Origin of the sequence: Pontibacter mucosus (assembly GCF_003054055.1) — a bacterium.
GTDB lineage: Bacteria > Bacteroidota > Bacteroidia > Cytophagales > Hymenobacteraceae > Pontibacter > Pontibacter mucosus.
The window spans coordinates 1-230,686 of record NZ_QBKI01000007.1 but is presented as its reverse complement, the minus strand read 5'-3'; the positions used below and the strand labels follow the sequence as shown (position 1 = coordinate 230,686).

At 54.0% G+C, this 230,686-nt stretch carries 164 protein-coding genes, 1 tRNA gene and 3 pseudogenes (1 of these 168 cut by a window edge); 51 read left to right on the top strand and 117 right to left on the bottom strand.

The window, feature by feature from the left end:
* Both C8N40_RS14850 and C8N40_RS14845 read left to right on the top strand, forming a co-directional pair.
* Positions 1 to 38: the final stretch of a hypothetical protein gene (locus C8N40_RS14850; RefSeq protein ID WP_211318120.1), read on the top strand. 679 nt of this gene lie to the left of the window's left edge; 38 of the gene's 717 nt are visible here — the last part of the coding sequence; the start codon falls outside the window, past its left edge; its stop codon occupies positions 36 to 38.
* Between the two features lie 222 nt (positions 39 to 260).
* A complete protein-coding gene (locus tag C8N40_RS14845; protein ID WP_108212565.1) occupies positions 261 to 548 on the top strand; it encodes a (2Fe-2S) ferredoxin domain-containing protein in 288 nt (95 codons plus the stop codon).
* 63 nt (positions 549 to 611) lie between these two features.
* Here C8N40_RS14845 and C8N40_RS14840 read toward each other — a convergent pair whose 3' ends face one another.
* The 5 genes from C8N40_RS14840 to C8N40_RS14820 all read right to left on the bottom strand — a co-directional run bounded on the left by C8N40_RS14840 (position 612) and on the right by C8N40_RS14820 (position 5,601).
* Complete coding sequence (locus C8N40_RS14840; RefSeq protein ID WP_108212563.1) at positions 612 to 1,148, bottom strand: ferritin; 537 nt, start codon at positions 1,146 to 1,148, stop codon at positions 612 to 614.
* Between the two features lie 186 nt (positions 1,149 to 1,334).
* Positions 1,335 to 1,688: a hypothetical protein gene (locus C8N40_RS14835; RefSeq protein WP_108212709.1), complete on the bottom strand. Its 354-nt coding sequence runs from the start codon at positions 1,686 to 1,688 to the stop codon at positions 1,335 to 1,337.
* A gap of 667 nt (positions 1,689 to 2,355) precedes the next feature.
* The gene (locus tag C8N40_RS14830) at positions 2,356 to 3,396 is read right to left on the bottom strand and encodes a hypothetical protein (RefSeq protein WP_108212561.1); all 1,041 of its coding nucleotides are present in this window, start codon (positions 3,394 to 3,396) and stop codon (positions 2,356 to 2,358) included.
* Between the two features lie 169 nt (positions 3,397 to 3,565).
* A complete protein-coding gene (locus C8N40_RS14825) occupies positions 3,566 to 4,324 on the bottom strand; it encodes a LytR/AlgR family response regulator transcription factor (RefSeq protein WP_108212559.1) in 759 nt (252 codons plus the stop codon).
* Between the two features lie 167 nt (positions 4,325 to 4,491).
* The gene (locus C8N40_RS14820) at positions 4,492 to 5,601 is read right to left on the bottom strand and encodes a sensor histidine kinase (RefSeq protein ID WP_108212558.1); all 1,110 of its coding nucleotides are present in this window, start codon (positions 5,599 to 5,601) and stop codon (positions 4,492 to 4,494) included.
* Between the two features lie 256 nt (positions 5,602 to 5,857).
* Here C8N40_RS14820 and C8N40_RS14815 point away from each other — a divergent pair, with 256 nt between their 5' ends.
* Positions 5,858 to 6,397, top strand: a complete 540-nt coding sequence (locus tag C8N40_RS14815; RefSeq protein WP_108212556.1) for a hypothetical protein — start codon at positions 5,858 to 5,860, stop codon at positions 6,395 to 6,397.
* Between the two features lie 5 nt (positions 6,398 to 6,402).
* Here C8N40_RS14815 and rlmH read toward each other — a convergent pair whose 3' ends face one another.
* The gene (rlmH, locus tag C8N40_RS14810; RefSeq protein WP_108212554.1) at positions 6,403 to 6,876 is read right to left on the bottom strand and encodes a 23S rRNA (pseudouridine(1915)-N(3))-methyltransferase RlmH; all 474 of its coding nucleotides are present in this window, start codon (positions 6,874 to 6,876) and stop codon (positions 6,403 to 6,405) included.
* Between the two features lie 324 nt (positions 6,877 to 7,200).
* Here rlmH and C8N40_RS14805 point away from each other — a divergent pair, with 324 nt between their 5' ends.
* On the top strand, positions 7,201 to 7,776 hold the full coding sequence (locus C8N40_RS14805) for a DUF1579 family protein (RefSeq protein ID WP_108212552.1): 576 nt from the start codon (positions 7,201 to 7,203) through the stop codon (positions 7,774 to 7,776).
* An 85-nt stretch (positions 7,777 to 7,861) separates the two neighbouring features.
* Here the strand turns inward: C8N40_RS14805 and C8N40_RS14800 are convergent, their stop codons facing one another.
* Complete coding sequence (locus C8N40_RS14800) at positions 7,862 to 8,587, bottom strand: YoaK family protein (protein ID WP_108212551.1); 726 nt, start codon at positions 8,585 to 8,587, stop codon at positions 7,862 to 7,864.
* Between the two features lie 58 nt (positions 8,588 to 8,645).
* The gene (locus C8N40_RS14795; protein WP_108212550.1) at positions 8,646 to 8,987 is read right to left on the bottom strand and encodes an MGMT family protein; all 342 of its coding nucleotides are present in this window, start codon (positions 8,985 to 8,987) and stop codon (positions 8,646 to 8,648) included.
* Positions 8,988 to 9,176: 189 nt separating this feature from the next.
* Between C8N40_RS14795 and C8N40_RS14790 the strand changes: the two genes are divergently transcribed.
* The 6 genes from C8N40_RS14790 (at position 9,177) to C8N40_RS14765 (ending at position 18,701) form a co-directional block, all read left to right on the top strand.
* Entirely contained in the window at positions 9,177 to 10,307 is a 1,131-nt protein-coding gene (locus tag C8N40_RS14790) for an efflux RND transporter periplasmic adaptor subunit (protein WP_108212549.1), read from the top strand.
* A 161-nt stretch (positions 10,308 to 10,468) separates the two neighbouring features.
* Entirely contained in the window at positions 10,469 to 13,555 is a 3,087-nt protein-coding gene (locus tag C8N40_RS14785) for an efflux RND transporter permease subunit (protein ID WP_108212548.1), read from the top strand.
* 60 nt (positions 13,556 to 13,615) lie between these two features.
* Positions 13,616 to 14,953 (top strand): TolC family protein, encoded by a 1,338-nt coding sequence (locus C8N40_RS14780; RefSeq protein ID WP_108212547.1) that lies wholly within the window; start codon positions 13,616 to 13,618, stop codon positions 14,951 to 14,953.
* An 88-nt stretch (positions 14,954 to 15,041) separates the two neighbouring features.
* Positions 15,042 to 16,319, top strand: a complete 1,278-nt coding sequence (locus C8N40_RS14775; RefSeq protein WP_108212546.1) for an MgtC/SapB family protein — start codon at positions 15,042 to 15,044, stop codon at positions 16,317 to 16,319.
* A 284-nt stretch (positions 16,320 to 16,603) separates the two neighbouring features.
* Positions 16,604 to 17,911 (top strand): sugar MFS transporter, encoded by a 1,308-nt coding sequence (locus C8N40_RS14770; protein WP_108212545.1) that lies wholly within the window; start codon positions 16,604 to 16,606, stop codon positions 17,909 to 17,911.
* Positions 17,912 to 18,251: 340 nt separating this feature from the next.
* Positions 18,252 to 18,701 carry a hypothetical protein gene (locus tag C8N40_RS14765; RefSeq protein ID WP_108212544.1) on the top strand — a complete coding sequence of 150 codons (450 nt, stop codon included), beginning with the start codon at positions 18,252 to 18,254 and terminating at the stop codon, positions 18,699 to 18,701.
* A gap of 76 nt (positions 18,702 to 18,777) precedes the next feature.
* On the opposite strand, the gene C8N40_RS14760 is transcribed toward C8N40_RS14765, so the two are convergent.
* The 12 genes from C8N40_RS14760 to C8N40_RS14705 form a co-directional block, all read right to left on the bottom strand.
* The gene (locus tag C8N40_RS14760) at positions 18,778 to 19,650 is read right to left on the bottom strand and encodes a sugar phosphate isomerase/epimerase family protein (RefSeq protein WP_108212543.1); all 873 of its coding nucleotides are present in this window, start codon (positions 19,648 to 19,650) and stop codon (positions 18,778 to 18,780) included.
* Positions 19,651 to 19,710: 60 nt separating this feature from the next.
* Complete coding sequence (locus tag C8N40_RS14755) at positions 19,711 to 20,574, bottom strand: hydroxypyruvate isomerase family protein (protein ID WP_245905138.1); 864 nt, start codon at positions 20,572 to 20,574, stop codon at positions 19,711 to 19,713.
* Positions 20,575 to 20,631: 57 nt separating this feature from the next.
* Entirely contained in the window at positions 20,632 to 21,918 is a 1,287-nt protein-coding gene (locus C8N40_RS14750; RefSeq protein WP_108212541.1) for a nucleoside permease, read from the bottom strand.
* 30 nt (positions 21,919 to 21,948) lie between these two features.
* Positions 21,949 to 22,704: a 3-keto-disaccharide hydrolase gene (locus tag C8N40_RS14745; protein WP_108212540.1), complete on the bottom strand. Its 756-nt coding sequence runs from the start codon at positions 22,702 to 22,704 to the stop codon at positions 21,949 to 21,951.
* Between the two features lie 9 nt (positions 22,705 to 22,713).
* Positions 22,714 to 23,220, bottom strand: a complete 507-nt coding sequence (locus C8N40_RS14740) for a c-type cytochrome (protein WP_108212539.1) — start codon at positions 23,218 to 23,220, stop codon at positions 22,714 to 22,716.
* Between the two features lie 33 nt (positions 23,221 to 23,253).
* Complete coding sequence (locus C8N40_RS14735; protein ID WP_108212538.1) at positions 23,254 to 24,309, bottom strand: sugar phosphate isomerase/epimerase family protein; 1,056 nt, start codon at positions 24,307 to 24,309, stop codon at positions 23,254 to 23,256.
* 71 nt (positions 24,310 to 24,380) lie between these two features.
* Entirely contained in the window at positions 24,381 to 25,544 is a 1,164-nt protein-coding gene (locus C8N40_RS14730; RefSeq protein WP_170114113.1) for a Gfo/Idh/MocA family protein, read from the bottom strand.
* A gap of 225 nt (positions 25,545 to 25,769) precedes the next feature.
* Positions 25,770 to 26,333 (bottom strand): gluconate 2-dehydrogenase subunit 3 family protein, encoded by a 564-nt coding sequence (locus tag C8N40_RS14725; protein ID WP_108212536.1) that lies wholly within the window; start codon positions 26,331 to 26,333, stop codon positions 25,770 to 25,772.
* A gap of 53 nt (positions 26,334 to 26,386) precedes the next feature.
* Positions 26,387 to 27,853 (bottom strand): Gfo/Idh/MocA family protein, encoded by a 1,467-nt coding sequence (locus tag C8N40_RS14720; protein ID WP_108212535.1) that lies wholly within the window; start codon positions 27,851 to 27,853, stop codon positions 26,387 to 26,389.
* Between the two features lie 124 nt (positions 27,854 to 27,977).
* The gene (locus C8N40_RS14715; RefSeq protein ID WP_108212534.1) at positions 27,978 to 29,657 is read right to left on the bottom strand and encodes a GMC oxidoreductase; all 1,680 of its coding nucleotides are present in this window, start codon (positions 29,655 to 29,657) and stop codon (positions 27,978 to 27,980) included.
* A gap of 579 nt (positions 29,658 to 30,236) precedes the next feature.
* Positions 30,237 to 34,337: a chemotaxis protein CheB gene (locus C8N40_RS14710; RefSeq protein ID WP_108212533.1), complete on the bottom strand. Its 4,101-nt coding sequence runs from the start codon at positions 34,335 to 34,337 to the stop codon at positions 30,237 to 30,239.
* Between the two features lie 75 nt (positions 34,338 to 34,412).
* On the bottom strand, positions 34,413 to 35,963 hold the full coding sequence (locus tag C8N40_RS14705; protein ID WP_108212532.1) for a GAF domain-containing protein: 1,551 nt from the start codon (positions 35,961 to 35,963) through the stop codon (positions 34,413 to 34,415).
* A 530-nt stretch (positions 35,964 to 36,493) separates the two neighbouring features.
* Between C8N40_RS14705 and C8N40_RS22705 the strand changes: the two genes are divergently transcribed.
* Positions 36,494 to 36,640, top strand: a complete 147-nt coding sequence (locus C8N40_RS22705; RefSeq protein WP_211318119.1) for a hypothetical protein — start codon at positions 36,494 to 36,496, stop codon at positions 36,638 to 36,640.
* Positions 36,641 to 37,035: 395 nt separating this feature from the next.
* On the opposite strand, the gene C8N40_RS14700 is transcribed toward C8N40_RS22705, so the two are convergent.
* Positions 37,036 to 39,396, bottom strand: a complete 2,361-nt coding sequence (locus C8N40_RS14700) for a glycoside hydrolase family 95 protein (protein WP_245905137.1) — start codon at positions 39,394 to 39,396, stop codon at positions 37,036 to 37,038.
* A 201-nt stretch (positions 39,397 to 39,597) separates the two neighbouring features.
* Entirely contained in the window at positions 39,598 to 41,016 is a 1,419-nt protein-coding gene (locus C8N40_RS14695; RefSeq protein ID WP_108212530.1) for an arylsulfatase, read from the bottom strand.
* Positions 41,017 to 41,267: 251 nt separating this feature from the next.
* Between C8N40_RS14695 and lacZ (C8N40_RS14690) the strand changes: the two genes are divergently transcribed.
* Positions 41,268 to 44,426 carry a beta-galactosidase, LacZ type gene (lacZ, locus tag C8N40_RS14690; RefSeq protein WP_211318118.1) on the top strand — a complete coding sequence of 1,053 codons (3,159 nt, stop codon included), beginning with the start codon at positions 41,268 to 41,270 and terminating at the stop codon, positions 44,424 to 44,426.
* A gap of 627 nt (positions 44,427 to 45,053) precedes the next feature.
* Here the strand turns inward: lacZ (C8N40_RS14690) and C8N40_RS14685 are convergent.
* The 4 genes from C8N40_RS14685 to C8N40_RS14670 form a co-directional block, all read right to left on the bottom strand.
* Positions 45,054 to 46,547, bottom strand: coding sequence for a RagB/SusD family nutrient uptake outer membrane protein (locus tag C8N40_RS14685; protein ID WP_108212528.1), 1,494 nt, complete (start codon positions 46,545 to 46,547; stop codon positions 45,054 to 45,056).
* A gap of 17 nt (positions 46,548 to 46,564) precedes the next feature.
* Complete coding sequence (locus C8N40_RS14680) at positions 46,565 to 49,690, bottom strand: SusC/RagA family TonB-linked outer membrane protein (RefSeq protein ID WP_170114111.1); 3,126 nt, start codon at positions 49,688 to 49,690, stop codon at positions 46,565 to 46,567.
* A 305-nt stretch (positions 49,691 to 49,995) separates the two neighbouring features.
* Complete coding sequence (locus C8N40_RS14675; RefSeq protein ID WP_170114110.1) at positions 49,996 to 51,684, bottom strand: RagB/SusD family nutrient uptake outer membrane protein; 1,689 nt, start codon at positions 51,682 to 51,684, stop codon at positions 49,996 to 49,998.
* A 43-nt stretch (positions 51,685 to 51,727) separates the two neighbouring features.
* A complete protein-coding gene (locus C8N40_RS14670) occupies positions 51,728 to 54,862 on the bottom strand; it encodes a SusC/RagA family TonB-linked outer membrane protein (RefSeq protein ID WP_108212525.1) in 3,135 nt (1,044 codons plus the stop codon).
* 627 nt (positions 54,863 to 55,489) lie between these two features.
* Here C8N40_RS14670 and C8N40_RS14665 point away from each other — a divergent pair.
* From C8N40_RS14665 to C8N40_RS14635, 6 genes are all read left to right on the top strand, one after another.
* A complete protein-coding gene (locus C8N40_RS14665; protein WP_245905136.1) occupies positions 55,490 to 56,467 on the top strand; it encodes a formylglycine-generating enzyme family protein in 978 nt (325 codons plus the stop codon).
* Positions 56,468 to 56,682: 215 nt separating this feature from the next.
* Positions 56,683 to 57,711 carry a LacI family DNA-binding transcriptional regulator gene (locus C8N40_RS14660; protein ID WP_108212523.1) on the top strand — a complete coding sequence of 343 codons (1,029 nt, stop codon included), beginning with the start codon at positions 56,683 to 56,685 and terminating at the stop codon, positions 57,709 to 57,711.
* A gap of 388 nt (positions 57,712 to 58,099) precedes the next feature.
* Complete coding sequence (locus C8N40_RS22980; RefSeq protein ID WP_211318117.1) at positions 58,100 to 60,187, top strand: phosphotransferase; 2,088 nt, start codon at positions 58,100 to 58,102, stop codon at positions 60,185 to 60,187.
* Positions 60,184 to 60,828, top strand: coding sequence for a carbohydrate-binding family 9-like protein (locus C8N40_RS14645; RefSeq protein ID WP_108212522.1), 645 nt, complete (start codon positions 60,184 to 60,186; stop codon positions 60,826 to 60,828). Before C8N40_RS22980 ends, C8N40_RS14645 begins: the two co-directional genes overlap by 4 nt.
* Positions 60,829 to 60,883: 55 nt before the next feature.
* The gene (locus C8N40_RS14640) at positions 60,884 to 62,341 is read left to right on the top strand and encodes a Gfo/Idh/MocA family protein (RefSeq protein ID WP_108212521.1); all 1,458 of its coding nucleotides are present in this window, start codon (positions 60,884 to 60,886) and stop codon (positions 62,339 to 62,341) included.
* A gap of 263 nt (positions 62,342 to 62,604) precedes the next feature.
* A complete protein-coding gene (locus C8N40_RS14635) occupies positions 62,605 to 63,720 on the top strand; it encodes a LacI family DNA-binding transcriptional regulator (protein ID WP_245905135.1) in 1,116 nt (371 codons plus the stop codon).
* A gap of 37 nt (positions 63,721 to 63,757) precedes the next feature.
* Here the strand turns inward: C8N40_RS14635 and C8N40_RS14630 are convergent, their stop codons facing one another.
* The 9 genes from C8N40_RS14630 to fucP all read right to left on the bottom strand — a co-directional run bounded on the left by C8N40_RS14630 (position 63,758) and on the right by fucP (position 75,930).
* On the bottom strand, positions 63,758 to 65,164 hold the full coding sequence (locus tag C8N40_RS14630; RefSeq protein WP_108212520.1) for an alpha-L-fucosidase: 1,407 nt from the start codon (positions 65,162 to 65,164) through the stop codon (positions 63,758 to 63,760).
* A gap of 788 nt (positions 65,165 to 65,952) precedes the next feature.
* The gene (locus C8N40_RS14625) at positions 65,953 to 68,238 is read right to left on the bottom strand and encodes a GH92 family glycosyl hydrolase (RefSeq protein WP_108212519.1); all 2,286 of its coding nucleotides are present in this window, start codon (positions 68,236 to 68,238) and stop codon (positions 65,953 to 65,955) included.
* A gap of 109 nt (positions 68,239 to 68,347) precedes the next feature.
* Positions 68,348 to 69,127: an L-fucose dehydrogenase gene (locus tag C8N40_RS14620; protein WP_108212518.1), complete on the bottom strand. Its 780-nt coding sequence runs from the start codon at positions 69,125 to 69,127 to the stop codon at positions 68,348 to 68,350.
* A 2-nt stretch (positions 69,128 to 69,129) separates the two neighbouring features.
* Positions 69,130 to 69,963 carry an amidohydrolase family protein gene (locus C8N40_RS14615; RefSeq protein ID WP_108212517.1) on the bottom strand — a complete coding sequence of 278 codons (834 nt, stop codon included), beginning with the start codon at positions 69,961 to 69,963 and terminating at the stop codon, positions 69,130 to 69,132.
* The gene (locus C8N40_RS14610) at positions 69,956 to 70,807 is read right to left on the bottom strand and encodes a fumarylacetoacetate hydrolase family protein (protein ID WP_108212516.1); all 852 of its coding nucleotides are present in this window, start codon (positions 70,805 to 70,807) and stop codon (positions 69,956 to 69,958) included. Before C8N40_RS14610 ends, C8N40_RS14615 begins: the two co-directional genes overlap by 8 nt.
* Positions 70,808 to 71,067: 260 nt before the next feature.
* Positions 71,068 to 71,832, bottom strand: a complete 765-nt coding sequence (locus C8N40_RS14605) for an SDR family NAD(P)-dependent oxidoreductase (RefSeq protein ID WP_108212515.1) — start codon at positions 71,830 to 71,832, stop codon at positions 71,068 to 71,070.
* A 233-nt stretch (positions 71,833 to 72,065) separates the two neighbouring features.
* Positions 72,066 to 73,721, bottom strand: coding sequence for a UxaA family hydrolase (locus C8N40_RS14600; protein ID WP_108212514.1), 1,656 nt, complete (start codon positions 73,719 to 73,721; stop codon positions 72,066 to 72,068).
* Positions 73,722 to 74,333: 612 nt separating this feature from the next.
* Positions 74,334 to 74,663, bottom strand: a complete 330-nt coding sequence (locus tag C8N40_RS14595) for an L-rhamnose mutarotase (RefSeq protein ID WP_108212513.1) — start codon at positions 74,661 to 74,663, stop codon at positions 74,334 to 74,336.
* A gap of 1 nt (position 74,664) precedes the next feature.
* Positions 74,665 to 75,930: an L-fucose:H+ symporter permease gene (fucP, locus tag C8N40_RS14590; protein WP_108212512.1), complete on the bottom strand. Its 1,266-nt coding sequence runs from the start codon at positions 75,928 to 75,930 to the stop codon at positions 74,665 to 74,667.
* 286 nt (positions 75,931 to 76,216) lie between these two features.
* Between fucP and C8N40_RS14585 the strand changes: the two genes are divergently transcribed.
* From C8N40_RS14585 to C8N40_RS14575, 3 genes are all read left to right on the top strand, one after another.
* The gene (locus C8N40_RS14585) at positions 76,217 to 78,568 is read left to right on the top strand and encodes a glycoside hydrolase family 20 protein (protein WP_108212511.1); all 2,352 of its coding nucleotides are present in this window, start codon (positions 76,217 to 76,219) and stop codon (positions 78,566 to 78,568) included.
* A 167-nt stretch (positions 78,569 to 78,735) separates the two neighbouring features.
* A complete protein-coding gene (locus C8N40_RS14580; protein ID WP_108212510.1) occupies positions 78,736 to 81,036 on the top strand; it encodes a GH92 family glycosyl hydrolase in 2,301 nt (766 codons plus the stop codon).
* A gap of 109 nt (positions 81,037 to 81,145) precedes the next feature.
* Positions 81,146 to 81,829, top strand: a complete 684-nt coding sequence (locus C8N40_RS14575; protein ID WP_108212509.1) for a 2'-5' RNA ligase family protein — start codon at positions 81,146 to 81,148, stop codon at positions 81,827 to 81,829.
* 724 nt (positions 81,830 to 82,553) lie between these two features.
* Here the strand turns inward: C8N40_RS14575 and C8N40_RS14570 are convergent.
* The 34 genes from C8N40_RS14570 to C8N40_RS14405 form a co-directional block, all read right to left on the bottom strand.
* Positions 82,554 to 83,648 (bottom strand): family 10 glycosylhydrolase, encoded by a 1,095-nt coding sequence (locus tag C8N40_RS14570; RefSeq protein WP_108212508.1) that lies wholly within the window; start codon positions 83,646 to 83,648, stop codon positions 82,554 to 82,556.
* Positions 83,645 to 84,796 (bottom strand): carbohydrate-binding family 9-like protein, encoded by a 1,152-nt coding sequence (locus C8N40_RS14565; protein WP_108212507.1) that lies wholly within the window; start codon positions 84,794 to 84,796, stop codon positions 83,645 to 83,647. The genes C8N40_RS14570 and C8N40_RS14565 overlap by 4 nt, the downstream gene beginning before the upstream one ends.
* Positions 84,797 to 85,105: 309 nt before the next feature.
* Positions 85,106 to 87,418, bottom strand: coding sequence for a family 20 glycosylhydrolase (locus tag C8N40_RS14560; protein ID WP_108212506.1), 2,313 nt, complete (start codon positions 87,416 to 87,418; stop codon positions 85,106 to 85,108).
* A gap of 268 nt (positions 87,419 to 87,686) precedes the next feature.
* Positions 87,687 to 89,537, bottom strand: a complete 1,851-nt coding sequence (locus tag C8N40_RS14555) for an alpha-L-fucosidase (protein ID WP_108212505.1) — start codon at positions 89,535 to 89,537, stop codon at positions 87,687 to 87,689.
* A 787-nt stretch (positions 89,538 to 90,324) separates the two neighbouring features.
* Positions 90,325 to 91,077 carry a copper homeostasis protein CutC gene (locus tag C8N40_RS14550; RefSeq protein ID WP_108212504.1) on the bottom strand — a complete coding sequence of 251 codons (753 nt, stop codon included), beginning with the start codon at positions 91,075 to 91,077 and terminating at the stop codon, positions 90,325 to 90,327.
* On the bottom strand, positions 91,058 to 92,035 hold the full coding sequence (locus tag C8N40_RS14545) for an isoaspartyl peptidase/L-asparaginase family protein (protein ID WP_108212706.1): 978 nt from the start codon (positions 92,033 to 92,035) through the stop codon (positions 91,058 to 91,060). Before C8N40_RS14545 ends, C8N40_RS14550 begins: the two co-directional genes overlap by 20 nt.
* Positions 92,036 to 92,274: 239 nt before the next feature.
* Complete coding sequence (locus tag C8N40_RS14540) at positions 92,275 to 93,717, bottom strand: glycoside hydrolase family 125 protein (protein WP_108212503.1); 1,443 nt, start codon at positions 93,715 to 93,717, stop codon at positions 92,275 to 92,277.
* 246 nt (positions 93,718 to 93,963) lie between these two features.
* Positions 93,964 to 96,405: a glycoside hydrolase family 20 protein gene (locus tag C8N40_RS14535; protein WP_211318116.1), complete on the bottom strand. Its 2,442-nt coding sequence runs from the start codon at positions 96,403 to 96,405 to the stop codon at positions 93,964 to 93,966.
* A gap of 254 nt (positions 96,406 to 96,659) precedes the next feature.
* Positions 96,660 to 98,213, bottom strand: coding sequence for an alpha-L-fucosidase (locus C8N40_RS14530; protein ID WP_245905134.1), 1,554 nt, complete (start codon positions 98,211 to 98,213; stop codon positions 96,660 to 96,662).
* Positions 98,214 to 98,254: 41 nt separating this feature from the next.
* Complete coding sequence (locus tag C8N40_RS14525; RefSeq protein ID WP_108212500.1) at positions 98,255 to 99,799, bottom strand: sulfatase; 1,545 nt, start codon at positions 99,797 to 99,799, stop codon at positions 98,255 to 98,257.
* 390 nt (positions 99,800 to 100,189) lie between these two features.
* Positions 100,190 to 101,821 (bottom strand): beta-N-acetylhexosaminidase, encoded by a 1,632-nt coding sequence (locus C8N40_RS14520; protein WP_108212499.1) that lies wholly within the window; start codon positions 101,819 to 101,821, stop codon positions 100,190 to 100,192.
* 67 nt (positions 101,822 to 101,888) lie between these two features.
* On the bottom strand, positions 101,889 to 104,417 hold the full coding sequence (locus tag C8N40_RS14515; protein WP_108212498.1) for a beta-N-acetylglucosaminidase domain-containing protein: 2,529 nt from the start codon (positions 104,415 to 104,417) through the stop codon (positions 101,889 to 101,891).
* A gap of 328 nt (positions 104,418 to 104,745) precedes the next feature.
* Entirely contained in the window at positions 104,746 to 106,287 is a 1,542-nt protein-coding gene (locus C8N40_RS14510) for a sulfatase/phosphatase domain-containing protein (RefSeq protein ID WP_108212497.1), read from the bottom strand.
* A gap of 19 nt (positions 106,288 to 106,306) precedes the next feature.
* Positions 106,307 to 107,836 carry a sulfatase family protein gene (locus tag C8N40_RS14505; RefSeq protein WP_108212496.1) on the bottom strand — a complete coding sequence of 510 codons (1,530 nt, stop codon included), beginning with the start codon at positions 107,834 to 107,836 and terminating at the stop codon, positions 106,307 to 106,309.
* A gap of 6 nt (positions 107,837 to 107,842) precedes the next feature.
* Positions 107,843 to 108,658 carry a glycoside hydrolase family 16 protein gene (locus tag C8N40_RS14500; RefSeq protein ID WP_108212495.1) on the bottom strand — a complete coding sequence of 272 codons (816 nt, stop codon included), beginning with the start codon at positions 108,656 to 108,658 and terminating at the stop codon, positions 107,843 to 107,845.
* A 125-nt stretch (positions 108,659 to 108,783) separates the two neighbouring features.
* Positions 108,784 to 110,742, bottom strand: a complete 1,959-nt coding sequence (locus C8N40_RS14495) for a RagB/SusD family nutrient uptake outer membrane protein (protein ID WP_245905133.1) — start codon at positions 110,740 to 110,742, stop codon at positions 108,784 to 108,786.
* A gap of 45 nt (positions 110,743 to 110,787) precedes the next feature.
* The gene (locus tag C8N40_RS14490) at positions 110,788 to 114,042 is read right to left on the bottom strand and encodes a SusC/RagA family TonB-linked outer membrane protein (protein ID WP_108212493.1); all 3,255 of its coding nucleotides are present in this window, start codon (positions 114,040 to 114,042) and stop codon (positions 110,788 to 110,790) included.
* 562 nt (positions 114,043 to 114,604) lie between these two features.
* On the bottom strand, positions 114,605 to 116,509 hold the full coding sequence (locus tag C8N40_RS14485; RefSeq protein ID WP_108212492.1) for a SusD/RagB family nutrient-binding outer membrane lipoprotein: 1,905 nt from the start codon (positions 116,507 to 116,509) through the stop codon (positions 114,605 to 114,607).
* Positions 116,510 to 116,529: 20 nt separating this feature from the next.
* The gene (locus tag C8N40_RS14480; RefSeq protein WP_108212491.1) at positions 116,530 to 119,655 is read right to left on the bottom strand and encodes a SusC/RagA family TonB-linked outer membrane protein; all 3,126 of its coding nucleotides are present in this window, start codon (positions 119,653 to 119,655) and stop codon (positions 116,530 to 116,532) included.
* A 76-nt stretch (positions 119,656 to 119,731) separates the two neighbouring features.
* Positions 119,732 to 120,952, bottom strand: coding sequence for an ROK family protein (locus C8N40_RS14475; RefSeq protein ID WP_108212490.1), 1,221 nt, complete (start codon positions 120,950 to 120,952; stop codon positions 119,732 to 119,734).
* A gap of 359 nt (positions 120,953 to 121,311) precedes the next feature.
* On the bottom strand, positions 121,312 to 123,249 hold the full coding sequence (locus tag C8N40_RS14470; RefSeq protein ID WP_108212489.1) for a peptide-N-glycosidase F-related protein: 1,938 nt from the start codon (positions 123,247 to 123,249) through the stop codon (positions 121,312 to 121,314).
* A 751-nt stretch (positions 123,250 to 124,000) separates the two neighbouring features.
* Entirely contained in the window at positions 124,001 to 125,263 is a 1,263-nt protein-coding gene (locus C8N40_RS14465; RefSeq protein ID WP_108212488.1) for a glycoside hydrolase family 27 protein, read from the bottom strand.
* 148 nt (positions 125,264 to 125,411) lie between these two features.
* On the bottom strand, positions 125,412 to 128,540 hold the full coding sequence (gene lacZ / locus C8N40_RS14460; RefSeq protein ID WP_108212487.1) for a beta-galactosidase, LacZ type: 3,129 nt from the start codon (positions 128,538 to 128,540) through the stop codon (positions 125,412 to 125,414).
* Between the two features lie 69 nt (positions 128,541 to 128,609).
* Positions 128,610 to 129,833, bottom strand: a complete 1,224-nt coding sequence (locus C8N40_RS14455; RefSeq protein WP_108212486.1) for a glycoside hydrolase family 27 protein — start codon at positions 129,831 to 129,833, stop codon at positions 128,610 to 128,612.
* A gap of 321 nt (positions 129,834 to 130,154) precedes the next feature.
* Positions 130,155 to 131,321: a sialidase family protein gene (locus tag C8N40_RS14450; protein ID WP_108212485.1), complete on the bottom strand. Its 1,167-nt coding sequence runs from the start codon at positions 131,319 to 131,321 to the stop codon at positions 130,155 to 130,157.
* 138 nt (positions 131,322 to 131,459) lie between these two features.
* The gene (locus C8N40_RS14445; RefSeq protein WP_108212484.1) at positions 131,460 to 132,641 is read right to left on the bottom strand and encodes an AGE family epimerase/isomerase; all 1,182 of its coding nucleotides are present in this window, start codon (positions 132,639 to 132,641) and stop codon (positions 131,460 to 131,462) included.
* Positions 132,642 to 132,654: 13 nt separating this feature from the next.
* Positions 132,655 to 134,730, bottom strand: coding sequence for a GDSL-type esterase/lipase family protein (locus C8N40_RS14440; RefSeq protein WP_108212483.1), 2,076 nt, complete (start codon positions 134,728 to 134,730; stop codon positions 132,655 to 132,657).
* 61 nt (positions 134,731 to 134,791) lie between these two features.
* Positions 134,792 to 136,363, bottom strand: a complete 1,572-nt coding sequence (locus C8N40_RS14435) for a sialidase family protein (protein ID WP_108212482.1) — start codon at positions 136,361 to 136,363, stop codon at positions 134,792 to 134,794.
* A gap of 82 nt (positions 136,364 to 136,445) precedes the next feature.
* The gene (locus C8N40_RS14430; protein ID WP_108212481.1) at positions 136,446 to 139,127 is read right to left on the bottom strand and encodes a sodium:solute symporter family protein; all 2,682 of its coding nucleotides are present in this window, start codon (positions 139,125 to 139,127) and stop codon (positions 136,446 to 136,448) included.
* A gap of 9 nt (positions 139,128 to 139,136) precedes the next feature.
* Positions 139,137 to 140,075 (bottom strand): dihydrodipicolinate synthase family protein, encoded by a 939-nt coding sequence (locus C8N40_RS14425; RefSeq protein WP_108212480.1) that lies wholly within the window; start codon positions 140,073 to 140,075, stop codon positions 139,137 to 139,139.
* 74 nt (positions 140,076 to 140,149) lie between these two features.
* Positions 140,150 to 141,397: a sialidase family protein gene (locus C8N40_RS14420; protein WP_108212479.1), complete on the bottom strand. Its 1,248-nt coding sequence runs from the start codon at positions 141,395 to 141,397 to the stop codon at positions 140,150 to 140,152.
* 33 nt (positions 141,398 to 141,430) lie between these two features.
* Positions 141,431 to 141,610: a hypothetical protein gene (locus C8N40_RS14415; protein WP_108212478.1), complete on the bottom strand. Its 180-nt coding sequence runs from the start codon at positions 141,608 to 141,610 to the stop codon at positions 141,431 to 141,433.
* Positions 141,611 to 141,713: 103 nt separating this feature from the next.
* The gene (gene nanU / locus C8N40_RS14410; protein WP_108212477.1) at positions 141,714 to 143,246 is read right to left on the bottom strand and encodes a SusD family outer membrane lipoprotein NanU; all 1,533 of its coding nucleotides are present in this window, start codon (positions 143,244 to 143,246) and stop codon (positions 141,714 to 141,716) included.
* A gap of 21 nt (positions 143,247 to 143,267) precedes the next feature.
* Positions 143,268 to 146,573, bottom strand: a complete 3,306-nt coding sequence (locus tag C8N40_RS14405) for a SusC/RagA family TonB-linked outer membrane protein (protein WP_108212476.1) — start codon at positions 146,571 to 146,573, stop codon at positions 143,268 to 143,270.
* Positions 146,574 to 146,806: 233 nt separating this feature from the next.
* On the opposite strand from C8N40_RS14405, the gene C8N40_RS14400 reads away from it, so the two are divergent.
* A complete protein-coding gene (locus C8N40_RS14400) occupies positions 146,807 to 147,448 on the top strand; it encodes a FadR/GntR family transcriptional regulator (RefSeq protein ID WP_245905132.1) in 642 nt (213 codons plus the stop codon).
* Between the two features lie 124 nt (positions 147,449 to 147,572).
* Here C8N40_RS14400 and C8N40_RS23385 read toward each other — a convergent pair whose 3' ends face one another.
* The 4 genes from C8N40_RS23385 to C8N40_RS23370 are packed head-to-tail and all read right to left on the bottom strand — an operon-like array spanning position 147,573 to position 148,513.
* Complete coding sequence (locus C8N40_RS23385) at positions 147,573 to 147,857, bottom strand: transposase (protein ID WP_342749979.1); 285 nt, start codon at positions 147,855 to 147,857, stop codon at positions 147,573 to 147,575.
* A 33-nt stretch (positions 147,858 to 147,890) separates the two neighbouring features.
* Positions 147,891 to 148,094: a transposase gene (locus C8N40_RS23380; protein WP_342749978.1), complete on the bottom strand. Its 204-nt coding sequence runs from the start codon at positions 148,092 to 148,094 to the stop codon at positions 147,891 to 147,893.
* 40 nt (positions 148,095 to 148,134) lie between these two features.
* Positions 148,135 to 148,314: a hypothetical protein gene (locus tag C8N40_RS23375; protein ID WP_342749977.1), complete on the bottom strand. Its 180-nt coding sequence runs from the start codon at positions 148,312 to 148,314 to the stop codon at positions 148,135 to 148,137.
* Complete coding sequence (locus tag C8N40_RS23370) at positions 148,307 to 148,513, bottom strand: transposase (RefSeq protein ID WP_342749976.1); 207 nt, start codon at positions 148,511 to 148,513, stop codon at positions 148,307 to 148,309. Before C8N40_RS23370 ends, C8N40_RS23375 begins: the two co-directional genes overlap by 8 nt.
* A 449-nt stretch (positions 148,514 to 148,962) precedes the next feature.
* On the opposite strand from C8N40_RS23370, the gene C8N40_RS14390 reads away from it, so the two are divergent.
* The 3 genes from C8N40_RS14390 (at position 148,963) to C8N40_RS14380 (ending at position 152,491) form a co-directional block, all read left to right on the top strand.
* A complete protein-coding gene (locus C8N40_RS14390; protein ID WP_108212474.1) occupies positions 148,963 to 149,964 on the top strand; it encodes a formylglycine-generating enzyme family protein in 1,002 nt (333 codons plus the stop codon).
* Positions 149,965 to 150,001: 37 nt separating this feature from the next.
* On the top strand, positions 150,002 to 151,321 hold the full coding sequence (locus tag C8N40_RS14385) for a Gfo/Idh/MocA family protein (RefSeq protein WP_108212473.1): 1,320 nt from the start codon (positions 150,002 to 150,004) through the stop codon (positions 151,319 to 151,321).
* Between the two features lie 171 nt (positions 151,322 to 151,492).
* Entirely contained in the window at positions 151,493 to 152,491 is a 999-nt protein-coding gene (locus C8N40_RS14380; RefSeq protein WP_108212472.1) for an FAD:protein FMN transferase, read from the top strand.
* A gap of 102 nt (positions 152,492 to 152,593) precedes the next feature.
* Here the strand turns inward: C8N40_RS14380 and C8N40_RS14375 are convergent, their stop codons facing one another.
* The 7 genes from C8N40_RS14375 to mltG form a co-directional block, all read right to left on the bottom strand.
* On the bottom strand, positions 152,594 to 153,517 hold the full coding sequence (locus tag C8N40_RS14375; RefSeq protein ID WP_108212471.1) for a hydroxypyruvate isomerase family protein: 924 nt from the start codon (positions 153,515 to 153,517) through the stop codon (positions 152,594 to 152,596).
* 206 nt (positions 153,518 to 153,723) lie between these two features.
* Complete coding sequence (locus tag C8N40_RS23455; protein ID WP_108212470.1) at positions 153,724 to 154,164, bottom strand: transposase; 441 nt, start codon at positions 154,162 to 154,164, stop codon at positions 153,724 to 153,726.
* Complete coding sequence (locus C8N40_RS23450) at positions 154,115 to 154,570, bottom strand: transposase (protein ID WP_108212469.1); 456 nt, start codon at positions 154,568 to 154,570, stop codon at positions 154,115 to 154,117. The genes C8N40_RS23455 and C8N40_RS23450 overlap by 50 nt, the downstream gene beginning before the upstream one ends.
* A 739-nt stretch (positions 154,571 to 155,309) precedes the next feature.
* Positions 155,310 to 155,394: transfer RNA gene (locus C8N40_RS14360), tRNA-Ser, on the bottom strand.
* 152 nt (positions 155,395 to 155,546) lie between these two features.
* Positions 155,547 to 156,521, bottom strand: coding sequence for a YihY/virulence factor BrkB family protein (locus C8N40_RS14355; RefSeq protein ID WP_108212468.1), 975 nt, complete (start codon positions 156,519 to 156,521; stop codon positions 155,547 to 155,549).
* A complete protein-coding gene (locus tag C8N40_RS14350; protein ID WP_108212467.1) occupies positions 156,521 to 156,931 on the bottom strand; it encodes an acyl-CoA thioesterase in 411 nt (136 codons plus the stop codon). The genes C8N40_RS14355 and C8N40_RS14350 overlap by 1 nt, the downstream gene beginning before the upstream one ends.
* Positions 156,932 to 157,100: 169 nt before the next feature.
* Positions 157,101 to 158,177: an endolytic transglycosylase MltG gene (gene mltG, locus C8N40_RS14345; protein WP_245905131.1), complete on the bottom strand. Its 1,077-nt coding sequence runs from the start codon at positions 158,175 to 158,177 to the stop codon at positions 157,101 to 157,103.
* Between the two features lie 290 nt (positions 158,178 to 158,467).
* On the opposite strand from mltG, the pseudogene C8N40_RS14340 reads away from it, so the two are divergent.
* From C8N40_RS14340 to C8N40_RS14325, 4 genes and pseudogenes are all read left to right on the top strand, one after another.
* A pseudogene (locus C8N40_RS14340) lies at positions 158,468 to 160,013 on the top strand (acyl-CoA carboxylase subunit beta).
* Between the two features lie 94 nt (positions 160,014 to 160,107).
* Positions 160,108 to 161,178, top strand: coding sequence for a M42 family metallopeptidase (locus tag C8N40_RS14335; protein WP_108212466.1), 1,071 nt, complete (start codon positions 160,108 to 160,110; stop codon positions 161,176 to 161,178).
* A gap of 125 nt (positions 161,179 to 161,303) precedes the next feature.
* Positions 161,304 to 162,098 carry an ABC transporter substrate-binding protein gene (locus tag C8N40_RS14330; protein WP_245905130.1) on the top strand — a complete coding sequence of 265 codons (795 nt, stop codon included), beginning with the start codon at positions 161,304 to 161,306 and terminating at the stop codon, positions 162,096 to 162,098.
* 29 nt (positions 162,099 to 162,127) lie between these two features.
* Positions 162,128 to 163,123, top strand: a complete 996-nt coding sequence (locus tag C8N40_RS14325) for a virulence RhuM family protein/type II toxin-antitoxin system death-on-curing family toxin (RefSeq protein WP_108212465.1) — start codon at positions 162,128 to 162,130, stop codon at positions 163,121 to 163,123.
* Between the two features lie 13 nt (positions 163,124 to 163,136).
* On the opposite strand, the gene C8N40_RS14320 is transcribed toward C8N40_RS14325, so the two are convergent.
* From C8N40_RS14320 to C8N40_RS14305, 4 genes are all read right to left on the bottom strand, one after another.
* Positions 163,137 to 163,661: a hypothetical protein gene (locus C8N40_RS14320; RefSeq protein WP_108212464.1), complete on the bottom strand. Its 525-nt coding sequence runs from the start codon at positions 163,659 to 163,661 to the stop codon at positions 163,137 to 163,139.
* Positions 163,662 to 163,674: 13 nt separating this feature from the next.
* The gene (locus C8N40_RS14315; RefSeq protein WP_108212463.1) at positions 163,675 to 164,901 is read right to left on the bottom strand and encodes a 3-phosphoshikimate 1-carboxyvinyltransferase; all 1,227 of its coding nucleotides are present in this window, start codon (positions 164,899 to 164,901) and stop codon (positions 163,675 to 163,677) included.
* Positions 164,898 to 165,935: a 3-dehydroquinate synthase gene (gene aroB, locus C8N40_RS14310; RefSeq protein WP_108212462.1), complete on the bottom strand. Its 1,038-nt coding sequence runs from the start codon at positions 165,933 to 165,935 to the stop codon at positions 164,898 to 164,900. Before aroB ends, C8N40_RS14315 begins: the two co-directional genes overlap by 4 nt.
* 154 nt (positions 165,936 to 166,089) lie before the next feature.
* Positions 166,090 to 167,172 (bottom strand): bifunctional 3-deoxy-7-phosphoheptulonate synthase/chorismate mutase type II, encoded by a 1,083-nt coding sequence (locus C8N40_RS14305; RefSeq protein WP_108212461.1) that lies wholly within the window; start codon positions 167,170 to 167,172, stop codon positions 166,090 to 166,092.
* 225 nt (positions 167,173 to 167,397) lie between these two features.
* Here C8N40_RS14305 and C8N40_RS14300 point away from each other — a divergent pair, with 225 nt between their 5' ends.
* Positions 167,398 to 168,588: a proline dehydrogenase family protein gene (locus C8N40_RS14300; RefSeq protein WP_108212460.1), complete on the top strand. Its 1,191-nt coding sequence runs from the start codon at positions 167,398 to 167,400 to the stop codon at positions 168,586 to 168,588.
* 178 nt (positions 168,589 to 168,766) lie between these two features.
* Here the strand turns inward: C8N40_RS14300 and C8N40_RS14295 are convergent, their stop codons facing one another.
* The gene (locus C8N40_RS14295) at positions 168,767 to 168,961 is read right to left on the bottom strand and encodes a hypothetical protein (RefSeq protein ID WP_108212459.1); all 195 of its coding nucleotides are present in this window, start codon (positions 168,959 to 168,961) and stop codon (positions 168,767 to 168,769) included.
* A gap of 146 nt (positions 168,962 to 169,107) precedes the next feature.
* On the opposite strand from C8N40_RS14295, the gene C8N40_RS14290 reads away from it, so the two are divergent.
* The 7 genes from C8N40_RS14290 to C8N40_RS14260 all read left to right on the top strand — a co-directional run bounded on the left by C8N40_RS14290 (position 169,108) and on the right by C8N40_RS14260 (position 174,542).
* Positions 169,108 to 169,680, top strand: coding sequence for an RNA polymerase sigma factor (locus C8N40_RS14290; RefSeq protein ID WP_108212458.1), 573 nt, complete (start codon positions 169,108 to 169,110; stop codon positions 169,678 to 169,680).
* Positions 169,681 to 169,714: 34 nt separating this feature from the next.
* On the top strand, positions 169,715 to 170,800 hold the full coding sequence (locus tag C8N40_RS14285) for a S1C family serine protease (protein WP_108212457.1): 1,086 nt from the start codon (positions 169,715 to 169,717) through the stop codon (positions 170,798 to 170,800).
* Between the two features lie 159 nt (positions 170,801 to 170,959).
* Positions 170,960 to 171,709, top strand: a complete 750-nt coding sequence (locus C8N40_RS14280; RefSeq protein ID WP_108212456.1) for a fasciclin domain-containing protein — start codon at positions 170,960 to 170,962, stop codon at positions 171,707 to 171,709.
* A gap of 138 nt (positions 171,710 to 171,847) precedes the next feature.
* Positions 171,848 to 172,435 (top strand): fasciclin domain-containing protein, encoded by a 588-nt coding sequence (locus C8N40_RS14275; RefSeq protein WP_108212455.1) that lies wholly within the window; start codon positions 171,848 to 171,850, stop codon positions 172,433 to 172,435.
* A gap of 156 nt (positions 172,436 to 172,591) precedes the next feature.
* The gene (locus tag C8N40_RS14270) at positions 172,592 to 173,128 is read left to right on the top strand and encodes a hypothetical protein (protein ID WP_108212454.1); all 537 of its coding nucleotides are present in this window, start codon (positions 172,592 to 172,594) and stop codon (positions 173,126 to 173,128) included.
* Between the two features lie 331 nt (positions 173,129 to 173,459).
* Positions 173,460 to 173,891, top strand: a complete 432-nt coding sequence (locus tag C8N40_RS14265; protein WP_108212453.1) for a response regulator — start codon at positions 173,460 to 173,462, stop codon at positions 173,889 to 173,891.
* Positions 173,892 to 173,942: 51 nt separating this feature from the next.
* Positions 173,943 to 174,542, top strand: a complete 600-nt coding sequence (locus tag C8N40_RS14260; RefSeq protein ID WP_108212452.1) for a DUF4142 domain-containing protein — start codon at positions 173,943 to 173,945, stop codon at positions 174,540 to 174,542.
* Between the two features lie 60 nt (positions 174,543 to 174,602).
* On the opposite strand, the gene C8N40_RS14255 is transcribed toward C8N40_RS14260, so the two are convergent.
* Positions 174,603 to 175,154 carry an arylesterase gene (locus C8N40_RS14255; protein ID WP_108212451.1) on the bottom strand — a complete coding sequence of 184 codons (552 nt, stop codon included), beginning with the start codon at positions 175,152 to 175,154 and terminating at the stop codon, positions 174,603 to 174,605.
* 467 nt (positions 175,155 to 175,621) lie between these two features.
* On the opposite strand from C8N40_RS14255, the gene C8N40_RS14250 reads away from it, so the two are divergent.
* Together C8N40_RS14250 and ggt are read left to right on the top strand one after the other, a co-directional pair.
* Positions 175,622 to 177,730, top strand: a complete 2,109-nt coding sequence (locus tag C8N40_RS14250; RefSeq protein WP_108212450.1) for a carboxy terminal-processing peptidase — start codon at positions 175,622 to 175,624, stop codon at positions 177,728 to 177,730.
* An 89-nt stretch (positions 177,731 to 177,819) separates the two neighbouring features.
* Positions 177,820 to 179,544, top strand: coding sequence for a gamma-glutamyltransferase (gene ggt / locus C8N40_RS14245; RefSeq protein ID WP_108212449.1), 1,725 nt, complete (start codon positions 177,820 to 177,822; stop codon positions 179,542 to 179,544).
* On the opposite strand, the gene C8N40_RS14240 is transcribed toward ggt, so the two are convergent.
* Positions 179,541 to 179,945 carry a hypothetical protein gene (locus C8N40_RS14240; protein WP_245905129.1) on the bottom strand — a complete coding sequence of 135 codons (405 nt, stop codon included), beginning with the start codon at positions 179,943 to 179,945 and terminating at the stop codon, positions 179,541 to 179,543. The genes ggt and C8N40_RS14240 overlap by 4 nt on opposite strands.
* Positions 179,946 to 180,230: 285 nt before the next feature.
* Between C8N40_RS14240 and C8N40_RS14235 the strand changes: the two genes are divergently transcribed.
* Positions 180,231 to 181,259, top strand: a complete 1,029-nt coding sequence (locus tag C8N40_RS14235; protein WP_108212702.1) for a hypothetical protein — start codon at positions 180,231 to 180,233, stop codon at positions 181,257 to 181,259.
* A gap of 345 nt (positions 181,260 to 181,604) precedes the next feature.
* A complete protein-coding gene (lysS, locus tag C8N40_RS14230) occupies positions 181,605 to 183,149 on the top strand; it encodes a lysine--tRNA ligase (protein ID WP_108212448.1) in 1,545 nt (514 codons plus the stop codon).
* A 77-nt stretch (positions 183,150 to 183,226) separates the two neighbouring features.
* On the opposite strand, the gene C8N40_RS14225 is transcribed toward lysS, so the two are convergent.
* The 3 genes from C8N40_RS14225 to C8N40_RS14215 all read right to left on the bottom strand — a co-directional run bounded on the left by C8N40_RS14225 (position 183,227) and on the right by C8N40_RS14215 (position 184,819).
* Positions 183,227 to 183,643: a YtxH domain-containing protein gene (locus C8N40_RS14225; RefSeq protein ID WP_108212447.1), complete on the bottom strand. Its 417-nt coding sequence runs from the start codon at positions 183,641 to 183,643 to the stop codon at positions 183,227 to 183,229.
* 216 nt (positions 183,644 to 183,859) lie between these two features.
* Entirely contained in the window at positions 183,860 to 184,246 is a 387-nt protein-coding gene (locus C8N40_RS14220; protein WP_108212446.1) for a YtxH domain-containing protein, read from the bottom strand.
* 147 nt (positions 184,247 to 184,393) lie between these two features.
* Positions 184,394 to 184,819: a YtxH domain-containing protein gene (locus tag C8N40_RS14215; protein ID WP_108212445.1), complete on the bottom strand. Its 426-nt coding sequence runs from the start codon at positions 184,817 to 184,819 to the stop codon at positions 184,394 to 184,396.
* A gap of 187 nt (positions 184,820 to 185,006) precedes the next feature.
* Here C8N40_RS14215 and C8N40_RS14210 point away from each other — a divergent pair, with 187 nt between their 5' ends.
* Both C8N40_RS14210 and C8N40_RS14205 read left to right on the top strand, forming a co-directional pair.
* A complete protein-coding gene (locus C8N40_RS14210) occupies positions 185,007 to 185,252 on the top strand; it encodes a Kazal-type serine protease inhibitor family protein (protein WP_108212444.1) in 246 nt (81 codons plus the stop codon).
* Positions 185,253 to 185,276: 24 nt separating this feature from the next.
* Complete coding sequence (locus C8N40_RS14205) at positions 185,277 to 185,648, top strand: cupin domain-containing protein (RefSeq protein ID WP_108212443.1); 372 nt, start codon at positions 185,277 to 185,279, stop codon at positions 185,646 to 185,648.
* 432 nt (positions 185,649 to 186,080) lie between these two features.
* Here C8N40_RS14205 and C8N40_RS14200 read toward each other — a convergent pair whose 3' ends face one another.
* From C8N40_RS14200 to C8N40_RS14160, 8 genes and pseudogenes are all read right to left on the bottom strand, one after another.
* Positions 186,081 to 186,893: an enoyl-ACP reductase FabI gene (locus C8N40_RS14200; protein WP_108212442.1), complete on the bottom strand. Its 813-nt coding sequence runs from the start codon at positions 186,891 to 186,893 to the stop codon at positions 186,081 to 186,083.
* A gap of 88 nt (positions 186,894 to 186,981) precedes the next feature.
* On the bottom strand, positions 186,982 to 188,679 hold the full coding sequence (gene recN, locus C8N40_RS14195) for a DNA repair protein RecN (protein ID WP_108212441.1): 1,698 nt from the start codon (positions 188,677 to 188,679) through the stop codon (positions 186,982 to 186,984).
* 861 nt (positions 188,680 to 189,540) lie between these two features.
* Positions 189,541 to 189,771, bottom strand: coding sequence for a hypothetical protein (locus C8N40_RS14185; RefSeq protein ID WP_108212439.1), 231 nt, complete (start codon positions 189,769 to 189,771; stop codon positions 189,541 to 189,543).
* A gap of 73 nt (positions 189,772 to 189,844) precedes the next feature.
* Positions 189,845 to 190,750, bottom strand: coding sequence for a type IX secretion system protein PorD (gene porD, locus C8N40_RS14180; RefSeq protein ID WP_108212438.1), 906 nt, complete (start codon positions 190,748 to 190,750; stop codon positions 189,845 to 189,847).
* Positions 190,743 to 191,946, bottom strand: a pseudogene (gene coaBC / locus C8N40_RS14175) (bifunctional phosphopantothenoylcysteine decarboxylase/phosphopantothenate--cysteine ligase CoaBC). Before coaBC ends, porD begins: the two are co-directional and overlap by 8 nt.
* A 9-nt stretch (positions 191,947 to 191,955) precedes the next feature.
* Positions 191,956 to 192,285: a DNA-directed RNA polymerase subunit omega gene (locus tag C8N40_RS14170; RefSeq protein WP_092099916.1), complete on the bottom strand. Its 330-nt coding sequence runs from the start codon at positions 192,283 to 192,285 to the stop codon at positions 191,956 to 191,958.
* 11 nt (positions 192,286 to 192,296) lie between these two features.
* On the bottom strand, positions 192,297 to 193,124 hold the full coding sequence (locus tag C8N40_RS14165; protein ID WP_245905128.1) for an outer membrane protein assembly factor BamD: 828 nt from the start codon (positions 193,122 to 193,124) through the stop codon (positions 192,297 to 192,299).
* 71 nt (positions 193,125 to 193,195) lie between these two features.
* Positions 193,196 to 194,881: an OstA-like protein gene (locus C8N40_RS14160; protein ID WP_108212437.1), complete on the bottom strand. Its 1,686-nt coding sequence runs from the start codon at positions 194,879 to 194,881 to the stop codon at positions 193,196 to 193,198.
* 132 nt (positions 194,882 to 195,013) lie between these two features.
* Between C8N40_RS14160 and tilS the strand changes: the two genes are divergently transcribed.
* Positions 195,014 to 196,345: a tRNA lysidine(34) synthetase TilS gene (gene tilS / locus C8N40_RS14155; RefSeq protein ID WP_108212436.1), complete on the top strand. Its 1,332-nt coding sequence runs from the start codon at positions 195,014 to 195,016 to the stop codon at positions 196,343 to 196,345.
* Positions 196,346 to 196,494: 149 nt separating this feature from the next.
* On the top strand, positions 196,495 to 197,433 hold the full coding sequence (mdh, locus tag C8N40_RS14150) for a malate dehydrogenase (RefSeq protein ID WP_092099919.1): 939 nt from the start codon (positions 196,495 to 196,497) through the stop codon (positions 197,431 to 197,433).
* Between the two features lie 927 nt (positions 197,434 to 198,360).
* Here mdh and C8N40_RS14145 read toward each other — a convergent pair.
* From C8N40_RS14145 to mutL, 4 genes are all read right to left on the bottom strand, one after another.
* The gene (locus C8N40_RS14145; RefSeq protein ID WP_108212435.1) at positions 198,361 to 200,964 is read right to left on the bottom strand and encodes a BamA/TamA family outer membrane protein; all 2,604 of its coding nucleotides are present in this window, start codon (positions 200,962 to 200,964) and stop codon (positions 198,361 to 198,363) included.
* Between the two features lie 158 nt (positions 200,965 to 201,122).
* Positions 201,123 to 202,028, bottom strand: a complete 906-nt coding sequence (locus tag C8N40_RS14140; RefSeq protein WP_108212434.1) for a rhomboid family intramembrane serine protease — start codon at positions 202,026 to 202,028, stop codon at positions 201,123 to 201,125.
* Between the two features lie 6 nt (positions 202,029 to 202,034).
* Positions 202,035 to 202,814 carry a rhomboid family intramembrane serine protease gene (locus tag C8N40_RS14135; RefSeq protein WP_108212433.1) on the bottom strand — a complete coding sequence of 260 codons (780 nt, stop codon included), beginning with the start codon at positions 202,812 to 202,814 and terminating at the stop codon, positions 202,035 to 202,037.
* Positions 202,815 to 202,942: 128 nt separating this feature from the next.
* Positions 202,943 to 204,802, bottom strand: coding sequence for a DNA mismatch repair endonuclease MutL (mutL, locus tag C8N40_RS14130; protein ID WP_108212432.1), 1,860 nt, complete (start codon positions 204,800 to 204,802; stop codon positions 202,943 to 202,945).
* A gap of 421 nt (positions 204,803 to 205,223) precedes the next feature.
* On the opposite strand from mutL, the gene C8N40_RS14125 reads away from it, so the two are divergent.
* From C8N40_RS14125 to serA, 3 genes are all read left to right on the top strand, one after another.
* Entirely contained in the window at positions 205,224 to 208,172 is a 2,949-nt protein-coding gene (locus C8N40_RS14125; protein ID WP_245905127.1) for a serine hydrolase domain-containing protein, read from the top strand.
* 75 nt (positions 208,173 to 208,247) lie between these two features.
* Positions 208,248 to 209,384, top strand: coding sequence for an N-acetyl-alpha-D-glucosaminyl L-malate synthase BshA (gene bshA, locus C8N40_RS14120; RefSeq protein ID WP_108212430.1), 1,137 nt, complete (start codon positions 208,248 to 208,250; stop codon positions 209,382 to 209,384).
* Between the two features lie 134 nt (positions 209,385 to 209,518).
* Entirely contained in the window at positions 209,519 to 211,411 is a 1,893-nt protein-coding gene (serA, locus tag C8N40_RS14115; RefSeq protein ID WP_108212429.1) for a phosphoglycerate dehydrogenase, read from the top strand.
* A 26-nt stretch (positions 211,412 to 211,437) separates the two neighbouring features.
* On the opposite strand, the gene C8N40_RS14110 is transcribed toward serA, so the two are convergent.
* Positions 211,438 to 211,719 (bottom strand): hypothetical protein, encoded by a 282-nt coding sequence (locus C8N40_RS14110; RefSeq protein WP_108212428.1) that lies wholly within the window; start codon positions 211,717 to 211,719, stop codon positions 211,438 to 211,440.
* Positions 211,720 to 211,728: 9 nt separating this feature from the next.
* On the opposite strand from C8N40_RS14110, the gene C8N40_RS14105 reads away from it, so the two are divergent.
* On the top strand, positions 211,729 to 212,817 hold the full coding sequence (locus tag C8N40_RS14105) for an aminotransferase class V-fold PLP-dependent enzyme (RefSeq protein ID WP_108212427.1): 1,089 nt from the start codon (positions 211,729 to 211,731) through the stop codon (positions 212,815 to 212,817).
* Between the two features lie 522 nt (positions 212,818 to 213,339).
* On the opposite strand, the gene C8N40_RS14100 is transcribed toward C8N40_RS14105, so the two are convergent.
* Positions 213,340 to 213,888 carry a DUF7935 family protein gene (locus C8N40_RS14100; RefSeq protein ID WP_108212426.1) on the bottom strand — a complete coding sequence of 183 codons (549 nt, stop codon included), beginning with the start codon at positions 213,886 to 213,888 and terminating at the stop codon, positions 213,340 to 213,342.
* A gap of 160 nt (positions 213,889 to 214,048) precedes the next feature.
* Between C8N40_RS14100 and C8N40_RS14095 the strand changes: the two genes are divergently transcribed.
* Positions 214,049 to 214,396, top strand: coding sequence for a HesB/IscA family protein (locus tag C8N40_RS14095; RefSeq protein ID WP_108212425.1), 348 nt, complete (start codon positions 214,049 to 214,051; stop codon positions 214,394 to 214,396).
* A gap of 992 nt (positions 214,397 to 215,388) precedes the next feature.
* Here C8N40_RS14095 and C8N40_RS14085 read toward each other — a convergent pair.
* The 11 genes and pseudogenes from C8N40_RS14085 to C8N40_RS14040 all read right to left on the bottom strand — a co-directional run bounded on the left by C8N40_RS14085 (position 215,389) and on the right by C8N40_RS14040 (position 227,709).
* Positions 215,389 to 216,147: pseudogene (locus C8N40_RS14085) on the bottom strand (ChaN family lipoprotein).
* A gap of 197 nt (positions 216,148 to 216,344) precedes the next feature.
* Positions 216,345 to 217,706 (bottom strand): ABC transporter permease, encoded by a 1,362-nt coding sequence (locus C8N40_RS14080; protein ID WP_108212423.1) that lies wholly within the window; start codon positions 217,704 to 217,706, stop codon positions 216,345 to 216,347.
* On the bottom strand, positions 217,699 to 218,610 hold the full coding sequence (locus C8N40_RS14075; RefSeq protein WP_108212422.1) for an ABC transporter ATP-binding protein: 912 nt from the start codon (positions 218,608 to 218,610) through the stop codon (positions 217,699 to 217,701). Before C8N40_RS14075 ends, C8N40_RS14080 begins: the two co-directional genes overlap by 8 nt.
* A gap of 446 nt (positions 218,611 to 219,056) precedes the next feature.
* Positions 219,057 to 220,199 (bottom strand): molecular chaperone DnaJ, encoded by a 1,143-nt coding sequence (gene dnaJ, locus C8N40_RS14070; protein WP_108212421.1) that lies wholly within the window; start codon positions 220,197 to 220,199, stop codon positions 219,057 to 219,059.
* A gap of 3 nt (positions 220,200 to 220,202) precedes the next feature.
* Entirely contained in the window at positions 220,203 to 220,778 is a 576-nt protein-coding gene (locus C8N40_RS14065) for a nucleotide exchange factor GrpE (RefSeq protein ID WP_108212420.1), read from the bottom strand.
* Positions 220,779 to 221,081: 303 nt separating this feature from the next.
* Entirely contained in the window at positions 221,082 to 222,074 is a 993-nt protein-coding gene (obgE, locus tag C8N40_RS14060) for a GTPase ObgE (RefSeq protein WP_108212419.1), read from the bottom strand.
* Between the two features lie 19 nt (positions 222,075 to 222,093).
* Positions 222,094 to 222,690 carry an adenylate kinase gene (locus tag C8N40_RS14055; protein WP_108212418.1) on the bottom strand — a complete coding sequence of 199 codons (597 nt, stop codon included), beginning with the start codon at positions 222,688 to 222,690 and terminating at the stop codon, positions 222,094 to 222,096.
* Between the two features lie 95 nt (positions 222,691 to 222,785).
* Positions 222,786 to 223,328 (bottom strand): hypoxanthine phosphoribosyltransferase, encoded by a 543-nt coding sequence (gene hpt / locus C8N40_RS14050; RefSeq protein ID WP_108212417.1) that lies wholly within the window; start codon positions 223,326 to 223,328, stop codon positions 222,786 to 222,788.
* Positions 223,329 to 223,420: 92 nt separating this feature from the next.
* Positions 223,421 to 225,679: a sodium-translocating pyrophosphatase gene (locus tag C8N40_RS14045; protein ID WP_108212416.1), complete on the bottom strand. Its 2,259-nt coding sequence runs from the start codon at positions 225,677 to 225,679 to the stop codon at positions 223,421 to 223,423.
* A gap of 776 nt (positions 225,680 to 226,455) precedes the next feature.
* Positions 226,456 to 226,704, bottom strand: coding sequence for a hypothetical protein (locus tag C8N40_RS22460; protein ID WP_146173574.1), 249 nt, complete (start codon positions 226,702 to 226,704; stop codon positions 226,456 to 226,458).
* A gap of 90 nt (positions 226,705 to 226,794) precedes the next feature.
* Positions 226,795 to 227,709 (bottom strand): M20/M25/M40 family metallo-hydrolase, encoded by a 915-nt coding sequence (locus tag C8N40_RS14040; RefSeq protein WP_108212415.1) that lies wholly within the window; start codon positions 227,707 to 227,709, stop codon positions 226,795 to 226,797.
* Between the two features lie 109 nt (positions 227,710 to 227,818).
* Between C8N40_RS14040 and C8N40_RS14035 the strand changes: the two genes are divergently transcribed.
* Positions 227,819 to 229,057: a tetratricopeptide repeat protein gene (locus C8N40_RS14035; protein WP_108212414.1), complete on the top strand. Its 1,239-nt coding sequence runs from the start codon at positions 227,819 to 227,821 to the stop codon at positions 229,055 to 229,057.
* An 85-nt stretch (positions 229,058 to 229,142) separates the two neighbouring features.
* Here C8N40_RS14035 and C8N40_RS14030 read toward each other — a convergent pair whose 3' ends face one another.
* Together C8N40_RS14030 and C8N40_RS14025 are read right to left on the bottom strand one after the other, a co-directional pair.
* A complete protein-coding gene (locus C8N40_RS14030) occupies positions 229,143 to 230,105 on the bottom strand; it encodes a UDP-glucuronic acid decarboxylase family protein (RefSeq protein ID WP_108212413.1) in 963 nt (320 codons plus the stop codon).
* Between the two features lie 8 nt (positions 230,106 to 230,113).
* A partial coding sequence (locus C8N40_RS14025) for a UDP binding domain-containing protein (protein ID WP_146173573.1) occupies positions 230,114 to 230,686 on the bottom strand: 573 nt, incomplete at its 5' end.

Genomic DNA, 230,686 nt, shown 5'->3' with positions numbered 1-230,686 from the left:
ATGTGCAGCTGATTAATTTAAATGAGCCACAGCTCTGATAGGCAAACCAAAAACTAAGTGTGAATGCATCGGGAAGTTAGCATGTTAGCATACATTACTAACTAGCTGCGCCAACCACGAAAATTGTAAAAGATGACAGACAGTAAATCTGCCAAGGGCAAAGTCCATAGTTGTATCCTTGACGCTACAAAACTTCTAAAACCCGAAACTTATCTACCTTAAATGAGCTTTAACAAGTAATAACACCCTATTTTGATTTCATGAGCAGCAGATTTGATATACCCGAGAAGGTGATATATGTATGCACGGGCAGCAAGTGCAAAAAGAAGGGCGGCAAAGACCTGGGCAAGTTTTTCAGGGGCCTGATAAAGGATATGGGCCTGAAGGGGCAGGTGGAAGTGGTAAAAACCGACTGCACCGACCGCTGCGACTTTGCTCCCGTTACCTGCATTCAGCCCGCCAACGCCTGGATGCCTTACACCGACGAGCGAAAGGCCAAGGAGGCTTTTGAGCAGCATGTACTCTCTGCCAGAAAAGAAGGTCAGTAAAAACAGGTCGGCCCCGGAAAATTCCGGGGCCGACCTGTTTTTATACTTCCTTATACTTGGTTCTTAGCCTTCGTACTCGTTTTCATACTTTATCTTCGGCACGCGCTTGTCGATTTCGTACTGGCCGGTGCCTTCTTCGCCAATTACCTCGAAGAGCTCCAGTGCGCGACGCGCCACATACTCCTCTTCGATCTGCTCCTTCAGGAACCACTGCAGGAACGTGAACGTCACGTAGTCTTTCTCCTTCTGGCACTTGTCGGCAATGCGGTTAAAAGACTGTGTAACGGCGATTTCCTGCTGCAGCGCCTGCTCAAACACGCTCCGGAAGGAGTCGAACTCAACCTGGATATTGTTAACGCTCGGTGAGATGGCACGGCCGCCCATGTCGGACACATACTTGAACAGGCGCAGCATGTGCTCCCGCTCCTCATCCGATTGCTGCTTAAAATATCCGGCGCTAAAGTCGAAGCCGTTTCGGTCGCACCAGCTGCTCATGGCCAGGTACATAGCCGAGGCCTCCGCCTCCATCTTTATCTGCTCGTTCAGTATCTGCTCTATCGTTTCGCTGAGCGATGTTCTCAGTCTTAGTAAGTCTTTCATCTTTGGGTGTTTTTGGTAGTGATTGGATCTGATGGGCGCATATCGCCCTTTCTTAATACCCTAAGATTATCACTTTTGTTTTGCGCACGCAACAAACATTCAAAATTCGGAAGCAGTCTAAATAAAAAAAGCACAGCTACTTAGGCTGTGCGCTCTGTTTCAATCTATAACAAACGTTCGGTGTTCTTACACAAGGCTGGCATTGAGGCATTCGTGCAGCATGCTGTTCAGCTCCAGCACAAACTTAGCCCCGGAGAGCAGCTCCTTCAGGGCGTATACTTCCGTGAGGGGCAGCACAAAGCAGCGGTCGCAGCCGCACACGGTTATAATACTGAAATCGGAGGAGCGGTCCGGGCTGCTGGCCATCGCATCCAGGTCTATCTTATCCACGCTGCGCTTGAGGCGCAGAAAAGCATCCAATTTTAGCACCGTGAGCTCGCCTGCAAAACTGAGCATCAAACGGTTGTGGCGATCGCACTGGTAAACGGCTCCGGCTTCGGAAGTATAAATCTCGGGTAGTTGCGCGGCTGTATGCATCATGTAAAATAAATGGCTGCCCAGGCTGCTTATTTGCTGGTAATGCAAATCTAAGGACTATTTAGAACCAGTCCAAATAAAATCAGCTTAATTTAGAATCACTCCAGATAATTGCTTCATACTTCCATTTTATACTTTAGCACAGCCCTTGATCTGGTAGACTCTCCCCAGTTGAAGTATAACACTCAAGTTAGGGTTTAGTCTAGTGAAGGTGTAAACCCGCCCCCGCCCCTCCAAGGAGGGGAATCGGAGAACGATTATCATCCCCCTGCCCCCTTCAAAGGGGGAACTTAGCTTCAAAAGTGTTTCCATTCTTGAGAATAGGGCCGTTAAGTTCTAAGAAACAGCGCTAATTCATAACAATAAAATTGAAAATAGTAAGCGCTAGATTCTCCCCTTGAGGACAAGCAAGAACGTAGGTTCGTAGCTTGCGACCGCAGGTCATAGAGGGGTGTTTATTTTTAGGAAAGACTTTTGCCACTGGCTTTACACCCCTATTGAGCTTTGCTCGCAAGTTTCGAACTCTCGTTCTCACTTGTCCTCAAGGGGACAGTGTTCCGAGGAGGAGTTAGGGGGTGGGGCCATCGCTACCTGAAGTATAAAGTATGGCCCGGAAGCCGATGGACTTATACTTTCCTAAAGCTGGTGATGCGCCATACTTCACTCACCCTTACAGCACCTTTAACTTGCTGGCCCTGGTAAGTATAATTTTCAGGTTGAGACGCACCAAATCGCCCATGCATTTGCAGCTCAGAAACTCCTCTGCGCCGTGGTGCTGCGCCAGTTCCTGCTTCAGCTGCTCTATTTTCTCGGGTGTGGAGATAGTGTCCTGCCGCATACAATCGATAAGGTCTTTGAGGCGGTAGCGGGCGGATTTAAGTCGCCGGAACATGAGGGTACGTTCTTCGTTCTGGTACTGCCGCACCACATCCGGCTTCAGCAGCGTTAGCACCAGGTCCACAATCTTGTTGTTGTCTTTGAAGAACTGGGGCAGGTACATGCTCTTCTTGCCTTCGTACGATTGCTGGTCGAAGTCGATGGGGCGCACCCGGTACTGCTCGTCCTCGAAGTCCGGCGTTATGTCCACCACGTAGTTGTAGGAGCGCATATCCCCCAGCAGGCGCACAAAGCAACGCTCGTTAAACTTCACGAACTCCTTGGCAATGCGCACCTTGTTGGCGTTGGACCTGCCCAGGTATTCTTTTATAAACATATCGCCCGGGATGCCGGCAATGTGCTCCTCAATCAGCGAATCGCCATCCACCAGGTAGTTAATGCGGCTCGGCGAAAGGATGTGCTCCAACTCCAGGCCGTACACGCGCGAGGCATCGGCGCGCTTCACGTAAAAGTAGTCGTAGTTGTCGTTGAGCTGGTTCATGATCTGCACCCGGAAGGGATTGGAATTGCCGAAGGTGCAATAGTCGATGCGCGACACATACAGATGCTCCATCACCGACACGTCGCCATCGGTTTTCAGCAGCGCATAGATCATGGTCAGGCCCTTGTTCAGCTCCTGTTGCGACTGCTGGTCGTACATTACCGTTTCCCAGAGCGTGTCGTGCCCCTGCTTGTCGTAGTATGGAAAAGAGTCGGAGTAATGCAGCAGGCCCTCGTAGAGCACCGGCAGCTTCGTTTCACGGTCGTAGTACTGCAGATACTTGCGCAACCCCTTGCTGATAGGGTAAAACAGCTTCTTTTTGGAGATATACACGGTGGAGTTAAAGAGTTTAGGAGTTAGAGAGTTTGGGAGGTGTAAAAGTAGGTCCAGCCATACTTCACCTCTTTTTTATCTGCAGATAAATTACGAGTAAATACAGCAAATAACTATACTGCTTACCAGAAGCATTTTTAACTCTCTAACTCCTAAACTCCCCAACTCTCTAACTTTCGAGCAGGTTGTTCTGGTTGAGCACTTGCAGCACGTCGTTTTTATAGAAGCGGCCGATGGGGATCTCTGTTTTTCCGACGTCTACGGTGGAGGCTGAGAAGGCCTGTATTTTGTCGAGGGCCACAATAAAGGAACGGTGGATGCGCAAAAACTTCTCCGGCGGCAGTTTCTCCTCCAGGAAAGAGATCTTCTGGTAAGAAATTATCTCCTTGGTCTCGGTTTTAACCCGGATATAGTCTTTCAGGCTCTCTATATAAAGTATATCCGCCAGCATCACCTTCACCATTTTCTTGTCGGCCTTCAGGTAAATAAAGGCCTCCTTATAATCCTGGAAAGCGCCTGCCGGAGCCACGGGCGTCACAGGCGGGGCGGGTGCAGCGGCAATGGGCTGCGGGTCGGGTACTGTAACTTTGGATACAGCTTTGAGAAAGCGCTCGAAGGCAATGGGCTTGAGCAGGTAGTCCACCACATTCAGCTCGAAACCCTCCACGGCATAGTCGCGGTAGGCGGTGGTGAAGATTACCTTGGGTGGGTTGGCCAGCGACTTGAGGAAATCGATACCCGTGAGTTTCGGCATCTGTATGTCCAGAAAAGCCAGGTCGATGCGCTCGTTTTGCAGGCAGGTATAAGCTTCCACGGCATTGTTGCAGCGGCATACCAGCTCCAGGTTGTCGAGCCGTTGGATGAACGTCTCCAGCACGTCCAGCGCCAGAGGCTCGTCATCCACTATCATGCAGCGTATTTTGTTCATAGTCTATACTTGTTTCAGTATAACGGAATGTATGGCAAAGGGTAACGTCTAAAAATATAAACACCCTCGTTGGCGTGGGTTTATACTTCATGCCTCACCGGTAATGCCGGGTTAGCTATATGGCAAAGGTACCTTTAATTGGTCTACCCCCCGCGGAAGTATCATTCTTACTCGATATCGATCTCCAGCCTGGCGGCGTAACTGTCCTGCTCCTCCTCTACTTCCAGCTCGTAGCGGCCTTCGTAGAGCAGCTCCAGGCGGCGCTGCAGGTTTTTAAGGCCAATACCGGAGGCCATGTCGCGGGAGCTGCTGCTGGCCTTGCTGGAGCATTTGCAGTTCTCCACCAGCAGCACCAGTTTGCCGTCCGTCACCTTCACATCAATCCGGATCCAGGCATCCTTGGTTTCGGTGCTTACCCCGTGCTTAAAGGCGTTCTCCACGAAGGGCAGCAGCAGCATAGGCGCAATCTGCTTGCCGGCTATACTTCCGGTGGCCGAGAACTGCACATCCACCCTGTCGCCGTAGCGCACCTCTTCCAGGGCAATGTAGTTCTGAATATAGGCCAGTTCCTTGTCCAGGGGCACCATAGGGGCGTTGGCATCGTGCAGCATGTAATCCATCAGGCCCGAAAGCTTTAGCACCACCTCCGGCGCATTGTCCGATTTCTTGAGCGTAAGCGAGTACAGGCTGTTGAGCGTGTTGAACAGGAAGTGCGGGTGGATCTGCCCCTTCAGGAACTTGAGCTCGGCCTCCAGCTTATCCTGCGTCAGGTCGCGGGCGGCCCGCTGGTGACTGTACCAGTATTTGAGCAGCGCAATTACGGCGGTGATGGTCACCACGTAGTTGATGTTGACGATGTTCTTGATGAAACGGTAAAACGTCAGGCTGTCCTCGGTGCAGGTGGTAGGGCAGAAAATAGGGTGGATCAGGAAAGGCAGCAGCACAAACTGCATCAGCCCGGCAATGGCCCCCATCAGCAGCAGCAGGTACACAAAGAACTCCAGGTAGCGCTTCTGCAGCAGGTAGCGCGGCATCAGGTAGTACATGTTAAAGTATACCAGGGCCATCTTAAACGGCAGCTCCACCAACTCCACCATAAAGGCGTTATAGTAGTCATCGATATAGCTGCCATACAGCAGGCCGAAGAACACCACATACACCGCCCAGAAGAACAGGTGCAGCAGCATCCGGTTTTGTGTCACATTCCCAACCTCTGGCAGGCTCCAGGTAGCCACGTTGCTCTCCAGGGTGTTGGCCGTACTCAACTTCATCTCCATACTACAAAGGTATATTTTCTGGTGCAAGGCCTTATACGCCCTTCCTTACTTTTAGACGTGCGCCCACACTAGCGGCTTAAACGGCTAGCTTTAGCTTACTAACAGCTTTCCCGGGAAAAAGTGCCACACGCAACAAATCCGCACGGTAAAGTATCATCCTGCGCTTTGCGGTGACTCAAAAAAACCTCTCTTTAAATATTTTAATATTTATAATTAAATTTATACATTATACCCCATTCCCCTACATACCTCTACGATGCGAAAAATAAACTTAACCTGCTTCTTAATTTTAGCCATTGCCACCTGTGCCAAGGCACAATCGGAGGCTGCTGCCAAGTATAACAAAGCCATATTTGTTGAGGTCCTTGGCAATGGGCTTGGTGTTACCGCCAACTATGACATGCGCCTCACCAAAGGCAGGCAAGACGGGTTTGGCTTCCGCGCGGGTGTGGGAGGTCTGGCACTGGGCACCGCAGATTCGGATGGCACCTCCACTACCAGCAGCCTTGTCACTTTCCCGCTTACTTTAAATTACCTGGCAGGCCAGCGCCGGAGTGCCTTTGAGGCAGGCATCGGCCTAACGCCTGTATACGCAAGCATGGCGGTTCAGAAAACGAATAACCCGGGCGTAACGCAGGTGGATGGCTGGGGCGCCACCGGATTCATCAACATGGGCTATCGCTACCAGCCGCTCAACAATGGCCTCGTGTTCCGCTTTGACTGGACTCCCGCCTTTAACAGCGCCGGCTTCTCCCCTGCCTGGTTTGGTTTGTCGGTTGGCTATGGCTTCAAGTAAGTTTTTCAGTCGTTGTGATATTTCTCGCCACGCAGAATGGTAAAACCGCGGTAGAGCTGCTCGAAGAAGAAGAGGCGCACCATCTGGTGAGTGAACGTCATTTTGGAAAGCGAGATCTTGTCGTTGGCCCGCGCGTATACTTCCGGCGAGAAGCCAAAGGCCCCGCCCACGGCAAACACCAGGTTGGTGGTAACGGCATTGAGCTTTTTCTGCAGAAAAGCGGCAAACTCCGTGGAGGTGAAGCTCTTGCCTTTCTCGTCGAGCAGGATGAGGTGGTCGCCTTCCTGCACTTTGCCAAGTATAAGCTTGCCCTCCGCTTCCTTCAATTTATCTGCTGTATACTTGCCGGCCTGCTTCAGGTCTGGTATCACGATGAACTCCACCGAGTGGTAATGCTTCAGTCGTTTGAGGTACTTCTCAATCCCCTCGTCCAGAAACGCCTCATCGGTTTTGCCGATAACGATTAGTTTTATCTTCATCCGGTATTGATTTCGCGCCAATTTCGCTTTTAAAGGGGGAGTTTGCAAGCGGGGGCGTCATGTAAGGCTATACTCCTGAACAGGTTAAAAAAATTAAATTCCAGGAACTTCCCCATTTTATCCTGTTCCTCACTCAGTTCATCGGTACTTTTACCCGCAGTTTCTGTACCGACACAAGGAATCAAAGCATAAGTATAGATCTTGCGCCTGTCTGTCTAGAACACAGGCAACCTTCCCTCCTTCTTTCTTATCTTTATACTACTACTCAAGCACTTGCACCCAACCAGAGTAGCTACCAAACCCGACACCAAATAAAATAAGACTATGAAAAAAGCAATCTTTACCCTGCTGGCAATGGCATTGCTGGTAGTGACCGCGCCTGGCGCCCAGGCACAGGAAACCGAGGCGGAGCAGCTAAGCTCCAGGCAGGCGCATGAACTGCTCCGCCGTTTATCCGGTAACTGGCTGGTGAGCCACTACTCCTGGCAGCCTCACAGCAAAATGTTCCATCAAACCACGGGCGAGGCTAACATCAGCCGTGCCCGCCAGGGCAGCTACCTGCTAGTACAAACTGACGTGAAACTACCCGACGGCAGCATGCAGCGACAGGAGTGTTTCCTGGGTTACTCCCTTGCCAAAGGCCGTTTTGAGCTAATCCAGGCAAATGGGGAGGATAGCAACACTTCGCTGCTGGTGGGTGAGTGGAACCCTGAGTATAATGCCATCACCCTAAGGCACCCTGACGGGCTGAAGAAGGGAGACCCCACCAGTATAGAGTATGTGTATATGTTTCTGCCACAGGACACCCTGCTCAAAATGGCGCGCTCCCTGGATGAAGAGGGGAATTACCTGATTCACTCGAAAGTATACTACGTGCCCAGGCACACCGCACTCCACTGACAGCAGCCAGCCCGGGAGCGCCCTGCCGCTACTGTACCCGGCAGGGCGCTCCCGGGCTGGCTGCCTTTCTTCTTACAAACTCAAGTTACGACCTCACAAACTTCCGCTTCAGCTTCATCATTCTATACTTGGCGCTGTCGTAAACCAGCGCCGTGGTAAGTATGGCTGCGGCCAGCAGCAGGGTTTTCATGACAAAGGCTGAGTATAAAGAGCCGCCCACAATACATCCCAGAAAGAAAAAGCTGATAATGGTGAGGCGCAGCTTCATAGAGTCCTTGAGCTTTTTCTGCTGTTCCTCTTTGCGGTAAAAGTATAGCTGGGCAATCTCGATCCCCAGATCCGTGAATAGCCCGGTCAGGTGGGTGGTGCGCACCACGGCGTTCGAGACACGGGTCACCAGGGCGTTTTGCAGGCCCATGGCAAACAGCAGGCAGCAGGCCACCCAGATGCGGTGCTGCATGATAAACTCCAGGTCTAGCAGCCCCACCCCCACCAGCACCAGTATCTCCAATCCTACGGGCGGCAGGAACACCAGCCGTTTGTTGCGCCGCAGCATGGCCTCCAGCAGCCCGGCCGACACGATGGCGCCAAACAGGAAGGCAAGTATAAACAGCAGGTAGCCCCAGGCGGTCTCAAAATTGCGGCGACCCACCTCATCGGCAAAAAAAGCAAAATGGCCCGTTACGTTGGTCGTCAGCTGCTTCAAGGCAAACACCCCTGTCACATTTACAATGCCCGCCACGCCGGAGAGCAGCGAGGCCAGTTTCAGGTTGTGCTTCAGGGTACGGTTCTTCCCTCTGTGACGGAACATAGGTGGTTAAGGCTTTAGAAGGCGCAAAGTATAAAATTACGGGGTTAGGGGCACCCGATCAGAGCAACTCTTTGGAGGGATCCCAGAACAGCTTCTCAAAATCCGCCACCTGGTCGTTCTCCACGCGCACCCCCTCCTGCTCCAGCCGCTCCTGCATGGCCCCGGGATGGTCGAAGTGCTGCTTGCCCGTCAGCATGCCCACCCGGTTTACTACCCGGTGCGCCGGAATTTTGGTCATGGGGTGAGAGGCGATAAGTGCCCAGCCCACCATCCGGGCAGAGCCTTTTGCGCCCAGGTAACTGGCAATGGCTCCGTAAGAGGTAACCCTGCCGCGGGGTATAAGTTGCACCACCTCATACACGTTCTGAAAGAAATTCTCTTTGCTGTCTTTTTTTGACATTTTCTCAACTTTCGTTTTAAACCTTCTCTACTGGTTTCTGTCTTTTAAATGAGACAGTTTGCAGAGTTTAAGATACGGCAACTTTCATACTTGCACAATTTGGCCTTATCTTTAAAACTACAACTTACCTCATTGCCCCGACATTAAAACTTATAGACGTTCACCTAACAAAACTGTGTAATAGCGCACATGAACAAAACATTAAAAACCATCCTGATCTTAGTAGCTGTTTCGGCAGTTGGCTATTTTGTTTACAGGCAGATTTCGGCAGAGCAGGAGCCGCAGCGGCAGGCAGGCCGTGGTGGCGGCGGACCTATGGCCCAGCGCGTAACCGTTGACGTATACGTGGTCTCCCCGGGGGCTTTCCAGAACCGGATCACCACCACGGGTACCGTGCTGCCGAACGAGGATGTGGAGCTGCGAAGCGAGATTGCCGGCCGCATAACCGGAATCAACTTTAAGGAAGGCAGCAAGGTGAGCAAAGGCCAGCTGCTGCTAACGGTAAACGATGCCGAACTGCGCGCGCAGCTGCAGAAGCTGGAGGCCAACCAAAAGCTGTACCGCGAGATGGAGGAACGCCAGCGCACCCTGCTGGAGAAAGAGTATATCAGCGCCCAGGAGTATGACCAGGTAAGCAACCAACTGGCTACCGCCACAGCCGACATCCAGGCGCTGAAGGCCACGCTGGCCAAAGCCTACGTACGTGCCCCCTTTGATGGCGTGATTGGCCTGCGCCAGGTAAGCGAGGGCAGCTACGTGTCGGCTACCACGCCTATTGCCCGCATCGTGGACATTAGCCCCGTAAAGATAGATTTTGCCATACCTGGCCGCTACAGCCAGCAGGTAAAAACCGGCGACCAGATCAGCTTCACGGTGGAAGGCCTTCCGAAAGTATACCAGGCCGCTGTGTATGCCGTGGAGCCAGGCATTGACCCCACCACCCGCACCCTGCAGGTTCGTGCCCTGTTTGACAACAAGAACGAGGAAGTGAAGCCAGGCGCCTTCGTGAGTGTGAGCCTTGCCCTCAGCGACTCGGACGACGCCATCCTTATCCCAACGGAAGCCATCATACCGGAAGCCACAGGCCATAAGATTTACCTGTCCCGAAACGGGAAGGCCGTGCCGCAAATGGTGAAGATTGGCCAGCGCTCCGAAACCTTGATCCAGATTATGGAAGGCGTGGCCCCCGGCGACACCATCATCCGCTCGGGTATCCTGCAGGTACGCGACGGCTCTAACCTGAACATCCGCCGGGTACAAACTTCTGACACCCAGACGCAGGCAGGCGAACAGCCGGCCCAGGCACCTGAGGCTGAATAATTTGCAAAGCGGCTATGCCTGAAAATCAGGCTGGAACGTTTAAGGTTAATACCGCCAGAGCCACTGGCATACTTAGTTAGGAAGTATAGCGCCCGGAAAAAGGCTGGAACCACACCCGTGTACTCCTCCCGCATGTTGGGCCCTGAAAATAGAAGAAGCTTATGGCAAGTTTATCAGATATAAGTATAAAACGCCCCGTACTGGCCATCGTGATGAGCATCGCAATCATGGTGTTCGGTTTTATCGGCATCACTTACCTGGGGGTGCGGGAGTACCCCAGCGTAGACCCGCCCATCGTTAACGTACGGACCACCTACGTGGGCGCCAACGCCGAGACAATAGAGTCGGAAATTACAGAACCGCTGGAGGAATCCATTAACGGTATTGCCGGTATCCGGACGCTTACCTCCACCAGCAGCGAGGGCAGCAGTAATATTACTGTGGAGTTTAACCTGGATGTGGACCTGGAAACGGCAGCGAACGACGTGCGCGACCGGGTGGCCAGGGCACAGCGCAGGCTGCCGGAGGACGCCGAGCCTCCTACCGTGGCAAAGGCTGATGCCGACGCCAACCCGATCCTGTTCCTGGGCATCCGGAGCGAGAGCCGCTCGCTGCTGGAGCTCTCGGATATAGGTATGAACGTGTTTAAGGAGCAGCTGCAGACCATCCCTGGTGTGAGTGAGATCATGATCTGGGGTGATAAACGCTACTCCATGCGCCTGTGGATGGATCCGGAGAAACTGGCGGCCCTGCGTGTAACCCCGCTGGAAGTGCAGACTGCCCTGGCCCGCCAGAACGTGGAGCTGCCTTCGGGAAGTATCGAAGGCGCCACTACCGAGCTCTCGGTGAGAACCATGGGCCGTATCTCTACGCCGGAGGAATTCAACAACCTGATCGTGCGCCAGGATGCCGATCGCCTGGTCCGCTTCCGCGACATCGGCTACGCCCAACTGGCCCCTGAAAATGAGAAAACCGTACTGCGCTACAACGGCATCCCGATGATTGGCGTGGTGCTGGTGCCGCAGCCGGGCTCTAACCAGATTGAGATCGCCGATGAGTTTTACAGGCGCCTCGAGCACATCAAAAAAGACATCCCGGAAGACCTGCAGCTAACCATAGGCTTCGATAACTCGCAGTACGTGCGGGCCTCCATTTCCGAAGTACAGGAAACCATCATCGTGGCCTTTGGCCTGGTGGTAGTCGTAATCTTCCTGTTCCTGCGCGACTGGCGCTCCACGCTCATTCCGGTAGTAGCCATTCCGGTGTCCCTTGTCGGCACCTTCTTCATCATGTATGTAATGGACTTCTCCATCAACGTGCTCACCCTGCTGGGTATCGTGCTGGCCATCGGCCTGGTAGTGGACGACGCCATTGTGATGCTGGAGAACATCTACAGCCGGATAGAGAAGGGAGAGAAACCGTTGCAGGCCGCCAAGAACGGCGCCAGGGAAATTTACTTTGCCATTATTTCCACCACGGTTGCCCTGGCGGCGGTTTTTATGCCGGTTGCCTTCCTCGAAGACACGACTGGTAGGCTTTTCCGGGAGTTCGGTATTGTGGTGGCAGGCTCGGTGATTATCTCGTCCTTCGTGTCGCTCACGCTTACGCCGATGATGTCCTCGCGCATCCTCAAGCACCGCGAAAGGCCGAACTGGTTCTACCGCAAGACCGAGCCATTCTTCCTGGCCCTGACCAACGGCTACCGCAGCAGCCTGGAAGCCTTTATGCGGGTGCGCTGGGTGGCGTTTATACTTATACTTGTGGCCGCCGGCACTATCTGGTGGCAAATGTCTACGCTGCAATCAGAGCTGACGCCGGAGGAAGACCGCGCCGGCCTTAGAATTAACGCCACGGGTCCGGAGGGTGCCTCATTCGAGTTTATGGACCAGTACATGAACGAGCTGACGGCCCTGGTGAACGATTCGATTGAGGGTATCTCCAGTATAACCTCGATGACGCGGAACGCCAACTCGGGCTTCATCCGCCTGCGCCTGGTGCCGTCGGATGAGCGTGACCAGACACAGCAGGAGATTGTGGAGAGCCTGCCTCCGCTGATAAACCAGATTCCGGGAGCCAGGGCATTTGCTTCGGGCGACAAGGGTCTGGGTGGCGGGCGTGGTGCCGGCCAGCCGGTGCAGTTCGTGGTGCAGTCGCAGAACATGGAGAAGCTGCGCGAAATCATCCCGCCTTTCCTTGAGAAAGCCCAGCAAGACCCTACTTTCAACTTCGTGGACGTGAACCTGAAGTTTAACAAGCCGGAGCTGCGGGTGGAGATTGACCGAGAGAAAGCCCAGACCCTGGGTGTAAGCGTACGCGACATTGCCCAGACGATACAGCTGGGCCTGAGCGGCACTCGCTTCGGATACTTTGTAAAGGGCGGAAAGCAATACCAGATCCTGGGTCAGGTTGCCCGCGAGAACCGCAGCGAACCGCTGGACCTGCGCAGCCTGTACGTAAAGAGCAACACCGGCGAGCTTATCCAGCTGGACAACCTGATCGAGCTGAAGGAAGAAAGCGCCTCACCGCAAGTATACCGCTTTAACCGTTTTGCAGCCGCCACCTTTAGCGCCACCCTGACAAAGGGCAAAACCATTGGCGATGGAATAGAGGCCATGGATGCCATCGCAGATGAGGTGCTGGACGAAACCTTCCAGACTACCCTGACCGGCCAGTCCAGGGATTTCTCGGAGAGCTCCGGCAGCTTGCTCTTTGCCTTCGTGCTCGCGTTAGGCCTGATTTACCTGGCACTTTCGGCTCAGTTCGAGAGCTTTGTCGACCCTATCATCATCATGCTGACCGTGCCTCTGGCCCTTGCCGGCGCCCTGATCAGCTTGTGGTTCTATGGGCAGACGCTGAATATCTTCAGCCAGATTGGTATGATCATGCTCGTGGGCCTGGTAACGAAGAACGGTATCCTGCTGGTAGAATTTGCCAACCAGCGCAAGCAGGAAGGCCTGACCAAGCTGGAGGCTGCCACAGATGCCGCCGTGTCGCGCTTCCGCCCTATCCTGATGACGTCGCTGTCCACCATTCTGGGTACCCTGCCTATTGCGCTGGCCCTGGGTACTGGTGCCGAGAGCCGTATTCCGATGGGTATTGCCGTGGTAGGTGGTCTGATACTGGCCACCGGGCTTACGCTGTATGTAATCCCGGCAGTTTATTCATACTTCTCATCGTCCAAAGCCAACGTGGTTGAGGAGGTAGAGGAGGAAACGGAGGTGAGCAAGCGTCAGCCAGAGTATGTATAGCCGCTGCCACTATTAAATTATTTTAGCCAAAGGATTTAAACGCGACAGAGCAACGTATAAATGTTTTCATACAGAGCCGCAGCACTTGCCCTGATAGGGCTGGTGCTATTACTACCAGGAAAGGCCTTTAGCCAGGAGCAACTATCGCTGGAGCAAGCCATCCGAATAGGGTTACAGAACAATTACGACATACAGATAGCCGGCCGGCAGGAAGCCATTTCCCAGAACAACGTGACCTTGGGCAACGCCGGTATTCTGCCCAATATCGACGGGCGCGCCTCCCGTACCTTCAGCGAGAACAACTCGCGGCAGGAGTTTAACACCGGTCCGGACCGCGTGCGGGAGGGAGCCAGTTCCAACAACATCAGCTACGGGGTGAACCTGAACTGGGTGATCTTTGACGGCCTGGGGATGTTTATCAACCTGGAGCGACTGAAAACGCTGGAAAAGTCGGGGGAACTCTTCACAAAGCAAACAGTGGAGAACACCGTTGCCGATATCATCGCCAGCTACTACGAAGTGGCCCGGCAGTCGTCCAAGATTAAAGCCATCCAGGATGCCATCGCCATTTCGGAGGCTCGTGCGGAAATTGCACAAGCCCAGTATGAGGTGGGCGTGAGCGCCAAAGTGGAGATTCTGCGCGCGCAGGTGGATTACAATGCCGACCGCTCGGAGCTGCTGCTGCAGGAGGAGGTGCTGCAAAATGCCAAAATCAACCTAAACCAGCTGCTGGGCCGCAACCCCGATACAGACTTCGAGGTAACCGACAGCATTGTGGTGGACCCCACGGTGAACTATAGCCTTGCCGCCAACAATTTGCAGGCGGCCAACCCCCTGCTGCAACGCCTGCAGTTGGAGCGCCAGCTGGCCCACCTCGATATCAGGTCCGTACGCGCCCGCCGGTTCCCGACGGTAACGGCGCAAAGCGCCTACAATTTCAGCCGCTCGGAGGCCGAGCCGCTGAACGAGTTCCAGGCCCGCTTTAACCAGAACCGCGGCTACAACTACGGCCTCAGCCTGAACGTGCCCATCTTTAACGGCTTTAACCTGAACAGGCAGGCGCAGAATGCCCGCATCAACCTTGAAACGGCCGACCTGGAGTTTAGGCGCGAGGAGAACCGCCTGCAGGCAGACCTGGCCCGTGCCTACAGCCAGTACGCCAACCGCCTGCAACTGCTGGAGCTGGAGGAAAGCAACGTGAAGCTGGCGCAGGAAAATGCAGAGATAGCCCTGGAGCGATACCGTCTTGGCATCCTGACTGCTATTGAGTTGCGCGAGGCACAGCGGAACGAACTGGTGGCTTCCAACCGCCTCATCGACATACAGTTCCAGGCAAAATCTGCTGAGATTGAGCTAAAACGCCTGAGCAGCACCTTGTTGCAGGAAAATCGGCAGTAAGCATCACATACCCTGAAGTATAAAAGTATAGCCATGGCTATACTTTTATACTTTATAGCTGTACCTTCAAAGCACATTACAACAGTTTATGGAGCTAGAGCTTTTCGAAACCCTTGCTATCGCGCTTGGCCTGGGGCTGTTGGTAGGGCTGCAGCGGCAGCATGACCAGTCGCAACTGGCGGGCATCCGCACCTTTCCGCTTATCACCCTTTTCGGAACATTGTCCGGCTTTCTGGCGCAGGACTTCGGGGGCTGGATCCTGGCCTCCGGCCTCTTCAGCCTGGCTGCCCTGATGGCTGTGGCTAACTTTATGCGCAGCAAAACCCCTAACTTTGACATCGGCCTTACCACCGAGGCAGCTGCGCTGCTGATGTATGTGGTGGGCGCCTACCTGGTGCTGGGGCAGACAACCGTGGCCGTGGCCGTGGGCGCCAGCGTGGCCGTACTGCTGCACCTGAAAGAAACCCTCCACGGCATCGTGGCCAAAATTGGGCAGAATGACCTTAGGGCCATCATGCAGTTTGTTGTGATCTCGCTGGTGGTGCTGCCCGTACTTCCCGACCGGACCTTTGGCCCCTACCAGGTACTCAACCCGTACAATATCTGGTTGATGGTGGTGCTGATTGTGGGGTTGGGGCTGCTGGGCTACTTTGCCTACAAGGTGTTCGGGCAGAAATCCGGGACAGTGCTGGGTGGTATACTTGGTGGCCTGATCTCCAGTACGGCTACGACAGTGAGCTATGCCCGCCGCAGCAAGGAACAGCACGCCAGCAGCATGCTGGCCGCCCTGGTTATTTTCATTGCCTCCACCGTTTCTTTTGTCCGCATCATCACCGAGGTGGCTGTCGTCGCACCGGGTACGTTGCCAACGGTGGCGCCTCCGCTGGCCGCTGTTTTCCTGCTGATGCTGGTACTGGCCATTGTGGTGTACCTGATGCGGGACGACAGCCAGGACACCATGCCGGAGCAGGATAACCCGGCCCAGCTCAAGACAGCACTTGTTTTCGGGGCCATCTATGCCATTGTTATACTTGCCACTGCCTTTGCCAAGGACCAGCTGGGCAGCGGCGGCCTTTACATCGTGGCCATCATTTCGGGGCTTACGGATGTGGATGCCATCACGCTTTCCACCTCCCGCCTGATGCAGGTAGGCGAACTGCAGCCCGCAAACGGATGGCGGCTTATACTGGTAGCGGCTCTCTCCAACATCGCTTTCAAGGCTGGTCTGGTTGGGGTGCTCGGAAATCGCTCGGTGTTTGGTAAAGTAGCCTTGTTGTTTGGCATGGTGCTGGCCGGCGGCCTGCTGGTGCTCTGGCTCTGGCCGGAAGATTTTAAGTTAGACATCGTGCTAAGCGGCGCTGCATAGCCTGCTATACGGCACCTGTTTCCGCGCTACCGCCTGTACTTCCCGCTCACCAGAGAAAAATTTATACTTTCCGTTAAACTGTGTGCGCCTACACAAGAGATAATTTAAAAATAAGAGTATCTTGCATTTCAGAACCCTTGGCAGGGAGCTAGTATAGCCATCGGGGCAGAAGTATAATTTCTGCTTCAAACACAGGCCACACTACAAGTTGCCGGATAAGTTCTACATAAAGCAAGCATCCTTGAACAAACCTTTACCACTCATCCAACCTTAGTAACAACACTATGGCAAACACGTCCACGACACACGAGCGGCAACACACGCCGGAGCTGGCCCAGCAGCAACAGGGCAGCACAGGTGCCATGATCATTATCGGTGCCCTCTTTTTTATCTTCGGCTTTGTTACCTGGCTAAACTCCCTGCTGATCCCCTACCTGGAGATCGCCTGTGAGCTGACCAAGTTCCAGTCTTTCTTCGTAACCTTCGCCTTTTACATTGCCTACCTGGTGATGACGCCAATCTCCCCGCGTGTGCTGGGCGTTTTTGGCTTTAAGAAAGGCATGTCAGTGGCCCTGGTGGTGATGGCCGTAGGCGCATTGCTCTTTATCCCGGCTGCCATGACGCGCATTTACCTGCTGTTCCTGATAGGCCTGTTCCTGCTCGGTTGCGGCCTGGCTATCCTGCAGACGGCTTCTAACCCGTATATCACCATCGTAGGACCTGCTGAGAGTGCAGCCAAGCGTATCAGCATCATGGGTATCTGTAACAAAGTGGCCGGTGCCGTAGCCCCTATCATCCTGGGCCTGTTCCTGAGCCTGGAAGGGGCCGACACCCTGCGCGCCGAAGTAGCAGGTATGGAGGCTGGCGCACGTGCCGCCGCCCTCGACGAGATGGCCCTGGAGGTAATTCCGCCATACATTGGCATCATCATCGTGCTGCTTGCCCTGAGCATCTGGATCTACCGTTCCTCCCTTCCGGAAATTGATACTGACGAGGAGGACGAGACTTCGGCCGCTGCCACAACCGGCAAAAAGAGCGTATTCGAGATCCCTCACGTAATGCTGGGTGTGCTGACGCTGTTCCTCTATGTGGGCGTGGAAGTAATGGCCGGCGACTCCATCATCAGCTACGGCGCAGAGCAGGGAATTCCGCTCACCACGGCTAAGTTCTTTACCAGCGGCACCATGGCGGCCATGGTAATCGGCTACCTGATTGGTATCGTTACCATCCCCAAGTATATTAAGCAGGAGGATGCCCTGAAGATTTGCGCTATACTAGGTGTAGCCTTTACAATAGGCGCCATCATGACGACTGGTTACGTATCGGTGGCCTTCATCGCCCTGCTGGGCCTGGCTAACTCCCTGATGTGGCCTGCTATCTGGCCGCTTGCGCTGGCTGGCGTAGGCCGTTTCACCAAAGCTGCCTCGTCGCTGCTGGTGATGGGTATTGCCGGTGGAGCCATTATTCCGCTTGCCTATGGTGCCCTGGCCGACAGCTGGAACGCACAGGATGCTTACTGGATCATGGTGCCTTGCTACCTGTTCATCTGGTTCTATGCCACGAAAGGCCACAAGGTAGGCAGAAAAGTATAAACTACTTTAAAATATACTTCCAGCGCCTCCCGGAAAATAGTGTTCGGGAGGCGCTTTTTATTTGTCGTCCTTCTAAAGGAGCTTTAGGAAGAGATCTGTTTGAGCAAGAGCGCACGGCCTTCCGCTATTTGATTACTTATACTCCTACGGATTCATCTATATACTCCTATGGATTCATCTATGCGCAACGAAACTACTTTCTATGTCGCGTGGATTCCCCTCCTTGGAGGGGCCAGGGGTGGGTTTGATGGCAAAATAACGGCAGAAGCGCATAACTAACCTGATAGTGGTATTATGTACCTGGATTTTATTAATTTGACCTCATCACATACTTCTTGATATGCTGCTTTACCAAAATGGCCTGATCAAGCTTGATTATGACCCAGGCAAAGATATCCTGTGTGTGCAGTACCCGGACCTGCATGAATTCCTCCTCCCCGAGATCCACCACAGCGTTGATGTGATCATCGAGACGGTCAGGAATTATGATATCAAGTCCCTCCTGCTCGATGGGCGCCAAACCATCGTCACGACCCCTCCGGAGTATGGCAGGGAGATAGCCCTGAAACTGGCGACAGGCTTGGCTCACACACGGCTGCAAAAGCTGGCGCGGCTAGAGTCGTTTAACCCTGAAGTAGAGAAGCGTGCCATAGCCAATGAGCAGGCCGTCCACACCACTGTTTCGCCCCCGTTTGAGCTGAAGAACTTTACCGATGAAGGCCAGGCACGGGCGTGGCTGAGCGCTGAAAAGAACCTGTCTAACGTATCGGCCCCAAACACGTCCCTATAGTTAACCGGTACGAACCAAAAAAGGCAGGCTATACTTTTAAAGTATAGCCTGCCTTTTTTCCTTTGGGAGTATAACCCTACAGCAGGTTATCCTTCACATAAGTATAACTTTGGGCTATACTTTGGAAAGGGTCCATGGCGAAGTTTTCCTGCTCCACCACGTAGTGCTTCACGCCGGCCAGCTTCGCATTATCAAAAATCTGCTTGTAGTTGATAGAACCGGATCCTACCTCGGTGTTGAGTTTCTCGTTGGCTTTGTCCATGTCTTTCACGTGCCACAGCTCAAAGCGACCGGGGTACTTTTTGAACAGCTCCACCGGGTCCAGGCCTGCGCGCACCACCCAGTACAGGTCCAGCTCAAACTTCACCAGCTCAGGGTCCGTCTCGCGCAGCATAATATCAAGGCCAGTGGTGTCGCCGAACTGCTGGAACTCAAAATCGTGGTTATGGTAGGCTACCTGCAGGCCGGCAGCCTTACATGCCTCCCCTGCTTTAGAAAGACGCTCAGCCACACGCTGGTAATCCGAGGCGCTCTGGCGTAGTTGCTGGCCCAGGTATGGCGCGATGATATACTTCATATCCACCGCCTTTGCCGCGTCGATATAGGACTTGAGCTCCTCCTCGTTGCCCTCTCCGATGTATGAATCCAGGCCAAAGTGGCCGCTCGGGGCCGTCAGGTTATGCTGCTTGAGCAGGTCGGCGAACTCTTTTGGCTGCATCCCGAAAAAGCCGCGCTCCTTGGAGTAACCGAAGGTCTCTACCTCCCTATACCCTGCCTGAGCCACTTTTCCGATCACGCCTTTTGCATCCTTAGGCAACTCCTCTCGAAGCGAGTACAGCTGTATGCCGATATTTTTGGTGTCTGCCTTGGCCACCATGCAGCTTGGGGCAATGAGTATACCTGCCGTCAGCAAACCTGCCTGCTGCAGAAAATCACGTCTTGTTGTCATGTATAATTATCTCGTTAGGAGTTGATTTTCAGGGTTTGAGATTTATACTTTAAATACAGCTTATACATCGCAGATTTGGATAGACTGGCGCAGCGAGGCGAGTTTATCGTCCCGCTTTGGCACAAACTCCTGCGCCACGTAGCCTTTGAAGCCGGTCTCCACGATGGCTTTCATGATGGCCGGGTAGTACAGCTCCTGGGTTTCGTCTATCTCGTTGCGGCCGGGTACGCCGGCGGTGTGGTAGTGGGCAATGTACTGGTGGTTGTCGCGGATGGTGCGGATCACGTCACCCTCGTCTATCTGCATGTGGTAAATGTCGTAGAGCAGCTTGAAGTTCTCCGAGCCGAGCCTTTTGGCCAGTTCCACGCCCCAGGCAGTTTTAGAGCACTGGTAATCCTTGTGGTCTACCTTGCTGTTGAGCAGCTCCATGACCAGCACCACGTTGTGCTTCTCGGCCAGCGGCAACAGTTGCTTTAGGCCTTCCACGCAGTTGTTCCATCCCTCCTCGTCGGTTTTGCCACGGCGGTTGCCGCTAAAGCAAATCAGGTTTTTATACCCGGCTTTGGCCACCCGAGGAATCATGTCGGTATAGCTCTTAATCAGCTGCGCGTGGAATTTCTTGTCGTTAAAGCCATCGACCAGGTTTATCTCGGCTCCGTTGCACATCGTGGATTCCAGGCCATACTTCTTTAGCGTGGGCCAGTCTTCGGGCCCTACCAGGTCGATGCCCTTGATGCCCATCGCCTTGGCCTCTTTGCACAATTCGTCTAATGATAAGTGTCCAAAGCACCAGCGGCTCACGGCGTGGTTAATGTTTCCTTTCAATTTTGTATTGGTCTTTTCTTCGGCTTCCTGACCTTGTGCACAAGCTGTAAGCACAGGCAATACGGTGGCGGCTGCCGTGATGGAGGCTGTACCAGCCATAATCTTTTTAATAGAGCTTCTGCGGCTCGAATTATGTAACATATCGGAACGGGTGAATTATGGTAAACTTGTCAGCTCCTGCCTTTCGGTTTCGGCGCCATAGGGTTTGTCGGTTGCCTTGGCAGCAACCTCCTTATCATCGCGGAAGAAGATAATGAACAGCAACGCTACCACGGCCGCGATGCCAGCCGGCACCAGCCACACGCTCTGCCAGAAGTTCTCCACATCTGCCGCCCTGTAGTACTCGCTGATATAACCAGCCACCCAGAAACCGATCAGCATGCCCACCCCATAGGTAGCCAGCGTCACCAGGCCCTGGGCCGAGCTCTTATACTTCTCCCCTGCCCTGGCATCGGTATAAATCTGGCCCGACACGAAGAAGAAGTCGTAGCAAATGCCGTGCAGCGCGATGCCGATGATCAGCATGAAGGACAACTCGCCGGCGTTGCCGTAGGCAAACAGCACATAGCGCAGCGTCCAGGCCAGCATGCCTATCAGGATGGTTTTCTTAAAGCCAAATCTGGTGAAGAAGACAGGCAGCAGCAGTAAAAACAGGGCTTCAGAGATCTGCCCAATCGTCATCTTGCCCGTTGGGTTCTCCAGGCCGATATCCGACAGGAACGGGTTGGCGTTCTGGTAGTAGAAGGCCAGCGGAATACAGATAAGGATAGAGGCGATAAAGAAGATCAGGAAGTTCCTGTTCTGCAGCAGCTTGATGGCATCCAGGCCCAGGATCTCTGAGATGGAATTGCTCTTGTCCTGGCTCTTTACCGGCGGCGTTTTAGGCAGCATAAAGCTATACACGCCCAGTACCAGCGAAGCGATACCCGCCATCATGAACGTGTTGCGCAGCAGTCCTTCGCCAATACCGTCGGCCGAGTCCCAGTGGAAGATGTAGCTAATCGACAGACCCGCCACAATCCAGCCGATGGTGCCCCACACGCGGATTACAGAGAATTCCTTCTCCGGGTTCTGCATCTGGCGGAACGACACCGAGTTCACCAGGGCCAGTGTGGGCATGTAGGCGATCATGTAGGCCAGCACGTACGGGTAGAAATCGCCCACGTTCGTGGCGTTGTACATCTGGTACATCAATAAAGCGCCTATCAGGTGCAGCACACCAAGTATGCGCTCCGCGTTGAAGTACTTATCGGCGATAAGACCGATAATGAACGGCGCGATGATGGCCCCGAAAGACTGTGTGGAGAAAACACTGGCAGTTTCAAGCTCTGTGGCGTTCAGGTTGTTGAACAGGAAGGTGCCTAGCGTTACAAACCATGCGCCCCAGATAAAGAACTCCAGGAACATCATGAAAGATAGTTTAATGCGGGTCAGCGAGTTCATGGTTGCTGTTTAAGGGTGGATGGAGTATGATTAGAGTCTTTTGATGCGGATGTTGCGGTACCACACGTTGTCTCCGTGATCCTGCAAGGCTATTTTACCCGACTTAAAGGTGCCCCAGTTCGGCATGTCGGCAAACTTGCTTTTGGCCACCATCTGGCGCCAGTTGTCGTCCCACAGGGTGGTTTCCAGCACTTTCTCGCCGTTCTGATGAAACACCAGGTTGCCATTGTTGCTGATGATCTCCACCTGGTTCCACTCCCCGGCCGGCTTCACCGTTTCAGGGCTGCTGGCAATCAGGTCGTACAGGTCGCCGGCGCGGTGCGTTTTTATCTTAGCATCGGGGTGGCCGTTGTTATCGAGCACCTGCATTTCCAGGCCGGTGTTCCAGCTATACTTATACTTGGAGGTATCCTCGTTTACGTAAAAGATGATGCCGCTATTGCCATTCTCGGCCACTTTCCACTCCAACTGCAGGTGGAAGTTATCAAACTCATCCTCCGTCACGATGTCGCCACCGTCGCTGGTCTGCCAGTCTTTTTTGTTAGAGGCGTCCAGGTGTAGGGCGCCGTCGTCCACTATCCAGGCCTTGCCCACGGCATCCTTGCCATAGGTGTGCCAGCCTTTGGTGGTCTCGCCGTCGAAGAGGGAGATCCACTCCCCTTCCGACTCGGCTGTGGTCGGGTTTTGCTCGTTATCGGCCATGGTCGTGGTGTTGGTTTCCTGGTCGGTAGACTGGCAGCCCGCCAGTGCAAGGAGGGCTAATCCGGCTATGTATTTCTTCAGCATGAGTTTTTGTTATTTTCTGAGCGATAAGATGTAACGTGCCATATCCTGGGCATCGGCTTTCGGGATATTCGGGTGCGGTGTCATCGGTACCTGGCCCCATACGCCGGAGCCGCCCTCGATGATCTTGCCCGCCAGGTAGTCCACGTTTTTGTCGTTGAACTCATACTTTTGCGCCACCTCGGTATAAGACGGGCCCACTATCTTTTTCTCTACCTGGTGGCAGGCAAGGCAGTCGGAACCCGCAATCAGCTTGGAGCCTTTCTCGAAGTTTCCTGCCGTGGCTGCTCCGGCACCCCCAGCTGCGCGGTCGGTGCCGATGTCCATGCGGTTGGTGTCTACCTCCGATTGTCTGGCAGAGGCGCTCACCGCGGCCCCGGAGGCAGAGTCCATCTCGCTCCCCTCTACACTGTAACTGGTGGTACTGCCGCCCTCTTCGTTGTTGGTGTTGGAGGCATCGCCGCAGGCGTAGGCAAAGGCCAGGCAGCCAACGCCAAGTATAAGCAGGTTCTTTCTCATCGTTTAGAAGTATGGTTTAGTGTATGGTGTGTTCTAGGATAAGCCAAGTATAGTTTTGTTCATACCCTGGTCGATGCCGGATGCGGCAAAGTCGTCGAAGGCACGCTCGGTTACCCGGATGATATGGTCTTTGATGAAGGTCGCTCCCTCACGGGCTCCGTCCTCCGGATGCTTCAGGGCGCACTCCCACTCCAGCACTGCCCAGCCTTTGTAATCATACTGCGTGAGTCTGCTGAACACGCCATTGAAGTCCACTTGTCCATCGCCCAGCGAGCGGAAACGGCCGGCACGGTTCACCCAGTTCTGGTAGCCGCCATACACGCCCTGCCTTCCGGATGGGTTAAACTCGGCGTCTTTCACATGGAACATGCGGATGCGCTCGTGGTAGATGTCGATGAACTCCAGGTAGTCCAGGGCCTGCAGTATAAAGTGCGACGGGTCGTAGAGCAGGCAGGCGCTCTGGTGGTTGTTCACCGCCTCCAGGAACATCTCGTAGGTGATGCCGTCGTGGATGTCCTCACCGGCGTGGGTTTCGTAGCACAGGTCCACACCGCATTCCTGGAACACATCCAGAATCGGTGTCCAGCGTTTGCCCAGCTCCTCGAAGCCGGTTTCCACCAGCCCGGCGGCACGCTGCGGCCAGGGGTATACGTAAGGCCACAGGAGTGCACCACTAAACGTGGCGCAAGCGTTCAGGCCCAGGTTTTGCGAGGCTTTGGCGGCATAATTGAGCTGCTGCACGGCCCACTCCTGCCTGGCCTTCGGTTTGTTGCGGTACGCCTCAGGCGCGAAGCCGTCGAAGAGGGTGTCATAGGCCGGGTGCACCGCCACCAGCTGCCCCTGCAGGTGCGTGGACAGCTCGGTGATCTGAATGCCCGCCTCCTGCACAATGCCGTTGATCTCGTCGGCGTAGGTCTTGCTCTCGGCGGCTTTCTGCAAATCTATAAAACGGGGGTCGTTGGTGGGGATTTGGATACCTTTGTACCCCAGGTTGGCCGCCCACTGGGCGATGTCCTTCAGGTTGTTGAATGGTGCCGTGTCCTGCACAAACTGCGCAATGAAAACGGCCGGTCCTTTTATCGTGTTCATAGTTTATGATTTCATGTTAAAGTATGGAAGTGCGTTCTGTCTAAAGTATAACTATACTTTGCAGCGACGCCCTATACTTCCGTGCTAAAGTCCATCCATTTCTGGTCTGATTTACCGGAGGCAATCACGCCCTCGATAAAGGCCATACCGCGCACGCCCTCCTCTATGCCCGGAAAATCGAGCCACTCGGGCTTAGGCTGCTCTCCTGCCAGATCGGCCTTAACGCAGAGGGCAAAGTTGCGGTACAGGTTGGCAAAAGCCTCCAGATACCCTTCCGGGTGACCGGCCGGTGTGCGGGTGTTGTGCTGGGCGTAGGAACTAACGTAGCCTCCGCCGGTACGCCATACTTCGGCCGGCTTGTCGAGCCACCTCAGCATCATGGTGTTTTGGTCGCTTTGCTGCCACTCCACGCCGCCGTGCTCGCCAAACACGCGCACTTTCACGTTGTTCTCCTCCCCGGCTGCTACCTGCGAGGCAATCAGCACTCCGCTGGCGCCGTTTTCGAACTTCAGCAGTACCGCACCGTCGTCGTCTAACTGCCGGCCTTCTACCACAATATTAATATCGGCACAAATCTTCGTTACGGAAAGGCCGCTCACGTACTCGGCCAGGTTAAAGGCGTGGGTGCCGATGTCGCCCATGGCGCCGGCCACGCCGCTTTGGCTGGGGTCGGTGCGCCAGGAGGCCTGCTTGTTTCCTTCGCCTTCCTCAAAGCGGCTCAGCCAGCCCTGCGGGTACTCTACGTATACTTTGCGGATCTTGCCTAATCGGCCGGAAGCCACCACCTGGCGCGCTTCTTTTACCATCGGGTAGCCGGTATAGGTATGGGTTAACAGAAAACGCTTGCCAGAGGCTTTGGCCACCTCGCGCAGCTCCAGCGCCTCCTGCAGGCTAAAGGTCATGGGTTTGTCCAGCACCACATGGAAGCCGTTCTCCAGCGCCAGTTTGGCCGGCTCGAAGTGCACGTGGTTCGGGGTCACGATGCTGATCACCTGCACGCGCTGGTCTTCCGGCAGTTGCAGCTCCCGCTCAAAAAGCTCGTGGTAGGAAGTATACACCCGCTCCGGCTGCAGCCCCAGCTCCTGGCCGCTGGCCTTCGATTTCTCGGGGTTGCTGCTGAAGGCGCCGCATACCAGCTCGTACTCTCCATCCATTTGCAGGGCGATACGGTGCACGGCGCCTATAAAGGCTCCCTGCCCACCGCCTATCATTCCTAAGCGTAGTTTCTTAGACATAGTTTTACTTAATTCTACTCCGTGCAAGGAGTAGTTTTAAACACATAAACAAAGTATAAATACAACCTTGTACGGCTGTATTTATACTTTGTCATACTTTACCCGCTGCTCACGCGCTTATACTTTTTATACTTGCTCAGGCGCAGCGGTTTATACTTTACATCCGGTGGATTTACCTTATTAAGGGTAACCCAATTCGTCCAGAGAAGAAATTAACGTGCAGGCTTACGTAGCCCAAACGCGGTCGCCTTTTTTGTAGGGAACGCAACCGTCGTAGCGGCCCGGTGTCTCCACGTAGCGCAGGGCTTTGGTGGCGCCTACTTCTGAGGTGAAGAAACCGAACAGCGTCAGCTCCCGCATCATGCGGAAGTAGTGGTTCGGGTCCTCCGGCTTCTTCTCAGACTGGTACTTTCTGGCCTCGGCATCGATGGCGGTCAGCAGCTCAGTGCGCTGCTCAGGCGTCAGCTTCATGAACTTGTCACCAAACTTGTCCTTACTGGCCTCGTCAAGCTTCTTGATGCCGTCCAGGAACACCTGCTGGTCCTCCTTGGTATAGCAGTCCTGCACCATCACGGCCATCAGGCCTCCCACATCAGCGGCTTTGGCGCCGGGGGTGCTGGTTTCAGGCAGTATGGTTTCGCCCACCTCGTTCAGGAAAGCCACCTGTTCCTGGTCGAACAGGTCGTTATATTTTACCGGCTTGGCGGTACAGGACACCAACAGGTCGGCGCTAATCAGGGTCCCCCCCAGTATCCAGCCTACGGCTCCTAATGCTTCTCTTCTGTTCATCGTATTGTTCTTACAGCGATATGGTTCTTTTTATACTTTCTAGCGCGGCAGGTTTAAACGCCCAGCGTCCAGCCGGGGCGGTACTCCCGCTTCACGTATTTGTTCACTTCGTCAAAATTAGTCACGCGCATATTGTCGTTGTCCCAGAGCAGCTTCAGGTCGCGGCCCGGGTAGTTGAAGCCCTTGCCGTCCGCCCTTGGCGTGCGGATGTCGATGCCGCGGATGGCCAGGTTGGCCATGAGCAGCGCCTCGGTCAGCGGGCCGGCAATCTCAAATGGCGAGCTCACCTCCTTGTTGCCATAACCGGCGATGCAGGCCTCTACCCACTGGTTGTAGTGGCCGCCGGCGCTACCCGGCACGCGGGTGATTTTATGCTTGTCTTTTACCTTGAACTCGGACGTACGGCTTGTGGGCAACAGCTGCGGGTTCTCGCCGTAGGTGCCTGCCATCATTTTGCCTTTGGTGCCGATAAAAAGCACCCCGTTCCCGCCATCCCCGAATACCTCCTCCGGGCCCAGTTCCTCCGGACGCGACGGCTGAATGCCGCCGTCCATCCAGTAAACCGTCACATCGCCTTTGGTCTTTTTTGTTTTAGGGAAGGTGAGGGTCACGTGGCTTGAGGGCGGGCAGCTTTCGGGGAAATAGCCGCGCTGGAACTCGTCCACATACACGCTGCCTACGCTGGCCTGCACGTCTTTGGCATAGGTAAGATCAAGTACGGTGAAGGCGGGCTCCACGATATGGCAGCCCATGTCGCCGAGGGCGCCGGTTCCGTACTCCCACCAGCCGCGCCAGTTAAAGGGCACGAGTTTCTCCACGTAGTCGGTGTAAGGGGCTGTGCCCAGCCACAGGTCCCAATCCAGGCCTTGCGGCACCTCAGCCTTGGTACCAGGCCACGGAATGCCCTGCGGCCACACGGGGCGGTTTGTCCAGCAGTACACGGTGTGCACGTCGCCGATGGCCTTGGAATCGTACCACTCGCGGAGCTGGCGCACCCCGTCGCCGGAGGCCCCCTGGTTACCCATCTGCGTGACTACTTTATACTTTTTGGCAGCATCGGTCAGCACGCGGGCCTCATAGATGTCATGCGTCAGCGGCTTCTGCACATACACGTGCTTGCCCATCTGCATGGCAGCCATGGCCACTACGGCGTGGTTATGGTCTGGTGTGGAAACGGTAACGGCATCAAAGTTCTTCCCTTCCTTCTCAAACAGCTCGCGCCAGTCCTTGTAATACTTGGCCTTGGCGAACTTCTCCCTCGATTTCTGCGCCCGGCGGTCGTCCACATCGCAGAGAAAGCCGATATCGGCCTTGCCGCTGTTAAACACGCCGTTAATGTCGTTGCCGCCCATCCCTCCTACGCCTATACCTGCCACGATCAGCCTGTCGCTTGGGGCCACATAGCCTTTGCCCAGCACATGGCGGGGCACAATAAAGAAACCTGCCGCGGCCAGCGCACCGACCTTCATAAAATTCCTGCGGGAGTTGTTCAGAGATGTATTCTTATCTTTCTCAGACATAGCTTTTAAAGGGTTTGGAATGAAGGAAAGTATGGCAAAAGGTAAGGCTGAAGTATAACCCGCCCCTGCCGGGGCCTTACATCTGGCCCATAATGCGGGTTATACTTCAGTTTATACTTGGTTCTTAAAGGTTCATGCGCTTCAGCTCGCCCATCGCATGGTCTACCGCTCTGGCCGTAAGGGCCATATAGGTGAGCGATGGGTTCTGGCAACCGCCTGAGGTCATGGCAGCACCGTCCGTAACGTATACGTTCGGCGCATCCCATACCTGGTTGTTTCCGTTGAGCACAGAGCTCTTCGGGTCGCGGCCCATGCGGGCGGTACCCATCTCGTGGATGCCCTGGCCCATGGCGTAACCGGCGTCGTACGCGTTCACGTTCTTCAGCCCGGCTGCTTCCAGCATTTCCTTGGCATCTTCCATCATGTCCTTGCGCATCTTCATCTCATTCTCCTTCAGCTCGGAGTCGATGGAAAGCACTGGCAGGCCCCACTTGTCCTTCTTCGTCTTGTCCAGCGTTACCTTATTCTCGTGGTAAGGCAGAATTTCACCGAAGGCAGTGATGCCCATCGTCCAGTTACCTGGCTCGGTGAGGGCGTCTTTAAAGTCGCCGCCAATGGTGAGCTCGGCAATCTCGCGGCCCCAGCCCTCGCGGCCGGCGCCGCCCTGGTAACCGAAGCCACGGATATAATCGCGTTTCTCGCCGTTCAGGTTACGGAAGCGCGGGATATAAATACCGTTCGGACGACGGCCGTACACATACTTATCCTCGTAGCCCTCTGCCACGCCGGAGGCGCCCAGGCGAAAGTGGTGATCCATCAGGTTGTGGCCCAGCACGCCGCTGCTGCTGCCCAAACCGCCATCCCATACATCGGTGGCGGAGTTCATCAGAATCCAGGTCGTGTTCAGGGTAGAGGCGTTCAGGAAGATGACCTTGGCGAAATACTCATACGTCTGGTTTGTCTCGGCGTCAAGCACTTCCACGCCTTTGGCGCGCTTGGTGTCCTTGTCGTAGATTACCTTAGTTACGATAGAGTATGGGCGCAGCGTGAGGTTACCCGTGGCCATGGCGGCCGGCAAGGTAGCCGACTGCGTGCTGAAGTAGCCCCCGAACGGACAGCCCAGCCAGCATTTGTTGCGGTACTGGCAGTTGGTGCGGTTGTGGTGCGGCTGTGTGATGTTGGCCACACGGCCGATAATCATGTGGCGGTTGCCTTTGTAGTGTGCCTTCAGGCGAGCGGCTACGTCCTTCTCCACGCAGTTCATGTCCATCGGCGGCATAAAATCACCGTCCGGAAGGTGCGGGATGCCGTCTTTCGCGCCGCTAATGCCGGCAAATTTTTCCACGTAGCTGTACCACGGCGCCAGGTCCTTGTAGCGAATCGGCCAGTCCACGGCAATGCCATCTTTAGCATTGGCCTCGAAGTCGATGTCGGCGAGGCGGTAGCTCTGGCGACCCCACATCAGGGAACGCCCCCCCACATGGTAGCCACGGTACCAGTCGAAGCGTTTCACCTCAGTGTACGGGCTTTCCTTCTCGTTCACCCAGTAGTCCAGGTTGGTTTCGTTCAGCGGGTAGTCGCGGCGCAGAACCGGGTAGTCCTCGATCATCTGCTGCGTTCTGCGTCCGCGGTGCGGGAATTCCCATGGGTGCTTGGTTGCGTTCTTGTAATCCTTGATGTGCTCAATATTACGCCCACGCTCCAGCATGATAGTTTTTAAGCCTTTCTCAGTAAGCTCCTTGGCAGCCCAGCCGCCAGAAATACCTGAGCCCACTACGATTGCGTCATATACATTCTCCGCCATAAGTAAGGGTGAATCCTCGTTTAGATTGTTTAGTTAAGTTTCTCCTGGTGTACCCATAACTGCCGGTAGAGGAACGTTCAACGGAGAAACCCCGCCCCCTGTTCACCCTGCCGCTAATTCAGGTTTTAAGGAATCAAGATATTGGAAAGGATACAAAAAATCAAGTGAGTGCTTAATTCTTCTTGCTCATTTTCAGAAAATTCAGAAAAATCATATCTAAATCTGTGTTTAACCACTGTCATGGAGAGCCTTGGCAGCAGGCAGAAACGAGAAAAGGCCACCCCGAAAGCACCGGGGTGGCCTCTGCCATACTTTATTTTCTAATGAGTGGCGGCTGCGGCAACCTATCCCATACTTAGTGATAGGCAAGGTTCAGCTAGTACCAATATCAAGTTGTGCGCATCTGCCTTTATTTTGCCATCAAACCCACCCCTGGCCCCTCCAAGGAGGGGAATTCACGCTGCATGGCAAGTAGGTCCGTTGCGCATAAATGAATCCATAAGGGTATAAGTATACCTACCTCCATTGGTAAGCCCCCCTTAAGCGGCTGGCAGCCAATACGAGGCATGGCAAGATGGCCTACGCTTTAAAGTATACTTCAAAGGTGGACCCTACCCCCTCTTCGCTTCTCACGGTGATGTAACCACTGGCATTATCCACCAGGCGCTTTACGATGTAGAGCCCCATACCTGTTCCGTCCACATGCGCATGGAAACGCTTGAACAGTGTGAATAGCTTCGTCTGGTTATCCCGGCTGATGCCCAGGCCATTGTCAGATACGGTAAGCAGCACGTAACCGTCAACCCGCTCCGTTTTAAGCGTTACCTCCGGGTTGCGCCCGGCAGCTTTATACTTAATGCCGTTGCTGATAAGGTTATAGAGCACACTATACAGGTTTTTCTTGGAGAACCTTATTTGCGGGGCACCACTAAAGTCGGCGTTGATTTGGGCATGCTCGCTGTCAATTGTTTCCTGCATGCTCGCCGCCACCTCCTCAAACACCTCCTGCACATCCACCTGCTCCGGCTCCCCGTCGATGCCGCGCTGCACCTTGGCAATGTCTGTCAGGTCTTTTATCACGTTGTTAAAGCGGCTTATCGCCCCCTTCATCATATCGAACACCGGTTGTATGGGCTCCCCCGGAATGGGACCTGCGGCCGCCACCTGGTGCTCGAGCAGCAGCAAGAGCCCCTCTATGTTGCTGATGGGCGTTTTCAGGTCGTGCGAGGCGGTGTAGACGAAGGTATCCAGGTCCTCGATAACGCGCAGCAGGTGCTCGTTGGTGGCCTGCAGCTTCTCCTGTGTCAGCTTCAGGTCTGTCAGGTCTATAAAGGAGCCCAGCATGCGGTACGGCATCTGGTACTCGTTGTGCATAATCTGGGCGCGGTTAGAAATGTAGGCGTAGGAGCCGTCCTTTTTCAGGACCCTGTAGGTGCCCGTCCATTGGTCGTTGCCGGCGTTGATGGCAAGCCCAATGCTTTTCTCCAGTTCCGCCCTGTCGTTGGGGTGCACCAGCTTGTACCAGGACTCTACCCCTTTTCCCATCTCCTCTTTCTCGTAGCCCAGCATCGCCTTCAGGCTGTCGCTCCACCATATCTCGTTGTTCACCACGTCCCAGTCCCAAATCACGTCGGTAGTAGCCATCGATACCATCCGGAAGCGTTCCTCGCTGGACGACAGCTCCTGCGTGCGCGCTGCCACGCGCTTCTCCAGCTCGTTGTTCAGCTTGATCAGGTTCTCCTCGGCCACCTTCAGCTCCTCGTAGGCCATCAGCACCTTGTCTTCGCTGTTCTTCTTCTCCGTGATGTCGGCCATGGTCACCGTGACGCCATCGCCCATTTTCACGGCGGCAATCTCATACCAGGTTTTCTGGTCATTTATCTCCAGCTGCTGCTCCACGTGCACGGATTTGCCGTTCTCCACCACTTCTACAAACTTACGGAACAGGCCGCTCTTGCGCAGGAAAGGCATGACCGAGAGCACACTTGTGCCCAGCAATTCTCCCTGCGATTGCCCAATCACGCTTTCGGTTTTCCTGTTGAGCAGCGTCCAGGCAAAGTCTTTTACCTGCTGGTTCTCGTCGCGCATTGCCTTAAAGGCCATGATGCTGTTAAACGAGCTGTTCAGCACCCCCTGCACCACATTGCTCAGTGTTTTAAGGGTGGTCACATCCACAAAGCTCACCACCACGCCGTCCCTGTTGCCGTCGTGCTTCAGGTAGGGGATAATGCGCATCAGGTAAAACCTGCCGTCCACAGTCTCCACCTCCTGCTCTTTCTCCACCGAGGTATTGTTTACCTCTTTGATGTCCTCTATCAGGCGGGAGTACTTCAGGTTGTGCGACAGGTGATGGATAGGCCTGCCCAGGTCACTGTCAATTATATTAATGAGTCCTTCTATAAAAGGCGTGAACTTGCGGATAATCAGGTGATGGTCTACGAAAAGCTGCCCGATGTTAGAGCTGCGGATGTAGTTGTCCAGGTCCTCGTTCAGCTCCTGCAGCTCCTTTATTTTAAGCTGATGCTCCGAGTTTACCGTGTGCAGCTCCTCGTTAAGCGACTGCATCTCCTCGTTCGAGCTTTGCAGCTCCTCGTTTGATGACATCAGCTCCTCATTGGTGCTCTGCAGCTCCTCGTTGGCTGTGCTCAGGTCCTGCACGGTCAGGTGCAGTCCTTCGCGGGCTTCCTTCAGCTCAGCTTCCAGGGCCGTCAGCTGCTGGTAGTAGTCATCGTCCGACACAAAGGAAAGGTCCAATACTTTGGGCAGCGGCGTTACCTCGCCCAGCTCCTGCAGCAGCACCAGTATAACTTTGGGCTGCCCCTTATCCAGAGCGACAGGCCGGATGGACACATGCACCAGCTGCTCCTTTTTGCCCAGCTTTAAGGCCACCTGCCGGGCCACCACCTTGCGGTCCTGCTTCAGGGCCTTCCGGATTCCCACGCTCAGGGTTACGGCCAGCTCCTCGGGCACCATTTTAATCAGGTTGAAGTGCAGGCGCCTGTCAGGAAACTTGAGGAAGCGGTTGATGTCGCCGATGCCGTGCAACAGCTGGTAGTGCTCGTCCACATAAAAGGCCGTTACCTTAAAATCCTCCGACACGGCATCCATAAAGGATTCGTTGTAGCGCGACTCGGGAGCGGGTTTAAGTTTGGTTACCTGCCCGTTTGTACTGCCGTTGCTGGCGTAGTCGGTCAGGCCGTAGCTCTGCCTTGCTCCCGAACCCTCTTTTATTTTTCGGAAGATCTTCCATTTCCGGTTCACCTCCGTGAAATAGGATTTCATGGAACCGATATTCTCGCTGGAGCCCAGGAACAGGTACCCACCCAGGTTCAGCGCGTACGGGAACAGGGAGAGGACCTTGTTTTGCAGGTCCGGGTTGAGGTAGATGAGCATGTTGCGGCACGACACCAGGTCGATGCGGCTGTAGGGCGGGTCCTTCTGGAGGTCGTGCTGGGCAAACACCACCAGTTTGCGCACATCTTCATTAATAATGTAGCGGTTGCCCCGCAGGTGGAAGAAGCGCTCCAGCCGCTCCGGCGAAACATGCTTGGATATAGAGAGCGGATAACTGCCCTTGGACGCCAGCATGATGGCGTGCTGGTCTATGTCGGTGGCAAATAGTTTTACGTTAGGCTCGCGCCCCAGCTTATCAAAGGCCTCCCTGAAAAGTATAGCCAGCGAGTATACTTCCTCGCCGGTGCTGCAGGCCGCCACCCATACTTTCACGGCCTCTGTCTCCGCCTTTGCCTCTATAATCTGCGGGATAATTTCCTTCTCCAGGCACTCAAAGGCCTCCGGGTCGCGGAAGAAATTGGTCACGTTGATGAAGAACTCCTGGCACAGCTTCTTGATCTCGCCCGGGTGCTCGTGCAGGAAGTTCAGGTAGTCGGCCATACTTTTCTGGCGCAGGTAGTCCATGCGCTTGCGGATGCGCCGCATCAGGGTGGCCTCCTTATAGTTGGTGAAGTCGGTTTGAGTGTGGTTGCAAATCAGGTCCAGGATCTCCTTCAGCACCTCCGAGTCCTGCCCGTCCTCGTTTTGCTCTATCAGGCTCTTCACCAGCGGCACCTTGCGGGTATGCTCCATAATCTCCTCCGGCATCTGCTCCGGGGTCAGCACATAATCGGCCGCGCCGGCATCTATCGCGCTGCGGGGCATGCCGTCGAATTTGGCACTCTCGGGGCTCTGCACCACCACCATGCCCCCGGCCTTGCGTATGGCGCGGGCGCCTTTGGTGCCATCGGTGCCGGTGCCGGAAAGCACAATGCCGATGGCATACTTGCCGCGGCTCTTCGCCATCGACTCAAAAAACAGGTCTATGGCGAAGTTGGGCTCCCGGCTGCGCACCTTGTCGGAGAGGCGCAAACGCCCGTTCTCCATGGTCAGCTGCTTGCCGCTGGGCAGTACGTACACACAATTAGGCTTGGTGAACATATCGTCCTCGGCCTCCCGCACCTGCATCTGCGTGTGCTTGCTCAGCAGCTCGGCCATCAGGCTTTTGTGGTCTGGCGAGAGGTGCTGTATGATAACAAAGGAAAAGCTGGAATTGCTGGGAAAATGATCGAACAGCTTGTGGATTGCCTCCAGGCCGCCGGCAGACGCGCCTATCCCTACCAGGTAATGGTCAGTGGGCGCAATTTTACTTTCTTTAAACTGGGGTGCTGATTTGGGTGCTGTCATTTAAGCTACTGGTAATACTTGCTGTTTACTTGATATCTGCGACTAATGTTATGGCAGATGAGGCAGTTAGAGCCTTCAGTACCGCTCCTTTACTATCTTCTCCAGCACGGCGTTTCGCAGTTTCTCGGCGGCCTCCAGCTCTTCCATACTCCAGGGCTGGGAGGTGTTTTTCACAGTCTCCTGGTAAATGGCAAAGGAATTGCGCGGGTGGTAAGACTTACCGTCCGGCTCCATTTGGACGGCATTGTTGGGGTTGCCTCCCCAGGCAATGGTTTTCGCCACCTCCGGCCTGAAGCCCAGTATAAAATCGCCCTGCTCGGCATTGATGGGCATTGCTATCAGGCCGCTGGCCACCTCTTTATAGCCCTTACTGTGCGGGTAGTCGTGGGTGAGCATGCTGGTGGCAAACAGGCCGCTTTTGTTGCGCCTCAGCCACGAGGCCAGCTCCCTTACCTCGTCCTTGCCAGGGGTATCGCCGCTCAGCCAGATATTCCCCTCATACACCACAGCCGCACCACCCAGCGAGAGCAGCTCCTTCAGGCTGTCTCCCTTTTTAAGCAGACCATCGGCAAAATGGGTCGCGTCGTACAGCTGCTCCACCAGCTTTACGTGCATACTGCGCAGCTGCACCCGCAGCGCCATCACTTCCTCCCGCTGCTTGGCCTCCAGTTGGGCCGAAAGTATGCCCGAAAGCAGCTCCATGGCAGACCGCATCTCATAGCCCGGGTACCTGGCTGTTTTATGGTGGCACGATATCAGCCCCCACAGTTGGCCGTCGATGATGATCGGCAGCGACATGGAGGCCGTAATGTTCATGTTGGCCAGGTACTCCAGGTGCACGTTGGCCACACTGCGCAGGCTGCTCTCCGAGAGGTCGGTAAAACGCTGGGTAAGCGGGTTGAGGACGGGGATAAGGCGGACGGGTTTATAGTCGCGGGTGGGGATAAGCCGGTAAGGGTTTCGGAAGTATAAATCGCGGGCCTGCTTGGGCACATCGGAGGCCGGAAAGCGCAGGCCCAGGTAATCGGCCATGTCCTCCTCCTTTGCCTGCGCTATCACGATGCCGTTCCACTTCGGGTCGAACTGGTACACCAGCACCCTGTCGAAACCGGAGAATTGCTTTAGCTCCTCGGCCGCGCGTTGGGCAATCTCGGGGTAGGTGCCGGCCTGTTTCAGCAGCGAGGTAATATACTTGATGTGCTGGTACAGGCGCACAAAGGATTCCTTGGGGCTATCCACGCTCTCCTCCAACTCTGCCAGCACGTAGTCCTGCTGCGGCAGGATCAGCACCGAAAAGGCGGTTTCCCTGCCCTGCACCTGAAAACGGAGCGTGAGCGGTATTTTGTCCTGGCTATCCTGCGTGTGGAGCTTGGCCAGGATATCCTCATACTGCCCTTCGGCCAGCAAGTCGGAGAACGGCAGGCCCAGCAGCTCATCGGGTTTGGCAAACAGGAAACGCTCCACGTTCTCGCTGACCTGCAGGATGCGCAGGTCTTGCTTATCCAGCACCAGCAGCACCCCATGCGGCTGCACCAGGTTTACCAGATGCAGCGGTATACTTCCGCAAAACTCCGAGTCGTAATTTTTCTCAACATTAATGTTTACTGGGGCTGTGGGTTTCTCCATTTGGTATTAAACGCTTTTGGCGCATAGGGCCGGGTGCAAAATAATTCAGCGATGAAGGGCACAGGCTTCTCCTGCACCATCCGGAAGCATAAACCACAGCAGGCCAAATTATACTTGCCCTGCTGTGCAGGATTAACCAATTGGAGCTTCTAAAGTTACAGGCAAACGTAGAAACCTGTTAGTCTGATAGCTGAAAGGCTTATCCCGGATTTCATAAAAGTAATACCTTCTGATTAAAAAAATAGCATTTAACCTGCTATTCGTGGAGAGCCTTTTGTATAAATTTCATATGAGGTAGAATGGATGAGGGTTGAATGGTATTCTCTTGGGCGGCTCAGGCCAGGTTTGTAATTCCCTACGCTAGATTAAAGACGGGTTTGTGAATCGGTTGATTTGAAAAGCTATACTTTAGGTATACTTTATACTTGAGCTATACTTTATACTTGTCGATTTAACTTTGTCCGTCCCCACCGCTGGCGCGGGTTTGCAACCCGTGCCTACTATGATGTTGGGTTTGCAACTTGACTGGCTTGAAGAGCCATACTTTATACTTTGGCTATACTTTTATACTTTTCTACACTGCTGTTCCGGACATCCTTGTCTGGAACCAATTCTGCTGTGGACTTCCGAGTCCGCGTAAGCCATACTTTTATACTTGTCAGGCTATACTTTCCTAGCCACTGCTTCCTTCCATTTGAACCAAGCTATACTTACTAGCTGCCGTTCATCCTATAGTTCGCATAAACCTAACGTTGCACCTCTAGTTTTGGAGCTCTCAAGCCCGAGAGGGCTCGCCTTCGGGCATCGCGCTGCTTTCGCTTCCTGCCCTCGTGCCTCGGGCTGCCTCGCCTTCAGCTCGTCACCGGAACCTCTCGAGGCGCTCAACCCAAAGGCTGGGAATCATTCGATAGCCTCAACTAACGGAGCTTGAACCGAATTCCCCTCCTTGGCCAAGGAGGGGCCAGGGGTGGTTGGACCCGGTATTCCTGAAAGCTCCCTCTCCAGTTTTTAGAAGAGGGAGAAGTAACAATTCACTTCCAAAAAGGGGCCGGAATCTGCTTTATTGACAACCCTACCTAAAATGCTGAGAACGTAAGCGGATAGTCTTCCCGGCAATAACCGGCAGCGTTAGCTGCTTGCCCTGATAGCTGAGTGTACACTCACCGTCCTTGTCGGCTTTTATACTTGCCCGATGCAGCTTGCCTCCCTTCCAGGCGATGTCTACGGTATAGCCGCCCCTGGCCCGCAGGCCTTTTACCTCACCCGCCTGCCATACGTGGGGCAGCGATGGCAACAGTTCTATGGAACCCGCATGCGACTGTAGCAGCATTTCGGCCACGCCCGCGGTGGCGCCCATGTTGCCGTCGAGCTGGAAGGGCGGGTGGGCGTCCAGGAGGTTGGCGTAGGAACCCGAGCCGCTGGTAAAAGACTCCCCGTTCGTTTTTCCTCCGGCCGGTTTGATTACCATTTTGTAAAGCTTGTGCGCCCGATCGCCATCCTTCAGGCGTGCCCAGAAATTTATCTTCCAGGCCAGCGACCAGCCCGTGCCTTCATCGCCCCGTGCCTCCAGGCTCACCTGGGCCGCCTTGGCCAGTTCCGGGGTTTCCAGCGGGGAGATCTGCCTGCCCGGGTGCAGGGCATACAGGTGCGAGACGTGGCGGTGCTTATTCTCCGGGTCGTCCACGTCCTCTTTCCACTCCTGCAGCTGGCCCCAGCTTCCAATCTGCGGCGGCAGGATTTTGTCCCGCACCTGCTGCGCCTGCCGGGCAAACGCTGCATCTGTTCCTAATACTTTAGCCGCCTGGATGCAGTTGTTGAGCACATCCCAGGCAATCTGGTGGTCCATGGAGGCGCCGCCCGAAATGCCGCCATGCTCCGGGGAGTAAGAGGGCGAGGAAACCAGGTAGCCGCTGCTGTCGGGGGTGAGGTAATCTATCCAGAACAGGGCAGCCTCCTTCATCACCGGGTAGGCCTGTCGCTTCAGGTACTCCTTATCCTGGGTATACTCATAGTGCTCCCACAGGTGCTGCGCCAGCCAAGCCGCCCCTCCCGGGAAGAAACCCCAGGGCACTTCCCAGCCCGGCGCCGTGTAGCCGTAGGCGTTGTTCATCGTGTTCACCACCCAGCCCCGCGTGTTGAAAAAGTCTTTGGCACTTTGCCTGCCAGGTGCTACCAGCGTTTCGGTGTAATCCAGCAAGGGCACGTGGCACTCGGCAAGATTGGTTACCTCGGCGGGCCAGTAAAGCATCTGCAGGTTGATGTTGGTGTGGTAGTCGGCCGCCCAGGGCGGGCTGGTGCTGTTGTTCCACTTGCCCTGCAGGTTCATCGGCATGGTGCCGGGGCGCGAAGCCGAAATCATCAGGTAGCGGCCATACTGAAAGTATAGCTCTTCCATCCCCCGGTCCTCTGCTCCGGCAAAGTAATGCTGCTGGCGGATGTTGGTCGGCACCTCGTTATACTTGCTGCCCTCCAGGCTGAGGGCTACCCGGTTAAAAAGCGAAGTATAATCGGTGGTGTGCTCTTTCAGAAGCGTGGCTATACTTTGATTCTTTACCGATTCCAGCCGCTTAGCAACTATACTCTTATAATCCGTGCCTTTGTAAGTAGGGTACTCCCAGCTATAGTCCGTGGCAGCGGTATGGATGAGTTGGACTGATTTGGCATTGCTTACCTGCACCGCGCCGTTTTCATAAGTCACGTTTCCGTCAGTGATGATACGGTAAGCCGTCTCGAACGCCTGCTTGTTGTCGTTGACGTGTCCCCGGAAAGTATAAATGCCGTTCTCGAAGCGCTCCTCATCCTTGGGGTGAGGCGTTTTATAAGTAATGGTATACTTCTCCGGGCGGCTGGAGGTGAAGTGATACACCATCACACCCTTGGGGTAGTTGCCGAAGTACAAGCGCTTATACTTTGTCTTACCAATCTGGTAGCTCACGCTGCCTGTGGCCGTGTTTAGGTCCAGCTCACGGCGGTAGTTGTGCGGGGCTGCCTCTCCGTGGCCCAGCCTCACATACAAGTCGCCCATGGTTTGCTGCGCGCCGTAATCGCCCCACTCGGTGCTGCCCTCCAGCTTGGCCGGCGCGGTGCCCGTCAGGTGTTTTTGCACCAACTGATTGGCTTCCTTCAGTTTGCCTTCGGCAATCAGCTGCCTGATTTCGGACAGGTACTTCCATGCCTCCGGTTTATTGCCATAGTTATACTTGGTATTCGAATGCGGGCCACCCGACCAAAGCGTGCCTTCGGTGAACTGCAGCTGCTCCTCCCCTACGCCCCCGAAAAACATCACGCCCATGTAGCCGTTGCCAATCGGCAGGGCCTCCCGCATCCAGTCGGTGGCAGGCTTGTCATACCACAGTTTCAGCGTTTTGTCCTGCGCCAGGGCAGGCAGCAGCAGCAACAGAAAGTATGGCAGCAGGAGAAGCGTTCTTTTCAAGGATATCAGGTGAGGCATGATTTTAAGCTTTGCGTTTACAGGTAGTTCCTGGATTAATTTACTCTAACCTATTTTGTCATTCTGAAAGGATCTTGTGGGCAAGCCACATCAGCTTAACCTCTCTTCTACCAAGTTTCTTTCAGAATGACTTTATTGGCTATACTTCCTATTGGCCCTGTCCTAAATTATTCTCCAGGAGAATTATTTAATCTGGAACAGCGGGTTTTCGGCCGGAGTGCGTAGCTGCTCCATTAGCTGCTCGAGCTCCTTCACCTTCTCGGGCTCAGCGGCGGCCAGGTTGTTCCGCTCGCCGATGTCTGTACTTAGGTTGTAGAGCTCGGTGCGCTCGGGCTGGCCCTTTTTGTAGAAGCGGATGGCCTTCCAGTCACCCTGGCGCACGGCCTGTTTAAAGCCGCCCTCGCCAAACTCCCAGTACAAGGCCTGATGCTGTGGCTGCGCCTCTTTGCCTAACAGGTCCGGCACGATGGAAATGCCGTCTATACTTTCAGGCGCTGCGCTGCCGGCCAGCTGGGTAAAGGTGGGCAGCATGTCCCAGAAGGCGCCGATGTGCTCGCTGGTGCCAGGCTTTACTTTTCCCTCCCAGTAAGCGATGAAAGGAACCCGGATACCGCCCTCATAGAGGTCGCGCTTCACGCCACGGAGCGGGCCGCTGCTCTGGTGCGCCTCCATCGCGTCTGCCAACGTTCTACCGCCCTCGATGTGGGTACCGTTGTCGCTGGTAAAGATGACCAGGGTGTTTTCAGCCAGGCCCTCTTCGCGTAGCTTCTGCATAATCTGCCCTACGTAGTCGTCCACCGCGGTGACCATGGCAGCATAGGCCGCCTTCGGGTATTTCTGCGGGCCATACCAGTTTCCGTCCGGTTGCTCTTTCTCAGGGGCGAAAACGCTTCCACCGTTAGCGGTTAAATAGGGCTGCATATACTTGTCCTGCACTTTCAGCTCGGCATGCGGCAAGGTATAAGACACATACAGGAAGAAGGGGTTCTGCTTTTGGTTGTCGATAAACGTCAGGGCATCCTCCGTAAAAATATCGTTCACGAAACTTCCTGCCGGAACAGGCACTTTGGTGCTTTTGCCATTGGCCAGCCGCCATAGAGAATCGGCCTGCTGCTTATGCCCCTCCAGGTGGTGCAGGTGTCCGGTGAAGAAATCCCAGCCCTGCTGCTCGGGCACGCCCGTCGTGCCTTCCAGCCCCAGACCCCATTTGCCCACCATGCCGGTGGTATAACCGCTCTCTTTCAGGAGCTTCGCCAGCGAGGTATCGGTGGCGCGCATGGGCACCTCGCCGTTGCCCCGGATAAAAGTATGGCCTGTGTGCTGCCCCGTCATCAGTGCGGCCCGGGAGGGAGCGCATACCGTGGAGCCGGCATAAAACTGCGTATAGCGCCTGCCTTGCTCGGCCATCTTATCCAGGTTCGGGGTTTGGATTTTGGTTTGTCCGTAGGGGCCGATGTCGCCATAGCCCATGTCATCGGCCAGTATAAAGATGATGTTGGGCCTGGCTGCCGTGGCTGCTGCGTCGTCAGGCTGCTCTGAGGTGCGGCAGGAGCTTACAGCCAGCAGGAGGAGCAAAAACAGAACACTGGGTGATAATTTCATGAAGTGCAGGTTAGGGTGATGTTGATTTCAGCAATCCTAAAAGCAGGATTTTTAGCTGCAAAAGCCTGAAAATAGCTATTTAAAGGTAGATTAAGAAACCCGCAGCACGCGCAAACGCTTGCGTGGTCTTCCTTTCCGGAAGTATAGGGATATTTTATACTTTCAGGTAACGATGCCCCTGATGTCAGGGCTCCGGCCATATCCTAAACTCTTAATATCTCATAGTTATTTCTTTTTCACCCACTTACATCATGAGTAGACTTTATGCATTTTTATTCGCCCTGCTAATGGCAATCCCGCTGCAGGCCCAGCAGGTACCCACCGAGGTACTCACGCCGCAGATTGTGGAAATCAACCGGATGCCGATGCGGGCCGCTTCTTTCGCCTTCGAAAACCGGTCGCTGGCCGAGCAGCGGCAGAAAGAGAAATCCCAGTACTTCCTATCGCTCAACGGCACCTGGAAGTTTAACTGGGTCCAGGACCCGCGCCAGCGCCCCCTGGATTTTTACAAAACCGATTTCAATGATGCCCAGTGGGACAACTTTAAGGTACCGGCTAACTGGGAAGTGAACGGCTACGGGCTGCCCATCTATGTGAACCACCCGTACGAGTTTGCCGGCCACGTCAAGAAAGGCGCCAAGCTCAACCCGCCCCACGACATCCCGGAGGACAACAACCCGGTGGGCTCTTACCGCAAGAAATTTACCCTGCCCGAGAGCTGGGATGGCCGTCAGGTGTTCATCCATTTAGGCGCGGTTAAATCCGCGTTCTTTATCTGGGTGAACGGTGAGAAAGTGGGCTACAGCGAAGACAGCAAACTGGCCGCGGAGTTCGACATCACCCCTTATGTTAAAAAGGGCGAAAACCTGGTGGCCCTGGAAGTATACCGCTGGAGCACCGGCTCTTACCTGGAAGCACAGGACATGTGGCGTATCTCGGGCATTGAGCGCGATGTATACCTCTACTCTACCCCCAAGCTCGATATCCGCGACTTTAAGGTAATGGCCACCCTGGACCAGAGCTATACAAACGGAGTGCTTGACCTGACGGCCGAGATTAACAGCTACAAGCTGGACCAGAAAACCATGCACAGCAAGCCTGACACGTTTGCCATCGAAATCGAGCTGGTGGACGCCGCCGGCAAAACTGTTTTTACAGACAAAACGCAGGAGGTGCAGCGCGTGCTGGGCAACTATAAGAAAGAGGTGAAATTCCAGAAGACTGTTCCGAACGTAAAGACCTGGTCTGCTGAGATTCCTTATCTCTATACTTTGTACATCACCCTGAAAGACAAAGACGGCAAGGTGCTGGAAGTGGTGCCGCAGCGCGTGGGCTTCCGCTCCGTGGAAATTAAGGACAAGAACTTTTTGGTGAACGGCAAGCGCGTGTTCCTCAAAGGCGTGAACCGCCACGAGCATAACCCGACCAAGGGCCATACTTTGAGCAAGGAAGATATGCACAAGGATATGGAGATGATGAAAAAGCTCAACGTGAACGCTGTGCGCCACTCGCACTACCCACCCGACCCTTACTGGCTGGAGCTTTGCGACGAATACGGTTTGTACGTGATAGAAGAGGCCAATATCGAATCGCATGGCCGTGGCTATGACCTAGCCTATACCTTCGGCAACGACAAAGTATGGCGCAACCCGCACTTCGACCGCATTTCGCGCATGTACGAGCGCAGCAAGAACTATACTTCGGTGGTGACCTGGTCGCTGGGCAACGAGGCCGGCAACGGCACCAACTTCTACGAGGCGTATGACTGGATGAAAGCGCAGGACTTCCGCCCGGTGCAGTACGAGCGCGCCGGCTGGGATTACAACACCGACATCATCGTGCCGCAGTACCCGAGCCCGAACTGGCTGACCCGCTTCTCCAAAGGCAACCCGGACCGTCCGCTTATCATGAGCGAGTATGCCCACATCATGGGCAACAGCCTGGGTAACTTCCAGGACTACTGGGACGTGATTGAGAAAGAGCCTTACTTGCAGGGCGGCTTTATCTGGGAGTGGATTGACCAGGCCATCGACACGGTAAAGAACGGCAAGCGCATCATGGCCTACGGCGGCGACTTCCCGCTGAGCGGACCGGTGGATGAGAACCTGAGCGACAACAACTTCATCGTGAAAGGTGTGGTGACCGCCTACCGCGGCCTGACGCCAATGGCTGTGGAGGTGAAGAAAGTATACCAGCACGTGAAGACCAAGTATAACGGCAACAACAGCCTGGAGGTGCGCAACGGCTACTTCTTCCGCGACCTTGCCAACTACCAACTGAACTGGGAAGTGCTGGAAAACGGCAAAGTGATTGAGAAGGGAAGCATAAAAGACCTGAAAGCCGCGCCGCAGCAAAGTATAACCTTGGCCCTACCGCTCAAGAAGCAACAGAAAGCGGGCAGGGAGTACTTCCTGAACGTGCGTTATACTTTGAAAGAAGCCGAGCCATTCCTGGAGAAGGGCTATGAGATTGCCAACGAGCAATTTGCTCTGAGCCCTGCCCTACAGCCGGCCGCGGTGGCCGGAGGTGGTAAAGGCACGCTTAAAGTAAGCGAGAACGGCGATAACCTGGTGCTGACCGGCAAGGACTTTACCGTGAGCTTCGACAAGAAGAACGGCACGATGAGCGGTTATACCTTGAAAGGCGAAACGCTGCTGCAGCAAGGCCCGAAACCAAGCTTCTACCGCGCCCCTACCGACAACGACATCGGCGCCGGCTATAACAAATCGAAGCGCATGTGGCGCGAGGCCCACGACAACGGCAAACTGACCAACGCCAAGCATACCCAAACGGCCAACGGCTATGAAGTGACGTTTGAAAAGGAGCTCGTAAACGGCGACGCTGTTACCTCACAGGTATTTACCATCTACAACGACGGCACCGTGAAGGTCGAGAACAACATCAAGCCACTGAAAGGCGACCATAAGGTACTCCTGCGCGTGGGCAACGACCTGCAGCTAAACAAGCAACTGGAGCACATCGAATTCTATGGCCGCGGCCCATGGGAGAACTACTGGGACCGCAAAACCGCCTCTTTTGTAGGTCTGTACAAGCAAAAGTTGGATGAGCAATACTTCCCGTACGCCCGTCCGCAGGAAAGCGGCAACAAGAGCGATGTACGTTGGGTGAACCTGACCACCAAGAAAGGCAAAGGCCTGCGCTTTGAGTTTGCCGACAGCCTGCTCAACTTCGCGGCCCTGCCTTACACCCTGCAGGACCTCGATCCGGAGCAGGACAAGAAGCAGTACCACTCCGGCGAACTGGAGAAACGCGACCGTATTTATATGCGCGTAGACCTGCAGCAAACCGGTATGCAAGGTATGGACAGCTGGGGCAGTCAGCCACTGGAGCAGTACCGCATCCCATATCAGGAGCAACAGTACAGCTATTGGATTAAGCCGCTTAGATAAACCTTAACTGGTAAGTATAGCAAAGGCCGAAGTATAGTTTATACTTCGGCCTTTGTGTTTTTATTTCAACGGCAGCACTTCTAGATGCCTCTCCCCTTCCTTTTCAGAGGCTGGCTGGGCTTTTCATTTCTTTTTTGTCATCCTAGAAGGATCTTGGTAGCGAGTTGTGTAGGCCGAACCTCTGGGAGCATAACAGGGCTGTTAAGTTCTACAGAAAAACTGTCCCCTTGAGGACAAACAAGAACGCGAGTTCGCCGTTTGCGAGCAGCGCTCTATAGGGGTGTAAAGCCAGCTGCAAATGTGTTTACTAAATGTGCTCTTTCGGATTTGCAATCCGAAAGTATAGGAACCGCGGATTACAAATCCGGAGCAGCAATATGGTTTTATACTTAGCGACCGGAGAGCGAGTTTAACAGAAGGAAATGGTACTGTTTTCGAAGGGGGAATAAGCCTATACAACTTGCCCCCAAGATCCTTTCAGGATGACAAGTGAAGATAGAACTTTCAGTCCCTTCCTGTGATAAAAAGTATGGCTGGCACCTTCCTGCCATTGCAGGAGGTGCCAGCCATACTTTTTATTACCCAGCTTATACTTTTATACCTCCAAAGTATAAACCAGCGCTGCTTTTACGGATTCTGCTCCAGCTTCGGGTTCAGGATAATTTCCTGCTCCGGGATGAAGTATACCACGCGCGGATGGGTGTAAGGAATCTCCTGCGTGTTCGATCCGGATGGCAGGTGTGTGCCCGGGTAATTGCGGACCATCGTGCGTTTGTTGCGGAACACGTCATACTTGCGCTGCGCCTCCCAGGCCAGTTCCAGGCGGCGTTCGTCCAGTACCACATCCAGCACCGACGTATAGCCCATCATGTTGGAAGCCGAAAACAGCGCATCACCGGATAAGCCCGCCCTTCTGCGGATCAGGTTCACATCTTCCAGCGCGGCTTCGTCGTTGCCCAGTTTAGCGTTGGCCTCGGCACGGTTGAGGTACATCTCGGCCAGACGCAGGTAAACCGGCGAGCTCAGCGTCACCACACCCTCCTGGTAAGAGTACTTGGTGATGTAGTATTTCTGGTACCCGTTCCGGGTCGAAAGCAATGGCTTCCCGTCAGCACCTGTTTTAATGGATCCATCGGCGTTCTTCTCATACACCGGCACGATAAACTCGCGGCGCTTGTCCTCCTCAAATTTATCGATCAGGTTGCGGTAACTCTCCGAGGCATACATCTCGCCGTAGCCCATGCCATCGTTGAGGTACATCGAGCCAAGCGAGCCCCAAGTTTGGTCGTCCTGCAGCGTGTGCTTGATGGCAAAGATGGTCTCGCGGTTGGTTTCGTTGGCGTAGGTGAAGTAATTGGGCAGGTCGGCTGTCGGCAGCAACGTATACCGGCCGGAATTGATCACCAAATCAGCATACTCAATGGCCTTCTCGTTGTTCTCCATGTATAAGTATACTCTAGACAAAAGCGCCTGGGCCACCTCCTTCGAGGCAAAGCTGCTGCTCTTCGACCTGCCCATCAGACTCGCCGCCTTCTCCAAATCCCCGATCACGAACTCGTATACTTCTTTCACGGAACTGCGCGCTGGCAGGTCGTTGATGTCGGTGTTGTTGCGGATCATCACCCCCGGCGAGGCTCCCTCGTCCTGCGCGTAAGGCCGGCCAAAAATGTTCACCAAATCAAAGTGCACCATGGCGCGCAGGAAGTAGTTCTCGCCCAGCACCTGGTCCAGCTCCGCCGACTGTCCCTCCTGCAGCTTCTCGATCACCACGTTGGTGCCGTAAATGGCCTGGTACGCCTTCCGAAAGAAGTTGTCCGTGATACCCATCGAGGTCAGGTGCTGGTAATTGTAAGCGTAAAACAGCGGGTCGGTAGTGGTGCCGCTCAGTGCCACGTTGTCGCTGGGATACTCCACGAGCATGTGGAAGTTACGGGTATAGTAGGAGTCCTTGATGTAGTTATAGTTGCCGATGGTGGCGGCCTTCAGGCCCTCAGGCGTGCCGGTGGTCTGGTCAATGGTGAGACCGTCGTAGGGCTGCACGTCCAGGTCGTCGGAGCAACCGGTCAGCACTGCTGCACAAAGTATGGCAGGGTATATATAGTTTCTGAATTTAAATTTCATGGCTCAGGGATTTTGAATTAAAAGTCGATGTTAACGCCGAACATAAGTTTCTTGCTGCCCGGGTAGCGGGTGGTGGAGTAACCGGAAGTCAGGTCCACCTCCGGGTCCATGCCGGAGAAGTCGGTCAGCGTCCACAGGTTGTCGCCGCTCACAAAAACGCGGATGTTCTCTGTTTTAAGTCTGCCGGTAACAGCCTCCGGCAGGTTATAAGACAGTGTGACGTTGCGCAGGCGCAGGTAGCTGCCGTCCTCCAGGTAGCGGGACGAGACTTTGTTAGAGGCTTTGTTGCCGTTTAGCACCGCCTTCGGGTGCGTGGCCACGTCACCCTCCTTTTCCCAGCGGCTCCAGCCATCCTGCAGCACCATGCTGTTATAAGTTGGGTAAGCCCCATCAGCATCGAAAAGCTCGCGGTTATAGTTGTACACCTTGTTGCCGTACACAAAGTTCACAAAAGCTGATAGCGTAAAGTTTTTGTAGGCAAAGGTATTGCGCATACCACCTGCAAACTTCGGTGTGGTAGTGCCAGTGTAGACCCTGGTGGCGCTGTTGTAGGAGTTGGTCACCGTGTCCTGCACAAAGTTGCCGTCGGCATCATACTTCTTCAGGAGCCAGAGCGGGTCGCCGGTGGCCGGGTCCACGCCCTTCCACTCCCGCATAAACCAGGAGCCAATCGGCCTGCCTTCCTCAATGCGCTGGCTGCCCTGGTCAATCGGCTGCCCGTTGTAGAGGTCGAGCACCTCGTTGCGGTTAAAGGAGATATTAAAGTCCGTTTCCCAGGCCAGGGCACCTTGCAGGTTCCTGGTGCTCAGCTCGATGTCCAGGCCGCGGTTTCTAACCGATCCGATGTTCTGCGTCTGCCAGTAAAAGCCGGTGGCTGAGGAAAGCGGCACTTGCTGCAGAATCCCTTTGTTCGTTCTGTTGTAGAAGTCCAGCGACAGGTCAACTCTGTTGAACAGGCCGATTTCCAGTCCCACATCAAAGGTATGGGCTTTCTCCCAGGTCAGGTTCGGGTTCACGAGGCGGCGCGGGAAGCCACCCGGCAGGTCGGCATACTGCACGTTAAACTGGTACAGGTCCACAGCCTCGAAATCCCCGATGTTGGCGTTACCGGTGGTACCGTAGCTGCTTCTAAGCTTGAGCAGGTTTACAGTAGAAGTCAAGCCTTGAAAGAAGTCTTCGCTGGAAATAGCCCAGGCAGCCCCTACTGAGTAGAAGTCGCCAAAGCGCTTGTCGCGGCCGAAGCGGGAAGAGCCATCGCGCCGGTAAGAAACGGTGGCAAAGTAGCGGCTGTCAAAGTCGTAGTCCACGTTCAGGAAGCCGGACATAAACTTGCTCTCGGTCTTATACCCGCCGATGTTCACCGGCGTGGCCACGGCATCCAGCACCTCCAGGCCCGGGAAAATCCCCTGCCCCGAGGCGTTCATGCCATCAGTGTAGTTCTTCTGGTACTCAGCGCCAAAAATGCTGCGCACACTATGCAAGCCGAACTGTTGATTCGCTGTCAGCAAGTTAGAAGTCAGGAAGCTGTTGCTGTAGCCGTAGGAGTTGCTCAGGGAGCCATTGTTTGCCTTGCCGCCGGGCGTGCGCGAGTCGTTGTTGGACTCAGCCCGGGAGTTGCCTGTGGAGTAGCGGTTGGTGGTAGAGAAAGCCAGCCAATCGGTGATTCTATACTCCAGCTTCAGGTCCCCGTCCAGCGACTGGCCGCGGCTGCGGTTGTAGTTATACTGGCTGGTGTACAGGAAATTACTCTTGTCGCGGCCATACCAGCCCACGGTGTTGGCGTCCACATACCGAACCGTGCCATCCTCATTGTAAGGGTTATCCCACGGCATGTTAATAAAGGACTGGTAGATGGCACCTGAAGGGTCGTTGTTGCGGTTAGAGAACAGCGTGTTCACCCGGGCCGTAAGCGTAAGCTTGTCGTTGATGTCATGGTCGATGTTGGCCCGGAAGTTGGTCTGCTCATACTTGGTGTTGACCACCGTACCCTCTTCCTGGAAGTAGTTTCCGCTGATGTAGAACCTGGTTTTCTCAGACCCGCCGGACACGGAAAGCTGGTGGTTATTCGTGATGCCGGTGCGGAAAGCCTCGTCCAACCAATCAGTGTTACCCGGCTGCGTGGGCAGCACGCCGCTCACAAAATCTGCATACGTCAGCGGGAAGTTTTTCGAAGTTAGATAGGCGTTGATGTCGGCCTCTGACGGGTTAGGTGTTGTTTTGCTTAAAGCGGTGATGTGGTTGTTGCGCTTGCCGGTGTAGTCGTTCTGGTACATGCGATTGGTGTAGTCAAACAGCTGCTGGCCATCCATTACCTCGAAGTTGCCGGTGGTGCGCTGGCTCACGCCGGTAGTACCGTTGTAAGACACCCGCGTTTTGCCGGCCTTGCCACGTTTGGTAGTGATGACGATCACACCGTTTGCCGCTCTCGAGCCGTACAGGCCCGTTGCCGCCGCGTCCTTCAGCACGGTTATACTTTCAATGTCCGTTGGGTTGGCCGTGCCGCCAATCACCCCATCCACCACATACAGCGGGTCGGCGCTGGCCGAGATAGAACCTGTGCCCCGGATACGTACTTTGGGTGCCTCGCCGGGCTGCCCGCTGGCACTTGACACAGTAACACCAGAGGCCTTGCCCTGCAGCATGGTGGCGGTGTTGTTGGTCGTCACGTCGCGCAGTTCGTTGCCGCTCACCACCGAAACCGAGCTCACCAACTCCGACTGTGATTTACTTGAGTAGCCCACCACCACTACCTCTTCCAGGCTCTTGGCGTCGGTTTTCATGGAGATGCTGAGGCTAGCCTGATTGCCCACCGTCACTTCCTGCGTCTGGTAACCGATGTAGGACAGCACCAGCACATCGGATGGAGCGGCGGCTAAAGTAAAGCTACCATCTGCTCCGGTGGCCGTGCCCGTGGTGCTGTTCTTCACCACAACCGTCACCCCCACCAGGGGCTGGCTTTTGTCATCCACTACGCGCCCACTTACCTGCCGCCGTTCCTGCCCGTGAGCCACGTCAGGTATACTTATAAGACATATCATACCTAACAGCACCGGTAACACCGGTATAACCCTTAGGTCCTCCTTCTTGAGCAGGTAGAGTATCCGCATAAGGATCGCTCTACCTTCCTGGTAAATTTTAATCATACTTTTCATTGAGGTTAGAGATTTAGGATTTGATTTAGGTGAGAATAAAATGTGCTCGTAAACACAATGATTAACTTATTAAAATACCACTACAACCCCAAATTTTTTATAGATTAAATCAGAACAAACGTTTGTTTAAGTACAATTTCCCATACTTTATGTAGCGACTTCTCACCCTAGGTGTAGCTCCTGTGTTCAAAAAGCATTGCTAGTCTCCTGGCTCCCCTATTTCCCCAATAAAAAAAGCGGGTGGAACCCCACCCGCTTTATAACTACTACAAAAAAGCTAAAACTATTTCAAAGGATTAATAACCCGTGTTCTGCGTCAGAATGTTGTCGCTCAGGTCTATCTGCGCCTGCGGTACTGGCATCAGGTACAGCCTGTCGTCCCAAACCCTGGCCTGCACCAGCCTGTTGCGGATGTCATAGACAGTTTGCATCACCTGCGGGGCTATTTCCCAGCGGCGTATATCCATGTAGCGCTGCCCCTCCAGCGCCAGCTCCACGCGGCGCTCGTTGCGGATCAGCTCACGCAGGCTCTCCTTGGTGTTGTACACGGATTCATCCACAGCAGGCATGCCGGCTCTTTCGCGAATCTGGTTTAGCGCGGCATATACAGTGGCGTCCGGACCACCGAACTCGTTCATGGCCTCCGCATAGGTCAGCAGGATCTCCGCGTAACGCAGCAGGATGATGTTGGCGTGGCTGTCGATGTTCTCGCGGCGTGCCTGCGGGTCTACCAGCTTGCGGAAGTTATACCCCGTCTGGGAGTTGTTGCTGCCTCCTATCTGCCAGGTAAACGTATAGCCGTCTTCCAGCGCGTTCCACGGGTTGCCATTAAACATAATAGAGGCGTAGAAGCGCGGATCACGGTTCTTATACTCGTTGGCAAAGGCAGGGTCATCATTTAAGTATAGCTCCGCCCTCTTTTCAGGAGTGAGTACATTGGCAGGGCCACCGGTCTTGTAGTTGCCATAGGCGTTCACCAAGTTCTGGGTAGGGGTTACGGAGCTCCAGCCGTTCAGCACGCTTGGCAGCAGGTAGGTGTTGTTCCACTGCGGATCCACCTGCATGATAAACTGGCGGTCCAGGATCACTTCGCTGTTGCCCTCATACTGCTGGTGGAAAAGCTTCTCGTAGCTGCGCAGGCCCAGGCGGAAGTTGCGCTCATCTTCAGCGTCGGCAAAGTCCACCCACTTGGCGTAATCGTCCTCCAGGTCCTTGCCCGTTTCTGCGTTTACTGTAAACAACGAGTACCCTAGTGCCATCACCTCCTGAGCAGCGTCAGCGACGGCTTTCCATTTGGTCGCATCGCCGCCGGTGTTAAAGCGCGGGCTGGCCTCGTTGAGCAAAATGCGGGCTTTCAGGGCCAGGGCTGCCCCTTTGGTTACCCTGCCTTTTTCGTTCGACTCGCCGCCTCCGTACATAACCGGAAGCACCTCGGCCACCGCTGTCAGTTCGCTGAGCAGGAAATCAACCACATCCTTGCGCGGGGTGCGTGCCACATCCTCCTCGCCTGCTGCCAGGGTATTGGTTACCAACGGCACATCGCCAAACTTGAGCACCATGTTCCAGTAGAACCAGGTGCGCAGGAACCTTGCCTCAGCCTTAAACCGCTCGCGCAGTTCGGCATCCATTTCAATGTTATCAGCATTCTCGATCAGCTGGTTGGCGCGGCGTATGCCCGTGTAGCCCCAGCCGGCGTTGGAGTTGGTGTTGATGGTTCCCGCCGAAACGATGGTGGCCGTACTCTCCCAGGGGTACTGCGCGTAGGCGTTGTCGGTGCTGCCATCGTCGTAAATGATGCCCTCACGAGTCAACTGGCTATATACCGCGTTCAGGGCCTTCGACAAATCCTCCTTCGACTTCCAGAAAGTAGCGTCCGAGATCTGGTCCTGCGGCGGCCTCTCTAAAAAGTCGTCGTTGCAGGAAGTAGTAAGCAGGAGCCCGGCAAGCGCCCCGGCATAGGTAATATATTTTATACTTCTTTTCATGATATCTTGTGTTGATGATTGTGAAGCCATGCAGCCAACAATTTTAGAACCTGGCGTTTACACCGAATGAGATGGTCTTGGTACCCGGGTATCCCCCACGGCCAGAACCAAACTCCGGATCGTAATCTGTCAGGCGGTCATCCCCCATAATTGTGAATGGGTTGTTAGAGGTAGCGTACACGCGCAGCGACTGCATGCCCAGCTTGCTGCTCACGGATTCCGGAACGTTGTAGCCCAGCGTGATAGCCCTCACGCGGAAATACGAGCCGCTGAAGAGCCAGAAGGAAGAGGTATTGTAGTTGTGCGAAGCATCGGCGCTAATCAGTGTGCGCGGGAAATGGGCGTTTGGATCAGGGTTCTCCTTTGTCCAGCGGTTCTCATAGGCCGTCTTGATGTTGGCCCCGTTGAAGAACGGATAAGCAGCCTCTGACTCCAGGTAGGTATCCACATCTGCCACACCGTATGTGATCACGTTCAGGTCAAAGCCTTTGTAAGAAGCACCCAGGTTCAGGCCATAGGTCATCCACGGCACGTCGTTACCCAGAATCACGCGGTCAGCCGCATCAATCACGCCGTCCTTGTTGATGTCGGCATACTTAATGTCGCCGGGCTTGGTGGCAGCGCTCTGGAAAGCGTGGTTCTGCACGTCCTCCTCATTCACAAAAAGCCCTTCGGAACGGTATCCGTAGAAAGCACCTACCGACTCGCCCACACGCTCAATCCAGTAACCGTTGATGCGCTCCTCTACGCCACCCAGGCTCACAATCTCGTTGTTGATTTTGGAGAAGTTGGCACCGATAGTATAAGTAAAGTCAGAACCGATGGCTCCGTTGTGCACCAGGTTCAGCTCTATACCTTTGTTGCGTGTCTCGGCCGCATTTCTGAAAGGCGCAGCCAGTCCGTAAGTAGACAGTACCGGCAGCTGCATCAGGATACCCTCGGTATTTTTGATGTAGTAGTCAGCCACCACATCCAGCTTGCCCCTGAAAATAGAGAAGTCAATACCAAAGTCGGTCATGTATACTTTCTCCCAGGTGGCCAATGGGTTAGCCCCTGTAGCCTGCCAGGCTCCGTCCACGGCGTTGCCGTCAAAGTTGTAGGCATAGCCTGTGTTCAGCAGGGAGTAGTAGTTCCCCGGCGGTACCACGTCCTGGTTGCCCAGGGCGCCCCAGGAGCCGCGCAGCTTCAGGTTGTCGATCCAGGAGATGTTCTTAATAAAGGGCTCCTCGGAAAGTCTCCAGCCGGCTGAGAAGGCTGGGAACACCGCCTCGCGCTGATCCGGGTGGAAGCGGGAAGAGTAGTCTGCGCGCAAACTACCCTCAAACAGGTACTTGTTCTTGAAATCGTAGTTCACACGTCCGAAGAAGGAACGAATAGCCCATTGTGTTTCAGCAGTGCTGTTGGCACCAGAAACGATATTCTCCGGGCTTGCTGAGCCTGTTCCGATGGTGTTCATATCATCGTTCGGGAAGTTCTTGCGGCCCAGGAACGCCGTACGGTACACGTTGCTTTCCTGTGAGGCACCAACCATGATTTTACCGGTATGGTCGCCAAAAGTACGCTCGTAGCTCGCTGTTCCCTGGGTCAGAAGCTCCTGACGACGTCCCCAGTTCTCCTGCATCTGGTTAACCGTTACGGCTGAGGCATTCATGGGCTGCTTCGTGATAAAATTCACGATAGGATCCATCCTGCTGTTGAAAGACCAGTTCAACAGGTTGGAATACTTCAAAGAAGCAAGTCCGTTTATGGTCAGGCCTTCCAGTGGGGTCAGGCTGGCGTTGGCCGCTGTTTGCAGGTAATTGTTGCGCGACCAGCTGCTGCCGCCCTCGTCCATCAGACGCAGTTGGTTTCTGGCGGCGGTATTCGCGTTGGCGGATCCCCCGCTCACAGAGCCCCAGGAGCCGTCAGAGTGGCGCGCTACCGTTACCGGAAGCGAACGGTTCAGCTCGGTCCAGCTGAAGCCGGCTCCCTCGGTGTCGTAATCCTGGCGGATAAAGGAGATGTTGGTGCCTACTTTCAGGATCTCAGGGAACACCTCTGTGTCAGTGTTCAATTTTACCGTGTAGCGGTCCATATCCTTGCCCGGCAGCAGCGACTGCTGGTTAAAGTAGGAAGCGCCCAGGTAGTAGCTGGTGGATTTGCCGCTGGAGGAGATGTTAAGGTTAATGTCGCTCTGCGGCGCCGCGTCGCGCAGCACCAGGTCATACCAGTTGGTGTTCGGGTACATATCCGGCTCGCTTCCGTTGGCGAACTTCTGGATCTGCTCCTCGGTATAGGCAGGGGCCTTGCCGGCATTGCTCATCGCCTCGTTGTAGAAACGGGCATACCCCACAGCATCCATGTACTCAGGCAGGCGTGTAGGCGACTGGAAGCCGTAGTTGGCGTTAAAGCCGACGGTGGTCTTCTCTGTGTTCTTTCCGGTCCTTGTTGATACCACGATTACCCCGTTAGCCGCCCTGGAACCATAGATAGAGGCTGCAGAGGCGTCTTTGAGCACAGACATGTTCTCGATGTCGTTCGGGTTAAGCGCCGCCAGTTCCGTATCCGATGCCGGTATACCATCAATAATGATCATCGGGCCGGGAGAGCCCAGGTTAGTGCGGCCGCGCACGGTAATGCTGCCCACGCTGCCCACGTCCCCGGGGCGCTGGATCACCGTCAGACCTGGCGAAACACCTTGCAGTGCGTTCTGTATAGATGTTACCGGGCGTTCGGTTAGTTGCTTGGTATCCACGGTAGCCACCGAGCCGGTTACATCTGCCCGCTTCTGGGTGCCATAGCCCACTACCACTACTTCTTCCAGGCTCTTGGCATCCGGTTTCATAGTTATACTGATGTTAGCCTGGTTGCCCACGGTTACCTCTCTGGTTTCATACCCGATGTAGGAGAACACCAGCACATCGGTTGGAGCAGCCGAAATAGTAAAGGTACCGTCGGGCCTGGTGGTAGTGCCCGTAGTTGTGTTCTTTACCACCACCGTAAGCCCAATAAGTGGCTCGTTCTGCTCATCAACCACTTTACCCTCTACCTGCCGCCGCTCCTGGGCAAAACCGGTAGTAATGCTTAGAAGAAAGAATAAGGCACTTACCAGCAGGCTTATCCCGCCCTTATGGTGCCGTTGCTTTCGGAAGCGGTTCCCACCCGAAGTGGCCCCCTCCCGCCCATAACACTGTTTCATACTTTTTATAAGATTAGTTGTTAGTTAGGTGTGTTCGTAAACACTTCTGTTAATGTAGGGTTTTAAAAACTGAATCTCCTAAAACAGGCTAAAGTTTCAGCACACAAACGTTTGCATAATGTTAGGAAATGCGGCACATCCTTAGTGTTCAAACATCATTCACCGCATCCTATGGCTGTTCCGCTCTTGGCAAATGGTGCATGAACATTTTATGAGAGCTATTAAAAAGTATAGAATGCATGATTCTGGGCGAAAAATCATACTATAAGCCGATATGAATCGTAGGTTAAGTATAGGTTAACGTTATGAAAAGTATAAACAAACGTTTGCGGCTAGTTATTGGAGCCGCGCCTGACGGGGCGAGAATCCGGGTGCCCTGAACAGACAAACAACCAGTCCGCGTGCACGATTACTTTTATACTTGCTTCGGCCAGATAGCTTTCGTAACTTACTTTCATGAATTACCAGCGCTTGCTTCCTGCTCTTACCATTATAGCGTTGCTCTCCTGCGGTCGGCAACAGCCGGGAGAGCAGCAAAACACCATAACTACTGCCTCTCCCCCACGTGATTCTGTGGCCTCCTGCTGCATTTCCTCCGCTCCACCGCGCTTTGCTACCCCGAAAAGTATGGAACCATCTGTTTCGGAAAACCAGGCAGAGGATGCGCAAAACGCTGGAATGGTATGGATTGAGGGGGGCACCTTTATGATGGGAGCCGACAACGACCAGGCCCGCCCGGACGAGTACCCCAAGCACAAGGTAACGGTGGATGGATTCTGGATGGATGCCACCGAAGTGACCAATGCGGAATTCGCCCGCTTTGTAAAGGCCACCGGCTACGTAACCACGGCAGAGCAGAAACCGGACTGGGAAGAACTGAAGAAACAACTGCCCCCGGGCACGCCCAAGCCGGACGAGAGTTTGCTGGTGGCCGCCTCGCTGGTATTTCAGTCACCCAAGGGGCAGGTAGACCTACGCGATTTCGCCAGTTGGTGGACCTGGCAGGAAGACGCCAACTGGAGACAGCCCCATGGCCCCGGAAGCAGTATAAAGGGAAAGGAAAATCACCCGGTTGTCCACATCTCCTGGCAGGACGCGCAGGCCTACGCCAAATGGGCCGGCAAAAGGCTCCCCACAGAGGCGGAATGGGAATGGGCCGCACGCGGGGGTGCGCAAAACAACCTCTACCCCTGGGGCAACGAGCCGATCCACAAAGGACAGCCTAAAGCGAACACCTGGAACGGCACCTTTCCGACAAAGAACACGGAGCAGGACGGCTTCTACCACACGGCCCCTGTTAAATCCTATGCCCCCAACGGAGCAGGCCTCTACGACATGGCTGGTAATGTATGGGAGTGGTGCGCCGACAACTACCACAGCGGTTACTACAGCACGATCCATACGTCGGCGGGGGTAAAAAACCCTAAAGGGCCTGCCACCAGCTATGACCCGGATGAGCCGCATGCCCGCAAAAGAGTGATCAGGGGCGGGTCCTTCCTGTGTAACGACAGTTACTGCTCCGGCTTCAGGGTGGCTGCCCGCATGAAGACCACGGAAGACAGCAGCATGGAGCACGTCGGCTTTCGGTGCGTGAAGGATAAATAATGAAAATGCCTCCGCTTTCACGGAGGCATGCATTCACCTAATACTAACTAAAAAACACTCAGCTTCCCTAAAGCTTATTTGTAACAAAGATATAATTTGTGATCGAACACACAAGAAATATATACTTTTTTTCTATTTTTCCTAATCTTACATACCGTCTGCTGCCCACTGACCGAGAGAACATATCCTAAATCTAGCCTGCTATACTTAATACCATGTCACGGAAACCAGTTACCATCAAGGAAATCGCCAGGATACTGAACGTATCCACCTCTACCGTGTCCAGAGCGCTGCACGACCACCCCAGCATAGGCACGGTTACCAGCGAGAAGGTAAAGCAGCTGGCCAAGGAGCTCAATTACGAGCGCAACCAGACAGCAGTGCATTTCCAGCAGGGCAAGACCTATACGATAGGTGTGATTCTGCCGGATCTCTCGGAGGCTTTCTTCTCCTCGGCTATAAGCGCCATTGAGGACACGGCCTACAAAAGAAACTATACGGTACTGCTCGCCCAGTCGCACGACGACGAGGAGAAGGAAAAGCAGCTGGTGGATAAAATGAAGAGCCACCGTGTGGACGGCCTGCTGGTGTCCGTTGCGAAAACCACCTCCACGTTCGAGCACTTCAGCAGCCTGAGCCAGTATAATATTCCGGTCGTGTTTTTCGACCGCATCCCGCCCATCAACGGCATCCACTCCGTCGCCTGCAACATGGTAACCGGAACCATGGAGGCCGTATCGTACCTGCTGAAAAAGGGGCACCGCGCCATCGGCATGATCAACGGCCCCGACACCCTTTATGCTTGCACAGAGCGGCGGGAGGGCTATATTAAGGCGATGCAGAAGAGCAGACTAAAGTATGACCCCTCCCTGATAATTGGCTGCGACCTAACCGAGGAAGGCACCATAGCGGCCTTGGATGAGTTGCTGGCCAACAAGCGCAAGGCTACAGCCATTGTCACCTTCAACGACTATGTGTGGCTGTACGCCCAGAAACACGCCCGCCGCCTGGGCATCCGCATTAACAAGGACCTGGAGTTTGTGAGCTACGCCAACCTGCCCATGATGGAGTATATGGACTTCGCGCCACTCGCTTCCGTAGAGCAGTTCCCTTACCAGCAGGGGCAGAAGGCAACGGAAATCCTCCTGGACCTGCTCCGCTCCAACGAGGAACAGTACCCGCGCCAGCAGGCTTTTTATAAAGTTATCGTGGAGTCCCAGTTGATAGAGAGCGGCCAGCAGTAGCCCCTTTGAGGCAGCCAGCCATACTTACATTAAAACCCTTTTTCCCCTAAACCTGTGGATTATGCGAAGCGCCTGAATGGGCACCATACTTAGGCGCCGGAACTATGGATAGCATCGCAGGATAGATTCAAGGGCTTGCGTGTTCGTAAACATTAAATACTTTTTTCTTGCTTTGTAATATAGAGCTATTTACTTTTAAGCTGTTTCTTCCTTTTTATGTGCTAATACGACACGGGCGCCTTTCAATTTGATATAAGAAATCATGCTCCGTCAGGCTTGTAAAAAGTATACAACATTTACCCTTAACAAAGTATAAACCACAGGATGAGTGAATGCCCGCTCACTACAAGGCAGCATTCACTCTTGTAGTATAGTTAAAGCACATTTCATGCATAAAAGCCCAACTTTATTGGTTCTTGCAGCGGGCATGGCTTCCAGGTATGGCAGTCTCAAACAGTTGGATGCCTTTGGCCCTAACGGCGAGACCATTATAGAGTATTCCATCCACGACGCTGTGAAGGCGGGATTCGGCAAAGTAGTATTTGTTATTCGCGAGTCGATTGAAAAGGAGTTTAAGGCGCTGATGCAGGAGCGCTTGCCGGCACACATACCGGTAGCCTACGTGGCCCAGGAACTTGACATGCTGCCAGAGGGATACCATGTACCGGAAGGACGCAGCAAACCCTGGGGCACCGCCCACGCCGTTTGGGTAGCCTCCTCCAGCATACAGGAGCCTTTTGCCGTTATCAACGCCGATGATTTTTACGGCTACGAATCCTTTAAACTGGCAGCCGATTTCCTGCAGGAGAGCAGCGATGCGCAGGAGTATGGGCTGATCGCGTATACGTTGGCCAATACCCTCTCGGATCACGGCAGCGTATCGCGCGGCATCTGCACACAAGCCCCCAACGGTACACTGGCCTCCCTGACGGAGCTCACCCAGATTACCCGCACCCCGGGCGGAAGTATAACCGTGCAGGACGAGGGCGCACAACACTGGCAACTGACCGGCGAGGAACTGGTGTCCATGAACCTGATGGCCTTTAAACCTTCTGTTCTCCCCTACTTCGGGCAGTACCTGAAGGCGTTTCTGGATGAAAAGGGACAGGAGCTGAAGTCTGAGTTTTACCTCCCGTCGGTGGTAAACCAGATGCTGGCGGCCGGCACCGCGCAGGTAAAGGTTATCCCCACGCCTGAGAAATGGTTCGGCGTCACCTACCCCGAAGACAAGGCCAACACCACCAGGCAAATAGCGAAGCTAATCGAAGCAAAAGTATATCCGAGTCTGTTATGGGAAAACACTACACAGCAACTAGGTAAGGAAACCGACAAGCAGATGGATACAAAGCTGCGGGACGTACTCGCACACTTTGCACTGGAGGGAGGCGTCAGCAGCGTAATCCTTTACGGCTCTGGTCATATCCACGATACCTACGCCGTTAAAAACAGCCAACCGGAGTGTCCTGATTACCTGCTGCAGCGCGTCAACCACCACGTTTTCAAAAACGTGCCCCTGCTGATGGAGAACATTGAGCAGGTGACGGAACACCTGCGCCAGAAGCTGCAGGACATACCGGGTGCACGTCCGGAGGAAGAAGTGCTTACGCTAGTACCAACGCAGAACAATCAGAGCTATTACCATGATCCGGAGGGGAACTTCTGGAGAGTGTACCTGCTGCTGGAGGGTACCCGCAGCTATGATATCGTGGAAACCCCGCAGCAGGCCTTCGAGGGAGGCAAGGCGTTTGGCAGGTTCCTGGCGCTATTGGCTGACCTGGATGCCACCCAACTGCACGACTCCATTCCGGATTTCCATAACATTGAGAACAGGCTGCGCCTGCTGGCAGAAGCCGTGAAGCAGGACCCGGTAGGAAGAGTGGCACAGGTTAGCAAAGAGCTCGGCTTTGTGCAGCAGCGTGCCGAGGAGATGAGCACTATCCGCCGGCTTGGCCGCGAGGGGAAACTGCCGCTCCGCACCACGCACAACGACACCAAGTTCAACAACGTGCTGCTCGACAAGTATGACAAGGCCCTTTGCGTGATAGACCTGGACACCGTTATGCCCGGGTATGTGGCCTACGACTTTGGCGATGCCATCCGGACGACAGTGAACAAGGCCGCTGAGGACGAGGCGGACCTGAGCAAGATAAAAGTAGACTACGACCTGTTTAAAGCCTTTACGGAGGGATTCCTGCAGGAAACCAACGCTTTCCTAACCGAGGAAGAGGTGAACTCGCTGGAGCCAGGCGTCAGGCTGCTTCCCTTCATCATGGGGGTACGTTTTCTAACGGATTATATTGACGGAGACAACTACTACAAGATTCATTTCCCGGAGCACAACCTGCAACGGGCCAGAGCGCAGTTCAGGCTGGTGGAGGTGCTGGAGGAGAACAGGGAACGGCTACAGAACACGATTCAGAAGACATCGCAGGCATATAAAGCAGTTGCCGCTGAGCAGCTGAGACAAGAAAAATGAAACAACTGACGGTTCCGTTTATTCCTGACCTGCCGCCCGGCAGCCCGCTTGACCAGCTAGGCAGCAAACTCGACCAGCTCCCGGCGCAGCGCATTGATGCGGCCCCCTGGGCTAACGGAGGCACTCTGCCGGATGTGACGTTTACGCTGGCGCATGGCGCAGACAGCCTCTACCTGAAGTATAAAGTGGAGGAGGAAAACGTACTGGCCAGGTACAGAAATACAAACGACCCGGTGTACAAGGACAGCTGTGTAGAGTTCTTCATCTCGTTTGGCGATGAGAAGGCCTACTACAACCTGGAAGTAAACTGCCTGGGCACCTGCCTGCTAGGCTACGGACCGGACAGGCATGACCGGAAACTGCTGCCCGCCACGGTTATCTCAGAAATAGAGCACCTGGCGCACCTGAAGGTACTGAACCATGGCCGAACCGGCAAAGCATGGGAACTGACCCTCCGGATACCCGCATCGGTGTTTTCGGAGCACCGGCTAGAGAGCTTTTCAGGACTGAAGGCCCGGGGTAATTTCTACAAGTGCGGGGATGACTTGCCCGAGCCCCATTTCCTGGCATGGCACCCCATCGAGGCACCTGAGCCGGACTTTCACAGACCGGAGTACTTTGGCAGCATCTCGTTTGCCTAGTACTCATGTCACTTAACGTAAGAGAAATCAGCTTAACAACTAACCTTTTTAAACCATGAGTAGCAACCGCAGAGAATTCCTGAAACTGTCTGGACTGGCTGGTATAAGTATAGCCGGAACAGGCTTGCTGGCAGGCTGTGCCACAGGCGGCGCAGCAGAAGAGCAGGCAAAGTCTAACCTCGACCAGATTGCCCAGCAGGCCAAGCGCAAGTATACGCAACAGTTTAACATGAGTGGCTTCAGCGCCCCTAAGCTCGACAAGGTGCGCATCGGCTTCGTGGGCCTGGGCATGAGAGGCCCGGGTGCCGTGTACCGCATGAGCAACATCGAGGGCGTAGAAATCAAGGCGCTCTGCGACCTGATACCGGAGCGTGCCGAGAAGGTGAAGCAGCAGCTGCAGGAAAGAACCGGCACTGCCCATAACCCTACGTTATACTCCGGCAAGGAAGACTCGTGGAAGGAAATGTTTGACAGGGATGATATCGACCTTGTTTATATCACGACGCCCTGGCACCTGCACACTCCGCAGGCAGTATACGCCATGGAGCACGGCAAGCACGCCGCCGTGGAGGTTCCGGCCGCCACGACCATTGAAGAATGCTGGCAGTTGGTGGAGACATCGGAGCGCACCAAGAAGCACTGCATGATGCTGGAGAACTGCTGCTACGACTTCTTCGAGATCCTGACGCTGAACATGGCCCGTCAAGGATATTTCGGGGAAATTATACACGGCGAGGGAGCCTACATTCACCAGCTGGTGGACCTGAACTTCGACAAGAACGGCTACCAGGATATGTGGCGCCTGAAGGAGAACATGAACCGCAACGGCAGCCTCTACCCTACCCACGGTCTCGGCCCGATCTGCCAGATCATGAACGTGAACCGCGGCGACGTGATGGACTACCTGACCTCTGTATCGAGCGACGACTTTATGATGTTCGAGGAGGCGCAGAAGCGTGCCGAGGGCGATAATTTCTACAAAGAGTTTGTGCAGGACACGTACCGTGGCAACATGAACACCACGACCATCCGCACCAAGAAGGGCCGCACCATCATGATCCAGCACGACGTAACCTCGCCGCGTCCATACTCCAGAATTCACCTGGTGAGCGGCACCAAGGGCATCGCCCGCAAGTGGCCGGAGCAAAAGATCGCTACTGGCCACGGCTGGCTATCCAAAGAGGAGGTGAAAGCGCTGGAGGAGCAATACACCCCGGAAATCGTGAAGAGAATTGGCGAGATGGCCAAGAAGATCGGCGGCCACGGCGGCATGGACTTCATGATGGACTGGCGCCTGATCGACTGCCTGCGCAACGGACTGCCACTGGACCAGGACGTGTACGACGCGGCTTCTTGGACGGCTGTTGGCCTGCTGAGCGAGTGGTCGGTGGCTAACCGCTCCAACTCCATCGACGTGCCGGACTTTACTGCCGGTGCCTGGCAAACCAACGCCCCTGTGGATCTTTCGCTGGCAGGCGGCGGCACGACCAATGTGATCGTTAAATCAAACTAAACCAAAGTATAACGCGCTGCCTTAAGCGCAAGGATTTATACTTTACCCAAGAGCCCCGGCCGCCAACGCCGGGGCTCTTTTTATACTTCCGTTTACTTACGGCTATACTTTTGCTCATTTATACTTCGCTTACAGGTAATATTCATGTAATTTTATATATTGTTGCGACATAATTGTATGAACCCCGGCTAATGAGGTGTTTGAACCGCTTTTGCAGGCTGGTCGTTTAGCAGTCATGTGCCGGAACAAAGTATAAACCTTCCGTGCCTGTTGGTGGCGGGGCAAAGTATAAACTCACAAAAGAGACGCAGAAGTTGAATAAGGTAATCAGGATAAAGGATATCGCCGAGAAAGCGAACGTATCAACGGGAACCGTGGACCGTGTGCTGCATAACCGCGGAAGGGTGGCTGAAGACGTACGCCAGCGGGTGCTTCAAATAGCCGAGGAGCTTAACTACAAGCCCAACATCCTGGCCCGCGCCCTGGTGAACAATAAAATCTACCAGGTAGCCGCCCTAATCCCCGACCCCGCTTTCGACAGCTACTGGAAAGCCCCGCAGGAAGGGATTGAAAAGGCGGAGGAGGAGCTGCAGCAGTATGGTATGCGTGTTACGCAGTTCTGCTTTGATCCTTTCAGCGCCGAGTCTTTTGTGAAAGAAGCAGAAAAGCTGGCCGCTAAACCTTTCGACGGGATTCTGGTGGCCCCCGTGTTCTACCGACAGTCGCTGGCGCACTTTAGCAAGTGGAAGCGCCAGGGCATCCCGTTTGTGCTCTTCAACACGCACATTCCCAACTACGAGCCGCTCATGTACATCGGCCAGGACTCTTACCAAAGTGGTTTTCTGGCGGCCAAGCTGCTGCATTACGGTAACAAAGAGAAGGCGTCCTTTGTAGTGGCCCACATTGAGGAAGACGTGGCCAACTCCTCCCACCTCATCAGCAAAGAGCAGGGTTTTGTGGACTACTTCGTGACACAGGAACTTGAGAGCAAGTATAACGTGGTGCAGATAGACGTGCAGAGCGGTGGCAAGCAAACTATAACCCAGCAACTGGACAAGCTTTTTAAGGACACACCGGACATCAGGGGCGTTTTTGTAACGAACTCCAAGGCTCACATCATGGCCGATTACCTGGCGCAGAAAAAGCTGCAGCAGGTGCACCTGGTCGGCTACGACCTGATAGAGGAGAACCTGGTGCACCTGAACACCAACCGCATCAATTTCCTGATCAACCAGAACCCCAAGGGCCAGGGCTACTGGGGCATTCAGGGGCTGGCCGACCACCTGATCTTCAAGAAGAAGAACAACCCCATCAAGTACCTGCCGCTGGATATCATCACCAAGGAAAACCTCCACTACTACATCGAGGCGGACCAGTAAGGCAGCAGCGGAGGCGCTGGTTTATACTCGCTCCCTCCTACTCCAGAAACAGCTCTATCACGGGGATTTCCACCTGGGGCTTCTCCACCGGCAGGTGCACAATCAGGTCGTTCTCGCCGGCTGTGATGGCCATGTGCTCGCTGGCGCTGGCATTGGAGCGGGACGTATACTTTATCTCCGAGCCATCGTGCAGGAACTGCGCATACTTCACCTTGCCTTTATAGCCCGGCAGGTATATGGTTTTAAAAGGCCACTGCAACAGGTGCACGTACAGGCGCTTGGTTTCGGGGTTATAGGTCAGGAAGCAATTATCTGGCTTTTGGAATTCCTCAGGGGCCTGGGTGCAGCCATAGATAGCGCGGTTGTTATACTTCATCCACTGCCCGATGCCTTCCAGCCGCTCTGTGGCACGCGCATCAAAATTGCCCCGCGCCGTCGGTCCCACGTTCAGCAGCAGGTTGCCGCCTTTGCTTACCGTTTCAATCAACATGGCGATCAGCTGGTTGGTGCTCTTCCAGGTGTTTTCGTCGCGGTGGTAGCCCCAGGAGCCGGAGAACGTCTGGCAGGTTTCCCATGGAACGCGGCGGCCATTATCCTTTACCCATTCCTGCGGCATGAACTGCTCCGGTGTGCGGTAGTCCCAGCCCCAATCCACGTCGTTCAAATCCATGCGGTCGTTCACGATGATGTGCGGCTGATGCTTCCGGATAAGTTTGAGCAGGCCCTCGCTGTCCCAATCTTTCCTGCCTTTCCCGTCCGGGCCGGGGTACGAGTAATCCAGAAAGAGCTGGTCTATTTTGCCATACTTGGTCAGGAGCTCGGTCAGCTGGTTTTTCATGAACTGGCGGTACGTGTCCATGTCGCGGTTGCTGTTGGTGGCGCGGGCCTCTTTGCTGTTTCGCAGGGCGTGGGTGCCGTCGATGGTGAAGTCGGGATGCTGCCAGTCGATGAGCGAATAATAGAATCCTACCTTCAGCCCCGCCTCGCGGAAGGCATCCAAGTATGGCTTGATCAGGTCTTTGCCGGCCGGTGTGTTGGGTGCCTTAAAGTCGCTGTACTTTGTATCCCACAGGCTAAACCCTTCGTGGTGGCGCGCGGTGAGCACCACATACTTCATGCCGGCGGCTTTGGCCTGCGCAGCCCACTCCTTCGGGTTGTAGAGGTCAGGGTTAAACTTATCGAAGTACCGGGCCTTGTACTCCTCTGGCGGAATCTGCTCATAATACTGCACCCACTCATGGCGCGCCGGCACGGCATACAGTCCCCAGTGGATAAACATCCCGAAGCGCGCCTCTGTCCACCACTGCATCCGTTTCGCCTTCTCCTCCGCGGTTTCCCTGGCCCAGGAAGGGGTAGCTTGCTGTTGGGCGTGCGTGGTGAAGGGAAGAATGGCAAGGAGCAGCAGGAGGATGGTTTTAGGGAGATTGTTTCCGGGTTGTAGCATGAGGGTTATACTTTGTTCATTATATACTTGAGCTATACTTTAATACTTGCTAGCTTAACGCCTCTGCCTTCCCCGCTGGCGCGAGTTTGTAACTCGTGCCTAACTATGATGTTGGGTCTGTGACTCGACTGGCTTGAAAAGCCATACTTGCTCTGACCATACTTTATACTCCGGCTATACATTCCTAGCCGCTGCTTCCTTCTGCTTGAACGAAGCTATCCTTTCTAGCTACCGTTCATCCTCTAGTTCCCACAAGCGGCTTGTTTCACATCTGGCATTGGCTCCCTCCCAGGCCGAGAGGGCTCGCCTTGGGGGTAGGGGCCCTCGATAAGGGCATCGCGCTGCTTTCGCTTCCTTTGCTCCTGACGTCGCAATGCCCTAACGGGCACCGGAACCTCTCGAGGCGCTCTTTATACGAGGGTCCCTACCCCCACCCAAAGGCTGGGAGAAGGTCGATAGCCGCGGCTATTCTGTCATCTCGACCTTTGGGAGAGATCTGAAGAGAATCCCTGATAGTTCTCTCACAGCTACGCTGGCTCTCTTCGGCTCCCGCCTCGAGAGTACTCGAGATGACAAGGATCGTAGTGAGTAAAAACTGTCCCCTAGAGAAAGGGAATCCGAAACTTGCGAGCAGCGCTCAACAGGTGTGTTTATACTTTAACTATGAAACTCAAATTTGAAGTATGACCAAGACCAAACTCCCCTCCTTAGACAAGGAGGGTTAAAGGGGTGGTTGGACCCGGTACTAAAAAACATCCCTCCCCTATACTTAGGAGAGGGACGAAATCCTACTTCTCCCGCGACATCGAATAAGGAAAAGCATCCTCTTTCGTGCCGCGCTGCTTGTTCGGTGAGTTGGTCATCTCGAAATCCATACTTGCTCCTTTCATCAGCTCCGTAAAGCTCAGCCAGTTTTTGTCGTAACTTTTGCCGTTGAGGCGCATGCCCTGGATGTAGCGGTTCTCGTCGCTGTTTTGCGGTGCGTTGATCACGATCTCCTTGCCGTTCTCCAGCTTCAGCGTGGCCTTCTTAAATAAGGGAGCGCCGAGCACATACTGGTCGACGGCCGGGGTTACCGGGTAGAAGCCCAGGGCCGAGAACACGTACCAGGCCGAGGTCTGGCCGTTGTCCTCGTCGCCGCAGTAGCCGTCCGGCGCTGAAGTATACATGCGGTTCATCGTCTCGCGCACCCAGTACTGCGCCTTCCACGGCTCACCGGCATAGTTATAGAGGTAGATCATGTGCTGGATGGGCTGGTTGCCATGCGCATACTGGCCCATGTTGGCTATCTGCATCTCGCGGATCTCGTGGATTACAAAGCCATAGTAGCTCTCGTCGTAGATCGGTGGCAGGCTGAAAACAGAGTCCAGTTTGGCGGTGAAATTGGCCTTGCCGCCCATCAAATCAATCAGGCCCTGCACATCGTGGAACACCGACCAGCTGTAGTGCCAGCTGTTACCCTCTGTAAAGGCATCGCCCCACTTAAACGGGTTGAACGGTTTCTGGAACGTACCATCCTGGTTCTTGCCGCGCATCAGACCCGTAGACGGGTCGTAGAGGTTGCGGTAGTTTTGGGCACGCTTGGCGTAGAGGTTGATTTCTTTCTTAGGCCGCTTGAGGGCCTTGGCCAGCTGGTAAATGGCAAAGTCGTCGTAGGCATACTCCAGCGTGCGAGCCGCGTTCTCGTTTATTTTTACATCGTAAGGCACATAGCCCAGCTTGTTGTAGTAGGCAGCGCCGGCACGCCCAACCGCTGTCAGCGGCCCTTCGTTGTTGGCGCCTTTCAGCATCCCTTCGTAAAGCGCCTTAATGTCCTGCCCACGGATGCCTTTCAGGTAAGCATCGGCCACCACGGAGGCAGAGTTGTTGCCCACCATCACGTTGCGGTAGCCGGGGCTCGCCCACTCCGGCAGCCAGCCACCCTCTTTGTAGGTGTTGGCCAGGCCTTCCTGGATTTCAGCGTTAATGGAGGGGTACATCAGGTTCAGGAAAGGGAACAGGGCACGGAAAGTATCCCAGAACCCCGTGTCGGTATACATGAAGCCGGGCAGCACTTTGCCATTGTAGGGGCTGTAGTGCATCACCTGGCCGTTGGCATCAAGCTCATAAAACTTGCGCGGGAAGAGCAGCGTGCGGTACAGGTTGGAGTAGAACGTACGAATTTGCTCAGGCGTGCCGCCTTCCACAGCCACGCGGCTCAGCTGCTTGTTCCAAGCCTCCTTGCCTTTGGTCTTCACCGTTTCAAAGTCGTCATTGCCGATTTCCCTCAGGTTAAGTTCGGCCTGTTCCGGGCTGATGAAGGAAGAGGCCACGCGGGCATTTACCTGCTCCCCCTTCTTCGTCTTGAAGCCGATGACAGCCCCTACGTGGTTGGCCTGCAGCTCCAGGTTATTGCTCAGCACGCTGTCGCGCCAGGTATGGGTATAGGCAAAAGGCTTATCAAAAACGATTACAAAGTAATTCTTGAAATTCTCCGGTACGCCCCCGCTGTTTTTGGTGGTATAGCCCACGATCTTGTTCTCACCCGGAATCACCTTCACATAAGAGCCCTGATCAAAGGCATCGACTACCACAAAGGCACTGTCGGTTTGGGGGAAGGTAAAGCGGAAGCGGGCTGCACGCTCTGTTGGCGTGATTTCGGTCGTCACGTCATGATCAGCCAGGTACACGCTGTAGTAGTACGGCTTGGCAACTTCGGCCTTGTGCGAAAACCAGCTAGCGCGGCTGTCCTGGTCGAAGCGCAGCTTGCCGGTAACGGGCATGATGGCAAACTGGCCATAATCGTTCATCCACGGCGAAGGCTGGTGCGTCTGCTTAAAGCCACGGATTTTGTCGGCGCTGTACTGGTAGCCCCAGCCGTCGCCCATTTTGCCGGTCTGCGGCATCCAGAAGTTCATGCCCCAGGGCAGGGCAATGGCCGGATAGGTGTTGCCGTTGGAAAGGCTGTGCTTGGAGTCGGTGCCCACCAGCGGGCTCACCCACTCCACCGGGTCTGTCACCTTATCCACCAAAACGGTTTGGGCAGAGACAGAGCAGGTAACAAGGGTAAATAGGAACAGGAAAAGTTTTTTCATGATAGGTAAGCGAATCAGGGTGTTGTATACTTTAGAAAGTAGCGTGTTTTTTCGTCCTTCAAGTATACAACATTCTGAATAAAGTGCCGCGCTGATTTATACTTTCCGGTTACAAAGCCCGGTCCAGGTGCACATAGCCGCCATCCACGTGGATGAGCTGACCGGTGGTGTGGCTGGACTTTGGGGAGAGCAGAAAAGCCACCGTATTGGCAATCTCAGTGGTGGTGGTCATGCGCTGCTCCAGCGGAATTTTCTGTGTGATGGATTTCAGCTTCTCCTCCGGATTTTCGAACGTGCTTATCCAGGAGGCATAGAGCGGGGTCCAGGCCTCGGCCACAATGACAGCGTTGACTCTTATACTATAAGGCAGCAGCTCCACGGCCCACTCGCGGGTGAGGGCATTGCGGGCACCGTTCGAAGCGGCATAGGCAGAGGTTCCGCCTTGGCCTGTTTCAGCCGTTTTGGAGCCAATGTTCACAATCGCTCCTTTGGATTCTTTGAGCGCTGGCAACGCATGGTGCGCCATCAGGTAGTAGTGCACCACGTTTTTGTGAAGCGAAGCCATGAAAGCATCGTAGCTGCCCTTCTCCAGCCCTACCCCATCGTTCACGCCGGCATTATTCACCAGCCCGTCGATGCGGCCATACTTTTGCAAAACGGTCTGAACGGCTTTTTCACAGGCAGCGGGGTCCGTCAATTCGGCCACTACCTCAAAAGCCTGCCCGCCAGCGGCCTCTACCTCGCCCAGTGTTTTCTGATTGTCTTCTTTGTTTCGGCCGATGATAATAGGAATAGCGCCTTCACTGGCCAGCACCTGCACGATGCCTTCGCCGATGCCCTTGGCCCCGCCGGTTACGATGATAATCTTTTCTTTCAGTTCTAAATCCATACTTAACTTAGGTTGTAAAACGTAGTAGCGTTACCGCCGAAAAAGGCCGCCTGCTCTTCTTTGGAAAAAGCAGAGAAGTAATCCTCCACAATACCCAGCATCTCGCCGTAGCTGGCGGCCACCAAACACACCGGCCAATCAGAGCCAAATAGCAGGCGGCTCGTGCCGAAGGTCTCCACGATGGTGTCCAGGTAGGGGCGGAAATCCTCTTTTTTCCAGTTCTTCCAATCAGCCTCCGTTACCATGCCCGATACTTTGCAGCACACGTTTTCATACTTGCCAAAGGCTTTTATACTTTGCCGCCAGTCGGCTATACTTTGGTTCTTGATGTTCGGCTTGGCCAGGTGGTCAATCACGAAAGGCTGGTCAGGGAAAGCAGCCACGAACTCCCTCGAAAAATCGAGCTGGTTGGGGTAGATGAGCACATCATACGTATAGCCATACTTAGCTAGCCTGCCTACGCCGCGCATGAACTCGGGCCGCAGCATAATGGCCGGGTCCGGGTTGCCCTGCAAGATGTAGCGGAAGCCCTTCAGCTTTTCGAACTGCTTGTAGTACGCCAGCTTTTCCTCCACGTCCTCGGCCAGCAAATCCACCCAACCGACTACGCCTTTCACAAAATCATACTTTTGGGCCTGCTCCAGCAGAAAATCGTTTTCCTCCTCCGGCTGCGCCGACTGCACCAGCACGCAGCCATCAAAGCCGTGCTGGTGCAGCAGGGGCTGCAGGTCCTCAGGCAGGAAGTCGCGCTGAATCACCGCCATCTCATCGGTTATCCAGCTTTCACGCTCAGGGTTATACTTCCAAAAATGCTGGTGGGCGTCAATTTTAAGCATAGGCCTTTACGGTTTGCTTCGAGGAGCCCAACCCGTCGATGCCCAGCTCTACCACGTCGCCCTCTTTCAGGTATACCTGCGGGTTCATGCCCAGGCCCACGCCGGCCGGCGTACCTGTGGTAATCATATCGCCTGGCAGCAGGGTCATAAACTGGCTCAGGTAAGAAACCAGGAATGGGATTTTGAAGATAAGGTTGGCGGTGGTGCCGTCCTGCATGGTTTCACCGTTCACGGTCAGCCACAGGCGCAGGTTGTTTACATCTTCCAGTTCGTCCGGCGTAGCCAGGAACGGACCTACCGGCGCAAAGGTGTCGTTGCTTTTGCCTTTCACCCACTGCCCGCCGCGCTCCAGCTGGAAGGCGCGCTCGCTGTAGTCGTTGTGCAGGGCATAACCGGCCACATAGTCCAGCGCTTCCTCTTCCGACACATAGCTTGCTTTCTTGCCAATAATCACGGCCAGTTCCACTTCCCAATCCAGCTTCTCGGAGTTTTTGGGGATGATCACGTCATCGTTCGGACCGCAAAGCGCAGAGGTAGCTTTGAAGAACACGATTGGCTCCTGCGGAATGGCAGCACCTGTTTCCTTGGCGTGGTCGGCGTAATTTAACCCGATGCAAACAATTTTGGACGGACGGGCAATCGGGGAGCCCAGACGCACATCATCCGCCACCTGCGGCAGCTTGCCTTCGTTCTGCTGCACGTAGGCCTTCAGACGCTCCAGCCCGTTGCTCTGGAAGAATTGCTCGTTGTAGTCTTCGCCAAAGGCAGACACGTCATACGTTACATCGTTCAGGATTACGCCGGCTTTCTCCTGGCCCGGCTCACCAAATCGGATTAATTTCATGGTAATTTTTGTAAGTATAATTTGGCACTCCGCTTGCGCTGGAGTGCAATGATTTAAATTGTGAGAGTATAGTTAGTCTTTAACTCATACACGAGAAAAGAAAACTGTCCCCTTGAGGACAAGTGAGAACGCGAGTTTGAAACTTGCGAGCATCGCTCTATAGGGGTGTAAAGCCAGTAGCAAAAGTCATCTGCTAAATTCTAACACCCCTCTAACTCCCCTCAAGGGGAGAATTAGAACTATAGATTCGGCAACAAACCCTAATTATTCAGCCTGATAAACCCACCATCAATCGGGTAGTCGCAGCCGGTGATGAAGCTAGCCTCGTCGGAGCATAGGTATAAGGCCAGCGCAGCTACTTCCGCTGGTTTAGCCATGCGTCCGATGGGTTGCGTTTTGGAGAGCTTCTCGAACATCTCCTCTTCCTGGCCCGGATAATTCTTTGAGATAAACCCATCCACGAAAGGCGTGTGCACGCGTGCCGGCGAGATGCTGTTGCAGCGGATGCTGGCGCCCAGGTAATCCTTGGCTACCGACATGGTCATCGCATGGATGGCGCCCTTGCTCATGGTATAGGCAAAGCGGTCGGGTATGCCCACGTGCGAGGCAATGGACGCCAGGTTGAGGATGGCCCCGCCCCCGTGCTGCTTCATACTTGCCACGGCAGCCTGCAGACAGTTGTAAGCCCCCTTCACGTTCACTTGGTAAATGCGGTCAAGGTCTGCTTCCGAGGTGTTTTCCAGGTTGCCCACATGTGCGATGCCGGCGTTGTTAACAAGGATATCCACCCGGTCTATACTTCTAAATACCTCTTTTACCTGGTCCTGCTTGCTCACATCACACGTATGGCTGTAGGCTTTGCCGCCGTTGGCCTCTATCTCGACAAGGGTCTGCGCAGCCGCTTCATGGCTCAGCTCTATTACATGCACCTCGGCGCCCTGCCGGGCAAAAACAATGGAAATAGCCTTGCCGATGCCGCTTCCGCCACCGGTTACCACGGCCTTCTTTCCGGTTAACTCAAACATGGTTATTCGTTGTTAGTTAGTAGTTGTTTGTTCTTAGTTATTGGGGTGATGTCCTATCCTTACCTCAGGCGCTCCCCACTTCACACAGGACTGTTATTTTCTGTCTTTCTGTTAAGAAACTTGGTGGAAGGGAGGTTAAGCCGCTGCTACTGGCCACCAAGATCCTTCCAGGATGACAATAAAGATAGAACTTAACGCCCTGGCCTGCTCTATAAAAAGTGAACAATCAGTTCTTAAAGCGACACGCCGCGCTTCCAGAAGATGAAGTCGTCCTGGCCCAGCTCCATGGCCTTGGTATCGTACTCGCCGCTGGCCAGGCCGATGATGTACTCCAGCATCTCCTCCCCCAGCTCTTCAATCGTTTTCTCCCCACTGATAACCGGCCCTGCGTCCAGGTCGATGATGTCAGGCAGGCGCGTGGCCAGGCTGGTGTTGCTGGATACTTTCACGACCGGGGAAATCGGGTTGCCGGTAGGCGTGCCCAGGCCGGTCGTGAACAGCTGAACCGTACAGCCTGAACCGGCCATAGCAGTGGTACTTTCCACGTCGTTTCCGGGGGTACAAAGCAGGGTAAGGCCGCTGCGCCGCACATACTGCCCGTAGCCCAGCACATCGGTTACCGGTGAAGTACCACCCTTTTTAGCTGCACCCGCTGACTTGATGGCGTCCGTAATCAAACCGTCGCGGATGTTGCCTGGCGATGGGTTCATGTCGAAGCCTGAGCCCACGGCCTCGGCACGGGCCGCATAGTCGCGCATGAGCGTGACGAAGCGATCGGCTGTTTCCTCATCCACGCAGCGGTTAATCAGTTCCTGCTCCACGCCGCACAGCTCCGGAAACTCACTCAGCACCACTTTTCCGCCTAAAGCGGTAATCAAATCAGCCGCATAGCCCACCGCCGGGTTGGCCGAAATGCCCGAGAAACCGTCGGAACCGCCGCACTCCACGCCCACTATCAATTTATCCAGCGGGGCAGGCTGGCGTTCTATCTTATTGGCTTCAGCTATGCCTATAAAGGTCTGCAGGATTGCATCTGTAAGCATCTGGGATTCTGAGGCGGCTTTCTGCTGCTCAAAAATCAGCAGCGGCTTGGAGAAGTTCGGGTCGCGCTCCTTTAGTTTCTCCTGAAGGATGCTTACCTGCGCATGCTGGCAACCCAGGCTCAGCACCGTGATGCCGGCCACATTGGGATTCACGCAATAGCCCGCCAGTAAAGCGCATAGATTGTCAGCATCCTCGCGGGTACCGCCACAGCCACCGTCGTGCACGATAAACTTCACGCCATCCACGTTCGGGAAGAGGCGCTGCTGCGACGTATGTGCCGGAGAGGCTTCAAAAGTATACTCCCGCAGTTCTTTGCCCTGCCGGTACAATTCTGCCAACTCCCGCACCTGCACTTCATACTTGTCTGTGGAAGTATAGCCCAGCTCTTTGAGGAAGGCGTTTTTGAGCGTTTCGATGTTGCGGTTTTCGCAGAACACCAGCGGCAGCACCAGCCAGTAATTGCGCGTGCCCACCTGCCCATCGGCGCGATAGTAGCCCTGGAAGGTGCGGTTCTGCCACTTGCTCACGTCCGGCGCCTGCCACACGTACTCTTCTGTTTTCTTTGAAAAGCTCTCTGCCGCGTGCTTCAGGTTTTCGGTGGTCAGCAGGCTGCCGGCTGGCAGGGCGCAGGTGGTCTTGCCCACCAGCACGCCGTACATGTATACTTCGGTACCAGCGCCCATGTCTGTGATGGTGAACTTATGCTTGGCCGCCACCGTGTCTTTCAGGGCAAATTCCTGCCCGTCAAAGTAAATCAGGTTGCCGGCTAGCTGGTCCTGCAGCGCCACCAGCACGTTGTCTTTGGGGTGGATCTGGAGGTATGTTTGTTTGGTTTCTGATATCATTGGGTACTCGGTTATACTTTCAAATGGCGTAAGTTTTCTGACTTGTGTCTTACGATGATGTCGGATTTGTAACTTGATTGGCGTGAAAGGCCATACTTTATAATTTGGCTATACTTCATTCTTTTCTAGCGCAAGTGTCCGCTTGTGCCTTAGCCCCGCTTCCTTCTACTTGACACAAGCTATCCTTTCTATTTGCCGTTCATCCTATAGACTTACAAACCTACAGTTGCATTTATATTTTAGAGCTCTCAAACCCGAGAGGGCTCGCCTTCGGGCATCGCGCTGCTTTCGCTTCCTTTGCTCCTACGTCGCAATGCCTCGCTACCGCTCGTCACCGGAACCTCTCGAGGCGCTCAACCCAAAGGCTGGGAATCATTCGATAGCCGCTGCTATTACTGTCATCTCGACCTCTGGGAGAGATCTGAAGTAGAATTCCAGATAGATCTCTCACGCAGCTCGAGATGACAGAGAAAGTGGCAAGTATAATTCCCCGCCTTAGACTACCGAGAACGCGAGTTCGAAGGTAGCGAGCGTAGCTCTGAGGGGTAAGGGGTGGTTAGACCCGGTACTACTAAAGTTCCCTCTCCTGTTCTATGCGAGAGATTACCAGCACTACAACGCAAAAATCCGCTCCATCAGCTGCCACTTCTCTCCTGCTGCCACCCCTGGGAGGGCCTGCTGGTACTTCCACATCAGCTCTTCCCACTCCTGCACTTTCGGGTTGGAGGCATCCATGGCGGTTTTCTTCTCGAAGCTGAAACTCTCGTCTACCTCCATGATCATAAACAGCCGGTTGCCCCACCTGTAAATCTCCATGTGGCGTATACCCGCGCCCTTTATACTTGCCTGTATCTCGGGCCATACCTGCCGGTGATGCGCCTCATACTCAGCAATTAGCGTCGGATCGTCTTTTAAATCGAGTGTTAAACAGTATCGTTTCATGTTAATGCACTAAAGCTACCTCCTGCTGCTTCACAGCCATATTGCGGTAGGCAAAGTATAAAACAAACAAAAAGCACACAGCCGGCACTAGGTAAGCCACCCGTATATTATAGCTGTCGGACACACCGCCCATCACTACAGGTAAAATCGCGCCTCCCACAATCGACATGATAAGCAGCGACGAGGCCTGTTTGGTTTTGGCGCCCAGCCCTTGTATACTCAGCGAGAAAATGGTCGGGAACATAATAGACATGAAGAACTGCACCCCCATCAGGGCATAGATCGACACGTAGCCGCTGGCCGCCACCGCTGCCACCGTAAGCAGGAAGCACAGCACGGCGTATATTGCCAGTAGCTTGGCCGGAAGTATAAACCGCATCAGGAAAGTACCTACAAAGCGCCCGATCATGAAGCCGAAAAGCGCCACGGCCAGCAACATAGCGGCTGTTTTCTCGCCTACCCCGGCGGCACTGCCCGAAAAGCGAATAAAGAAACTGGCAATACACACCTGCGCCCCCACATAAAAGAACTGCGCCACTACGCCCAGCATCAGGTTACGCTTCTTGAGGATACTTTCCCCGTTATCCGTTGCTGCGACCTCTTCCTCTTCTTTAATCTCGGGCAGCGGCACCCGCCACAGCACCAGCGCCACTGCCAGCACCACCAGCCCGATTACCAGGTAAGGCACCTGCACGCTGGAGGCCTCCAGGTCGAGGTAAGCGGTTACCTGACTGGCCGGCATGGCAGCCAGTTCTTCATCGGTATAAGAGGTGCCGGAAAGTATAAAAACACCCCCCACCAGCGGGGCCAGCGTGGCGGCAAGCCCGTTAAACGATTGGGAAAAGTTGAGGCGCTGGGTGGCTGTTTCGGGTGAGCCAAGCACCGTGACATAAGGGTTGGCCGCCGTCTCCAGAAATGTAAGTCCGCTGGCGATGACAAAGAGGGCACCCAGGAAAAAGCCGAACATCCTGAGCTCCGCCGCCGGGTAAAACAGGAAAGCGCCCACCGCAAACAGCACCAGCCCCAGCACAATGCCACTCTTGTAGCCAAAACGCCTCATAAAGTAGCCCGCGGGCAGCGCCATCAAAAAGTAAGCGATAAAAAAGGCTGAGTCGATGAAAGCTGATTGCACATCCGTCAATTGGCAGGCCTTTTTCAGGTGCGGGATAAGGATGGGATTCAGGTTGTGGGCAAAGCCCCAGAGAAAGAACAGCGAGGTGATAAGTATAAAAGGCAGGAAGTACCTGTTCTTTTTGGCTGCTTGCATAGGCTGTAAGTATGGTTAGTTATCTAAACTTGTTGTGGTAGTTCCTGCCGGGGCACGCGGCGTGTGGTGCCTCCTCCTATATCAACCTCTTCTCTGGCATTTTAGAGGATTAATTCTTTAATTTAAGTATTACATAATCCCACGCCAACAAAAACGGAATATTTTTGGAAATATATACTAATTTTATGCAGCCTCAGATACTTTGTGTTCGATAACACAGTTTAATAACAGAAGAAGACAATATTTAAAATACCACTTAAACAACCATCTGATAACTCTTTACCATATGCATTTTAAGCGTACGATTGCAGCCATTGCCACGTCTGCCTGCGTGATGTCTGGGCTATTGTTCAGCCCGGCGCCTGCCTTTGCCCAGGCCACCACAGCGCAGCAGCAGACTGTCTCTATTATCCCGCAGCCTGTTAAGTTAACCCAGCAGAGCGGCAGCTTCGCCCTTAACAAGGACACCAAAATCTTTGTAGACCCGAAAAACGACGAGCTCCGCAAAATCGGGGAGTACCTGGCCAAGAACATCAAGGACATGACCGGCGTGCAGCCGAAGCTAGAGCAGAAAGCGCCCGCCCAGGGTAGCAGCAACTACCTGCACCTTACCCTCAACACCCCGGTGGACACGCTGGGCGCGGAAGGTTATACTTTGAACGTAACATCTGACAACATTATACTTGCTGCCAAGGAGCCGCATGGCCTTTTCCTGGGCACGCAGACCGTGCGCCAGCTTTTGCCGGCACAGCCCACCAAAGCCCCTGTTAGCATCCCAGCCCTGGAGGTGGTGGACAAGCCACGCTACCAGTGGCGCGGCATGCACCTGGATGTGGCCCGCCACTTCTTCCCGGTGGAGTTCGTGAAGGAGTACATCGATTACTTGGCCATGCACAAAATGAACACCTTCCACTGGCACCTGACTGAGGACCAGGGCTGGCGCATTGAGATAAAGAAATACCCGGAGTTGACGAAAGTAGGCGCCTTCCGCGACGGTACCCTGATTGGCCACTACAGCGACCAGCCGCACAAGTTCACCGACGAGCGCTACGGCGGCTTTTATACCCAGGAGCAGATCAAGGACGTGGTGAAGTATGCGCAGGAGCGTTACATCACGGTAGTTCCGGAGATAGAGATGCCGGGCCACGCGGTGGCGGCACTCACTACCTACCCGCACCTTTCCTGTACCGGCGGCCCGTTTGAGGTAGAGAAGAAATGGGGCGTGTTTGACGACATTTTCTGCGCCGGAAACGAAGAGACCTTTACTTTCCTGGAGGACGTGATGACCGAGGTGCTGGCCCTGTTCCCGAGCAAAATCGTGCACATCGGTGGCGACGAAGCCCCAAAAACCCGCTGGAAAGAGTGCCCTAAGTGCCAGAAGCGCATCACCGACGAAGGCCTGAAGGACGAGCACGAACTGCAGAGCTACTTTATCCAGCGCATGGAGAAATTCCTGAACGGCAAAGGCCGCACCATCATCGGTTGGGACGAAATCCTGGAGGGCGGACTGGCCCCGAATGCCTATGTGATGTCGTGGAGAGGCACCGAGGGGGGCATTGCTGCCGCCAAGCAGCACCACTACGTAGTGATGACACCGGGCTCACACGTATACTTCGACCACTACCAAGGCGAGCCCAGCCTGGAGCCAACGGCCATCGGCGGCCTGACGACGCTGGAGAAAGTATACTCCTTTGAGCCTACGCCAGCTGAGCTATCCGCAGAAGAGAAAAAGTATATTCTGGGTGCGCAGGCCAACATCTGGACCGAGTACATTCCAAGCACAGACCACGTGGAGTACATGGTATTCCCGCGCATTTCGGCCCTGTCGGAGGTGCTCTGGACGCCGGCTGCCAAGAAAGACTGGAACGACTTCCAGACACGCATGCAGCAGCAGTACAAACGCTACGACCACCTGGGCGTGAACTATGCGCGCAGCACCTTCAACGTGAAGCAGCACATCACCGTGGACCCGGCACAAGGCGTGGCTACGGTAAGCCTGGCGACCGATGCCAAAGGCCCGAAAATATACTACACGCTGGATGGCTCTGAGCCAACTACATCTTCGCAGGCTTACACTGCGCCATTCCAGCTAAGCAACACAGCTACCATCAAGGCGGCTTCTTTTGACGAGAAGGGCAAACAGCTGGGTAAAGTAAGCAGCCGCGACGTGAACCAGCACGAGGCCTTCGCACACTCCGTAGAGCTGAAGAACGCGCCTCACCGCAGCTATACTGCCGCCGGCGGACTGACGCTGGTAGACGGCCAGCTGGCCAGCAACAGCTTCACCAACGGCCAGTGGTTGGGCTTCCTGGGCGATGATTTCGAGGCCGTGATCGACCTGAAGGAGAAAAAGCCGGTGAACCGCATCACCAGCTCTTACCTGCAAACCAAGAACGACGGCATTCAGCTGCCGGCCCAGGTAGAGTTTGCCGTATCCAAGAATGGCAAGAAGTATAAAACCGTGAAGGTCGTAACCGAGCTGACCGACAAGCCGGGCGTGTTCAAGGAGGTGCTGACAGCAGAGCTTCCGGGCACCAAGGCCCGTTACATCAAGGTAACAGCCAAAAACCCACTTCCGGGCACCGAGCAGGACAGAAGAAGAGCCTGGATCTTCACCGATGAAATTGTAGTAGAGTAAAACAGAATTAAGGTTAAAACCAGTGCAGGCCTCATTATTAAAAATGAGGCCTGCCTTTTTTCTGCCATACGCTCTCCCCTAGCAGATTTATACTTACTTTAGTCAGGCGGTTTGGCAAGTATGCCTTACAGCCGCTGCTACCATCTTAAAACTATACTTTAAAATTCATGTACCTGAAAGCTTTACGAAAGTTCAAAGCTCCTCTGGTGGCGCTGGCGTGCATCGCCGCCTCCTGCACCACCTCCAACCAGCAAGAAAGCAACCCCAACACCCGTTCGCTTACCCAGTATGTTGACCCCTACATCGGCTCCAGCTACCACGGACACGTGTTTGTGGGCGCTAACGTACCCTTCGGGGCCGTGCAATTAGGGCCTACGAACATCACCCAGGGCTGGGACTGGTGCTCCGGCTACCACTACTCCGACTCCACCATCATCGGCTTCGCCCACACCCACCTGAGTGGCACCGGCATCGGCGACCTGGGCGACATCTCGGTGATGCCCGTGACGGGCAAAGTGCAGCTGGTGAAAGGAAGTATAAAAGACCCGAACAGCGGCTATTACTCCCTTTTCTCGCACGACGACGAAACGGTAAAACCGGGCTACTACGCCGTAAAACTGAAGCGCTACAACATCGGGGCCGAGCTGACCGCCACCGAGCGCGTGGGCTTCCACCAGTATACTTTCCCGAAGTCTGAGGAGGCCAGCATCATCATCGACCTGAAGGAAGGCATTGGCTGGGACTCCCCTACCGAAACCTTTATCGAGCAGCTCAACGACAGCACCCTGGCCGGTTACCGCTTCTCCAAAGGATGGGCCAACGACCAGCGCGTATACTTTACCGCCGTGTTCTCCAAGCCAATCGAAAAGTTTGAGAGCTTCCAGGTAGTCGATACGGCCGCCTCCTCGCCGGTTCCTGCCTCCAAAGGCCGCATGATTAAAGGCGTGGCGCATTTCAAAACACAGGAAGGCGAAAAGATAAAGCTGAAAGTGGGCATCTCGCCGGTGAGTGCCGAGAACGCGTTTGCCAACATTCATGCCGAGGTACCGCACTGGGATTTTGAGAAAGTGGTGGCCGACGCCGACGCTGCCTGGAACCGCGAGCTGCAAAAAGTACGTATTGCCGCGCTGGACTCGGTACAGATGCGCACCTTCTACACCGCCCTCTACCACACGCTTATCGCCCCGTCCATTTTCAACGACCACAACAACGACTACCGCGGCACCGACAAGAAAGTATACGAGAAGGCCAACTTCACTAACCTGACCACTTTCTCGCTCTGGGATACTTACCGCGCGGCGCACCCGCTCTTCACCATTACGCAGGCCGACCGAGTGAACGACATGATCAACTCCATGCTGGCCATTTACCAGCAGCAGGGCAAGCTACCTGTGTGGCACCTGATGGGCAACGAGACCAACACCATGCCGGGTTATAGTGGCGTAACGGTGGTGGCCGATGCCGTCCTGAAAGGCTTTGACGGCTTTGACCATGAGCTGGCTTTTGAGGCCATGAAAGCCACGGCCATGGGCAATGAGTTTGGCGTGAATTACGTGAAAGAGCTGGGCTTCATTCCTGCCGACGAGGAAGTGGAAAGCGTAGCCAAAGGCCTCGAGTATGCTATCGCTGACTGGAGCATCGCGCAGGTGGCCAAGAAGCTGGGCAAGCAGGCCGATTATGAGTACTTCAGCAAACGCGGCCGCTACTACGAGAATTACTTCGACAAGCAGACCCGCTTTATGCGCGGCAGAGTTTCTGAGAATGAGTGGCGCACGCCGTTCGATCCGTTTAAATCTACGCACCGCAAGGATGATTACTCCGAAGGCAACTCCTGGCAGTACACCTGGCTGGTGCCGCAGGATGTGGAAGGTCTGATTACGTTGATGGGCGGCGAGGAAGCCTTTGCGCAGAAACTGGACTCGCTGTTCGTAGCGGAAGGCGACATGGGCGAAGAAGCCTCGAACGATATTACCGGCCTGATTGGGCAGTATGCGCACGGCAACGAGCCAAGCCACCACATCACCTACATGTACGCCTACGTGGGCCAGCCTTGGAAAACGGCTGAGAAAGTACGTTTCATTGTAGAAAACTTTTATACCGACAAGCCGGACGGGCTGATCGGCAACGAGGACGTGGGCCAGATGTCGGCCTGGTATATTTTCTCTACCCTGGGCTTCTACCCACAAAACCCCGCCAACGGTGCTTACGTATTCGGCAGCCCAGCTGTGCATCAGGCTACACTTTCCTTACCAAATGGCAACAAGCTGGAGGTCGTGGCCAACAACAACAGCAAGGAGAACAAGTACATCCAAAGTGTTACGTTGGACGGGAAGCCATACACCAAGTCCTACATCCTGCACAAGGATCTGATGAAGGGTGGTAAACTGGTATTTGAGATGGGCAACACGCCGAGCTCTACCTGGGGCACAGCCAAAGCAGACAGGCCAAAGTCGGAGCCTGCTCAATAACCTATAAACTACCCAATAAGGTATAAGCCCTCTGTAGATTTACTATAGAGGGCTTTATTTTTTAGCTTTATACTTTTAGCAAGACGATAGCCCTACTTTAAAGTATAAAATGGACCTGCAGACGCATTATAACAGGCTTTGGGAGAAATCACGGGCGGGCTTCGAAGCCGGTAGCTTTAAGCTTGATCCCTGGATTGATAATCCTGCTGACGACAGGCTTGGCATTACCCTGTTGGCGCGCCCATCCCGGGAGGTAAAAGAACGCATACGTGCCTTTTTAGGCGAGCTGCAACAGGTGGCGCCGGAGCAGTATTTCTATCCCGACACAGACCTGCACATCACTGTGCTTTCCATTATTTCCTGCACATCCGGCTTCACACTAGGCTCGGTTAATGCAGCGGACTACGTGCAGTTACTCGAAAGTATAACCCGCCATGCCAGCCCCTTCAAAGTTGAGTTTAACGGCATCACCGCCTCCCCGGAAGCTGTCATGATACAGGGTTTCCCGCTGGACAACAGCCTTCAAATGCTTCGGGAAAGTATACGTGCGGCCTTTAGCGCCACCTCGCTGCTTCAGTCCCTGGACCAGCGCTATACGTTGAAAACCGCCCACGCCACGGTACTTCGGTTCAGGGCACCAGTTCAGCAGCCGGAGCAGCTTTTAAGCTTACTGGAGAAGTATAGAACCTATGATTTCGGAACCTTTGAGGTGGAGGTTCTGGAGCTGGTGTACAACGATTGGTACCAGCGGGAGGAGAAAGTACAGGTGTTGGGGAGGTTTGGGTTGAGTTAGTATAAGGCCTCCTCTGGTGCAAGCGTATGCTTGTGCCTTTACCCACGCCCCGCTGGCGCGAGTTTTCAACTCGTGCCTACGATGATGTTGGGTTTGCAACCCAACTGGCTTGAAAAGCCATACTTGCTCTGGCCATACTTTTATACTTTGGCTACACCGCTGTTCCGGACATCCTTGTCCGGAACCAACGCTGCTGCGGACTTCCGAGTCCGCGTAAGCCTTACTTTTATACTTTGGCTATACTTACATAGCAGCTGCTTCCTTCCACTTGAAACAAGCTATTCTTACTAGCCTCCGTTCATCCTCCAGACTTACATAAGCTACTGTTGCATCTCTAGCTTTGGAGCTCTCAAGCCCGAGAGGGCTCGCCTTCGGGCATCGCGCTGTCTACATTTCCTGCCCTCGTACCTCGGGCTGCCTGCGGCACCGGAACCTCTCGAGGCGCTCAACCCAAAGGCTGGGAATCATTCGATAGCCGCTGCTGACGGAGCTTCAACCAAGTCCCCCTTCGAAGGGAGCTGGGGATGATAATCGCCTCAGAACTCCCTCCCCTGTTTTTAGGGGAGGGCCGGGGTGGGGTGAAATTCCCCGCCTTAGACAAGGAGGGGATAAAGGGGTGGTTGGACCCGGTACTGCAGAAGGCTATTACCACTCTAGAGAGGGGTAATAACAAATCGAGCTGCCGTTGGCAGCTCGATTTGTTACTTTTCGATTTTATACTTCCCTACAACTTCGCCGAAGCTGAGGCTCGTTCCAGCGCCTGCAGCACCTGCTCATTCACATCGCCGAAGATAGAGACACCCTTGGCGCCATTGGCCAGCGCGATTTCGATGCCTTGCTGCAACTCTTCGTTGCTTTTAAAATCAGGCAAGTATAAACCGGCGTAGAGCGGGAATTTTCCGTTCAAAAAGTGCACACCTTCTGTCACGGCATCGCCTATCCAGCGCACGTCCTCTTTGTAGAACCCGTGGTAAATCATCGGGTACACCGCGTTCAGGTTCCAGTTGGTCCAGTCCTGGCGCACGATGCGGCGGGCTACCTCCGGGGTCGGAAATACGGCGGCCGTGATAGGTTTCTTCTTCTCCTTGGCCACTTCGGCCAGGTGGTTCACGATGGTATTGACCGCATTGTAGCGGTACAGGCGCCACGACAGGCTGGCTTCCGGGTACTCCAGTTCCTCAATCGCTTTGCCACGCCAGGCTTTGAACTTGGTGCGGCACACCTCACAATAGCAGTAGTCATACTCCGGCAGCTCTTTGGTCTGCTCAATCTTGTAATCGCTCCACAGGTTCACCGGCAGGATCACGTCGCAGAAGCGCACGTAGTCCAAGTGGATGCCATCAATGTAGTCTTTGCTGAGGATGTTGCGCACGTCCTCGGCCAGGTATTGTTTCACCTCCTCCCGGGAAGGGCACAGCCAGCGGTAATAGCCCACGTACGGCGGCTTGTCGGCGCAAGACTCACCCTTGCGGTTTTGGGCATACCACTCCGGGTGCTTCTGCAGCAACTCCTTCTCGCCGCGGTTCATGGTCCACATCCAGCGGTGGGCCTCCAGTTTGTTAGCTTTGGCCGCCCGGAAATGTTTCTCGCTGTCTGCCTCAAAAAAGATCCCCCGGATACCCGCCTCGTAGAAGCGTTTGTACTGGCGCTGCAGATCAGCCTCTTTATCGGCTTTATTGGGCCTTACCCATACCCAGTGCCTGAGCTGTTTGTTTTTAGCTGCAGGCGCTGTGGCTATTTTGGCAAGAGCGGGCGCGGGTATACTTGCTGCCAGACCAGCCAGCGCCCCGGCCTTCAGGAAGGATCTTCTTGTTTTCATTGTAAGCCTTTTATCGTTTGTACAAATCCGTTTTCGTTGATGCTCCATACGTTGCCGTCGGGCCCCTGTATGGCGGCCATGAACTGCAGCGTGCCCGCCTCCAGTTTCAGCTGGTTCGCCTTCCCTTCCACTTCAACCTTACCATTTTTCAGGCCCAGCTCTTTCAAGGATTTGCTGTAGCGTCCGTGCTTCCCAAAATACGCTTTCTGCCGGTAATACACCAGCCACAGATACTGTTTCTGCATCTCGGCATACGGTAGGACAAAACTTATACTTTGCTCACCCGCTGGCTGCTGGCTAAAGTATAAATACCCCCAGCGCTCGGGCAGGTGCATGTTAATCACGCCTTGAGGCGACCACACCCAGTTATACTCCGGCAGCGGCTTGCCATCCTCGCCTTTGCGCTTTACGTACTTGCCGTCTACCACGTCCACATCCCACTGCACCCGCGAAAAGTTGATGCGCCACAGCGTGCCTTCGGAGGGTACACGTGTAACATTCCCTAGCGTAACAGAACGGAACGGAATGGCCATTTCCACCGTCCAGCCCTCGTCGGTATCGGTCGGGTCATTCAGGGTACCCTGCACCTGCACTGCCGACTTCAGCCCGTGCAAATCCCAGGCAATGAGGGCGCCGTTGTTATTGCGGTATGGCTTGGAAAGGAACAGGTCGAAAATGGTGTTTAGCGCGTTCACCTCTACCTCAAAGTACTGGTGCGTGTCGTTGTCCGGGTCGATGAAGACTTCGAAATCGTTGTCGTAGAACACCACCTCGTCGTGCTTGGTTAAGTTAGCCCACACGTGCGGCTCCTTCATCTCGGCGGCAATGTACAAGTGCTCGTTGTCCCAGGCCATTTTCACACGCGTCGCGTAGGTTGGGACCGGTTTTAAGTCGCCTTCTATGTCGGTGAACAAATCGGTCCAGGCGGCCTGCTGCCATACTTCGTCGCTCAGGTGGCCGTCTATACTTGGGGCCTCCTTGGTGAAGTGGGTAATGTAATGTTTCGGTTCTGTGAACAGGTGCTCCAGCCCGGCAAACGGAGAGGCCGTTTTAGCCTTTCGCTTCGCTTTCGCGGAGGGATTATCGTCAGCCTGCGCGGCCAGTACGGCAAAAAGTACCAGGCACAGGGTTAAGTAATGCTTTATCATATGTAAGGTATAAAAGCGTCTCTCCTACTTGTTAAAAGTTTAAGAGAGACGCTAAAGCAGAATTTGTACTTGATGGTTGTAGGAAGTATAGCTTTTGCTACTACTCCGGGGCAAGTTAACTTGTTCTATAGTTGTTCCGGATTTGTAATCCGGAACTCCTTTAACTGCGGATTTGCAATCCGCTTGCCGGCCAGTAGCTATTGCCTTTGCTCCTGCGGATTACAAATCCGCAGCTATTATACTTTCGTATTGCAAATCCGAAAGAGCAGTAGAGCTTAGCTGTAACAAATGCAGGCCTCTGTTTTTATACTACTGCACAACCGGCGCATACTTAAACCAGCTGGCTGGAATGGGCTGCGGCTCACCTCCGTCTTTGCTGTAGAGAAGTTTCAAAGTATAGCCGCCGCCACCTTCAATAAAATCCAGCGCAAATGGCTGCAGGCCTTTCTCCAGCGCTACCTGACCAATTTTCTCCTGCGGCGGGTGCAAGCCGTCGTTGTCCACTACCAGGCGGTCGGCGATGCGCAGCACGCCACCGTCGTCGCAGGTGAAGAAGAAAGTATAGATGCCTGTTTCCGGCACCTCCAGGTAGCTCCTGAACTGCACACCAAAGCTTGGCGCCTGTGCCTCACGTGGAACCTGCAGTTGCGCTACTTCTGCCACACCGGTTGGCGTGGCCTTGGCCATCCCTCCTGTATTTTTGAAAGATGCCTTGTAGTATGTCGCCTGCAGGCCAGGCTTTGTGTTTTTAGCTGCTACCGCCTTGGCATACGTCTGCTTTTCGTACGTGGTGGTATAGGTATCCCCTTTCAAACCTTCCGGCGTAAAGGCTGCCACCTTGAAGGTGGTGGTCTCCGTAATCGTCAGCGGCTTGTCCAGTACCTTGGAGGAGGTAGTGGGCTGGCTGCCATCGGTGGTATAGCGGATAATCAGGTTGTCGAGTGGTTTTGGGATGTCCAGCGTAGCATTGTCGGTGAACACGTTCACATCCAGGAAGCCTTCCAGGTCGGGTAGGCGGTAGTTTACATCCAGCGCGTCGAGGCGTTTGTAATGCGTCTGCAGGCGCTTCAGGTATGAGTCGTAGTCGCGCTTGTCAGACCAAACCACTTCAGCAAGCGCCGTCATGCGCGGCATGTACATGTACTCGGCACGGTTCTCGGAAGGGATGTACTCGGTCCAGATATTGGCCTGCGCCCCAAGTATAGCTTTGGCCTCCTCGGCGTTCAGCCCCTTCGGCACCACATTAAAATGATACACGTTATACACCGATTTCTTATCAGGTATTCCATCGAAGTATAGCGGGCTGTTGGGCGTCATGATGACCTTGTTGCCGTTTCGGGCGGCGTGCAGCGGGGCATTGGGTGCCCAGGTGCGCCAGAACATCACCACCGCGTCCGAGTTAATGCCACCCTCCAGCATCTCATCCCAGCCAATCAGCTTTTTGCCTTTGGAGTGAAAAAATTTCTGCATGCGGTGGATGAAGTAGCTCTGCAGCTCCTCCACGTTTTTCAGTCCCTCGCGCTGCATCAGTTCCTGGCAACCCGCCGAGTTGGCCCAGGTGGTCTTCTCTACTTCGTCGGCACCCAGGTGGATGTACTGGCTCGGGAACAGCGCAATAATCTCGTTGAACACGTTCTCGGCAAATTCATAGGTGCTCTCCTTGCACGGGCAAATCGGAACGGAGAAGGTCTCGCCCCAACCCGATTCGCCGCAGGTAAGGAACGGGTAGGCGTCGATGGCGGCCTTCATGTGGCCGGGCATGTCAATTTCGGGGATAATCTCTATGTGGCGGGCAGCAGCGTAAGCGATGATGTCTTTCATCTCCTCCTGCGTGTAGAAGCCGCCATACATTGTCTGGCCATTTTTCTGCACGATGTGGCGCTCGTCCAGCGCAAAGTCCGGGTTCTCCTTGGAGCGAGCAATTACGTCGCGGTCGTGGTTGTTGAAGGTGCGCCAGGCGCCTTCCTCGGTCAGCTTCGGGTACTTCTTTATCTCAATGCGCCAGCCCTGGTCGTCGGTTAGGTGCAGGTGCAGCTTGTTGAACTTGTAAAGGGCCATCAGGTCGATGAACTTCCTGAGGTAATCGGTGGTGAAGAAGTGGCGGCTCACGTCCAGGTGCATGCCGCGCCAGCCATACACCGGCTCGTCCTGAATCTGCAGGGCCGGAAGTACAAGCTGCGCCTGCGCAGCCTGCTGCTCTATACTTGCAGGCAGCAGCTGCCGCAGCGTCTGCACTGCCCGGAACATACCGGCCGGCTCCTTTGCTGCCAGCACCACCTGCTTCGGCGTAATGCTCAGGCGGTAGCCTTCGGGCGCATTTATACTTTGGTCGTATTGGAAAACAATGGTATTGGCAGCGGCTTTCTTTGCCACTTTCAACGATTTGCCCAGGCTACCGGAAAGCAGGTACTGTAGCTGCTCCGCCTCATTTTTAAAGATGCTTTCCTTAGGCAGCACCAGTTTGGTTTTGGAGGTGATAGTAAAGCTACCCTGCTGCGGCGTCAGCGAGCTGGGGTACGGAATCAGAGGGTACTTCGGGTCGAGGGTTTGCGCCATCGACAATGTCTGCACCCCCAGTAACATAACTGTGAAAAGTAGGGCGTAAAGGTAGTGTTTGAACATAATATGTAAGTATAAAAGCGTAAGCTGTGTTGTCTCTCTCTTGTCATCCTGTAAAGAATCTTGGTGGCGAGTAGCAAAGGATTAACCTCCCTTCAACCAAGATTCTTTACAGAATGACAGAGAATCAGAATTTATTGTGTCAGAAACCCACCCCTGTTCCTCCAGGGAGGGGAATTCGGGAACGATTATCATCCCCTCCCGCCTCAAAGGGGGACTTTTCTGTAAATGTATTCCCCTCCTTGGAGAGGCAGGGGTGAGTTAAATCCTTCTAGTTACTCTCAATCGGCTTTACTTCCTCACGGTAGAGCGATACCGGGCCATCGAGCAAAATGGCAATGACGGTCAGGTCCTCGTCCAGCAGGTCGTGTGGCAAGTCGATGTAGGCAATGCCAGGGATTTCGCTCCAGTACTGCTTGTTGAAGATTTCGTGGCCCAGCAAGGTACCGTTGCCTACCACACGAATGCGGTGCAGCTTGTTTTTGATTCCCTTAATGGCGATTGGGCCGGTCGGTTTACCCTCTACGAATAAGTACAGCGTTTGCTTATCTTCCGAAAGCGACGTGTTCCCCTCGTAATGCCCTTCCGGCAGGCCCGGGTTAGCCTTGTACATCGTTTCGGCATGCTTTTTCACCCAGCGATCTACGCCCGCGTCAGCCAGTTTTAGTTGCTTTACTTCAGTGCCGTCAGGCTGCAGGACGGTGTTCTGGAACGGGTTTTTACCCGCCTGCAGGTTATCCGCTAACTGGCGGATGGTGCGGTTGCGCTGCGTGGCATCCAACTTACCAGCCTTCTGCAACTGAGCCAGTTCTATTTTGGCTGGTGCCGGAGAAGCCAGTTTCAGCGGTTGCTCAAACGACAAAGCAAGTACCGTCAGCTGCTCATCGTAAGCATTGGCAGGCACCTTAATGTAGGTGGTGTTGCCCTGCTGCTCATACTTGGCTGTAGCATTGCTGCCCACCACTTTTATACTTTTAACCGGTGTACCCAGCCCCTGCACGCGCACCGACTCGGCTCCCTGGTTCTCCACGAACAGGTATAAAGTTTTGCCGTCTTTGGCCAGCGTGGAGTAGCCATGGAAATGTGCCTGCGGTATACCAGCCACCGTTCCGAAGATAGCTTCTTCGTGCTTGTTCGTCCAGCGGCCCAGTTCCTTCAGGATAGCCACCTGCTCCTGAGGGATGGTGCCATCCGGCTTCGGACCGATGTCGAGCAGCAGGTTACCACCATTGCTGATGCAGTCGGCGAAGGTGCGGATAACCTGGTTCGGGCTCTTGTAATGATGGTCGTGCGGCGAGTAGCCCCAGGAGTCGTTCATGGTCAGGCACAGCTCCCAGTACTTATCCTGCGGCTTTACCACTGGTACGCCTTGTTCCGGCGTGGCATAATCGCCGTAGTGGTTCAGGCGCGAGTTGATAATCACATTTTTGTTGTGGCCCAGCAACATCTGGCGAACTTTCTCCGACTCCCACTCTTCGGCGCTGTGTTCCCAGTCACCGTCGAACCAGTAGAGGTCCGGGTTGTAGTTTTTAGAAAGCTCGCGAAGTTGCCCCTGGTAGAAGCCTAAGAACTTCTTCCAGCGGCGCGGCTCCTCTGTTATCGAATAACGTTTTTTAGCACGCGTAAACACATCGTAGTCGGCGTAGCTCCAGTCGGGCAGCGAGTAATAAAAGCCCACCTTCAGGTTCTCCTTGCGTAGCGCGTCTACGAAGGGGGTAAGCACATCGCGCTTGGCCGGCGTGTGCTTTTTAGTGGTAATGCCACCCATTTTGGTATCCCACAGCGCCACCCCATCGTGGTGCTTGGTGGTGATGACCGAATAGCGTGCTCCGGATTCCTTTATAAGTTTGGCCCATTCCTCCGGCTTATACTTGTCTGCCGTGAAGCCGTCGAGCTGCTTCATGTAGTCTTCGTGGCTGATGTAGTTGTTGAAAAACGACCACGATTCCGGGATGCCGTTCACGCCGTAAATGCCCCAGTGGATGAAAATGCCGAGTTTGGCGTCGCCGAACCACTGCATTTTGGTGCTGTCCTGCGGAGCGGCTTTTTTAGCTTGTGCGGAGGCGAAGTTGCCGCTCAGCACGAAGAGAAAGATGAGTAAGAGTTTGTACTTGTTTATCATTATACTTGAGCTATACTTATTTATCCCGCTCTTTCGGATTCCAAATCCGAAAGTATAGAACGGCGGATTCCTAATCCGCACAAGCCGTGTTTATACTTTGGCTATACTTTATACTTGCTTGGCGCACGCCTCCGCTTGTGCCACTATTAGCCACCGCTGGCGCGAGTTTGCAACTCGTGCCTACGATGATGTCGGCTTTTCAACCCGACTGGCTTGAAAAGCCATACTTTATACTTGGGCTATACTTCCTTAGCCGCTGCTTCCTCCAGCTGGAAACAAGCTATTCTTGCTAGCTGCCGTTCATCCTCCAGGTTTACATGAGCAACTGTTTCATCTCTGGCTTTGGTGCTCTCAAGCCCGAGAGGGCTCGCCTTCAGGCATCGCGCTGTGTTCCCTCCTTGCCTCGCTCGCGCTCGGCATGCCCTTACCGGGCACCGGATCTCACAAGGCGCTCAACCCAAAGGCTGGGAAGCAATCCGATAGCCGCTGCCACTGCTGTCATCTCTACCTTCGGGAGAGATCTGGGTAGAAATCCCGGACAGATCTCTCGCGCTGCTCGAGATGACAGGGAATGATTGAAGTACAGCCAAAGTCCCCCTTTGAAGGGGGTAGGGGGATGTTCCTTCAACCCCTTCAGCTACAGTGCTTATACTTTAGCCAAAGCTACTACAGACTCCCCTCCTTGGCCAAGGAGGGGCAGGGGTGGTTAGACCCGGCACTGCTAAAAGCTCTCTCGTCGAAATGATATTCCTGCCAGCGGCTGCACCGGACAACTAATAACCAACAACTACCAACCAGCACCTAACGCCCGCACCTGCTCCACATCGGCTACCAGTTGCTCGAACTCGGAGAGCACGCGGTTACTCGACATGGCCGGTTGGTCTTTGCGGTAGACCATGTCGCTTTCCACGGATTTACGCACCGAAGCGTGTACTTCCTGCACACCAGTTTTGGCAACTAACTCCCGCACATTATCGGGAGTCACGCCGCCGCCGGGCAGGATGATGAGTTTGCCTTCAGAGCGCTCTCGCAGCTCCCGGATGAGGTCAGCCCCTTGCAGAGCTGTTTCCTGCTGGCCGGAAGTAAGCAGGCGATGCACGTTTAGTTGCAGCAAATCCTCTAAGGCCTTGTAAGGGTCGGCGGCCCGGTCGAAGGCACGGTGGAACGTAATACTCATACCTTCCGCTGCTTCAATCAGCTGCTGCGTACCGGCCACGTCTATACTTCCATCTTTCGTCAAAGCTCCAATCACCACGCCGTCTACACCCAACTTCCGGCAGAGCTGTATGTCGCGCTTCATCACCTCAAATTCGGCTGGGGAGTATAAAAAATCACCACGGCGCGGGCGGATGAGCACATGCAGGCCAATGCGTATACTTTGGCGCACCACCTCAATCATACCCGCACTGGGCGTGGTGCCGCCACCAGCCAGGTAGTCGCACAGCTCCACGCGCTGCGCGCCTCCCTGCTCAGCCGCGATGGCCGAGCCCACCGATTCGATGCAGATTTCCAGCAGCGGTTTAGAACTTGCTCTTTCCATCCAGCAGCTTCACTCCTGATTTATCCTGCACAGCATAGTTAAAGCCCTTATGGATGCAATAACCGCCGTACTCCCCATTCTTGTTGAGCGCGATAAAACCTACCTGCAGGTCTTTCACATCTTTGTGCTTGGCGATGATACGCTCCACGGCTAATTTACAAGCCTGCTCCGGCGAGTTACCCTGGCGCATCAATTCTACTACCAGGTGGCTGCCCACCATGCGGATAACAGCCTCGCCCAGGCCCGTAGCCGTAGCGGCTCCTACTTCGTTGTCTACAAACAAGCCAGCCCCGATGATGGGAGAGTCGCCCACGCGGCCGTGCATTTTATAGGCGGCACCGCTCGTGGTACAGGCTCCGGCCAGGTCGCCGTTTGCGTCCAGGGCCAGCATGCCGATTGTATCGTGGTTTTCGATGTTAATCACCGGCTTATACTTGGACTCCTTCAGCCAGTTCTTCCAGTCTTTTTCAGATTGCGGCGTCAGGAGATTTTCTTTCTTGAAGCCTTTCTCCAGGGCAAACTGCAGAGCTCCCTCTCCTACCAGCATCACGTGCGGGGTGTCTTCCATTACCTTACGCGCCACCGAAATCGGGTGCTTGATATGCTCCAGAAACGCCACCGCGCCGCAGTTGCTGTCCTTGTCCATGATGCAGGCATCCAGGGTCACATGGCCTTCCCGGTCGGGATAGCCGCCGTAGCCCACGGTGCGCACTTCCGGGTCTGCCTCGGGTACGCGTACGCCTGCCTCTACGGCATCCAGCGCCGTGCCTTTTTTCTTCAGGATTTCCCAGGCTGCGGCGTTAGCCGGTATGCCGTGGTTCCAGGTAGAAATCACGACAGGCCTGTTTCTTTTTGCCGCTCCCAACGAGCCGGCAAAGGCGCTCGCATACTGAAAGCCGCCGCCCAGCATAGTCGCGCCGAGGGCTGATAATTTTATGAATTTTCGTCTGGTGCTCATGATATAGGTTGTTGTTGCGGTTATGGCTGCAGCTTTATACCAGTTATAATAATTCTTCCGAGAGGTGTCGGAGCTTTGTCCTTTTGTCATCCTGGAAGGATCTTGGTGGCTGGTAGCATAAGCTTAACCTCCCTTCCACCAAGTTTCTTCCAGAATGACAATGGGTGTTCAATATCTTTTTCCATCCTCCCCTCCTCAGAAAAGACAGGAGTATGTTCTATACTTCCAGAGCCGGCAGCTTATACTTTGTAGTGCGCTTTTAACAGGTGCGGACGCTCGGCGTGGAGTTTCAGGATCAGCTCTCCGAACAGGGTGTTCACCCAGGCAAACCACTTTCTGGTGAAGTTCGACGGATCATCCTTGTGGAAGGACTCGTGCATGAAGCCAGTACCAGCGTGCGTGTTCTTCAGCATCACCAGACACTGCTTTATCTCGTCTTCCGACTTACTCGTCATGGCTTGCATGATGATGCTCATCGGCCAGATCAGGTCAAAACCAGTGTGAGGCCCGCCAATACCCTGGCCATACTTGCCTTTGAAGTACCAGGGGTTATCCTCGCTCAATACAAACTTGCGGGTGTTCTGGTAAATCGGATCGTCAACGGAGCAGCAGCCCAGGTATGGTAGCGCCAGCAGGCTTGGCACGTTGGCGTCATCCATGTACAGTTTGTTGCCGTAGCCGTCCACCTCAAACGGGTGTACTTTGCCGTAGTTCAGGTGGTCGGCAGCGGCATACTCCTTCAGGGCTTTCTCCACCTCGTCGGCCAGCGCGGTGCACTCGGCGGCAAATTTTTTATTCTTCTTGATCTTCTCGCTCATCTCGGCCAGCTGACGCAGCGAGGTAACGGCAAAGAAGTTGGCCGGCACCAGGAACAGGTAAATCGTCGCGTCGTCGGATGGACGGAAAGTAGAGCAGATCAGGCCTACCGGTTTTATCGGGTTGCCGTAGCCGGAGCCCGCTACCGTGTCGGTTTGCCAGCCTGTTACACGCTGAAACTTATAAGGACCTTTGCCCTCTTTGCGCTGCTGCTCTTTAAAGGTTTGCACCACCAGGCGCATGGCCTTCTCCCACTCCGCATCAAAAGGGTCGGTGTCGCCGGAGGCTTTCCAGTAGTGGTAACCCAAACGGATGGCGTAGCACAGCGAGTCGATCTCCCACTTGCGCTCGTGGATGCCGGGCTGCATCTTGGTCAGGTCTTTGGCCCACTCCCCTTCCTTGGTCGGGTCGTCGTAGAAAGCGTTGGCGTAAGGGTCTTTGATGATGTAGCTGGTCTGGCGGTTGATGACGCCGGCAACCAGTTTTTGCAGCGGCTTATCCTTGTCCATCAGCGCCAGGTAAGGCCATACTTGCGCCGAGCTGTCGCGCAGCCACATGGCATCAATATCACCGGTAATTACATACGTATCCGGACGTCCGTTCTTCTCCTGATAGGTTACGGTGGTGTCGAGGGTGCTCGGAAGGCAGTTCTCAAACATCCAGGCAAGCTCCTTGTCAGCGATGCTCTTTTTTACATCCTTGATGGTTTTCTCTACCGCTTTGCTGGTAAAATGGCGTTTGGACACCTCCGGGCGCTGGCTCACAAACTTATCCTTCTGGGCAAACGACATAAATGAAAAGCCCGTGGCGGCGATACCGGCTGTTGCCAGGGCACTGGTTTTAACGAAATCTCTTCTTGTAGGCATGGGTGTTTTTTAATTCTTTTGATCAGGCTGTGATCAGTAAATTTTCTGCTCTTAAAGATAGGGAATAAGGGTGAAAAGTATGGCGTCAGGGCAGCGTTAAGTATGACATATCTCAGAAAGAAAGAGGTGGTGTATACGCTTCACTTCTACAGCGTTTCAGCTTGCGCAAACCATACTTATACTTTCGCCAGTTGAAAACTGGCCGCATGCAAAGCCACGAGCTGAAAGCTCGCGGCAGCTACCTCCCTACCTCACCACAATTTCATCGGCAAAGAGCCAAGCCGGCTTTCCGACCCCGTTATGTCCTTCTGGCAGTGAGGTGAGGTGATAGGCGGTAACGCGCACATACCTTGCCTTTTGCTCCGGAAACGCAGCCTTGAAATCGTGCATGGTGGCCTCCTGCTCGTTTGGCGAAATCGGATTCTTTACGGTGCCTACCTCTTTGAAATTCTTACCGTCGGCAGATACCTCGAACTTCACGGCTGTCGGCATCATGATCCAGTCGCGGTAGTGCTGCAGGCAGCCCAAGGTGATGTTGGAAATAGACTTTGCCTCTCCTAAATCAATTGTCGCTACCATGTCCCGGCCGCTGAAGCCGTGCCAGTACTTGCCCACAGGATGACGGCCGCGCACTCCATCTGTCAGTGAATTAGGACCATCGGCCATGTAGTGCTTGCTTACCGGGTTCTCGTACTGCACCTCCCGCCCCACGGCCTTGTGCATGCTAAACGATTGCTCCGCCGGCTTCTGGCCCATCACCTTGCCGTTTACCACCGTCACTGCTTTCAGCACCACCGAGGAGTCGATTTGGATAGGCTGCGCATACTTTATACTTTGCGCAGTGGGCTCCGAGCCGTCCAGGGTATAGTATACATCCCCGTTCACCGCCTCTGTGAAGAGTGTCACCAGCAATTTGCCGCCTTCTGAGCTCGGTTTAATGTCCACGGTAAAATTGCCTTTGGAGTAGTTTAGCCCTTTCTGGTCGAAGGCCTTGAACTGGGGCTGCAGGCGCTGGTTAAAGCTTGCCCAGTCGCGGCTCTCTTTCGGCGACCATACCACTTCGGCCAAGGCCAGCATGCGGGGCAACACCATATACTCCACGTAAGAGGCCGTGGTGATAAACTCAGTCCAGAGGTTGGCCTGGGCACCCAGCACGTGCTTGGCTTCCGCTTCGGTCAGTTCTTTCGGGATAGGCTCGTAGTCGTATACTTTCTTCAGTGTGTTGAAACCGCCGTTGGCCAGCGGTTCGCCTTCCGGACCTGCCTGGTAGTGATCGAAGTATACCGGAGAGCCGGGCGTCATGATTACATCGTGGCCCATCCTGGCTGCCTCAATGCCGCCGCTCTCGCCGCGCCAGCTCATCACCGTTGCCTGCGGGGCCAGCCCGCCCTCCAGGATCTCGTCCCAACCAATGATGCGGCGGTTCTTGGTGAGCAGGTAGTTCTCCATGCGCTTGATGAAGTAGCTCTGCAACTCCTCCTCATCCTTCAGACCCTCGTCGGCCATGCGCTTCTGGCACTTGGGGCACTTTTTCCAGCCTGCTTTGTCTACCTCATCGCCGCCAATGTGCACGTACTGCCCCGGAAACAGCGCCACTACCTCATCGAGCACATCCTCCAGAAAAGTGAACACCTCCTCGTTGCCCGGGCAGTAGTTAGACGACATGTTAGAATAATCACCGCCTGTAAGCGGCAGCTGTGCTTTACCCGTGCAGCTCAGGTGCGGGTAGGCGGCAATGGCCGAAGCCACGTGCCCAGGCATTTCGATTTCAGGCACAATCGTGACGTTGCGCTGGGCGGCATAGGCGACTATGTCTTTTATCTGATCCTGGGTATAGTAACCGCCGTAAGTAGGTTCCTCACCCGGTTTGGCTTGTGGCCTGGCATCCCAGGGCTTATCGGTATGGTCCACGCGCCAGGCGGCCACATCCGTTAGTTTCGGGTACTTTTTGATTTCGAGGCGCCAGCCCGGATCATCTATCAAATGCCAGTGGAACCTGTTCATCTTGTAAGTGGCCATCAGGTCGATGTACTGCTTCACGGCCTCGGGCGAGAAGAAATGGCGGCTCACATCCAGGTGCATACCGCGCCAGGTGAAGCGCGGGTAGTCGGTGATGGTCATGGCCGGTACCTGCAGCGCCGCGTTAGTGCGCACGGCAGGCAGAGTTTGCAGCACCGACTGCATGCCGTATATAATTCCGGCCTTGGAGTTGGCTTTTATACTTATCTCAGATGGCGTTACCTGCAGCTGGTATCCTTCCTCACCGAGGCTGTTTATACTTTCAATGGACAGTTTGATGGCTTTGCCTTTCCGGTTTTTGATAGGCAGGTCGTAACCGGAGATTTCCTTAATCCGAGCCGCCAGAAATTCGGCCGCAGGCTTCAACTCCTTTTTCCCGTTTAGCAGGTGGATGGAAGTATGGCCGTCGATAACAAAGTGGCCTTCGCTGCGCTGCACGCTAACCGGCTGCGGGATGATACTAACCGGCTGCTGGGCCAGCGCCAGAAAGGGAAAGAATAATGCTAGTAGAAGGGTGAGCTTCTTAATCATGGTAGTGTAGTCTTTTGCCTTGAGAGGCTTTGTTGTTATTGGTTGTGTCGTGTAAGTATAAAACCGACAGGCATTTATACTTGCTATGCCGTTGTCCTGAAACTGCTGACCTGGGTTTGAAAACTTAACTAACTTCATAAGTTTTGCAGAAACAGCCATCTAAGGATGACCAGTGCCGACAGCAATAGAAAACTATCCCCTTGAGGGGATTATAGGGGTGTTTACATCTGCAGTCTCACCGCTTTTGCTAACAATAGTGGTCTCCTCAGTAGCTGAACACCCCTGTGGTCCCCTCAAGGGGACAATTCTTTTATACTTAGGCCTTTTTCCTGGAAGGCTATGGAACACAAGCTAGGTCCGAAGACCTACGCCCTTAGCTCATTCTTTATACTTTACTCATGCTCATTTGCCGATAAAGCCATGCCTTCCAGTGCGTTCTTGTACAGCCCGATTTCTGAGATAGTCGGGTTTAGCCTCGACGACTCGATGCGCAGGCGCACTTTGCTGGTGGTTACCGGCTCGAAGCGGAGCAGGCGCTTGTAGCCGATGGTCGTGCCCTCGGTGGCCTTCTGCCACTGCCCGTCTTTCCAGTACTCGAATACAAACTTCTCAACGCGCTGCCCTACGCTGATATTTTCCTGCAGCATCAGCACGTCAAAAGTCTGCGCGCCTTTCAGCCTCAGTTCCAGCACAGCGGTGGTGTCTTTCTCGGATTTGGTGGTGAAGTGCGTGTCATACTTGCCGTCGAGCATGGCTTTCTTGTTCTTGCCCGAAGCCTTCACTTTGGCGCCCTCAGCCAGATTTTTGGTAAAGGTATTGTCGATAAGCTTTTTCCAGCCCTGCAGCGCCTTCACGTCGCTTTCATGGATAAGCCCTCTGGTATCGGGCGGGATGTTAAGCAGGAGCACGCCGTTGCGGCCCACCGAGCTGTAGTAAATGTCCAGCAGCTTCTCCGGCGACTTTACCTTGTCATCCTCGGCAGGGTGGTAGAACCAGCCCGGACGAATGGACACGTCGGTCTCGGCCGGGTACCACACCAGGCCTTTTGCGTTGCGGATTTGCTCGCGCCCGCCCAGCACCTCGCCGCGCATGTCACCGGTAGGTTTAAAGGCCACCGCCTGCTGCGAGTTTGCGGCCACGGAGTTCTGGTCCAGGTTATCGGCCGGCACCACGCTCCACTCTGTCTCGCGACCATAACCGGTTTCTGTGCCTACCCAGCGCACGTCCGGGCCCATGATGGCAATCGTAGCCGTCGGTTGCAGCTTGCGGATGTGCTGGTACCAGCGGTCAAAATCATATACCTGCTTCTTGCCGTTCGGTCCTTCGCCATTGGCACCGTCAAACCATACTTCGTCAATCTGCCCGTAGTTGGTCAGTAGCTCCGTCAGCTGCTCGATGAACAGGTCGTTATATGCATCAGAGCCATACACCGGCGAGTTCATGTCCCAGGGCGAGAGGTAAACGCCAAAGCCAATGCCATACTCTTTGCAGGCCTCGGCCACCTCTTTCATTAAGTCGCCCTGCCCGTTTTTCCAGGGGCTGTTCTTTACCGAATGCTCCGTAGTAGCCGTTGGCCAGAGGCAGAAGCCGTCGTGGTGCTTGGCCGTCAGAATCACCTGCTTGATGCCGGCTTCCTTAGCCACGCGCACCCACTGGCGGGCGTCTAACTGCGAGGGGTTGAAGATGGCTGGGTCTTCCTTGCCCGTGCCCCACTCACGGTTGGTGAAGGTGTTGACGCCCACGTGGAAGAAGGCCGTCAGTTCCAGTTGCTGCCAGCGCAGCTGGCGCGGCGTGGGCACCACATTGGCTGCTTTGCGGATGATGTCTGCCTCGGTGTCACCGGGCTGGATGATAAAGTAGTTAGCCTTTTCGCCTGCCTCCTGGGCAAGTACCGGCGTTGTGGCTGTCAGCAGAAGAGCAAGAAGGCCCGTTGTTATCTTTTTCATTTTCATGTATGGGTAAGGAATACTTGAAGATTTTATACTTGTCAGTTTATACTTTGCAGCACCTCATCTGGCATTGGTACCGGTTTACTTGTGCTTTTAAAGCTGGGCATGGGCGCCTCCCAAGCCTGCAGTTGCTGGCCTAATTTAGCGGCCAGCGCCTTCACGCGCTTGGGGTGTTTGGCGGCCAGGTCGGTCGTCTCGCCCAAGTCTGTTTTCAGATTGTAGAGCTCCATTTTGCCGTCGCGCTGGTGGTAAATCAGCTTCCAGTCACCCTCGCGGATGGCGCTTTTATAGTTGATGCCGGGCCCGTCCTCCTGCGTCCACTTGTTAGGCACATGCCAGATGAGGGCACGGTCTGCAGGTTTTTTATGGGGTGTTGTGAGCATAGGCACTAAACTTTGGCCGTCTACCTTTTGCACCAGGTTATACTTTCCGACCTGCGCCATCTCCAGGATGGTGGGGAAGAAATCCTCGATGATAACAGGTGTAGGATTAACCGAAGCAGGTTTTACCACCCCCGGCCATTTCACCAGCATCGGCACCCGGATACCGCCTTCGTAGACAGAGCCTTTACCGGCTTTGAGCGGCAGGTTTTGCGTGTGGGCTTCGCCCCGTCCGGCATAGGCCAGGCTCAGGCCACCGTTGTCGCTCATAAAAAGAAGTATGGTATTATCGGCCACGCCTTTTTTCTCCAGGTAGTCCATTACATCACCCAGGCTCTTGTCCATGCCCTCCACCATGCTGGCGTAGATGGCGTCGGTTTGGCTCAGGCCAGCGTCGAGGTATTTCTGCAAATAGCGTTTGTCCGGGTCGTAAGGGTCGTGCAGGGCAAAGTGCGCCAGGTGCAGGAAAAAGGGCTGCTGGTTGCGGATAGGTGCTTCCAGGGTTTTCAGAGCCTCCCGCGTGATGGCCTCTGTCAGGTATGTATCCGAGCCGAAGTACTCGGCCATATCCGGCACGGCGTGGATGTCGTAGGGTTTGCCCTGGTTGTTGCCGTAGTTCTGCTCGCCCAGGTAGCTGAGCGGCCGCCCCGCCACGTGCCCAGCCACGTTCACGATGAAACCTAAATTATAAGGATTGGCTCCCGGCGTACCCGGTGTAGCCCAGTGCCCCTTGCCCACATGAATGGTCATGTAGCCGGCCTCGTTGAGCAGCTGCGGCAAGGGCGTGGCATGCACCGTATGCGGCACACCCGCTACCGGACTCAGCCCATTCCTATTCCAGGGGGCAACATCCAGCTGCTCATCCGGGGTATCGGAGTTGCGGTCTTTAAAGGGCATGGTCCAGTTCGTCACGCCATGATGGGCCGCGTTCATCCCCGTCAACATACTTACCCGCGAAGGTGTGCAGACCGGCGTAGCGTAGGCATTCGTAAACTTCATCCCTCCCCGCGCCAGGCGCTCCATGTTGGGTGTGTGGTAGCGCTTGTTCAGCGGGTGTACTCTGTCGGCAAAAGGCACGGACGTATCCATCCAGCCCATATCATCGACCAGAAACACCACGATGTTAGGCCGCTGCTGCGCCTGCACCAGAAGTATAAACCCGAGAAGAAAGTATAAAACCAGTAAGGCTGGCCTGCTTTTCATGTGGTGCGCTGTAAGCTAAAAGTATAAGTCAAACTTCAGGACAAAAGAACTTTTGACAAAGGACAAAGGATGGTTCGAGTATAAACTGTTGCGGGTAGCTTGCCCCTTGGGCAGCCTGTCATCCCCCTACCCCCTTCCATAGGCAGGGCCATTTGACTCTCTTCATTTTGTCATCCTGAAAGGATCTTGTTAAAGAGGGCCCCTACCCCCGCCAGTAGCGATAGCTTAACCTCCCTTCTACCAAGTTTCTTAACAGAATGACAGATTGCTCAGCGCCGTTGTGAGTAGAATGAAACGGCCCTGCCTTCTAAGGTGACATTGGTAGGCTGCAACTATACTTTGTAAGTCCGTTGTCTTTTGTCCTTTGTCAAAAACTCCTTTGTCAAAAAATTACTGGTTCTTCTTCTGTTCTTCCGCGTCTGAAAGCGGCGAAAAGTGAATGCCGCGGGTTTCCCATACCTTGAGGAGCGGCAACAGGGCCTGACGGAACTGCTCGTAGTTCTTGTTCTGTGGCTGCGTCCACCCTACCTCGGCATAGGCGGCCAGGCGCGGGAATACCTGGTAGTGCATCTCCCCTCGCGTCGGTATCCACTCGCTCCACATCTGGGAGCCGGTACCGATGATGTTCTGGTGGTATTCTTTGGCTAGCTCTTGCGGAACCGGATCGAAGTTATAGGCTTTTTGCAGAGGAATAGAGCTGAAGTTATAGTCCAGGTACGTCATGGAGTGCAGCGAATTCACCAGTTGGTATCCTTTCGAGGCAGCCTGCTTGATCAGTTCTACATCGCCTTTCCAGAAATGCACCACCACGTTTTTGGCCAGCTCGGTCTCGGCATTGGCATCTGCTTTCTTCTCCTCGAAGTCATGGTGGATGTTGATGCCCATGATCTCGTTCCAGCCCATCATGCGGCGGCCGTTCTGCTCGATGTACTTGGAGATGTTGTTGGTGAAGTGCACCTGCAAATCGGCGTAGGTTTTGATGCCATGCTCCTTCATGTAGGCATTTACCTGCTTCGATTTCTCCCAGGCTTCATAACCCACTTCATCCCCACCGATGTGGATGACCTTGGATGGGAACAGCGCAAACACCTCCTGCAGCACGTCCTGGAGGAACTCCTGTACTTTAGGGCTGGTCACGTCGTAGATGTCGTAGAAGCGGCCGAACTTAACCGGCACTTCGATGTTCTGGTTATCCGTGCCCAGCCAGGGGTAAGCGGCTATGGCAGCGCTGGCGTGGCCCGGCATTTCGATTTCCGGCACTACGTTGATGTGGCGCTCAGCGGCATAGGCTACCAGTTCTTTTATCTCCTCCTGGGTATAAAATCCGCTGTGCGGCTCCCCGGATTGCTTGTTGCTGTTCCACTTCTTCTCCCCTACGGCCGTGCTCTTTCTAACCGAGCCAACCTCCGTCAGCTTGGGATACTTTTTGATTTCGATGCGCCAGCCCTGGTCGTCTACCAAATGCCAGTGGAAGGTGTTCATCTTCAGCCGGGCCATCTCGTCCAGCAGCAGCTTCACCTCTTCCTTCCCTTTAAAATGACGGGCCTCATCCAGCATAAAAGCGCGCCACTCAAAACGAGGGACGTCTTCGATAGCAACGGCCGGCATAAATTTGCCTTCAGAAGTATGGATAGCCTGCAGCAAGCTCTGCACACCGTAGTGAATGCCCGCTGCCGTGGCTGCTTTAACAGTTACCTGCGTTGGCGTAGCGGTCAGTCTATACCCTTCCTTGCCCAGATCTTTGGACAGCTTCTTATCCAGCTCCAGGCTGATGGTGTTCTTCTTTCCTTTGCCGGCATTGGTCGGGAGGTCCTGGTTATACTTCTCCTGCAGGGCCTTTTTCAGGAAAGCGGCTTCCTTATCTGCCCCGGAAGTATACTGAATAGTCTTGGCACTGCTCAGGGTAAACTGCCCCTTTGCCAGCTCGATTTTATTGGGCCTCGGGATGATGTTCAGCTCCTGCGCGCCGGCCTCAAAGGCGGCTACCAGAACCAGGAGGAGAAGGTAGAATAGTTTTTTCATGGGGTGAGCGTTTGTTTAGAAGTATGGATTCTTTGCTGTAAGTCAGGTTGATTTCGAAGTATGATTCTTAGCTGGCTGGCTCCTGCTTTACCAGTTCGTAAATGCGCACCGGTCGCTCGCTTTCTGTGGAGAAGGTCAGCTTCGAAACATTTTTTAGTTTGCTGCTATCCAGCTCGATGTAGCTGCGGTTGCCGCTGTAGATGGTCTGCTGTTTACCGTTTCTGCCGGGTGCGGTGATGGTATACTTGGCGCCGTCGTTCTTTAAAAGTAGTACGAGGCCCGCTCCCCTCAATTCCTGTGGCAGTGTAATGGTTACCGGCTGCTGGCTGGTGAGCGTTTGGTAGGTGTTTATACTTTTGTCGTGGGCAAAAACAGACTCGTTCGCTCCGGCTGCTGGCTTCACTTCCAGGCGGAATTCCTTTAGGTAGAAGTTCTGGCGTTTGTCGGAAAAGTTGCGGAAGCGCACATACTTTATACTTTGGTCGGCCAGGTTTATACTTCCTTTGCCACGCTCTGCAGTGGCCTCTGCTTTCGTCCATACTTTTCCATCTTTGGAGGTCTCAAAAACGCCCCAGCTCAGCAGGTTGTTGTTGCTCAGGTTAAAGTATAAAGCGATGGCCTGTAATGCTTCAGCCGGCTTGAAACCAATGTACTCGCCGCTATCCAGGTAGGCTACCTCCAACATGGGCGAATAGGCAATGCCTTTGTTATTAACCAGCAACGGTTGGTTCGCCAATCTTTGCGACTGGCTGTAGCTCGTAGAGGCGTCAGTATTTGCACCGGCTATACTTTGGTTTCCGCCCAGGAAGTGGATACCGGTTAATTTATAGACCTCCTCCACAAAAGGCGTCAGCACCAGCGAGCCGGTTTTCACGCCCGGCTGGTAGGGGTTTTGGTTCAGCGTGGCATCCACGGTCGCCATACTATCGAGCACGGCTTCTACGCGAAGGTAGTTGGCCCAGGCGGCGGCAGGGTTCAGGTTCATGCGACTGTCCACCATATCCAGCGTATGGGTACCGGCTTTGCCCAGCAGCTCAAACTGCAACAACCATGGCTCCAACTGCTCTACCAGGCGCTTATTCTGGCTCTTGCTTCTAATCTCGGCAGGGGCCTTGGCTATACGTTCAAACTCCTGCTTTATCCTGCCGGCTTCTGCCGTTGAAGGGTGCAGCCCGTTTCTATAGGTCTCCAGGAAAGTATGGATGTAAGGCTTTATCTCCACCGACTCATCGCGGCGGTAACGGTGGCCATTCGGTCCGGGGTCGCTGTTGTGGGCATTGAAGGTTCGGAAGGCCTCCGGCGCCTCCGGCATCACGTACTGGTTGGCTGCCTCCCAAGCCTGCTGTGGGTCATAGGTTTTCATGTTCCAGCTATACAGAGCCACCCCGAAAATGGCCACTTTCGAGGCCTCGGCCTTGTCCATCGGGTTGGTCACAAAGCCTGACATATCATGCACTGCCTCGGTGTCGATGCCATAAGAAGGCCCCATCAACAGATGGTTGCGCACGTAATCGCTCACCGGGAAATTCCACCACACGTAGGCCGGCCGCTGGATGCGTTTGTTCACCCATTCCAGTCCTTCCTTGGTGATGTCGTGCACCACGGTATTGCCCGTCCACATCACATGAATAGCCGGGTCGAGCTGCTCGCCCAAGATATCCAAATAGGTACCCGGCTCCTTGTTCGCCCAGCCTTTGTTGTACTCGGTCGGGCACATAATCAGCGGGGCCACGTCTTTTTTCTTGTTGATGAACTGGCGCTGGATGAAGTTGAGCATGTTCGCCTGCATTTTAGCATCAGTTCCGGCACCGGAAATATCGTCGAAGAAGACGGCAAAGGCGCGCACGCCCAGGTCATACATCTGGTTAAACTTCGTGATGATGGCGCTGCTGTCAGCCTGGTTCCACTGGATGTCTTTGCCTGGGTGGATGGCCCACACAAAATCCACTTTGTTGCGTTTTGCTTCCTGCACCACCTCTTTTAGCTGCTGTGCTTCCTGCTCGGGGTATGGCTTGCGCCAGTTTGGGGAGGAGTGGTATGGGTCGTCCTTGGGGCCGTAGATATAGGTGTTCAGTTTGAGTTTGCCGTAAAAGCGCAGCTGCTCCAGGCGGTCCTGGTGGCTCCAGGGCTCACCGTAAAAGCCTTCCACCGTGCCGCGGTAGGCCACATCCGGGTAATCGGTGATGGTCGCCTCTGGCAAGGTTATACTACCGTTGGCCTCTTGCTGCACCAACTGCGACAGCGTCTGCACGGCATAGAAAACCCCGCGCTCGTCAGGAGCTTCTATACTTATGCCTGCAGGCGTTACCTCCAGTTTATAGGCACCCGAGCGCTGCAGCGGTCCCTCCCCCTTCTTCAGCTTCTTTACCTTCAGCGGCAGCGACTTTCCTTTTCCCGCTACTGGTAAAATGCTGCCAAGCAACTCCAGCGTTGCCGGGTCCTTTTTCAGGCCACTTACCTTGTAGGAATGGGCCGGCGTGAAACGCTGCTGGCTGATGGTTGCCTGCTGCGGCAGCGGCACGATTTGCTGCGCCGTCGCCGTAAAAGAAACCAGAAGTATAAAAGCAGCCAGGCTGCGTTGAATAAGGGTGAGCATTATAGTGTAATTTGTTGCTATTGGTCTCTCCTACACTTTGAAATAGGAGTGGTTATACTTTTTATTTTTATCTGGCGCAAGTTTTAAACTTGTGCCTTATTGTGATGTCGAGTTTGCAACTCGACTGGGCCGGAGGCCCAACTATAGCCAGTCACGAGCGAGGACGCTCGCGCCATAAGTATACTATTTGTTGAGCCTCCCCTACTGCTTGCAAAGCCTCCTGCCGCTGTTTGGGCTTGCAGCCCAGTCGGGTTACAAACCCGACCCTATTGATAGGCACGAGTTGCAAACTCGCGCCAGCAGAAGAAGCTTTTAGACAGGCAGATTCTTAAATATTCCCGCCCTCTTTAGCCAACAACTGTTTGGCGCCGTCGTCCTCATACTTGTCGAGCAGGCCGTCCAGCTGTTTTCTGAGTTTGGCGGTAATTTTCTCATAGCCTTTCTTGCCGTAGAGGTTGTTCATTTCGCTTGGGTCTTTCTGCAGGTCGTAAAGCTCCCATCCCTCTACCCTTTTGTAGAAACGGATGAGCTTGTAGCGGCCTGTCTTGATGCCAAAGTGCGGCGAAACGGAGTGCTCGCCGTTCTCATAGTAGTGGTAGTACATCGCGTCGCGGCCTTTGGCTTTCTTACTGGTCAGCAGCGGCAGGAACGACTCGCCCTGCATGTCCTTCGGAATGGTCACCCCGGCGGCATCGAGCATGGTCGGCGCAATGTCAAGGTTCATCACGAAATGCTCTGATTTGGTGCCCGGCTTTACCACGCCCGGGTAGCGCATCACCATCGGCGTACGGAAGGACTCCTCGTACATAAAGCGCTTATCGAACCAGCCGTGCTCGCCCATGTAGAAGCCCTGGTCCGACATGTAAATCACGATGGTATTATCGGCCAGGCCGTTCTTATCGAGGTAATCGAGCGTGCGGCCAATGCTGCGGTCCAGGGAGGCGGCCGTGGCCAGGTAGTCGCGCATGTAGCGCTGGTACTTCCACTCCACCAGCTGCTTGCCCTGCAGGTTGCGCGCCATCAGGTCGTTGTAGATGGGCTGGTAGTAAGCTGCCAGTCTTGCCCGTTGCTCGGGGTTCATGCGGACGATGTTGCCCTCGCGGGTATTTTCATAATCCGGGTACATCTTCAGGTCATAGCCCATAATCATCGTTTTGTCGATGGTCATGTCCTGCACACGCGCCGCCTCGCGGTTGGTATAGTTGTCGTAGAAGTTGGCTGGCAGCGGGAAGGTTTTATCATCGAACATGCCCATGTCGTCCAGGTCCGGCATCCAGGTGCGGTGCGTGGCCTTGTGGCCAATTACTAAGGCAAAGGGTTTGCTCTTGTCGCGACTGTCGAGCCACTCTTCGGCTACATCCTCAGTGATACTGGTCACGTAGCCTTCGATGCGCTCGCGGCTGCCGTCCATGTTGATGAAGTCGGGGTTGAAGTAGTGCCCCTGGCCCGGAAGTATTTTCCAGTAGTCGAAGCCCTGCGGGTCGCTCTCCAGGTGCCACTTGCCTACCCAGGCCGTCTGGTAACCGCCTTTGCCCAGCTCCTTGATGAAGCTGTTCTGGCTGCCGTCGAAGTGGGAGTTCTCGTTATCCTTAAACCCGTTCTTGTGGCTATACTTGCCTGTAAGGATAACGGCGCGGCTCGGACCGCAGATGGAGTTGGTCACGTAGGCTTTGTTGAAGGTGGCGCCTTCTTTGGCAATGCGGTCGATGTTGGGTGTCTGCATCAGGTTGCCACCGTAGGCGCTAATGGCCTGAAAGGCGTGGTCGTCGGACACGATGATGACGATGTTGGGCCGTTTGGACGGCTGCTGTGCCAGCGCCGCAAAGCTCCACACAAAAGCCGCCATGAGTAAGAGTACTTGCTTCATCATAAACGAAAGTTATACGTTGTTACCTGCTTTTTCCTGCTTGTTTGATTTCCTGCAACAGCTGTGCTAATTCCTTTACCTTCTCCGGATGCTGTGCTGCCAGATTCTGCTTTTCGCCAATGTCCTCGCTCAAGTTGTAGAGCTGTGGCTCCGGCGCGTTACCCAGTTCTATATCCGTCAGGGGATTATAAGCTCTCCCCTGGCTGGGTTCGATATACTTCCAGTTGTCTTTTACAATGGCCAGCGTGCCCGCATGCTGCACTAAAACGCTCCTGCCTTGTCTGGATTTCCCAGTCAGAGCCTTCCTCATATCCTGACTGTCGGGGGCATCGGTGGGGGCCAGTGGCTGGCGCAGCAGACTGGCAAAAGAGGCCACCAGGTCCACCTGCGAGACCATGGCATCCGATACGGCTGGCTTTATTTTACCGGGCCAGCGCACAATCCAGGGCACGCGGGTGCCGGCCTCAAAAGCGCTATACTTGCCGCCGCGCAAAGGGCCAGCCGGCATGTGGCCGTTTCGCTTCGTTACCGCCTCATCCTCATAGCCATCGTCCAGCACCGGGCCGTTATCGCTGGTAAAAATGATGAGGGTATTTTTCGCCAAGCCCTGCAGTTCCAGCTCTTTCATAATCTCTCCCACGGCCCAATCCATCTGCAGGATTACATCGCCCCGGTAGCCCAGCTCGCTCGTGCCCTTAAAGTATGTGGAGGGCATGCGCGGCACGTGTGGCTCGGTGAGGGAGTAGAACAGGAAGAACGGCTGCTTTTTATTATCCACGATAAAGTCTTTCGCTTTCTGCAGAAAGGTAAGCGGTACTTCTTCGTCAGTCCAGCGGGCTTTGGTGCCGCCGCTCATGTAGCCAATGCGGCCAATGCCGTTGATGATGGTATTGTCGTGCCCGTGGTTGGGCGAAGCTTTCATTTTGAGCAGTTCCGGGTTCTCTCTTCCGGTAGGCTCGTTGCCTATTTTCTCCCTGTAGTTTATCTGTATGGGATCTGCCGGGTCAAGCCCTACTACCCTGCCATTTTCCATGAAAACAGTAGGCACCCGGTCGGCAGTGGCCGGGAAGATAAAGGAGTAGTCAAAGCCTACCTCGTTGGGTCCGGGCTTAATGTCCTCGTTCCAGTTTTTCTCTACTGCATCGCCCAAACCCAGGTGCCACTTGCCCACGATGGCGGTAGCATACCCGGCTTTCTTGAACACGCCTGGCAAGGTTAGTTTATCGGTGGGCACCACCAATGCCGCATCGCCGGGCAACACGCCGGTTCCCTGTTTTCGCCAAGGGTACTCGCCCGTCATCAGGGCATAGCGTGAGGGGGTACAAGTGGCCGAGGTGGCATAGCCACGCGTAAAGCGGATGCCCTGTCCGGCTAACTTATCCAGGTGCGGGGTGGAGATTCGGGTGTCACCGTAACTGCCCAGATCGCCGTATCCCAAGTCATCTACATAGATCAGGATAACATTCGGCTTCTGTTGGGCATACGCAAAGGGAGCCATGCAAAGTATGGCCAGCAACAGACAGAGCGTATGTATACTTTTTTTGCCTAGCATGATGTACTATAGGTTAGCCTGTAGTTGATTACTTGTCTGGTAGACCCGCACCCAATCCACCACCATCTGCACGGGCAGGTCTTCGTCTTTTATACTGCCCACCCAGTTGCCGCCAAGCGCCTGGTCCAGGATGATGTAAAACTCCTCGTCGAAGGGCCACTGCGAAGAGTTGGCGTTTTTGATTTTAGGGTATGAGAATGTTTTCTGGCCGTTGATGAAGAAGTCAAGCCGGTCGGGGTACCACTCCAGGCCATAGGTGTTGAATTCGCCTTCCCGGAACGGGGGGGTGGCGAAATATACGGGGTTTGTTTTCTGTTGTAAGTTATCGATGTAGTGGCTGTGCAGGGTCTGGTACACGATAGAGTCGTAGTTGAGGTGCTCCATAATGTCGATCTCCCCGCTGTTCGGCCAGCCGCCATACTTGCTTTCCTGCGGCATAAGCCAGATGGCAGGCCAGGAGCCTTTGCCCTTCGAGAGCTTGGCTCTTACTTCTACTTTGCCATACTTAAAGGCAAACTTGTCTTTGGTTTGGATACAGGCGGTCTGGTATTTGGCCGTATCTGCCGGGTCCTCATTCAGAATGCCGCGTAAGTATAGCTGGCCGTCTTTCACGAACGTGGTGGATGGGTTATCGGCGCAGTAGCAGGCCCAGTCAGGGGATTTTCTGCCGGAGAAACTCCATTTTGCAGGGTCAGGTGCCCCGTCCGTTTCGAACTCATCATCCCACAGCAATACCCACTCCACTGGCTTTGCCTTTTGCGGAATAGCTGTGCAGCCGGCACAAAGTATAAGCAGTACTAAAACCCAGAGCCTCTGTATCATTTTTTGTTGAACTTAATAAAAAGGGTAAAGGGGCTGCACAAGCTAAAGCCTGGCAGTCCCTTTTCCCTTACTTAAACTAAAACTACAACCTCAATCTAATCAAATATTCACCTTTTGATGATTGACTATTCTGTTGCGCCGGCATTGGCCTGCAGCGGCCAGCCCGGGTTCTGGTAAATAACCGAGCCATCTGCGGCGCCCTGTGAAGTGATCAGGAAGTGCTGTATGGCAATCGGCTCCAGATAATGCGCATTGGCCCAACGGTATCCGTCCTTCACCAGGTTGCTGCCACTCAGGTTCACGCGGTAAGGGCGCAGGTACAGGCTTTCTGACTTCTTGGAAACGTTGGCCGTTTTACCAGCAGTCTCTGCCTCAATCAGTTTCGACTCCCCAGTCTTTTCATCCACGTACCACTCCTGCATCGGGCCCCAAACTTTAAAGCCTTCAACAATGTATGGCTGTGTCTTAAGTTGATCCAATGCTCTCCAGCGTTTCAGGTCTGTATAGCGCATGCCTTCGGCCATCAGCTCGGTGCGGCGCTCACGACGGATGTTGTAGAGCGTTGCGTCGGTCAGCAGTTTTCCGGCAGAATAAGCGGCAAAGTCATTCTTAGCCTCCTGGTTCATGTCAGTCGCTGCAATGGTCACGTTGAAGTCAGGGTTCACGCCAGCTCTCTCACGAATGGCTCTCCAGTATTGCTCGGCCTTGCCGTTGATGCTTCCTTCTTTCAGGTAAGAAGCCTCGATGTAGTTCAGGTAAGCCTCTACAGCACGGAACACGATGCTTCCGGTAGAACCGTGGCTGCCCTCAGCCTCACTAAAGCTATAAGCCACACCCTTCTTAACAGAGTAACCCGTTACGTCACGTGTCTCAGCCAGACCAACAATGTCCGGATTGCCAAACACAATAGGTGAACCATCCTGGTTTGTGTTGCCTTTATACATCAGCTCGCCAGGAGCCTTCATGAATATTTGCAGGCGGTTATCACGATCCTCTTTCACGTCTTCAATGTAGTCGTCTCCCTGGTAGCCGGAACCCGCTGCATAGATAGGCAGGCCGTTGCTCATCAGGAAGTTGTCCACGAAGCCTCTGGAAAACCCGGTGTTGCCACCATTGCGGTTCAGGTAGTGGTTCACGTTGTGGTTGATACCCTGCGTAGGGTCATATTGACGCCACAGTAGCACCTCACTATACTTGCTCAGGCTCTGATCTCCGAACATTTTAAAGTAAGGGTTGTTGGAAGAGTCATACCCGTTGTCCTTGGTGTTTTCTACCAACGGTACTGCATCCGCAACCGCAGAAGAAGCCTCCATTGCCTGCGTCAGGAAGTAGTCGATCTCAGCATCGATGTCGATGCTGAAGTTATCTACTTTACCTTGGCCCGGCCAGCCTGCGCCACCTGGTACGTGGGCTGTGCCTTTGTGGTACAGCAGCCAGGTAGCCTCATGCAGGGCTACTCTGGACTTGAAAAGCTGGGCCGCATGCTGGGATATCCTGTTTTTACCGCCCGGAGGCGCTGTGCTCAGCAACTGTATGGCCGAGTCCAGGTCGGAGATAATAAAGCGGGCCACCTCATGGCGCGGTCTGCGCTTGGATTCCTGTGTCAGCTGCTCCGCCTTGTCTGGCAGGGTTGTCTTTACAATCGGGAAATCACCTACCGCCTGAACTTTGTTAAAGTATTCGTAGGCACGCAGGAAGTAGCCTTCGCCTATATAATGGGCTACGTTGCTGGTGTTACCTGTTATTTTTCCCTCCTTCCAGCGGGGCACTACAGTCTGCAGGAAGTAGTTGGTTTGGCGGATGTTACCAAACTCCCAGGCACCACCAGCCTGTGGCACGCGCCATTCGCCAGGTACCCAGCGGTTAGCGTAACCGCTGCTCACTTGGTTATCGGTGTGGTTATCCGAACTGAAGGTACCCGGTCCCCAGCCACCATGTGTCGGGAAGTTATACCGGGCGATGGTATAAGCCGCCAGGTCCGCCTCACTCCAAAGGTATTTGTCCGGTGTTACGTCAGACAGAGGCTCCCTGTCCAGGTAATCGTTACAGCCTGTTATCCCAACAAAGCCGAGAAATAACAGCACTGCATATAACTTATTGCTAATTGATCTATTCATTACGATGGGTAATTAGAAGTTAAGGTTAAGGCCGAAAGAGAGCACACGTGCATATGGATAGGTTTTACCGTCGTTCCATCCATTCAGACCTACAGACTCCGGATCAAAGATGTCAATCATGTCAGTGAATGTTAGCAGGTTTTCACCTGATACATACAGCCTTACACGGTCTACCCCAATTTTAGAGGTAAGCGAGGCAGGCAGCGAGTAACCGAGCTGCACGTTCTTCAGCCTCAGGTAAGCGCCATTCTGCAGGTAGCGGGTCTGGGTTTGCTGGTTTTTGCCTCCGTACCCAAAGTCAGGGGCTGGGAAGTAAGAATCCAGGTTTACACCAGCTACGCCAGCCTGTACCATCGGTGAGTTCTCGTCACGGAAGAAGTCCATGTGCTCCATAAAGCCTGCTGACTGCCACATGCCGCCGTTAACACCCCAGAAGTATGGGCCGTTTGGCATGTAGTCGCGCTTGCCTACACCCTGGAAGAAAACACGCACATCAAAGCCTTTCCAGTCACCAGTCAGGTCCAGGCTATAGCGGTATCTCATGGCGCTGTTACCGATAATGCTGCGGTCACCTGGATCGTCCAGTGTTCCGGCACCTCCGTTTATCTTGCCGTCTCCGTTCAGGTCAGCGTACATGATATCGCCGGGTCCCCAGTTACTACCCATGGAGCTCTGGTCAACTTTCTCCAGGTGCGCATCCATTTCTGCCTGGGTTTTCGCTATTCCTACTGTGGTATAGCCCCATATCTCCCCGAACTTTCTGCCATTGTAATACTGGCTGATGTTACCCGTCACATTCGGATATTTTGTCACTACCTGGTAGTCATCGGCCAACACGGCACGCACGCCATAGTTGAATTCGCCAATGTTATCCTGCCAGCTGGCCTCAATCTCAAAGCCTTTGGACTCCATGTCCGTGTTATTGATTTGAGGAACTCCGGTACCCAGGATTACAGGGAGCTCCGGTGCCGGACCTACCATGTCAAAGGTCTTGCGCTGGAAGTAATCGAAGTTCAGGTTCAGGCGGTTGTTAAGCAGGGCCACATCAAAGCCTGCGTTCCAACTGGTTACCCGCTCCCAGGTAAGAAGCGTACTCACGATACCAGGAGCTCCGGCAGTGTTTGGTTTCTGCCCGTTCAACAGCCACCCGCCGGTACCTACGCTAACAGGTTGAAGCGTATAGAATGGATACCAGTTGTTTGTCTGCTGGTTACCCAACTCTCCGTAAGAGCCTCTGATCTTGAATGTCTGGATAAGGTCATCAAACGTCCAGAAGTCTTCATTGGCCACGTTCCAACCAGCGGATACGGATGGGAAGAAGTTCCAGCGCTTGTCCCTGATAAAGCGGGAGCTACCGTCATAGCGGCCATTTAATTCCAAGAGGTAACGCTCTTTGAAGTTGTAGTTCAAACGACCGAAGAAACCTGCAATGGCCCAGTGCTGATACCCGCCTGCCGTCGCTCTGCTATCATTGGTAGCCGTGTTAATGGTTGGCAGCAATGGCGTAATCAAGCCAGTTCTTGAGCCACCCAGGTCACGGTACTTCGTCAACTCAGAGTTAAAGCCACCAAGCACTTTAAAGTTGTGGCTATCATTGAAACTGAAGCTGTAATCAGAGTAGATGTTAGAGCTAAAATAGTCCTCTTTCAGCGCATACTCATACACATACGTGTATCCAGCCGAATTCCAACCTACTGGAATGGCATATGCCTCACCAGCCACATCATAGCCATAAGCTGGAAGTACGTCGTTGTGGTTGTTATAATTGCGGATACGGTAGTTACCGTTGGCAATAATGTTCCAGCCTTTTGCAGGCGTAAGTGTCAGCTGGGCTTGCTGGTACAACCAGTCCTCCTGCGTATTAAGACGGCCGCCTTCTCTCAGCTGCGCAATCTCGCTTGGGTCAGACCAGTGTCCGTTAGGGTCAGTAACAGGTACTGTGGGCCAGCGTCGGGCCACGTTGTGGTAGAACAAGTCGGTAAGGTGTGTGGCCTTGGTAAAGTCCTGGCGCACGTACCTAGCTGAGTAGTTAAACTTAGCCAGCTCGGAGATTTTAGCATCTATCTTGCCTGAGAAGCTGTAGCGCTGGAATTCATCGCCTCCGTGACGAGTTAAGCCTCCCTGGTCCAGATAACCACCGGACACATAGTACTGCATGTTCTCCGTTCCACCGTTCAGGCTGACGTTATGCTCCTGCGAGAAGGAGTTGTCTTTGTATTGCTCCTTAAACCAATCGGTATTACCATGAGAGCCGGTATAATATTCGTATCGGTCGCCATTGGCGTTTGGCACCGTGGCATAATCAATCTCGCCACGCTGGTACTGCTGAATTCTGTCGAGCACCTCCTGCGAAAACTTAGGAGACTCGCCGCCGTTGGCAGCCGCCTCGTTGAAGTACATCGCAAAAGTATAGGAATCCATCATGGTAGGCAGACCCATTGGATCCGAAATCCGGAAGTTATTCGAGTAACTCACGCGGTTTTTACCAGCCTTACCAGACTTGGTCGTCACCAGGATTACACCGAATGGCGCTCGTGAACCATAGATAGAGGAAGCAGCTGCGTCCTTCAGCACCGTTACAGACTCAATGTCCTGCGGGTTGATGGCGTTCAGGTTGCCTTCCATTCCATCGATGAGTACCAAAGGAGAAGAGGAGGTATTACCAATGGTGCCGGCACCACGGATATTGAAGTTGAGCGGCTGATTCAGCTCACCGCCCAATCCTGTCGTCTGCAGGTTCAGGCCTGGCATAACGCCTTGCAGCGCCTGCCCCACATTCTGCACCGGGCGCGATTCGAGCACTTCGGAGCTTACCGTAGACACGGAGCCGGTCAGGTTAGCTTTCTTCTGCTCGCCGTAGCCCACTACTACTACTTCATCAAGCGCTTTGGTGTCTTCCTGCAGCGTAATATTTAATGTGGATTTTCCGTCCACAGACACTTCCTGCGCCACATAACCTATGTAGGAGAAAACCAGCGTACCGGTTCCGTTCGGCACATTCAGGCTGAAGGAACCATCCACGCCGGTAGTGGTGCCGGTAGTAGTTCCTTTCAGAACAACTGTTACCCCAGGAAGGGCCTCTCCTTTGGATCCTGTTACTTTCCCCTGAACGGCGGTTGCCTGCCAGGCAGCATCAACAAGCCCCTCGTTTAGCCGGACTAACTGCTCAGGCCTGAGCCCAGAGTCGGCCAGCGCCCTACTGCTTACAGGCCCGCCCACAGCAAGCGCCATCAGCAGCAGCGCTGATAGTTTGGTAGAATTTTTCATATAGGCATCATCAATTAAAAAGGTAGGTTAATTAGGTTATTTGTGTAATTGGTAAAACTGTTTTACTCTGGAACTGTGACGTCTGGTAGAAAAGCTTGGTGTTGGGTGGTTTGTGTCTTATGTCTTATGTTATTTCAGTTGGCTCGCTTTAAAATATGAGGGAGTGTGGCAATTAAGACTTTCGTACACGTTTAAACACGCATCGCCATGCTGCCTTTTTCCTCTCATTTAGCTCTAAACATATGATTTTCAAAGCTAAAACACAAGTCATAGGGTTGAAAAATGTGTTCGAAAACGCAAATAATTTGTAAAACCTTGCCGATATAGTAAAAATCAAGTTTTAAGGTTATAAAGGATCTGTCAGGTTACCTGAAGGCAAGGAAAAAGTATGACAAATGTCAGTTTTTTGTTTCATGTCATACATATTGCCAAGGTATAAAAAAAGATTTTGCTTTCAATGCAAAACCTTCTTTATAATAGGGCAAACTGCCCGTTTAAAGTCCTGCCCGCGCTTTTTAGGCGGGCAGGACTCTAGCAGGACTTAGTATTGAATTAACATTTTCTACTTCTTTTGCGCCCACCAAAGCGGGGTGCTCACGGCATCAGGGCCACCCAGGGCTCCCACTGCCTGGTCATAGCCGGCAGGGTTCGTGTTTATCAGGCTGGATGGATACCTCAGACGCTGCGGGAAGAACTCCACGCGGCTCTCCATGTAGTTTGAGGAGTTCAGTGCCTGCAGGTTTGGAAGCGGGTTCTCGACGGCAGGGTTCTCAAAGAACGGCAAGCCAAGTCTTCTGTGGTCGTTCCAGGCCTCCAGTGGCAGCCACGGGAACTGGGAGATGTACTTCTGGGTGATGATCTTGGTCAGGTGATCATTTTTCACGGTTCCGTTCTTGTACAGGTGGTTGTCCGGATACTTGAAAGCCGTCTGACCTGCTTCGCCCGTATAGCCATTCTCAAACTGCATTTGCTGTGTAGCAGGAGGCTCGGCCGTGTGATCCCAGCTTACGGAAGTACCATTTCTGTTATACTCCTCTGAGCTCAGGTAAGATTGCATTGGCAGGTTCCAATACTCAAAGCTACTTGCAATACCGGCCTCATACGCGTCCTTGGCTCCCATAGGTGTGCTCCATCCGCGAAGCGCAGCCTCAGCAATCAGGAAGTATGTTTCCCAGGGGCCAAAGAAAACGCGCTGGCTCTGGCTTGTCCTGAACTCATGCGACATACGCGGAATGGTGCCTGAATAGGTGTAGAGCCTGTTTTTAGCTCCTTTCGCTCCCCACGACCCGTTTGTAGTGGAGTTCCAAGTATTCGTAGCATCAATCTCCTTCAACACATTACCGTTGTCATCCAGCAGCTGACGCTTCGTGTTTCTGGCATCGGTTGTCCAGGAAGGATAGTTGCTAAAGTTAGGGTTGGAGAAATCACCCGGAATGATAAACGATTCGTAGGCGCGTGGGTCGATGGCATGCGGCAGACCATTGAACCAGTACCCGGCAGATGGGTTATTGGTTTTGGTGGCAAAGTGATTCTCAAATCGTTGCCCCAACCAATCGGCAGGCTTGATAGCGCTGTGGAAAGAGCCACCGAGCAGGTTTCTGGATTCTACGCCGCCCAGGTTAAAGTAGGTGTTAAACAGTGTCTGAGACAAAAACTGTGCGTTCCACTCACGGCTCATCACACCAGAAAGGGCATCCCAACCTGGTCTTTCCTGTACCTTGAATACGTCACCCATTGACAGGATCAGCTCGCTGGAAGCCGCAGCAGCTTCAAACTCAGATTGGGCTTTAGCTGGGTCCACTTCGGACAGTCTCATGGCCAGACGCAGGCGCAGCGAGTTGGCATACTTTTTCCAGCTATCCCAGTTATAGGCATAAGCAGGGTCCAGCTTTCTCAGCCTGTCATTCGTTTCCACAGACGCATCCAGCTTAGCGCTCGCGTCCTTCAGCTCCTCAAGCGTAAAGTAATAAACCGACTTCACATCCGAGAACTCCGGGTTTTCACCCTGGAAGGCATTAATCGGAATAGGGCCGAAGTTGTCAGACATCTCGCTCATCAGGTACGCTCGCCAGATACGGGCCACCTGCAGCAGGTTGTTGGTGTACGGCTGTGTATTACCAGAACTAATATGGCCATTGGCAATTTCAATAGCCGTGTTGGCTGCATTAAGCCAGCTGGCCACCTGGTTGTAGTAGGCGCTTGTCCAGCCATCGTTATAGCCACCTGCAGATAGGGTTCCTCCCTCCTGATAGTGGGCGGCCACTTTCCAGTAAAGTATGAAGGATCGCTCAGCCACATCAGGGTTCATCTGTGCGCTGATAATCGAGTTATTGATAAAGTACTCCACCTGCACCTGGTCCGCGTTGGCAGCCACAGGGCTTACGTTTATCTCTTCAAAGTCATTACATGAGGTCAGCAACAGTCCCGTCGCCATCAGCACCCACGATTTCTTCAATATATTTTTCATAATCGAATTGCTTTATTTGATTAGAAGCCCAGCGTAAGGTTGAACAGGATAGAACGTGTTGTTGGCATACTTCCGTTCTCAAAACCTACCGCGTTGGTTCCTGTTGCAAAAACAGACTCAGGGTCAAGTCCATCCATGTGGCTTGAAATCAACCAAACATTCGTGGCTGTTATGCCAACGCTGGCTCTCTGAAGCGGTGTTTTAGACAACAGGCCGCCTGGCAGGGCATAGCTCAGCTGCACGTTGCGCAGGCGCACATTTGTAGCATCATAGATGTTAGCTTCTGTGATACCCAGGTTGTTTACACCAGCCACGGCATTCCAGTAGTTCTGAGGAGTCACCGCTGTGGTGTTGGTGTTATACTGACCAGAAGTTGGATCCTGAATCACCCCCTCCACCACGAAGCTCTCGCGACCACCATCTCTAAGAGTAGCGGCACCTGTACCGCTGCGCTGCATGGCCACGTGCGTACCGGAGAAAATCTCGCCTCCGATGCGGGCGTCAACCTGGAAGGACAGCCCCAGACCTTTGTAACGCAGCCTGTTGTTTAAACCAAGAAGGGCATCCGCCTGCTGGTTACCCAGCTTTACGCCCTGCTCTCCAATTACTGGCAAGCCGTCTGCATTCAACAGAAGCTGGCCATGGTATGGGCTCTCCGGATCATCCACTCTTCTGAAAGTGCTGCCGTAGATCTCGCCATACTCGCCACCAACTACTGCATTCACGCGCACATCGTCAAAGCCTCCCAGTGGGTAAATTTCGATATCCCCGTAAAGCTCCTCCACGGTGTTGCGGTTTCTGGAGTAGTTTCCGCTGATGTTCCAGTTGAAGCCCTCCGGGTTACGGATCACGTCTGCATCCACCATGATCTCTACACCTTTGTTCTGGATATCGCCTGCGTTAATCTTTCTGAAGCTATAGCCGCTCAGCGGGTCCATAGGCAGGTCGATGAGTTGGCGTGTGGCGTTAGACTTGTACCAGGCCACATCTATCCCGATGCGGTTGTCGAAGAATCGTGCCTCCAGACCTGCTTCGTAGGCCTTGATCAGCTCACTTCTCACACTTGGGTCGAAGAGAATGTTGTTTCGTCCGGCTGTTGTATTCCCGTTCGGATCTTTACCAATCCAGTAGGTGTTGTAGAGCTGGTAAGCCGGAAGGCTATTACCCACCTCGGCATAAGAAGCTCTCAGCTTTGTAAAGCTCAGCCAGGAAGGAAGCACGGTACCCGTCGTCTCCAGCATGTCTGTCAGCACATAAGAGGCGCTCACAGATGGGTAGAAGTAGGAGCGGTTGTCCTGGTTAAGGGTTGAGGCCCAGTCGTTACGGAAGGTCGCATCCAGGAACAGGTAACCATCCCAGTTCAGCTGCACCGATCCGTACACCGAGTTGATCTTATGCTCACGGTAATCCTGGCCCACACTTGGGTTAGAGATGCTGTTGTTGAGGAAGAACAGGTTAGGTACTTCCAGCTCGCCGGCGCTGCCGTTCATAGAGCTGAACTTCTGCGCCATCAGGTTACCGCCCAAAGTTACCATACCTCCCAGCTTGCCAACCACATTGTCGCGCTGCGCGGTGATAAGCGTGCTGAAGTTCGTCTCTGTAAAGTTCTGCTTGCCCAAGCTGTATCTTCCGGATGGCGTCTGCGGGCTGCCACCGTAAAGCTTGCTCTCGGTGGTTGTGTAGTGCATGTCGGCGCCACCTTTAAGCTCTGCGCTCAACCAATCAGTAAAATCATACTTCACCGAGCCATTCAGGATAAACCTGTCTCTGAGGTCCTGGTTCAGGTTATACCTGCTGTTCCAGTAAGGGTTCATCTGGCTGCTGGTTCCGTACCAGATCATCTTGCCTTCACCGTCAACGGCCTGCTCAAAATCACGGATGTCCATGGAGCGAGGAAGCCCGAACAGTGTTCCAAAGGAGTTGTTAGGGTTGTTACCGCCAATCGGTCTGTTCTCGGCATTAGACTTTGTGTATTGTACTTTCGTGTCTGTGGTCCAACGGTCGGACTTGCCGAAGTTGCTGACAGCTCTGGCCATCAGGTTGGTTCTGGACAGGTTCACGCCAGGGGAAACGCCCTCGTTGTCGAAGCGGTTGAAGGAAGTATAGATGGACGTGTTGTTGTACTGCTGCTGGAACGATATGTTCTGGCTGGAGTACAGTCCCTTCCTGAAGAAGTTATCGATGTTATCGTAGATGCGCAGCGGCACATTCTCGCCTCTCCAGTTCTGCACGGTTTGTCCTTCTGCTCTTGGACCCCAGCTTAAGCCAGACATCGGATCATGAGTTCCCTCGGTTCCCTGACCAAAGGTGCTCTGTAATTCCGGATAGGTAAAGATTTCATCGTATCCTACGGTAGATGAAATCGTGATACCCAAGCCATCCTGTGGTTTACCAGATTTGGTGGTGATCAGGATAACACCGTTACCAGCTCGTGAGCCATAAAGCGCGGCTGCGGACGGGCCTTTCAACACAGATATACTCTCGATATCCTCAGCGTTGATATCGGCCAGACCGTTACCCATGTCCAGGCCCGGGTTCCAGTAGTCGTTGTTGTTTCTTCCGGTGAAGTTATCGATCGGAATACCATCTACCACAATCAGCGGCTGGTTGTCGCCTGTAAGCGAGTTGTTACCGCGAAGTATGATTTTGGAAGAACCAGCCGGACCGTTGCTGGAGCGGGTAATCTGCAGACCAGCCACTTTACCTGTCAGAGAGTTTGCCAGGTTAGCCTCTCTGGACTCTACTATACTTTCACCCTTCACTTCCTGCACGGCATAGCCCAGCGATTTCTTCTCGCGCTCGATGCCCAGTGCCGTCACCACTACCTCGCTGAGCTGGCTGCTGCTGCTCCCTAAGGTTACGTTTAGTGTGCTGCCAGCCCCAACAGTTACTTCTTTGGAGTCATAGCCAAGCGAGTTTACCAGCAGAACAGCCCCTTCGTTCACGGAAAGCTTGAATGTTCCGTCCTCAGCGGTTGTGGTTCCCGTTGTAGTTCCTTTCACTTGTACCGATGCAAAAGGTATAGCAATACCTTTCTCATCTTTAACTGTACCGGTGATCGTTCGTGTCTGCTGCGCAAAGGCCAATCCCGTAAACAGGCACAGCAACATGCAGAGCACAAACTGTTTCGTCAACACTTTTCTCATAGAAAACAGTTTTGATTGTAAAAAATTTTTGAAACCGTTAGTTAGAATTTAATTTATATATGGGTACTACATCGGGCTAAACGACCTGGTGGTCGCCAGCCGTTTTACTCTTCGCTAAACGCAGGGTATCGTAATGCTCCATCACCAGCGCGGCTGCGCCAATAATCTCGGCCTGGTACCCAAACGTGGAAATCCTGATCTCTGTATCTTCGGCGATCTTGGGGATGCAGTGCTCGTTTATCGCCTGCTGGATGGGAGCCATCCAGAGTTTTCCGGCCAGGGAGCCGCGGCCGCTGAGCACTATCAGCTCCGGGTTAAGCAGGTGGATAAGCGTGGCCACGCCCCTGCCAATATTATAGGCCGTTTCGGAAAACAGCTCTATCGCAAAGCGGTCGCCTTTCAGGGCAGCCTCCATAATGGCATTGGAGGTGGCCTCCATATCATCCAGGCTAAGCCCCTGCAGCATCGACACCCTTCCTTCCTGCAGCCCTTTCACCGCCCGCTCAGCCACTACCACCAGCGAGGTCTCTGTCTCGAGGCACCCGCTCTTGCCGCAGCTGCACATCTTGTTGTTCATAAAGATGGGGATGTGGCTGAACTCGCCGGCAAAACCATTGTGCCCCCTGAAGAGCGCCCCGTCCAGCACCATGCCCAGGCCAATGCCCCAGCCTATGCTCAGCACCATCACGTTCTGCCTGTCTTTGGCCGCCCCGAGCTTGTGCTCTGCCAGGGCCACCAGGCTCGAGTCGTTATCTATCAGCACCGGAAGTTTAATGACAGACTCCAGGTAGCTGATGATACTGTTACCTTCCTCTACTTTTAAGAACGAGTGATTGACTCCTTTCACAACATCCACAAAGCCAGGCATGCCTACCCCAACACCGATAATGCTGTTTTTAGGTACCTTTGCTTGCTTTAGGAATTCTTTCAGGTGTTGGCCCAGGTCACGGAGGGCGTTGGGGTTGCCTGCCAGGGGCAGATCTATGCTATGCACCTCCCCGACATAGTTATTATGCATATCCAGCAGGGCAATGCGGGTAACAAGCTGGTCCATGGCCACCGAGACGATATACATCAGGTCCGGCTTCAGCGAGTACATCAGGGGTCTCCTTCCGCCAGTGGAAACCGCATATCCCTTCTCCACTATAGTTCCCTCGCCGATTAACTCGTTCAGCATCCGGGCAGTAAGGGGCACACTCTTGTTGGTAAGCGTGCTGAGGTCCGCACATGAGAGCTCTCCTGCAAAGTACAGGTGCTTCACGATGTTCCTCTTATAGGTAACCTGCTTATCAAACATCGAATCAGGGATATTATTTTTTAAAGCTTGTGTTACGGAATTGTTACCAAGGTAGACGAACTTTTTTTAATAAAAAAAAACTTTATCGATTTTTTTAAAAAGATAGGACAACTTTGAGTAATTAATCACCTTTACACTTTACCAATAAAAATAGTACATTAAAAAGGCGTTCCACCAATGTATTCGCACACGCACGGCACTAAACCGGAATGAATTAATAATGGGATTTATTAAAAGTTACACCGATTTTTTTTGATGGATTTCTAAAAACCCGCAGCCCGAGGGGATGCCACAAATAGAAAACGCCTCCTGCAGTTAGTCGACTGCAGGAGGCGTTTTTTAGTTGGGAAGGTAAAGGTTTACTCTTTCAGACGGATGCGCTTCTTGAATTTCTCTACGCCATCCACAAAAACCTTCAGGTAAAAGCGGCCTTTGGGGTGGTGGCTCAGGTCGTAGGTAAACACGCCCTCTTTTATCTGCTCATACTTCTGCTCCAGCACCACCTCATCGCCCGGATCGGTTACGATCTGCACAAGCACGTCGTGGGGCAGGTTGGCGTAGTAGTCGAAGGTGGTGGTATCGTTGGTGCGGGTTGGGTACAGGCCGAAGGAGGTTTGGTCGGTGACAGGCGCCACCGGCGTGCCTACCTCAAAGGCGTAGCGTACCGAAGACCCGAAGTCAGACTCGAAGTCCTGCAGCATGGCGCCATCCTTATCCAGCAGGCGCACCTTGCCCCGGCCGCCGCGCGGGTTAGCCCAGAACTCCAGCCCGTTTCCTCCGGTGTCCTGAAGTATAAACTCGTAGTTTCCGTTCGCCAGCTGCACCGTATCGCGGTACAGGGTGTTGGCTTTCAGGGTTCCGGCGGCTCTTTCCCGGATAATTTTCCCTTCGCTGTCCTTCAGCGCGTAGCTGTTCTGCTCCGGCTGGTTGTTCGTCATCAGGTATACGATCATCGTGCCCCCGTGCCGTGGCACGGCCTCAAAAGCGCTTGCCATTTTATTGTCAGCCGCATACTTGTCCTTTTTACCGTTTGGCCGCTGCAACTCCACTTCAAAGGAGTTCTGTCCTACGTTGCTCTCAATCTCGCCGGGCAGGGCAATAACGGTGTAGCCAGCTGGCTGCAGGTTACCGGTCCAGTTATACTTCTTTTTTGGGAAGCCTTTAGTGCCGTAGCTAATCTCCATACTTGTAAGGGGCGCCGCGCCCATGTTACGCACCACGATTTGCGGATGCACGTTGCCCGGGTTCTGGCGGCGGTGCGCATCCTTCAGCGAGGGACGGATGATATCCGTAATAGCCACATCATTTTTGGCGGCAGGCTTTTTATACTGGATGAGGTAGGCGGTGATGTAGGCATCCGCACTTGGCTCCGAGGAAACATAATCTTCCATGTTGATGTCTACGGTATGCTGGCCGCCGCGCTTCACGGGCAGGTCGAACAGGTCAGGCTGCATCAAATCGCCGGGGCACCAGTCGGCACGGTCGTACACCCAGGTACCGGCCTGCGGGTAAAGCGGGTTCTCGCCGCATTTCTTCCAGATGTCTCTCCTGTCGATAAGTTTCTCATCGAAATATACTTCCCTATACTTGCTGCAGAACTCAGCGCAGTTGTCTGGCTTGTCCATGCCGTGGCCGGTCTGCACCACGCGCAGGCGGGCAAAAGCGGCATTCTTATCCGCCGTGAAAGTTACGGGCTTCAGTGCGTTTTCGATTGGGTTGGCCGAGTCGCCGTAGCGGTAGGCGCCGTCGTAAATTTTCTGGATAGCAATAGGCTCCCAGGCCGGCTTGCCTTTCACGATTTCAAAGTCCAGCGTCAGGGTCCAGCCACGGTCTTCGTTGGGCTCCCAGCCGGTGTGGTTATACTCTATCTCCACGCTGTCGCGCAGCAGCAGGCTGAAGTCGGTCACATCCACCTCCCAATCGAAGGTCCATTCCTTGCCAAAGGCACCGCCGTAAGGCGTCAGCATGCGGCCAATCTCAATATCCTGCGACTCACCTTTTTTGCCACCGGTGCGGCGGATGGTGATGTGGTCTTTGTAGTCCCAGTCGGCGCAGCGCATGTTGTCGGGGCAGCCCAGGCGCAGCTTCAGTTTTATACTTCTAATGTCCTCGCCTTTGGCCGGGAACACGCCCCAGGCTTTGTAGTAATTATTGCCCTGGCTCGGGTCTGTCACCACGGTCAGGCGGTTGTGGGTCACCACGTTCAGGGTGTCGGAGGCGTGGGTTTGGAGGGTGATAAGGGAAAGTATAGCTGCCAGGGTGTAGCGCCATACGTTGGAGGTAAACTTATACTTCATATTTAGAGTGTTTATACTTTGCTTTTGCTGTTTGTCGATTTCACTGGCGCAGGCTTGTGTTTATCTATGGTATTGAGTCTGTTACCTAGTTGACTTCAAAAGTTATACTTTATACTTTGGCCATACTTATACTTTCTCTGGCGCAGGCATCCGCTTGTGCCTTCTTATACTTTGGCTATAGCTCTATAGCCCCTACCCTGCTGGCGCTAGTTTGCAACTCGTGCCTACCTATGATGTTGGGTTTGCAACCCAACTGGCTCACAAAGCCATACTTATACTTCAGCTATACTTTTATACTTGCCGGTCTATACTTTCATAGCCGCTGCTTTCTTCAGCTTGAAACAAGCTATCCTTGCTAGCCTCCGTTCATCCTATAGTTCCCACCAACCTACCTTTTCATCTCTTGCAGTGGTGCTCTCAAGCCCGAGAGGGCTCGCCTTCGGGCATCGCGCTGCTTTCGCTTCCTGCCCTCGTGCCTCGGGCTGCCTCGCTTGCGCTCGTCACCGGAACCTCTCGAGGCGCTCAACCCAAAGGTTGGGAACAGAATCGATAGCCACTGCCCTTGCTATACAACAAGTATAGACTGTCCCCTTGAGGGGACTACAGGGGTGTTTATACTTTGACCATAGAACTTATACTTCAGCCAAAGCAGTTACAAACTCCCCTCCTTAGCCAAGGAGGGGTAGGGGTGGTTGGACCCGCTACTTCAAAGCTTCCCTCTCTTTTGTCTAAAACTCCAACAACTACTACCTTACTTATACTGAAATACATTGTAAGGCCTGGAAACTCCCTGCAGCTTCAGCACAACAACCCCATGTGCCGGAACATCAAAACTAACTTCTTTCGCTGTAGAAACGGCAAAATCTTTCTTCGCCCACAAATCGCGCATCGTGTAGCCTTTGGTAGCATCTAGACCCACAGAATCTGGCTGGAAGGCGATGGTAGCGGTTTTCCCGGACCTGTTGAGCAGGGCTACGGCTACCTGCCCGCTGATGGTGGTCTGCAGCGGCTTGGCCCATACTTCCTGGTCGCCTTTGTCTACCAAGCGGCGGGCCTGGTAGACGAGCTTATCCTGGTTGATGGCAATCAGTTCTTTATTCGTCAGGATGCTGATGGTTTCCGGGCTCATCTGGCGCAGGTCGTTGCCGGCCAGCAGCGGGGAGCTCATCATGCACCACATCGAAAAGTGCGTTTTGTCTTCTTCGTAGCTCATGCCGCGCCCTACCTGCAGCATGTCCATGTCGTTTACATGGCCCGGCGAGGCGTGCTTCCACAGCTCCGCGTTCAGGTCCACGATGTGCATCACCGAGGCGAAGGTATTGTCGATGTCGCCGGAAATGCGCCAGGAGTCTGCCAGCGGCACCACCCACTCGCCCGGAAACTTCCAGCGGCACACGTTGTATACCACATCCGGCCGAATCTGACGAATTAGGTTGCCAATCTGGGTATAGCGGGTCTGCTCGTCGAGCCCCAGCCAATCGCCACCGCACCAGTCTACTTTAATAAAGTCGTAGTTCCACTCCTGCAGCATCAACTGTAAATCTTGCGCATCGTGCCCATACAGGCCCATGCCCACGCCCACGGTGTCTTTATCCCAGTAAGAGGCGCAGGTATTGATGCCAGCATCGGAGTAAATCCCCGCTTTCAAGCCTTTGGCGTGGATGTAGTCGCTCAAGGCCCGCATGCCGCTTGGGAATCGTTCCGGATGGGCTACTATACTTCCCTCTGCGTCGCGACCGCCAAAGAAGCCGTCGTCGATGTTGACATAAGTATAGCCAGCCTCCTGCAGCCCCGAGGAAACCATAAAATCGGCCTGCGCCCTGATGATGTCCTCGTTGATGTTGGCGCGGAAATTATTCCAGCTCGACCAACCCATGATGGGCGTTCCGGGACGCTCTGCTACCGCTTCTGTTTTACCTGCCGCAGGTGTCGGGCTGGTCACGGTGCTATTCGGCTGATTGCGGCAGGCAAGCAGCGCGAGCAGCAAAAGGCAAGGAATGAGTTTTCTTAACATATAGTGTGTCTTCCTAAAAGTATACATCCTCTCCCACCGCCGAAATTCCCTGGCTTATACTTTTTATACTTTGCTAACAGATGCTTAAGCACAAACGGAGCGGCCACAGGTATCCCCATGTGCCGCTCCGCTAAAAAACCAATCAAAACTACTTTTTCACCGGCACGATGCGGTACTCGTAATAGTATGGCCTGCTGAGGAACAGTTTATACTCGTCCAGCGGAAGCAGGCCCCAGCTGTTGTTGCCGCCGATGCCAAGCTGCTGCAGGTCCACGTGCAGGTGAATGTTTTTATCCGGCTCCAGCGAACCGGAGTGTGTCTGGTGCTTGTCGAAGCCCGGGAACAACTGGTCCGGGCTGTAAGGTAGGGCGCTCACGTTCAGCAGCGTGTCGATGTGCTGAATGATGATACCGGAGCCGTCTTTGCGGCTGATTTTGGCCCAGCGCACATCACTCTTGTTGCCGCTCTCCTGCGGACGCACGTAGGGGTGATACTGCTCGGAAATACTGCCTTTGTACTGGCCTACCAACGCGGAGGTCTTTCTGTCCCAGTAGCTCTCCCACGGGCCTCGGCCATACCACTCGATGTTTTTAAAGTCGGTTGGCAACGTCATGTGGTTGCCCACTTTAAAGGTCATCATCTTCAGCTCCTTCAGCGGCTGCACGTTGTTTTTCACCGTCAGGGCACCTTTGCCGTCAGCGATGATGGTTTGCTCATACTTCAGGCCACCGTCCAAAAGCTCCTTCTCGATGCTTACCTGTACCTGCCCGTCAGCCAGCGTTTCTACCTGCACCTTTTTCACCACGGCCTTGTCGTCGGCGTCCTTCAGTGCGCGAAGGCGCTTCTGCAGGTTAGCTCCGAAATCGTTGTCGGTACCAGGGCGCCAGAAGTTGATACGCGGGCCACTCTCCAGTATCGTCTTGCCGTTGGCCTTGTAGGAGGTGATGTTGCCGGTTTTCTTGTCTACCGCCAGGCTGAAGCTCTTATTCGCGAGTTCAATGGCTGAGGCGCCGTCCGTTACATTTATCTTGTCGCTGCTCGCGGCATAGGCGGCCGGCACAGGCTTGCTCAGGGCGAATTCCTCAAAGGCCAACTCCGTACCTGCTTTCAGCACGCCTTCATCGTTTTTAAGCACGGCTTTTACCTGCAGGTAATACTCATTGGCTGTATCAGCTTTTATCGCCTCATCTGGCAGGGTAAGCCTTACGGATTGTCCCGGCTGCACGGTGAGCTCGTTGATGGTACCGGACTTCACCGCTTTGCCATCGCGCAGCAGCGTCCAGTTCAGTTTAAAGTTGTCTAGGGTACGGAAAAAGTACTTGCTGCGCACGCCCAGTTGGTTTTTGTTCAGCGTGAAAGCAATCTCTTGGTATACTTTGCGCACTTCGTAAGAGTGCGGGTGGAACGTACGGTCCGCGCCAATCACCCCGTTAATGAGGAAGTTATTGTCGCTTGGCGTGTCTTTATCGCCCCAGTCTCCGCCGTAGCCCAGAATCTTCTTGCCATCTTTCATGCGGTACACACCCTGGTCTACCCAATCCCATATAAAGCCGCCCTGCAGCACCGGGTATGTTTCGAAAATATTCCAATACTCCTTAAAGTTACCGATGCTGTTGCCCATGGCGTGCGCGTACTCGCAAAGCAAGTAGGGTTGCGTCGGGTTGCTTTGGGCGTAGGCGATTACCTCGTCCGGGGTGCGGTACATTTTAGAGTAGATGTCGGTGTTCCAGTCGCCGGAAGCCAGCTCGTAGTGCACCGGCAGCGAGGGGTCCAAGCTCTTGGCCAGCTCGTAGCCACGGTAGAAGTTCCAGCCGTTGCCCGCTTCGTTGCCCAGGCTCCAGGAGAAAATGCTTGGATGGTTGCGGTCGCGGCGAATCATGCGGCCGATGCGCGTCAGGTGCGCCAGTTCCCACTCCGGCGCGTTGGCCAGCGTGCGACCCAAATCGTAGTGCATGCCATGCGACTCCACGTTGGCCTCATCCATTACGTACAGGCCGTACTCATCGCACAGTTCATAAAAATAAGAGTCGTTCGGGTAGTGACTGGTGCGCACGGCGTTCACGTTCAGCTGTTTCATCAGCTTCACCTCCTCCAGCATGGCCTCGCGGCTCACCACCTGGCCTGTTTCCGGGTGCGTTTCGTGGCGGTTCACGCCTTTGAACATCACCGGCTTACCATTTACCAGTATCTGCGTATTTTTGATTTCTACCGTACGGAAGCCCATTTTGCGACTGATTACTTCCTGCACCTTTCCGTCGCCGTCGTAGAGGGCGATTTCAAGGCGATAAAGGTTCGGCGTTTCGGCGCTCCAAGCCTTGGCGTTGGCAACATTGGCGTTAAAGCGAAGCTCGGTTTTGCCCTGCTTCATTTTCAGGCCCCAGGTGTTTTGCTGGGCGCTCCATACTTTCCTGCCGTCGGCATCGTACAGGGCAGCGCTTACTTTATACTTCTCCTGGTTCTCGTCGGTGTTGTTCCAGGCCGTTACGTGCAGGTTCATCACCCCGTCGCGGTAGTTGTTAGCCAGCCCAGCGTTGTTTACATAGTCGTACAAATGCACCTTCGGGCGAGCATAGAGGTACGTGTCTCTGCTGATACCCGACACGCGCCACATGTCCTGCGCCTCCAGGTAGCTGCCGTCGTTCCAGCGGCGCACCTCCAGGGCAATCAGGTTCTGGCCCGGCTGCACATAGGGCGTAATATCAAACTCCGACTCGAGTTTGCTGTCCTTGCCCAGGCCCACATACTTTCCGTTCACATACAGTTTGAAAGCCGATTTGACAGCCCCCAGGTGAATAAACACCCGCTGGTCGTTCCAGTTGGCAGGCAGTGTCACCACGCGGCGGTAAGCTCCGGCTGGTTGCTCGATGTTATCGGGAATGTCCGGTGGCTGCGGGTTCTTCATGTTGAACTCGTAGAACGGGTTCACATAAATCGGCACGCCATAGCCGTTAAACTCCCAGTTGGCCGGTACCGGAAACTCTTTCCAGCTCTTATCACTGAAGCTGGTGGCGTAGAAATCCTGCGGCAGCTGCTTGTAGTCCGCCACCCAGTGGAATTTCCACATGCCGTTCAGCGACATAAAGCGGGAAGACTTGGCCTTGTCGCCGGCAGCAGCTTTGGCAGCATCCTCAAAAGGAAAATAAGAAGCCCGCATGGGCAGGCGGTTCTCTTCCTGTATGGCGGGGTTTTCGAAAACCGGGTCGAGGTAAGGTTTCTGGGCAAGCGCCGGAAAAAAGCCTACTGCCAGCAAGCAGATAAGCGGTAAGAGTTTATTCATGGTAAAGCTAAAAATTGATACTTGTTTATGGCACTGTCGGCGTTATAACGTGCTTCAGGGTATATGCTGTTAAATCTTCTTGAGGCGGAACAGCTTTGTCTCGTGCGACTGCACGCGGCCTTTCCAGCCCTTGCCTTTGCCCACGGTTTTGTGCGCCCACAGGTCGCGCACCTCATACTTTCCCTTCAGGCCCAGCTTTGCCCAGTCGATGCTGTAGCTCTTTGCCGCGTCGCCCCGGTTGAGGATAGCCACGGCCACCTCGCCGTTCTGCAGCGGCTTTACAAACACATCCCAGGTGCCGTCATGCACCTTGCGCTCAGCCTGCTTGCCCAGTGCGTCCTGGTTCACGGCGATTACCTCTTTGTTCAACAGGATGCGCTTGGTGGCCTCGTTCATGTTGCGGATATCGTTGGTGGCAATCAGCGGCGAGGCCATGATGCTCCACAGACTCATCTGGCTCTGGTACTCGGTGTCGTTCATGCCAACCCCTCCCATGTCGCCGGAGGGGCCTGGCTTGCCGTAGAGTCCTACCACAAGCATATCCGCATCGTTCCAGCGGCCCGGGCCGGCATACTCGTGTAATTCGGCATTGATATCCAGGATGTCGATGATGCCCTCGGCGTTCTCATCGCAGCTCAGGTTCTTCCACTTGTCGCGCACGTCGTAGGTGGTGCGCCACAGTTGCCCGCCGGCCTCGGCGGCCCAATGCCAGGGCTTGCGCTGCCCCCACTCGCAGATGCCGAACACGATGTCGCGACCGCTCTTGCGCAGGGCCTGGCTCATTTTGGTGTAGCGCTCCACGGCTGTGGCCGAGTCTTTCGGCGCAAAGCAGTAGTCATACTTAAGGTAATCAATGTCCCAGGAGGCGAAGGTTTTGGCATCCTGTTCCTCAAAGCCCAGGCTGCCGGTATAGCCCGCGCACGTCAGCTGCGCCGCATCAGAGTAGATGCCCAGTTTCATGCCCTTGCTATGCACGTACTCGGCCAGGGCCTTGATGCCAGAGGGGAATTTCTTCGGGTCAGCGATGATGTTGTTGCGGTTGTCGCGGCCGCCCTGCCAGCCGTCGTCGATGAAGATGTAGTTGTAACCGGCCTCCACCATGCCTGAGGCCACCATGGCATCGGCCATCTCGCGGATGTCCTTTTCATTGATGTTATCGGCAAAGAAGTTCCAGGTCATCCAGCCCATAGGCGGCGTGGGGGCCAGGCGCTTACTATCTGAGGAGTTATCCTGCGCCGGGGCCGAAAAAGCAGTTAGCCACAGAGCCAGGAAAATAAAAGCAGTAATTCTCATTTTGTTATTCTATCAGTAGGTTTTACAAACCCGGATTTTATACTTGTGTTTTCGTTAACGCTTTAAGTTAGACAAGCTATCTCTGTATACCTACACTACTATCTGTACAAGTATAGAATGCTCCCCTTACGCACTTTCCTGAGAACATGGAGGGAATAAAGAGAATGTTGAATAAGGAAACAGCAACTGGGTGGCGCTGCAAAGCGCCACCCAGTTAAGGCGTAAGCCTTATAGGAGAGGAAAAATACGTAATGTTTTCGTAAACGCAAATTTATATATATACATGCGCTCACTTCCTAAGGGAGTACGCCTGCTGCACTGCTATTTTTTCCATTTCACTACGGTAAACACAATCCGCTCATAGCCGTGCTTCTCGTACAGCACGCCGATATCTTTCTTCCCTATCCTTACCAGGTCAGAGTAGGCGGCGTGGTCGCGCTCGTTGTTTGGGCTTTTGGCGATAACATGCTGCTCGGGCCAGGTTTTGCCCTCGTCGTAGCTGATGCGCAGGGTCAGGTTATCGCGGCGCTGCGGGTCGGCGGCGTTACAGAAAGCAAGTATGGCTTTCCCCTTCTTTTTGCCAAGGTTAAGTATACTTCCCTGGTTTACCGGGTCGGGCAGTTGCTTATCGAAGTAAGTCGTGTCCCAGGTGGCACCGCCGTCGCTGCTTATGCTCACAATACGGGCGCGCACATCACCCTGCTGGTTGCGGATGTTCATCATCAGTTTGTCTTTGGTCAGCTCCACAGCCATGGCCTCGTTGCTGCCCGTTTCGGGTACTACCTCACTTAGCTTGAAAGTTTGACCGTGGTCGTCGGTATAGAAGCCGTGGGCAGCATAATCCTCGAAGTTGTGCTGAGGCGCGCCGGCTGAGTGGTTGGCAGCCACATAGATACGACCTTTATACTTGCCATTGGCAATCTGAATGGCATGGCCGGGCGTGTTGGCGTATGATCGCCAGTCTTCCTTAAAAGTATAAGCCCGGTTGGCCGAAGGCATGTTGGGGCGGTGCACCTGCGTGGTGATGTTCACCGGCTCCGACCAGGTATGCCCGTTGTCGGTGGAGGTGATGTACCATACTTCGCGGTAGCCTTTGGCGCTTCGTACTTCATACTCATGGGCATTGCCCGTGTTATAGAACAGGAAAATGCGGCCCTTTGGATACTTTGGGTCGGTCAGGTCGACCACGGGAGCCATGTTGCCTGCCTGCAGGGTGTCGTAATCCACCACCGTCTGCAGTGCCGACCAGGTTTTGCCCTTGTCTGAGCTGCGTTTCAGCACGATGTTCACATCGCCAAAGTCGGCTGCGCCATGCACCCTGCCCTCTGCAAAGGCCAGTATGTCGCCGTTTGGCAGGTCAATGATAGCCGGAATTCGGTAGGATTTATGCCCCTCCTGGCCGGAGACAAACACCGGCACGTCGGTGGTTTGGGCTTGCGCGAAAAGTGCGGTAAAAAGAAAGGAGACGGTAAGTAGTAATCTAAACATTATAGTTATAGAGTTAAAGAGTTTAAGAGTTGTAGCGCCGCAACACCTTGCGGCGCTGGAGTTAGAAAGTTAGAAGGTTAGAAAGTTGAGTGGTCTGAGATGATCATTCACACATTCACTCAAGCACTCATTCAAAATTTATAGAAAGGCTTCCAGGGCTTGCCAGCAGTACCATTCCTGGCGCGGCAGGTGGAAGGGGCCTTTGAAGAGGTTGCCTTTGGAGCCGTTGGACAGGCTGCCGTCGCGGTGCAGGTAACCGAACCATTCGCCGTGTTCCTTGTCGTGGAAGTGGCTGTAGGCGTAGTCGTGGATTTGCTGGTGCCAGTCGGCATACTTCTGGTTTCCCGTCATCAGGTAGGCCAGCAGCGTGGCAATAATGGTCTCGTTTTGCGGCCACCAGAACTTCATGTCGTGCCAGTACTCCTGCACGGGCTTGCCGTACACGTCGCGGAAGTATAAAATCCCGCCGTGCTCTTTGTCCCAGCCCCGCTCCCACATGTAGTCGAGCATGCGGCAACCGAGGTCAATCAGCTGCGGGTCGTTGTTGCGGTAGCGGGCCTCATACAGTATAAACCAGGCGCCTTCAATCGCGTGGCCCGGGTTCAGGGTTCTGCCGTCGATGTGGTCGATGATGCTACCGTCAGGGGCCACCTGCTCCATCACGCAACGGATGTCGTCTTTTACAAAGTCGCGTTCAATTTCAGCAATCCACTTGGAGATCCACTCGTCGCAGCGCTCGTCGCCGATAGTGTCACGCAGCTGCTGGGCCGTGTTCATCAGGATCATCGGCACGCCAATACCCTTAGATGGGCGCGTATCGGTATACTTGGCTGGCAGCAAACCTGGCGTGGTAGCATACTCCAGGCACTTGCCAAACAACTCACGGGCTTCCCGGGCAATCTCCTCATCGCCGCTGGCTTTGGCGTAGGCGGCAAAGGCAATCACGGCAAAAGTCTCGGAGAAGAAGTAGCGACGCTTGCGGATAGGCTTACCATCACGTGTCACGTGGAAAAACATGCGTCCGTCGGTATCGAAGCAGTGCTGGCGCAGAAAGTCGATGCCTTTCTTGGCGCCTACGAGCCACTCCGGCCTTTGCTCTACGGTGTTATACAGCGTCGCCAGTAGCCAGGCGGCGCGGCCCTGTATCCAGACGGCCTTGTCATCGTCCAGCAGGCTGCCATCCGCATCGCGCATGAGGAGGTAACCACCATGTTCCTCATCGATAGAGCGCGGGAACCAGAACGGTACGGTGTCGTTCAGAAGCTGGCTTTTGTAGAAATCTTTGTAGTAGTTCAGGTCTTTTGTATGATTGGCTTCCATATCGGGAGATTTTTTACTTGGTTGAGGTGAACGTAGAGGCTGGCAGGCCCGCTTTATTAACAAGGTTGGCCGTCGTGTAAGGCTCCCAGGCGTAGCGCACGTACTTCGGCGCAGGCACTTCCTCCGAAGACACCCATACTTTGTTACCCCGCACCTCGGCCTTGGCCGCTCTGAATATCCTGTCGCTGCCCGCTACCTCAAAGCCGCGGAGGGTCGCGCCGTCGCTAGCCTGCAGTCCCTTGCCGTGCTCAAACGTACAGACAGCCTGGTTGCCCGAGAACTGCGCCTCCTTGAACAGCGGACCACTGTAGGGTAAGCGCTTGCCGTAGGTTTTAGCCAGGGCCCAGGCCGCCAGCCGCTCCCCTACCTGCTTCTTCTGCGTCGGGTGCACGTCCTGCGCATCGCCAACATCGCTTGTGACGGCCATGCCGGTGTTGTCTACCTGCGAGAACAGGCGGCGCTGGCTGTCGCGGAAGTGCGGCCAGCTGGGGCGGTTGATGCTGGAGAGCTGCGTGTAGTAGAAGGGGAAATCATAGCCCCATTTCTCGCGCCAGCTGTTCACCAGTGTCTTAAACAGTTCTTCATGTAGCTCGATGTTGTGGGCGTTGCTCTCGCCTTGGTACCATATCACGCCTTTAATAGGAAAACCGATGAGCGGGGCAATGCCTGCCTCGTAGTTATAAGCCGGTTCGTAGGGATGGCGCTGCTTTACTGCTTTTGCGGCTTGCACGTTTACGCCGGCTCGTTCCCGGGCCCAGCCCATCACAAAATCCGACTTGCGCCAGTTATGCAGCATGTGCACCAGCTGCGGGTGGTGCTCCAGCGTATAGCGGTCAATCCACGACTCGGTGGTAGAGCCGCCCACAGCTACCTGTATCAGTCCGATAGGCACGTTTAGCTCCTCCTGCAATTGCTTGCCAAAGTAATAGGCCACCGCCGAGAAATCCCTTGCCGTCGCTGAGTCGGCCCGCTGCCAGGAGCCCGAGAAGTAGGCCAGTTGGTTTACCTGGTGCAGCGTGAGCGAGTCCCAGGCGAAATTACCCGTTTCGGCAAGCGGCTTCAGGTTTAACAGGCGAACGTTTGAAAGCTGCTGCGCTTGCCGCAGCTCCTCTTTCCCACCCTGGGCCGCTGCCAGCGGAAAAGCCATGTTCGACTGCCCGGAGCTCAGCCATACCTCCCCCACCAGCACATCGTTTATACTTATACTTTTATCCTGAGTAGAAACCTGCAGTTGAAACGGCCCTCCTGCTTTCTGAGGCGGAAGTATGACTTTCCATTTCCCGTCAGGGCCGGGGTTGGTCTTTACCTCCGTTCCGTTAAACCGCACGGTTACCTCCTGCCCGGCATCGGCAATGCCCTGCACCGGAACCGGCATTTGCTGCTGAAGCACCATGTGGTCGGAGAAAGCGGGCGCCAACCTTAAGCCGCCATACTTGCCTGTCAGGTGCCCGAACACGGTTTTCGCTATAATGCCCGCACCCTCGGCAGTGGGATGCAGCTCGTCCGGAAACAGGTCAGGGCGGCTGTAGAGCGGGGTGTGCAGGTCCATCAGCTCCACGTTTCTGTTTTCAGCGATGACAGGTATCAGCTCCTGAATTTGCCAGTACCAGTCACGGGTGCCGGACGCAAAGCGCGGGTGCCCCGAGAAGATGGGCGTGAGCCGGGAGATAAGGATGCGTACTTCCGGGTTCACGGCCCGCAGCGTGTCTATCAGGTGGTAGTAGTCTGCGGCAAACTCATCGCGGTAGTTGGGCCAGTTGCGCGGATCGGTATCGTTGAGGCCCAGGTGGATAACGGCAATGTCAGGCTCAAAGGCAAGGGCATCCTGGTACTGCTGGGTTTGGGTATAGGGCCGGTGGCCCTTCCGCAGCAGCGTAGCCCCGCTCAACCCGAAATTACCTACTTCATACTTTGGCCCGAGCAAATGCTGGAGCTGCGCCGGATAAGCCTTTTGCTCTCTGTCTTCGATTCCGTAGCCGTAGGTTACGGAGTTGCCAATACAGGCTACTTTCAGCCGGGCCGTGGCTTGCTGCGAATACCCGGGTATAGCAAGTATAAAAGCGATAAAAAGTAGTAGGAAACGCGTCATGGCAGATATGAATACAATACACCTGCCCGAAAGTATAGCCGGGCAGGTGTATCGCCGTTTTCTAGTTTAGCACTTCACTTACCGGAATGCGCACAAAGTATAACTCGCGCACACCCTCGTAGAGCAGGCCGATGGTGTTGTCGTCGATTTTGGTGAGGGCCGAGTAGCCGTACGTGCCGCGCTCGTCTACCAGCAGGGCGTTGGCCGCGGGCCAGGTCTCGCCCAGGTCGGTGCTGGCTTTGAGCGTGATGTCATAGCGGCCGTAGGACGTGGCGGCATTGCTGAAGAAAAGAACTTCCTCTTTCCCATTCTTCGTGCTCACGTCGGCTTTGATGAAACCGGCCATGCACACCGGATCCGGCAGGGCGCTGTAGGACGTATGGTGCTCTACCCAGGTCTGGCCCAGGTCGGTGGTGGTGGCCACGGAGCGGAAGCGGCCGCGGTTGTCGCGCATGTTCAGCATCAGGGTGCCGGGTGTAGTTTCTACTACCTGGCTCTCGGTGGTGTTGGCCTTTGCGCCGATGCCGCTCTTCCAGGTTTTGCCGTTATCCTGGCTGTAGATGACCGAAGAGTGCGGCATCTTGTTCTCATCCCAGTACTGCGACGGGAACACCAGTGTGCCGTTCTGCATCACGATGCCGTTGCCGGGACCGTTGAAGTAGATGCGCCAGTCGGGGTTCTTGATCTGCTCGGTGATGCTGTACGGCTCCGACCAGGTTTTACCGTCGTCGTCGCTGCTCACCAGCACAAACTGCCCTGTCTCGTCCGGCGAGAGGCCGGGGCCGGAACCGGCAATGGAACGGTTGCCCTTGCTCCACAGCGCCGCCACCCAGATTTTGCCGGTGGCGGGGTCAAAAAGGATGGATGGGTCGCCGATGCCGTTGTTTTCGTGCGGCTCGCCCATGTCCATGATGATCTTCATCGGCTCCCAGGTTTTGCCGCCGTCGGTGCTGCGGCTCATGCCCACGTCGATGTTGGCCGGCAGGTCGCGGGCGTTGTCGTAGCGGATGTCGTACACGGCAATCAGGGTGCCTTTGTCGGTGGTGGCGATGCCCGGGATGCGGTAGGTGTGCGAGCCGTCCTCGCCGGCCTTGCGCAGGGCAATGCCCATGCGTTTGGTATGCTCCGTGCCATCCTCTGCTACAGGGTATACTTTGCCAGCCGCGTCTGTCAGTTGGGTAGCGTGCAACGCCACTTTGTTGTCGATGTTGGCCGTCTCCTTCAGGGTGACGCTGAACCAGATGTAGTGCTTGCCCGGCTTGGCCTGAATGCGCAGCGGCACCTCAAACTCCTCTGTCGTCGGCCGGATAGACTTTACCAGGTTATCGGTTTTGAACAGCGCCTCAGAGCCTGTAAAGTATACATCCAGTTTCTCCACATCCTGCAGGGCTGTGCTGTTGAGCCGGCCTTTTATACTTTGGAAATTTATACTTTCGCCGCCCGCCGGCACGTACATCGTTACGCGCACCACCGGGTTATGCTCCGTGCCCCGCAGCACAGGCACGGCCGGGGCAGTACTCGTTATACTTATCCCGCTCACTGCGGGAACCGATTTGTTTACGCTTCTGGTGCAGCTCACGCTACAGAAAAGCACCAGCAACAGGCAGCACAGGATACCTTTGGCTCTAGTCATTATACTTTGTGTTTTATACTTGCTGCGACTTTCAGCGCCGCTTTATACTTGTGTTTATACTTTAAAAGACTATGATTTATACTTACATCACCTTCTCCCTCACCTTGCTGCGCTGCGCCTCGCTCTCATAGATCGTCAGGCCCTCGTGCTCGCGCTCCTGGCCGCCGAAAAGCAGGCTGAACAGGTACCCGAACGTCACGCAGGATGCCAACCCGGTGAAGGCATAGAGCAGCAGGTTGATGTTGGTGTACTGGCTGATATAAAACTGCACCAGCCCGCTTAGCAGAAGCCCTGTGATGGCCCCTTTGGCGTTGGCGCGCTTGGTGAAAATACCCAGCACGAACAAGCCGCCCAGGCCGCCGGTGAACAGGCCAAGTATAGTGTTAAACTGGTCCCAGAGCGAGGAGATGCCCCATTGTGCCATCACCAGCGCCAGCGAGGTGCCCACCACGCCTATCGTCAGGGTGATGTACTTGGCGGTGCTCAGGTAGCTCTTGTCTGACTTGGTCGGCACAAAACGCCTGTAAAAGTCGGTGATGATGGCCGTGGTCACCGAGTTCATGCTGCTGCTCAGGGTAGACATGGCCGCTGCGAATATGGCGGCAATCAATAGGCCGGTGATGCCCGCCGGAAGCTCCGTTACGATATACCATGGGAAGATAGCGTCCTGGCTTTGCAGCTGGTAGTTCACCTTCTCCGGGTGCTCCCGGAAGAACAGGTACAGCATGGTTCCGATCGAGAAGAAGATGATAGCCGAAGGCAGCGCCATCCAGGCACCCAAACGCATACTTTTCTTCGACTCCGCCTCGTTTTTTGTGGTCAGGTATTTCTGCACCACCGATTGGTCAGTACCATAGGAGATCACGTTGATAGCCAGGCCACCCAGCACTACCACCCACAGCGTGGGCTCATTAAAGCTGAAAGTGAGGTCGATAATATTGAGCTTCTCGTTTTGCTGGATAGTTTGCCAGATCGTGCTGGCATCGGCCTCCAACTGGAATGGGATCATCACCAGGCACACCAGGGCGCCACCTAAAAGTATAACCACCTGCGCCACGTCCGTCCATACCACGGCCTCAATGCCGCCCTTCATGGTATAAAAGATTGTAATTATGCCCATCAGCAGGATGCACAGGTTCACGTTAATGCCTGTCACCAGGGTAAGCGCCAGGCTCGGCAGCAGGAGCACGATGGCCAGGCGACCGAGCTGCAGCATGATGTAGAGCAACGAGGCCAGGGCGCGCGCCACGTAGTTAAAGCGCTTCTCCAGGTACTCGTAAGCCGAGGTTATCTGCAACTTGCGGTAAAACGGAATGAAGTAGGTGGTAATAACCGGAATGACCAGGATAATGGTCATCTGAAGTATAAAGTAGTTCCAGTTCGTGGCGTATGTCTTGGCCGGGATGGACATGAAGGTGATGGCGCTGAGTTGTGTGCCGTAGATGCTCAGGCCAGCGGCCCAGCCCGGTATGCGCTGCCCGCCGCGGAAGTAGTCGTCAGTGGTGCTTTGGTTGCGGGAGGTCCACATGCCAATGCCCACCATCAGCAGCAAGTATAACACCACGACCACGTAGTCGAGCCAGGCGAAGTAATGCTGTGGCGCGAGATTGCCTTTGAGCACCTCCGGCGTGCGCACCCCCGGCCTGATTTCGCCGGAAGGGATCAGGATGTCGTTGTCCCAGCGGGTGGCAAAGGTGGTAACGGGCGCATAAGGCAGCTCGCTGGACTTAGTCCAGGCGTCGGTAACAGTGTTGTAGAGGTAAATGTCTTTGCTGAAGCCCTCGTGCTGGGTCTGAAGGGCCAGGCGCGAAGCCTCCAGCCTTGCCTTCTCGGCCTCGTCGGTGGTGCGGGCGATGGCGGCGTTGTGCTGCTCTATCTGTGTGAAGACATTGCCTTTGTCGCCCCCGAAGACAAGGATGTAGTTGGCCCCGGTGATAACGCCGGTAGCGGCAGAGAGCGTTGTTTCGTTGCCCTTGCCGTCGGAGATGTTGCTAAGTTGTTTCCAGTTGTTCTTTTTCGGATCGTAGCGGAAAGTAGAGCCATAGAGTTCGCTCACGCCGGACTCGGTTCTGGCCCTGCCGCCAATCAGGTATAAAGCCGGGTACTCGCCGTTGGACTGCACCACCGCCACCGCATGCGACAGTGCTTTTGGCAGCTCCGGCAGTTGATCCCAGCCTTTGGAAAGTGAGGATAAGTTTAAGCGGTAAAAGCCGTTGCTGGCCTTGCCCGTGGTTTCGCCGCCTGCCACGTAAACCTGGTTGCCGATGACGGCTGCGGCAGCATTGGTGAGGGGCAGCGGCAGTGCCGGCAGCGCCTCCACCTTCACATCTTTGGAGGCGGGGTTCCACTGCAACAGCAGTACCGTGTTCTGGATGCCCTGCTCATTCTCCCCGCCTATACTTACCACACCCTGTGGGGTGGCCACGTTGGCGCTGTAGGCCAGCGGCTGCGGCAGCTGAAAGGTTTTGTCGTGCCAGCTATACTTGCCTTGCCCGTCCTTCAGCAAGACGAAAATATCCTGCCAATACTTTTTCTTTCCTCCCTCCCAGGGCATGCCCTCCGGGAAGTTGGCCCCACCGCCCAGCAGCAGCGCGTTGTTGTGCACGCCCCCCACCGGACCGGCCAGGCCCGGCTGCACTGCCTGCCCGGGAGAGGCAGGAAGTGTGGCAGCAACAGACCACTCCAGGTTATTAGGCTTTTGCTGTTCTGCCCGGCCCACGGTAAAGGCGAGTAGAAAAAGAAGTGTTGGCAGGATACTTTTCATCAGACTGTGTTAGGCAAATTTCGTTTCAGGTGCGCGGGAGCAGTATTCGTCAAAACCCAGTGCGGCCACATCCTCTTTAAAAGACTGGAACTGCGCTGTACCCATGTTGCGGACTGGCAGACGGAACGCGCCGCAGTCGAGGCCGATCAGTTTCATGTAGGCTTTTCCGGTGGCAATGCCGCCATACTTGCCCAGCAGGCGGATCATATCGATGGACTGCTGCTGCAGGCCTTGGGCCTTCTCCAGGTCGCCCTGCTCAAAGGCTTCTATCAAGCTGGTGTAGAGCGGGGCGGCATAGTTGTAGGTGCTGCCCACACCGCCCTTGGCCCCCAGTACCAGGGCAGACAGCAGGTTCTCGTCGCGGCCCCACAGCATGTCGTACTTGCCGTTGCTGAAGCGCAGGCAGGACAGGAAATCCATGAAATCCTCGTGCGTATACTTGATGCCCGCAAAGTTAGGGATGCTTCCCTCCACCTCTCTGAGCAGGTCTATCATCTGGAAACCCACCCCCGTCAGCACCGGAATGTGGTAGTAATAGAAGGCCATCTGCGGCACAGCATCAGCCACCGCTTTGCAGCACTCGGCCAGCACCTGCACCGAGGCGGGCTTAAAGTAGGAAGGGGCCGTAAACGACACGGCGTACAGGCCGATACGCTGCGCGTGCCGCGACAGGTCGATGGCATCCTGCAGGCAGGTGCCGCCCACCAGCGTGATCACCTTAAAGTCATCGTCGCCTTTGGTAGCCTCGGCCCAGGCCTCGGCTACCTGCTTCTTCTCCTCCAGTGTCAGCGACACGCCCTCCCCGGTGGATCCGCAGATAAAGGCCCCTGTATTCCCATTTGTTTTCAGCAGGCTATAGTAGGATGGGATCAGCGCCAGGTTCAGGCTGCCATCAGCGTGCATGGGCGTAAACGGAGCCGCGATGAGCCCCTGTAAGTGTTTTATCATTCTAATTTATGTGTATGTAAATGTATATTCTCCCCATCCTACAGGAAAAGTGTACCAGACAATACCTTTCGATATTAGTCATTTATGGGAGATGCAGCAGAGCCCGGCAGAAAGCTTTTACCGATTAGTAACTGCTTTGGTACACGTGCAAACTCAAGAACTGCTTTCGATCCTCTGCCGCCCCATTTTTCATAAAGTACACCTAGGTCACCATTACTAAGCTCAACTATATCAGAATAACCAGCACCCTGAGACCACAGAGGCAGGGAGTTTACCCATGATTTGCCCCCATCCAGACTCAGCCTTAGTGTATAGTTTGAACGGGTGGTGGCGGCAGGATTCCCGAAAACCAGCCAATCCTTGCCCTTTGCAGGTCCATGCTGCAGTTTGATAATGCTGGCTTGACAGCCAGGTTCAACCAATGTCTGGTCATACTCCAGTGCACTCCAGGCTCCTGCCAGGTCGCTGCTGTAGGACAAAGCCCTTGCATTTACTTGGCCGCGCATGTTCATCAGGATACGTCCATCTTCCAATTGTACGGCCATTCCTTCTGTTACACGCTGTGCCACAGGCTTTGTTCTCTGCCAAGTACGGCCATGGTCTTTGCTATAGAAAGCAAAGGCACGTGGGTTCCTGCTGATCGTATTCGGGACAGCGTAATAGCCTGTTTGCAGAAGTGTACCATCTTTCAACTGTATGCCATGGCCAGGAGAAGAGATAACATAGCGCCAGTCTTCAGCCTTTACCGACCGAGTTATGTCCACTGGCTCAGACCAGGTCAGGCCATCATCATCACTCCTTACTGCCAAGATATGAATGGTATCATCACCATATCCAGGCTGGGAGGTACCGACTCCAACTCCTGCCTTGCTGTAGTTTAAGAATATCCAGATAGTTCCGGTTACTTGGTCTACCAATATCGAAGGGTCGCTTACACCTTCCTCTCCAGGCATATTCAACACTGTCTGAACCTCACCCCATGTTCTCCCATCATCACTACTGCGGCGAATGATGCAATCGATATTGTTGGGCAAATCATTGTTGGTCTCTACCCTTGCGTCGCATACAGCAATCAAGGTTCCCTTCTTAGTTTTAGCTAACCCGGGAATACGCACGAAGTTAACCCCTTCAATGTCATTACCAAAGAGCACAGTCCTGGCTATATTTGCCGTATCCACAAAAGGCCCCAGCCTGCTGGCTTCTATCTTATTGATAGGCTGCACTTCCATGTGGTCTTTCGACTGACATGCAAACAACCATACAAGGCCTATGAGCAAGGGGTAATACGACAAGCTGCGGATGCTTTTCATTGCTACTTTCATCTATGCGCGATATGGTTATAGTTTAACAAAGCTTTAATACCCCGGCGTCTGTGTCAGTTTAGGGTCGGAGTTGAGCATGCCCACCGAGATAGGCAGCAGTTTGTACTCCTGTCCCGGGGCCAGGTATACCTGGTCCACGTAGGCAAACACCCACTCGTTTCCGGCTCTGCGGATCGACCACCAGCGCCGGCCCTCCTCCAGAATGGCACGCATGTTGTCTTCCTGGCAGCTGTTTTTCTATCATGCTCTCAGACATGCCTACTCGGCTTGCACCTGACAAATAAGGGAAGGCCTGCGCCACCGCCCTTGGATTGGTTTAGAACTCAGGATATCCTGGATTCTGCTTCAGGGCTCTGTTATCTGTCAGAGATCCCCTGTCGATAGGCCAAAGCAACTTGTAGGACTCCTCCGGCGAGAGGGTCGTATGCGCATAAACGAAGCTGTCACCCATTCTGCGCAGGTCGTACCAACGCTTCCCTTCAAATATGAACTCGAAGAAGCGCTCCCTCAAAATAGCCTCCTGTGGATTGGCATCAACCGGCTGGTTAGGATAACCGTGCACCGCAGCATCGTAGTTAGTGCCATAGGCTCGCTGGCGGACTGCATTTATCTCAGCAGCAGGGTCTTCGCCCAGGATCAGTTTGGCTTCTGCCAGCAACAATAGAAGATCCGCATAACGGTAGATAGGAAAATCATTGGTGTACTGACGCGTGCCGGCGTTCTGTTCTCCCTGGAACTTCTTCACAAATGCCCCGGCGATGACATAGTTACCCCCAACTTTCGAGTAGGCCGGCTGAATGGTGGTCCACTTCCGGCTGTCCTTGTCGTCAAAGGCCCTGAAGGTGGAAACCTTGACAGGCACGCGCAACACTCCCCCCCAGTTATCCACCGCAACGGAAAACTGCCGGTTTTCCAAGGAGTCGTAGAAGTTTGCAAGGCTCGCCGTCGCTGGCAAAAAAGAGCCTATCCCCTGGGTCGCCTCGTTTAACAGGTAGCGACTAGCGAAGATAATTTCTGCATTCCCTTTGCTATTGGCCGCGAAAACATCCGAAAAGCTGGAAAGCAAGCTTAACCCAGGCGCATTGGCCTGAATATCGGTTAAGGCATTCTTCGCCACCTGGGCGTCTGCCGCTCCGCTGCCTCTGTGGCCCGTCCACAGATAGACCTCCGCCTTCAGCATCTGGGTGGCTGATTTTGACCATAAGGACTTGCCTTCCCTGAAGGTGTAGTTTTCTCCGAAATTAACATTGGAGCTATCAATATCAGCCTTGATCAGTTTCATCACCTCTTCCTGACTGGAGGCAGGCTTCGCCAGGTTGGCCACGTCAATCGTAGAGATAGGCTCTGTCTGTATCACGACATCACCCCAGGTTCTGTACATCTGAAAGTAATAGAAGGCCCGCATCCCATAAGCAATGCCCAGGTAGTAATCCTTTGTGGCAGGCGCCACCACATCAATGGTGTTGAGTTTACTGATGAGCAAATTAATCTGGGCGATGTTGGAGTAAAACCCTCCGAACCCACTGACACCAGCATCATTAGGGTCTAAGGCCTGCAGCCAAAGGCGCTCCAGTCCTTGGGAGGCCGCACCTGTAAAGGAAGCGCTGGAACCGGGATCCTGCCCAAATATGTCCGCTCGTAACTCTCCCAATGTCCGGAAGTTTGCGTTATGCCCTCGGAACCTGGCATGAACACCTGTCACAAAAGCATCCACCTGGTCAGGTGTTTTCCAGTAATTGGCGTCACTGATGGAGCTTACCGGTGCAACATCCAGCTTATCAGAGCAGGAGCTTGCCAGCATCGTTACTGTCCCGATGAGCGAAATAAAATATATGATACTCTTTTTCATGATCTAAGCAGTTTACTAGCCTTAAAACGTAACCTGAACACCCAAAACAGCGGACCTTGGCGTAGGATAGGTTCCCACGTACACACCTGTTATCCTACCGCTTGAATCAACCGGTGGCTCCGGGGTCGGGCCAGTGAATTCAGTGATATAAAACAGATTGCCGAAAGTGGTGTAAATCCTGGCCTGCGACAGCACCCTTGTCTTGGAGACTAATCCGCTCGGCACATCATACGAAAGCGTGATCTCACGTAGGGCCAAGTAGTCGCCTTTCTCGTAGAAGCGGGAGTTATTACCATTCAATGTACCATTAGCGTTATTGGCTCTGGTATAGTTCTGCTTGGAGCCCCGCACCTGATCGGCAAAGTATACCTTCGGGATGTCAGTCTCGGTGTTAGTGGGCGACCAGGCGTCTTTTATCAGGTCGATGTAGTTAAAGGTTCCCTGGTAGTTACCCAGCGTTCTGGCCACCAAGTCATTGTAGATAGTATGCCCCAATGCAAACTCGAAGCGGCTGTACAGCGAGAAGCCTTTATAGGATAAGTTTGCGGAGAAACCACCAGTCCATTTTGGGGTAGTGTTGCCCAGGTACACCTGGTCTCTGGTGTCAATGGTGTCGTTGCGGTCCACATCCAGCCAGTTCACGTCGCCCGGGGTGATGCGTCCGTCCACACCCTCAGGAAGGCCCGGCCCGGTGATCTTGGCGATCGCGTCATATCTGTTGTTAGCGACCCTTTCTATTTCGGCCTCATCTTTAAAGATAGATACCTGCTTGAAGCCATAGATTTCACCCAGAGTGCCGCCTTCTTGCAGGCCGCCCACCCATATCACCTCTCCCGAGGCGGGGTCATATACCTGCAGGCCGCCCTGCCTGTTGTTTTCATTCCCGTTGAAAGGCAGTTTGAGAATCTTATTTTTCACAAAGGAAGCATTAGCGCCAAAAGTCAGGTTCAGCCCATCCGGCGAGCTAAGGGCAACGGCATTGGCCGTCAGCTCAAAGCCTTTGTTCTGAAAGGTACCCAGGTTGGTTCTAAAAGTACCGTAGCCTATGTAGCCTGGCAGATCCAGGTTGGTCAGCAGATCGCTGGTTCTTCTGTCAAAATAATCGGCTATGATAGAGATTCTGTCGTTCAGGAAGCCTATGTCCAGGCCGACGTCCATAGTCTTACTCTTTTCCCAGCGAAGGCCAGGATTTGTGAAGGCGGTGTTCAGGAAGCCCGCCTTGCCATTATAGTTTGTCTGAAGTCCATATACCCCCTGCACCTCATACCGACCCAGGCCGGCCACGTTGCCATTCACGCCGTAGCTGATCCGTGGCTTAAAGGTAGAGATATACTTATCCAATCCGGCGTTCTGAAAGAATGCTTCTTTGTGCACATTCCACCCTGCTGACATGCCTGGAAAAAAGCCCACTCTGTTTTCTTCAGCTAAGCTGGAAACCGCGTCCTGGCGAAATACCGCCGTGAACAGGTAGCGCTGATCGTAATCATAGCTCAGCCTTCCGAAGGCGGAGGCAATACGGTACTCTGAAATGGAACTGGTATTACTACCAGGGGCAAAGGTGGTAGAAGCGTTTGCCGTAGGAATATCATCCGTTGGGGCATCTCGCCCCTGCACACGCATAAAGGTTGCCTTTGTTCCGAAATACTCGGCACCAACCATGGCGTCCATATTGTGTCTTGCCCCAAATGTGGTGGTATAGTTTAACAGGCCGTTATACTGCTGTTGGAAGGTCCTGTCAAAACTATTGGTGGAGGTCCTGCTGGTATTACTAGTCGGGTTAGCGGCGAATATATTGGCATACGTTTGGGTTGCGCGCTGAAAGGACAGGAACAGGTTCTCGTACAAGTAGCCGTTACCGGTTCCCCTAAAGTATAAGCCCGGCAAAATGTCCCACTTCACGGAGGCGTTAGCCACGATACGGTTCACCTCGTCATCAACCTCGCGCTTATTCAGCCAATACAGTGGGTTACCGTCGCTCGAACCGTTCCCCGGGTTGGGTAGTGTTTTTGCCTCATCTAACCATGGGTTGAAAGTTGGCCAGATAGCCAGGGTTCTGTAGAGGGTGTTTACCTCACCGCCTACGGTGCCGATCTGAGAGGAGGTCGAGAGTGTAACGCCAGTACCCACCTCCACGTTCGGCTTCACTTTATAGGAGCCATTCACGTCGAAAGCATACCGCTTGTAGCCAGAGCCTACGATCACGCCTTCCTCGTCGTAATAGTCAAAGCTGGCAAAGTATTTACCCCTATCATTGCCACCCATTACATTTACATAATGCTCTTTTGTATAGGTGTCCCGAAACACAATATCCTCCACTTCCCCCCCATGATCGCGGAAGATGATGGAATCACCAGTGGGGTTGTACGGGTCTGCCATTACTTCCCAGCCCTGCGATAGCAGGCTTCTGTTTTCGGCATCCAGTTTGCGAATATCAAAGGTGGCCAGATCAGCAGGATTCGTTAACAGCCCAAGACCTCTGGATGAATTAGCCTGCGCTAAGGTTCTGCCCGCGTTCAGGTAACCCAGCCTGGTATAGTAGATATAATCCCTGGCCCCCAGGTAATTATACCCCTCTCTTCTTTTATTATAGCCACCGGTATATTTATAGGTCACCTGCGCCGTGCCGGCTTTTCCCTGCTTGGTGGTAACCAGGATAACCCCATTGTTCGCCCTGGCACCGTAGATAGCTGTTGAAGCGGCGTCTTTCAGAATCTCTACAGAAGCTATGTTGTCTGCAGGAACATCATTGAGTGACCTGATCACGCCATCCACGATAACCAGCGGCTCCCCAGGACTATTAATGGAGGCCCCACCGCGTAGCAAAATAGATGGCGCCGCCCCAGGCTGCCCAGTTCTGTTTACGACCCTTACCCCAGGAACAGTACCCTGTAAGGCAGTGGCCACGTTGGCGCGTGGCGTACTGGCCAGTACTTCCTGATCCAGCTTTGCCACTGAATTGGTTAGGGTTTCGCGGCTTTGAGTTCCATAGCCCACTACCACCACCTCGCCAAGCTTGGCAGTGGCTGGCGACAGCGCGATTTCCAGTACCTGTGCACTATTCTGTACAATTACTTCGCGCGACTCAAAACCGAGATATCGTATTACGAGCACCTCGCCCTCCGACGCGCGAATGGTAAAGGCCCCTTCTACATCTGTCTGGGTGCCACGGTCTGTACCTTTTACATTTAGGCTTACCCCGATCAGTGGCAGCTTATCTTCAGAAGAAATTACCCGCCCGCTGACTGTCGTCCCCTGGGCAAATAGTTGGGGAGCCATGAGCAGACATACTCCCCAGAGGAAGAGCCTGAGTAATGGTTTAAGTTTCATAAGGTGAGAGGTTAAGGTTGATGGTTTATGTATGACATAATAAACATAGCTTACTTTATCTTAAATCCAAAAAAAATACGTAACTTTTTCTTAAAACAACTTTACATTACTTCCAGTAACTTTGTAGATTGACTATTAACAAACTTAAGTTAGACATATAAGGCACAAGCATGGAGTCTCCTTTTAACAAATTAGGTACCATCGACACAAGCTCTCTGGTAGATAAAGTAGAAATGAACTTACTTGAGCTGCTGGTGCAGCAGAACCTCAAAGTGGGAGACGCTATCCCGAAGGAGATGGAACTAGCCGCTACCCTGGGCGTCAGCCGCACCGTGATAAGAGAAGCTTTGCTGCGCCTGCGGATGATAGGCCTGATAGAGTCTAAGAAACACCGGGGTGCCGTTATTACCAACCCTGACCTTCTGTCTATGCTCGAAAAGCGTCTGATACCTCAGGTGCTCGATAACGCAACGCTTCGCGAGGTTTTTGAGCTACGCCTGGTACTGGAGATCGGCATGGCAGACTTTATCATGGAGCGCGTAACCAAAGAAGACATTGAGGAACTGAAAGAAATCGTAGCGAACGAGCCAGATCTCTCTGATTCAACGATTTTCCAGGTGCAGCACGAGATATCTTTCCACGGCAAGCTCTATGAAATATCCGGTAATACCACCTTAAAGAAGTTTCAGAACATGCTGCTGCCAGTTTTTGACTACGTGAACCGCAGTGGCCTGTTAAACATGAATGTTCCCGTACGTAAGTTTGTCTCGCATAAAGGCCTGGTAGACATCATCGAGCATGGCTCCGCTGAGATGCTGCGCAACGGCATGCGTAACCACCTCGACAATCACTTTGCCAGGATTTTAAGCAAATGATTCCTAATACCTGCAGGTTGGTGGTTTATACTTCTCACCTAGTGGGAGCAAATATGACTAATGCAAATGGGGCTTTATCATAGCCCCATTTTTGTGTCTCTATTTAAGGGAGCTACAGTAGCCATTAGAATGGCTCTACTATATTAATAGAATCCATGCGCATAGGCACCTTGCTCAAGGATAGCCTGCCGCTGCATCCGCATTTCTGATTCCCGACACGAAATACCGACATCGCACTGGGTGTGTCTGAAAAATAAGGTTTGAGGCAGATACGCATAAAGGCCAGTTGAACGAAAGCCAGGTAGCAGTCAGCGAGTTTAGCGAACCGGCAGGCAAACCGCCTCATTTCCTTGAGCCTGCCAAAGAGTCTTTCGATGATGTTCCTTTGGCCGTACAGCTCTTTGCTCACTTTAGGTGGTCTGCCCTTTCTTCTGCACTTGTTTCACGCAGGCAGGCTTCTTTCCGGTATCTGCGCCTGTATCAGCTGCTCCCGCAGCGCCTTCCGGATAAGCCGGCTGTCGTAGCCTTTGTCGGCCACCACCACTTTGGGCTTTCTCTCCTCCAACGCCAGGAGCCCGAGCAGCTGGGGGGCCTCGCCGGCCTGCCGGTCAGGCGCACCTGCAGGGGAAAGCCCCTGCCGCAGCACGAAAGGTGCACCTTGGTGGAGAAGCCGCCCCGGGACCCGCCTAGGGCCTGGCCTTCTTTTTTTTAGCCCCCGCCGCGGCCTTGTGCGCCCTGTTGACGGTGGCGTCTACAAACCAGGTGTTCAGGTCCAGGTACCCGTCCTGCTGCAGGCGCAGCCGTAGCTTCTTGAGGATGCGCGCAAACACGCCTAGCTGCTGCCATTTCCGAAACCTGTCATACACCGTCTGCCAGGGGCCCGTACCTGTCGGGCAAATCCCGCCAGGGGCTGCCCGAGCACAGGATCCAGAACATGCCGTTGAGCAGCTCCCGGTCCGGCCGGCTGGGCCTGCCCTTGCCGTCTTCCCTGCTTACTGGCCGCGGCAGCTCCTCTTGTATCAGCTCCCACTGCCGTTGACTTAACTCGTACCTGCCGTGACTCATCTGCTATTTCCCCTCCAATTACCACAACCACAGCAACTTGAACTAAATCCCATTTTGCAGACACAGCCTAGGTGGCTGTCAGAGATTCGCCTGGGTGCCCCCACGACAATACCATCGGGGAGGTCTGCGCCCTACAGTGAAGGCTGTTCCGGAAAGCGCAACTAATGTTCATTAAAAACTATGCGTAACTCCTATATTAGTAGCGCCATTTGTTGTTAATCTCAAAATTTATCCTAAAATTGACAATAAGCCTTAGTTAAGCCATTTTTGTATTTATTATGTGTGGTCGTAAAGGCTTCTTTACTTTGTTTAAGTCATACATAAAACACTCCAAAACAATTGGCAGCTTGCGTAGCAGCCACATAAAAATAAGATTTTTAGATTTCACAGGACAGTGCCTGAGTTCTGCACTGTCCTCATCATACTTAAGAGAAACAAAAATAGCTGGAATGAATCTCTCAAAACTGCCCTTTCATATCCTCTTATCCGGGCTTACATGCCTCACCCTTGCCCTCCATCCCGCTCACTCGCAGCAAAGCAGCAAGCAGTCCTATACGCAGGAAATTTCCGGAACGAACCTGAAGTTTGATATGGTGGCCATACCCGGAGGCGAGTTCATGATGGGAAGTCCCGCCGGCGAGCAGGAAAGAGAAGCAGACGAAGGGCCGCAGCACCCGGTAAAAATTGACCCCTTCTGGATAGGCAAATACGAAGTGACGTGGGATATCTTTGAGCCGTTTGTATATAAGGATTATGAACTCACGCAGAGCAACGGCGCTGTCAGCGCTGAAGTGGATGCCGTAGCACGCCCCACCAAGCCGTACCTGGACATGACTTTTGGCATGGGGAAGGAAAATCATCCCGCCGTAGGCATGACGCAGTATAACGCCATCCAGTTTTGCAAATGGCTATATGCCCGCACCGGCGTCTTCTACCGGCTGCCTACCGAAGCCGAATGGGAATATGCCTGCAGGGCAGGCTCCCAGACAGCGTATTCTTTCGGCGACGACCCATCTACACTTGACGAATATGCGTGGTACCAGGCCAACAGCAACAAGGCAACGCACCCGGTAGGCAGCAAAAAGCCCAACGCCTGGGGCCTGTTTGACATGCACGGCAACGTAGCCGAATGGACGATAGACCAGTATATTCCAGATTTCTACAAAAAGTTTAAAGGCAAAGCCACCGCAAACCCGGTTGCCAAGCCCGAGAAACTTTACCCCCATGTCATTAGAGGAGGCTCCTTTGAGGATGAGGCTGCCTCGCTGCGCTCGGCCAACCGGGAGGGTTCGGACCCAAGCTGGAAGCGCATTGACCCGCAGATACCCAAGAGCAACTGGTGGTTCCCTGAGGCACCATTCGTTGGCCTCCGCCTCGTGCGCCCTGTGAACCCGCCATCTCAGGCTGAAATTGATGCCTACTACAACCAGCAACCTACTCCCGACTATTGATTTTTGTTCTCCATCCTTAATCCTATAAAGAATCAGCATGAAAGATTTCGACTCAAATAAGCGAAGAGAGTTCCTCAAGGCGTCGGCTATACTGGCTGGCGGGGCTATGTTGAGCAGCCTTCCTCTGGTAGGCGCGTATGCAGCAGGCAGGGGCACCATCAAAATTGCCCTCATCGGGTGTGGCGGCAGAGGTACAGGAGCCGCCTTCCAGGCTTTAGAAACAAAGTATGATGTAAAGCTGGTTGCGATGGCCGACGCATTCCGTGACCGTCTGGACCAGAGCTACAAGAGCCTGTTTGGCAAATATGGAAAATCAAAGGTCAATGTGCCGGAGAGCAGGAAGTTTGTAGGATTTGAGGGATATAAACAGGCGATAGCCGCGGCCGATGTGGTATTGCTTGCTGCCCCTCCCGGATTCAGACCCATGCATTTCGAGGAGGCCGTGAAGCAGAACAAGCATGTGTTTATGGAGAAGCCTGTTGCCACAGACTCACCGGGCATCCGTAAAGTACTTGCCGCCGCCGAGGAAGCGAAAAACAAGAAGCTGAACGTGGTGGTAGGCTTACAGCGCCGCTACCAGAACAATTACCGCGAAACGATTAAGCGCATTGAGGACGGCGCAATAGGCGACATTGTATCCGGGCAGGTTTACTGGAACAGCGGCGGCGTGTGGGTGCGCCCCCGGGAAGCCAACCAGACGGAGATGGAGTACCAGATGCGCAACTGGTACTACTTCAACTGGCTGTGCGGAGACCACATCACCGAACAGCACGTGCACAACATAGACATCGCCAACTGGGTGAAGAACAGCTACCCGGTTTCAGCACAGGGCACCGGAAGCCGCTTCCAGCGAACAGGAAAGGAATACGGCGAGATTTTCGACAACCACACGGTGGAGTTTCTATATGCTGATGGCACGGTGATCCAAAGCCAGTGCCGCCATTACGAAGGAACTAGAAACCGGGTGGATGAGAGCTTTCAGGGCACAAAGGGCAGGGTGTACCTTTCTGCCAACAACAGCGGCAAGTTGTGGGATTACAAGGGGAACGTGCTCTACGACCACGCCGGCAAGAACGACCCTAACCCATACCAGGCCGAGCACGACGAGCTTTTCGCTGCGATAGCGGCGGGCCAGTATAAGTTTGCGGATGCAGAGCGCTCAGCCCTCAGCACCATGACTTCCCTGCTGGGCCGCTACGCGACCTACTCCGGCCAGGAGATAAAGTGGGAGGATGCCCTGAACTCAAACGTAGACCTGATGCCGGAAACCTTAGCCTGGGATGCTTTGCCCAAGGTTCTGCCAGATGCAAACGGGTTTTACCCTATTGCCATACCGGGCAAAACAAAAGTAATCTAACAAACTGCTAATTTGTTGGCAATAAAGAGATTGTTACATATACCAAGGCTGCCGTGGCAAGCATATAGAACTGGTGATGGGGCAATCTCTTTCAATTTTCCCATGCAGGAGAAGTGTTACAGGCATTTATGGCCTTCCTGCTGCTAGTGTTCCAGTACCATTGTTATATCTATGCGATTTCTGTTGCTGTGCCTGTTTATCCCACTTCTTGCGTTAACCAAACAACCTGAGCTAAAACCGTTTCACATCAGGGGCTTCGCCCAGGGAACCACATACCAGATAACCTACTACGCCAAAGACAGCAGCATATCAAAGGAGCAGGTAACCTATCTACTGGCGCAAATCGACAGTTCGCTTTCCATCTATAAGCCATACTCGCTGATAAGCCAGTTTAACCGCTCTGCGTCCGGGCTACAGACAGACAGGCATCTCCAGAAGGTGGTTAAAAAGGCGCAGCAGGTCTCTAAAAAGACTGGTGGCGCCTTTGATATCACTGTGCAGCCATTGGTGCAGGCTTGGGGCTTTGGGGCAGCGCCTGCCTCCGGGCTACCCGATTCAGCCGCTATACAAGCTTTGCTGCAGTGTGTCGGGGCCCATAAGATACGCTTGCAAAAAGGCCATCTACAGAAAGCCGTTCCCTGTGTGCTCATAGACGTAGATGGCATTGCTCAGGGCTATACCGTAGATGTGCTGGCAAACTTCCTGGAGAAGAAAGGCATCAGAAATTACCTGGTAGAGCTGGGCGGTGAGATACGGGTGAAGGGTCGTAAGCCTGACGGAAAGCCGATGTCCATCGGAATTGAGGGGCCGGCTGCTAACAATCCTAACGATCCCTATCCTATCCAGAAAATAGTTAGAATGGAGACAGGGGCTATCACCTCCTCCGGCAATTACAGAAAGTTTTACCAGAGCGGCTCTAGAAAAATCACCCATCTGATAGACCCCAAAACCGGTTATCCTTTAGACAACGAGCTGATCAGCGTAACGGTGCTGGCCGGCGATGCCATGACAGCCGATGCCTATGACAATGCGCTGATGGGGATGGGCCTGAAGAAAGCCTTCGACTTTGTAAACCGCCACAAAAAGCTGGAGGCTTATTTCATATACCGTAAAACAGACGGCTCGGTGGCCGACACCGCTACCGCGGGCTTTACGAAGCTTATGAAGTAACATTCCTCAGATACACAGAAAACGAATACGGTCAGGGTGGTTTAAGCGGAATCACCCTGACCATATTAGTTTTCAGCAGCTTTTATAGGGGAAGGCTGCTTGTCAGGCCTGCTTAAAGTTATCAACCTCCCTATATGCTTTTATAAGAGCTGCTTCACCTTCCTTCCCTTTCCTTGCATTGCCGTGCTCCATGCCCACCACGCCTTTGAAGCCTTTTTCGTAGATGTGCTTAAACACATTCTTGTAATTGATCTCTCCGGTGGTAGGCTCTTTTCTGCCCGGGTTGTCCCCTACCTGTATATAGGCAATCTCATCCCATGTCAGGTTCAAATTGTGAATCAGGTGGCCTTCGTTTCTCTGCATGTGGTAGATATCGTACAGAATTTTGCAGGAAGGACTATTTACCGCCTTGCAGATCATATGGGTTTGATCGGAGGTACGCAGAAACAAATTGGGCGTATCACTGAGTGGCTCCAGCACCATCACGATGCCGTGCGGTTCCAGAATTTCCGCCCCTCTTCGCAAGGCCTCGATCACATGACTGGTCTGCACGCCAATGGGCAGGCTTCGCTCAAAGTCGCCGGGCACCACGGTCACCCACTTTGCGTTCACGCGCTTGGCCACCTCCACAGCCCGCTTGCACCCGTTCAGGAATATATCGATGTGCTCCTGCTTTCCCGCCGCCAGGGTGTTTTGGGAGTTTCCTCCCTTATCCACCACAAACACGCCCATGGTCATGCCCAGGCGGGCGAGCTCATTGCCTATCTTCTCCTGATCGCTTACCGAGCGGCCCATCATGCCATTGTCTTCCAGGGCAGTGAAGCCTTGGTCCTTCATGAACCGGAGCTGTCTTATGATGTCGTCACCAGCCGACTCTTTGAACATCCCAAAGTGAGGGGCGTAGTTCAGGTTGAAGGCTTTGGCTGCCTTTTGCGCAGCAGGAGGACTTCCAGCCAAGGCGGAGGTCCCGCTTGCAAGAGCTGCTGCACCTAACAGGCTGAATTTTAAAAATTCACTTCTTCTCATTAGATAAAAAGGTTAAAGATAAACAGCACTACCTTTATCGCCTCTTGAGCAGCAGCGCATCACTATTTTATATCTTATCTTGACATATAGACATCTCTGCAGTTAAAGGGATATTCACCCTAGCTCTAACAATGCTCTTATTCAAAATAAAGCTTTTCCTACAGCACGCCCTGCCCCTTACAGTATGGGATATAGAAAATTCACCCTCAGCTTCTACACATCGCACTGGGTGTGTCTGAAAAATAAGGTTTGAGGCAGATTCGCATGAAAGCGAATTGAGCGAGAGCCAAACAGCTGTCAGCGAGTTTAGCGAACCGGCAGGCAAACCGCCTCATTTCCTTGAGCCTGCCAAAGAGTCTTTCGATGATGTTCCTTTGGCCGTACAGCTCTTTGCTCACTTTAGGTGGTCTGCCCTTTCTTCTGCGCCTGTTTCCCTCGGCAAGGTCCCTCTCGGGTATCTGGGCCTGTATCAGCTGCTCCCGCAGGGCCTTCCGGATAAGCCGGCTGTCGTAGCCTTTGTCCGCCACCACTGCCTTAGGCTTTCTCTCCTCCAGCGCCAGGAGCCCGAGCAGCTGGGGGGCCTCGCCGGCCTGCCGGTCAGGCGCACCTGCAGCGGGAAAGCCCCTGCCGCAGCACGAAAGGTGCACCTTGGTCGAGAAGCCGCCCCGGGACCCGCCTAGGGCCTGGCCTTCTTTTTTTTAGCCCCCGCCGCGGCCTTGTGCGCCCTGTTGACGGTGGTGTCCACAAACCAGGTGTTAAGGCCAGGTACTCATCCTGCTGCAGGCGCAGCCTGAGCTTTTGGAGTATCTTCTCAAACACGCCCTGCTGCTGCCATTTCCGGAACCTGTCATACACCGTCTGCCAGGGGCCGTACCTGTCGGGCAAGTCCCGCCAGGGGCTGCCCGAGCACAGAATCCAGAACATGCCGTTGAGCAGCTCCCTGTCCGGCCGGCTGGGCCTGCCCTTGCTGTCTTCCCGCATTACGGGCCGCGGCAGCTCCTCTTGTATCAGCTCCCACTGGCGTTGACTTAACTCGTACCTGCCGTGACTCACCTGCTATTTCCCCTCCAATTACCACAACCACAGCAACTTGAACTAAACCCCATTTTGCAGACACAGCCTAGGTGGCTGCCGAACTTTATTACCTAGGCAGGCCTATGCCTAAATATAATATATTTACACTTATAAATATCATTTGTAATACTCTAATTTTCAATAGAAAGTATCCATATGCTTGCTAGTAGAAGAATAGGAAAATAACAATTTACCGCTGGCAAGAGCTTAATCGTCTGTAAAACTACTTTCACTTCATGATAGATAAATCAAGCTGCCTGCTAGAGGCAGCTTGATTTATAAAGGCAGTTCTGTAGATAAGATTAACATAGTGGATTTTGCACCAGCATAGAAACCCATCTTTCAGGTTCAATAGCCCTACTTGTTGCCAGCTCTGCCCACCTGCCGGCCACGGTGACTCGCAGGTAGATCGGCACGGGGCCTGTCTGGTGGTGCTCTGGTTTCTTGAAGTAGAAGAGGAGGCTGAAATTGATGCTCATAACAGTGACTTGAAAGGTTAAACAAAAGTAGCCTTAGTCAAGATATACAGCTTCTGTACACCTTGTGTGTCAATGAGTTAAACCCCTGTTCGGTGAGTCATTGGAGACGTTTGAGGAACTCACCGGATAACGCACCTAAAATACCTGAAAAGGTGCCAAGTTTAGGGGTCCGGCAGAAACAAAAAAGCCTGCAAACGCTTCGTTTGCAGGCTTTTAGTTGATTTTGGTATTCCTACCAGCAGAGAGTGAGGGATTCGAACCCCCGGACCTGTTACAGTCAACGGTTTTCAAGACCGCCGCGTTCGACCACTCCGCCAACTCTCTGTCTCAATTCGTGTACAAAAGTAGAACACGGCATCGAACTTTCAAAACTATACGACAAAAAAATTCTTCTGTTTTATGGAAGGAAACTCCAAATCGTTGATTGTCAAATTGAAATTCTCCCGGCGCTCCCCCGGTTTGCTAAAAGTATAAGTTTATACTTCTGCCCTCGCCATTTTGCCGGAGTGCGAGGTGGGGGTGCGCACCAGGCGCTTGGTCACTGTGTCAATGCTCACGTTGATCTCGAACCCAAGTATAAGGATCATCGAAACGAAGTCGAGCCAGATCATCAGACCAATCAAGGCGCCCATGGAGCCATAGAACTTGTTATAGGTGTCGAAGGCGCTGATGTAGAGCGAGAAGCCCATCGACACCAGGAAAATAAGTGCCGTAGCCACCACGGCCCCTGCCGAGAAGAACGGCCACTTGTCCTCGATAGCGGGTACGAAATAGTAGATGAGCGAGGTGGCCAGCAGGAAGAGCAGGATGATCGCCACGTACTTCAGAATCACCAGCAACGTATACGTATAGGTTTCCGTCACAACCTCGTAGAACACCAGCACATCCAGAATCCACTGCCCAAAGAAAGTGGCTGCCACCGCAATTAGCAAAATCATACTTAACACCACGGTCAGCACGGTGGCTATCAGGCGTTTGCGCAGGTAACCGCGTTTATAAAACGTATGGTACTTTTTGTCGAAGGCATCCATCAGGGACATAATGCCATTGGTCGAGAGCACGAGCGCGAACAGGAAACCGAAAGAAAGCAGGCCCCCGCGCGGCTTGTTAACAATGTCCTCTATCGTTCCGTAGGCGGCCGTGTACATCTCCTCCGGCAGCACATCGCCCAGAAAATCGAGGATGCTCTGCCCCAGGTCCATTGGCAGAATGTTGGGGATGTAGGGTATAAGCGTGAAGAGGAAGATGATGGTTGGGAAGGTGGCCAGCGTAAAGTTGAAGGCCATGTAAGAGGCCCGCTTGGTGACGGAGTCCAGGCGCAGTTCCCCTATCAGCACATCGGCCACATCATACACCGAGTACCTGCCATTGCTGAAACGCCACCGCTTCAGGAAAACGATGAACTTGCGGTAGGCCCGGCGGCGCTTCAGGTATTGCGGGTTCAGCCTCATTAACTAAAATATGCGTCTAACTTCAGGTGTATGAGGGCGGGTATCTCGGTGGGGCGACCGGTTTTCATGTCTACAAACACCATCAGCGTCTCCCCGATGGTTAGCAGCGTGCCCTCCTCGTTCAGCACCTCGTACTCAAACTTTATACGTGTGCCGTGCGGTTTGCTTTTAACAAAGAGCCTGATCGTGAGCAGGTCGTCATACTTGGCCGGGCGGATAAACTTAGTCTTCAACTCCAGCACCGGCATCATCGTGCCCGACTCCTCCATCTCCTTGTACTCAATGCCCAACTTGCGAAAAACCTCGGTGCGCGTTACCTCAAAGTAAGCGGCATAGTTGCCATGGTACACGTACCCCATCTGGTCAGTCTCGGCGTAACGCACGCGCAATTGTACTTCGGATTCAAACATGTTGGTTGTTCGTTATTCGTTGTTCGTTATTGGTTGACAGTTACGGATGGATAAGTATAACGGGTTCCGCTACGAACTGTCGGTCTGACGCCAAAGCAAAGTTATACTCTCATAGTATACATTAGCACCGCTCATTCTAATAACGGATAACTAACAACCAACAACGTCGCTACCGCATGATATTCCGCTCGTTCAGGGCACGGTGGAAGCGGCGCGCGTTGGCCTGGTGCTCAGCCATGGTAGTGGCAAAGGCATGGTAGCCGGAGAAGTCCTCTTTGGCGCAGAAGTATAAATAGCTGTGTTTCTCCGGATTCAGCACCGCATCTATACTGGAGATGGCCGGCACGTTGATGGGTCCAGGGGGCAAGCCCTTGTACATGTAGGTATTGTAGGGAGAATCGTGAGCCAGGTGCTTGTTAAGCACGCGCCGGATGGTGAAATCGCCCACGGCAAACACCACGGTTGGGTCGGCCTGCAGCAGCATGCCGCGCTCCAGCCGGTTAAGGTATACGCCCGCCACCCGGGGCTTCTCATCGTTCTTGAGCGTCTCGGCCTGCACAATGGAGGCCAGCGTACTTACCTGATGCGGTGTCAGCCCCAGTTGCTCGGCCTTGGCTTTGCGCTCGTCAGTCCAGAAGCGGTCGTACTCTTTCTTCATCCGGTCCATTAGCTCGGGCGCCGTAATGGTCCAGTATACCTGGTAGGTGTTCGGGATGAACATGCTCACGACGTTGGTGGTATCGAAGCCAAGGGTTTTCAGATACTCCGCATCGCTCAGCAAACTGTCGAGCTCCTGCTCGCTGGCTTCTACCTCAGAGGCCAGTTTGGCGGCCAGCTGGCTGCGCAGGCGCACGTTGCTGAAGGTCAGGTTAAGCGGGGTTTGCTGGCCCAGGCGCAGCACCCCTATCAGCTGGCGGTTGTTCCAGCCGTGCTCCAGCTTGTAGCGCCCCGGCTTCACCAGTTTATCGTAGTCCATCAGCTTGGACATAAAACGCAGCGAGAGCCGGTCGATGATTACGCCGCTTGCCTCCACGGAGTCCATGGCCTGCTCATAGGTGGCTCCCGTTGGAATGAGCACATACGCCTCGCGCCCCTTGGTGTCTACGTTCATGGTGTACACAATCTGGTAGGCGTAATAAGAGAAGCTCACAAACAGGAACATACCCAGCGCAATCAAGCCAGGTACCAGCATGCTTTTCTGCTTGCGTTTTCTTTTTGCTATAGGGTTGTTCACTTCGTTGGCCATAGTGTAAGTAAAAGGCGCAGAACAGGGTTTATGGTTCCGCTACCAGGGTTCAAGGCCTCAAAAATAGCACATCTGCAGTTAATTAAGAATGCGTGCACCATAAATTCAGTTCTACCCGGCCTCAATTGTGCCTGAACTGCGCCTGGAGTCTGTTATTTATACTTTCCGGAGGATAGATCCGCATGCTCTGCCTTATATCCAAAAAATGCTGTAATTGTACCGTTATTAGCGACAGAGTTTATAAATTTGGGAAATAAACATTAAGAACTGTATATATTTTATACCCTTATATGGCAGGAGAAATCAGACAAGCCCAGATAGAAACCCTTGAACGTAAAAACGCCGAGGCCCTTCTTGGAGGCGGTAAGGAAAGAATTGAGGCGCAGCACAAGAAAGGCAAGCTAACTGCCCGCGAGCGCATCCACCTGCTGCTCGACGAAGGCTCTTTTGAGGAAATCGGCAAGTTTGTGATGCACCGCTCCAAGGATTTCGGGCTGGACAAGCAGTACTTTCTGGGCGATGGCGTGGTAACCGGTTACGGCACCATCAACGGCCGCCTGGTGTATGTTTTCTCCCAGGACTTTACCGTACTGGGTGGCTCGCTTTCTGAAACCCACGCCGAAAAGATCGTCAAGATCATGGAGCTGGCCATGAAAAACGGGGCTCCTGTCATCGGCCTCAACGACTCCGGTGGTGCCCGCATCCAGGAAGGTGTGGTGTCGCTGGGCGGTTATGCTGACATTTTCTACCGCAATACCCTAGCTTCGGGCGTTATTCCGCAGATTTCGGCCATTATGGGCCCCTGCGCGGGCGGCGCGGTATACTCGCCGGCCATCACCGACTTTATCATGATGGTGGAAGACACCTCTTATATGTTCGTGACCGGCCCTAACGTGGTAAAAACGGTAACGCACGAGGAAGTAACCTCCGAGGAACTGGGCGGCGCTAGCACCCACAGCACCAAGAGCGGCGTGACCCACTTCTCCTGCGCTAACGAGGTAGAATGCATCAACCACCTCAAAAAACTGCTGAGCTACATCCCGCAAAACTGCGAGGAACTGCCGCCGTCGCTGCCTTATGAGCCGCAGGGGGATGAAACCCGCGAAGTACTCGACACCATCATTCCGGAAAACCCGAACCAACCCTACGACATCCGCGAGGTAATCGAGGGCATCATCGACGCGGACTCCTTCTTTGAAGTACACAAGAACTTTGGGGAGAATATTGTGGTGGGCTTTGCCCGCCTGGGGGGCAGAAGTATCGGCATTGTGGGCAACCAGCCTGCCGTACTGGCCGGCGTACTCGACATCAACGCCAGCACCAAAGCTGCCCGCTTTGTGCGTTTTTGCGACAGCTTTAACGTGCCGCTGCTGGTGCTCGAGGACGTGCCGGGCTTTTTGCCGGGCACCGACCAGGAATGGCGCGGCATCATCACCAACGGGGCCAAGCTGCTCTACGCTTTCTGCGAGGCCACCGTGCCACGCATCACCGTCATCACCCGCAAAGCCTACGGCGGCGCCTACGACGTGATGAACTCCAAGCATGAACTACGCCTGGCCAACGGCCGAGATTGCCGTGATGGGCGCGCAGGGGGCTGCTGAGATTATCTTTAAGCGGGAGATTGCCGCTGCCGAGGATCCGGAGGCGAAGCTGGCCGAGAAGGTGCAGGAGTACAAAGAGAAATTTGCGACGCCGTACCGCGCTGCGCACCGTGGCTTTATCGACGAGGTAATCATGCCGCACGAGACACGCGCCAAACTGATTAAGGCGTTCAAGATGCTGGAAAACAAGGCCGTAACGCTGCCACGCAAGAAGCACGGAAACATTCCGTTATAACTGTACTTATACTTGACCAATAGCCTACACCGCATTGCGCTAACCTGGTATAGGCCCCATATGAAATCAAACACCTACAAAACAACCACCTTACATGCGACAAGAATCTTTTGACTTCCTTCAGAAATACCTGAACAACTCCTCTCCTACCGGCTTCGAGTCGGAGGGCCAGAAACTCTGGCTGGAGTACATAAAACCATACATTGATGAGTACTTTGTGGATACTTACGGTACTGTAGTAGGCGTCATCAACCCACAGGCCGAGTACAAAGTAGTCATTGAGGCCCATGCTGATGAGATCAGCTGGTTTGTGAACTACATCACCCCGGAAGGCTACATCTACCTGAAGCGCAACGGCGGCTCCGATGCCCTCATCGCCCCTTCCAAGCGTGTGAACATTTACACGAACAAGGGCATCGTGAAAGCAGTTTTCGGCTGGCCGGCCATCCACGTGCGCAAAGTGGAGCAGGATAAAGCCCCCACCATCGAGACCGTGTTTCTGGACTGTGGCGCCAGCAACCGCGAAGAGGTAGAGGCCATGGGCGTGCATGTGGGCTGTGTGGCTACCTTTGAGGATGAGTTCACGGTGCTGAACGACCGCTACTACGTGGGCCGTGCCCTGGACAACCGCATTGGTGGCTTTATGATTGCCGAGGTGGCGCGCATGCTGAAGGAAAACGGCAACCAACTTCCCTTCGGACTGTACGTGGTGAACGCAGTGCAGGAAGAGATTGGCCTGCGCGGCGCCGAGATGATCGCTCACCGCATCAACCCGGACGTGGCCATCATCACCGACGTCACCCACGACACGCAGTCGCCGATGTATGACAAGAAAACGAGCGGCGACATCCACTGTGGCAAAGGCCCGGTGATTGCCTACGGCCCGGCCGTGCAGAACAACGTGCGCGATTTGATTATCCGCACCGCGCAGGAGAAAGAGCTCCCGTTCCAGCGTTCGGCCGTGTCGCGCGCTACCGGCACCGACACCGACGCCTTCGCCTACTCCAACGCCGGTGTGGCTTCTGCGCTTATCTCGCTGCCACTTAAGTATATGCACACGACGGTAGAAACCGTGCACAAAGACGACGTGGACAACGTGATCAAGCTCATTTACGAAACTGTACTTAAAATTCAGGACAAGCAGGATTTCCGCTACCTGAGCTAAGCATCACTTTTAGCCAAGTGAAAACCCTCGCAGCGCTACCCTCTCCGGGACCTGTGGGGGTTTTGTTTTTTAGGCTACCTTGCGTATGTTCAGGTAACATCCACTATCATTTATACTTTGTTACTATGACCTTCACCGATCAAATGGGCCATCAAATCACGCTGCTGCAGCCTCCGCAGCGCATCGTGTCACTGGTGCCCTCGCAAACCGAGCTTTTATTTGACCTGGGCCTTGGCGACCGTGTAGTGGGCGTTACCAAGTTTTGCATTCATCCTAAAGAGCAGGTAAAGTATAAAACCGTCATAGGTGGCACCAAGAACTTTCATTTCGATAAGATTGATGCCTTGCAACCCGACCTGATAATCGGGAACAAAGAGGAGAACTATAAAGAAGGTATTGAACAGCTGCAGCAAAAGTATAACGTATGGATGAGCGACATTTATACTTTGGAGGATGCGCTGCAGATGCTGCAGCAGGTGGGGGTGCTAACGGGTACTGAAGGTAAAGCAGCAGAGCTGGAGCAAAGTATAAAACAAGGCTTTGAGAGCCTGCAGCCGGTGCAGCCAGGTGTAAAAACGGCCTACTTTATTTGGCGCAAACCTTACATGGCTGTGGGCAGCCACAACATCATCGACCACCTGCTTGGGCGCTGCGGCTTTGCTAATGCCTTTGACGAGTTGGAGCGGTATCCCGAAATCACACCAGAGCAATTGCAGCAGGCTAGCCCACAGCTTATACTTTTATCCTCAGAGCCCTACCCTTTCAAAGAGAAACATATCGCCGAATTTCGGGAGCTGTGCCCGCAGGCAAGTATAAAAGTGGTGAATGGGGAGATGTTCAGCTGGTACGGCAGCCGGCTGGCAAAAGCCCCGGCTTACCTGCAGCAGGTAGTGGAGGAGGTAAGAAAATCACTATCTTAGCTCATCCCCGGTTTATACTTTACAGCTTTATGGAAGAGGAAAACGGCATTGGTGAGGTATTCATCTATGAGACAGAGGCTGGTCAGGCCGCCATTGATGTTATACTGCAGCAGGAGACGGTGTGGTTAACGTTAAACCAGCTTTCTGAACTATTTGGAAGAGACAAGTCCGTCGTATCACGGCATCTAAAGAATATTTTTCAATCCGAAGAGCTAATTCGCGATGCAGTTGTTGCAAATTTTGCAACAACTGCATCTGATGGTAAAACTTATCAAGTAGACTACTATAACCTTGATGTCATTATCTCTGTAGGTTACAGGGTTAACTCGAAGCGCGGTACGCAGTTCAGGATTTGGGCCACCAACGTGTTGCGCCGGCATTTAGTAGAGGGCTATACGTTGAATGAGAAGCGACTGAAGGAGCAGGCCCAGAAGTATAACGACCTGAAGCAAACGGTAAAACTTCTGCAGAACGTCATTCAGCGGAAAGAACTGACAGGCGACGAAAGCGCAGGACTTCTGCAGGTCATAAGCGACTATACGTACGCATTAGATGTACTTGACGACTACGATCACCAGCGCCTGACTATCACCGGCACGCACCGGCAGGAGCTTTTCAGGATTACGTATAAGAGCGCCATAGCAGCAATTCATACGCTTAAAGAGAAATTCGGGGGATCTGAGCTGTTTGGGCGCGAAAAGGATGAAAGCTTCCAGAGCTCCATCAACACCATTTACCAATCGTTTGGCGGAGAGGACTTATACCCTTCTACCGAAGAGAAAGCAGCCAACCTGCTATACTTTGTCGTGAAGAATCACTCCTTTTCGGACGGAAATAAAAGAATCGCGGCTTTCCTGTTCGTGTGGTTCATGGAGAAGAACCAACTGCTTTACGATGCAGAAGGCCGCAAGCGCATTGCTGACAATGCGCTCGTGGCGTTAACGCTCCTGATTGCGGAAAGTGATCCGACAGAGAAGGACATGATGATCAAAGTGATTGTAAACCTGATCAACCAGCAGAACTAACCCCGCACCAATTCTACAAAACTCGCAACAGCTGTCGCGCCCGTTCTGACACCGCCTCAAAATACGCCACATCGGCCTGCACCTGCGCGGCGGTTTTGCCCAGCACTTCCCGCTTATTCATGGGGTCGCTGAGGGAGGTAAGGGTAATAATTTCCCTGAGCCGCTGCTTTTGCTCCGGAGTTATACTTTCCCCAGTCAGCTCTTCCAGCTGCGTGACTAGTTGCTCCCGGAAGTCCTTTTGCTCCACGGCCTCTTCCTCCAGCAGGCGCATGATGGCCGCCACGGCTTCATCTTCATTGGGAGAAAGTATGGCCAGGCCGATAAGCTCCTGGGTAGTGGGCAGTGGCAGCCGGATGAGCAGTTCGTAGCCACCGCTACCCTGCTCACCGGCTGTCGTGTAACATTTCATCCAGAACCTGCCCGAAGAGGTATCCTTATACACCGCTGCCCAGCCACCTGCTGCCTCTTCCATGAGCTGCATTTGGCTTAAAAGCGCTTCTATAAGCTTGGCATCCCCGTACAGTTTCCGTTCCGGCATCCTGATTTATACTTTAGTTATACGTCACCTCAAAACCTACCTTCTGCAAGTCTTCCCAGAACCTGGGGTACGATTTGCGCACCACGCTTGGCTCCTGTATCTCAATCGGCTGCAAGAGCGCCAGCGGCGCAAAGGCCATGGCCATGCGGTGGTCCTGGTAGGTACGGAAGGAGAGTTCTTTTTTCTGCAGAATGCCTGGTTTCAGGCTGAATACGCCCGGCGTCACCTCCTGCAGGGAGGCGTTCAGGCTCAGGACTTCTATCTGCAGTGCCTGGATGCGGTCTGTTTCCTTGATGCGCAGGCTTTCCAGGCCCGTCATGTCCACCGCAATGCCTATGCCTGCACTCAGCGCCACTACCGTTTGCGCCAGGTCCGGGCAATCAGAAAAGTCCAGGGAAATATGCCGCTCATGCTCTTTTTTCAGCAGTCGCACGCCTTGTTTGGTAAACTCGGTATACACGCCCAGGCGGTACATGATATCAGCAATAGCCCGGTCGCCCTGGAACGACTTTTCTTTCAGGCCCAGCAATGTGATATCGGCCTCCTGGGCCAACGCCACCAGGCTGTACCAGTAGCTGGCCGCCGACCAATCAGACTCGACGGTAAACTCAGCTGCTTTATACTTCTGCGGCTTCACGGTGATGATGTTGCCGGAGAAGTCGGCCGATACGCCGAAGTGCTGCATGAGCGAAAGCGTCATTTCAATGTAGGGGCGGGAACCGATTTTGCCTTCCAGCTCCAGTTCCAAGCCTTCGGGCAGCAGGGGCGCTATCATCAGCAGGGCAGAGATATACTGGCTGCTGATGTCGCTGCGCACTTTCAGGTGCTTTTGGCCGCTGCCCTTAAACCCGCCTATTTTCAAGGGCGGATAGCCCTCTTCGCCTACGTATTCTATACTTGCTCCCAGCTCGCGCAGGGCCTCTACCAGCACTTTAATCGGCCGCTGGCACATGCGCTCGGTGCCAGTAAGCAACTTTTGCTGCCCCGTCACGGCGTAGTAGGCCGTCAGGAAGCGCATCACGGTGCCGGCATCTTCGGCATCTATGGTCTGGTCATCGCTCTGCAGCAGGCGCTGGAGCAACTGGGTATCGTTGGCTTCGGAAAGGTTATGCAACTGCGACTCCTGCCCCGACAGCGCCGCAATGATGAGGGCGCGGTTGGCTTCGCTTTTCGAGGCTGGCAGCTTTATCGTTCCGGTCAGTTTACCGGTAGGGTGTTGTAAGGTGAGGCTTTGGCTCATAGTAAGGTATAGTAGCGTAGTGATTCAACAATTTCCTGTACCATGATGGGCTGGTCGTACACGGCGTTGCCGATGCCTTCCAGCAAGGTGCAGTTGATGGTGGAACGGGTATTCTTTTTGTCGTGCAGCGCGAGCTGGGCCATCTGCTGGATATCCTGCTCGGAGAGCGTCACTTTCTCGTACACCGATGCCAGGAAGGTTTCAATCTTATCCAACTCTTCCGGGGAAAGCAGCTCGTGTTTGCGGCTAATCCAGGCCTCGCAGAGCATGCCCACGGCCACGGCCTCGCCGTGCAGCAGCGCACGCCCCGGCTGCTCCAGCAGGTAGCTTTCCACGGCGTGGCCTACGGTATGGCCGAAGTTGAGAATTTTGCGCAGCCCACCCTCCAGCGGGTCTTGCTCCACTACCCTGGATTTTATACTTACAGACTGGTGGATCAGGCTGTCCCAGTCCGCGGCAACAAGGCCCACATGGCGCTGCTCCAGAAAGGCTTCCTTGTCGGCAATAAGCCAGTGCTTGATGATTTCGGCGTATCCGGACTTGAGCTCCCGTGGCGGCAGCGTCTGCAGGAAAGCAGGGTTGATGAACACCGCCTGCGGCTCCTGGTATACCCCGATGTGATTTTTCAGCCCATGAAAATCAATGCCGGTTTTACCGCCCACGCTGGCATCCACCTGCGCCAGCAAGGTGGTGGGCACCTGCACAAAGTATAAACCGCGCTTAAACACGGCTGCGCAGAAGCCGCCCATGTCGCCAATCACGCCACCGCCCAAATTCACCAGCACCGCCCAGCGGTCCAGGTGCAGCTCCGTCATGCGCTGCCAGATGTACTCGCAGGTCTGCAGGGTCTTGTGCTCCTCCCCGCTTTGGATCTGGATCAGGTCGTGCTCGGGCAAGTAGGGCTTTAGGCTAGGGTAACAATGACGCAGCGTGTTTTCATCCACCAGCACCGCCACCTTGCTGAAGGCCCGGTTCTTGAGCAGTTCCGGCAGCTGTTGCAGGGCATCCTTGCCGATATGTATTGTTTCGGTCATACTTGGGAGTCTAGGAGTTAGAGCGTTTAGGAGTTAAAGAGTTAAACGGGTAGAAAGTATAAATCCCGATGCAGCGATCGGTCATTTAGCCTTCCAGCCATTTCACAATTTAACGCGCAAACTTTCGCAAGCAGGCAATATAACAACTCCGGCGTTAAACCCCATCCAAAATCTGCGTTTGCTTACGAATCGACTCCACGTGAATCAGCTTGTAGAGCTCCTCCACAAAGGCCGGGTTGATACCTGCCTCAGCCGCCCACTCGGCCCGGGTCCGGAAAATTTCCTTCCAGCGCTCGATCTGCAGCACTTGTACGTTGTTGAGTTTTTTATACTCCCCAATCTGCTCCACCAGGGCCATACGGCGGGCCAGTGCCTGTATGATGTCATGGTCAGCGGCGTCTATCTGCAGGCGCAACTGCTCGGAACGGTTCTCCAGCTCGGCATCGTCGTAGCGGGTTTTGCGCACCTGCAGCTGGCCCAGTATCTCGGCCAGGCGGGCGGGTGTTACCTGCTGCGCGGCATCGCTCAGGGCCAGGTCCGGCGTGGGGTGCGTCTCTATCATCACCCCGTCATAGCCCAAATCCAGCGCCTTCTGCGACACCGGGAAAATCAGCTCGCGCCTGCCCCCGATGTGGCTGGGGTCAACGATAAGCGGCAGACTTTGGTAGCGGGCCTTCAGCTCGATGGGAATCTGCCACACCGGCACGTTTCGGTACTTTGTCTTCTGGTAAGACGAGAAGCCGCGGTGGATGGCGACCAGGTCCGTTACCCCGGCGTGGTAGATGCGTTCGATGGCGCCAATCCACAGGGCCAGATCCGGATTCACGGGGTTTTTCACCATCACCGGCACGTGTACCCCTTGCAGCGCATCGGCTATTTCCTGCACGGCAAAGGGGTTTACCGTGGTGCGCGCCCCAATCCAAAGCACGTCTATCTCCTGTTTCAGGGCCTCTTCCACGTGGCGGGCGGTGGCCACTTCGGTGCTAACTTTCATTCCCAGTTCCCGCTTGACGCGGTTGAGCCAGGCCAGCCCCTGAGAGCCGACGCCCTCAAAGCTGCCGGGGCGTGTGCGCGGCTTCCAGATGCCCGCCCTGAATAAATGAATGTTTTGCTGCTTCAGCGCCCGGGCCGTTTGCAGCACTTGCTCTTCGGTTTCGGCACTGCAGGGCCCGGCAATTACCAGCGGCTGCCCCTGCTGCGCAGCCGAAAAAAAAGATTCTGCGTGGTTAAACTTCATCCGTTGCGTGTATTGTTACAAAGGTAGCCGATGCGGGGCAAAAAGGCGCTTGCCAAAGTATAATTTAACAGGAGCCACACGTTCCGCATCAGCCCATGCATAAAACAGCAAAGCGGGCGCCGGAGTTTATACTTTAGGCAAAGTATAATTTTAGCTTTTACGCCGGTTTTATTAGTTGTTCGCAACCCCCGGCCTGCTATCTTTGCACCGCTTAAAAATACGTACATGAACCTGATTACCAATAAAGTCTCTTTTGACGATACAGCTATCGCGTTTTCATCCAAATCCGACGCGGAGTTATATAAAATGTACCTGCTGTTTAAGTCCATGAACAGCAACACGTTTGTGAAGGCCGGTGGTGCCTTGCTCAACACGGCGATAAAGCTTCACCTTCCGGTCAAGTTCATCGTAAAACCAACCATTTTCAACCACTTCTGCGGCGGCGAAACCATCGAGGAGTCGGAGCGCGCGATACAGGAGCTGGGCAAGTATAACATCGGCACCATTCTGGATTACTCTGTGGAGGGCGAGGGCGATGAGAAAAGCTTTGACGCCACCCGCGACGAGCTGCTGCGGACCATTGAGAAGGCGCACCGCAACAAGCATATTCCGTTCTCTGTCTTCAAAATTACCGGCCTTATCGACATTAAGCTGCTGGAGAAAGTACAGAAGAAGCAGGAACTCTCCGCCACCGAGCGCGCCGCCTTTGAGCGTGGCCGCGACCGCGTGAACGAGATCTGCAAGCGCTGCCACGATCGCGACGTGCGCGTGTTTATAGACGCCGAGGAAAGCTGGATTCAGGAAACCATCGATAACCTGACGTACGAGATGATGGCGCTCTACAACAAGGAGAAGGCCAACATCTACAACACCTACCAACTCTACCGCCACGACCGCCTGGATGTGCTCAACCGCGACTTCGAGCATGCTGTAAAGGGGGGCTACTACCTGGGGGCCAAGCTGGTGCGCGGCGCATATATGGAAAAGGAGCGGAAGGTTGCCGAGCAGGAAGGTTACCCCAGCCCCATCAACCCTACCAAGCAGGCCACGGATGACCTGTTTAACAACGCCCTGCGCTTCTGCATTGCACACATCGACCGGATTTCCTTTTGCAACGGCACCCACAACGAGGCCAGCTGCTACCTGCTGATGGAACTGATGGAGGAGCACAACATAGCCCCCAACGACCCGCGCGTATACTTTGCCCAGCTCTACGGCATGAGCGACAACCTCTCCTTTAACCTGGCTAAGGCCGGCTATAACGTAGCCAAGTATGTGCCCTATGGCCCGGTGGTGGAGGTAATGCCTTACCTGCTGCGCCGCGCCAACGAGAACACCGCCATTGCCGGCCAGAGCAGCCGCGAGTTCACTCTGATACAAAACGAGCTGGAGCGCCGCAGGAAGGCGAAGGAGTAAGCGGTTACCGGTTTTAAACAAGAAGGCCAGCTAAAGTATAGCTGGCCTTCTTGTTTGCCCTGCAACACAAAGTATACTTGGCAGGCGCGCAAAAAAAAACCGGGCCCTGCGCTAGTAGCACAGGGCCCGGTCATGTGTTTAAGAACTATAAGCTATTCGCTGTAGTTCCTGGCTATAACTACTCGATTACAGTAGCAGAGTCAGCCTCAGCAGCAGTAGTGTCTTCTACTACAACTTCTTCCTCAACAGCAGGAGCTTCAGTTTCTACAGTCTCAGTCTCAACAGCCTCAGTCTCAGTAGTTGCAGCTTCGTTGTTGCAAGCTGTGAAAGAAAGAGCAAGAGCTACGATAGCGAATGTGAATAAATTTTTCATTTTTGTGTTTGTGATTAAGTGTTTTGGTTTCGATTTTGACCTTCATACCCAAAACCGGCAGAGGTAACCCGGCTTTCTGAAAATTTTTAAAAATATTTTTTTGGTGGGTTACAAAGTGCCCCTTCGTGTATTAAATTTTGACTGGAATGAAGAAGAGTTTGTATGAGACGGATGAGGCGGTGATAGAAGGCATCCGGCGCAGTGACGAAAGAGCGCTGGCCCACCTCTACAAACTATACTTCCCCATGATTTCTCATTTTATTTTATCCAACAGCGGAACCGACGACGAGGCCAAGGACATTTACCAGGAAGGCGTTATCGTGTTCTACGAGAAGATAAGAGACAACAGCCTGGAGCTTACCTGCCAGATAAAGACCTACCTGTACTCGGTGTGCCGGAGGCTCTGGCTCAAGCGGCTGGCCGAGAAAGGCCGCTACGCCACCAGGCTGGACGAGAGCGAGGGCTTTGTGCCCGTGGAGGAAGACACCCAGCGCCATGAGGAGCAGGAAAAACAATTCGGGGTGATGGGCGAGGCGCTGGAACAGCTCGGAGAGCCCTGCCGCAGCCTGCTGGAAGATTACTACATCCGGATGCAGAACATGCAGGACATCACGGACAAGTTCGGCTACACCAACACCGACACGGCCAAGAACCAGAAGTACAAATGCCTGCAGCGCCTGAAGAAGATATTTTTTGCCACCTATAAGCCTGAGGTTTAAGCAGGCTAAAGTTAACACTGGGAGAAGAACGAAGATGTTAGAGTACCGCGCATACGAGGAGATTGAACGCTACCTGAACGGCCAGATGACCGCTGAGGAGAAAGCTGGCTTTGAGGCCCTGGTACGCACTGATGCCCGCCTGGCAGAGCAGGTGCGCGAGCACAGGGAGCTCTTGGCAACCATGAAGGGCCTGGGAGAACGCCGGCAGCTGCGCCAGAAACTCCACCTGATCCACGAGGAGATGGAGCGCGAGCAACTGCCTGCCACGCCAAATGGCTGGCGCGTTTTCTGGAACCGCCACAAGCAGACCATTGCCGTGGCTGCCAGCGTTTCCCTGCTTTCGGTGTTCGGCACGCTCTGGAGTGTGCAGGAGATGAAGGAGCCGGTACAGCAGCAAACGGCCCGCTACGTGGAGCTGCGCCGTGAAGTGGAGCGCCTCAAAAAAGCCCAGACTGCCCTTATAAACGGTATCAACGATGCCGCCAAACCAGCGCCGCGCCCGGCAACTTTCAGCGGAACAGGCTTTGCGATCTCCCCCGAAGGGTACGTGGTCACCAGCTCCCACGTGGTGGAAAGCGCGGACTCCATCATGATTGAAAACAAGGCAGGGTTAAAGTATAAGGTAAGCGAGATTTACCGCGATGAGATTCATGACCTGTCCATCCTAAAGGTGGCCGACGAGAACTTCCAGACCTTCGGCAAGCTGCCCTATACTTTCAAAGGCGCCGAGTGCGACCTGGGCGAGCGCGTGTTCACGCTTGGCTATCCGCGCGAGGACATTGTTTTCGGCGAGGGCTCGCTTAGCTCCTCCTCCGGTTTTGAGGGCGATACCACCGCTTATCAGATCTCTATTCCGCTTAACCCAGGCAATAGCGGCGGCCCGCTGCTCGACGACAAGGGCAACTTGGTGGGTGTAATCAGTGGGAAGCAGGCGGGCCAGGAAGGGGCTGCCTTTGCCATCAAATCTGCCTACCTGCTGCAGATAATAGACGAGCTGTCGCTCACAGCCCAAGTAAACTCTTTAACTATACCTAAAAATAATACACTTTCCAGCCAAACACGGCCACAGCAACTTAAAAAGTTGAAAGACTTCGTTTTTGTAGTGAAAGTATATAACTAGTTAGCCAGCGTACGCAACCTTAAAGTATAGAGCCTAGATTCAAAAGGCCCTACGCTCGCCAAAAGCGATATAACCTCAACATTTTCAGCGTTTTTCAGTTAAATTATAGTTGAATTAATAACTCAACTTAATTGAGCAACTTAATAAAACTGAAAAGCTATGAAACGAAGAATAATTGCACCTCTGGCACTTGCTGCCACCATGCTGTTTGGTTTTGGCTGCGCAAGCACCAACGATACCATGAGCGATACCACTGCCATGGAGGGCGATGTTACCATGACTGAAACCCAGGAAATGGCCGGTACCGACACCGACCTTGATGAAGATGTGGATGTAGATGCCGACATCGACACAGATATGGATACTGATGCAGACATGAGCGCCAGCATATCTATGGATGCGCTTTCTATGGAAAACCCGGTTTCTGTAGATGAGATGTTTGCCGACATCGATGATACCGAGCAGTACGATGTGCTGGAACTGGCCAGAATGAATCCCAACCTTTCTACTTTCGTGTCCCTGGTGGAGCAGTCCGGCCTGGAGAGCGACCTGAGCCGCCTGGGCAAGTTTACCCTATTGGCCCCGACAAACGAGGCTTTCTCTAAGGTACCCCACGATAAACTGGAATCGCTGCTGAACGCGGACAACAAGGCGGTGCTGAAGAGCGTGCTGCAGGCGCACGTGCTGCCTAATGAGGTGACATCCGCCCAGTTCCAGAACAACTCGCAGATACAGGTAGGTGAAAATTCCTACATCCCGGTAGAGGTTGGCGTTAACAATACCAATATCCGTATCGGTGGTGCCCAGGTAGTTAAAGCGAACGTGGAGGCCTCTAACGGTGTCATCCACGTGATCGACAATGTGATACTTCCGGAAAATGCGCAGAATAACTCCACTATCGGGTATTAATCCTGCCTAATTAATAAGCTTACTTCAAAGCCCCCTCTCAAGGGGGCTTTTCTTTTTGTCCCTATCAAGTATAGCAGGCTACGTATAACAAGTAGGGCAGGCACATCTTTGCTTTGTTAACCTTAAAGATTACCATACATGAAGTATACGCTATACTTACTGGCATTAGCGGGGCTGCTGAGCTGCACCAACAGCGGCAATGTAAACTTTAGCCACACCCAGGAAATGCCCGGCTCGGACACCACTTTCCAGACTACCGACTACGACGCCATGTTTGGCGGCATAAAAACGGCGCAGTACACATTGGCTGCCCTGGTTAAAAAGGAGCCCAACCTATCTACGTTCGCAGTCATGATAGAGCAGGCCGACCTGGCAGCCGCCCTGGTTGAAGAGACTTCGCTCACGTTGTTTGCCCCAACCAACGAGGCATTTGCCAGCTGGCCCCAGGACTCGGTGAACATGCTGATGAAGCCGGAGCACCGCGCCCAGCTCATCAGGCTGCTGCAAGCCCACATGCTGCTGCGCCAGGCCGACGCCGCCAGCCTGAGCACCAACCCAAGTATAGAAACCAGCGGGGGCGAATATGCAGCTGTTACTGTGCAGGATGACACCGTTTCTATTGGCGGAGCCACTATCATGAAGGGGGATGTGAGAGCCTCTAACGGCACCCTGCATGTGGTGGATAAGGTTATCACCCCTGTGGAAAGCAGGCTGGAGCGCTATTAAGACACAACGGCGCCAGCCTTTTTTCTTGCCATCTGCCGTTAGAATAAAACCGTAACTATAGGTAATGCTTACCCGTTAATAGAAATCACGCCGGCAAGAGCACAAGCTAAGTAGTTGCCGGCCATACGTGAACCATTATAAAAAAATAAGAAAGCTATGGCAAACACAACTGATAGAGCGGGTATGATGACCGCTATGTTTAGAGACAGAGATAGCGCCGAGCGTGCCTATGACGAACTGCGCGCACGCGGCTATGATAAAGATGAGATTAACGTGGTGATGTCTGATGAAGGCAGAAAACGCCACTTCAGCGGAGAAACAAAAGGCGACTCCACAGAGCTTGGTAACAAGTCCCTGGAAGGAACAGGGGCAGGATCTGCCATAGGTGGTACCCTGGGAGCCATTGTTGGCGCAGTGGCTGCTATTGGTACTTCAGTGGCCATTCCGGGTCTTGGCCTTGTGGTGGCTGGTCCGTTGGCGGCTGGTCTGGCGGGTGCCGGTGCCGGCGGCTTAACAGGCGGCCTGATCGGTGCCCTGATTGGCGCGGGCATTCCGGAGGAGAGAGCCAAAGTTTATGAATCAGGTGTAAAAGAAGGCAATATCGTGCTGGGCTTTAAACCTCATAACCCCGAGGATGCCCGTTACTTCGAAACGCACTTCCAGAAGCATAGAGGAGAGCACATCTACTACTAGGCAGTAGATACAATAAAATAAACTGAGAGCGCCCGGTTGGTAATAACTTACCGCCGGGCGCTTTTTTTATGCCGTTTAAATAATTATATTCATAAATATATTATTATAGTTATAGTTACTTTAAAATACATATAGGCCTTGCCCCCGCACCAGAAACATAGTATTATTGAATATAAGTTGGATCAAAAAAAGTTCATGCGGCCTATTATATATACTATGGCATTGCATGATGCCGTTATAACATTGCAGCCTATTCTTATTTGAAGGAATAAAGAAACGTATTGGTCTCTTTTTGAAACCAGAATATCTATGACAGATTCACTGCACCCTTATGTATAAACTGAACCACATCCTGATCATAGACGACGATCAAATAAATAACCTGTTCTCTCAGATTATTCTGGAAGACGCCGACGTGAGCAGCATGGTGTCGGTCTGCCATAGCGTGCCCGAGGCGCTGGACTTTCTTCGTGCCGCCGAAGCTACAGGCGACACGGCCTTCCCGGACCTTATCCTGCTCGACATCAGCATGCCCTCCATGGACGGCTTTGATTTCCTGGACCGCTACTATGCCATGGGGTACAACGAGCGGCACCAGACGTTTATCTCCATGTTCACTTCCTCCGACGAGCAGGACTACCTGCAACGCGCCCGCCAGTATGAAGTGGTGGTTGGCTTTATCACCAAGCCGCTGTCCATCCCTACCCTTAACAACATACTTGCCCTGCAGGACAGCACCCGCGCAGAAAACAAATTGTCATAGTTTCGTATGCATTAAGGTATAACAAACTATATCTTAATATTTCCACGAACTATGAAAAACACGATTATAGCCATCTGGTGCGCGGCAGGCGCCTTGTTACTCGCCTCCTGCGACTCCGGAACTACAAACGAGCAGAACACGACTGAGGCCACCTCCGGCACTACTGCGGTAGCCAGTGCAGATACCACCCTGACAGACGACAAAAGGGAGCTGATGGAGTTTGCCGCCCAGAACAACCTACTGCAGGTGGAGCTTGGCAAATTAGCCATAGACCAGGGCACCAGCGATGCGGTAAAGGCCTACGGACGCAACCTGGTAGACTGGTATACCACCAAACAGAAAGAACTGAGCGAGCTGGCGCAACAGCATAACGTTTCGCTTCCGCAGCAAATGAATGAGGAGGGCACCAAGCACCTTTCGGAGCTCCGGGAAGCCAAGAACTTTAACGAGGAATACTGGGAGCAGCTAACCGATGCGCAGAAAAAAGCCATCGACGAGTTTGACAGTAAGGTGAAAGACATTGAGCAGTCAGACGCCACCGCTTTCTCGCTTTGGGCGCGCAACACCTTAAAAGAACTGCAGGCACAGTATGAGCAGGCCAGAGGCCGCGAGGTAGAGCTTAAAAACCGGGACAGCGGCATTCAGCCGTAACAGGAAAGTATAATTAGTCCTAAAAGCCCGGGCAGCAGTCTCTGCCCGGGCTTTTATACTTTAAAGCAGTTCCTTCAGTTTGTTCCAGGTATGCTGCGCCAGCAGCTTTTGCCCCTCCGCGTTGGGATGCACCCCGTCCGGCAGGTTCAGGAGGCGGTTCCCCGCCACCCCTTCCAGCAGGAAAGGAATAAAGTGAATGTTGTTCTTCAGGGCCAGCTCCCGGAACAACTTCCGGAACTCGGCCGCGTAGCGCCCCGGCACAATGTCCGGTATCTCCATTCCCGAAAGTATAACCTTCGCCTCCGGGTTCTTATGCAGCACCTTATCCAGAATTGCCTGCAGGTTCTGGCTTGTCTCACGCGCCGCAATGCCGCGTAAACCGTCGTTAGCCCCCAGGGCAAGTATAAATATGTCGATTGGTTCATGCAGCCAGCGCTCGATGCGGTGCACGCCGCCGGCGGTGGTGTCGCCGCTAAGGCCACCGTTCAGCACCTTGTAATCCGCATACCCCTCCTGCCGCAACTGCTCCTGAATAAGGCTGGGGTACGCCTGCGCAGCCGGCAATCCGTAGCCCGCCGTAAGGCTGTCCCCGAATATCAGTATATTTTTCATGAAGGTATTTCTAAAGTAAGTAGGGAGCCATGCCCGCGAGAAAGCCATCCCCTTTTCACTACGCTTCCCCCTCTGCGCCAGCAAGCCATACTTTCCGATACAAAACGTGGAGTTTCCTTGCACCCTGCACACTATACTTTCGCTTATACTCACTTTGCGTAAGCACTGCGCTTGTATACTTTTCCTCCTCAAACCCAGGCCCCGGTATATTTCTTTAAAACACCAGCGGAACTTCCTTGTTTTTAGGAGCGGGCAAGGCTTTGGCACAGGCTACCTGAAACGAAAAAACTTGGTTATCAGTTATAATATCAGGCACTTTGCCTCGTATGTAGTACATAAAAAGTAGCCACCTGCGCTTACTGCTATGATAAAATATTTTTTTCCCCTACATTACACTTTAAACCAAACTTAATCGCGCGAGCGGCATCACTTTTGCAATCTAACCTGTAGTTCAACTTATTAAATAGATGATATCATTGACAACCCGCTTTAAAATAATACTGTCAGTTCTCGCAGTTATCCTGCTGACCGGCTCTTTTATACTTTACAGAAACGGAAACAACCCGGATAGCAAAAACGAGATACTGATAAAAGCACTGATGCAGGGCCTTAACTCGGGGCACTATCAACCCGAGAAGGTAGACGACAGCTTCTCCAAGAAGGTGTTTAACCTGTACCTGCAGCGCCTGGACTACAACAAGAAGTTTCTGCTGGAGTCGGACGTGCAGCAACTGCGCCAGTATGAAACCGCCATCGACGATGAGCTGCGCCAGGGTTCTTTCAAGTTCTTCGACCTGTCGGCCGACCTGATAGAGCAGCGCATGAAGGAGTCGCAGGCTTACTACAAAGAGATCCTGGCTAAGCCCTTCGACTTTACGGTGGAGGAGCAGATAGAGCTGGATGGCGAGAAGCTGCCTTTTGCCAAGACCAAGGAGGAACTGAAGGAAGCCTGGCGCAAGCAGCTGAAGTACCAGACCCTCGTGCGCCTGGTAAGTATGCAGGAAGACCAGCAGAAGGCGCTGGAGAAAGATCCGAAGGCCAAGCAGAAAACATTTGAGGAGTTGGAGAAAGAGGCCCGCGAAAAAGTGAACAAGACCTACGAGGACCTGTACCAGCGCCTTGCCCAGATTAACCGTGATGACCGTCGCGCCACTTACATCAATGCCGTAACCAACGTGTATGACCCGCACACAGGCTACTTCCCGCCAAAAGCCAAAGCTGATTTCGACATCAACTTTACCGGCCGCCTGGAGGGTATTGGTGCCTCGCTGCAGGAAAAAGACGGACAGATACGCGTGATGGAAATTGTGCCGGGCAGCCCTTCGTACCTGCAGGGCGAGCTGAAGCCGGGTGACGCCATCCAGAAAGTGGCTCAGGGCGCTGAAGACCCCGTGCTGGTGGAAGGCATGCGCATCGACGACGCCATTCAGCTGATCCGCGGTAAGAAAGGCACGGAGGTACGCCTTACTGTTAAGAAGCCTGACGGCTCTACCAAGGTTATCCCGATTATCCGCGACGTGATTGTGTTTGAGGAGACTTACGCCCAGTCTGCCCTGATTGAGGACAAGGACAAGATCGGTTACATTAAGCTGCCAGGTTTCTATGCCGACTTTGAGAACAAAAACGGTCGCTTTAGCGGTGCCGATGTGAAGCAGGAAGTGGAAAAACTGAAAAGCGCAGGCATGAAAGGACTGATTCTGGACCTCCGTAACAATGGCGGTGGCTCGCTGGCCGATGCCGTGGAAATGGCTGGATTGTTTATTGAGCAAGGTCCGGTAGTACAGGTAAAAACTGCCTCCGGCAAAGCCGTTGTGCTTGACGACCGCGACACGCAGGTGCAGTATGGTGGCCCGCTGGTGATTATGGTAAACTCGAATAGTGCCTCTGCCTCCGAGATTCTTGCCGCCGCCATGCAGGACTACAAGCGCGCCGTAATTGTGGGTAGCCCAACTTTTGGCAAAGGCACCGTGCAGCAGTTCTTTGAGCTGGATGAGGCCCTGCCAGCCCAGTTTAACCCTTATAAGCCATTTGGAGCCCTTAAACTGACAACCCAGAAATTCTACCGCATCAACGGCGGCACCACGCAGCTGCGCGGTGTGATGCCGGATGTTAATCTTCCGGATGCCTATGCTTACCTGGAATTCGGGGAGAAGGAGCAGGACTACGCACTGCCTTTCGACGAGATTGCCCCTGCCAAGTATAAATCCTGGAACGGCGGTAAATTGAACGTGGCGCAGGTGAAGACAAACAGCCAGAAGCGCGTGGCTAAAAACGAGAGCTTCCAGCTGATTAAGCAGAGCGCCGAGCGCCTGAAGAAGCAGGCGGATAACACCACCCGCTCCCTGCAGATTGAAAAGTATAAAGCAGAGGAGAAAAAGGCTGAGGCAGAAGCCAAACGCCTGGAGGAGGCGCAGAAGCAACTGCCGGTGCTGAACGTGAAACGCCTACAGCAGGACCTGCAAGCCCTCGGCAGCGACACGGCTAAACTGGCACGCAACAAGGAGTTTATCAAGAGCCTCGAGCAGGATGTGTACCTGGAGGAGGCGGTTGCCATTATCCAGGAAGATCTGAAATAAGACAACCACACTTACAACAAGAACGCCAGCTATTGCAGATAGCTGGCGTTTTTTTATATCTTAAGCACCCAAACATCAACCGTATACTTATGCACACTAAAGCCATCTCTAACGTATGGTTACTGCTGCTTTTCCTGCTGCCGGCACTCCTAAACAGCTGCGCAACCAAGCCAGCCAAAGAAACGCCCACAGCAGCCGCCAGAGGCCTGATAACTGAGCAAGCCATGGTAGTATCCGCCCACCCCGACGCCTCGCGCATCGGCACCGAAATACTGCGCAAGGGCGGCAATGCCTACGATGCAGCCATCGCAACACAGTTTGCGCTTGCCGTGGCCTTTCCGGAGGCAGGGAACATTGGCGGCGGCGGCTTTATGGTGGCCAGAAGTGCCAGCGGCGAAGTAGCCACCCTCGACTTCAGGGAGACAGCGCCGGCAGCAGCCTCTGAGACCATGTACCAGGACAGCCTTGGCAATGTGGTGGAGGGCCTGAGCACCAGAGGGCACCTGGCGGCGGGCGTTCCGGGTTCGGTGGATGGCATGGTGAAGATACACGAGAAGTATGGTTCGTTGCCTTGGGCGGAACTGGTGCAGCCAGCCGTAGACCTGGCGCGTAACGGCGTGGTACTGACGGCGCGGGAAGCCAGAGGCCTGAACAACACGAAAGAGGCGTTTCTCAAAAACAACAAGCACCTCCCCTACCTGGTGCGTGAGCAGGAGTGGAAGGCCGGAGACACCCTCCGTCACCCTGAGCTGGCCCGTACGCTGGAGCGTATCCGCGACAAGGGCCGTGAGGGCTTCTACGCCGGCGAAACAGCCGATTTAATCGTGAAAGAGATGCAGCGCGGGAATGGTATCATGACTCACCAGGACCTGGCTAGTTATACTTCTGTTTGGCGCAAGCCCGTGATTGGGAATTACAAAGGCTATAAAGTTATCTCGATAGGCCCGCCGTCGAGCGGTGGTGTGGCCCTGATGCAGTTGCTGAAAATGGTGGAGCCTTATGACCTCAGAAAGTATGGCTGGCAGAGCACGGAAACTATTCAAATCATGACGGAAGCCGAGCGCCGCGTATACGCCGACCGTGCCACTTACCTCGGCGACCCGGACTTTGTGCACGTGCCGGTAGAGGAGCTACTGGATGAGGATTACCTGAAAAACCGCATGAGCACCATGACACTGGCACAGGCCACCCCTTCTTCCGAAGTAAAAGCCGGTCAGGTGCCCGTGTTTGAAAGCGAGGAGACAACCCACTTCAGCATCGTGGATCCGGCCGGGAACGCTGTCTCCATCACCACCACCATTAATGGCAGCTACGGCTCCTATGTGGTGGTGGAAGGGGCGGGATTTCTGCTCAACAACGAAATGGACGATTTCAGCTCAAAGCCCGGCGTACCGAACATGTACGGTCTGGTGGGCGGCAAAGCCAACGCCATCGAGCCCAACAAGCGCATGCTTAGCGCCATGACGCCCACCATCCTGGAGAAAGACGGTAAATTGTTTATGGTCGTGGGTACCCCCGGAGGGTCTACCATCATCACCTCCATCTTCCAGACCATCCTGAACGTGCTGGAGCACGACATGACCATGCAGCAGGCCGTGGCCGCACCCCGTTTCCACCACCAGTGGCTACCCGACGAGATACAGCATACCGCCGACGCCATACCCGCTGAGGTACGCGCTGCCTTGCAAAGCAAAGGCTATACGTTAAAACAGCGCGGGCAGTATGGCCGCGTGGACGCCATACTGGTGCTGCCTGATGGGAAGTTGGAGGGTGGTGCCGATCCGCGTGGCGACGATGTGGCAGCCGGTTTCTAAACTATACTTTCGGCCTGCTTCCGCTTCTGGATAAAGCCGGCCACATACACACCCACAGCGGCTAAGCCCGTTAAAGTCATAAGCCCGAAGACACTGGCCCTGCGCCGGAGTACTTCGGGCTTAAATTTTTGCTTCGCCTCCTGCGACGGCGCAATGGCTTTGGACAAAAGTATACCTGTCATCACGCTCAGCAGCGAGGTGGCCCCTACCGCCGCGTGCGCCACGTTCTGGTTGCCTGCTTTTATACCTGAGCTGAGCAGCAGCAAGGCGCCGCCGGTTAGCGGCGGTATAAGCGCCGTTTTCGGCCTGTTATCGTTCAGAAAATAACTGGTCAGGCCCGCTCCTATCAATACAGCGGCGTGTGTGTTGTTGGCTATGTCTGGTCTGTCTATGATGTTCATCTGAAGTATAAATTTTATACTTTGTTTACCGCCAACAGCCCTGCTTGGTTATACTTTCTGACACCAGAACCTTCCTTTCCCACGGTAGCCAAAGCTGCTAAAATACTTTTTGGGAGACCTCTAAACAGCACGTGCGCTGCACCTTATTTTATACTTCGCTCCGTCTGAAATAAAAATCAAAATATCAATTACAACAACTTGATTTTCAGTGCTTTATACTTAACAGAATGCATGCATTTTCCTGCTTTTTTGCAACTGATAAAGCCTCCGGATTGTTCTGTATACATGAAAGAGAGAGATGAAGAAAACGTGCTTTCCCTCTATCCTGAGGAGGCACAAAACACCGATAAACTATCGCAGAAATCTATACCTGCACAGGTGTTTCTGAATTACTTTTTTGCGATAAACTACCACATTCAAAACTCCGGCACCACGGCGCCGGGGCAACTGCCCATCCTGCATGAGCAGCGGCCGGAGCTGACCGATCAGGATTTGGAGGCGATAAAGAAATTACTGTTGAACAGCTGGAGCACCGAGTATGCGCTGCGGGCCACTGCCGAGCTGGGCGATGAGGAGTATATGCGCAATGCGCTGCACTGGACGTTCCCGCAGGCCTATTACGCCGTATACGCCGGCCTGCAGGCTTTCCTTTATACTCGTGGCCTCAGAACAAATAACGAGGGTTGGGTGCTGCGCGAGGCCGGTCGGCTGGTGGTGAAGAACGCCTATCCGCGGGCCATTGGCTTTTACGCCTCCGGCCATTACGATGATTTTAACGTGCACCGTCTGCCCCTGGCGCACTACAAACCCGGGTTGCAGATAGCGGGCAAGGAACTGGAGGCGCAGTCGCAGATAGGCCAGTTTTTACGTACCACGCGCCGCATGAAGGCCAAAGCCGTGCGACAGGCGGTGCAGGCTAACCTGGCTACGGCAATCCGCAGCAGCAAGACAGGCGATGTGTTGCAGAAATTCGGTCCGCAGCACTGGCAGCAGCTCACCTGGCGCATGGGCTATACCACGGTGTTCGACCTGATGGCACGCCTGCGCATTTCGAGCACGCACCGCGAGATCGCGCGTTTTGTGCAGGCCGAGATCGATTTTAAACTGTTCCACGAGTCGCTGCTGCAGATTGTGGGCTACCTGAACGGCATTCATGAGTGTTTTGTGGCTCAGGCCATGGGCTTACAGAAGTATGAGGAGTACGTACAGGAGCTGCCGGCCTACCTGCAACGTTCGTTTGTAGAGGCAAGGCTGCAGCAACAGATTAAACCGCTGCTTGGCAAGGAAGATTTCAATCTGGGCCAGGCTGCCTAAGTTATACTTTCCTTCTTTCTTTAAACTCCTGCAGGTGTATACTTGCAGGAGTTTTTCTTTAACCAGTGATGAAGGGGGTTTAACAGAAACTCATAATTTTATACTTTCTGTAAGGCTGCCTTACTTTAGAAGCTGGTCTCCTTCACAACACTGAAATTCATACTTCTTTATACTTCAGCAAGAGCGCTGTAGCATCATCACCTCTCAGTACACACCTAAAACAAGAACACGCTAATCATATAAATCTGTCAAATCACTTTAAATCACTGGTCCCTCTTTAAAAGCTGCCGATTATTTCCGAATTTTGCAGCTTGATTTTTAGACATCACTTATAGTATAAATCGCATGCAACTGAGCGAACAGGAATTGCGCCGCCGCCATGAGCGCGAAGAGCTGGAGAAAATGGGCATCAACCCGTATCCATCTGAGACATTTGAAGTTACGGCAACAGCCAAGGAGATAAAGGAGAACTACGATAAGGAGAAGAACAACTACCAGGAAGTAACGCTGGCTGGCCGCCTGATGAGCCGCCGCATTATGGGCAAGGCCTCCTTTGCCGAGCTGATGGACAGCACGGGCCGTATCCAGATCTATGTTTCCCGCGACGACATTGCGCCAGGCGAGAACAAGGACCTGTACAACACGGTGTTCAAGAAAATGCTCGACATCGGCGACTTTATCGGCGTGAAAGGCTATGCTTTCATAACGCAGGTGGGCGAGATCTCCGTGCACGTAACCGAACTGACGGTGCTGGCCAAATCGCTGCGCCCGCTGCCGATTGTAAAGCGCGAGATCGACGAGAATGGCAACGAGATTGTGCACGACGGCTTCACCGACCCGGAGCTGCGTTACCGCCAGCGCTACGTAGACCTGATCGTAAACCCGCACGTGCGCGAGACTTTCAAGAAGCGTACGCAGCTGGTTAGCACCATGCGCAACTTCCTGTCTGAGAAAGGCTACCTGGAGGTGGAAACCCCTATCCTGCAGCCTATCCACGGTGGCGCGGCGGCCCGTCCGTTTAAAACGCACCACAACACGCTGGACATGACGCTGTACCTGCGCATTGCCAACGAGCTATACTTAAAGCGCCTGATTGTGGGTGGTTTTGACGGCGTGTTCGAATTTGCCAAAGACTTCCGCAACGAGGGCATGAGCCGCTTCCACAACCCGGAGTTTACGGTGATGGAGCTTTACGTGACCTACAAAGACTACAACTGGATGATGGAGCTGGTGGAGGAAATGGTGGAGAAAGTAGCCCTTGCCCTGCACGGTAAAACGGAAGTACAGGTAGGTGAGAACGTGATCAACTTTGCCCGCCCCTGGAAGCGTTATACTATGTTCGAGGCCATCGAGCACTTCACCAAGATCGACATCTCCAACATGGAGGAGGCCGAACTGCGCCAGACAGCCGAGAAACTGGGCATCCGCACCGACTCTACCATGGGCAAGGCCAAACTCATCGATGAAATCTTCGGCGAAACAACGGAGCCATACCTGATCCAGCCAACCTTCATCACCGATTACCCGGTGGAGATGAGTCCGCTGGCCAAGAAACACCGCAGCAAGCCAGGCCTGGTGGAGCGCTTTGAGGCCATCTGTAATGGCAAGGAAATCTGCAACGCCTTCTCCGAGCTGAACGACCCGGTGGATCAGCGTGCCCGCTTTGAGGAGCAGCTGGAGCTTGCCCGCCGCGGCGACGTGGAGGCCATGGCCCTGGACGAGGACTTCCTGCGCGCCCTGGAGTACGGCATGCCGCCAACCGCAGGCCTGGGTGTGGGCATCGACCGACTGACGATGATCATGACCAACTCCAACTCCATTCAGGATGTGTTGTTCTTCCCGCAGATGAAGCCGGAGAAACACGATAAGAAAGAAGAAGAGCAGCAGTAACCCTGACTCTTATTCGTAAAAAGCGGCCTGCTAAAGTATAGCAGGCCGCTTTTGTTTTATACTTTCCTATCCATTCTCTACATAGCTGGTGGGATATCGTTCGGATTACGTGTGCTACCTGTATCCTCATAAGGGCTTCTCTTCGTGTTACCACTAGTTTGGTTGCCTGTCTTCAGTTTGCTTGTCCAGTCAGTTACTTTGTCTTTGGTGGTAGCATAGCTTTTGTTAACCTGGCTCCCCAGCTTCGTGGCCTGATCGGATACTTTTCTGCGCATCGTGGTGCCTTTATTGGGTGCCAGTAAAACGCCAGCCAATGCACCGGCGGCGGCACCAGCCAGCAAGCCAAGGGCTACCGCACCACTGCCTCCGCTGCTATTTTTCCCTTTGCTTTTTTTATGTTCCGGGCTGTGCTGCCTGATCTGTCGTACAGACTCCTGTGTCGTATAATTTGATTTGTTCTCTCCAAGCGAGCGGCATTCCATGTGCGTTCTCATAGCTGATTCTGATTTATTTAAACATAAAAGCCTTCCTCAGAAGGCAAAACCATACCTACCTTAACGCAAGCAGGCTGTTATAGGTTAGCGCAAACAAAAACGCCTGCTCTTTTCAGAACAGGCGTTTCTGCGGGCATGGCCTCAACCTCCTCAGCGAGCCTGGCTCAAAGCCACAGCTCAGGTTAGGGCGCTATCCCTAAAAAGACAGGCTTCTACTTATACGTTTCCGCCTGTAGTGCCGGTAGTGGTGCCTGAGCCTCCTGTAGTAGAGGAGCCACCAGAGCTTGTTTGGCTACCCGTAGAGGAAGATGTGCCGCCTGTTGCAGTGGAACCAGTGCTAGCGCTCTTGTTAGCTCCAGTGTTGTCACCTGCTGCGCTGCTACCTTCGCCCGACTTGCCGAACTTTTCGCTGCTCATCTTCTTAATCTCGTCCAGGCCATCCTGAAGGTTCTTCTCCAGGTCTTTGCTCATTTTGCCAGCCCATTTCTTGATGCTGCTACGGGTAACCTCGCCTGTGTCAGGAGCCATCAGCAAACCTGCTATCACACCTGCACTGGCACCAGCCAGCATGGCCAGCAAAACTTTTCCGCTATTGTCTTTCATAGTCGTTTATGTTAATAATCTATTTAAAATCAACTTAACCAGTATAATAACGGCTTATACAGCATTAAGTTATATATATACTATTAGATTCTATTATAGTTACTCAAAAATCCTGAAAAATTTTTACTAGAAACTCAGGCCGGTGCCTTACCAGCTAAAGTTCATGTCGGAGAGCATGCGCTTTATCTCGTCGCGCGTTTTGCCCATTCTGGCCTGCAGCCTGTCCAACAGCTCATGCTCGCGGCCCTTGTCGTAGCGGAGATCCTCTTCTGTCAGTTCACCGTAGTTCTGCTTCATCTGGCGCTTCACGTCCTCCCAGGAGCCGTGCATCACCAGGTCGTACTCCTCCTGCGGCTTGGTGCCGGTGGACTTTCCGCCTCCCTTCAGGCTCGAGGTCCATCGCTTCACGTTGCTGTTTACTTCGTCGCTGGCGCGGTTTAGCTGGCGCATCAGCTCTTCCCGGGTATCACGCCCGTTTTTAGGAGCCAGCAGCACACCCGCCGCTACGCCCAATCCGATACCCGCCAGGGTAGCCACCAGTATTTTATCGCTGTCTTTATCGATCTGATTCATAGTTCTCATTTTTTGCATTCGTTAAGTGGAAGTATACGCTTTAAACAGATCATACCAAAAGACAGGCTGCATCCGTTTAAATTTCTATATTTTTGTAATTGCAGATACATACGGGCAGCGCTGATACAGGTTGATACTGAAGCCCCTTTCTGCCATATACGTAGATATTTTTAACCAAACCTAAACTATGAAAAAAGTAATTGCTGCCTCTGCGCTGCTGTTTGCCGCCGCCCTGGCCTCCTGCGTTAACAACAAGGCCCCGGACGCCTCCGCCGCCTGCATCGACCCTGCCAAAATTAACCCCGACGCCATGTGCACCATGCAGTACGACCCGGTGTGCGGTTGCGACGGCAAAACCTACGGCAACGCCTGCGTGGCCGACAATGCCGGCGTTACCTCGTATACAAAAGGTGCCTGCGAAGACAAGCAGTAGGCCATACCTTTAATGCCTGATCCTATGAGCGAGAAGAAGTACTTTAAACAAACCAAGCCCTTCCGGGTGCCCACTACCGACGGCAAGCTGATCGAAGAGCATTTCGGCAACGCCTCTACCCACACCAACACCTTCAGTGTGGCACACATGGTGGCGCCACCGCATTGGGGAGAGCCGCACCAGACGCCGGAGTTCGATGAGATCACCATCGTGACGAAGGGGAAAAAGGAGATAGAGATAGATGGCGAAAAGGTGGAGGTAAACGCCGGAGAGTCTATCCTGATAAAGGCGGGCGCCCGTATCCGCTATACCAACCCCTACGACCATGAAACCGAATACTGGTCCATCTGCATCCCGGCCTTCGACTTCAACGCCGTGCACCGCGAGGAAAGTTGATGGGGAAATGTGAAGATTTGGAAATTTGAAGATGTGAGGATGTTCACGAAAGTATAACCCTCGCTCGCGTCCCGCGAGTGTGAGGCATCTGGTGGCGTCCCGGCACGTTGTGTAAGAGTTTTATACCTTAGCACCCAAGTTGCGTTTGCTATTTAGGTGAAGGTGTAAACCCACCCCCGCCCCTCCAAGGAGGGGAATTCCTGTAACAGCAATCTGCTTTCCCTCTTGGTAGGTGTGTTGCTTTTGAAGTATAATATGGCCAGAGGCCAGCTCGTAGCGCACACTCGCGGGACGCGAGCGAGAGCAAGGTACCTTGTTTCCAAGTATAGATAGACTATTAAACAAAAGCCCCCAGCCATACTTTGGCAGGGGGCTTTTATACTTTAAGATGTGCAGATTCTTTTCAAATCCTCACATCTTCAAAATTTTAGATTACTTGCTGATCATGTCTACGATGTCCTCGGAGATACCCATGCTGCTGAAGCCACCGTCGTGCATCAGGTTCTGCATGGTTACCATGCGGGTCAGGTCAGAGAACAGGGAGATAGTATAATTGGCGCAGTCCTCGGCAGAGGCGTTGCCCAGCGGCGACATCTTATCGGCATAGTCGTAGAAGGCATCGAAGCCGCCCACACCGGTACCGGCCGTGGTTTTAGTCGGAGACTGAGAAATCGTGTTAACGCGCACGTTCTTCATTCTGCCCAGGCGGTAGCCATAGTTGCGAGCAATAGACTCCAGCAGCGCCTTCGCATGCGACATGTCGGTATAATCCGGGAACACACGCTGTGCGGCGATGTAGGAAAGCGCCACCACAGAGCCCCACTCGTTCAGGGCGTCCTGCTTCTCGGCCACATGCATTATCTTGTGGAAAGACAGTCCCGAAATGTCCAGCGTTTTCTGGAACCACTCGTAGTTCAGGTCGCCGTAAGACTTGCCCTTGCGGATGTTCGGGCTTGAGCCGATGGAGTGAAGTATAAAGTCGATTTTGCCGCCCAGGATTTCCTGCGCCTTTGTGAACAGGTTCTCCAGATCCTCTACAGACGTGGCGTCGGCCGGGATGATCTGCGCGTTGCACTGCTCTGCCAGCTTGTTGATCTCGCCCATGCGCATGGCGATTGGGGCATTTGTCAGCACAAACTCCGCACCCTCCTCTTTCGCGCGTACGGCCACTTTCCAGGCGATTGATTTCTCGTCCAGGGCACCAAAAATAATTCCTTTCTTTCCTTTAAGCAGATTGTTGGCCATCTCTATAGTTGTTTATTGCTATTTTTCGCGTTTATAAATACAAAATTATCAGACAGTATAAACGAAGCAGCAATATAGCAATTCCTGTCTACAAGGACAGCAACTCTTTTGCACTTTGATAGGCATTATCGCTTGGGTTGGCACCGGCAATCATGTGGGCTATCTCATTGATGCGCTCCTCATCGTTAAGCTTCTTGATCCGGCTGATGGTGCGGTCCTCGGTGTCGTGCTTGTAGACGAAGTAATGCGAGTCGCCTTGCGCGGCAATCTGCGGCAGGTGCGAGATGGCAATGATCTGGTGCTTCTGCGCCATCTGCTGCATCATCTTGCCCACTTTCACGGCCACCTCCCCGGAAATACCCGTGTCAATCTCGTCGAACACGATGGTTGGCAGTGCGGTTTTATCGGCCAGCATATACTTTATACTTAGCATCAGGCGCGAGAACTCACCACCTGAGGCAGCTTTGATAAGTGTTTGCGGCTGCGCCCCTTTGTTGGCGCTGAAGAGAATGCTGATGTCGTCGGTGCCGGTGGCAGAAGGCGCAACCGCGTTGTGCTGAATCACGATGCGGGCATTCGGCATGCCCAGCTCGGCCAGCAAAGTATAAAGTTCCTTCTCAAACGTTGCGAAAGAGGCCTTGCGGCGCTCTGAAAGTATGGCGGCCTTCTCCAGCACCTCTTTCTCAGCCTCCTTCATGGCTTTCTCGGTGTTGGTGATGGCGGTATCCAGGTTCAGCACACTGCCTACCTTCTCTTCCAGCTCCCGCTGCAACTGCAACAACTCGGCATTGGTCTGTACCTGGTGCTTGCGCTGCAAGGTATAAATCAGGTTCAGCCGCTCCTGCACCTCCAGCGTGCGCTGCGGGTCGGCCTCGGTGTTGCGCTCGGCATCTTCCAGCTCCCCGGAAATATCGCTGAGCTCGATCATGCAGCTCTCGGCGCGGCTGCGCAACTCCTCATACTTGCTGGAGAAGCTTGCCAACTGCCCCAAGGTATGCACCGTGTCCTTCAGGGCGGAGGTGATGTTGAACTCTGAGTCGGTGAGGCTTTGCACGGCCTGCGTCAGCTTGAGCTTGATGTCCTCAGCGTTCTCCAGCTGCTTGAGTTCTTCCTCCAATTCCTCCTGCTCATTTTCCTGCAGGCCGGCTTCTTCCAATTCGTTGAGTAAAAAGGCATGGTAATCATGCTCCTTCTGCGCTTGCGCCAGCTGGTCGGTTAACTTTTTATAATCGCTTTCTAGCTTTTTGTAGGTACGGTAGCTCTGGTTGTAGGCGTGCAGGTACGAGAGATTGCCGGCGTAGATATCGAAGGTCGTGTTGCCCATCGCCGCCGTGTTGCCCGCGTAAATATCCAGGATGTTGAGCTGATAGCTTGTGTCGCCGAGTTGCAGGGTGTCGTGCTGCGAGTGGATGTCCATCAGGTTTTCGCCTATCTTACGCAGCACGTCCAGCGTCACAGGCGTGTCGTTCACAAAGGCACGGCTCTTGCCGCTCGGGCTGATCTCACGGCGCAGGATGCACTGGTTATCAAAGTCGAGATCTTCTTTAGTGAACAGCTCCTGCAGGTTATAGCTAGAGATATCAAACACGCCCTCAATCACGCATTTTTCCCCTTGGTTAAAGAGCAGCTTGGTATCGGCGCGGTTGCCCAGCAAAAGGCCAATGGCCCCCAGCATAATCGATTTACCGGCACCTGTCTCACCCGTGATGATGTTGAGCAGCGGCGAGGGGTTCATCTCGAGCTTCTCGATCAGGGCGTAATTCTTTATTTTAAGATCTATCAGCATATACTATGGACGCAAGACTATAGCAATAGATGTAAGGGTTTTTGCCTATGCTAAAGTTCGTTATTTCTGCTCTTTTTTTGAAGTATGGTGTTCGAGATTATACTGTGGTTGCTATACTCTAGCTATACTTCTATACTTTAAGATTGCTGCTGTTTCGGACTTCCATGTCCGCGTAAGCTATACTTTATACTTCAGTTTATACTTGATACTTGTCTGGCGCAAGTCTTCAGACTTGTGTCTTACAATGATGTCGAGTCTCTGACTCGACTGGCTTGAAAAGCCATACTTTTACTTAGCTATACTTGCTGGTTTATACTTTCGCTGGCGCGAGCTTGCAGCTCGTGTCTTTTTATACTTGTCAGTTTATACCTTCTTAGCCACCGCTTCCTTCGACTTGAACCAAGCTATCCTTTCTAGCCTCCGTTCATCCTCTAGTTCCCACCAACCTATTGTTTCATCTCCTGTATTCTGCCCTCCTAGGCCGGGAGGCCTCGTTTTCCCACTCGGCGCTGTGTTCCCTCCTGCCTCCGCTGCGCTCCGGCTGCCCTTAGCGGGCACCGGATCTCACAAGGCGCCTCCTGGAAAAACTGGGAAAGTTTTTCTTTTAATAGTAGCGCGAGGAAAGTATACTTTTATACTTGCCTGAGGTGTTCTTAAAGTATAAACTTTCGGTCTACCGGCTGCACAGCTATATCTTATACTTCGTTTTATACCCGCTCTTTCGGATTTGCAATCCGAAAGTATAATCAGCTGCGGATTTGTAATCCGCTTAGTAAAGGCTTTTGCTACTGGCAAACTCGCGGATGGCAAATCCGGAACTGCAGTTCTGCTTCTATACTCTAGAACCCTCCACTTTATACTTTAGTACGGTGCCTCCACGTCGTAGATCATTTCCTCTACCTGCTCGAGCGGAAAGGCGTGGTAGTTGAAGCGTAAATCCTGCAGCTCTGCCCCTTTCTCGTCCAGCTCTTTCAGCTTTCCGGTCAGCACTACTTTGCTGCGTAGCACCACCTGCACGGCGGGGCTTTGCAGCAGCTCGAAGCGGCGGCTAAGCAGGTCTTTCCTGAAAATACGGAACTGGCGTTTTCCCATGAGCGCAAGTATAAAGCACGACGGCAAATTTCTGGCCGTGAAGATACATGCTTTTAGCGGAATTCTAAAAATATTAGCGTTTTAGCAAAACTTCGTATTTGCTGGTATTCGTTGGGTCTGCCTGCGATAAGATGGTGTAAGCCTGCTGCTTCTGTGCCGGGGTGGCACCCTTAAACATGTTCGCCAATTCATCAGCTTTCGCATCAAAGAAGGCATAAAGTATGGCAGAGTTGGGTTTTTGCTGCTGCAGGCGCTGTAGGTTAGCCAACATGGTTAGCACGTTTTGGCGCGCTTCCTCAGGTTTCTCGGCCATTTGGTCCAGCCCCTGGCGGTGCATGGTATAAAGGCCCTCGCGGAAAGGCAAAAACTGTGGGTCCTGCACGTTGTCAATCAGCCAGTAGCGGTTGCGGTTGCTGTCGAAGGCCCGCCAGCCGGGGTAGCCGGAGCCTTGCGAGGCCGCCAGGTTAAGTATAGCCCGGGCCCTGTCGTAGGCGGGGGAGCCTCCCAAACGGCCAAAGCTGTCGTTATCCATCCCGATGATCATGTAGGCATAAAAGGCCAGCATCGACGACAGGTTGGAAGTATAATTATTCTCGGCAAACTCGAGTGGCTGGGCCGTGTTAAACTGAAAGGTCCAGTCTTTGTCGATAAAGGAGAAAAGCACGGATTCGTAACCGGTGCCATAGGCCGGCCTTACGGAGAGTACCTGCACGTTGGCACGGAAGGTGCCGATTTCCGGCATTTCGGTGAGGTTGATGAGGATGCGGCACTTGATGCGCTCATCGGCACTGTAGGCCTGTCCGGTCCAGCGGCGGTTGTTCATAAACTCGGAGATGCGCGTCTGCATGTCCGTGAACAACTGCCTGTCGGTGTACTGTACCTGCTCGCTGTTAACCACCACGTCGCACTGCAGTTCCTGCGCCCTGGCGGCCCAGGCGGTGAAAACCAACATCAGCAAAGCAAGTACCTTTTTAGCCATTTGTCCGCTTCCAGATTAAGTCTACTATGTCCTGCGCCACCTCGCTTTTCTTTTTGAGCTCAAAGGTATGTGTGGCCTCTTCCTCAATGATAGTGATTTTATTTGTATCGTGCGCAAAGCCCGCCCCCGGATCTTTAAGCGAGTTGAGCACAATCATGTCCAGGTTCTTTTTGCGGAGCTTTTCGCGGGCGTTGGCGGCTTCGTTGTCGGTTTCCAGGGCAAAGCCCACCGAAAACTGCCACTCCTCTTTCTCCTTGCCCAGCGCCGCTGCAATGTCAACGTTCTTCACCAGCTCAATCGTCAGCTCGTCGCCGGCTTTTTTAATCTTTTTATCGGCCACTGTTTTGGGGCGATAGTCGGCCACTGCGGCGGCAAACACCCAGATGTCGGCGGCATCCGCCCGCTTCAGCACGGCCTTGTACATCTCCTCGGCAGTGGTAACACGCTTTACCTCGATGTTGGTGTGGTTGGTGTGCAGCCCAGTTGGCCCGGACACCAGTTGAACCGCAGCCCCGTGGGCGGCAAAACACTCAGCCAGGGCATAGCCCATTTTGCCTGTAGAGTGGTTCCCGATAAAGCGCACCGGGTCAATCGGCTCGTAGGTTGGGCCTGCCGTGATAAGTACCGTCTTGCCCTTAAACGATTTTTCTGTCACCTGAAAAGAAATTCTGTAGCACCTGTACAATCTCCTCCGGCTCCGCCATGCGCCCCTGCCCTACCAGTCCGCTGGCCAGTTCGCCGTAGCCCGCCTCTATCACACGGTTGCCGTAGCCGCGCAGTTTGGTAAGGTTGCTTTGCACCGCCGGGTGCTGGTACATGTCCAGGTCCATAGCGGGGGCAAGAAACACGGGGCAACGCGCCGACAGGTAGGTGGCGCTGAGCAAGTTGTCGCAGAGGCCGTTGGCAAGTTTAGCCACGGTGTTGGCGCTGGCCGGGGCTACCACCAACGCATCGGCCCACAGACCAAGGTCCACGTGGTTGTTCCACTCGCCTGTTTCGTCCTTAACAAACTGGCTGAGCACCGGCCGTTTAGAGAGGGTGGCCAGCGTGAGAGGGGTTATAAAGTCAGAAGCAGAAGCCGTCATAATGACCTGCACTTCTGCTTCTGCTTTTACGAGCAGCCGGATAAGCAGGGCAGCCTTGTAAGCCGCTATACTTCCGCTAACTCCCAATATGATCTTTTTACCTTTCAGCATCCGCCTGTATTACAGGTTGATGTCCTCCTCTGTTTCCTCGTCCGGCTTTCTAACATACACCTTTCCTTCCAGGAACTCCTCCACAGCCAGGCTGGTAGGCTTAGGCAGGCGCTCGTAGTACTTGGAGATCTCGATCTGCTCGCGGTTCTCAAACACTTCCTCCAGGTTGTCCACCGTGGTGGCAAACTCAGCCAGTTTAGAGTTCAGCTCTTCCTTCAGCTTCACGGAAATCTGGTTAGCTCTTTTAGAAATAACTGCCACAGACATGTATACGTTGCCGGTTTGCTCTGCAAAGTCGGCCATGTTGCGGGTAACGATTGATGATGGAACTACTGCCATGTATATATAATTTATGAATTCTGATTGTTTGCTGTTTTTCTGATGGTTCCCAGTGCCTCCTGCACGCCCTCAAAGATGCGCTCGGCATCACGCTTGTAGCGGCTCTCGGGATAAGTATCTACAAAGGCCTGGAAATAGTCCAGGACCACGTCGTAGCGCTCTTCCTGCTTATCCGGCACACTTTCCTGGGCATAGCGGTACTGGGCGTCCAGCCTCAGGAAGGCGGCTTCTTCGGCATACGGCGAGGAAGCATGCTCCTGCAGGAAGTTGTTCAGGGCCACGGCCGCCGAGCGCCAGTAGCGCAGTTTGTAGTACAGGCGGGCCTGGTTAAAGTCTTTCCGGTCTAGTTTAGTATAGAGCTCCTCCAGCGCAATATTCACACGTTCCACCCTTTCGCTGTTCGGGTAGCGCACCAAAAACTCCTCGTACGCCTCAATGGCCGTCAGGGTTGGCGTCTGGTCCTCCTGGTAGCTCGGCGACTGCTCGTAGAGCGACTGCGCCTGCAGGAACATTGCCTCCTCGGCAAACGGGCTGCGCGGGTAGGTAGTGTAGAAAGTGCGGAAGTACGCGTTGCTCAGGATGTAGTTGCCCTGCATGTAGTGCGACTTGGCGCGGTAGAACTGGGCTTTCTCAGCCTCCTCGGTACCCACCATCAGGTCGGTCACCTGGTCAAGCAACTGAGAGGCGCGGTAAAATTCCTCCTGCTCATAATACTCGAGCGCGGCCTGATACTTCTTGCTGACATCGTTGCTCTTCAGCAATTGCTGAAAGTTGCTACAGCCGGTGGCCAGCAGCAACAGGCAAAACAGTGCGATACTATGGAAAAAGCCTCTATTCATGAACGGGCAAAATTATACAATATCCATTTGATTTACAAAAGAGATTCCGTAGGCTGGCAGGTCTTTCTTCGCTACTGCCTGTTTTTCCTGAGTCTGGTTGCTTTCCTTCCGGTGGCCTTGGTGGTCTTTTCAACCGGCGGGGCCTTTATCGCGGGCTTGGGCGCGGGCGCAGCTCCGGCCTTCGGCGCGGGCTGCTTGGCCAGCACCTGCTCCTTGGTGGGCCTGATGTCCGACATCCAGGTAAAGCCCTCCAATTGCTTGTCGTCCTCCCCTAACTCGTGCGGCGGTATGAAACTGGCATCGGGCTGCACCAGAAACGAAATCCGCTTGAGTTTATTTTCCGCAAACATCAGCGTCATGTCGCTGCAGATGGCTTTGTTCATCCCCGTCAGCACCGTATCGTCCTCCAGCGCAAAGTATAAACTCTCGCCGTTGCCGTTCACGTTCACCCGCCGGATATCGCCTCCCACAAAGAAGGCTGTCATGTCGCGGCCCTTCACCTGGTTGTAGTTCTGCAGCGAGTCTTCCGAGGAGATAAAGGCATTGCTGTACATGTACATGCGGTCGATGGTCTTGTTGCGCAGCTGGATGTGGATGGTATCGGCCACCATCTGGCTTTCTTCGCTCCAGAGCACCGGGTTTACGTTCAGGTGCATGATAGAGTCGGTGCGGTTGTAGCTCAGCGAGTCGGCCTTGCCCTGCAGGTCCGATTTAAAGATCTTCACGTCCTTGTAGGCGTAAATCATACTTGCTGTGCGCTCCCCGCGTGGCTCCTGCGAGTAGAGCGTGTCGGCCGACAAAAAGAGCGTGTCGCCTTCCATAATGGTTTCCATCACAGGGCTGCCGTATACTTTGGCCTCACCCCTGTCGCGCCAGTAGCGGCCAATGGCGCCGCGTATCGTCACGTCGTCCTTCAGCGCCCGCAGCGACACGTTGCGCTCGGCAAAGCCATAGCCGGTATTCTGGTCATAGTATAGCTTGTCGCCGCCCAGCCGGTACTCGTCGGTGAGGATATAGGCGTTGCGCCCGAAGTTCGAAATCTTGGTGATGGTGTTGTAGGTGCCCTCCTCAGCATACAAGTCGCCCTGCTGCCCTTCAATAAAGGTGGGGCCCTGAAAGTATACGACCTTGGTAAGCGTGTTATACCGCATTTTCTGCGCTTTGATGTCGTAGTCGGCCGTTTTCACCTTCACGTTCTGCTCAAAGTCGAACATCTTGGTTTCGGTGTTGTAGGCACCGCGGCGGCTCTCCAGGCGGTTCTCCGGATCCACAATCACGCCGCCCTCGGTATAGGTGGCCGTGCGGGTGTTCAGGTTATAGACGAGGCTGGGGGTGGTCAGTGTCATCCGCGGGTCGCGCATCACCACATCGCCAATAATGGTGGCTGTGCGGGTGTCGCCGTTGTAGGTGGCGCGCTTGCCCGTAATATTCACCGTATCAGCTTGGTTTATGCGCACACTGCCGAACGCCTCCAGCATGTTCTTCTCTTTATACTGGTACACCGAGTCGGCATACAGCGTGCCGTCCTTCTGCTTGAAGATCACGTTTCCGATGAGCTTGTCGATGCGCTGCCCGTTAAAAGTACCGCCAATCAGGCTGTCGGCCTGCTGCAGGTCTACGGGCGTGCGCTCGGTCTGCCGGGGCGGCTGTTGGCTTTGCGGCTTCAGCACGGGACGCGGCGGCGTAACCTGCTGCCCGAAAACTGCCAACGCAAACAGCGTAAAGACAAGAGAAAGCAGTATTTTTGCGTAGTTCATTCTTTATCCGACAAAAGACAAAAGACAATCTGACAAAAGACCAGCGAACGCATCCGTCCTTTGTCCTTTATCAAAAAGTTCTTTTGTCAAATATAAATTCAAAAGTAGAAAAAATTTACCAGCCCCTCTCCTATGCTTCAGAAAGTTTCGGATTATATACAGGCACACGGCCTATGCCAGCCCGACAGTAAAATACTAGCAGCCGTAAGCGGCGGCATCGACTCGGTGGTGCTCTGCGAGGTGCTGCACCAGCTCAAGTATGATTTCGCGGTGGCGCACTGCAACTTCGGGCTGCGCGCCGAGGACGCCGAGGCCGACCAACTGTTCGTCAAAAAACTGGCCAAAAAGTATGACGTGCCCTTTTTTACCGAGAACTTCAACACCCGCGCCTTTGCCGAGCAGGAGAAACTCTCCATACAGATGGCAGCCCGCACCCTGCGCTACGAGTGGTTTGAGCGGGTAAGGCAGCAGGAAGGCTTCGACTACATCGCCACGGCCCACCACAGTAACGATCTGACCGAGACCATATTGCTGCACCTGACAAAAGGCACCGGTATTGCGGGTCTGCACGGCATCCCGCCCCGGAACGGCCACATCATCCGCCCCATGCTCTCTATTACCAAGGATGATATTTACGAGTACGTAACGGAGCGCAAACTGATCTGGCGTGAGGATACCTCTAACGAGACGACCAAGTACCAGCGCAACAAGATCCGCCACGAGGTGATTCCGGTGCTGAAGGAGATAAACCCGAGCCTGGAGGAGACGATGCAGCACACGGCCGAGCGCGTAAGCCATGCCGAAAGTATCGTATCTGCTTACATCCAAAATCTGCGCGGGCAAAGTATAAAAGAGGCCGAAAATGCCTGGTATGTGTCGCTGAAGCCGCTGCAAAACGCCACGGGCCTGCCGGTGGTGCTGCACGAGCTGCTGCGGCCTTTCAACTTCAGCTACAGCGTGGTGCTGGAACTGGTGGAGGCGCTCGATGGCCTGTCGGGCAAGCAGTTCGACTCCCCTACCCATACCCTGGTGAAGGACCGCGACCAGCTGGTGATTACCCCGCGCAACCTGAGCAGCTTCGGAAGTATACTGATTCAGGAAGGCGACACGCAGGTGCAGGCAGGCGATGTATACTTTAGCATAAAGTATGTGGATGCCGGCAAGTATAAACTCAACACCAAACCGCATGTGGCTGCTTTGGATGCCGACCAGCTCCGGTTCCCGCTGAAGCTGCGCGCCTGGCAGGAGGGGGACTGGTTTGTGCCGCTGGGCATGAACGGCAAGAAAAAGATCAGCGATTTCCTCATCGACAAGAAAGTACCGACCAACCTTAAAGACCGTATACTGTTGTTAATCTCGGACCAGTCGGTGGCCTGGGTGGTAAACCAACGCCTGGATAACCGGTTTAAAGTAACGGATAAGACGCAGCGGGTAGTGGAGATAAGCTTGGGACGACACACGTAGCACGTATCACGTAGCACGATTTTAAATACGTGATACGTGTGTCGTGATACTTGATACGAAAAGTCAACTTTGCGAACTTTTAATAATAGATTTTTCTAATTTTACCGGAGTTAACTGATTCTAAAACTATAACAAAATTATATCCGACCATGAAAGTAACCGTAGTTGGAGCGGGTAACGTTGGGGCTACATGCGCCGATGTGCTGGCTTACCGCGAAATCGCGAACGAAGTAGTATTAGTGGATATTAAAGAAGGTTTTGCGGAAGGCAAGGCGCTGGACATCTGGCAGAAAGCCCCTATCAACCTATATGACACACGCACTGTAGGCGTAACAAACGATTATAGCAAAACCGCTGACTCTGACGTGGTGGTGATCACGTCCGGCCTGCCACGCAAGCCCGGCATGACCCGCGACGACTTGATCTCAACCAACGCCGGCATCGTGCAGTCGGTAACGGAGAACATTGTAAAGCACTCGCCAAACGCTATCATCATCGTGGTTTCTAACCCACTGGACGTAATGACGTATGCTGCGCACATCACTTCCAAGCTGCCACGCACCCGCGTAATGGGTATGGCCGGCATCCTGGACACGGCGCGTTACCGTGCGTTCCTGGCGGAGGCCCTGAACGTATCTCCAAAAGACATCCAGGCGGTGCTGATGGGTGGCCACGGCGACACCATGGTTCCGCTTCCGCGCTATACTACGGTAGGTGGTATCCCGGTAACGGAGCTGATCGACGAGGAAACGCTGAACGCCATTGTAGATCGCACTAAGAACGGTGGTGGCGAGCTGGTGAAACTGATGGGCACTTCGGCCTGGTATGCACCGGGTTCTGCGGCTGCTCAAATGGTGGAGGCCATCGTGCGCGACCAGCGTCGTGTGTTCCCGGTTTGCGTGAAGCTGGAAGGCGAGTACGGTATTGACGGCGTATACCTGGGCGTACCGGTTATCCTGGGCAAGAACGGTATCGAGAAGATCATCGAACTGCAGCTGAACGACGACGAGAAGCAATTGCTGGAGACGTCTCGTGGACACGTGAAAGAGGTAATGGACGCGCTGGATAACATCAACGCTGCCAAATAAGTATAGAAGTATACTTGTTGATACTGAAAACGCCGCTTCTTTGCAGAAGCGGCGTTTTATTTTCCCAGGCCCCTTCTCCGGCGCGGGTGTTTATGCCTGTGTTCTATAGATGATAGCGAGTTTGTAACCCAACTGTCTCGCAGAGCCATACTTGCCTCGGCTATACTTTATACTTGTCTGAATCAGGATTAACAGGATGAATGGATTTGCAGGATTTTATACTTTGGCTATCCTTCCATCCCTCCGCTGGCGCGGGTTTGCAACCCGTGCTTAATTTATATTGTTGGGTTTGCAACCCAACTGGCTTGAAAAGCCATACTTATTTCAGCTATACTTTTATAGTTGCTGCTTCCCGCAACTTGAACCAAGCTATCCTTACTAGCTGCCGTTCATCCTCTAGTTCCCACAAACGTCTCGCTGCATCTCCTACTTTCTGCCCTCCTAGGCCGGGAGGCCTCGCCTTCGGGCATCGCGCGGTGTTCCCTCCTTGCCTCGCTGCCGCTCGGCATGCCCTCACCGGGCACCGGAGCTCACAAGGCGCTCAACCCAAAGGCTGGGATAAGCTCGATAGCCAAAGCTATGCTGTCATCTCGACCATCGGGAGAGATCTGGATAGAGTTCCCGTTAGATCTCTCGCTCGGCTCGAGATGACAGGGAACGAGGCAAGTATAAACTGTTCCCTTGAGGACAAGTGAGAACGGGAGTTCGAAACTTGCGAGCAAAGCTCAATAGGGGTGTTTATACTTAGACTATAAAACTTATACTTCAGCCAAAGCAATGAAAGAGCTCCCCTCCTTAGCCAAGGAGGGGCCAGGGGTGGTTGGACCCGGTGCTGCAGAAAGCTCCCTCCCCTGTTTTTAGGGGAGGGTTGGGGTGGGGTTTATACTTAGGCAGGGGTTAAACCCGGCACTTCAGGAACCTACCAGCCTAAAACCTGAACCCTACCGAAAAGTATGGCAACACACCGTCTTCGGAGACACCGACTACCCCGTGGAAAAGTATGAGCTCTGCCGGAAGCACGTAAATGCCGCCGCCGTAGCCGTGGTGCAGCCCACCACCGTCATCTCCCCTGTCGGACCACACGCGGCCCAGGTCGTTAAACCCGATCAGGCCGAAGGTGCCCGGAAACAGAAAGGAGGTGAAGTCGAACAGCTTGAGGCGCAGCTCCAGGTTGTGGAAGGCCACCTGGTCGCCGGCGAAGCGGTAATTGCGGTAGCCACGCAGGTTGTTGGTGCCGCCTAAGTATAAAAGCTGGAAGAAAGCCGGATCACCGTAGGTGGTGCCGCCGCCAATGCGATTGGCCAGCACCAGCCTTTCGCTCAGCCTGAAGTATACTCCCAGCTCCGACTGCAGCTGCCCGTACTCTTCCTGCTCGTCGTTTAACTGGGCTAGGCCGCGCAAACGGGTTGACCAGTAAATACCGCTGGAGGGTTGTATGGCATCATTGCGTGTATCCAGGGTAAATCCGCCCACCAAACCGCCGTAGTACTTGCTCTTAAAAAGATTCTCCTCCGGGTTCTCTGCCTGGTACAGGTTAATGAAACGCCCTTCGTTATCGTCAGGATGCATGCTGAAGAACTGGCCTGTTACCCCGGCGTATATTTGGAAGCGCTGCGTGAGTTGGCGCCGAAGCACCGCCAGCCCCTCTATAAAGTCGTAGCGGGTGCGGTAGTAGCGGATAGGCTTACTGCCGGTATCAATAAACTCGGTGTTGTTGCCCACACCAAAGAAGTTGCTGACGTTGTTCGGCGCCCGGGCATCCAGTTCCACGCCCAGGTCAAACTTGCCGATCAGGCGCGGGAAGTCGCCCTCATAACTCCCGAAAAAGGCATTGGTAGCCAGGGCATGCCCCACCATCAGCTTGTGCTGCGCCGCATACGGCTCCTTCCTAAAACCGTGCTTGGTATACTTAAACCCGAGGCCCAGCAGCACGCCATCATCCAGGTTATACCCTACCGTGCCGAGCGGCATCAGGACGTTATACTTAAAGCTCCGCGGGTCGTAGTTGTTCACGATGGTGTCGGTGGAGGTGCGGATTTTAGCCATACCTTTATCCGGGATCATATTTTCCTCATCAGCGCGATCATAAACGAACAATTTGCCCTTGTTCCGGAAATAATCCGCCGCCCTGAAGGCATCCACGCCATCGCCCCCTATCAGCCGCACTTTTATACTTGATTTGCCGCTGCCCTGTACATTAAAAATATCCTCGCCGCCGCGGCCATACAGGCGCAATTCGTTCGTGATGGCAGGAGAAAAGGTGCGCTCCATCAGCAGCCGGTCGCGCTCGCGCTCCTTCTTTATCTTGTATACTTGCAGGTGGATATCGCCATTGGGCAGGTAGTTGAGCACAAACTCCTCGTGCTTGTCGGAGCCCGGCACATCCACGGCCTTGGCCAGGAACCGGTAATAAATCATAGCCTGCTCCATCAGGTTGTCGCGGCGGGCTTTCAGGATGCTGGCCAGCTCGGGGCCACTCTGCTCATAGATTGGGGCAGGCATGCGGCGCATGGCCTGCTCAATCACCTCGTCTGTCAGCTGTTGCTGCACATACTGCACCTCACGGCGCCAGTCTTCCTCGCTGAGCTGGTTCATGAACATGCGGTCGAAGTAGCGGGCATTAAAGTTGAACCCCTCTATACTACGTATGTCCGCATCAAAGCCCTGGAACTTGGGCATAATCCACTTACGCGAGCCAATTTTCGGGATCACCCCCTCATTTTTGAAGAAAATCTGGTCGCGGTCGCGGGGGATAGGATCATAGAGCTTGCCTGTCTCGTCCTCCAAATCACGCCAGCGCCACTGGTCCTCGTGCCTGTCCCAGTCGCCCACCACAATGTCGAGCAGCCTGGCGCGCAGCACGGACTGCTGGTTCACCCGGTCATCGTTGTCCTCCTTCAGCTTCTCCAGCACTTTCTCGGTATTGTCGGTGTCCAGGCCATGGCGCACGGGCTCGCGCTCCTCAAACAGGTAAACGGCATTGGCATAGGCTGCCACAGAGTCTGGCAGGGCCGGATGTTCGGGCAGGTACACGATCTCGGGGTTGGTGTGCAACACGTTCAGGGCCTCGGCCAGGGGCGGCACCACCAGGGCGCCAAAAGGGTGTGAGGCCGAAATCTGATCCTGGACGATGTCTTTGGCCACCGTAGCGCGCAGGTTCTCGGGCAACGCCTTCTCCGGGTCTTTCTGCACCGTGCGCAACACCCACTCCTTGCCGGTGGCATCCTGTAGGCGCAGCGACTTGGTCTGCTGGCCACCACCCCGCTTCAGCACCGTTAGGCCGCCCTGCTCCTCGTCCAGCCGCAGCACCCGCATTTTAACCGGTGTGGCCCAAAGCTCGCGGTAGTTGTCGCCAAACCAGAAGCGGTGGCTCTTGCTTACGTCGTTATAGTCGGGGGCTATGGCGATGGTGATACTATCCTGCCGGGGTGATATAGTCTGGGCTGTGGCCTGGTAACAGCTTGCCAGAAAGAGGACAGACAAAAGTGTCTTTATATTGTACTTTTTGTACTTTGTTCTACTTGATGTCATAAGTAAAGTATGATTGCACATTATACTTATATGCTGCTACAGGGTTTTACCTGCAACTCCTGCTGCCGTAGCGGTTGCACCGCAGGGACTCATACTTTGTTCCTTACCAGGTTTGATCCAACAAAAAGCGGCACCCTTTGCGGGTGCCGTTTTGCGCTTTAATCTTTCTGGCTTGCCTGGAAGAGCTTTTGCTTCTCCTCTTTCGAAAGGCTCTCGTAGCCGGAACTGGATATCTTATCTAAGATGCGGTCGATTTCGTTTTGGTCCGGGCGGGCGGGTTTGCTGCTGCGGCTCCCGTTGGCTTGCGGCTTGGCGCCTGCAAAGCTGCTATGGGTTACCCGTAGTTTGGGCTTGCGCTTAAACAGGTTGGTAAAAAAGTCGGTGACCGCCAGGATGGGCCTTCCCATGTCAGAGCCGCGCTGCAACTGCTTAATAAATATCCAGCCAATCAGCGCGCCACCCAAGTGGGCGATATTGCCGCCGGCATTTCCGCTGCTCTCGTGCGCAAACGCCCACGACATCAGCACCAGCGCAGCCGCTATGTACTTTATCTTGACTGGCCCAATCAGGATCAGGTTGAAAGTAAAATTCGGCAGCAGCGTTGCCGCCGCCACGACGATAGCCAGCACGCTGGCCGATGCCCCTATCAGCTGGCCGCTGCGCATGGTGAAGCCCGGGAGCAGGTTATACATCAGGATAAAGAGCAAGCCGCCGGCCAGACCGCCCAGCACATACAGGCTCAGCAACCGCCGGCTGCCCAGGTATTCGTTCAGCAGCATGCCAAACCAGTACAGGTTCAGCATGTTAAACAGGATGTGGAAGAAGCCCTCGTGCGTAAAGAAATAGGTGATCAGCGTCCAGGGTTTGGTGAGCAGCTCGATGGGCTGCGACGGCAGGGACAAATAGTAGAGCGCCCACTTCTCTATCCAGCCGTAACCCATCCAGCTTAGCGGCGTGCCGATGATCAGGAAAACCAGGAACACCAGCACATTGATGATAATGAGCTGCTTAAGCGTATTGTTGGGTTGCCGGAAGGCGTTCTTTATATCGTTGGTTATACTCATTATGCCTTAGTAGTTACTGTAGTCGTTGCGCTGCCACATTTTTACAAGTATATACGCGAACAGCATGCCGCCCAGGTGTGCAAAGTGTGCTACGTTATCGCCGGGCACCCGGTTAAAGCCAGCATACAATTCGTACCCCCCATACAGCAGCACAAAGTACTTGGCCTTTATCGGGATGGGCAAAAAGAGTAGGAAGAGCTCCAGGTTCGGGAACAGCAGGCCAAAGGCCATCAGGATACCAAAAACAGCGCCGGAGGCACCCAGCATCGGGCTGTTGAACACTTGCCCGAACACATAACGCACCGCCTCCTTGCTTTCTTCTATGTACGTCGGGTTATCCGGGTTGCGGCGGTACTCTACCGCGAACCGCGTGTTGTAGCGGCCGTTGTAGTGGTCCTCCATGTAATTGTAGAAGGCCATCGGATCCGGGTTAGCCATGTACATGACTGTCTCGTTCTCCAACTGGTTCAGCTCATAGGCACGCACGCCGGAGTATAAAAGGCTGGCCCCCAGGCCTGTGATCAGGTAAAACATCAGGAAGCGCTGCGAACCCCAGAAGCGCTCCAGCAAGGGGCCGAAGATAAAGAGGCTGAACATGTTGCTGAACAGGTGCGCCCAGCCGCCGTGCATAAACATGTGTGTGAACAGCTGCACCGGCCGGAACAGTTCTGATCCGAAATAATGCAGCGCAAACGTCTGCAGGTCAATGATGCCGTTTATCTGCAGCAGGAAGACAACCACGTTGATGATCAGGAGGTTCCTGACCATAGGAGTGATATTGAACATGCGATTTTTCTTTTATGGAAGTATAACCGCCCCGGCCCGGCTTGGTTTTATACTTTGGTTTATTAGTTGACCCAGGTGAGCCATACTTCTGAATCAACGATTAAACGTTCAACTTGTTGGTACTTACCCTACGCTTTCAGAAACAGATCATGCAGCTGGCCAAGCTCCATGATCACCAGCGTTTTCTGGCCGCCGGGCGTGTAGTTGGGTACCTGGCACGCAAAGAGCTTATCCACCAGGGCGTTCATCTCAAAGTCGCTCATACGCGCCTGCGAGCGCGCAGCCAGTCGCTTGGCCATGGCACGGGCCAGGTTTTCCCGCTTCTCAAGCTTCAACGTGGCCGCATTGTTCTTGTACTGCTCTATCAGTTCCTCCAGCAAGCCTTTTTCATCGGTGGCCTGCACATCGGCCGGTATGCCGTTCAGGATGATGGTGTTGCCGCCAAAATCCTCAAACTGAAACCCCATGTCCTTGAACTCGGCCGCCAGCTCCTTTATCAGCACGGCATCAGTAGCCGATAGCTCCACGGTCTGCGGAAAGAGCAGCGCCTGCGAGGCGGCGGTTTTCTTCTGCAGCGAGGCGATGTACTTTTCGTACAGGATACGCTCCTGGGCCGCCTGCTGGTCAATCACCATCATCCCCGATTTTACCTGTACGAGTAAATACTTCTGATGTATCTGGATGGCCTTCTTGGCCGAGGCCGGCGCAGCGTCCGGGGCCGCAAAGGCATCGCTGAGCAGGCTGGTTTCGGCAGGCGCCATACTTGCCTGCTCCTCTTGTCCAGTTTCGCGCAGGGGCTCGTAGAGTTGCTCCCAGCCCCTGGAGGTGGCCCGGCGGGTGGTGGCAGGCGGCGTAAAGCCCGGGAAAGAAGTGCTGCCACTGCTTCCTCCTGCTGTTTTCCGATCCGGCTCAAACTCGCTGTTAAAGCCCCCCCTCAGGCTGATGGGCTGTAGCGGGGCGTAGTTCACATCCTGCTCAAAGTCGAGTGAGGGGGCAATGTTATAGGCACCGAGGGCGCGTTTCACGGCCGCATGCACAATGGCATACACCGTCTTCTCATCCTCAAACTTAATCTCGGTTTTGGTGGGGTGTACGTTGATGTCTATCTTCTCCGGGTCGATTTCGATGAAGAGCACGTAGAACGGATGGTTTTCCTTGGCCAGCAAGCCCTCAAAGGCCGTCATCACGGCGTGGTTCAGGTAGCCGCTCTTCACAAACCGGTTGTTGACGAAGAAGAACTGCTCCCCCCGCGATTTCTTGGCGTGCTCCGGCTTGCCCACATAGCCCTTCACCACCAGAAAGCCTGTGTCTTCCTCGCAGTAGGCCATCTGGTTTTTATAGGTACTGCCCAGTATACTTACAATGCGCTGGCTTAGCTTGGTGGCCGGCAGGTTAAACACCTCCGTGTCGTTGTGATGCAGCGAGAACGTTACGTCCGGGTAGGCCAGGGCCACCCGCTGGAACTCCTCCAGGATGTGGCGCATCTCCACAGCGTTGGATTTGAGGAAGTTGCGGCGGGCAGGCACATTGTAAAACAGGTTCTTCACGGAAATGGAAGTGCCCTCCGGGGTGACTACCGGCTCCTGCGCCACCACCTCCGAGCCCTCCACCAGCAGTTTCGTGCCAGTCTCGGCTCCGTGGGGTTTTGTCTTAAGTTCTACCTGCGCCACTGCGCCAATAGAGGCCATCGCCTCGCCCCGGAAACCCATGGTGCGGATGCGAAACAGATCGTCGGTCGTGCGGATTTTAGAGGTCGCGTGGCGCTCAAAGCACATGCGGGCGTCGGTCTCGGTCATGCCCAGGCCGTTATCCACCACCTGCACCAGTTGCTTCCCTGCTTCCTTTACGATCAACTGTATGCTGGTGGCCTGCGCGTCGATGGCGTTCTCCAACAGCTCCTTCACCACAGAGGCAGGCCGTTGCACCACTTCGCCGGCCGCAATCTGGTTGGCAAGAAAATCAGGCAGTAAGTGTATGATATCGGGCATCCGCTTTTCTAATTCCTCCTAAACTTATGGGTTCTGTTACTTTCCGGCTGTTTCTGCCATCGTGGCCAAATATTTGCTCTACTTAATTTACAAAGGCAGAACTAATTCAGAGTTAAATTTATTATTAAATTACAGAAGCTTCTGTTCAGAAGCCTGAAAACCAGCTAACAGTTTCGCTTTTCTTATCGTGTTAAAAGTATAGCGATCTTTTATATAGATGCCGGGGCTGGTGGCGTTAGCACAGTAAGGCTACCCTTAGTGGCCACGTGAGCTGCAGATAGGCTGTAAGGCGCTCCTTCCTCTTATCGCGACAGCCGCCGAAAAGCCGGGAAACAAGCTGTTTTAGTCTGTAATTCTGAACTGCCTTGTGCAAAATTAGGTTTAATTTTGACTTGTTCCAATTAATAAATAGTAGCGTAGGATGTTGAAGAGTTTTAGTGTAGGTGTGTTGATTCTTGTTTTTCTTGTCATGGGGCCGCTGATGTCTTTTAACCCGTCAGAGGAGATTATTGTGCACCCACGGGAACAGCAATGGGTCGACAGTGTCCTTACGACTTTAACTCCTTCGCAGCGCATCGGGCAACTGTTTATGGTGGCCGCCTACTCCAACAAGGATGAGCGCCACGTACAGCACCTCGACTCGCTGGTGAGCCAGTACAACATCGGGGGCATCATGTTTATGCAGGGCGGCCCCATGCGCCAGGCTGTGCTTACCAACCGCTTCCAACGTATGGCCAAGGTGCCGCTCCTGGTGGCCATGGATGCCGAGTGGGGCCTGAACATGCGCCTGGACAGCAGCATGCACTTTGCCCGCCAGATGACCCTGGGCGCCATGCACGACGACCGCTACGTGTACATGATGGCCCGCGAGATAGCCCTGAAAATGAAGCGCCTGGGCGTGAACGTAAGCTTTTCGCCGGTACTCGACGTGAACAACAACGCCAACAACCCCGTTATCGGCACCCGCTCCTTCGGCGAGTCTAAAGAGACCGTGAGCCGCTACGGCGTGGCTTATATCCGCGGCTTGCAGGACCACGGCGTGATGGCGGTGGCCAAACACTTCCCCGGCCACGGCGACACCGATGTGGACTCGCACTACAACCTTCCTGTGATACAGCATGATATGAAGCGCCTGACCGAGGTAGAGCTCTACCCGTTTAAGCAGTCGTTCGACGCGGGCGTGATGGGCGTGATGGTGGCGCACTTATACTTGCCAAACGTGGACTCTACCAAAAACCAGGCGTCTACGCTCTCCAAACCCATCGTAACCGGCCTTCTGAAAGAGAAGATGAAGTATAAGGGCCTGGTGTTCACCGATGCTCTAAACATGCAGGGCGTGAGCAAATTCCATAAGCCCGGCGAGTTGGACCTGAAGGCCCTGCTGGCCGGTAACGACGTGCTGCTGTTTCCGGAGGATGTGCCTACGGCGGTAGACAAGATTTCCAAGGCCGTGAAGAAAGGCCAGATTACCCAGGCTGAGATTGACCAGCGCGTGCGCAAGATCCTGCACGCCAAGTACTGGGCCGGCCTGAACAAGTATAAACCCGTGAAGCTCGAAAAGCTGCAGGAGGATTTGGAGCGCCCTGCCAGCCGCGTGGTGCAGGAGCAATTGTATGAGCATGCCATTACGGTGGTGGAGAACAAGGATAACCTGATCCCGTTCCGCAACCTAGATACCTTAAGTATAGCTTCTGTTGCTGTGGGCGCCTCGGTGGGCAATACGTTTCAGGAAACACTGGCCAACTATGCCCCTGTAAAGCAGTTCACTATCCCGAACCGGTACGCCCCGGATTCTGCCTTCACCAATATCATTCCGAAACTGCAGGAGAGCGATGTGGTGGTGGTGAGCATCCACGGCATGAACAGCACCCCCGCCCGAAACTACGGCATAGGCACCGGCACGCTGGCCTTTATCCAGTACCTGCGCGAGCGCACCGACAAGAAAGTAATCGTAGCCGTGATGGGCAACGCCTATAGCCTGAAGCTGTTTGAGGGCAACAACTGGCTGGTGGCCGGCTACGAGGACAATCCTATATCGCAGTCGCTGGTGCCGCAGGTGCTGTTTGGCGCCCGCGCCGCGCAGGGAAAGCTGCCTATTACAGCCTCTGCCAAGTATACCGCCGGCACGGGCTTGCCTACCGCTACCTTGGGCCGCCTGAAGTATGGCGTGCCGGAGAGTGTGGGCATGGACTCCAAGACCCTCGCACAAATCGACAACATCGCCACCGAAGCGATTGCTTACGCCGCTACGCCCGGTATGCAGGTGCTGGTGGTGAAGGAAGGCACCGTGATCTATAACAAAGCCTACGGCCACTACACTTACGATGCCGTGAAGCCGGTAACGAAAAACACCATCTACGATATCGCTTCCATCACCAAGGTAGCCGCTACCCTGCAGGCCGTTATGTTCCTGAAAGATCAGGGCAAAATCAACCTGGACGAGAAGCTCGTCACGTACCTGCCGGAGCTAAAAGGCACCAACAAGGCCAACCTCGTGCTGCGCGACATCCTGGCGCATCAGGCGGGTCTGAAACCGGGCATCCCTACCTGGCAGAAAACGATCGATAACCGCAAGCTGAAGGAGACCTTTTACGCCAGCACGCAGAACGACACGTACATGAACGAGGTGATCCCGGGCGTATACTCCATTTACTCGATGGAAGACACGCTCTGGTCCTGGACGGTGAAGACGCCGCTGATGCCCAAGCAGAAGAACGGTACGTACAGCTACGCCTACAGCGACCTGGGCTTCTACATCCTCAAGCGTGTGGCCGAGCGACAGCTAAACCAGCCGATTGATGAGTTCCTGAACCAGAACTTCTACGCGCCGCTTGGCCTCAGTACCCTGACCTATACGCCGCTGCTCCGGCATCCGCGCGAGATCATTGCCCCCACCGAGGACGACAACTATTTCCGCAAGAACCTGATCCGGGGAACGGTGCACGACCAGGGAGCCGCCATGATGGGCGGAGTGGCCGGCCATGCGGGCCTGTTCTCCAACGCCAACGACCTGGCCATACTTTTGCAGATGAACATGAACAACGGCATCTACGGCGGACACAAGTATTTTAACTCGGAGGTGGTATCGGAGTTTGCGGCAAGGCAGACGGAAGGAAGCCGCCGCGGACTGGGATGGGACAAGCCCGCCCTGGACGGCAACGGACCGACCTCGGCGCTGGCCTCACCACAGACCTTCGGCCACACCGGCTTTACCGGAACCGCCGCCTGGACAGACCCGGAGAACAAACTGATTTACATCTTCCTGTCGAACAGGGTGTATCCCGACGCCAGCAACAACAAGCTGGTAAAGTATAACATCCGCACCAGGATACACGATGTGATTTACAAAGCCATGGCGCCCAAAACATAAAATAAAATCAGTAGTTTCGCGAGTGCAGCAACAAAATGGGGCTGCACTTGTTTTTTTGCCATACACCTAACAAGTATGAAAATAGGAATTGTCTGTTACCCGACGTTCGGCGGAAGCGGCGTGGTAGCTACCGAGCTGGGAAAAGCCCTGGCGCTGAAGGGGCATCAGGTTCACTTTATCACCTATAGCCAACCGGCGCGCCTCGATATCTTTAACGAGAACATCTACTACCACGAAGTATACATCCCTACTTACCCGCTCTTCCAGTACCCGCCTTACGAGTTGGCGCTGGCCAGTAAAATGGTAGATATTGTACGGTTCGAGAAGCTGGACGTGCTGCACGTGCACTACGCCATTCCGCACGCCTCGGCAGCCTATATGGCCAAGCAGATCCTGCGCACCAAGGGCATCAACATCCCCGTTATCACCACCCTGCACGGCACAGACATCACCCTGGTAGGCAAAGATGCCTCTTTTGAGCCGGTGGTTACCTTCAGCATCAACCAGTCGGATGGGGTAACAGCCGTGTCGGACAGCCTGCGCGCTGAGACCTACGACTTCTTCCAGATAGAGAAAGAGATTGAGGTTATCCCCAACTTTATTGATCTGGCCAAGTTTAAGCGCCAGAAAAAGGAGCACTTTAGGATGGCTATCGCGCCAAATAACGAGAAGCTGCTGGTGCATACTTCTAACTTCCGGGGCGTGAAGCGCGTGGAGGACGTGATCCGCATTTTTGCCAAGGTTCGTGAGCAGATCCCCAGCCGCCTGCTGCTGGTAGGCGACGGTCCTGATCGGCCCAAAATGGAGAAGCTGTGCCGCGAGCTGCAGATTTACAACGACGTGCGCTTCTTAGGAAAGCAGGAGGCCGTGGAAGAGGTGCTGTCTATTTCTGATCTGTTCCTGATGCCGTCGGAGAAGGAGAGTTTCGGCCTGGCGGCCCTGGAGGCCATGGCCTGCGAGGTGCCGGTTATTTCTTCCAACGCGGGCGGTATACCGGAGCTGAACATAAACGGGGTGACCGGCTTTGTGAGTCCGGTGGGTGCCGTGGACGAAATGGTGCAGAACACGCTGTATGTACTTGATGACGAGCGCCTGCCGCAGTTCAAGGCAAACGCCCTGCAGCGTGCCCACGACTTCGACATCGAGAAGATCCTGCCGCTGTACGAGGCATTCTACCAGCGCATCATCACCGAGCAGTTAGCACTTTTATAATTCCTACTTGCTGCTTTTACAAGTATTTAGCTTTTAACGAAGTATAATCTCAAAAAGAACCAGTCCGTAGCTGCGCGGCTGGTTCTTTTTTTATACCTTTCGGGCTTACAGTCTTTCACAGCCATACTTCCATCATGAGCAAAGACAAGTACTTTATCATTGACTTCGACAGCACCTTCACCCAGGTAGAAGCCCTGGACGAACTGGGGGCCATCTCCCTTCAAAACCACCCCGAGCGCAGCCAACTGCTGGACCAGATCAAAGAGATTACGGACAGCGCCATGGCCGGCCAAAGCTCCTTTTCGAAAGGGCTGACCGAACGCCTGGCCCTGCTGCAGGCGCACCAAAACCACCTGCCGCAGCTCATCAGCCGCCTCCGCGAAAAAGTATCCGAATCCATCCGCCGCAACCGCGACTTCCTGCACCAGTACGCCGACCAGATCTACATCATCTCCAGTGGGTTTAAGGAGTTTATCACGCCCATCGTAACGGAGTATGGCATAAAGGAGGAAAACGTGTATGCCAACACCTTTAAGGTGGATGCCCAGGGCAACCTGGTGGGCTTTGACGAGGCGAACCCGCTGTGCCTGGATAAAGGCAAGATACGGCTGCTGGAGCAGTTGGCCCTGCCCGGTGATGTGTACGTGCTGGGCGACGGCTACACCGACTATGAGATAAAAGAGGCCGGGCTGGCCAATAAGTTTTACGCCTTCACCGAGAACGTGGTGCGCGACAACGTGGTGGCCAAGGCCGAGCACATCGCCCCCACGCTTGACGAATTCCTGTATCAAAATAAGTTACCGATGGCAATATCTTACCCTAAAAACCGCATCAGCGTGCTGCTGCTGGAGAACATACACCCCCAGGCCGTAGAGCTGTACCGCCGCGAGGGCTATCAGGTAGAGACAATCAGCGGAGCCCTGAGCGAGGAGGAGCTTTGTGAGAAGATAAAGAACGTTTCCATACTTGGCATCCGCAGCAAAACGCAGGTAACGCGCAGGGTATTAGAGCACGCCAACCGCCTCATGTGCGTGGGCGCCTTCTGCATTGGCACCAACCAGATTGATCTGAACGCCTGTCTCGAGGCCGGCATTACCGTATTCAACGCTCCTTATAGCAACACCCGCAGCGTGGTGGAGCTGGCGCTGGGCGAGATCATCATGCTAAGCCGCAACGTGTTGGACAAGAGCAACAAGATGCACCAGGGCAAATGGGATAAATCGGCGAAGGGCAGCTTTGAGGTGCGCGACAAGAAGCTGGGCATTGTGGGCTACGGCAACATCGGGGCGCAACTGTCGGTATTGGCAGAGGCGATGGGCATGGAAGTATACTATTACGACGTGGTGGAGAAGCTGCAGCTGGGAAATGCCCGCAAGTGCCATTCGCTCCGTGAGCTGCTCGAGAAAGTGGACATAGTAACACTTCATGTGGATGGCAGACCGGAGAACAAGAACCTGATCGGTGCCGAGGAGTTTGCCGCCATGAAAGACGGTGTGATATTCCTGAACCTGAGCCGCGGCCATGTAGTGGACATCGAGGCGCTGGTGCAAAGTATAAAATCGGGCAAGGTAAGCGGCGCCGGCGTGGATGTGTTCCCCGAGGAACCAGCCACCAACAGCGATCCGTTTGAGAGCGAGCTGTGCGGCCTGCCGAACGTTATCCTGACCCCGCACGTGGGGGGCAGCACCTCCGAAGCGCAGGAAAACATCGCCAACTTCGTGCCTAACCGCATCATGGACTACATCAACTCAGGCAACACCTATGGCAGCGTGAACTTCCCGAACTTGCAGTTGCCGGAACTCAAGAATGCGCACCGCCTCATCCACATCCACGCCAACGTGCCGGGTGTGCTGGCCAGCATCAACCAGGTGCTTGCCCAAAACCAGGTGAACATCCTGGGCCAGTACCTGAAAACGAACGAGCGCGTGGGTTACGTGATCACCGATATCGACAAGGCCTACGACAAGCAGGTGGTAAACGACATGAAGCAGGTGCCGCACACGATCAAGTTCCGCATCCTTTATTAACCAGTGATGAGGTATGATTTTATAGATTAGACTGATTTTATACTTGTAGGGGCACCATACGTTGTGGCTGTATACTCGCTGTTTGATATTTCGCTATAGTTAAGCAGTTGCCCTTGCTGCGTGTTTTCACCAGCAAATGTAAGACCGCCGAAGTGCTGATTGTTCGTGATAACACCAACAATGGCAGTGACCAGGTACCCGGGTAGGTGTTTCCACCAGTAAGTATAAACCAGCAATCCATAAAGTATAAAATCATAAAAATCCCTAAAATCAAACGTAATCACTGGTCCGGAATCATTGTTAATCACTGGTCAGTTATGAACAACAAAGTATACTTTACCCCCGGCCCGTCGGAGCTGTACCCTACCGTGGCGCAGCACCTGCAGGAGGCGATAGCCCAGAAGATCGGCAGCATTTCGCACCGCAGCAAGCAGTTTCAGGAGATTTACGCCAGCGCCGAGAGCGGCCTGCGGGAGCTGCTGCAACTGCCGGATGAGTACGAGGTGTTATTTGTGGCCTCCGCCACGGAAGTATGGGAACGGGCCATTCAGAATAATGTACGCAGGGAAAGCTTTCACCTGGTGAACGGCTCCTTCTCGAAGCGTTTTTTTGAAACCGCCCGGGAGCTCGGCCGCGAAGCGCACGTACAGGAGGTGCCTTTTGGCCATGGATTCCACGTGGAAAGTATCACCATCCCAGAGACTGCCGAGTTGGTGGCCCTGATCCAGAACGAAACCAGCTCCGGGGCCAGCATGACGGTGGAGGAAATCAACCAAATTCGCGATAAGGCCCCGGCCGATGCGCTCATTTACGTAGATGCGGTTTCCTCGCTCCCCTACCCTGCTTTCGACTATAGCCGGGTGGACTCGGTATACTTCTCGGTGCAGAAATGCTTTGGTTTGCCCGCTGGCCTGGGCGTTTGGCTGGTAAACGACCGCTGCCTGGCCAAGGCCCGCCAGATGCAGGAAGAAGGCCTTTCGATTGGCTCGTACCATACTTTGCCTTCCCTGCTCGAGAAAGCCTTGCAGAGCCAGACAGTGGAAACGCCCAACGTGCTCAACATTTACCTGCTGGCTAAGGTGGTGGCAGATATGAACCATAAGGGCGCAGATCAGATACGGCAAGAGACAGAAGCAAAAGCAGCGCGGATTTATACTTTCCTGGAGCAGAGCAAGCTGTTTACGCCTGCCGTGGAGCAGCCGGCACACCGCTCTAAAACCACCATCGTGGCGAACACCACCCTGCCTGCCTCAGAGGTAAACAAGCACCTGGCCCAGTACGACCTGCAGGTGGGCAGCGGCTACGGCAAGTATAAAGAGACCCAAATCCGAATCGCTAACTTTCCGGCCCACAGCATAGAGCAAGTAGAGAAGTTGCTGGAAAAACTGAAGGAGTTAGAGAGTTGAGGAGTTTGGGAGTTTAGGAGTTAGAAAGTTAACTCTTCTGAAGTATAAACGAGGGCGGCTGGTACTACTTATAGTGCCAGCCGTCCTCATTTATACTTTACTTTGCGGTTTTCTGCCGCAAGTTTAGCGCCAGCGTAACTTTTGGCTGTGCTTGAAGCAAGTTTGTAACTTGCTTTCTGCGTGAGCAGAAAAGTATACATTAGCAGAATAGTTTATACTTCAATCGGGCATGGCTAAAGTATAGCCAGCTCCTTTTCCCGCCCTTGTTGGTGTTATTGCCAAAGATTTACTTTGACAGGCTTTAGAGTATAGCCAAAGCCTTCTTAACCTTGCTTCTTCAAAGCAAAGCAGTTATAAACTGCTGCCATACAAAGCCACAAGTTACGCTGGCGCTAAACTTGCGGCAGGAGGCTGTAAAGTATAGCGCATGAGTGGCCGGTGTTACTTATGGTACCGGCCACTCATGCGCTATACTTTAGAAAGTTATTATCTACCTCCTTAACTTTCTAACTCTTAAACTCTCTAACTTCCAAACGTCTGCCTCACCTCCTGCTTCACGGTGTTGATGGCCTGGGCAGTAGGGTCCTGCTCGTTTACCAGCAGGGTTTCCAGCACGCGTTTGGCCAGGTCGGTGCCGCGCGCACTTTCCGGAAGGTCCTGAAAGGTCTTGTTGAGGAGCTTTACCACTTCTTCGCGGGCGTGGTTTACCTGTTGCCAGGCCGGTTCGCTCATGTACACCTGCTGCGACATGTTGTGGTTAAACTCGTTGCGGATCTCGGAGAGCAGCAGGCGGTGGTACTCGGCGGCTGTTTGTCCGGCCGGGCTGATGCGCAGCAGCAGGTTGCTCGGCGTGATGCGCTCCAATAACAGCACAATGCGCTCGTAAGCCTGCAGCCGTATCGGGGTGATGATCTCCGTGTTTCTGGTATCCTTTTTCTGTGCCTGCTCGGCCCGCAGGCGGTCTTCGCGCTCGTAGTGCTTTTGCAGTAACCAGTACAGGCCTCCTACCAGCACCAGGGCAGGCAGGGCAAGCTTGAGTAAATCTATGAGTAAAGCGAAAAAATTAGCCATAAGGTGTCGGTTTGAAAGTATAAATATCGCAAAAATTTAATTCTGGATACATGAATCATTTCAGGGCTTTTCCTGTTTACCTGAGTATAAGGGTAGCGCGCCTAAGCAAGTTTGTAGATTATTGCTTAAGTTTGTGACTACAAATAAACCGAAGTATACTATGGCAACAGAAACTAAAACTGCACCTATAACCCTGACCGAAAGAGCCTTGCAAGAGGTTAAGAATATTCTGAAAGAGAAGAACGTACCAGCTGAGTATGGCCTGCGCGTTGGTGTGCAAGGCGGTGGCTGCTCCGGTCTTTCTTACCTGCTGGGCTTCGACAAGCCGAAAGATGCTGACGAGACGTTTGAACTGGACGGCGTTACCCTAATTATGGACAAAAAGCACGGCATGTACGTGATGGGCATGGTGGTTGATTTCCAGGATGGCCTGAATGCCCGTGGCTTTACCTTCAACAACCCACAGGCAACCAGCACCTGCGGCTGCGGAAGCTCTTTCTCTGCGTAACAAGGAGACCTTCTTTCTCTTTTACATAAACAAAGCCCGGTTGCAAGTAGCCGGGCTTTGTTGTTTTAAGAAGCCATCGGTGGTTAAACTGCCCTATTTGAATATTGACATGGGCTTGCACCCTGTGCCCTTCTATACTTTATACTTTAACTATACTTCCTTAACCCTACCTGGCGCAAGTGTCCGATTGTGCCGCTTATAGCCGCCGCTTCCTTCCACTTGAACTAAGATATCCTTACTAGCTCCCGTCTACCCTCCAGACTAACATAGGTAGGCTATTGTTTCATCTCTGGCTTTGGTGCTCTCAAGCCCGAGAGGGCTCGCCTTGGGGGTAGGGGCCCTCGATAAGGGCATCGCGCTGCTTTCGCTTCCTTTGCTCCGCAATGCCTTTCAGGCACCAGAAATCTACAAGGCGCTCAACCCAAAGGCTGGGATAGGTTCGATAGCCGCTGCTATTACTGTCATCTCGACCACTCTTGAGGCGAGAGCCGAAGAGAGCCAGCGTAGCTGTGAGAAATCTCTTTAGGACTCCCGATAGATCTCTCGCGCAGCTCGAGATGACAGGGAACGAGGCAAGTATAAACTGCCCCCTTGAGGACAAATGAGAACGCGAGTTCGAAACTTGCGAGTAAAGCTCAATAGGGGTTCGCCTACTGATAATTCCCCTCCTCGGAGGGGATAGGGGTGTCAATCGCCTGCCAGGTTTACACTTGTAGGGACAGGTCGCGACCTGTCCGCGCGAGAACTGAGGCTACCTAACTTATACTTCAGCAGTAGCAATAACAGACTCCCCGCCTTAGACTACCGAGAACGAGAGTTCGAAGGTAGCGAGCGCAGCTCTGAGGTGTAGGGGTGGTTGGACCAGGTACTGCAAAACCGCTCTGCTTGTAGAAGTCGACTAAAGGGAGGTAGAAGGAGCGATTAGCTTTTGTCACTTTCTAACTTTCTAATCTTTTAACTCTCCAACTCCTAAACTCCCAAACTCTCTAACTTTAATAAGTTCTCGTCATACTTTCGGGTACTACCAGTATGAAGTCGGCTTTCTGCTTGTTCTCATCTGAGAGCTTCTCCAGGTCGGGTTGCAGGACGGTGGTGATGGTGCGGGCTTTTACCTGCGGCCGCAGTTGCTTTAAGTACCAGCCGATGCCCTCGAAGTTATCGGAGTGGTAAGCCCCGTTCAGGTGGAGCACCTGCCGCCCCTGTTGCACCTGGCCAAGTATAAAATGGGCCATGGTAGCGTCTTTGAGGGCCTGCGCCTGCACAATGTTTATACTTTTGGAGTTGCCGTGCGTGCTGCCGCCAAACATTGCCATCATGCCCTTGTATCCGGGCAGTTCCATATTCACCGTCACAGGGAGCGGGGCAATGTAGCGCCTCGCCTCCTCCGACACATTCTCCAGCGCGGCCAGGCCACCACCGGCTACCATAGCGGCATAACGGCGGGGCACGTTGGTGGCGATAAACGGAATTCTCTGTTCTTTGGCAAAGCGCACCACCGGCCTGTAGTCGGTGGCGTAGTTGGGTCAGGGCCTTGCCTCCTGCTCAAAGTTCTTTTCAGGCGCCTGCCCGGCCAGGTACTCGTTCAGTACCAGTTGCACGTCGGCCTCAAACATCTCGGCACCGATAGCAAACTGCTTCGGGTTTTCCCGGTGCAGGTCTCTGGCCACCTCCAGCTGCAGCCAGTGCGCAATCGGGTCGTTGTGCTGCTCCCCGAAAAGGATAACCTCTGCCTCCTGCAGCTCCTTGAGCATTTTGCCATAACTTATACTTTTGCCCTCCGCCGTAAACAGCTGATAAGCTGGTTTGTCCTTTTTCTGCGCCATGGCTACTGTCGTCATCACCAGTAAGAGTAGTGTCAGGAGTTTATACTTCATCATCCGAAAAATCTGATTTTATACTTCAAGATAATAAAAATAGCCGGCACCCAAGGCACCGGCTATCGCTATACTTATACCCTATAAAACAACCACTTCGACAGCTCCTTGTAGTTCACTTTCTTGCCGTACATCAGGATGCCCACGCGGTAGATGCGGCTGGCGATCCAGGTGGTGAAGATGAAGCCGGCCACCAGCAGGCCCATCGAGAGCAGCAGCTCCCAGGCTGGCACCCCAAACGGCACGCGCACCATCATCACAATCGGCGAGGTAAGCGGAATCATTGACATCCAGAAGGCTACCGGGCCGTCCGGATTCTTCAGCACGATGGAGTACGACATGATGAAGGCAATCACCAACGGTATCGTGATCGGCATCATGAACTGCTGGGTGTCGGTCTCATTATCCACGGCGGCGCCAATGGCCCCGAACAGAGAACCGTAGAGCAGGTAACCACCCAGGAAGTAGAACAGAAAGCTAAAGAAAATCAGGCCGATGTTGAGGCTGGCAAAGCTTTGCTTCACATCGCTGATAGTGTTGGCAAACTCATCCTCGCCCGGCTCATTGGCCATGGCCGAAGGGTCATCAGCCTCCAGCCCGCCACCCTGCGCGGCCATCTGGCCTGCGGCATACTGGGCAGCCGGCGACGGGGCGGCATCTACCCCAAAGGCAGCAGAAACGGCCGTTACCGCGAAAAACGAAAGTATAACCCAGAGCAGGAACTGCGTAAGGCCCACGGCGGCAATGCCTACAATCTTACCCATCATAAGCTGGAAAGGCTTTACCGAGGAGATCATCACCTCCACAATGCGGTTGGTCTTCTCCTCTATTACCCCGCGCATAATCTGCACCCCGTACAGGAAGATGAAGAAGTAGATGATAACCGCCCCCACGATACCGGCTATGGACGTGATGATGGCGTTGTTGCCTTTTTCGCCCTCGTTGCTTAGGTTAACAGCTGTTATTTTAACGTCGGCCTTGATCTTGTCGAGCGTCTGGCGGTCCAGGCCGGAGGCAAGGTAGCGCTGGTTCTCAATCTCCTTCTCCAGCATGTTCTCCAGGCTTACCTGGGTCTGGATGCTGATGTTCTTCTTGCCGTACACCACAAAGCCCTTGGGGTCTTCTATGCTCATTTTCGGGATGTAGAGCAGCGCCGTATTGTCGGTTTCCTGGTAAATGGTTTTGGCCTGGTCCAGGGTGAGATCGGGCAGGGGAATGAAGGCCAGGTCTTTGCGGCTCTCCAGCTTATTTTCAAACAGGCCGCTCTCGTCCAGCACCATCACAGTTTCCTCCTCCCCCGACATGTTGATGAGCAGGCCGGGCAGGATCATGAACGTGGCCAGCAACAGCGGCGTGAGCAGCGTCATGATGATGAAGCTCTTCTTGCGCACGCGCGTCAGGTACTCGCGCTGTATAATCAGCCAGATTTTATGCATGGTGTGTTTCCTTTACTTTTTGGATGAAGATCTCATTTATACTTGGCACAAGCTCCACAAAGGAGTGCACCTCCACGCGCTGGATCAGGTAGCGCAGCAAATCGTTGGGCGAGGTGTTGTTGAGCAGTTTTATACTTGCCCTGAAAATGCCGTGGTTGCTGTGTTGCTCCAGCACCTCAAAATCCGGGGAGGTAACCAGGAGCTGGCCATTGCCAATCACCTGATAGGTATCGGTTTTATAGGTGTCCTTTATCTCCCGCACAGGACCATCCAGCACCTTGCGGGCTCGGTTTATCAGGGCAATGTTATCGCACAGCTCCTCCACCGACTCCATGCGGTGCGTGGAGAAGATGATGGTGGCGCCGCGCTCGCGCAGGCTCAGGATCTCGTCTTTTATAAGGTTGGCGTTGATGGGGTCGAAACCGGAGAAGGGCTCATCGAGGATGATGAGCGAGGGCTCGTGCAGCACTGTGGCAATAAACTGCACCTTCTGCTGCATCCCTTTAGAGAGGTCCTCGATGTTCTTGTCCAGCCACTCGCGTATCTCGAAGCGGTCTATCCAGCTCTTGATGCGGGCAGTAGCGTCCTCCTTGGATAAGCCTTTTAACTGCGCCAGGTACAGCAGCTGCTCCCCCACCTTCATTTTCTTGTACAGGCCGCGCTCCTCCGGCAGGTAGCCCATATCCTTAATATGGCCTGGCTGCAGGCGCTCGCCTTTAAAGTATATTTTGCCGCTGTCGGCGCCGGTGATTTGGGTGATGATGCGTATCAGGGAGGTTTTTCCGGCTCCGTTCGGGCCAAGCAGGCCAAAGATACAGCCCTGCGGAATTTCAAAGCTCACGTTGTCTAACGCGGTATGGTTAGCGTAGAACTTGCTTACGCCTTCAATCTTCAGAATACTCAAGGGTGCTTCGCTTTAGTTTACCCAAATATACTCATTCTGCCGCACAGTGCGTTGCCTGCCTATACTTAATCAACAAAGGAAACTATAAAACAAACAGCAGCTGCAGGAACCGGTAGCATCACCTGTGTGCTTGGTACAATTGTTCAGAGACTGGTAAGATGCTTACAAGTTATACTTCTAGGGTAAAGTCAGATGCTTAAATGAGGAAGTATAAAGTATAAACTCGGCCCTCGCTCGCCTCCGGCGAGTGCGCGCTATTGAGTAGCGTCCCGCCTCCTCATGAAGAAAGTATAAGCTGTGGAAGTATAAAGTATAGACAGTGGCAGTCGGAGGACATAAGATGCCTCACACTCGCCTCCGGCGAGCGAAGGGAAAGTATAAAGTATAAAAAAGCCCTGCTCCAGGTATACCTGGAGCAGGGCTTTAAAGTATTCTACAGAAGATTCTTAGTTGAAGTAGTCCTTCACTTTTTCAAAAAAACCCTTCTCGTTCTTGCCTGGGTTTGGCGTAAAGTTCTTCGAGTAGCGCAGGCCTTCCAGCACCGCTTTCTCGTCGCTGCTCAGGTCTTTCGGCGTCCATACGTTCACATGGATCAGCTGATCGCCTTTGCCGTAGCCGTTAATGTCCTGTATGCCTTTACCGCGCAGCCTGAAAATCTCGCCGCTTTGCGTGCCCGGCTTCAGCGTAATCTTCACTTTACCCGTGATGGTCGGCACCTCTACCTCGGCGCCCAGTGCAGCATCAATAAAGCTGATGTACTGGTCGTAGATGATGTTGTTGCCTTCCCGCTTCAGGGTTGGGTGCGGCTCCTCCTCTATCTGTATCAGCAGGTCGCCTGGCACGCCACCGCGCTCAGGTACGTTGCCCTTGCCGCTCATGCTCAGCTGCATGCCATCCATTACACCGCCCGGCACATTAATCGTGATCACCTCCTCGGCCAGCTCACGCCCGCTGCCGTGGCAGGCCTGGCAGTTGCTGGTTACAATGCGGCCCTCGCCGTTACAGGTAGGACAGGTACTGGTAGATACCATCTGCCCCAGCATGGTGTTTACCACCTTGCGCACCTGGCCAGAGCCCTGGCAGGTACCGCAAGTCTGCATGTCGGTGCCGTTTTTAGCGCCGTTGCCCCCGCAGGTGCTACAGGCCACATACCGCTTTACCTTGATTTTTTTTTCTACGCCATTGGCAATCTCCTCCAGGTTAAGTTTCAGCTTAATACGAAGGTTTGATCCCTTGCGCTGACGGCGCCCGCCACCACGGCTGGCCCCTCCGAAGAAGCTTTCGAAACCGCCACCGCCAAAGATATCGCCGAACTGGGAGAAGATATCCTCCATGTTCATGCCACCGCCGCCACCGAAGCCGCCGTTCATGCCCTGATGGCCGAACTGGTCATAGCGCTGGCGCTTCTGCTGGTCGCTCAGCACCTCATACGCCTCAGCTGCCTCCTTAAACTTATCCTCAGCAGTCGGGTCGTCGGGGTTTTTATCGGGGTGGTACTTGATGGCGATTTTACGGTAAGCCTTCTTTATCTCCTCCTGCGTGGCGCTCTTGCTTACACCTAAAACCTCGTAATAATCTCTCTTAGCCATGGCTTACGCTCCAATTACAACTTTCGCAAAACGGATTACCTTCTCGTTCAGCGTGTATCCTTTCTCAATCACGTCTACAATCTTGCCCTTCAGTTCTTCAGACGGAGCCGGAATTTGCGTAACTGCCTCGTGGAGGTCGCTATCGAACTCATCGCCGGCCTTGGTCTCCATTGGCTTGAGGCCCTTCTGGATGGTTACGCTCTTAAGTTTGTGGAAAACCAGTTCCAGACCCTGGGCAACCGCCTCTACGTCTTTGGCGCTCTCCACAGACTGGCTTGCGCGGTCCATGTCGTCCAGCACGGGCAGTAAGTCCGTCATCACGTCCTCTGCAGCTGTCTTAATCAGATCCAGGCGTTCTTTTGCCGTGCGGCGACGGAAGTTCTCAAACTCGGCCATCAGGCGGATGAACTTATCCTTCATTTCAGCCAGTTCGGCGGCAGTTGAGTCCTGCTGTGTTTCCGCATTGGCTTCTTCAGCTGTCTCATCCACCTGGTTCAGTTCCTCTTCGGTAGCTGCATTGGCAGTATTTTCCTGCAGTTCCTCGTGCTCTTGCTCCTTTTTGGTATGTTTATCTGACATAATGCCTTAAAAAACTTTGGTTGAATGGTCTATTTTGTCTTTTCAATTGTCTTGCCAAAGACGAGCTTGTGCCATTCTGACACAGCTCAATTCTGAATGAGTGTCTGAGTGAATGACTGAATGCTTATTTGAAATCCAGAGATTTGAAATTTATGCGCCTGACAAGCGTATCTAAAACGCTTCACATCCTCCTCAATAATGATTCACTTAATCATGCCTTCAAAATTCACTCATTAAAAAAAATCGGTAGCAGGTTTTACAACCCCTACCGATCCTGGTTTTATACTTTTACCGGGTTGTGCGCTAGCTATTAAGCGCCTCCCAGATCATGTCTTTCAGTTGCGTAATGTTCTTTCCTGTTATACTGGATATGAACACAGTCGGCAGGCCTTCCGGCAGGGTTCTGCGCATCTCGTTTTCCAGTTCCTCGTCCAGCATGTCGGATTTGGTGATGGCCAGTATACGCTTTTTGTCCAGCAGCTCGGGGTTATACTTTTCCAGTTCGCCTAGCAGCACACCATACTCGCTGGCAATGTCGGCACTCTCACAGGAAACCATAAACAGCAGCATGGAGTTCCGTTCGATGTGGCGCAGGAAGCGCAAACCCAGGCCTTTCCCCTCAGAGGCTCCCTCAATTATTCCCGGAATGTCAGCCATCACGAAGGATTTGTAATCGCGGTAGGCCACTACGCCGAGATTAGGCTCCAGGGTCGTGAAAGGGTAGTTCGCTATTTTGGGCTTCGCGGCTGATACAACCGAAAGTAGCGTAGACTTGCCGGCGTTCGGGAACCCCACCAGTCCGACATCGGCCAGCAGTTTGAGTTCCAGAATAACCCACTCCTCGATACCTGGCTCACCTGGCTGGGCATAGCGCGGGGTTTGGTTGGTAGGAGACTTAAAATGAGCGTTCCCCAGGCCGCCGCGGCCGCCGGGGGTAAGTATAATTTCCTGACCATCCTCCGTTATCTCGCACATTACCTCGCCTGTTTCGGCGTTGCGGGCAATCGTTCCGAGCGGCACCTCCAGAATCTCGTCCTGGCCTTGTGCACCGGTAGAGTGGCTGGCACCGCCGTTCAGGCCGTTGGCAGCAATAACGTGCTTGCGGTACTGCAGGTGCAGCAGCGTCCAGAGCTGGGCGTTTCCGCGAAGTATCACGTGGCCGCCACGGCCTCCGTCGCCCCCGTCGGGGCCACCTTTTGCCGTGCGTTTATCCCGATGCAGGTGCGCGGAACCTCCGCCACCGTGCCCGGAGCGCGAGCAAATCTTAACGTAATCTATGAAATTGCTTTGTGCCAAATTTGATTGGGCCAGTAGGCTATTTATTCTCTTCCTGCTTCTCTTTCAGCGCGTCAATGTGCTGGCACAGCGCCTTAAAGATTTCTTCTATCTCACCGATGCCATCCACCGCAAAGTATTTTCCCTGACCGGCATAGTAGTCAGCCACCGGTTTGGTTTTGGTGTTGTACTCGTTTACGCGCTTGCGGATCAGCTCTTCGTTCTGGTCGTCTGGACGGCCGGATGTCTGGCCGCGCAGCAACAGGCGCTTGGTCAGCTCCTCGTCGTCTACTTTCAGGGCAATCATGGCAGATATCTCCGTATCGTTGTCCTGCAGCAGCTTGTCCAGCCCCTGGGCCTGTGGCACGGTGCGCGGAAAGCCGTCGAAAATAAAGCCTGCCGCCTGGCGGTGCTCCTTCACCTTGTTTTCGATCATACCGATCACCACCTCGTCGGGCACCAGCAAACCGTTGTCCATTAGCTTTTTAGCCTCAAGGCCAAGCGCGGTTCCGGCTGCGATCTCAGAGCGCAGCAGATCGCCGGTAGAAAGGTGAATCAGGTTGTATTTATCTAATAGTTTTTGACTTTGGGTACCTTTACCAGCACCTGGAGGGCCAAACAAAACGATATTAAGCATATCTGATAGCTAAATTAAAAAGCAAATATAAGTATAAATCCTAACTAAGCACTTAAGTTTTGGTGACAGGAAGACCTACGGCCAGCCTGGAGGGCTTATGACACGATCTTGTAGATGTCGCGCAGGTTGCGCCCCAATCCGTTGTAGTCGAGGCCATAGCCCACCACAAAGTCGTTCGGGATGGCACGGGCCACATACTTTACATCCAGCGGGTGCTGCAGGCAGTCGGGCTTCATCAGCAGCGTGGCCACCTCCACCGAGGCAGGGCTGCGCTCTTTTAACTGGCTCAGCAAACCGTGCACGGTATGACCGGTATCCACAATATCCTCCAGCACTATTACATGGCGCCCCCTTATGTCCTCCGTCAGGCCCAGCACCTCTTTCACCTTGCCGGTGCTGTGCATGTCCTGGTAGCTGGCCAGGCGGATGAACGAAATCTCACAGGGTATGGAAACCCGTTTGAGCAGGTCGGATACGAACATGAACGAGCCGTTGAGCACGGCCAGGAAGAGGGGCTTTTTCTCAGCGTAATCACTGTCCAATTGCTCGGCCAGCATGTGGATGCGGGCAATTATCTCCTCTTCAAAAATATAAGTACTGAACTCACAGTCATGTATCTGAATAGTACGCGGCTCCATGTGATATTGGGTTTATCCTGAACAAAGGTAAGTATAAATAAAAAATAAGCCCAACCTAAAGCCGGGCTTATCTTCATATTTGCTGCGGGCAATTACTTTGTTTCAGTAACGAAACTCAGCATCAGGGTGGTTTGCTCGTTTATACTTGTGTGAGCCGGCGCCTGCTGCACTTCGTTCATGTTAATCGGCTCCAGGTCTATCGGCGGCTCGGGAATGGGCGGCTCCTGCTCCAGGGCAATGTGCGGTGCAATCACCAGCGACACGATAGACATGAGCTTAATGAGGATGTTCATACTTGGGCCGGAAGTGTCTTTGAACGGGTCGCCTACGGTATCGCCGGTAACGGAGGCCTTGTGCGGCTCGGAGCCTTTGTACTCCATCACCCCGTTAATCATCACCCCTTTCTCAAAGGATTTCTTGGCATTGTCCCAGGCGCCGCCGGCGTTGGACTGGAACATGGCCAACAATACGCCCGACACAGTTACACCGGCCAGCGTACCGCCCAACACCTCGGCAGAGGAAGTATCCGGAAAAACATCCCGCAGTCCAAAACCGATGATAACAGGCACCAGCAGCGCAATGGCTCCCGGCAACATCATCTCCCGGATGGCGGCCTGGGTAGAGATAGCCACGCATTTTTCATACTCCGGCTTGCCGGTTCCCTCCATAATCCCCGGAATCTCGCGGAACTGTCGGCGCACCTCGTGCACCATCGCCATGGCCGCACGGCCCACCGCCGAAATAGCCAGGGCCGAGAAGATAAACGGAATCATGGCGCCGATGAACAGACCAGCCAGCACGGGGGCCTTATATAAATCTATACTTTCGATACCGGCAATGCCCACAAAGGCAGCAAAAAGCGCTAGCGAGGTGAGGGCGGCAGAAGCAATGGCAAAGCCTTTGCCGGTGGCGGCAGTGGTGTTGCCTACCGCATCCAGGATGTCGGTACGCCCGCGCACTTCCCTGGGCAGCTCGCTCATTTCGGCAATACCGCCGGCGTTGTCGGCAATCGGGCCAAAGGCATCAATAGCCAGCTGCATGGCGGTCGTGGCCATCATACCTGCCGCCGCAATCGCCACCCCATACAGGCCGGCTGCCGCGTAAGACAGCACGATGCCGCCTGCCAGCACGATAATAGGCAACACCGTAGAGTGCATTCCCACAGCCAGGCCCGCAATAATGTTGGTGGCATGGCCCGTAGACGACTGCTGCACGATAGAGTTAACGGGCTTCTTGCCCATCGCCGTGTAGTATTCCGTGATGATGCTCATCAGCGTTCCTACCACCAGGCCCACGATCACGGCCATAAACACGCCCATCTGCGTGAACTCGAAATTGCGGAGCACCAGGTTGTCGGGCAAAATCATGGTGATGGCGAAGTATGAGCCCACGGCCGTAAGTATAACCGAGATCCAGTTGCCCCGGTTGAGGGCCGCCTGCACGTCGCCGCCCTCTTTCACGCGCACGAACAACATGCCTATCAGCGAGAAAACAATTCCCAGACCCGCAATGAGCATCGGAAGTATAACCGGGGAAAGTCCGCCGAAATTATCATCAGCCAATACTTCACGGCCAAGCACCATGGTCGCCAGAATCGTGGCCACGTAAGAGCCGAAAAGGTCGGCGCCCATACCGGCCACGTCGCCCACGTTGTCACCCACGTTGTCGGCAATGGTGGCAGGGTTGCGCGGGTCGTCCTCCGGAATTCCGGCCTCTACTTTGCCCACCAGGTCGGCGCCCACGTCGGCAGCCTTGGTATAAATACCGCCACCCACACGGGCAAACAGGGCTATACTTTCAGCGCCCAGCGAGAAACCGGTGAGCACCTCCAGGGCGATCTCCATCTCCACGCCGTTCACATCGCCGCCCGTACTTTGTACAAACAGGTAGTAGAAAAGTATGAACAGGGAGCCCAGGCCCAGCACCGCCAGACCAGCCACGCCCATGCCCATAACGGAGCCTCCCGCAAACGAAACCCCCAGCGCTTTGGACAGACTGTTACGGGCAGCCTCGGCCGTGCGAACATTAGCCTTGGTAGCGATGCGCATGCCTATAAAGCCCGCCAGCGCTGAAAACATGGCGCCAATAATAAAAGCACCCACTATCAGCGGGTGAGATTTCTCTCCGGTATATCCCAGGTAAAACAGAAATACAGAAGCAATAACAACGAAGTAGGCCAGCACCTTGTACTCGGCTCTCAGAAAGGCCATGGCTCCGTCGGCGATATGGCGGGCGATGGTTTTCATACGCTCGTTACCGCTCGGCTGCTTGGTCACCCAGGCCGACCGGATGAAGGTGTATATCAGCGCCGCCACTCCAAATCCAGGGATTGCGTAAAGAATAGGTTCCATTCAGTTAAATTAAGGTTAAGGGATTTAATAAGGGGTATATATAGATATTAAAGAAAATTGTTTCGTTAGACTTTTCCAAATATCCGGCAAGCTTTCCTGTAACTCCCATTTGCACTTATTTTACTAACCAATAGCATGTTGCAACATCAATAAAGAAAACCTGGTTGGTGCTGTCTGTGAGGCCTGTCAATAGATTCTTAATACTAATTCAGGTACTGGTTTTAGTTGGAGGTGGTGTGTTATTTAGCAGGCCAAGGAGGCGATATTACCTCCTCCCCTAGAAATAGGTAAAATGCTTTGGCTGTACCGGGTCCAACCACCCCTACCCCTCCTTGTCTAAGGCGGGTAGTCCGTAGTTACTTATCTAAAGTATAAGCTCTATAGTTTCTGTTCTCGCGCGGACAGGTCGCGACCTGTCCCTACCAAGTATAAACCCACCCCTGACCCCTCCCAAGAGGGGAATTGTCAGCAGACAAGTAACATCCCCCTCCCCCCTTCGAAGGGGGACTCTTGCTGAGGCTTTGTCAGCAGCGGCTATCGACCTTCTCCCAGCCTTGGGTTGAGCGCCTTGTGGATGTTGCGGTGCCCGCCAGGGCATTGCGACGTAGGAGCAAAGGAAGCGAAAGCAGCGCGATGCCCTTATCGAGGGCCCCTACCCCCAAGGCGAGGCCTCCCGGCCTAGGAGGGCAGAAAGCTAGAGATGAAACTGTAGCTTATGTAAGACTAACTGTAGCTTATGTAAGACTATAGGATAAGTGGTAGCTAGAAAGGATAGCTTAGCTCAAATGAAGGAAGCGGTGGCTAGGGAAGTATGGCTTGCGCGGACTAGGAAATCCGCAGCAGAAGTGGTTCCGGACAAGGATGTCCGGAACAGCGTTATCAAAGTATAAAAGTATAGCCGAAGTATAAAGTATTGGCTTTTCAAGCCAGTCGGATTGCAAATCCGAGAAGATAGCAAGGCACGGGTTGCAAACCCGCGCCAGCGATGGGGTATGAAGTATAACTAAGCTATATAGTATAGCCAAAGTATAAATATGGCAAAAGCGAGTATAGAAGTATAACCAGGGAAGTATAGGTAAAGGAACACGCCATACTTCCCTGGTAAAAACTACACTCTATAACTTCTCCATCAACACCTTGTACAACGCCACCATACCTTCAATATCCTTCTTGTGCACGATCTCGTTCGGGGTATGTACGTTATCCTCGGGAGCGCCTACAAAGCACCAGTCCCAGGGGTAGGCGCTGCGCTGCAGCTCCTTGGCATCGCTTCCGCCGGCACCCTCTACTTCCAGCTGATAGGGTATACCCGCCTCTTTGGCTATACTTATAATGCGCTGCACGTAAGCGCGCCGCGGAATCAGGCTGTCGCGCATCGAGATCACGACGCCCTTGCCGGCGTGCACCCCCTCCGTTACCCAGGTTATATCCGAAATCAGGCCCTGCGTAACGCCGTATTGCTCGTGTATGTAGCGGGCCAGGTACGACACCGAGCCTCCTCCGTGCTCCTCCCAGCAGCAAAAAGCGATGATACCGTTCTCCAGCGTCTCGGCCACCTGCAGCGCCGACCATACGCCCAGGCGGTTGTCGAGGTAGCAGCTTTGCACAGTCTCCTCCGTCTCCCTGAAATCGCACTTAAACACCAGCTCTGTGCCCCGTTCTATCTCACGCTCAAACGCATAGCTGATAGCGCCGGACTCCTCATCAAAAGCCAGCGTGCACTCTATTTCTCCCTGGCTGTCCTCCCCCACCAGCGTATAGCCGCTCTCCAGGTCCGGACCACCTATCCTCACCAGTTGATGGCCATAGCGAACGGTAAATCCTATCGAGTCCATGTGGGCAAAAATTGCACTCTTGGGTTTGCCAAAGACCAATACGATGCAGTCCTGAAACCCTTCTCCATGCAGTATAACAGGCTGTTGTTTCCACTTCGATTTGTGCTCAGTTATATAATTAAGCAGGAATTCCTTCAGCTTTTGTTCGTTGCCCGATGGGGCGTGGATGCGGCAGAGTGTTTCGAGTAATTTCATAAATTATTTTACCTTTAGGGAATTCATTATCATTAGAATTGTTGTACTTTTAGAACTAGCAAAGCCTGCTGCCCAACAGCACGAACAAACTTACAATTTTTGGCCCTCCATGAAGAACGTATTTTTAGCAATCTTCACGCTCCTTTTCCCTGCCTTCGCTTTTGCACAACAGTCCACTGACTCTACGGCGATGCGACAGGTAACCATGTCTGAGGTGGAAGTACTTCCGGCCGCAGCCAAGGTAAAAGGTATGCTGCTCCTGAACAAGGATGTGCAGTATGAGCTGGAGGGGGCTGTTGACAACATGTACAACTTCAAGTATGAGCGTGCCGAGAAACAGTTTAAGTCGCTGCGCCGCCGCTATCCTGAGCACCCGCTGCCATACTTCCTGATGGGCCTGAGCCAGTGGTGGAAGATCGTACCGACCAACATCCAGACCCTAAAGTACGACGACCTGTTCTTCGCTTACATGGACTCTACCATCCAGAAGGCCGAGACCATGTACGAACAGGACGAAAACAATGTGGAAGCCGCCTTCTTTCTGGCCGCATCTTACGGGTTTACCGCCCGCCTGCACTCTGAGCGCAGCAACTGGCGCAAAGCCACAGTGGCCAGCAAGCGCTCCCTCGACTACCTGGAGAAGGCCAAAGCCGGCAACGGCCTGAGCCCTGAGTTCCTCTTCGGGGAGGCCCTGTTCAACTACTACGCCGTCTGGATTCCTGAGAACTACCCGATGCTGCGCCCTGTGCTTGTTTTCTTCCCTAACGGGGATAAGCGCCTGGGGTTAAAGCAGCTGTCTTATGTGTCCCAAACCGGTTTTTACACCGGCACCGAGTCGAAGCTCTTCCTGATGAAGATTCTGGCCAACGAGGAGAAGAAGATGCAGGAAGCCCTCGAAATATCCGAAGACCTGGCCCTGAAATACCCTGACAATGCCTATTTCCAGCGGTTTTACGCCCGCTTGCTGTTCGTGAATGGCCATTTCACCAAGGCAGAGCGCGTTTCAGAGGAGATTTTGGCTAAGTTAGAGCAGCAAATGCCAGGCTTTGAGGCCGTGAGCGGCCGCTATGCTTCTTATATTCTGGGCTACATCAACCAGCACAAGTACCGCGACTTTGAGAAGGCAAAGGACTACTACAAGAGCACGATTAAGTATGCCGAGATGACAAATGAGCGCGAATCGGGCTACTTTGTCAATTCATACCTGAACTTGGCGCGCATTGCCAAGCAGCAAAAAGACAAGGCCGCCGCCAAGGGCTACTATTCTGTGGTCATGAAGGCCAGCGATAAGAAGTCGGCGAACTACAAAGAGGCAAAGACCTTTTTAAAGGAGAACAAAAAAAGCTAATCAGCACAGTATAAGTATAAAGTATAAAAGGAGAGGGATGCCATTGGTGTGGCATCCCTCTCCTTTTATACTTTCAAGCGGCTGCTTAAGCAGGCTGCTCTGCTGGTTTAAGGATTTTCTCCTTGAAGTACTCCAGCGTCCTTTTCAGGCCCTCAGAGCGGTCCACCTGCGGCTCCCAATCCAGCACCTGCTTGGCCAGCGTGATGTCCGGCTGGCGCTTCTGCGGGTCGTCGGTGGGCAGCGGCTGGTACTCCACCTTCAACTCCACGCCCGTCAGGCGGCAGATCTCCTCGGCAAACTCGCGGATGGTGATCTCAGACGGGTTACCGATGTTCACCGGCAGGTGGTAGTCGCTCAGCAGCAGGCGGTAAATACCCTCCACCAGGTCATCCACATAGCAGAAGGAGCGCGTCTGGCTGCCGTCGCCGAAGATGCTCAGCGGTTCGCCGCGCAGCGCCTGGCTCAGGAAGGCTGGCAGCACACGGCCGTCGTCGAGGCGCATGCGCGGGCCGTAGGTGTTGAAGATGCGCACAATGCGCGTCTCCAGGCCGTGGTGCATATGGTAGGCCATCGTCATGGCCTCCTGGAAGCGTTTGGCCTCGTCGTAGCAGCCGCGCGGCCCCACCGGGTTCACGTTGCCCCAGTAGTCCTCCGTCTGCGGGTGCACCAGCGGGTCGCCGTACACCTCGGATGTGGAGGCGATGAGCATGCGCGCGCCCTTGGCCTTGGCAAGGCCAAGCAGGTTGTGCGTGCCCAGCGAGCCCACCTTCAGTGTCTGGATAGGGATCTTGAGGTAGTCGATCGGGCTGGCCGGCGAGGCGAAGTGCAGGATGTAATCCAGGTGGCCCGGCACGTGCACGAACTTGCTCACGTCGTGGTGGTAGAACTCAAAGTTCTCCAGCTTGAACAGGTGCTCGATATTCTCCAGGCTACCCGTTATCAGGTTGTCCATCGCGATGACGTGGTGCCCTTCCTGTATGAACCTATCGCAGAGGTGGGAGCCCAGAAAGCCTGCCCCGCCCGTTATCAATACTCTTTTTTTGGTCATGATATGTCTTATACTACTGCTTTTTCCTGGTTAGTGTGCTGCTTTACCCCGATGCCGTAGTAGGCGAATCCCTTTTTGGCCAGCTCCGCCCCGTCGTAGATGTTTCTTCCGTCGAAGACGGCCTTCTCGCGCATGAGCTTGCCCACCACAGAGAAGTTGGGCGAGCGGAACTCGGGCCACTCGGTCACCAGCAGCAGCGCGTCGGCCTCGATGAGCACCTCGTACTCGTCCTTGCCGTACTCGACCCTGTCGCCCAGCGAGTGGCGGGCCTCGGCCATGGCCACCGGGTCATAGGCCTTCACCCGGGCGCCGGCCTCCAGCAGGCGCTCGATGATGACCAGCGAGGGGGCCTCGCGCATGTCGTCGGTCTTGGGCTTGAACGAGAGGCCCCACACGGCAAAGGTCTTGCCAGCCAGCTCGCCGTTGAAGTGGGCCACGACCTTGTCAAAGAGCACCGACTTCTGGCGCTCGTTGACCTCCTCGACGGCCTGCAGCACCCGCATGGGGTAGCCCTGCTCGGCGGCCGTCCGTATCAGCGCCTTCACGTCCTTGGGAAAGCACGAGCCCCCATAGCCGATGCC

Excerpts from the sequence above, each read along its gene's own strand:
- C8N40_RS14730 (WP_170114113.1), bottom strand. The coding sequence starts at position 25,544 with ATGTCTAAGAAACTACGCTTAGGAATGATAGGCGGTGGGCAGGGAGCC.
- C8N40_RS23370 (WP_342749976.1), bottom strand. The coding sequence starts at position 148,513 with ATGAGTCACGGCAGGTACGAGTTAAGTCAACGGCAGTGGGAGCTGATA.
- C8N40_RS14335 (WP_108212466.1), top strand. The coding sequence starts at position 160,108 with ATGCGACAAGAATCTTTTGACTTCCTTCAGAAATACCTGAACAACTCC.
- C8N40_RS14240 (WP_245905129.1), bottom strand. The coding sequence starts at position 179,945 with ATGAACATCATAGACAGACCAGACATAGCCAACAACACACACGCCGCT.
- C8N40_RS14210 (WP_108212444.1), top strand. The coding sequence starts at position 185,007 with ATGAAAAAAGTAATTGCTGCCTCTGCGCTGCTGTTTGCCGCCGCCCTG.
- C8N40_RS14480 (WP_108212491.1), bottom strand. The coding sequence starts at position 119,655 with ATGAGAAAAGTGTTGACGAAACAGTTTGTGCTCTGCATGTTGCTGTGC.
- C8N40_RS14605 (WP_108212515.1), bottom strand. The coding sequence starts at position 71,832 with ATGTTTGAGTTAACCGGAAAGAAGGCCGTGGTAACCGGTGGCGGAAGC.
- C8N40_RS14355 (WP_108212468.1), bottom strand. The coding sequence starts at position 156,521 with ATGAGGCTGAACCCGCAATACCTGAAGCGCCGCCGGGCCTACCGCAAG.
- C8N40_RS14135 (WP_108212433.1), bottom strand. The coding sequence starts at position 202,814 with ATGTTCAATATCACTCCTATGGTCAGGAACCTCCTGATCATCAACGTG.
- C8N40_RS14670 (WP_108212525.1), bottom strand. The coding sequence starts at position 54,862 with ATGAAACAGTGTTATGGGCGGGAGGGGGCCACTTCGGGTGGGAACCGC.
- C8N40_RS14390 (WP_108212474.1), top strand. The coding sequence starts at position 148,963 with ATGAATCTCTCAAAACTGCCCTTTCATATCCTCTTATCCGGGCTTACA.
- C8N40_RS14560 (WP_108212506.1), bottom strand. The coding sequence starts at position 87,418 with ATGTTCAAACACTACCTTTACGCCCTACTTTTCACAGTTATGTTACTG.
- C8N40_RS14555 (WP_108212505.1), bottom strand. The coding sequence starts at position 89,537 with ATGATAAACAAGTACAAACTCTTACTCATCTTTCTCTTCGTGCTGAGC.
- C8N40_RS14260 (WP_108212452.1), top strand. The coding sequence starts at position 173,943 with ATGAAAAACACGATTATAGCCATCTGGTGCGCGGCAGGCGCCTTGTTA.
- C8N40_RS14425 (WP_108212480.1), bottom strand. The coding sequence starts at position 140,075 with ATGATAAAACACTTACAGGGGCTCATCGCGGCTCCGTTTACGCCCATG.
- C8N40_RS14600 (WP_108212514.1), bottom strand. The coding sequence starts at position 73,721 with ATGATATCAGAAACCAAACAAACATACCTCCAGATCCACCCCAAAGAC.
- C8N40_RS14450 (WP_108212485.1), bottom strand. The coding sequence starts at position 131,321 with ATGTTTAGATTACTACTTACCGTCTCCTTTCTTTTTACCGCACTTTTC.
- C8N40_RS14220 (WP_108212446.1), bottom strand. The coding sequence starts at position 184,246 with ATGAAAGACAATAGCGGAAAAGTTTTGCTGGCCATGCTGGCTGGTGCC.
- C8N40_RS14715 (WP_108212534.1), bottom strand. The coding sequence starts at position 29,657 with ATGGCGGAGAATGTATATGACGCAATCGTAGTGGGCTCAGGTATTTCT.
- C8N40_RS14305 (WP_108212461.1), bottom strand. The coding sequence starts at position 167,172 with ATGAAGTTTAACCACGCAGAATCTTTTTTTTCGGCTGCGCAGCAGGGG.
- C8N40_RS14800 (WP_108212551.1), bottom strand. The coding sequence starts at position 8,587 with ATGTTCCGTCACAGAGGGAAGAACCGTACCCTGAAGCACAACCTGAAA.
- C8N40_RS14595 (WP_108212513.1), bottom strand. The coding sequence starts at position 74,663 with ATGAAACGATACTGTTTAACACTCGATTTAAAAGACGATCCGACGCTA.
- C8N40_RS14790 (WP_108212549.1), top strand. The coding sequence starts at position 9,177 with ATGAACAAAACATTAAAAACCATCCTGATCTTAGTAGCTGTTTCGGCA.
- C8N40_RS14285 (WP_108212457.1), top strand. The coding sequence starts at position 169,715 with ATGTTAGAGTACCGCGCATACGAGGAGATTGAACGCTACCTGAACGGC.
- C8N40_RS14270 (WP_108212454.1), top strand. The coding sequence starts at position 172,592 with ATGGCAAACACAACTGATAGAGCGGGTATGATGACCGCTATGTTTAGA.
- C8N40_RS14640 (WP_108212521.1), top strand. The coding sequence starts at position 60,884 with ATGAGTAGCAACCGCAGAGAATTCCTGAAACTGTCTGGACTGGCTGGT.
- C8N40_RS14770 (WP_108212545.1), top strand. The coding sequence starts at position 16,604 with ATGGCAAACACGTCCACGACACACGAGCGGCAACACACGCCGGAGCTG.
- C8N40_RS14545 (WP_108212706.1), bottom strand. The coding sequence starts at position 92,035 with ATGAGCACCAGACGAAAATTCATAAAATTATCAGCCCTCGGCGCGACT.
- C8N40_RS14625 (WP_108212519.1), bottom strand. The coding sequence starts at position 68,238 with ATGAAAAAACTTTTCCTGTTCCTATTTACCCTTGTTACCTGCTCTGTC.
- C8N40_RS14430 (WP_108212481.1), bottom strand. The coding sequence starts at position 139,127 with ATGAAAAGTATCCTGCCAACACTTCTTTTTCTACTCGCCTTTACCGTG.
- C8N40_RS14745 (WP_108212540.1), bottom strand. The coding sequence starts at position 22,704 with ATGCTGAAGAAATACATAGCCGGATTAGCCCTCCTTGCACTGGCGGGC.
- C8N40_RS14580 (WP_108212510.1), top strand. The coding sequence starts at position 78,736 with ATGTACCTGAAAGCTTTACGAAAGTTCAAAGCTCCTCTGGTGGCGCTG.
- lacZ (WP_108212487.1), bottom strand. The coding sequence starts at position 128,540 with ATGAATAAACTCTTACCGCTTATCTGCTTGCTGGCAGTAGGCTTTTTT.
- C8N40_RS14250 (WP_108212450.1), top strand. The coding sequence starts at position 175,622 with ATGATATCATTGACAACCCGCTTTAAAATAATACTGTCAGTTCTCGCA.
- mutL (WP_108212432.1), bottom strand. The coding sequence starts at position 204,802 with ATGCCCGATATCATACACTTACTGCCTGATTTTCTTGCCAACCAGATT.
- tilS (WP_108212436.1), top strand. The coding sequence starts at position 195,014 with ATGCTTCAGAAAGTTTCGGATTATATACAGGCACACGGCCTATGCCAG.
- C8N40_RS14705 (WP_108212532.1), bottom strand. The coding sequence starts at position 35,963 with ATGGAGAAACCCACAGCCCCAGTAAACATTAATGTTGAGAAAAATTAC.
- C8N40_RS14775 (WP_108212546.1), top strand. The coding sequence starts at position 15,042 with ATGGAGCTAGAGCTTTTCGAAACCCTTGCTATCGCGCTTGGCCTGGGG.
- C8N40_RS14525 (WP_108212500.1), bottom strand. The coding sequence starts at position 99,799 with ATGAAAAGCAGGCCAGCCTTACTGGTTTTATACTTTCTTCTCGGGTTT.
- C8N40_RS14520 (WP_108212499.1), bottom strand. The coding sequence starts at position 101,821 with ATGAAAAAACTATTCTACCTTCTCCTCCTGGTTCTGGTAGCCGCCTTT.
- C8N40_RS14435 (WP_108212482.1), bottom strand. The coding sequence starts at position 136,363 with ATGACTAGAGCCAAAGGTATCCTGTGCTGCCTGTTGCTGGTGCTTTTC.
- C8N40_RS14255 (WP_108212451.1), bottom strand. The coding sequence starts at position 175,154 with ATGAAAAATATACTGATATTCGGGGACAGCCTTACGGCGGGCTACGGA.
- C8N40_RS14235 (WP_108212702.1), top strand. The coding sequence starts at position 180,231 with ATGAAAGAGAGAGATGAAGAAAACGTGCTTTCCCTCTATCCTGAGGAG.
- C8N40_RS14685 (WP_108212528.1), bottom strand. The coding sequence starts at position 46,547 with ATGAAATTTAAATTCAGAAACTATATATACCCTGCCATACTTTGTGCA.
- C8N40_RS14665 (WP_245905136.1), top strand. The coding sequence starts at position 55,490 with ATGGAACCATCTGTTTCGGAAAACCAGGCAGAGGATGCGCAAAACGCT.
- C8N40_RS14540 (WP_108212503.1), bottom strand. The coding sequence starts at position 93,717 with ATGCCTACAAGAAGAGATTTCGTTAAAACCAGTGCCCTGGCAACAGCC.
- C8N40_RS14500 (WP_108212495.1), bottom strand. The coding sequence starts at position 108,658 with ATGATACAGAGGCTCTGGGTTTTAGTACTGCTTATACTTTGTGCCGGC.
- C8N40_RS14325 (WP_108212465.1), top strand. The coding sequence starts at position 162,128 with ATGGAAGAGGAAAACGGCATTGGTGAGGTATTCATCTATGAGACAGAG.
- ggt (WP_108212449.1), top strand. The coding sequence starts at position 177,820 with ATGCACACTAAAGCCATCTCTAACGTATGGTTACTGCTGCTTTTCCTG.
- C8N40_RS14440 (WP_108212483.1), bottom strand. The coding sequence starts at position 134,730 with ATGACGCGTTTCCTACTACTTTTTATCGCTTTTATACTTGCTATACCC.
- C8N40_RS14125 (WP_245905127.1), top strand. The coding sequence starts at position 205,224 with ATGTTGAAGAGTTTTAGTGTAGGTGTGTTGATTCTTGTTTTTCTTGTC.
- C8N40_RS14505 (WP_108212496.1), bottom strand. The coding sequence starts at position 107,836 with ATGCTAGGCAAAAAAAGTATACATACGCTCTGTCTGTTGCTGGCCATA.
- aroB (WP_108212462.1), bottom strand. The coding sequence starts at position 165,935 with ATGACCGAAACAATACATATCGGCAAGGATGCCCTGCAACAGCTGCCG.
- C8N40_RS14400 (WP_245905132.1), top strand. The coding sequence starts at position 146,807 with ATGAACTTACTTGAGCTGCTGGTGCAGCAGAACCTCAAAGTGGGAGAC.
- C8N40_RS14040 (WP_108212415.1), bottom strand. The coding sequence starts at position 227,709 with ATGAAATTACTCGAAACACTCTGCCGCATCCACGCCCCATCGGGCAAC.
- C8N40_RS14575 (WP_108212509.1), top strand. The coding sequence starts at position 81,146 with ATGGACCTGCAGACGCATTATAACAGGCTTTGGGAGAAATCACGGGCG.
- C8N40_RS14645 (WP_108212522.1), top strand. The coding sequence starts at position 60,184 with ATGAAACAACTGACGGTTCCGTTTATTCCTGACCTGCCGCCCGGCAGC.
- C8N40_RS14570 (WP_108212508.1), bottom strand. The coding sequence starts at position 83,648 with ATGAAAACAAGAAGATCCTTCCTGAAGGCCGGGGCGCTGGCTGGTCTG.
- C8N40_RS14615 (WP_108212517.1), bottom strand. The coding sequence starts at position 69,963 with ATGCTTAAAATTGACGCCCACCAGCATTTTTGGAAGTATAACCCTGAG.
- C8N40_RS14720 (WP_108212535.1), bottom strand. The coding sequence starts at position 27,853 with ATGTCTGAGAAAGATAAGAATACATCTCTGAACAACTCCCGCAGGAAT.
- bshA (WP_108212430.1), top strand. The coding sequence starts at position 208,248 with ATGAAAATAGGAATTGTCTGTTACCCGACGTTCGGCGGAAGCGGCGTG.
- C8N40_RS14185 (WP_108212439.1), bottom strand. The coding sequence starts at position 189,771 with ATGGGAAAACGCCAGTTCCGTATTTTCAGGAAAGACCTGCTTAGCCGC.
- lacZ (WP_211318118.1), top strand. The coding sequence starts at position 41,268 with ATGAGTAGACTTTATGCATTTTTATTCGCCCTGCTAATGGCAATCCCG.
- C8N40_RS14455 (WP_108212486.1), bottom strand. The coding sequence starts at position 129,833 with ATGAGAATTACTGCTTTTATTTTCCTGGCTCTGTGGCTAACTGCTTTT.
- C8N40_RS14530 (WP_245905134.1), bottom strand. The coding sequence starts at position 98,213 with ATGAAAAAGATAACAACGGGCCTTCTTGCTCTTCTGCTGACAGCCACA.
- C8N40_RS14300 (WP_108212460.1), top strand. The coding sequence starts at position 167,398 with ATGAACCTGATTACCAATAAAGTCTCTTTTGACGATACAGCTATCGCG.
- C8N40_RS14825 (WP_108212559.1), bottom strand. The coding sequence starts at position 4,324 with ATGAACAAAATACGCTGCATGATAGTGGATGACGAGCCTCTGGCGCTG.
- C8N40_RS14330 (WP_245905130.1), top strand. The coding sequence starts at position 161,304 with ATGACCTTCACCGATCAAATGGGCCATCAAATCACGCTGCTGCAGCCT.
- C8N40_RS14315 (WP_108212463.1), bottom strand. The coding sequence starts at position 164,901 with ATGAGCCAAAGCCTCACCTTACAACACCCTACCGGTAAACTGACCGGA.
- serA (WP_108212429.1), top strand. The coding sequence starts at position 209,519 with ATGAGCAAAGACAAGTACTTTATCATTGACTTCGACAGCACCTTCACC.
- C8N40_RS14420 (WP_108212479.1), bottom strand. The coding sequence starts at position 141,397 with ATGAAAGTAGCAATGAAAAGCATCCGCAGCTTGTCGTATTACCCCTTG.
- C8N40_RS14065 (WP_108212420.1), bottom strand. The coding sequence starts at position 220,778 with ATGTCAGATAAACATACCAAAAAGGAGCAAGAGCACGAGGAACTGCAG.
- C8N40_RS14295 (WP_108212459.1), bottom strand. The coding sequence starts at position 168,961 with ATGAAAAATTTATTCACATTCGCTATCGTAGCTCTTGCTCTTTCTTTC.
- C8N40_RS14725 (WP_108212536.1), bottom strand. The coding sequence starts at position 26,333 with ATGAACAGAAGAGAAGCATTAGGAGCCGTAGGCTGGATACTGGGGGGG.
- C8N40_RS14205 (WP_108212443.1), top strand. The coding sequence starts at position 185,277 with ATGAGCGAGAAGAAGTACTTTAAACAAACCAAGCCCTTCCGGGTGCCC.
- C8N40_RS14470 (WP_108212489.1), bottom strand. The coding sequence starts at position 123,249 with ATGAAGTATAAGTTTACCTCCAACGTATGGCGCTACACCCTGGCAGCT.
- C8N40_RS14630 (WP_108212520.1), bottom strand. The coding sequence starts at position 65,164 with ATGCTACAACCCGGAAACAATCTCCCTAAAACCATCCTCCTGCTGCTC.
- C8N40_RS14760 (WP_108212543.1), bottom strand. The coding sequence starts at position 19,650 with ATGACAACAAGACGTGATTTTCTGCAGCAGGCAGGTTTGCTGACGGCA.
- C8N40_RS14105 (WP_108212427.1), top strand. The coding sequence starts at position 211,729 with ATGAACAACAAAGTATACTTTACCCCCGGCCCGTCGGAGCTGTACCCT.
- C8N40_RS14160 (WP_108212437.1), bottom strand. The coding sequence starts at position 194,881 with ATGAACTACGCAAAAATACTGCTTTCTCTTGTCTTTACGCTGTTTGCG.
- C8N40_RS14765 (WP_108212544.1), top strand. The coding sequence starts at position 18,252 with ATGCTGCTTTACCAAAATGGCCTGATCAAGCTTGATTATGACCCAGGC.
- C8N40_RS14820 (WP_108212558.1), bottom strand. The coding sequence starts at position 5,601 with ATGGAGATGAAGTTGAGTACGGCCAACACCCTGGAGAGCAACGTGGCT.
- C8N40_RS14490 (WP_108212493.1), bottom strand. The coding sequence starts at position 114,042 with ATGAAAAATTCTACCAAACTATCAGCGCTGCTGCTGATGGCGCTTGCT.
- C8N40_RS14290 (WP_108212458.1), top strand. The coding sequence starts at position 169,108 with ATGAAGAAGAGTTTGTATGAGACGGATGAGGCGGTGATAGAAGGCATC.
- C8N40_RS14515 (WP_108212498.1), bottom strand. The coding sequence starts at position 104,417 with ATGCTCACCCTTATTCAACGCAGCCTGGCTGCTTTTATACTTCTGGTT.
- C8N40_RS14780 (WP_108212547.1), top strand. The coding sequence starts at position 13,616 with ATGTTTTCATACAGAGCCGCAGCACTTGCCCTGATAGGGCTGGTGCTA.
- C8N40_RS14380 (WP_108212472.1), top strand. The coding sequence starts at position 151,493 with ATGCGATTTCTGTTGCTGTGCCTGTTTATCCCACTTCTTGCGTTAACC.
- C8N40_RS14215 (WP_108212445.1), bottom strand. The coding sequence starts at position 184,819 with ATGAATCAGATCGATAAAGACAGCGATAAAATACTGGTGGCTACCCTG.
- C8N40_RS14095 (WP_108212425.1), top strand. The coding sequence starts at position 214,049 with ATGGCAACAGAAACTAAAACTGCACCTATAACCCTGACCGAAAGAGCC.
- C8N40_RS14280 (WP_108212456.1), top strand. The coding sequence starts at position 170,960 with ATGAAACGAAGAATAATTGCACCTCTGGCACTTGCTGCCACCATGCTG.
- C8N40_RS14735 (WP_108212538.1), bottom strand. The coding sequence starts at position 24,309 with ATGAACACGATAAAAGGACCGGCCGTTTTCATTGCGCAGTTTGTGCAG.
- C8N40_RS14740 (WP_108212539.1), bottom strand. The coding sequence starts at position 23,220 with ATGAGAAAGAACCTGCTTATACTTGGCGTTGGCTGCCTGGCCTTTGCC.
- C8N40_RS14550 (WP_108212504.1), bottom strand. The coding sequence starts at position 91,077 with ATGGAAAGAGCAAGTTCTAAACCGCTGCTGGAAATCTGCATCGAATCG.
- C8N40_RS22980 (WP_211318117.1), top strand. The coding sequence starts at position 58,100 with ATGCATAAAAGCCCAACTTTATTGGTTCTTGCAGCGGGCATGGCTTCC.
- C8N40_RS14170 (WP_092099916.1), bottom strand. The coding sequence starts at position 192,285 with ATGGCAGTAGTTCCATCATCAATCGTTACCCGCAACATGGCCGACTTT.
- C8N40_RS14375 (WP_108212471.1), bottom strand. The coding sequence starts at position 153,517 with ATGAGAAGAAGTGAATTTTTAAAATTCAGCCTGTTAGGTGCAGCAGCT.
- C8N40_RS14225 (WP_108212447.1), bottom strand. The coding sequence starts at position 183,643 with ATGAGAACGCACATGGAATGCCGCTCGCTTGGAGAGAACAAATCAAAT.
- C8N40_RS14140 (WP_108212434.1), bottom strand. The coding sequence starts at position 202,028 with ATGAGTATAACCAACGATATAAAGAACGCCTTCCGGCAACCCAACAAT.
- C8N40_RS14835 (WP_108212709.1), bottom strand. The coding sequence starts at position 1,688 with ATGATGCATACAGCCGCGCAACTACCCGAGATTTATACTTCCGAAGCC.
- C8N40_RS14035 (WP_108212414.1), top strand. The coding sequence starts at position 227,819 with ATGAAGAACGTATTTTTAGCAATCTTCACGCTCCTTTTCCCTGCCTTC.
- C8N40_RS14445 (WP_108212484.1), bottom strand. The coding sequence starts at position 132,641 with ATGGAAGCCAATCATACAAAAGACCTGAACTACTACAAAGATTTCTAC.
- C8N40_RS14610 (WP_108212516.1), bottom strand. The coding sequence starts at position 70,807 with ATGAAATTAATCCGATTTGGTGAGCCGGGCCAGGAGAAAGCCGGCGTA.
- C8N40_RS14785 (WP_108212548.1), top strand. The coding sequence starts at position 10,469 with ATGGCAAGTTTATCAGATATAAGTATAAAACGCCCCGTACTGGCCATC.
- C8N40_RS14080 (WP_108212423.1), bottom strand. The coding sequence starts at position 217,706 with ATGCATAAAATCTGGCTGATTATACAGCGCGAGTACCTGACGCGCGTG.
- mltG (WP_245905131.1), bottom strand. The coding sequence starts at position 158,177 with ATGGCCAACGAAGTGAACAACCCTATAGCAAAAAGAAAACGCAAGCAG.
- C8N40_RS14710 (WP_108212533.1), bottom strand. The coding sequence starts at position 34,337 with ATGACAGCACCCAAATCAGCACCCCAGTTTAAAGAAAGTAAAATTGCG.
- C8N40_RS14100 (WP_108212426.1), bottom strand. The coding sequence starts at position 213,888 with ATGGCTAATTTTTTCGCTTTACTCATAGATTTACTCAAGCTTGCCCTG.
- C8N40_RS14755 (WP_245905138.1), bottom strand. The coding sequence starts at position 20,574 with ATGGCTGGTACAGCCTCCATCACGGCAGCCGCCACCGTATTGCCTGTG.
- C8N40_RS14535 (WP_211318116.1), bottom strand. The coding sequence starts at position 96,405 with ATGAAGTTAGTTAAGTTTTCAAACCCAGGTCAGCAGTTTCAGGACAAC.
- C8N40_RS14045 (WP_108212416.1), bottom strand. The coding sequence starts at position 225,679 with ATGGAACCTATTCTTTACGCAATCCCTGGATTTGGAGTGGCGGCGCTG.
- C8N40_RS14485 (WP_108212492.1), bottom strand. The coding sequence starts at position 116,509 with ATGAAAAATATATTGAAGAAATCGTGGGTGCTGATGGCGACGGGACTG.
- C8N40_RS14675 (WP_170114110.1), bottom strand. The coding sequence starts at position 51,684 with ATGAAAAGAAGTATAAAATATATTACCTATGCCGGGGCGCTTGCCGGG.
- C8N40_RS14200 (WP_108212442.1), bottom strand. The coding sequence starts at position 186,893 with ATGGCCAACAATCTGCTTAAAGGAAAGAAAGGAATTATTTTTGGTGCC.
- C8N40_RS14815 (WP_108212556.1), top strand. The coding sequence starts at position 5,858 with ATGCGAAAAATAAACTTAACCTGCTTCTTAATTTTAGCCATTGCCACC.
- C8N40_RS14465 (WP_108212488.1), bottom strand. The coding sequence starts at position 125,263 with ATGTTAAGAAAACTCATTCCTTGCCTTTTGCTGCTCGCGCTGCTTGCC.
- C8N40_RS14165 (WP_245905128.1), bottom strand. The coding sequence starts at position 193,124 with ATGAATAGAGGCTTTTTCCATAGTATCGCACTGTTTTGCCTGTTGCTG.
- porD (WP_108212438.1), bottom strand. The coding sequence starts at position 190,750 with ATGGCTAAAAAGGTACTTGCTTTGCTGATGTTGGTTTTCACCGCCTGG.
- lysS (WP_108212448.1), top strand. The coding sequence starts at position 181,605 with ATGCAACTGAGCGAACAGGAATTGCGCCGCCGCCATGAGCGCGAAGAG.
- C8N40_RS14565 (WP_108212507.1), bottom strand. The coding sequence starts at position 84,796 with ATGATAAAGCATTACTTAACCCTGTGCCTGGTACTTTTTGCCGTACTG.
- fucP (WP_108212512.1), bottom strand. The coding sequence starts at position 75,930 with ATGCAAGCAGCCAAAAAGAACAGGTACTTCCTGCCTTTTATACTTATC.
- C8N40_RS14660 (WP_108212523.1), top strand. The coding sequence starts at position 56,683 with ATGTCACGGAAACCAGTTACCATCAAGGAAATCGCCAGGATACTGAAC.
- C8N40_RS14845 (WP_108212565.1), top strand. The coding sequence starts at position 261 with ATGAGCAGCAGATTTGATATACCCGAGAAGGTGATATATGTATGCACG.
- C8N40_RS14620 (WP_108212518.1), bottom strand. The coding sequence starts at position 69,127 with ATGGATTTAGAACTGAAAGAAAAGATTATCATCGTAACCGGCGGGGCC.
- nanU (WP_108212477.1), bottom strand. The coding sequence starts at position 143,246 with ATGAAAAAGAGTATCATATATTTTATTTCGCTCATCGGGACAGTAACG.
- mdh (WP_092099919.1), top strand. The coding sequence starts at position 196,495 with ATGAAAGTAACCGTAGTTGGAGCGGGTAACGTTGGGGCTACATGCGCC.
- C8N40_RS14695 (WP_108212530.1), bottom strand. The coding sequence starts at position 41,016 with ATGAAATTATCACCCAGTGTTCTGTTTTTGCTCCTCCTGCTGGCTGTA.
- C8N40_RS14145 (WP_108212435.1), bottom strand. The coding sequence starts at position 200,964 with ATGACATCAAGTAGAACAAAGTACAAAAAGTACAATATAAAGACACTT.
- rlmH (WP_108212554.1), bottom strand. The coding sequence starts at position 6,876 with ATGAAGATAAAACTAATCGTTATCGGCAAAACCGATGAGGCGTTTCTG.
- C8N40_RS14030 (WP_108212413.1), bottom strand. The coding sequence starts at position 230,105 with ATGACCAAAAAAAGAGTATTGATAACGGGCGGGGCAGGCTTTCTGGGC.
- C8N40_RS14680 (WP_170114111.1), bottom strand. The coding sequence starts at position 49,690 with ATGATTAAAATTTACCAGGAAGGTAGAGCGATCCTTATGCGGATACTC.
- C8N40_RS14055 (WP_108212418.1), bottom strand. The coding sequence starts at position 222,690 with ATGCTTAATATCGTTTTGTTTGGCCCTCCAGGTGCTGGTAAAGGTACC.
- C8N40_RS14385 (WP_108212473.1), top strand. The coding sequence starts at position 150,002 with ATGAAAGATTTCGACTCAAATAAGCGAAGAGAGTTCCTCAAGGCGTCG.
- C8N40_RS14805 (WP_108212552.1), top strand. The coding sequence starts at position 7,201 with ATGAAAAAAGCAATCTTTACCCTGCTGGCAATGGCATTGCTGGTAGTG.
- C8N40_RS14795 (WP_108212550.1), bottom strand. The coding sequence starts at position 8,987 with ATGTCAAAAAAAGACAGCAAAGAGAATTTCTTTCAGAACGTGTATGAG.
- hpt (WP_108212417.1), bottom strand. The coding sequence starts at position 223,328 with ATGGAGCCGCGTACTATTCAGATACATGACTGTGAGTTCAGTACTTAT.
- C8N40_RS14475 (WP_108212490.1), bottom strand. The coding sequence starts at position 120,952 with ATGTTTGATAAGCAGGTTACCTATAAGAGGAACATCGTGAAGCACCTG.
- C8N40_RS14405 (WP_108212476.1), bottom strand. The coding sequence starts at position 146,573 with ATGAAACTTAAACCATTACTCAGGCTCTTCCTCTGGGGAGTATGTCTG.
- C8N40_RS14510 (WP_108212497.1), bottom strand. The coding sequence starts at position 106,287 with ATGATGAAGCAAGTACTCTTACTCATGGCGGCTTTTGTGTGGAGCTTT.
- C8N40_RS14585 (WP_108212511.1), top strand. The coding sequence starts at position 76,217 with ATGCATTTTAAGCGTACGATTGCAGCCATTGCCACGTCTGCCTGCGTG.
- C8N40_RS14750 (WP_108212541.1), bottom strand. The coding sequence starts at position 21,918 with ATGAACTCGCTGACCCGCATTAAACTATCTTTCATGATGTTCCTGGAG.
- recN (WP_108212441.1), bottom strand. The coding sequence starts at position 188,679 with ATGCTGATAGATCTTAAAATAAAGAATTACGCCCTGATCGAGAAGCTC.
- C8N40_RS14415 (WP_108212478.1), bottom strand. The coding sequence starts at position 141,610 with ATGCGTGCCATTCTGGAGGAGGGCCGGCGCTGGTGGTCGATCCGCAGA.
- C8N40_RS14265 (WP_108212453.1), top strand. The coding sequence starts at position 173,460 with ATGTATAAACTGAACCACATCCTGATCATAGACGACGATCAAATAAAT.
- C8N40_RS14350 (WP_108212467.1), bottom strand. The coding sequence starts at position 156,931 with ATGTTTGAATCCGAAGTACAATTGCGCGTGCGTTACGCCGAGACTGAC.
- C8N40_RS14275 (WP_108212455.1), top strand. The coding sequence starts at position 171,848 with ATGAAGTATACGCTATACTTACTGGCATTAGCGGGGCTGCTGAGCTGC.
- dnaJ (WP_108212421.1), bottom strand. The coding sequence starts at position 220,199 with ATGGCTAAGAGAGATTATTACGAGGTTTTAGGTGTAAGCAAGAGCGCC.
- C8N40_RS14840 (WP_108212563.1), bottom strand. The coding sequence starts at position 1,148 with ATGAAAGACTTACTAAGACTGAGAACATCGCTCAGCGAAACGATAGAG.
- C8N40_RS14320 (WP_108212464.1), bottom strand. The coding sequence starts at position 163,661 with ATGCCGGAACGGAAACTGTACGGGGATGCCAAGCTTATAGAAGCGCTT.